The sequence below is a fragment of the Agrobacterium sp. LEGMi-208b genome (genome assembly GCF_059511785.1).
In genome coordinates this window covers 779,075-1,003,573 of the sequence record NZ_CM183445.1, presented here as the reverse complement: position 1 = coordinate 1,003,573, position 224,499 = coordinate 779,075, and the positions used below count along the sequence as shown (strand labels likewise).

Annotated in this window: 210 protein-coding genes, 1 tRNA gene and 1 pseudogene (2 of these 212 only partly in view); 122 read left to right on the top strand and 90 right to left on the bottom strand. The window is 60.6% G+C overall.

Features of this window, described 5'->3' with window-relative positions:
• From AC5YUO_RS04960 to AC5YUO_RS04950, 3 genes are all read left to right on the top strand, one after another.
• Nucleotides 1-261 carry the 3' end of a WecB/TagA/CpsF family glycosyltransferase gene (locus tag AC5YUO_RS04960; protein WP_496154469.1) on the top strand. It extends 414 nt beyond the left edge of the window, so 261 of the gene's 675 nt are visible here — the last part of the coding sequence; the start codon falls outside the window, past its left edge; the stop codon is at nucleotides 259-261.
• 114 nt (nucleotides 262-375) lie between these two features.
• On the top strand, nucleotides 376-2,154 hold the full coding sequence (locus tag AC5YUO_RS04955; RefSeq protein WP_496154468.1) for a GumC domain-containing protein: 1,779 nt from the start codon (nucleotides 376-378) through the stop codon (nucleotides 2,152-2,154).
• Nucleotides 2,155-2,231: 77 nt separating this feature from the next.
• On the top strand, nucleotides 2,232-3,131 hold the full coding sequence (locus AC5YUO_RS04950; protein WP_496154467.1) for a bifunctional methylenetetrahydrofolate dehydrogenase/methenyltetrahydrofolate cyclohydrolase: 900 nt from the start codon (nucleotides 2,232-2,234) through the stop codon (nucleotides 3,129-3,131).
• 268 nt (nucleotides 3,132-3,399) lie between these two features.
• Here AC5YUO_RS04950 and AC5YUO_RS04945 read toward each other — a convergent pair whose 3' ends face one another.
• Complete coding sequence (locus AC5YUO_RS04945; RefSeq protein ID WP_496154466.1) at nucleotides 3,400-4,425, bottom strand: LacI family DNA-binding transcriptional regulator; 1,026 nt, start codon at nucleotides 4,423-4,425, stop codon at nucleotides 3,400-3,402.
• Nucleotides 4,426-4,703: 278 nt separating this feature from the next.
• On the opposite strand from AC5YUO_RS04945, the gene AC5YUO_RS04940 reads away from it, so the two are divergent.
• From AC5YUO_RS04940 to AC5YUO_RS04905, 8 genes are all read left to right on the top strand, one after another.
• On the top strand, nucleotides 4,704-6,065 hold the full coding sequence (locus AC5YUO_RS04940) for an ABC transporter substrate-binding protein (protein ID WP_496154465.1): 1,362 nt from the start codon (nucleotides 4,704-4,706) through the stop codon (nucleotides 6,063-6,065).
• A gap of 105 nt (nucleotides 6,066-6,170) precedes the next feature.
• Nucleotides 6,171-7,184 carry a carbohydrate ABC transporter permease gene (locus AC5YUO_RS04935; protein WP_400818225.1) on the top strand — a complete coding sequence of 338 codons (1,014 nt, stop codon included), beginning with the start codon at nucleotides 6,171-6,173 and terminating at the stop codon, nucleotides 7,182-7,184.
• A gap of 1 nt (nucleotide 7,185) precedes the next feature.
• Nucleotides 7,186-8,346, top strand: a complete 1,161-nt coding sequence (locus AC5YUO_RS04930) for a carbohydrate ABC transporter permease (RefSeq protein WP_496154464.1) — start codon at nucleotides 7,186-7,188, stop codon at nucleotides 8,344-8,346.
• Nucleotides 8,347-8,383: 37 nt separating this feature from the next.
• Nucleotides 8,384-10,039 carry a beta-galactosidase BglA gene (bglA, locus tag AC5YUO_RS04925; protein WP_496154463.1) on the top strand — a complete coding sequence of 552 codons (1,656 nt, stop codon included), beginning with the start codon at nucleotides 8,384-8,386 and terminating at the stop codon, nucleotides 10,037-10,039.
• Nucleotides 10,040-10,059: 20 nt separating this feature from the next.
• Entirely contained in the window at nucleotides 10,060-11,148 is a 1,089-nt protein-coding gene (locus AC5YUO_RS04920; RefSeq protein ID WP_496154462.1) for an ABC transporter ATP-binding protein, read from the top strand.
• A gap of 239 nt (nucleotides 11,149-11,387) precedes the next feature.
• Entirely contained in the window at nucleotides 11,388-11,744 is a 357-nt protein-coding gene (locus tag AC5YUO_RS04915; RefSeq protein ID WP_035236048.1) for a hypothetical protein, read from the top strand.
• Between the two features lie 124 nt (nucleotides 11,745-11,868).
• Nucleotides 11,869-12,132, top strand: a complete 264-nt coding sequence (locus tag AC5YUO_RS04910; protein ID WP_496154461.1) for a type II toxin-antitoxin system ParD family antitoxin — start codon at nucleotides 11,869-11,871, stop codon at nucleotides 12,130-12,132.
• Entirely contained in the window at nucleotides 12,129-12,422 is a 294-nt protein-coding gene (locus tag AC5YUO_RS04905) for a type II toxin-antitoxin system RelE/ParE family toxin (protein WP_496154460.1), read from the top strand. Before AC5YUO_RS04910 ends, AC5YUO_RS04905 begins: the two co-directional genes overlap by 4 nt.
• A 90-nt stretch (nucleotides 12,423-12,512) precedes the next feature.
• Here the strand turns inward: AC5YUO_RS04905 and AC5YUO_RS04900 are convergent, their stop codons facing one another.
• The 6 genes from AC5YUO_RS04900 to AC5YUO_RS04875 form a co-directional block, all read right to left on the bottom strand.
• Nucleotides 12,513-13,877: a metallophosphoesterase gene (locus AC5YUO_RS04900; RefSeq protein WP_496154459.1), complete on the bottom strand. Its 1,365-nt coding sequence runs from the start codon at nucleotides 13,875-13,877 to the stop codon at nucleotides 12,513-12,515.
• Between the two features lie 221 nt (nucleotides 13,878-14,098).
• Complete coding sequence (edd, locus tag AC5YUO_RS04895; protein ID WP_496154458.1) at nucleotides 14,099-15,919, bottom strand: phosphogluconate dehydratase; 1,821 nt, start codon at nucleotides 15,917-15,919, stop codon at nucleotides 14,099-14,101.
• Between the two features lie 128 nt (nucleotides 15,920-16,047).
• Nucleotides 16,048-16,746: a 6-phosphogluconolactonase gene (gene pgl / locus AC5YUO_RS04890; protein ID WP_496154457.1), complete on the bottom strand. Its 699-nt coding sequence runs from the start codon at nucleotides 16,744-16,746 to the stop codon at nucleotides 16,048-16,050.
• 10 nt (nucleotides 16,747-16,756) lie between these two features.
• Nucleotides 16,757-18,232 carry a glucose-6-phosphate dehydrogenase gene (gene zwf, locus AC5YUO_RS04885; protein WP_496154456.1) on the bottom strand — a complete coding sequence of 492 codons (1,476 nt, stop codon included), beginning with the start codon at nucleotides 18,230-18,232 and terminating at the stop codon, nucleotides 16,757-16,759.
• A gap of 136 nt (nucleotides 18,233-18,368) precedes the next feature.
• Nucleotides 18,369-19,655: an NAD(P)/FAD-dependent oxidoreductase gene (locus tag AC5YUO_RS04880; RefSeq protein WP_496154455.1), complete on the bottom strand. Its 1,287-nt coding sequence runs from the start codon at nucleotides 19,653-19,655 to the stop codon at nucleotides 18,369-18,371.
• Nucleotides 19,656-19,667: 12 nt separating this feature from the next.
• Nucleotides 19,668-21,107 (bottom strand): glutamine synthetase family protein, encoded by a 1,440-nt coding sequence (locus AC5YUO_RS04875; RefSeq protein ID WP_496154454.1) that lies wholly within the window; start codon nucleotides 21,105-21,107, stop codon nucleotides 19,668-19,670.
• Between the two features lie 123 nt (nucleotides 21,108-21,230).
• Here AC5YUO_RS04875 and AC5YUO_RS04870 point away from each other — a divergent pair, with 123 nt between their 5' ends.
• The gene (locus AC5YUO_RS04870) at nucleotides 21,231-22,415 is read left to right on the top strand and encodes a BaiN/RdsA family NAD(P)/FAD-dependent oxidoreductase (protein ID WP_496154453.1); all 1,185 of its coding nucleotides are present in this window, start codon (nucleotides 21,231-21,233) and stop codon (nucleotides 22,413-22,415) included.
• A gap of 361 nt (nucleotides 22,416-22,776) precedes the next feature.
• Here AC5YUO_RS04870 and AC5YUO_RS04865 read toward each other — a convergent pair whose 3' ends face one another.
• The gene (locus AC5YUO_RS04865) at nucleotides 22,777-23,088 is read right to left on the bottom strand and encodes a hypothetical protein (RefSeq protein WP_496154452.1); all 312 of its coding nucleotides are present in this window, start codon (nucleotides 23,086-23,088) and stop codon (nucleotides 22,777-22,779) included.
• A gap of 85 nt (nucleotides 23,089-23,173) precedes the next feature.
• Here AC5YUO_RS04865 and AC5YUO_RS04860 point away from each other — a divergent pair, with 85 nt between their 5' ends.
• Nucleotides 23,174-24,046: a LysR family transcriptional regulator gene (locus AC5YUO_RS04860; RefSeq protein WP_496154451.1), complete on the top strand. Its 873-nt coding sequence runs from the start codon at nucleotides 23,174-23,176 to the stop codon at nucleotides 24,044-24,046.
• A 15-nt stretch (nucleotides 24,047-24,061) separates the two neighbouring features.
• Here AC5YUO_RS04860 and AC5YUO_RS04855 read toward each other — a convergent pair whose 3' ends face one another.
• Both AC5YUO_RS04855 and aceA read right to left on the bottom strand, forming a co-directional pair.
• Nucleotides 24,062-24,319, bottom strand: coding sequence for an SMc00767 family acetate metabolism repressor (locus tag AC5YUO_RS04855; protein WP_003493954.1), 258 nt, complete (start codon nucleotides 24,317-24,319; stop codon nucleotides 24,062-24,064).
• A gap of 84 nt (nucleotides 24,320-24,403) precedes the next feature.
• Nucleotides 24,404-25,693 (bottom strand): isocitrate lyase, encoded by a 1,290-nt coding sequence (gene aceA, locus AC5YUO_RS04850; RefSeq protein WP_496154450.1) that lies wholly within the window; start codon nucleotides 25,691-25,693, stop codon nucleotides 24,404-24,406.
• A 254-nt stretch (nucleotides 25,694-25,947) separates the two neighbouring features.
• Between aceA and AC5YUO_RS04845 the strand changes: the two genes are divergently transcribed.
• The 5 genes from AC5YUO_RS04845 (at nucleotide 25,948) to AC5YUO_RS04825 (ending at nucleotide 31,747) form a co-directional block, all read left to right on the top strand.
• Nucleotides 25,948-27,363, top strand: a complete 1,416-nt coding sequence (locus AC5YUO_RS04845; protein ID WP_496154449.1) for a helix-turn-helix domain-containing protein — start codon at nucleotides 25,948-25,950, stop codon at nucleotides 27,361-27,363.
• 152 nt (nucleotides 27,364-27,515) lie between these two features.
• A complete protein-coding gene (locus tag AC5YUO_RS04840) occupies nucleotides 27,516-28,613 on the top strand; it encodes a polyamine ABC transporter substrate-binding protein (protein WP_496154448.1) in 1,098 nt (365 codons plus the stop codon).
• A gap of 239 nt (nucleotides 28,614-28,852) precedes the next feature.
• On the top strand, nucleotides 28,853-30,010 hold the full coding sequence (locus tag AC5YUO_RS04835; RefSeq protein WP_400818264.1) for an ABC transporter ATP-binding protein: 1,158 nt from the start codon (nucleotides 28,853-28,855) through the stop codon (nucleotides 30,008-30,010).
• Nucleotides 30,011-30,021: 11 nt separating this feature from the next.
• Nucleotides 30,022-30,930, top strand: coding sequence for an ABC transporter permease subunit (locus tag AC5YUO_RS04830; protein WP_496154447.1), 909 nt, complete (start codon nucleotides 30,022-30,024; stop codon nucleotides 30,928-30,930).
• 4 nt (nucleotides 30,931-30,934) lie between these two features.
• Entirely contained in the window at nucleotides 30,935-31,747 is an 813-nt protein-coding gene (locus tag AC5YUO_RS04825; protein ID WP_046800630.1) for an ABC transporter permease, read from the top strand.
• A gap of 311 nt (nucleotides 31,748-32,058) precedes the next feature.
• On the opposite strand, the gene AC5YUO_RS04820 is transcribed toward AC5YUO_RS04825, so the two are convergent.
• Together AC5YUO_RS04820 and AC5YUO_RS04815 are read right to left on the bottom strand one after the other, a co-directional pair.
• Complete coding sequence (locus AC5YUO_RS04820) at nucleotides 32,059-33,723, bottom strand: ABC transporter permease (RefSeq protein WP_496154446.1); 1,665 nt, start codon at nucleotides 33,721-33,723, stop codon at nucleotides 32,059-32,061.
• Between the two features lie 274 nt (nucleotides 33,724-33,997).
• Nucleotides 33,998-37,777, bottom strand: coding sequence for an ATP-binding protein (locus tag AC5YUO_RS04815; protein WP_496154445.1), 3,780 nt, complete (start codon nucleotides 37,775-37,777; stop codon nucleotides 33,998-34,000).
• A gap of 314 nt (nucleotides 37,778-38,091) precedes the next feature.
• On the opposite strand from AC5YUO_RS04815, the gene AC5YUO_RS04810 reads away from it, so the two are divergent.
• The 3 genes from AC5YUO_RS04810 to AC5YUO_RS04800 all read left to right on the top strand — a co-directional run bounded on the left by AC5YUO_RS04810 (nucleotide 38,092) and on the right by AC5YUO_RS04800 (nucleotide 40,801).
• Nucleotides 38,092-38,168 (top strand) — tRNA-His (locus AC5YUO_RS04810).
• A 267-nt stretch (nucleotides 38,169-38,435) separates the two neighbouring features.
• Nucleotides 38,436-40,064, top strand: a complete 1,629-nt coding sequence (locus AC5YUO_RS04805; protein ID WP_496154444.1) for a Ppx/GppA phosphatase family protein — start codon at nucleotides 38,436-38,438, stop codon at nucleotides 40,062-40,064.
• Nucleotides 40,061-40,801, top strand: coding sequence for an RlmE family RNA methyltransferase (locus AC5YUO_RS04800; RefSeq protein ID WP_496154443.1), 741 nt, complete (start codon nucleotides 40,061-40,063; stop codon nucleotides 40,799-40,801). The genes AC5YUO_RS04805 and AC5YUO_RS04800 overlap by 4 nt, the downstream gene beginning before the upstream one ends.
• On the opposite strand, the gene AC5YUO_RS04795 is transcribed toward AC5YUO_RS04800, so the two are convergent.
• The gene (locus AC5YUO_RS04795; RefSeq protein ID WP_496154442.1) at nucleotides 40,802-42,199 is read right to left on the bottom strand and encodes an MDR family MFS transporter; all 1,398 of its coding nucleotides are present in this window, start codon (nucleotides 42,197-42,199) and stop codon (nucleotides 40,802-40,804) included.
• A 209-nt stretch (nucleotides 42,200-42,408) separates the two neighbouring features.
• Between AC5YUO_RS04795 and AC5YUO_RS04790 the strand changes: the two genes are divergently transcribed.
• From AC5YUO_RS04790 to AC5YUO_RS04770, 5 genes are all read left to right on the top strand, one after another.
• On the top strand, nucleotides 42,409-43,410 hold the full coding sequence (locus AC5YUO_RS04790) for an MBL fold metallo-hydrolase (protein WP_496154441.1): 1,002 nt from the start codon (nucleotides 42,409-42,411) through the stop codon (nucleotides 43,408-43,410).
• 180 nt (nucleotides 43,411-43,590) lie between these two features.
• Complete coding sequence (gene guaB / locus AC5YUO_RS04785; protein ID WP_065654415.1) at nucleotides 43,591-45,096, top strand: IMP dehydrogenase; 1,506 nt, start codon at nucleotides 43,591-43,593, stop codon at nucleotides 45,094-45,096.
• A gap of 112 nt (nucleotides 45,097-45,208) precedes the next feature.
• Complete coding sequence (locus AC5YUO_RS04780; RefSeq protein ID WP_496154808.1) at nucleotides 45,209-45,610, top strand: MAPEG family protein; 402 nt, start codon at nucleotides 45,209-45,211, stop codon at nucleotides 45,608-45,610.
• A gap of 150 nt (nucleotides 45,611-45,760) precedes the next feature.
• Complete coding sequence (adhP, locus tag AC5YUO_RS04775) at nucleotides 45,761-46,789, top strand: alcohol dehydrogenase AdhP (protein WP_004432721.1); 1,029 nt, start codon at nucleotides 45,761-45,763, stop codon at nucleotides 46,787-46,789.
• Between the two features lie 119 nt (nucleotides 46,790-46,908).
• Entirely contained in the window at nucleotides 46,909-47,784 is an 876-nt protein-coding gene (locus AC5YUO_RS04770; protein ID WP_496154440.1) for a dienelactone hydrolase family protein, read from the top strand.
• Between the two features lie 101 nt (nucleotides 47,785-47,885).
• Here the strand turns inward: AC5YUO_RS04770 and AC5YUO_RS04765 are convergent, their stop codons facing one another.
• Nucleotides 47,886-49,241: a sensor histidine kinase gene (locus AC5YUO_RS04765; RefSeq protein ID WP_496154439.1), complete on the bottom strand. Its 1,356-nt coding sequence runs from the start codon at nucleotides 49,239-49,241 to the stop codon at nucleotides 47,886-47,888.
• Nucleotides 49,228-49,905, bottom strand: coding sequence for a winged helix-turn-helix domain-containing protein (locus AC5YUO_RS04760; protein WP_400818289.1), 678 nt, complete (start codon nucleotides 49,903-49,905; stop codon nucleotides 49,228-49,230). The genes AC5YUO_RS04765 and AC5YUO_RS04760 overlap by 14 nt, the downstream gene beginning before the upstream one ends.
• Nucleotides 49,906-50,106: 201 nt before the next feature.
• On the opposite strand from AC5YUO_RS04760, the gene AC5YUO_RS04755 reads away from it, so the two are divergent.
• Nucleotides 50,107-50,376, top strand: coding sequence for a hypothetical protein (locus AC5YUO_RS04755; protein ID WP_496154438.1), 270 nt, complete (start codon nucleotides 50,107-50,109; stop codon nucleotides 50,374-50,376).
• 150 nt (nucleotides 50,377-50,526) lie between these two features.
• On the opposite strand, the gene moaB is transcribed toward AC5YUO_RS04755, so the two are convergent.
• From moaB to AC5YUO_RS04735, 4 genes are all read right to left on the bottom strand, one after another.
• Complete coding sequence (moaB, locus tag AC5YUO_RS04750) at nucleotides 50,527-51,066, bottom strand: molybdenum cofactor biosynthesis protein B (RefSeq protein WP_496154437.1); 540 nt, start codon at nucleotides 51,064-51,066, stop codon at nucleotides 50,527-50,529.
• A 10-nt stretch (nucleotides 51,067-51,076) separates the two neighbouring features.
• Nucleotides 51,077-51,961: a 4-(cytidine 5'-diphospho)-2-C-methyl-D-erythritol kinase gene (locus AC5YUO_RS04745; RefSeq protein WP_496154436.1), complete on the bottom strand. Its 885-nt coding sequence runs from the start codon at nucleotides 51,959-51,961 to the stop codon at nucleotides 51,077-51,079.
• A 6-nt stretch (nucleotides 51,962-51,967) separates the two neighbouring features.
• On the bottom strand, nucleotides 51,968-53,809 hold the full coding sequence (locus tag AC5YUO_RS04740; protein ID WP_496154435.1) for a tetratricopeptide repeat protein: 1,842 nt from the start codon (nucleotides 53,807-53,809) through the stop codon (nucleotides 51,968-51,970).
• 189 nt (nucleotides 53,810-53,998) lie between these two features.
• Nucleotides 53,999-55,015, bottom strand: coding sequence for a polyprenyl synthetase family protein (locus tag AC5YUO_RS04735; protein ID WP_400818300.1), 1,017 nt, complete (start codon nucleotides 55,013-55,015; stop codon nucleotides 53,999-54,001).
• A 111-nt stretch (nucleotides 55,016-55,126) separates the two neighbouring features.
• On the opposite strand from AC5YUO_RS04735, the gene AC5YUO_RS04730 reads away from it, so the two are divergent.
• The 15 genes from AC5YUO_RS04730 to AC5YUO_RS04660 all read left to right on the top strand — a co-directional run bounded on the left by AC5YUO_RS04730 (nucleotide 55,127) and on the right by AC5YUO_RS04660 (nucleotide 67,184).
• Complete coding sequence (locus AC5YUO_RS04730) at nucleotides 55,127-55,357, top strand: putative signal transducing protein (RefSeq protein ID WP_020813603.1); 231 nt, start codon at nucleotides 55,127-55,129, stop codon at nucleotides 55,355-55,357.
• Between the two features lie 6 nt (nucleotides 55,358-55,363).
• Nucleotides 55,364-56,164 carry a tRNA1(Val) (adenine(37)-N6)-methyltransferase gene (locus AC5YUO_RS04725; RefSeq protein ID WP_496154434.1) on the top strand — a complete coding sequence of 267 codons (801 nt, stop codon included), beginning with the start codon at nucleotides 55,364-55,366 and terminating at the stop codon, nucleotides 56,162-56,164.
• Nucleotides 56,165-56,255: 91 nt separating this feature from the next.
• Nucleotides 56,256-57,122: a S49 family peptidase gene (locus tag AC5YUO_RS04720; protein WP_496154433.1), complete on the top strand. Its 867-nt coding sequence runs from the start codon at nucleotides 56,256-56,258 to the stop codon at nucleotides 57,120-57,122.
• A gap of 20 nt (nucleotides 57,123-57,142) precedes the next feature.
• The gene (locus AC5YUO_RS04715) at nucleotides 57,143-57,337 is read left to right on the top strand and encodes an NfeD family protein (protein WP_004432742.1); all 195 of its coding nucleotides are present in this window, start codon (nucleotides 57,143-57,145) and stop codon (nucleotides 57,335-57,337) included.
• Between the two features lie 52 nt (nucleotides 57,338-57,389).
• Nucleotides 57,390-57,620: an AbrB/MazE/SpoVT family DNA-binding domain-containing protein gene (locus tag AC5YUO_RS04710; RefSeq protein ID WP_496154432.1), complete on the top strand. Its 231-nt coding sequence runs from the start codon at nucleotides 57,390-57,392 to the stop codon at nucleotides 57,618-57,620.
• A complete protein-coding gene (locus AC5YUO_RS04705; protein WP_496154431.1) occupies nucleotides 57,617-58,033 on the top strand; it encodes a PIN domain-containing protein in 417 nt (138 codons plus the stop codon). The genes AC5YUO_RS04710 and AC5YUO_RS04705 overlap by 4 nt, the downstream gene beginning before the upstream one ends.
• Nucleotides 58,034-58,113: 80 nt before the next feature.
• Nucleotides 58,114-59,076 carry a glycine--tRNA ligase subunit alpha gene (locus tag AC5YUO_RS04700; RefSeq protein ID WP_020813609.1) on the top strand — a complete coding sequence of 321 codons (963 nt, stop codon included), beginning with the start codon at nucleotides 58,114-58,116 and terminating at the stop codon, nucleotides 59,074-59,076.
• A gap of 110 nt (nucleotides 59,077-59,186) precedes the next feature.
• Nucleotides 59,187-59,567 carry a hypothetical protein gene (locus AC5YUO_RS04695; protein ID WP_496154430.1) on the top strand — a complete coding sequence of 127 codons (381 nt, stop codon included), beginning with the start codon at nucleotides 59,187-59,189 and terminating at the stop codon, nucleotides 59,565-59,567.
• Between the two features lie 119 nt (nucleotides 59,568-59,686).
• Nucleotides 59,687-60,238 carry a LemA family protein gene (locus tag AC5YUO_RS04690; RefSeq protein WP_404500556.1) on the top strand — a complete coding sequence of 184 codons (552 nt, stop codon included), beginning with the start codon at nucleotides 59,687-59,689 and terminating at the stop codon, nucleotides 60,236-60,238.
• Between the two features lie 87 nt (nucleotides 60,239-60,325).
• On the top strand, nucleotides 60,326-61,603 hold the full coding sequence (locus AC5YUO_RS04685; RefSeq protein ID WP_496154429.1) for a 3-phosphoshikimate 1-carboxyvinyltransferase: 1,278 nt from the start codon (nucleotides 60,326-60,328) through the stop codon (nucleotides 61,601-61,603).
• 216 nt (nucleotides 61,604-61,819) lie between these two features.
• Nucleotides 61,820-63,757, top strand: coding sequence for a DUF2207 domain-containing protein (locus tag AC5YUO_RS04680; RefSeq protein ID WP_496154428.1), 1,938 nt, complete (start codon nucleotides 61,820-61,822; stop codon nucleotides 63,755-63,757).
• A gap of 98 nt (nucleotides 63,758-63,855) precedes the next feature.
• The gene (gene glyS, locus AC5YUO_RS04675) at nucleotides 63,856-66,009 is read left to right on the top strand and encodes a glycine--tRNA ligase subunit beta (RefSeq protein ID WP_496154427.1); all 2,154 of its coding nucleotides are present in this window, start codon (nucleotides 63,856-63,858) and stop codon (nucleotides 66,007-66,009) included.
• Between the two features lie 41 nt (nucleotides 66,010-66,050).
• Complete coding sequence (locus AC5YUO_RS04670) at nucleotides 66,051-66,383, top strand: type II toxin-antitoxin system RelE/ParE family toxin (RefSeq protein ID WP_496154426.1); 333 nt, start codon at nucleotides 66,051-66,053, stop codon at nucleotides 66,381-66,383.
• Between the two features lies 1 nt (nucleotide 66,384).
• Nucleotides 66,385-66,699 (top strand): helix-turn-helix domain-containing transcriptional regulator, encoded by a 315-nt coding sequence (locus AC5YUO_RS04665; protein WP_496154425.1) that lies wholly within the window; start codon nucleotides 66,385-66,387, stop codon nucleotides 66,697-66,699.
• Nucleotides 66,699-67,184: a 2-thiouracil desulfurase family protein gene (locus AC5YUO_RS04660; protein WP_496154424.1), complete on the top strand. Its 486-nt coding sequence runs from the start codon at nucleotides 66,699-66,701 to the stop codon at nucleotides 67,182-67,184. The genes AC5YUO_RS04665 and AC5YUO_RS04660 overlap by 1 nt, the downstream gene beginning before the upstream one ends.
• 231 nt (nucleotides 67,185-67,415) lie before the next feature.
• Here the strand turns inward: AC5YUO_RS04660 and AC5YUO_RS04655 are convergent, their stop codons facing one another.
• From AC5YUO_RS04655 to purD, 3 genes are all read right to left on the bottom strand, one after another.
• A complete protein-coding gene (locus AC5YUO_RS04655; RefSeq protein ID WP_496154423.1) occupies nucleotides 67,416-69,239 on the bottom strand; it encodes a methyl-accepting chemotaxis protein in 1,824 nt (607 codons plus the stop codon).
• A gap of 320 nt (nucleotides 69,240-69,559) precedes the next feature.
• On the bottom strand, nucleotides 69,560-70,069 hold the full coding sequence (locus AC5YUO_RS04650) for a plant virulence effector HPE1-like domain-containing protein (RefSeq protein ID WP_496154422.1): 510 nt from the start codon (nucleotides 70,067-70,069) through the stop codon (nucleotides 69,560-69,562).
• Nucleotides 70,070-70,226: 157 nt separating this feature from the next.
• Nucleotides 70,227-71,498 carry a phosphoribosylamine--glycine ligase gene (gene purD / locus AC5YUO_RS04645; RefSeq protein ID WP_496154421.1) on the bottom strand — a complete coding sequence of 424 codons (1,272 nt, stop codon included), beginning with the start codon at nucleotides 71,496-71,498 and terminating at the stop codon, nucleotides 70,227-70,229.
• Between the two features lie 201 nt (nucleotides 71,499-71,699).
• Here purD and AC5YUO_RS04640 point away from each other — a divergent pair, with 201 nt between their 5' ends.
• The 4 genes from AC5YUO_RS04640 to ubiA all read left to right on the top strand — a co-directional run bounded on the left by AC5YUO_RS04640 (nucleotide 71,700) and on the right by ubiA (nucleotide 77,659).
• Nucleotides 71,700-74,024 carry a Tex family protein gene (locus AC5YUO_RS04640; RefSeq protein ID WP_496154420.1) on the top strand — a complete coding sequence of 775 codons (2,325 nt, stop codon included), beginning with the start codon at nucleotides 71,700-71,702 and terminating at the stop codon, nucleotides 74,022-74,024.
• 168 nt (nucleotides 74,025-74,192) lie between these two features.
• Nucleotides 74,193-75,449 carry a cyclopropane fatty acid synthase gene (locus AC5YUO_RS04635; protein ID WP_496154419.1) on the top strand — a complete coding sequence of 419 codons (1,257 nt, stop codon included), beginning with the start codon at nucleotides 74,193-74,195 and terminating at the stop codon, nucleotides 75,447-75,449.
• A gap of 237 nt (nucleotides 75,450-75,686) precedes the next feature.
• On the top strand, nucleotides 75,687-76,487 hold the full coding sequence (locus AC5YUO_RS04630; protein WP_035219028.1) for a MipA/OmpV family protein: 801 nt from the start codon (nucleotides 75,687-75,689) through the stop codon (nucleotides 76,485-76,487).
• A 218-nt stretch (nucleotides 76,488-76,705) separates the two neighbouring features.
• Nucleotides 76,706-77,659: a 4-hydroxybenzoate octaprenyltransferase gene (gene ubiA / locus AC5YUO_RS04625; protein WP_496154418.1), complete on the top strand. Its 954-nt coding sequence runs from the start codon at nucleotides 76,706-76,708 to the stop codon at nucleotides 77,657-77,659.
• Between the two features lie 77 nt (nucleotides 77,660-77,736).
• On the opposite strand, the gene AC5YUO_RS04620 is transcribed toward ubiA, so the two are convergent.
• Nucleotides 77,737-78,303 carry a DUF6101 family protein gene (locus AC5YUO_RS04620; RefSeq protein WP_003503226.1) on the bottom strand — a complete coding sequence of 189 codons (567 nt, stop codon included), beginning with the start codon at nucleotides 78,301-78,303 and terminating at the stop codon, nucleotides 77,737-77,739.
• Nucleotides 78,304-78,669: 366 nt separating this feature from the next.
• On the opposite strand from AC5YUO_RS04620, the gene AC5YUO_RS04615 reads away from it, so the two are divergent.
• Nucleotides 78,670-81,108 (top strand): DUF1217 domain-containing protein, encoded by a 2,439-nt coding sequence (locus AC5YUO_RS04615; RefSeq protein ID WP_496154417.1) that lies wholly within the window; start codon nucleotides 78,670-78,672, stop codon nucleotides 81,106-81,108.
• 217 nt (nucleotides 81,109-81,325) lie between these two features.
• Here the strand turns inward: AC5YUO_RS04615 and AC5YUO_RS04610 are convergent, their stop codons facing one another.
• Complete coding sequence (locus tag AC5YUO_RS04610; RefSeq protein ID WP_496154416.1) at nucleotides 81,326-82,276, bottom strand: LysR substrate-binding domain-containing protein; 951 nt, start codon at nucleotides 82,274-82,276, stop codon at nucleotides 81,326-81,328.
• A gap of 202 nt (nucleotides 82,277-82,478) precedes the next feature.
• On the opposite strand from AC5YUO_RS04610, the gene AC5YUO_RS04605 reads away from it, so the two are divergent.
• A complete protein-coding gene (locus AC5YUO_RS04605) occupies nucleotides 82,479-82,772 on the top strand; it encodes a YjiS-like domain-containing protein (protein WP_269342114.1) in 294 nt (97 codons plus the stop codon).
• A 163-nt stretch (nucleotides 82,773-82,935) separates the two neighbouring features.
• Here the strand turns inward: AC5YUO_RS04605 and AC5YUO_RS04600 are convergent, their stop codons facing one another.
• The 7 genes from AC5YUO_RS04600 to AC5YUO_RS04570 form a co-directional block, all read right to left on the bottom strand.
• Entirely contained in the window at nucleotides 82,936-84,309 is a 1,374-nt protein-coding gene (locus AC5YUO_RS04600) for a glutamate--cysteine ligase (RefSeq protein WP_496154415.1), read from the bottom strand.
• 118 nt (nucleotides 84,310-84,427) lie between these two features.
• Nucleotides 84,428-85,165 carry a 16S rRNA (uracil(1498)-N(3))-methyltransferase gene (locus tag AC5YUO_RS04595; protein WP_496154414.1) on the bottom strand — a complete coding sequence of 246 codons (738 nt, stop codon included), beginning with the start codon at nucleotides 85,163-85,165 and terminating at the stop codon, nucleotides 84,428-84,430.
• Nucleotides 85,166-85,183: 18 nt separating this feature from the next.
• Nucleotides 85,184-86,689, bottom strand: a complete 1,506-nt coding sequence (locus AC5YUO_RS04590; protein WP_496154413.1) for an inorganic phosphate transporter — start codon at nucleotides 86,687-86,689, stop codon at nucleotides 85,184-85,186.
• 160 nt (nucleotides 86,690-86,849) lie between these two features.
• Complete coding sequence (locus AC5YUO_RS04585; protein WP_496154412.1) at nucleotides 86,850-87,290, bottom strand: NUDIX hydrolase; 441 nt, start codon at nucleotides 87,288-87,290, stop codon at nucleotides 86,850-86,852.
• 296 nt (nucleotides 87,291-87,586) lie between these two features.
• Complete coding sequence (locus tag AC5YUO_RS04580) at nucleotides 87,587-88,333, bottom strand: HAD family hydrolase (RefSeq protein WP_496154411.1); 747 nt, start codon at nucleotides 88,331-88,333, stop codon at nucleotides 87,587-87,589.
• Nucleotides 88,330-89,676 carry a glycosyltransferase family 4 protein gene (locus tag AC5YUO_RS04575; protein WP_496154410.1) on the bottom strand — a complete coding sequence of 449 codons (1,347 nt, stop codon included), beginning with the start codon at nucleotides 89,674-89,676 and terminating at the stop codon, nucleotides 88,330-88,332. The genes AC5YUO_RS04580 and AC5YUO_RS04575 overlap by 4 nt, the downstream gene beginning before the upstream one ends.
• Nucleotides 89,677-89,779: 103 nt before the next feature.
• Nucleotides 89,780-90,553: a FadR/GntR family transcriptional regulator gene (locus tag AC5YUO_RS04570; RefSeq protein WP_496154409.1), complete on the bottom strand. Its 774-nt coding sequence runs from the start codon at nucleotides 90,551-90,553 to the stop codon at nucleotides 89,780-89,782.
• A gap of 292 nt (nucleotides 90,554-90,845) precedes the next feature.
• Here AC5YUO_RS04570 and AC5YUO_RS04565 point away from each other — a divergent pair, with 292 nt between their 5' ends.
• Complete coding sequence (locus AC5YUO_RS04565; RefSeq protein ID WP_496154408.1) at nucleotides 90,846-92,120, top strand: DUF3422 family protein; 1,275 nt, start codon at nucleotides 90,846-90,848, stop codon at nucleotides 92,118-92,120.
• A 137-nt stretch (nucleotides 92,121-92,257) separates the two neighbouring features.
• Here the strand turns inward: AC5YUO_RS04565 and AC5YUO_RS04560 are convergent, their stop codons facing one another.
• A complete protein-coding gene (locus tag AC5YUO_RS04560) occupies nucleotides 92,258-93,157 on the bottom strand; it encodes a LysR family transcriptional regulator (RefSeq protein ID WP_496154407.1) in 900 nt (299 codons plus the stop codon).
• Nucleotides 93,158-93,250: 93 nt separating this feature from the next.
• Here AC5YUO_RS04560 and AC5YUO_RS04555 point away from each other — a divergent pair, with 93 nt between their 5' ends.
• The 3 genes from AC5YUO_RS04555 (at nucleotide 93,251) to glcF (ending at nucleotide 97,480) form a co-directional block, all read left to right on the top strand.
• Nucleotides 93,251-94,702 carry an FAD-linked oxidase C-terminal domain-containing protein gene (locus AC5YUO_RS04555; protein WP_496154406.1) on the top strand — a complete coding sequence of 484 codons (1,452 nt, stop codon included), beginning with the start codon at nucleotides 93,251-93,253 and terminating at the stop codon, nucleotides 94,700-94,702.
• 259 nt (nucleotides 94,703-94,961) lie between these two features.
• Nucleotides 94,962-96,176, top strand: coding sequence for a glycolate oxidase subunit GlcE (glcE, locus tag AC5YUO_RS04550; protein WP_496154405.1), 1,215 nt, complete (start codon nucleotides 94,962-94,964; stop codon nucleotides 96,174-96,176).
• A 2-nt stretch (nucleotides 96,177-96,178) separates the two neighbouring features.
• A complete protein-coding gene (gene glcF, locus AC5YUO_RS04545) occupies nucleotides 96,179-97,480 on the top strand; it encodes a glycolate oxidase subunit GlcF (RefSeq protein ID WP_496154404.1) in 1,302 nt (433 codons plus the stop codon).
• Between the two features lie 242 nt (nucleotides 97,481-97,722).
• On the opposite strand, the gene AC5YUO_RS04540 is transcribed toward glcF, so the two are convergent.
• Nucleotides 97,723-98,382 carry an outer membrane beta-barrel protein gene (locus tag AC5YUO_RS04540; protein WP_400820283.1) on the bottom strand — a complete coding sequence of 220 codons (660 nt, stop codon included), beginning with the start codon at nucleotides 98,380-98,382 and terminating at the stop codon, nucleotides 97,723-97,725.
• Between the two features lie 263 nt (nucleotides 98,383-98,645).
• Nucleotides 98,646-99,422, bottom strand: a complete 777-nt coding sequence (locus tag AC5YUO_RS04535) for a L,D-transpeptidase (RefSeq protein ID WP_496154403.1) — start codon at nucleotides 99,420-99,422, stop codon at nucleotides 98,646-98,648.
• A gap of 236 nt (nucleotides 99,423-99,658) precedes the next feature.
• On the opposite strand from AC5YUO_RS04535, the gene AC5YUO_RS04530 reads away from it, so the two are divergent.
• Together AC5YUO_RS04530 and AC5YUO_RS04525 are read left to right on the top strand one after the other, a co-directional pair.
• Nucleotides 99,659-100,288 (top strand): DNA-3-methyladenine glycosylase I, encoded by a 630-nt coding sequence (locus AC5YUO_RS04530; RefSeq protein WP_496154402.1) that lies wholly within the window; start codon nucleotides 99,659-99,661, stop codon nucleotides 100,286-100,288.
• A complete protein-coding gene (locus AC5YUO_RS04525; RefSeq protein WP_496154401.1) occupies nucleotides 100,285-100,728 on the top strand; it encodes a hypothetical protein in 444 nt (147 codons plus the stop codon). The genes AC5YUO_RS04530 and AC5YUO_RS04525 overlap by 4 nt, the downstream gene beginning before the upstream one ends.
• 13 nt (nucleotides 100,729-100,741) lie before the next feature.
• Here the strand turns inward: AC5YUO_RS04525 and AC5YUO_RS04520 are convergent, their stop codons facing one another.
• Nucleotides 100,742-101,785 carry a YeiH family protein gene (locus tag AC5YUO_RS04520; RefSeq protein ID WP_496154400.1) on the bottom strand — a complete coding sequence of 348 codons (1,044 nt, stop codon included), beginning with the start codon at nucleotides 101,783-101,785 and terminating at the stop codon, nucleotides 100,742-100,744.
• 81 nt (nucleotides 101,786-101,866) lie between these two features.
• Here AC5YUO_RS04520 and AC5YUO_RS04515 point away from each other — a divergent pair, with 81 nt between their 5' ends.
• The gene (locus tag AC5YUO_RS04515; protein WP_496154399.1) at nucleotides 101,867-102,784 is read left to right on the top strand and encodes a LysR family transcriptional regulator; all 918 of its coding nucleotides are present in this window, start codon (nucleotides 101,867-101,869) and stop codon (nucleotides 102,782-102,784) included.
• A gap of 294 nt (nucleotides 102,785-103,078) precedes the next feature.
• Here the strand turns inward: AC5YUO_RS04515 and copM are convergent, their stop codons facing one another.
• From copM to relB, 5 genes are read right to left on the bottom strand one after another with little or no spacing between them, the layout of a single operon-like run.
• A complete protein-coding gene (copM, locus tag AC5YUO_RS04510; protein ID WP_496154398.1) occupies nucleotides 103,079-103,453 on the bottom strand; it encodes a CopM family metallochaperone in 375 nt (124 codons plus the stop codon).
• Between the two features lie 57 nt (nucleotides 103,454-103,510).
• Nucleotides 103,511-103,909, bottom strand: coding sequence for a hypothetical protein (locus tag AC5YUO_RS04505; RefSeq protein WP_496154397.1), 399 nt, complete (start codon nucleotides 103,907-103,909; stop codon nucleotides 103,511-103,513).
• A gap of 41 nt (nucleotides 103,910-103,950) precedes the next feature.
• A complete protein-coding gene (locus tag AC5YUO_RS04500) occupies nucleotides 103,951-104,715 on the bottom strand; it encodes a hypothetical protein (RefSeq protein WP_496154396.1) in 765 nt (254 codons plus the stop codon).
• A gap of 6 nt (nucleotides 104,716-104,721) precedes the next feature.
• Complete coding sequence (locus AC5YUO_RS04495) at nucleotides 104,722-104,991, bottom strand: type II toxin-antitoxin system RelE family toxin (protein WP_496154395.1); 270 nt, start codon at nucleotides 104,989-104,991, stop codon at nucleotides 104,722-104,724.
• Nucleotides 104,975-105,202, bottom strand: a complete 228-nt coding sequence (gene relB, locus AC5YUO_RS04490) for a type II toxin-antitoxin system RelB family antitoxin (protein WP_496154394.1) — start codon at nucleotides 105,200-105,202, stop codon at nucleotides 104,975-104,977. The genes AC5YUO_RS04495 and relB overlap by 17 nt, the downstream gene beginning before the upstream one ends.
• Before the next feature lie 156 nt (nucleotides 105,203-105,358).
• Between relB and hisS the strand changes: the two genes are divergently transcribed.
• From hisS to hisG, 4 genes are read left to right on the top strand one after another with little or no spacing between them, the layout of a single operon-like run.
• Nucleotides 105,359-106,882 (top strand): histidine--tRNA ligase, encoded by a 1,524-nt coding sequence (hisS, locus tag AC5YUO_RS04485; RefSeq protein ID WP_496154393.1) that lies wholly within the window; start codon nucleotides 105,359-105,361, stop codon nucleotides 106,880-106,882.
• Nucleotides 106,883-106,886: 4 nt separating this feature from the next.
• On the top strand, nucleotides 106,887-107,255 hold the full coding sequence (locus AC5YUO_RS04480) for a VOC family protein (RefSeq protein WP_496154392.1): 369 nt from the start codon (nucleotides 106,887-106,889) through the stop codon (nucleotides 107,253-107,255).
• Between the two features lie 16 nt (nucleotides 107,256-107,271).
• A complete protein-coding gene (locus tag AC5YUO_RS04475) occupies nucleotides 107,272-108,399 on the top strand; it encodes an ATP phosphoribosyltransferase regulatory subunit (protein ID WP_496154391.1) in 1,128 nt (375 codons plus the stop codon).
• Nucleotides 108,396-109,088, top strand: coding sequence for an ATP phosphoribosyltransferase (gene hisG, locus AC5YUO_RS04470; RefSeq protein WP_496154390.1), 693 nt, complete (start codon nucleotides 108,396-108,398; stop codon nucleotides 109,086-109,088). The genes AC5YUO_RS04475 and hisG overlap by 4 nt, the downstream gene beginning before the upstream one ends.
• Nucleotides 109,089-109,151: 63 nt before the next feature.
• Here hisG and AC5YUO_RS04465 read toward each other — a convergent pair whose 3' ends face one another.
• The 4 genes from AC5YUO_RS04465 to groES form a co-directional block, all read right to left on the bottom strand.
• A complete protein-coding gene (locus AC5YUO_RS04465; protein ID WP_400820253.1) occupies nucleotides 109,152-109,598 on the bottom strand; it encodes a DoxX family protein in 447 nt (148 codons plus the stop codon).
• 155 nt (nucleotides 109,599-109,753) lie between these two features.
• A complete protein-coding gene (locus AC5YUO_RS04460) occupies nucleotides 109,754-110,188 on the bottom strand; it encodes a hypothetical protein (protein ID WP_496154389.1) in 435 nt (144 codons plus the stop codon).
• Nucleotides 110,189-110,858: 670 nt separating this feature from the next.
• Nucleotides 110,859-112,493, bottom strand: a complete 1,635-nt coding sequence (gene groL / locus AC5YUO_RS04455) for a chaperonin GroEL (RefSeq protein WP_063947704.1) — start codon at nucleotides 112,491-112,493, stop codon at nucleotides 110,859-110,861.
• Nucleotides 112,494-112,567: 74 nt separating this feature from the next.
• Nucleotides 112,568-112,864 carry a co-chaperone GroES gene (gene groES, locus AC5YUO_RS04450; protein WP_003494080.1) on the bottom strand — a complete coding sequence of 99 codons (297 nt, stop codon included), beginning with the start codon at nucleotides 112,862-112,864 and terminating at the stop codon, nucleotides 112,568-112,570.
• Nucleotides 112,865-113,232: 368 nt separating this feature from the next.
• On the opposite strand from groES, the gene AC5YUO_RS04445 reads away from it, so the two are divergent.
• The 4 genes from AC5YUO_RS04445 (at nucleotide 113,233) to AC5YUO_RS04430 (ending at nucleotide 119,205) form a co-directional block, all read left to right on the top strand.
• Nucleotides 113,233-114,081, top strand: coding sequence for a TIGR01459 family HAD-type hydrolase (locus tag AC5YUO_RS04445; protein WP_304982229.1), 849 nt, complete (start codon nucleotides 113,233-113,235; stop codon nucleotides 114,079-114,081).
• A gap of 47 nt (nucleotides 114,082-114,128) precedes the next feature.
• A complete protein-coding gene (locus AC5YUO_RS04440) occupies nucleotides 114,129-115,109 on the top strand; it encodes a bifunctional riboflavin kinase/FAD synthetase (RefSeq protein ID WP_496154388.1) in 981 nt (326 codons plus the stop codon).
• 280 nt (nucleotides 115,110-115,389) lie between these two features.
• Nucleotides 115,390-118,359: an isoleucine--tRNA ligase gene (ileS, locus tag AC5YUO_RS04435; RefSeq protein WP_496154387.1), complete on the top strand. Its 2,970-nt coding sequence runs from the start codon at nucleotides 115,390-115,392 to the stop codon at nucleotides 118,357-118,359.
• Nucleotides 118,360-118,560: 201 nt separating this feature from the next.
• Entirely contained in the window at nucleotides 118,561-119,205 is a 645-nt protein-coding gene (locus AC5YUO_RS04430) for a hypothetical protein (RefSeq protein ID WP_496154386.1), read from the top strand.
• Between the two features lie 48 nt (nucleotides 119,206-119,253).
• Here AC5YUO_RS04430 and AC5YUO_RS04425 read toward each other — a convergent pair whose 3' ends face one another.
• Nucleotides 119,254-119,712 (bottom strand): nucleoside deaminase, encoded by a 459-nt coding sequence (locus AC5YUO_RS04425; protein WP_400820239.1) that lies wholly within the window; start codon nucleotides 119,710-119,712, stop codon nucleotides 119,254-119,256.
• A gap of 71 nt (nucleotides 119,713-119,783) precedes the next feature.
• Here AC5YUO_RS04425 and AC5YUO_RS04420 point away from each other — a divergent pair, with 71 nt between their 5' ends.
• The 3 genes from AC5YUO_RS04420 to AC5YUO_RS04410 all read left to right on the top strand — a co-directional run bounded on the left by AC5YUO_RS04420 (nucleotide 119,784) and on the right by AC5YUO_RS04410 (nucleotide 123,396).
• The gene (locus tag AC5YUO_RS04420) at nucleotides 119,784-121,742 is read left to right on the top strand and encodes a pseudouridine synthase (protein WP_496154385.1); all 1,959 of its coding nucleotides are present in this window, start codon (nucleotides 119,784-119,786) and stop codon (nucleotides 121,740-121,742) included.
• Nucleotides 121,723-122,280, top strand: coding sequence for a 16S rRNA (guanine(966)-N(2))-methyltransferase RsmD (gene rsmD / locus AC5YUO_RS04415; RefSeq protein ID WP_496154384.1), 558 nt, complete (start codon nucleotides 121,723-121,725; stop codon nucleotides 122,278-122,280). Before AC5YUO_RS04420 ends, rsmD begins: the two co-directional genes overlap by 20 nt.
• Before the next feature lie 189 nt (nucleotides 122,281-122,469).
• Nucleotides 122,470-123,396 (top strand): patatin-like phospholipase family protein, encoded by a 927-nt coding sequence (locus AC5YUO_RS04410; protein WP_496154383.1) that lies wholly within the window; start codon nucleotides 122,470-122,472, stop codon nucleotides 123,394-123,396.
• 201 nt (nucleotides 123,397-123,597) lie between these two features.
• On the opposite strand, the gene AC5YUO_RS04405 is transcribed toward AC5YUO_RS04410, so the two are convergent.
• Nucleotides 123,598-125,427, bottom strand: a complete 1,830-nt coding sequence (locus AC5YUO_RS04405) for a monovalent cation:proton antiporter-2 (CPA2) family protein (protein WP_496154382.1) — start codon at nucleotides 125,425-125,427, stop codon at nucleotides 123,598-123,600.
• A 115-nt stretch (nucleotides 125,428-125,542) separates the two neighbouring features.
• On the opposite strand from AC5YUO_RS04405, the gene AC5YUO_RS04400 reads away from it, so the two are divergent.
• The 6 genes from AC5YUO_RS04400 to lpxK all read left to right on the top strand — a co-directional run bounded on the left by AC5YUO_RS04400 (nucleotide 125,543) and on the right by lpxK (nucleotide 131,638).
• Nucleotides 125,543-126,889 (top strand): TldD/PmbA family protein, encoded by a 1,347-nt coding sequence (locus AC5YUO_RS04400; protein WP_496154381.1) that lies wholly within the window; start codon nucleotides 125,543-125,545, stop codon nucleotides 126,887-126,889.
• A gap of 93 nt (nucleotides 126,890-126,982) precedes the next feature.
• Nucleotides 126,983-127,789 (top strand): 3'(2'),5'-bisphosphate nucleotidase CysQ, encoded by an 807-nt coding sequence (locus AC5YUO_RS04395; protein WP_496154380.1) that lies wholly within the window; start codon nucleotides 126,983-126,985, stop codon nucleotides 127,787-127,789.
• A gap of 61 nt (nucleotides 127,790-127,850) precedes the next feature.
• Nucleotides 127,851-128,090, top strand: a complete 240-nt coding sequence (locus AC5YUO_RS04390; protein WP_003521023.1) for a DUF4170 domain-containing protein — start codon at nucleotides 127,851-127,853, stop codon at nucleotides 128,088-128,090.
• A gap of 215 nt (nucleotides 128,091-128,305) precedes the next feature.
• On the top strand, nucleotides 128,306-129,628 hold the full coding sequence (gene waaA, locus AC5YUO_RS04385) for a lipid IV(A) 3-deoxy-D-manno-octulosonic acid transferase (protein ID WP_037090824.1): 1,323 nt from the start codon (nucleotides 128,306-128,308) through the stop codon (nucleotides 129,626-129,628).
• Entirely contained in the window at nucleotides 129,622-130,359 is a 738-nt protein-coding gene (locus tag AC5YUO_RS04380) for an HAD family hydrolase (protein ID WP_496154379.1), read from the top strand. Before waaA ends, AC5YUO_RS04380 begins: the two co-directional genes overlap by 7 nt.
• Before the next feature lie 232 nt (nucleotides 130,360-130,591).
• Nucleotides 130,592-131,638: a tetraacyldisaccharide 4'-kinase gene (gene lpxK / locus AC5YUO_RS04375; protein ID WP_496154378.1), complete on the top strand. Its 1,047-nt coding sequence runs from the start codon at nucleotides 130,592-130,594 to the stop codon at nucleotides 131,636-131,638.
• A 238-nt stretch (nucleotides 131,639-131,876) separates the two neighbouring features.
• On the opposite strand, the gene AC5YUO_RS04370 is transcribed toward lpxK, so the two are convergent.
• On the bottom strand, nucleotides 131,877-132,098 hold the full coding sequence (locus tag AC5YUO_RS04370) for a DUF2093 domain-containing protein (protein WP_080825855.1): 222 nt from the start codon (nucleotides 132,096-132,098) through the stop codon (nucleotides 131,877-131,879).
• A gap of 149 nt (nucleotides 132,099-132,247) precedes the next feature.
• A complete protein-coding gene (gene mutL / locus AC5YUO_RS04365; RefSeq protein WP_496154807.1) occupies nucleotides 132,248-134,080 on the bottom strand; it encodes a DNA mismatch repair endonuclease MutL in 1,833 nt (610 codons plus the stop codon).
• 410 nt (nucleotides 134,081-134,490) lie between these two features.
• Between mutL and AC5YUO_RS04360 the strand changes: the two genes are divergently transcribed.
• The gene (locus tag AC5YUO_RS04360; protein WP_496154806.1) at nucleotides 134,491-136,110 is read left to right on the top strand and encodes a response regulator; all 1,620 of its coding nucleotides are present in this window, start codon (nucleotides 134,491-134,493) and stop codon (nucleotides 136,108-136,110) included.
• A gap of 86 nt (nucleotides 136,111-136,196) precedes the next feature.
• On the top strand, nucleotides 136,197-137,549 hold the full coding sequence (locus AC5YUO_RS04355; RefSeq protein WP_003503140.1) for a putative bifunctional diguanylate cyclase/phosphodiesterase: 1,353 nt from the start codon (nucleotides 136,197-136,199) through the stop codon (nucleotides 137,547-137,549).
• Between the two features lie 190 nt (nucleotides 137,550-137,739).
• Here AC5YUO_RS04355 and AC5YUO_RS04350 read toward each other — a convergent pair whose 3' ends face one another.
• From AC5YUO_RS04350 to AC5YUO_RS04335, 4 genes are read right to left on the bottom strand one after another with little or no spacing between them, the layout of a single operon-like run.
• Nucleotides 137,740-138,627: an SMP-30/gluconolactonase/LRE family protein gene (locus tag AC5YUO_RS04350; RefSeq protein WP_496154377.1), complete on the bottom strand. Its 888-nt coding sequence runs from the start codon at nucleotides 138,625-138,627 to the stop codon at nucleotides 137,740-137,742.
• Nucleotides 138,628-138,631: 4 nt separating this feature from the next.
• Nucleotides 138,632-139,261: a 2-dehydro-3-deoxy-6-phosphogalactonate aldolase gene (locus AC5YUO_RS04345; protein ID WP_262534866.1), complete on the bottom strand. Its 630-nt coding sequence runs from the start codon at nucleotides 139,259-139,261 to the stop codon at nucleotides 138,632-138,634.
• Nucleotides 139,262-139,276: 15 nt separating this feature from the next.
• Entirely contained in the window at nucleotides 139,277-140,191 is a 915-nt protein-coding gene (locus AC5YUO_RS04340; RefSeq protein WP_496154376.1) for a 2-dehydro-3-deoxygalactonokinase, read from the bottom strand.
• A complete protein-coding gene (locus AC5YUO_RS04335; protein WP_496154375.1) occupies nucleotides 140,191-140,973 on the bottom strand; it encodes an SDR family NAD(P)-dependent oxidoreductase in 783 nt (260 codons plus the stop codon). The genes AC5YUO_RS04340 and AC5YUO_RS04335 overlap by 1 nt, the downstream gene beginning before the upstream one ends.
• Before the next feature lie 71 nt (nucleotides 140,974-141,044).
• Here AC5YUO_RS04335 and AC5YUO_RS04330 point away from each other — a divergent pair, with 71 nt between their 5' ends.
• From AC5YUO_RS04330 to AC5YUO_RS04270, 13 genes are all read left to right on the top strand, one after another.
• Nucleotides 141,045-141,914 (top strand): IclR family transcriptional regulator, encoded by an 870-nt coding sequence (locus AC5YUO_RS04330; RefSeq protein ID WP_496154374.1) that lies wholly within the window; start codon nucleotides 141,045-141,047, stop codon nucleotides 141,912-141,914.
• A gap of 213 nt (nucleotides 141,915-142,127) precedes the next feature.
• Nucleotides 142,128-142,868, top strand: coding sequence for a helix-turn-helix transcriptional regulator (locus AC5YUO_RS04325; protein WP_400820015.1), 741 nt, complete (start codon nucleotides 142,128-142,130; stop codon nucleotides 142,866-142,868).
• A 78-nt stretch (nucleotides 142,869-142,946) separates the two neighbouring features.
• Nucleotides 142,947-144,170 carry a CmpA/NrtA family ABC transporter substrate-binding protein gene (locus AC5YUO_RS04320; RefSeq protein ID WP_496154373.1) on the top strand — a complete coding sequence of 408 codons (1,224 nt, stop codon included), beginning with the start codon at nucleotides 142,947-142,949 and terminating at the stop codon, nucleotides 144,168-144,170.
• 119 nt (nucleotides 144,171-144,289) lie between these two features.
• Nucleotides 144,290-145,420, top strand: a complete 1,131-nt coding sequence (locus tag AC5YUO_RS04315; RefSeq protein WP_496154372.1) for an Mrp/NBP35 family ATP-binding protein — start codon at nucleotides 144,290-144,292, stop codon at nucleotides 145,418-145,420.
• A 351-nt stretch (nucleotides 145,421-145,771) separates the two neighbouring features.
• Nucleotides 145,772-146,749 (top strand): magnesium transporter CorA family protein, encoded by a 978-nt coding sequence (locus AC5YUO_RS04310; RefSeq protein ID WP_496154805.1) that lies wholly within the window; start codon nucleotides 145,772-145,774, stop codon nucleotides 146,747-146,749.
• A 15-nt stretch (nucleotides 146,750-146,764) separates the two neighbouring features.
• On the top strand, nucleotides 146,765-148,684 hold the full coding sequence (locus AC5YUO_RS04305) for a potassium transporter Kup (protein ID WP_496154371.1): 1,920 nt from the start codon (nucleotides 146,765-146,767) through the stop codon (nucleotides 148,682-148,684).
• Between the two features lie 362 nt (nucleotides 148,685-149,046).
• The gene (locus tag AC5YUO_RS04300; RefSeq protein ID WP_496154370.1) at nucleotides 149,047-150,210 is read left to right on the top strand and encodes a cell wall hydrolase; all 1,164 of its coding nucleotides are present in this window, start codon (nucleotides 149,047-149,049) and stop codon (nucleotides 150,208-150,210) included.
• Between the two features lie 270 nt (nucleotides 150,211-150,480).
• Nucleotides 150,481-150,846, top strand: coding sequence for an AtpZ/AtpI family protein (locus tag AC5YUO_RS04295; protein ID WP_035261818.1), 366 nt, complete (start codon nucleotides 150,481-150,483; stop codon nucleotides 150,844-150,846).
• Between the two features lie 61 nt (nucleotides 150,847-150,907).
• On the top strand, nucleotides 150,908-151,657 hold the full coding sequence (locus AC5YUO_RS04290) for a F0F1 ATP synthase subunit A (RefSeq protein ID WP_271364683.1): 750 nt from the start codon (nucleotides 150,908-150,910) through the stop codon (nucleotides 151,655-151,657).
• 72 nt (nucleotides 151,658-151,729) lie between these two features.
• Nucleotides 151,730-151,957 (top strand): F0F1 ATP synthase subunit C, encoded by a 228-nt coding sequence (locus AC5YUO_RS04285; protein ID WP_003494147.1) that lies wholly within the window; start codon nucleotides 151,730-151,732, stop codon nucleotides 151,955-151,957.
• Between the two features lie 79 nt (nucleotides 151,958-152,036).
• Nucleotides 152,037-152,678 carry a F0F1 ATP synthase subunit B gene (locus AC5YUO_RS04280; protein ID WP_080825826.1) on the top strand — a complete coding sequence of 214 codons (642 nt, stop codon included), beginning with the start codon at nucleotides 152,037-152,039 and terminating at the stop codon, nucleotides 152,676-152,678.
• A 1-nt stretch (nucleotide 152,679) separates the two neighbouring features.
• Entirely contained in the window at nucleotides 152,680-153,165 is a 486-nt protein-coding gene (locus AC5YUO_RS04275) for a F0F1 ATP synthase subunit B (protein WP_404500691.1), read from the top strand.
• A 311-nt stretch (nucleotides 153,166-153,476) separates the two neighbouring features.
• Complete coding sequence (locus AC5YUO_RS04270) at nucleotides 153,477-155,078, top strand: hypothetical protein (protein WP_496154369.1); 1,602 nt, start codon at nucleotides 153,477-153,479, stop codon at nucleotides 155,076-155,078.
• A gap of 222 nt (nucleotides 155,079-155,300) precedes the next feature.
• On the opposite strand, the gene rnhB is transcribed toward AC5YUO_RS04270, so the two are convergent.
• Nucleotides 155,301-155,954, bottom strand: a complete 654-nt coding sequence (rnhB, locus tag AC5YUO_RS04265) for a ribonuclease HII (RefSeq protein WP_496154368.1) — start codon at nucleotides 155,952-155,954, stop codon at nucleotides 155,301-155,303.
• Between the two features lie 384 nt (nucleotides 155,955-156,338).
• Entirely contained in the window at nucleotides 156,339-157,496 is a 1,158-nt protein-coding gene (locus AC5YUO_RS04260) for a PA0069 family radical SAM protein (protein WP_496154367.1), read from the bottom strand.
• A 288-nt stretch (nucleotides 157,497-157,784) separates the two neighbouring features.
• Here AC5YUO_RS04260 and AC5YUO_RS04255 point away from each other — a divergent pair, with 288 nt between their 5' ends.
• Entirely contained in the window at nucleotides 157,785-158,303 is a 519-nt protein-coding gene (locus AC5YUO_RS04255; RefSeq protein ID WP_400819992.1) for a glycosyltransferase family protein, read from the top strand.
• A gap of 13 nt (nucleotides 158,304-158,316) precedes the next feature.
• Here AC5YUO_RS04255 and AC5YUO_RS04250 read toward each other — a convergent pair whose 3' ends face one another.
• The 3 genes from AC5YUO_RS04250 to AC5YUO_RS04240 form a co-directional block, all read right to left on the bottom strand.
• Nucleotides 158,317-159,750, bottom strand: coding sequence for an FAD-binding oxidoreductase (locus AC5YUO_RS04250; protein ID WP_496154366.1), 1,434 nt, complete (start codon nucleotides 159,748-159,750; stop codon nucleotides 158,317-158,319).
• Nucleotides 159,751-159,813: 63 nt separating this feature from the next.
• Nucleotides 159,814-160,791 (bottom strand): L-threonylcarbamoyladenylate synthase, encoded by a 978-nt coding sequence (locus AC5YUO_RS04245; protein ID WP_496154804.1) that lies wholly within the window; start codon nucleotides 160,789-160,791, stop codon nucleotides 159,814-159,816.
• Between the two features lie 201 nt (nucleotides 160,792-160,992).
• Complete coding sequence (locus tag AC5YUO_RS04240; protein ID WP_400819987.1) at nucleotides 160,993-161,601, bottom strand: DUF6656 family protein; 609 nt, start codon at nucleotides 161,599-161,601, stop codon at nucleotides 160,993-160,995.
• 332 nt (nucleotides 161,602-161,933) lie between these two features.
• Here AC5YUO_RS04240 and AC5YUO_RS04235 point away from each other — a divergent pair, with 332 nt between their 5' ends.
• The 4 genes from AC5YUO_RS04235 (at nucleotide 161,934) to AC5YUO_RS04220 (ending at nucleotide 165,658) form a co-directional block, all read left to right on the top strand.
• Nucleotides 161,934-163,178 (top strand): aromatic ring-hydroxylating oxygenase subunit alpha, encoded by a 1,245-nt coding sequence (locus tag AC5YUO_RS04235; RefSeq protein ID WP_400819984.1) that lies wholly within the window; start codon nucleotides 161,934-161,936, stop codon nucleotides 163,176-163,178.
• 7 nt (nucleotides 163,179-163,185) lie between these two features.
• Entirely contained in the window at nucleotides 163,186-164,268 is a 1,083-nt protein-coding gene (locus tag AC5YUO_RS04230; RefSeq protein ID WP_496154365.1) for an FAD-binding oxidoreductase, read from the top strand.
• Between the two features lie 187 nt (nucleotides 164,269-164,455).
• Nucleotides 164,456-164,920: a BA14K family protein gene (locus tag AC5YUO_RS04225; protein ID WP_496154364.1), complete on the top strand. Its 465-nt coding sequence runs from the start codon at nucleotides 164,456-164,458 to the stop codon at nucleotides 164,918-164,920.
• 222 nt (nucleotides 164,921-165,142) lie between these two features.
• Nucleotides 165,143-165,658 (top strand): BA14K family protein, encoded by a 516-nt coding sequence (locus AC5YUO_RS04220; protein WP_496154363.1) that lies wholly within the window; start codon nucleotides 165,143-165,145, stop codon nucleotides 165,656-165,658.
• A gap of 58 nt (nucleotides 165,659-165,716) precedes the next feature.
• Here the strand turns inward: AC5YUO_RS04220 and AC5YUO_RS04215 are convergent, their stop codons facing one another.
• Nucleotides 165,717-166,712 carry a transporter gene (locus tag AC5YUO_RS04215; RefSeq protein ID WP_400819975.1) on the bottom strand — a complete coding sequence of 332 codons (996 nt, stop codon included), beginning with the start codon at nucleotides 166,710-166,712 and terminating at the stop codon, nucleotides 165,717-165,719.
• A gap of 221 nt (nucleotides 166,713-166,933) precedes the next feature.
• Between AC5YUO_RS04215 and AC5YUO_RS04210 the strand changes: the two genes are divergently transcribed.
• The 3 genes from AC5YUO_RS04210 (at nucleotide 166,934) to AC5YUO_RS04200 (ending at nucleotide 170,086) form a co-directional block, all read left to right on the top strand.
• Nucleotides 166,934-168,718, top strand: a complete 1,785-nt coding sequence (locus AC5YUO_RS04210; RefSeq protein ID WP_496154362.1) for an acyl-CoA dehydrogenase — start codon at nucleotides 166,934-166,936, stop codon at nucleotides 168,716-168,718.
• 10 nt (nucleotides 168,719-168,728) lie between these two features.
• Nucleotides 168,729-169,487, top strand: coding sequence for a crotonase/enoyl-CoA hydratase family protein (locus AC5YUO_RS04205; protein ID WP_496154361.1), 759 nt, complete (start codon nucleotides 168,729-168,731; stop codon nucleotides 169,485-169,487).
• 284 nt (nucleotides 169,488-169,771) lie between these two features.
• Nucleotides 169,772-170,086 (top strand): hypothetical protein, encoded by a 315-nt coding sequence (locus AC5YUO_RS04200; RefSeq protein ID WP_496154360.1) that lies wholly within the window; start codon nucleotides 169,772-169,774, stop codon nucleotides 170,084-170,086.
• Here the strand turns inward: AC5YUO_RS04200 and AC5YUO_RS04195 are convergent, their stop codons facing one another.
• On the bottom strand, nucleotides 170,087-171,337 hold the full coding sequence (locus AC5YUO_RS04195; RefSeq protein ID WP_496154359.1) for a class I SAM-dependent RNA methyltransferase: 1,251 nt from the start codon (nucleotides 171,335-171,337) through the stop codon (nucleotides 170,087-170,089). It abuts the gene before it with no gap.
• Nucleotides 171,334-172,086 carry a TlyA family RNA methyltransferase gene (locus tag AC5YUO_RS04190; protein WP_496154358.1) on the bottom strand — a complete coding sequence of 251 codons (753 nt, stop codon included), beginning with the start codon at nucleotides 172,084-172,086 and terminating at the stop codon, nucleotides 171,334-171,336. The genes AC5YUO_RS04195 and AC5YUO_RS04190 overlap by 4 nt, the downstream gene beginning before the upstream one ends.
• Nucleotides 172,087-172,354: 268 nt before the next feature.
• Between AC5YUO_RS04190 and AC5YUO_RS04185 the strand changes: the two genes are divergently transcribed.
• The 4 genes and pseudogenes from AC5YUO_RS04185 (at nucleotide 172,355) to AC5YUO_RS04170 (ending at nucleotide 175,360) form a co-directional block, all read left to right on the top strand.
• Nucleotides 172,355-174,376, top strand: coding sequence for a methyl-accepting chemotaxis protein (locus tag AC5YUO_RS04185; protein WP_496154357.1), 2,022 nt, complete (start codon nucleotides 172,355-172,357; stop codon nucleotides 174,374-174,376).
• Between the two features lie 88 nt (nucleotides 174,377-174,464).
• Nucleotides 174,465-174,545, top strand: a pseudogene (locus AC5YUO_RS04180) (Lrp/AsnC family transcriptional regulator); the annotation flags it as partial.
• Between the two features lie 27 nt (nucleotides 174,546-174,572).
• Nucleotides 174,573-174,956 carry an ACT domain-containing protein gene (locus AC5YUO_RS04175; protein ID WP_496154356.1) on the top strand — a complete coding sequence of 128 codons (384 nt, stop codon included), beginning with the start codon at nucleotides 174,573-174,575 and terminating at the stop codon, nucleotides 174,954-174,956.
• Nucleotides 174,957-174,997: 41 nt separating this feature from the next.
• The gene (locus AC5YUO_RS04170; protein ID WP_496154355.1) at nucleotides 174,998-175,360 is read left to right on the top strand and encodes a nuclear transport factor 2 family protein; all 363 of its coding nucleotides are present in this window, start codon (nucleotides 174,998-175,000) and stop codon (nucleotides 175,358-175,360) included.
• A 111-nt stretch (nucleotides 175,361-175,471) separates the two neighbouring features.
• On the opposite strand, the gene AC5YUO_RS04165 is transcribed toward AC5YUO_RS04170, so the two are convergent.
• On the bottom strand, nucleotides 175,472-175,780 hold the full coding sequence (locus AC5YUO_RS04165; protein WP_496154354.1) for a putative quinol monooxygenase: 309 nt from the start codon (nucleotides 175,778-175,780) through the stop codon (nucleotides 175,472-175,474).
• A 5-nt stretch (nucleotides 175,781-175,785) separates the two neighbouring features.
• Nucleotides 175,786-176,580, bottom strand: a complete 795-nt coding sequence (locus tag AC5YUO_RS04160) for a helix-turn-helix domain-containing protein (protein ID WP_496154353.1) — start codon at nucleotides 176,578-176,580, stop codon at nucleotides 175,786-175,788.
• Between the two features lie 107 nt (nucleotides 176,581-176,687).
• Between AC5YUO_RS04160 and AC5YUO_RS04155 the strand changes: the two genes are divergently transcribed.
• Nucleotides 176,688-177,050: a nuclear transport factor 2 family protein gene (locus AC5YUO_RS04155; RefSeq protein WP_496154352.1), complete on the top strand. Its 363-nt coding sequence runs from the start codon at nucleotides 176,688-176,690 to the stop codon at nucleotides 177,048-177,050.
• 56 nt (nucleotides 177,051-177,106) lie between these two features.
• Here the strand turns inward: AC5YUO_RS04155 and dxs are convergent, their stop codons facing one another.
• From dxs to AC5YUO_RS04120, 7 genes are all read right to left on the bottom strand, one after another.
• The gene (dxs, locus tag AC5YUO_RS04150; RefSeq protein ID WP_496154351.1) at nucleotides 177,107-179,026 is read right to left on the bottom strand and encodes a 1-deoxy-D-xylulose-5-phosphate synthase; all 1,920 of its coding nucleotides are present in this window, start codon (nucleotides 179,024-179,026) and stop codon (nucleotides 177,107-177,109) included.
• 89 nt (nucleotides 179,027-179,115) lie between these two features.
• Complete coding sequence (locus tag AC5YUO_RS04145) at nucleotides 179,116-180,039, bottom strand: pirin family protein (protein ID WP_142778808.1); 924 nt, start codon at nucleotides 180,037-180,039, stop codon at nucleotides 179,116-179,118.
• Between the two features lie 250 nt (nucleotides 180,040-180,289).
• A complete protein-coding gene (locus tag AC5YUO_RS04140) occupies nucleotides 180,290-180,544 on the bottom strand; it encodes an exodeoxyribonuclease VII small subunit (RefSeq protein WP_003503059.1) in 255 nt (84 codons plus the stop codon).
• 2 nt (nucleotides 180,545-180,546) lie between these two features.
• Entirely contained in the window at nucleotides 180,547-181,482 is a 936-nt protein-coding gene (locus AC5YUO_RS04135) for a histone deacetylase family protein (protein WP_496154350.1), read from the bottom strand.
• 25 nt (nucleotides 181,483-181,507) lie between these two features.
• Nucleotides 181,508-182,071, bottom strand: a complete 564-nt coding sequence (locus AC5YUO_RS04130; protein ID WP_400819944.1) for a biotin transporter BioY — start codon at nucleotides 182,069-182,071, stop codon at nucleotides 181,508-181,510.
• A 32-nt stretch (nucleotides 182,072-182,103) separates the two neighbouring features.
• Nucleotides 182,104-182,709: a CbiQ family ECF transporter T component gene (locus tag AC5YUO_RS04125; RefSeq protein ID WP_496154349.1), complete on the bottom strand. Its 606-nt coding sequence runs from the start codon at nucleotides 182,707-182,709 to the stop codon at nucleotides 182,104-182,106.
• Complete coding sequence (locus AC5YUO_RS04120; protein ID WP_496154803.1) at nucleotides 182,706-183,386, bottom strand: energy-coupling factor ABC transporter ATP-binding protein; 681 nt, start codon at nucleotides 183,384-183,386, stop codon at nucleotides 182,706-182,708. The genes AC5YUO_RS04125 and AC5YUO_RS04120 overlap by 4 nt, the downstream gene beginning before the upstream one ends.
• A gap of 279 nt (nucleotides 183,387-183,665) precedes the next feature.
• Here AC5YUO_RS04120 and AC5YUO_RS04115 point away from each other — a divergent pair, with 279 nt between their 5' ends.
• Nucleotides 183,666-184,862, top strand: coding sequence for a winged helix-turn-helix domain-containing protein (locus tag AC5YUO_RS04115; protein WP_496154348.1), 1,197 nt, complete (start codon nucleotides 183,666-183,668; stop codon nucleotides 184,860-184,862).
• A gap of 283 nt (nucleotides 184,863-185,145) precedes the next feature.
• Here AC5YUO_RS04115 and ribB read toward each other — a convergent pair whose 3' ends face one another.
• Nucleotides 185,146-186,246 (bottom strand): 3,4-dihydroxy-2-butanone-4-phosphate synthase, encoded by a 1,101-nt coding sequence (gene ribB, locus AC5YUO_RS04110; protein WP_400819939.1) that lies wholly within the window; start codon nucleotides 186,244-186,246, stop codon nucleotides 185,146-185,148.
• Nucleotides 186,247-186,258: 12 nt separating this feature from the next.
• Entirely contained in the window at nucleotides 186,259-187,356 is a 1,098-nt protein-coding gene (gene aroC / locus AC5YUO_RS04105; protein ID WP_496154347.1) for a chorismate synthase, read from the bottom strand.
• A gap of 427 nt (nucleotides 187,357-187,783) precedes the next feature.
• Between aroC and AC5YUO_RS04100 the strand changes: the two genes are divergently transcribed.
• Complete coding sequence (locus AC5YUO_RS04100; protein WP_188128886.1) at nucleotides 187,784-188,044, top strand: DUF1344 domain-containing protein; 261 nt, start codon at nucleotides 187,784-187,786, stop codon at nucleotides 188,042-188,044.
• A 240-nt stretch (nucleotides 188,045-188,284) separates the two neighbouring features.
• Here the strand turns inward: AC5YUO_RS04100 and AC5YUO_RS04095 are convergent, their stop codons facing one another.
• From AC5YUO_RS04095 to AC5YUO_RS04080, 4 genes are all read right to left on the bottom strand, one after another.
• Nucleotides 188,285-188,878, bottom strand: a complete 594-nt coding sequence (locus AC5YUO_RS04095; RefSeq protein ID WP_496154346.1) for a histidine phosphatase family protein — start codon at nucleotides 188,876-188,878, stop codon at nucleotides 188,285-188,287.
• Between the two features lie 35 nt (nucleotides 188,879-188,913).
• Nucleotides 188,914-189,732 carry an enoyl-ACP reductase FabI gene (fabI, locus tag AC5YUO_RS04090; RefSeq protein ID WP_003521090.1) on the bottom strand — a complete coding sequence of 273 codons (819 nt, stop codon included), beginning with the start codon at nucleotides 189,730-189,732 and terminating at the stop codon, nucleotides 188,914-188,916.
• Nucleotides 189,733-189,863: 131 nt separating this feature from the next.
• Nucleotides 189,864-190,973, bottom strand: a complete 1,110-nt coding sequence (locus tag AC5YUO_RS04085; RefSeq protein WP_496154345.1) for a DnaJ C-terminal domain-containing protein — start codon at nucleotides 190,971-190,973, stop codon at nucleotides 189,864-189,866.
• 212 nt (nucleotides 190,974-191,185) lie between these two features.
• A complete protein-coding gene (locus AC5YUO_RS04080) occupies nucleotides 191,186-191,635 on the bottom strand; it encodes an RT0821/Lpp0805 family surface protein (RefSeq protein ID WP_400819929.1) in 450 nt (149 codons plus the stop codon).
• Between the two features lie 56 nt (nucleotides 191,636-191,691).
• Here AC5YUO_RS04080 and pdxH point away from each other — a divergent pair, with 56 nt between their 5' ends.
• Entirely contained in the window at nucleotides 191,692-192,312 is a 621-nt protein-coding gene (gene pdxH, locus AC5YUO_RS04075) for a pyridoxamine 5'-phosphate oxidase (protein ID WP_496154344.1), read from the top strand.
• A 30-nt stretch (nucleotides 192,313-192,342) separates the two neighbouring features.
• Here pdxH and AC5YUO_RS04070 read toward each other — a convergent pair whose 3' ends face one another.
• Entirely contained in the window at nucleotides 192,343-193,122 is a 780-nt protein-coding gene (locus AC5YUO_RS04070) for a sulfite exporter TauE/SafE family protein (RefSeq protein WP_400820035.1), read from the bottom strand.
• A gap of 153 nt (nucleotides 193,123-193,275) precedes the next feature.
• On the opposite strand from AC5YUO_RS04070, the gene AC5YUO_RS04065 reads away from it, so the two are divergent.
• A complete protein-coding gene (locus tag AC5YUO_RS04065) occupies nucleotides 193,276-193,584 on the top strand; it encodes a pyrophosphohydrolase domain-containing protein (protein WP_496154343.1) in 309 nt (102 codons plus the stop codon).
• Here AC5YUO_RS04065 and AC5YUO_RS04060 read toward each other — a convergent pair.
• The 4 genes from AC5YUO_RS04060 to AC5YUO_RS04045 form a co-directional block, all read right to left on the bottom strand.
• Nucleotides 193,573-194,247, bottom strand: a complete 675-nt coding sequence (locus tag AC5YUO_RS04060; RefSeq protein ID WP_496154342.1) for an HAD family hydrolase — start codon at nucleotides 194,245-194,247, stop codon at nucleotides 193,573-193,575. The genes AC5YUO_RS04065 and AC5YUO_RS04060 overlap by 12 nt on opposite strands.
• A gap of 4 nt (nucleotides 194,248-194,251) precedes the next feature.
• The gene (locus tag AC5YUO_RS04055; RefSeq protein WP_400819917.1) at nucleotides 194,252-194,689 is read right to left on the bottom strand and encodes a bleomycin resistance protein; all 438 of its coding nucleotides are present in this window, start codon (nucleotides 194,687-194,689) and stop codon (nucleotides 194,252-194,254) included.
• A 355-nt stretch (nucleotides 194,690-195,044) separates the two neighbouring features.
• A complete protein-coding gene (gene tldD / locus AC5YUO_RS04050) occupies nucleotides 195,045-196,460 on the bottom strand; it encodes a metalloprotease TldD (RefSeq protein WP_496154341.1) in 1,416 nt (471 codons plus the stop codon).
• 81 nt (nucleotides 196,461-196,541) lie between these two features.
• Entirely contained in the window at nucleotides 196,542-197,066 is a 525-nt protein-coding gene (locus AC5YUO_RS04045) for an invasion associated locus B family protein (protein ID WP_003521101.1), read from the bottom strand.
• A 443-nt stretch (nucleotides 197,067-197,509) separates the two neighbouring features.
• On the opposite strand from AC5YUO_RS04045, the gene coxB reads away from it, so the two are divergent.
• The 12 genes from coxB (at nucleotide 197,510) to AC5YUO_RS03985 (ending at nucleotide 207,647) form a co-directional block, all read left to right on the top strand.
• Nucleotides 197,510-198,373: a cytochrome c oxidase subunit II gene (gene coxB / locus AC5YUO_RS04040; protein ID WP_400820032.1), complete on the top strand. Its 864-nt coding sequence runs from the start codon at nucleotides 197,510-197,512 to the stop codon at nucleotides 198,371-198,373.
• A 16-nt stretch (nucleotides 198,374-198,389) separates the two neighbouring features.
• A complete protein-coding gene (gene ctaD / locus AC5YUO_RS04035; RefSeq protein ID WP_496154340.1) occupies nucleotides 198,390-200,105 on the top strand; it encodes a cytochrome c oxidase subunit I in 1,716 nt (571 codons plus the stop codon).
• 393 nt (nucleotides 200,106-200,498) lie between these two features.
• Nucleotides 200,499-201,452: a heme o synthase gene (locus AC5YUO_RS04030; RefSeq protein WP_496154339.1), complete on the top strand. Its 954-nt coding sequence runs from the start codon at nucleotides 200,499-200,501 to the stop codon at nucleotides 201,450-201,452.
• Nucleotides 201,452-201,583, top strand: coding sequence for a cytochrome c oxidase system small membrane protein (locus tag AC5YUO_RS04025; protein WP_003521105.1), 132 nt, complete (start codon nucleotides 201,452-201,454; stop codon nucleotides 201,581-201,583). The genes AC5YUO_RS04030 and AC5YUO_RS04025 overlap by 1 nt, the downstream gene beginning before the upstream one ends.
• A 28-nt stretch (nucleotides 201,584-201,611) precedes the next feature.
• Nucleotides 201,612-202,229: a cytochrome c oxidase assembly protein gene (locus tag AC5YUO_RS04020; protein WP_496154338.1), complete on the top strand. Its 618-nt coding sequence runs from the start codon at nucleotides 201,612-201,614 to the stop codon at nucleotides 202,227-202,229.
• A gap of 61 nt (nucleotides 202,230-202,290) precedes the next feature.
• A complete protein-coding gene (locus tag AC5YUO_RS04015; RefSeq protein ID WP_400819902.1) occupies nucleotides 202,291-203,166 on the top strand; it encodes a cytochrome c oxidase subunit 3 in 876 nt (291 codons plus the stop codon).
• Between the two features lie 274 nt (nucleotides 203,167-203,440).
• Nucleotides 203,441-203,827 (top strand): DUF983 domain-containing protein, encoded by a 387-nt coding sequence (locus AC5YUO_RS04010; protein WP_496154337.1) that lies wholly within the window; start codon nucleotides 203,441-203,443, stop codon nucleotides 203,825-203,827.
• A gap of 10 nt (nucleotides 203,828-203,837) precedes the next feature.
• Nucleotides 203,838-204,572 (top strand): SURF1 family protein, encoded by a 735-nt coding sequence (locus AC5YUO_RS04005; RefSeq protein WP_496154802.1) that lies wholly within the window; start codon nucleotides 203,838-203,840, stop codon nucleotides 204,570-204,572.
• A gap of 60 nt (nucleotides 204,573-204,632) precedes the next feature.
• Complete coding sequence (gene ispH / locus AC5YUO_RS04000) at nucleotides 204,633-205,679, top strand: 4-hydroxy-3-methylbut-2-enyl diphosphate reductase (protein ID WP_496154336.1); 1,047 nt, start codon at nucleotides 204,633-204,635, stop codon at nucleotides 205,677-205,679.
• A 91-nt stretch (nucleotides 205,680-205,770) separates the two neighbouring features.
• The gene (locus tag AC5YUO_RS03995; RefSeq protein ID WP_496154335.1) at nucleotides 205,771-206,739 is read left to right on the top strand and encodes a homoserine kinase; all 969 of its coding nucleotides are present in this window, start codon (nucleotides 205,771-205,773) and stop codon (nucleotides 206,737-206,739) included.
• Entirely contained in the window at nucleotides 206,736-207,176 is a 441-nt protein-coding gene (rnhA, locus tag AC5YUO_RS03990; protein ID WP_496154334.1) for a ribonuclease HI, read from the top strand. The genes AC5YUO_RS03995 and rnhA overlap by 4 nt, the downstream gene beginning before the upstream one ends.
• 162 nt (nucleotides 207,177-207,338) lie before the next feature.
• Nucleotides 207,339-207,647, top strand: a complete 309-nt coding sequence (locus tag AC5YUO_RS03985; protein WP_400819890.1) for a Dabb family protein — start codon at nucleotides 207,339-207,341, stop codon at nucleotides 207,645-207,647.
• Nucleotides 207,648-207,661: 14 nt separating this feature from the next.
• Here AC5YUO_RS03985 and AC5YUO_RS03980 read toward each other — a convergent pair whose 3' ends face one another.
• The 3 genes from AC5YUO_RS03980 to AC5YUO_RS03970 all read right to left on the bottom strand — a co-directional run bounded on the left by AC5YUO_RS03980 (nucleotide 207,662) and on the right by AC5YUO_RS03970 (nucleotide 212,016).
• The gene (locus AC5YUO_RS03980; protein ID WP_496154333.1) at nucleotides 207,662-210,130 is read right to left on the bottom strand and encodes an autotransporter domain-containing protein; all 2,469 of its coding nucleotides are present in this window, start codon (nucleotides 210,128-210,130) and stop codon (nucleotides 207,662-207,664) included.
• A gap of 328 nt (nucleotides 210,131-210,458) precedes the next feature.
• Nucleotides 210,459-210,944, bottom strand: coding sequence for a peroxiredoxin (locus AC5YUO_RS03975; protein WP_496154332.1), 486 nt, complete (start codon nucleotides 210,942-210,944; stop codon nucleotides 210,459-210,461).
• 223 nt (nucleotides 210,945-211,167) lie between these two features.
• Nucleotides 211,168-212,016, bottom strand: coding sequence for a protein-disulfide reductase DsbD domain-containing protein (locus AC5YUO_RS03970; RefSeq protein WP_496154331.1), 849 nt, complete (start codon nucleotides 212,014-212,016; stop codon nucleotides 211,168-211,170).
• Nucleotides 212,017-212,177: 161 nt separating this feature from the next.
• Between AC5YUO_RS03970 and AC5YUO_RS03965 the strand changes: the two genes are divergently transcribed.
• The 3 genes from AC5YUO_RS03965 (at nucleotide 212,178) to AC5YUO_RS03955 (ending at nucleotide 214,338) form a co-directional block, all read left to right on the top strand.
• The gene (locus tag AC5YUO_RS03965) at nucleotides 212,178-212,783 is read left to right on the top strand and encodes a YqgE/AlgH family protein (RefSeq protein ID WP_003521117.1); all 606 of its coding nucleotides are present in this window, start codon (nucleotides 212,178-212,180) and stop codon (nucleotides 212,781-212,783) included.
• 101 nt (nucleotides 212,784-212,884) lie between these two features.
• Entirely contained in the window at nucleotides 212,885-213,076 is a 192-nt protein-coding gene (locus AC5YUO_RS03960) for a CsbD family protein (RefSeq protein WP_080825714.1), read from the top strand.
• Nucleotides 213,077-213,243: 167 nt separating this feature from the next.
• On the top strand, nucleotides 213,244-214,338 hold the full coding sequence (locus AC5YUO_RS03955; RefSeq protein ID WP_496154330.1) for a zinc-binding metallopeptidase family protein: 1,095 nt from the start codon (nucleotides 213,244-213,246) through the stop codon (nucleotides 214,336-214,338).
• Between the two features lie 185 nt (nucleotides 214,339-214,523).
• On the opposite strand, the gene AC5YUO_RS03950 is transcribed toward AC5YUO_RS03955, so the two are convergent.
• The 4 genes from AC5YUO_RS03950 to thrC all read right to left on the bottom strand — a co-directional run bounded on the left by AC5YUO_RS03950 (nucleotide 214,524) and on the right by thrC (nucleotide 220,846).
• A complete protein-coding gene (locus tag AC5YUO_RS03950; RefSeq protein ID WP_400819876.1) occupies nucleotides 214,524-217,439 on the bottom strand; it encodes an EAL domain-containing protein in 2,916 nt (971 codons plus the stop codon).
• Nucleotides 217,436-218,035, bottom strand: a complete 600-nt coding sequence (locus AC5YUO_RS03945; protein ID WP_400819873.1) for a GNAT family N-acetyltransferase — start codon at nucleotides 218,033-218,035, stop codon at nucleotides 217,436-217,438. Before AC5YUO_RS03945 ends, AC5YUO_RS03950 begins: the two co-directional genes overlap by 4 nt.
• Nucleotides 218,036-218,128: 93 nt before the next feature.
• Nucleotides 218,129-219,427: a M16 family metallopeptidase gene (locus AC5YUO_RS03940; protein ID WP_400819871.1), complete on the bottom strand. Its 1,299-nt coding sequence runs from the start codon at nucleotides 219,425-219,427 to the stop codon at nucleotides 218,129-218,131.
• A gap of 21 nt (nucleotides 219,428-219,448) precedes the next feature.
• Nucleotides 219,449-220,846 carry a threonine synthase gene (gene thrC / locus AC5YUO_RS03935; RefSeq protein ID WP_496154329.1) on the bottom strand — a complete coding sequence of 466 codons (1,398 nt, stop codon included), beginning with the start codon at nucleotides 220,844-220,846 and terminating at the stop codon, nucleotides 219,449-219,451.
• Between the two features lie 293 nt (nucleotides 220,847-221,139).
• Between thrC and AC5YUO_RS03930 the strand changes: the two genes are divergently transcribed.
• Entirely contained in the window at nucleotides 221,140-221,679 is a 540-nt protein-coding gene (locus AC5YUO_RS03930; protein WP_496154801.1) for a PilZ domain-containing protein, read from the top strand.
• Between the two features lie 66 nt (nucleotides 221,680-221,745).
• Here AC5YUO_RS03930 and AC5YUO_RS03925 read toward each other — a convergent pair whose 3' ends face one another.
• The 3 genes from AC5YUO_RS03925 to AC5YUO_RS03915 all read right to left on the bottom strand — a co-directional run bounded on the left by AC5YUO_RS03925 (nucleotide 221,746) and on the right by AC5YUO_RS03915 (nucleotide 223,078).
• Nucleotides 221,746-222,060: a BrnA antitoxin family protein gene (locus AC5YUO_RS03925; RefSeq protein WP_400819865.1), complete on the bottom strand. Its 315-nt coding sequence runs from the start codon at nucleotides 222,058-222,060 to the stop codon at nucleotides 221,746-221,748.
• On the bottom strand, nucleotides 222,039-222,317 hold the full coding sequence (locus AC5YUO_RS03920) for a BrnT family toxin (protein ID WP_400819862.1): 279 nt from the start codon (nucleotides 222,315-222,317) through the stop codon (nucleotides 222,039-222,041). Before AC5YUO_RS03920 ends, AC5YUO_RS03925 begins: the two co-directional genes overlap by 22 nt.
• Nucleotides 222,318-222,388: 71 nt before the next feature.
• Nucleotides 222,389-223,078 (bottom strand): HAD family hydrolase, encoded by a 690-nt coding sequence (locus AC5YUO_RS03915; protein ID WP_003520496.1) that lies wholly within the window; start codon nucleotides 223,076-223,078, stop codon nucleotides 222,389-222,391.
• 228 nt (nucleotides 223,079-223,306) lie between these two features.
• On the opposite strand from AC5YUO_RS03915, the gene AC5YUO_RS03910 reads away from it, so the two are divergent.
• On the top strand, nucleotides 223,307-223,987 hold the full coding sequence (locus tag AC5YUO_RS03910; protein ID WP_400819859.1) for a GntR family transcriptional regulator: 681 nt from the start codon (nucleotides 223,307-223,309) through the stop codon (nucleotides 223,985-223,987).
• A 45-nt stretch (nucleotides 223,988-224,032) separates the two neighbouring features.
• Nucleotides 224,033-224,499 carry the 5' portion of a DUF1284 domain-containing protein gene (locus tag AC5YUO_RS03905; protein ID WP_496154800.1) on the top strand. Its footprint extends 7 nt past the window's final position, so only the first 467 of its 474 coding nucleotides appear in the window; its start codon is at nucleotides 224,033-224,035; its stop codon lies off the right edge, out of view.

Sequence of the window (224,499 nt, the reverse complement as noted above, 5' to 3'; positions counted from 1 at the left end):
GATTTCGTCATGCTGAACCGGGATGCATCGGGCGTTAAGGTGGATGTTCTGCTGGCGGGAATGTTGAAGGAAAATCAGGAGACATGGCTGCACCGCGCCGTCAGCCGCGAGAATGCGCGGGTCGCCATCGCGGTTGGCCCCCTGTTCAAGGTCCTGTCGTCGGAAGTTGCCGGCATGCCGGAAATTTTCCGCAAGCTGCATATGAGCTGGCTCTACAGCCTCTGCGCCGAACCCTGGCACATCGCGCTCGGCAAGAGCTGAGGCTGTTCCCGCAGGCGTTGCGTTAACCATTTGTTTGCCACGATCCTTTAACCTCTCGTAAGGTTTTGACAGTCGCCCGTTACGGGCGGCACCGAGGGCGACAGACGGCTTCAGATGGTTGATGACAATCCGGACATGATGGCGATTCGCCCTGACGAGGATGATGTCGCTGCGCCCGTATCGCAATGGCGCAGGCATTGTCTGCGGCTCCTGACGTCCGGCTGTATCGCCGCCGCCACGGTTGCCGGGGGTGCCCTTCCGCTTCTGCTGATCGATTCGGGTTTTCGCGGTTATGTTTCGCAGGCCCGGATCGAGGTTACCCAGACCGCTTACGATGCCCCCGATGCGGCCCGCTTTCTGGCGATGGCACGCCGCACGCTGTTTTCGCCCTCCGGGCTCGACCGTATAACCGCCGATCTCAAGCTGAAGTCCGCCGATATGGTCGGTGTTCGCAATCAGGGCGAGCTTGGCCTGCTTTTCGACCTTCTGACCGGCGCGGACGCGCGTCCGCTCTCAGAGCGGGAAGCGCTGAACGGCGCGGTGGGCGAAGCGATCCGGCTGGAGCTCACGCCGGATGAAAATACGCTGATCGTGACCGGCAAGGCCGCGACGCCGGAAACCGCCAGGCGGCTGACCGACTATCTTTCGATGCGCGTCATCGCCGATGGCAAGGCCGGCACCATGACACCCGCCATGCGCGAGACGGAGAGGGCGCGGACAAGGCTCGATGAGGCGGAAGCCGCGCTGAACGGTTTCCAGATGCGCCACGGCGACGCCGTGATGTCCGAGGTGCAGCAACTTGAGCAGCAGTTGCGTGACGCAAACGACAGCCTTGCCGGAATTGCGCGGCAGCAACAGTCCCTCCAGGCTGATTTGGCGGCGGCTTCGGCCCTGAAGCCGAATGATGTGTTTGCGAAGCCGCTGCCGGCCGGTGTGGGTTTTTCAGCGCTTGAGGATATCAGGCAGAAGCATGCGAGTGCCAGCATGGCGCTTGCTGCGGTTTCGGTCGACTACGGCCCAAAACATCCCCGCCGCATCGCCGCCCAGAATGCGGTGGATGCCGCACAGGCGCTTGCAGCGCCGGCACTGCGTCAGTTGCTTGAAGGCTTGCGGGCGGATGAAAAGCGCATCGCTGAGGAGAGTACTGCCGCCAATGGCGAGCACAAGAAATACCTCGACCGCCTGAGCGACCTCGGTGTCGCCCCCGGCGAATTCTCCAGATTGCAGGGTGAACTGGAAACGGCCCGAAATGCCTATCTGGAGGCAAGCGAACGCCGTGACCTGTCCGCCTCCGCCACGCCCGCGGTCGAAACCCGTTTGACGCGGAAGGCCGCACCGGGAGAATTGACCCGCGACCTGACGCAGGCCGCCATGCTGGCGGGCGGCGGCGCATTGATCGGCCTGCTGGGCAGTCTCTATCTCCTCAGCTACCGTCGCCATGACGAGGAGGAAGAGGAGGTTGCACTGGTCGTTGAAGACGATGCGCAACTTCCATCCTCTGCCGAACGGCCGGACCACGCTTCGCAATTCTCGGAATTCGAGCCGATCGAGCCGGCTGTCTTTGACGATTTGCAGGACCCTGTCGCAGAAGGCGATATCGTGCCGGAGGAAGACAGCTTTGCCGATTATTACGGCGAGGCTGTCAATGACGACGATGACATGCCGCTGGACGAGCGCGTGCGGCAGGTGCTGATGGGCAATCGCACCGTCAAAACCACTGAACCCGCATCGGCAGGGCTGCCGCCGCTCCTGGCTGAAGCCCTTGCCGGGCACTTCGATCATGCGGAGGCCGAAGCCGAGGAGCTGATGGAATTGCGACGCGAATTGGCGTTCCTGAGAGAGCGTCTCGCCGATTACGCCGATCGTCGGGAAGACTACCGCAAAACAGCCTGAAAACGCCGCATTTTCGCTTGCATTCCTGTGAAGGGGGCACCATACGGAGCCGACGTAACCCAGCAGGAGCAGGACGCATGGCAGTTGTGATTGACGGGAAGGCGAAGGCGGCTTCGGTAACGGAGGCGGTCCGCAAATCGGCAGAAGCGCTTGAGGCGGAAAAGGGCGTGAAGCCCGGTCTCGCGGTTGTCATCGTCGGTAGTGATCCGGCCAGCCACGCTTACGTGAACTCCAAGAGCAAGATGGCGAAGCAATGCGGTTTCAACTCCATCCAGCACACGCTGCCGGAGGAAACCACGCAAGGCGAACTCCTGAAGCTGGTCGGCGAACTGAACGCCGATGCATCCATCCACGGCATTCTGGTGCAGCTTCCGCTGCCGAAACATTTCAATTCGGATGAGATCATCCAGTCGATCCTGCCCGAGAAGGATGTGGATGGCTTGAGCGTCTTGAATGCCGGCAAGCTCGCGACCGGCGATCTCGCCACCGGCCTCATTTCCTGCACGCCCGCCGGCGCCATGCTTCTGGTGCGCGGCATTCACGGCGACGACCTTTCCGGCCTCAACGCCGTGGTCATCGGCCGCTCGAACCTGTTCGGCAAGCCCATGGGTCAGCTTCTGCTTAATGCCAATGCCACGGTGACCATGGCGCATTCTCGCACGAAGAATCTGGCGGCGATCTGCAAGACGGCCGATATCCTCGTTGCGGCGGTCGGTCGCGCGACGATGGTGAAGGGCGACTGGGTGAAGCCAGGTGCCACCGTCATCGATGTCGGCATCAACCGCATTGCCGCACCGGAAAAGGGCGAAGGCAAATCCAAGCTGGTGGGCGATGTCGCCTTTGACGAAGCAAGCGCCGTTGCCGCCGCCATTACGCCGGTTCCCGGCGGTGTCGGCCCGATGACGATCGCCATGCTGATGGCCAACACGGTCATCGCCGCTCATCGTGCCCAGGGGCTGACGGCGCCGAAGTTTTAACTCGCTTTCAGATTAGAGATTCGGCGACGGTGCATAAACCACCTTCCTCATCCCTGTGCTCGTCACAGGGATCCAGCCAGCCCAAGTCCTTGGGTTGAAAGGAGTCTTTCCGCCGCGCGGACGCGCGTCGGCTGGATTCCTGTGACATCCTCGGGCTTGTTCCGGGGAACAGGAATGAGGGCGTGTAGGGTGCTTAGCGCGAGAAACACCTTATGCCGGCGACGTGTTCAGCTTCAGCCGCATGCGCTTTAAGATAAGACCATCCGCCTCACCCCTTCGGAGCCGGCCCCGTCGAAGCGCGCACCACCAGTTCCGCCTTCCAGAGTTCCTGATGCGGTTCCGTCTGGTTAAGCTTGATGCGGTTGATGAGACGCTGGCCCACGCGCACCCCGGCTGCCCGGAGCGACGAGCGGGTGGTGGTCAGCGGCACCGAAAAATTATCGGGCTTCAAAAGCGGCAGCACGTCGTCATGTGCGATCAGCGAAATATCCCTGCCGGGCTTTAATCTCCGCTGGTTGAGCGAACGGATGGCCCCGAGAGCCAGCGCGGTACTGGCGCAGAGAATGGCGGTCGGTTTTTCCGGTCGTGACAGCAGCGCCTCCATGCCGAGATAACCTTCCTCATCCGTCATGCTGCTGTGCCGTTTATTATCCGGGTGCAGGGAAAGGCCGCTTGCCTCCAGCGCCTTCTCCACCCCGAGACAGCGCCGATAGGTAAAGTCGTAGCCCTCCGGGCCATTCAAAAGCCCGATGCGCTTATGGCCGAGCTGGAGGAGAAGCTGGGTCGCATCACGAAACGCTCCCTCATTATCCACGTCGAGATAGGGATAATCCTCCTCCACGCCGATAGAGCGGCCATGCACGAGGAAGGGCAGGGAGAGCGACTGCAGCATGGAGATGCGCGGGTCGTTCTTCTTCATGTAGGCGAGATATATGCCATCGACGCTACCGCTCGCCGCCAGCCCACGCAGGGCTTCGCGCTCCTTTTCCGGTTCGGTCGGCATGATGACGAGATGAAAGCCGCTGCGTGAGGCTTCCTCACCGAGACCGCTCAGGAATTCACCGAAATGCACGTCGGAGCGATGGTGTTCACCAATCGGCATGACAAGACCGATGGAGCCGACCTTGCCGGTTGCCAGCCGCTGCGCCGCCGCGTTTGGGCGATATCCCGTCTTCTCTGCGGCCTCCATGACGCGTCGGCGCGTCTCGGCGCTCACCTCGGGATAGCCATTGAGAGCCCGGCTGATGGTCGTCTGCGAAATCCCCAGCAGTTGCGACAACTGTTTCAGGTTCATGTCCGTCATTTCCTCCATGCGCGCGCCTAAGGAAAAGGCCAAAAGCCGCTCCTCACATTCCCAAAGCGCTTTAGATTTTTACCAGTCCCATCGGCTTTTCTCAATCGAAAATGATAGCCGCCTTCCGAAATAAATATGACTATTCCCAAGGAGCTGCAACGTTTCCGCAGAAAGAGCCTCTTGACTCGGTCTCAATGACAATGAGATGAATAGGCAGCCAAAGCGCTTTGATTGAGAGAGGACGCTTTGAGCCTTTTATGTGATGGGAGGTAAATCACATGCGGAAGACTCTTTTGGCGACGGCGGCCTCGATGGTGCTGCTGTCGGGTTCGGCCTTTGCCGCCGATCTGAAATTCGCACCCGGCGCAGATGCCAAGTTCAACTGGAAAAGCTACGAGGACTTCAAGGCGGCCCATGCCGACCTGAAAGGTCAGACGCTGACGATTTTCGGCCCCTGGCGTGGTGAGGATGAGGCGCTGTTCCAGTCGGTGCTCGCCTATTTCGCCGATGCGACCGGCGTGAATGTCCGTTATTCCTCGTCGGAAAATTACGAACAGCAGATCGTTATCGATACACAGGCGGGTTCGCCGCCCAATATCGCCATCCTGCCGCAGCCTGGCCTTCTGGCCGATCTCGCGGCCAAGGGTTTCCTCGTGCCGCTCGGCGATGAGACCGCCAACTGGGTCAAGGAAAATTACGGCGCGGGCCAGTCCTGGGTCGATCTCGGCAGTTACAAGGGCAAGGATGGCAACAAGGCCTATTTCGCTTTCCCCTTCAAGGCGGATGTGAAGTCGCTCGTCTGGTACGTGCCTGAGAACTTCGAGGAAGCGGGCTATAAAGTGCCCGAGAGCATGGAAGACCTGCTCAAGCTGACGGACCAGATCGTCGCCGATGGCGGCACGCCCTGGTGCATCGGCCTCGGTTCCGGCGGCGCCACCGGCTGGCCGGCCACCGACTGGGTGGAAGACCTGATGCTGCGCACGCAGCCGCTCGACGTCTACCAGAAGTGGACGACCAACGAGGTCAAGTTCACCGATCCGGCCGTGGTCGAAGCGATCAACGAATTCGGCAAATTCGCCAAGAACGAGAAATACGTCAGCGGCGGTGTTGCGGCCGTGGCCTCCACCGACTTCCGCGACAGCCCGAAGGGCCTCTTCGACATTCCCCCGAAATGCTACCTGCACCATCAGGCGTCGTTCATTCCGTCCTTCTTCCCTGAAGGCACCAAGGTCGGAACGGATGCGGATTTCTTCTACATGCCGACTTACGCGTCCAAGCCTGACCTTGGCAAGCCGGTTCTCGGCGCCGGCACGCTCGTCACGGTAACCAAGGAAGCACCTGCGGCCAAGGCATTCGTCGAATTCCTGAAGACCCCGATCGCCCACGAAGTATGGATGGCGCAGTCCAGCTTCCTGACGCCGTATAAGGGTGTGAATGTCGACACCTATGCCAATGAGCAGATGAAGCGCCAGGGGGAAATCCTCACGACCGCGACAAGCTTCGGTTTCGACGGTTCCGACCTGATGCCCGGCAAGATCGGTGCCGGCGCATTCTGGACCGGCATGATCGATTTTGTCGGCGGCAAGTCTGCCGACCAGGTCGCCGCCGATATCCAGAAGGCCTGGGACGGCCTGAAGTAAGCTCAATCCGGCTTGGCCCGGCGGCACGCTGCCGGGCCTCACCAAAGGAACTGCCCCGACGACCGCATAAATCAACGCGGCGCGGAGAGGATCAAGGGAGGGAACATGGCTCAACAACTCGTGTCTGCCATCGGCGTCATGGTAGCGGGCGTTTTTGCCTGCGCTGCCTATTACTGGCTATCCGACAAGGCGCTGCAGGCAATCTTTCCCGTCCGCTCGGGAGACGTCATCCACGCATCCCGCAACTTGAACCGCCGCGCCGCCGTCCGGCCGTGGTTGTTCATCGGCCCGGCGCTGATCCTGCTGCTCGTTTATCTGGTCTATCCCGTCATCGCCACGCTGATCCTGTCCTTTTATGATCGCACCGGCAGCGAATTTGTCGGCCTTGCCAATTATCGCTGGGCGTTTTTCGATGCCGGTTTTCGCCAGTCGATCTTCAACAATATCCTCTGGCTCGCCGTCGTGCCGGCCGCCTGCACCTTCTTCGGCCTCGTCATCGCCGTCATGACCGACCGCATCTGGTGGGGCAACATCGCCAAATCCATCGTCTTCATGCCGATGGCGATTTCCTTCGTTGGCGCATCCGTCATCTGGAAGTTCATCTATGAATACCGCGCCGAAGGTCAGGTGCAGATCGGCCTCTTGAACGCCATCGTCGAATTTTTCGGCGGCAGCCCGGAGGTTTGGATTTCCATGCCCTTCTGGAACAATTTCTTCCTGATGGTCATCCTCATCTGGATCCAGACCGGTTTCGCCATGGTCATCCTGTCGGCGGCTTTGCGCGGCATTCCGGAAGAAACCATCGAGGCGGCTGTCATCGACGGCGCCAATGGCTGGCAGATCTTCTGGAAGATCATGGTGCCGCAAATCTGGGGCACCATCGCCGTCGTCTGGACCACGATCACCATTCTCGTTCTCAAGGTCTTCGATATCGTGCTGACCATGACCAACGGCCAATGGAACACCATGGTTCTCGCCAATCTCATGTTCGACTGGATGTTCCGCGGCGGCGGCGACAGCGGCCGAAGTGCCGTCATCGCGCTCATCATCATGGCGGCGGTCACCCCGATCATGGTCTGGAATATCCGCCAGGCGAACCGCGAGATGGAGGGCCGCTGAGATGAATATCGTCAAACGCCTGCGCCGCGTCGGCCTGCCGCGCCTCATCGTCCATGCCAGCGTCCTCGTCGTCGTGCTTCTCTGGCTCCTGCCGACGCTCGGTATTCTTGTCAGCTCACTGCGCGACAAGGACCAGATCACCGTCTCCGGCTGGTGGACGGCCTTCTCCAGTTCCGAACAGACCTCGGCGGTTCGCCTCGCCGATGCTTCCGTGCAGAAGCAGGACGGCAGCCGCTATGTGATATCAGGCAATGTTTTTGAAAATGGTGCCGGCGGAAAAGTCTCTGCCTTCGGTGTTCGCGTTCAGGAGCCCAGAGCCTTCAAAGCGGGTGAGGCGGCCGATATCGGTGACGGTGAAACGCTGCTCGTCAATACGGACGGCACCTACGAATATAGCAAGGCCGCGAGCTTCGAGGGCGCGCGCGGCAAGCGCGTCTACATCTCCGTCGCGACGCCGCCGGTCTTCACGCTCGACAATTACCGCACGGTCCTGACCTCGGAAGGCATCGGCCAGTCCTTCGTCAATTCGCTCACCGTGGCGGTTCCGGCAACCGTCATCCCCATCCTCATCGCCGCCTTTGCCGCCTATGCGCTGTCATGGATGAGCTTTTCCGGCCGCAATCTGCTGATTGCCATGGTGGTGGGCCTCATCGTCGTGCCGTTGCAGATGTCGCTGATCCCGCTGCTGCGGCTCTATAATGAAATCGGCACCATTTTCGGCGTGCCGTCCAAGACCTATGCCGGCATCTGGCTGGCGCACACCGCCTTCGGCCTGCCGCTCGCCATCTATCTGCTGCGCAACTATATTTCCGGCCTGCCGAAAGAGATCATCGAAAGCGCCCGCGTGGATGGCGCGAGCGATTTTGAAATCTTCGTCAAGATCATCTTGCCGCTCTCTTTCCCGGCGCTTGCCTCCTTCGCCATCTTCCAGTTCCTGTGGACCTGGAACGACCTGCTCGTCGCCATGGTGTTCCTCGGCACGCAGAAGGACGAACTGGTATTGACCGGTGCGCTCAACGCGTTGCTCGGCTCGCGCGGCGGCAACTGGGAAATCCTCACCGCTTCGGCCTTTGTCACCATCATCGTGCCGCTTTGCGTCTTCTTTGCTCTTCAACGTTATCTCGTGCGTGGCCTGCTCGCAGGCTCCGTCAAGGGAGGTTGATCATTCCATGAACGCCCATACCAGACAGGACACTTCCATGACCGCTTCGGTGACTTCCGCTTTGACGCCCAACAAGGATTGGTGGCGCGGCGCTGTTATCTATCAGATCTATCCGCGCTCCTATCAGGACTCCAATGGCGACGGCATCGGCGATCTCAAGGGCATCACCGACCGTCTGGCGCATATTGCCGGCCTCGGTGCAGATGCGATCTGGATTTCGCCCTTCTTCACTTCGCCGATGAAGGATTTCGGTTACGACGTCTCGAACTACGTCGATGTCGACCCGATGTTCGGCACGCTTGCCGATTTCGACGGGCTGATCGCCGAGGCCCACCGGCTTGGCATCCGCGTCATGATCGATCTCGTCATGTCGCACACCTCGGACCAGCATCCCTGGTTCGTGGAAAGCCGCGCCAGCCGCAACAATGCAAAATCGGACTGGTATGTCTGGTCGGATGGCAAGCCGGACGGCACGCCGCCCAATAACTGGCTGTCGATCTTCGGCGGTCCGGGCTGGCAGTGGGACCCGACGCGCATGCAATATTACATGCACAACTTCCTGACCTCGCAGCCGGACCTCAACCTGCATAACCCTGAAGTGCAGGAAGAGCTGCTAAACATCACCCGTTTCTGGCTGAAGCGCGGCGTCGATGGTTTCCGCCTCGACACCATCAACTTCTATTTCCACGACCTTGAGCTGCGCGACAACCCGGCGCTCGCGCCGGAACGCCGCAATGCCTCCACGGCTCCTGCGGTCAATCCCTATAACTTCCAGGAACATCTCTACGACAAGAACCGCCCGGAAAACATCGCCTTCCTGAAGCGCTTCCGCGCCGTTCTGGACGAATTCCCCGACATTGCCGCCGTTGGCGAAGTGGGCGACAGTCAGCGCGGCCTCGAAATCGTCGGTGAATATACCTCCGGCGATGACAAGATGCAGATGTGCTATGCCTTTGAATTCCTCGCACCCGATGCGCTCACCCCGCAGCGCGTCGCCGATGTACAGGCTGATTTTGCGCGCGCCGCCCCGGAAGGCTGGGCCTGCTGGGCTTTCTCCAACCATGATGTCGTGCGCCATGTCAGCCGCTGGGGCGAGCATGTCGAGGATAAGGACGCTTTCGCCAAGGTGCTTTCGGCGCTGCTGATGACGCAGCGCGGCTCCGTCTGCATCTATGAGGGTGAGGAACTCGGTCTCACCGAAGCCGATATCGCCTTTGAGGATTTGCAGGATCCATACGGCATCCAGTTCTGGCCGGAATTCAAGGGCCGCGATGGTTGCCGCACGCCGATGGTGTGGGATGCGGGCCACGCACAGGCCGGTTTCTCGACCTCGGACAAGACATGGCTGCCCATTCCGGCCGAGCACAAGCAGCGCGCCGTCAGCGCCCAGCAGGGCAATGAAGCCTCGGTGCTGGAACATTACCGCCGCTTCCTTGCCTTCCGCAAGCAGCACCCGGCTTTCGCCAAGGGCGGCATCGAATTCCAGCCGGTTGAGGGCGAGGTGCTGAGCTATACCCGCAAGCTCGGCAACGAAACCGTTCTGTGCCTCTTCAACCTGTCCGCCACGTCCGCAAAAGCCACGCTGCCGGAAGGGAACTGGGAGGTTCTCGAAGGCCACGGCTTTGCAAGCGGCCTTGAGGGCAGAAGCGTAGAACTTCCGGCATGGGGCGCTTTCTTCGCCCGTTACGCCTGACAGATGAGGGAGGAACACCCATGACAAGTCTCGTTCTCAAGGATATCCGCAAATCCTACGGGCAGATAAAGGTCCTGCACGGTATCGATCTCTCGATCGAACAGGGCGAATTCATCGTTTTCGTCGGCCCCTCCGGCTGCGGAAAATCGACGCTGCTGCGCATGATCGCGGGTCTGGAGGAGATCACCGGCGGCGAGATGTATATTGACGGGCAACTCGTCAATGAAATCCCGCCCTCGCGTCGGGGCATTGCCATGGTGTTCCAGTCCTATGCGCTTTATCCGCATATGACCGTCTACGACAACATGGCCTTCGGCATGAAGATCGCCAAGGAGAACAAGCAGGAGATCGACCGCCGCGTTCGCGCCGCCGCCGAAATCCTGCAACTGACGCAATATCTGGAGCGTCTGCCAAAGGCTCTCTCGGGCGGCCAGCGTCAGCGTGTCGCCATCGGCCGCGCCATCTGCCGCAATCCCAAGGTCTTCCTGTTCGATGAGCCTTTGTCGAACCTCGATGCGGCGCTGCGTGTCGCCACCCGCATCGAGATCGCCAAGCTCAACGAGCAGATGGCCGATACGACGATGATCTACGTCACCCACGATCAGGTGGAAGCGATGACGCTGGCGGATCGTATCGTGGTTCTGAATGCCGGTCGTGTGGAACAGGTCGGCGCGCCGCTCGAACTTTATGAAAGGCCCGCCAATCTCTTCGTGGCGCGTTTCATCGGCTCACCTGCGATGAACATCATCGCTGCAAAAATCACCGGAACCGGCGAACGGACCTCCATCGAACTTGCCGGCGGTAAGACGCTCGCTGTTTATGTTCCCACGCCCGCAACCGAAAACGGCAAGGCGGCGAGCTTCGGTGTCCGGCCGGAAGATCTGAGCATCGTTACCGGTGACGATTATCTTTTCGAGGGAAAAGTCGCGATCGTCGAGGCGCTTGGTGAAGTGACCCTGCTTTATCTCGAAGCGCCCAAGGGGCAGGAGCCGATCATCGTCAAGGTGCCGGGCATCGTTTCCGTCGCCAAGGGCGAAACCCTGCGTTTTGCGGCACCGCAGGAAAAACTCCATCTCTTCGACGCCGAGGGCAAAACCTACCGCGTCTGATTGCCATGATACCGAAACCATGCCCCGGAACGTCCTTGTCCCGGGGTTATTTCTGGCCTTTTTACCGCTGTGGAAAAAAGTCGGAAATGTCCCGCTTCCGGTCGGTTTAAGCCTGCGCTGATATGAATTGTTAAAGACTATGACCTAGTCTTGCTCCATTGAATGAGCATGGGAGTCTGGGTGTGCAGAGCGGTGCGGGTGTCATCAGGAACCATTACCTGAGCAAGGAAGAATCCTTCATGTATGACCGCGAAAGCCGGTTTCGCATGGAAGATACCATGAATGCCGCACGCATCGAATATACCGAAAAGGCCGTGATGCATATGGCGGCGCGCCGCTGCGACGTCATCCGCATCTCCCAGACCGAAGCCGTGCTGGCGCTGCTGACGAAATATAACCTGCCCAACCAGTTCTATCTCGATATTCCCGACGCCCGCATCACCAAGATCGGCTGCGTCATGTTGCGCGTCAACGCCAACAACACCATCCACGTCCGCTTCCTGCGCATGTTGACGCAGAAGGAACTGGACCGCATTTTCGTGTTCAGCACCCATCCGGCCCATAGGGACCGGAAGCTGGATATACGGTCGTTCTGATACCATCCGCGGCCGGCAAAATAACTTAACCGATTGTTTCACCCGTCCGCATCGCCCGGCGTCATATCCTGCGGTTGCTAACTATTATCACGGGATGATATAGTTGGGGGGAGAGGATATCGGTATGGCAAGCAGTGCAAATCTCGGTCGTCATCTGGAAACTTACGTTTCCGAGCTTGTGAAGTCAGGGCGTTATAATTCTCGCAGCGAGGTGTTGCGGGAGGGCGTTCGGCTGGTGGAAGAGCGTGAAAAGAAACTCGCCGCTCTTGATCTGGCAATTGCACGCGGCGTCGCGGACGCGGATGCCGGACGCGTGACGCCAATCGAGGACGTTGCATCGCAGCTTAGCGCCAAGTACCGGAAAATTGCGGAAGAAAGCGGGCTGTGATCGTCGTTCTCACCGACGAGGCCAAGGCAGACCTTGAGCGCATCGGTGATTTTATTGCGGCTGATAATCCGCGACGTGCAGAAACTTTCGTTGCCGAATTGCTGGACCGATGTTCAAGACTGGCGGAGATGCCGAGAGCCTATCCGCTGGTGCCCCGTTACGAGCAAACCGGCATTCGCCGCCGTCCTTATGAAAACTATCTCGTTTTTTATCGTGTTGCCGAAACGCGCGTGGAAATTCTGCACATTCTGAACGGTTCCCAGGATTACGAATCCATCCTCTTCCCATAGGACTGATTCACACCTCGATCCCGAAACCGCGGCATGAATCAAGAATTTACAGGCCCATACCGACCGTCTCTGCTTTCGATGCCTGCGATCTTAAGAAAGCCCGCCCAGAACCGTCTGCTTCAGCTTCACATCCGTCACCTCGGTAAAGGTCAGGTCGCCACGGCCGAAATAGGATTTCTGGTTGGTGGCCGACCAGTCGTTGCAGACGAGCTTGTAACGCTCTTTCTTTTCCGGCTTCTCCGGCATCGCGTAGAGATAGTCGCCAGTGCGGGCGGCGAGCGGAATGTCGCCATCCTGGTTGCAGCGCTTGAGGATCTGGGCGAGCGCCTCGCCATCCACTTCCGTCACCATCAGTTTGCCGTCGAAACGCAGCGAGGCGTTGAAGTCGTAGCGGCGAATATCGCCCGCAGGCAGGCCGGCGCCGAAGGAGGTGTGGCCGATAAATCCGACATCCGCACCGGTTTTTGCCGCGATGAGCTGCGCCACATGACGGCCGGCTTCATCGACGGTCATTGCCTTGGCGGATTTGCCGACGACTTGCCGCTCTTCCGCCGTCAGATGCTTTTCGAGCGTCTGTTCGATCAGGGTCTTGAGGGCAGGGGAGACCGGGCCGTCACGATCGATGGCGACTGTTTCGATGGCAGCGGCCTTGCCGGGAGCCGTAATCGTCGCAACCGTCATGGAGGTGCACCAGGAGCCGGTATGGACATAACGCGTCGCGCCCTGCTCATGCACGAAGTTCAGGTGATCGTGACCGCCCACCAGCAGCGTACCATCCGGCAGCAGCGGCAGGATATCGCGGTCGGCGACAACGCCGGCATGGCTGAGAACGATGTTGATCGCATCCGCCTTGACGATATCAGGCAGATTGGTCTTCGCCCATTCCACCGGCTGCGGAATGTCGAGCATTTCGCGCGTGGCCTTCGGATAGGTGTTGATCGCATTGGTGGCGAGGCCCGCGAGGATGACCTTGCGATCACCGGCGTTCACTTCGGCACGATCGGGCGCATAGGGTTTTCCGCTGCGCTTGTCGACGATGTTGGAAAGCACGATGATGCCGAGCGCCTGGGCACGGGTCACAAAATTGGCGAGGTCGTTATCGATATCCGGCTCATGATTGCCGATATTGATGACGGTGGGAGCGAGCTTTGCGAGCGCCGCGAGGAAGGTCCATTCGATTTCGCCGGCCGAGCGTGCGGCCACTGCATTGCCGATCTCGAACAGGTCGCCGTTCAGAAGGATGATGTGGGGAACCTTGTCGGCGGCGATGCGCGTTTCGATGGCTGCGAGAAGCTGACCGATACGCTCATAGGCGGAATGCAGGTCGGAGATGACGATTGCGCGCAGAGCCGCATCCTGCGCCATGACCGGCGTTGCCGCCACCAGCAGCGGCAGCATGGCGGTGCCGGCCATCAGCTTCAGCACATCGCGGCGTTTGCTTGAGAAAATCGTCATGTTCTAGGCCCCATCATCCGAAACTATGCCGCCGTCCCGCGGCTGGTCGAAGAAGGCCCTAAAGGGAGATCATCACAGCCGCATGACAAGTCTGACGTTTCAGAAATAGGAAATAAAGCGGTTTCTGCACCGGATCATTCCGGGCGGTAAAGTGCAGTCGGACGATGTCGCAAAGCAGGGTTGAAAGGCGAAAACCGCATCGGCCTTCGCCTTTCAGAATGTCAATGGAATAGAACGCTGGCGCCCTGATCGGCCGGGCCGGCATTGCGGCGGAAGGGTGCGAAAAGTTCTCGGCCCATGCCCCATTCATTGCCGGAAAGATCGGCGCGCGCCGGTTCGCGTTTCGCCAGTTCGGCGGCGGACACCAGCACTTCCAGCGTCCCGGAAATGGCATCGAGACGGATGATGTCGCCATCGCGGATGAGCGAGATGGGGCCGCAGTCGGAAGCCTCGGGCGTGACGTGGATCGCGGCCGGCACTTTGCCGGATGCGCCGGACATGCGCCCGTCCGTCACCAGCGCCACCTTGAAACCGCGATCCTGCAACACGCCGAGCGGCGGCGTCAGGCGGTGTAGTTCCGGCATGCCGTTCGCCTTCGGTCCCTGGAAGCGCACGACGGCGATGAAGTCGCGGTTGAGCTTGCCGTCCTTGAAGGCGTCCTGAAGCTCTTGCTGGTCATGGAACACGATCGCCGGTGCCTCGATGATATGGCGCTCCGGCTTGACGGCGGAAATCTTGATGACCGATTTGCCGAGATTGCCGGTCAGCATCTTCAGGCCGCCGGTCGGCTGGAACGGCGTTTCGATGCTGGAAAGAACCTTCGGGTCGTGGCTCTGCTCGGGGGAGGGCTGGCGGGTGACGGCGCCCTTCTCGTCAAGCATGGCATCCACGGTGTAAGCCTCAAGCCCCTGCCCGAAGACCGTGCGTACGTCATCATGCACGAAGCCCTGTTTCAAGAGTTGCTTGATGAGGAAGCCCATACCGCCGGCAGCGTGGAAATGGTTCACATCGGCAAGACCGTTGGGATAGACGCGGGCGAGCAGCGGCACGATGTCGGAAAGATCGGAAATATCCTGCCAGGTGAGGATGATGCCGGCGGCGCGCGCCATCGCGATCAGATGCATGGTGTGGTTGGTGGAACCGCCGGTCGCATGCAGGCCGACGACGCCGTTGACGACGGATCTTTCGTCGATCATCTCGCCCGCCGGCGTGAACTCATTGCCGTGCGCGGTGATCGCCAGCGCGCGCTTGGCTGCTTCACGGGTCAGTGCGTCACGCAGCGGCGTGCCGGGATTGATGAAGGAGGAGCCGGGCATATGAAAGCCCATGATCTCCATCAGCATCTGGTTCGAGTTGGCCGTGCCATAGAAGGTGCAGGTGCCGGGGCCGTGATAGGACTTGGATTCCGCTTCCAGAAGCTCGGCGCGGCCAACCTTGCCTTCGGCATAAAGCTGGCGAATGCGGGATTTCTCGTCATTCGGCAGGCCCGATGTCATCGGGCCGGCGGGAACGAAGACGGCGGGCAGATGACCGAAGGCGAGCGCGGCGATGACGAGGCCGGGCACGATCTTGTCGCAGACGCCGAGATAGACGGCGGCGTCGAACATGTTGTGCGACAGGCCGATGCCGGCCGCCATGGCGATGGCATCGCGGGAAAACAGCGAGAGCTCCATGCCGGGCTGGCCTTGCGTCACGCCGTCACACATTGCGGGAACCGCGCCGGCCACCTGAGCGATGCCGCCCGCTTCCTTTGCCGCATCACGGATGATCGCCGGAAAGGTCTCGTAAGGCTGGTGCGCCGACAGCATGTCGTTATAGGCGGTGATGATGCCGAGATTGGGAACCCGGTCGCCGGCAAGGATGTCCTTGTCGGCGGGGGAACAGACCGCAAACCCGTGCGCGAGATTGCCGCAGGAAAGCACGGAACGGTGAACGCCTTTTGAGACCTGCAGCCGCAACCGCTCGAGATAGGTCTCGCGATAGGGCTTGGAACGTTCGACAATGCGGGCGGTGATGGCCTGAATGCGGGAATCGGCGGACATGGGCGTTCATCCTGTTCGTTGGTCGGCAACCGGCGTTCCGGGAGGTGAGCGGCCGGTTGTCGTGTTTCAGTCTTCATGTCGTCGGGGCGCTTTGTCGCCGGGCCGCAATCGCGGCGGTGGCGTTTGGCTTATGGCGCCCAGTATATATCCACGGGCGTTTCGGCCCGGTTCAGCACGGCGCGGATTGGCATTTCGTCCTCATCCTCGCCTGATTGCGCCTTCTCCAGCGTCGCCTTCTTGGCGGCACCTTCAATATGCAGCACCAGAAAATCGGCATCGTTGAGGCTGGAGAAGTTGAACGTCAACCGCTCCTCTCCGGCATTCTCCGCCGCCATGGTCAAGACGCCGCGCGGCTCATCGAGATCAAGCGCTTCGTAGAGATTGTCGCCACCCGGGAAGAACGATGCCGTGTGACCATCCGTTCCCATGCCGAGAATGACGACGTCGAAAGGATCGCAGATCGCTTCGGTCTTGACGGTCGCAAGCGTTGCCGCATCCTCGGGCGAGGCCGCCGGCTGGAAGAGCGGCACAAAATAGGCCGACTTTGCCTTGTCCTGCAGCAGATTCTCGGCAACGAGGCGGTGGTTCGAACGGTCGCTTTCCGGCGGCACGAAACGCTCGTCCACCAGCGTCACGCTGATATTGGGCCAGTCGAGATCGTGTTTGGAAAGCGCCTGAAAGAACAGCTTGGGCGTCGAACCGCCGGAAACCGCAATGCTTGCGGCCCCCCGTTCCTTGGTTGCCGCATCGAGGCGTTTGGCAACCTCCGCCGCCAGCGCGGTGGCCAGTTCGGCGGCGGTGTCGAAGACGTGGATCGTTTCGCTCATCGCCCGGCCCTCAGTCGGCATCGTGCCAGGTGCGGCCGTCGCGCTCGATCAATGCGATCGAACCGCTCGGACCCCAGGTGCCGGCCGTGTAACCCTGTACGCCCTGTCCCAGATCTTCCCAGCTCTTCAAGATGGGGTCGATCCAGTCCCAGGCGGCCTCAACCTCGTCGCGGCGCATGAACAGCGTCTGGTTGGAACGGATGGTGTCCATCAACAGCCGCTCATAGGCATCAGGGCTGCGCACGTTGAAGGCTTCGGCAAAGCTCATGTCGAGGGAAACCTGACGCAGGCGCATGCCGCCCGGGCCGGGGTCCTTGATGAGGAGCGATTGCTTGACGCCTTCATCCGGCTGCAGGCGAATGACCAGCTTGTTGGCCTCGATCTTGCCGGCCGCATCGTCGAAGATCGAATGCGGGATCTGCTTGAAGGTGACGACGATTTCCGAAACGCGGGTCGCAAGGCGTTTTCCCGTGCGGATGTAGAAGGGAACGCCGGCCCAGCGCCAGTTGGCGATTTCGGCCTTGATGGCGACGAAGGTTTCGGTGTTGGAAACGCCGCCTTCCAGCTCTTCCAGATAACCCTTGACCGGGCCACCGGCGGAAGCGCCGGCGCGGTATTGGCCGCGAACCGTCTGTTTTTCGACATTGCTGGTATCGATCGGCTTCAGCGAGCGCAGGACCTTGAGCTTTTCGTCGCGCACGGCTTCCGCATTCATGGATGCCGGCGGCTCCATGGCGACAAGGCAAAGCAGCTGCAGGATATGGTTCTGAACCATGTCGCGCAGCGCGCCGGCCTTGTCGTAATAACCGGCGCGGCCTTCAAGACCGACCGCTTCGGCAACGGTGATCTGAACATGGTCGATATGCGCGGAATTCCACAGCGGCTCGTAAAGCGCATTGGCGAAACGCAGCGCCATCAGGTTTTGCACCGTCTCCTTGCCGAGATAGTGGTCGATACGGAAGATCTGCTCTTCCTTGAAGACGTGGCCGATGGTGTCGTTGAGTTCCTGCGCGGAGGCGAGATCGCGGCCGATCGGCTTTTCAACGACGATGCGGGTCGAGCGGGTGATCAGCTTGTGCTCACGGATCTTGTCGGCGATGTCGCCGAAAATGCCCGGTGCCACGGCCAGATAAAAGGCGCGGATGCGTTCCTTGCCCTCATCGAGCAGCTTCTTCAGCACGTCCCAGCCATTGCCGGACTTGGCGTCGACGGGCACGTAAAAAAGCCGGTTGAGAAACAGGGTCACCTGCGCGTCGTCATATTCGCCGGCCTTCAGATGTTCCTTCAGGGCGTCCTGCGCGAATTTGCGATATTCCTCATGGGTCATGACCGAACGCGACGCGCCGATGATGCGGGTCGGCTCCGTGAACTGGCCTTCGACCTGCCGGTGATAAAGGGCCGGCAGAAGCTTGCGTTCGGCAAGATCGCCCGTGCCGCCGAAAACGACACAATCAAAAGGTTCAACAGGAATGATCTGACTGCTCATATCGATTCTCTCGATCTTCAAAGGTTGGGGCATCAATAATCTAATCGATTTAAAAATGCCAGACTCAGTTAGGTGAAATTATGAATTTTGCTTCCGCCAACTCGTCCGCCGCCGGCAACAGTCTGTAAACATTAGCCTAAAACCTATCTCGCAACGCGTACCAGGAGAGCGCGAGGAAAAGCAGCGGCGCGCGCAGCGACGCCCCGCCGGGGAAAGACGGCACCTTCAGCTGCGCGAAGGGCGCCAGCATGTCCTTTTTGCCGAGAACGAGATCGGCATAGAGCTTGCCGCAATAATTCGACAGCATCACGCCATGGCCGGAATAACCGCCGATGGAGGTGACGCCGGGCATGACGTCGCGCACGAAGACCCGTCGCGGCAGGGTAATGCCGACCGAGCCGCCCCAGGAATGGGTGATGTCTATGTCTTTCAGCGCGGGATAGATTTCCGCGATCTGCCGGCGGATATGGCTGGAAATATCGCGCGGCGTATCGGCCGTATAGGCCTCACGCCCGCCAAACAGCAGCCGGTTATCGGCCGTCTTGCGGAAATAGCGCACCACGAACCGCGAATCCGCCACGGCTTCCCGGTCGGGAATGATGTCGGGAAATGCATCCAGCGGCACGGTGGCGCCGATGAAGGAGCGGATCGGCATGATATGGGCGGCGGTGACCGGCTCCAGATTGCCGATATAGGCATTGGTGGCAATCAGCACCCGCGGCGCGGTGATCGTACCGAAAGGCGTTTCGATGATGGTCTTGCCGCCCGCCTGGCGGATGGATTTCGCCGGCGTCATTTCATAAATGCCGGCGCCCGCCGCTTTCGCCGCCTTCGCCAGCCCGACCAGCAGCTTCAGCGGGTGGATATGGCCGGTGCCGGTGTCGCGCGTGCCGCCGAAATAATGGGTGGAGCCGACACGTCTGCGGGCTTCTGCGCGTTCCATGTAGGAAATATACGGATAGCCATAGCGATTGTTCATCGCATCGACGCTTCGGCGATAGTCGTCCTCGTAAGCGGCCTTGTGCGCCACATAGAGCTGGCCGGGAAGATATTCCATGTCGATGCCGCGACTGACGGCGAAGCCGCGCACATAATTCTTGGCGTCCTCGGCAATGTCGAACAGCAGTTTCGATTGCTCGAAGCCGATCTCTTCTTCCACCTCGTCGGGGAAGGAGCGCTGGCCGGTGCCGAATTGCCCGCCATTGCGGCCGGACGCGCCATCGCCGAAACGATGCGCTTCGATGAGGGCGACGGAGACGCCGTTTTCGGCGAGGTTACAGGCGGCCTGAAGGCCGGTATAACCGCCGCCGATGATCGCGACATCAACCTGCTTCGACCCGTCGAGGGCGGGATAGTCCGGCCGCTCGCCGACGGTTGCCTGATACCAGGATAATCCCGGCGCAATCGGGCTTTGCCATGTCATGCTCGTGGTTCCTCACACGTTGAGAAGCAGGAACTCGCGCTCCCAGGGGCTGATGACCTGCATGAAGGTCTCGAATTCCCCACGTTTCAGGCCGGCATAAAGGCCCACGAATTCATGGCCGAACACCCGGTCGAACTGTTCCTCGCCTTCCAGCAGCGCCACGGCCTCAAGCAGGCCGCGCGGCAGTTCGATGGAGCCTTCATTGGCCGTATCGGCGGTGGGTTCGGTCGGCTCGATATTGTTGACGATGCCAAGCCAGCCGCAGCCGAGCGAAGCGGCAAGCGCGAGATACGGATTGGCGTCCGAGCTCGGCAGGCGGTTTTCGACGCGACGTGCCTGCGGGCCGGAAATCGGCACGCGGAAGGCCGTCGTGCGGTTGTCGTAACCCCAGGCATTGTTGACCGGGCAGGCCATGTCGGGCGTCAGGCGGCGATAGGAATTCACATAGGGCGCCAGCATGACGAGCGCGTTCGGAACGTAACGCTGCATGCCGCCGACAAAGGCGAAGAACTCCTTCGAAGGGCTGCCATCGGCATTGGAGAAAATATTGCGGCCGCTGTCGATTTCCACCACCGACTGGTGAATATGCATGGCCGAACCCGGTTGACCCTGCATCGGTTTGGCCATGAAGGTGGCGTAGATGCCGTGTTTCAGCGCCGCCTCGCGAATGGTGCGCTTGAACAGGAACACCTGGTCGGCAAGCTCGATCGGGTCGCCGTGCCGCAGGTTGATTTCCAGCTGCGCCGGGCCTTCCTCGTGGATCAGCGTGTCGATCTCGAGTCCCTGTTTTTCGGAGAAATGATAGATGTCGTCGATCAACTCGTCGAATTCGTTGATGCCGGCGATGGAATAGCTCTGCCCGCCGACGATGGAGCGGCCGGACCGGCCCTTCGGCGGATGCAGCGGATAGTCGGGGTCGTCATTCATGGCGACGAGGTAAAATTCGATTTCCGGCGCCACGACCGGCTTCCAGCCCTTTTCGGTATAGAGCGAAAGCACATTCTTCAGCACGTTGCGCGGCGTATAGGGCACGAAATTGCCTTCGGCATCCACCACGTCGCAGATCACCTGCGCGGTCGGGTCCGTTTCCCACGGCACGACGGAGAGGGTGGAAAGGTCAGGCACCAGCTTCAGGTCGCTGTCGCGCGGCTCGTAGCGGAAATTGGCGGTCTCGTCGGGATATTCGCCCGATATCGTATGGCGGTAGAGGGCCGATGGCAGGGCAAGCGAGGTGTCGCCCGTGAACTTCGCCGTCGGCATCATCTTGCCGCGCGGAACGCCGGCAAGGTCGGGGGTAATGCATTCTATGTCTTCGATCCCGCGCGCCCGCAACCATTGGGCGGCTTCGCGCCAGGAGGAAACGCCACGGGGGGAGGAGAGGTCGAGGGGAGGGGTCTTCTTTGCCATGGTTGCCTGTTTCTTCGGGCGGAGCATGGTTTTCTTGGCGGGCATGTATCACCGGGTCTGTGTTTCGACTGGCGCCATCATAACCGTAGTTTGGCAATTGGCGAGGGGGAAAGCGCCATTGACAAGCGCCGGTACTTGGAAAAGAGGAAAGGAAACGGATCGGATGGAATGATGACAGAGAAATGTGACGTGCTGATTTTGGGGGCGGGCGCCGCCGGCATGATGTGCGCCATCCGCGCCGGAAAGCGTGGCCGCTCCGTTGTCATTCTCGACCATGCGAAAGCACCGGGCGAAAAAATCCGCATCTCCGGCGGCGGCCGCTGCAACTTCACCAATATCCATGCCGGGCCGAAGAACTATCTCTCCGCCAATCCGCATTTCGCCAAATCCGCGCTTGCCCGCTACACACCGCGCGATTTCATCGCCCTTGTCGAAAAACACCGCATCGCCTGGCATGAAAAAACGCTCGGCCAGCTCTTTTGCGATGACAGCGCAAAGGACATCATCCGCATGCTGCTTGGCGAAATGCAGGCGGTGAATGCGAAGCTGCGGCTCGAAACATCGGTCTCGGCCGTCACCCATGATGGCGCCCGTTTTTGCGTCACGACATCCGGCGGTATCATCGAGGCGGAAAGCCTCATTGTCGCGACGGGCGGCAAGTCCATCCCGAAAATGGGCGCGACCGGTTTCGCCTATCAGATCGCCGAACAGTTCGGCCTCAAGCTCGTCGAGACTCGTCCGGGCCTCGTGCCGCTGACGCTTTATCCCGCCATGCTGGAAAGGCTGAGTCCGCTTGCCGGTGTCGCGGTTCCGGCCGAGGTTTTTCACGGCAAGACCTCGTTTGAGGAGGCGCTGCTCTTCACGCATCGCGGTTTGAGCGGCCCTTCCATCCTGCAAATCTCATCCTACTGGCGCGAGGGCGATGTCATCCGCCTGAAGCTGGAACCGGCGCGCGATATCGCCGCGCTGCTGAAGCAGGCGAAGCAGAAGAACGGCCGCCAGTCGCCCCAGACGGCTCTTTCTGAAATCCTGCCGAAGCGGCTCGCCCAACACGTGGTCGAACAATCCGGCGTTACCGGCAATCTCGCCGATATGTCCGACAAGATTCTCGCAAAGCTGGCGGCGCAGGTGCAGGACTGGCAGATCAAGCCTGCCGGGTCCGAAGGCTATCGCACGGCGGAAGTCACGCTCGGCGGCGTGGACACGACCGGTCTCGATTCCCGCAGCATGGCTGCGAAGTCCGTGCCCGGCCTTTATTTCATCGGCGAATGTGTTGATGTGACCGGCTGGCTCGGTGGCTATAATTTCCAGTGGGCCTGGGCCTCCGGGCAGGCGGCGGGTGAATTCGCGTGAGACATCCTCAGCCCTGGGCGATGATCTCAGGCTGTTGAAGCATTCGTATTTTTCTCCTCCGTCATGCCGGACTAGATCCGGCATCCAGCCAGCCCGAGTCCTCGGGCTGAAAAGACTCTCTCGCCGCACAGACGTGCGTCGGCTAGACCCCGGATCTAGTCCGGGGTGACGGTGTGCGGATGCCGCCTGCTACCAAACTCGCTGGCCGAGTTTGTTATCCACTTTGCCTTTTTAATAATCTGTTAATGCGCCTGGAGTCATCCTAGCGGAATGCCAGCAAAGCCGGATCGCTCAATGATCCCGCTGCACATGATGTCCTGCTGGAGGCCCTCAACAGGGCATGGGTCGGTTGAGTTTTTCGTCAGGAACCCGCGCATGAACAGATCTGCACATCGCCGCCCTCGCGCCATTGCCATCGCCCGCACTGACAACGAGAGCCGTCATCTTTCGCCTGAGCCTCATCGCAGCCGGTGCTCTCGCGGCCCTCATCGCCCTCTTCCACTGATCTGCGTTTTTTCGCCTTCATCAAGCCGATAAGCGCGCTGAAAAACCGTAACGGGCGTGATGCCTCGGCCATGTCAGTATAAAACTTCTCTTCCTGCAGAATGGCTTCGCGCCGTGTGCGCGGCTGCTGGTTTTCGATAATGACCCGTGCTGCAAAAATCGCGTGCATGTCGCTCTCCTTCTAATGCGGAGGGCCATGATGCGCGCCGTTTTTTGATTTATCTGCGCAAGAAAATGCGCTACGTTTTTCACCAATGAAAAACGTCACCTGGGATTCCTATCAGCTTTTCCTCGATGTGTCACGCAGCGGCGGCCTGACCGGGGCCGCGGCCCTGACGGGCTTGAGCCCCGCGACCATTGGGCGGCGCATGGTCGAGTTGGAGGAGCGTATCGGCAAGGCGCTGTTCCAGCGCAGCCAGACGGGATACGCCCTGACGGCGGATGGCCGCACGCTGTTCGATCGGCTTCAGGCAATGGAGAATGCGGCCAAGGATATAGAGGGATGGCAGAAGGCGTCTTCGGCCTCTTCCACCGTACGCATTGCCGTCGGCACCTGGAACGCCTGGCTGCTGACCGGGAATTTCTCCGCCATCTGCACCGACCGCGATGATTTCCGCATCGATCTTTTCATTGCAGAACAGAGGGCGTCTCTGGCGCATCGTGAAAACGACATCGGCATCCGCGCTTTCGAGCCGCAGGAAAAGAACCTTGCCGCCATCAGGACGGGGGAGGTGGCCTATGCGCCCTACAGGCTGCGCAACGCCGCTGCCGCTGTCGCCGACCGCTGGCTGGCGGTGGCCGAGGAAAGCGCCATTTCAACCTATCTGCGCTGGCCGCATGAAAATCGTAACGGTGAGATCGTGGTAACGGTGAACCGCCCGGTGGCGCTGCTCGACCTGGTGCTGGCCGGGGCAGGGGTTGCCGTGCTTCCCTGTTTCGTGGGCGATGCGGATGGACGTCTTGCCCGCGAAGGCGGGGAAATAGAGCCGCTCCGCCACAATCAATGGATCGTCATGAACAATGACGATCGCCACCGCCGCGATATCAGGACGGTGGCGGACCGGATGACCCGTCTGATCAAGGGCCATTCCGATCTTTATGCCGGGCGCAAAAGCCGCCCGGCATAAAAGAACGGCTGCCGGTCAGGCGGCGGCACTTCCCTGCGCGACGATGACGGGGATCAGCAGATCGCCCCAGTTGCCGCCGCCGCCATGGTGGCGGGCCGAGCGGACAAGCTCGACGGAAACGCCGGCCTCGACGGCTTTCATGACAGCCTGATTTAGGCGGTGCAGATCATTGGCCAGCATGCGGATGGCGGCCTGCTGATCCTGCGTCATGGCGGAGGATTGTTCCTCGGCGCGTTCCTTGACGTGGGTCTTGATGGGATTGTGGGCATTCATGGCATTTCTCCTCTCATTATTGGTTGGGGTTCTTGATCCGGTTTGCAAGCCCTTCCCGTCACCGGGAAGGGCGGTTTTTCGATTTTATTCGGCCGCCGGGCGAAACTGGTCGTGCTCGGTGGATTCCTTCATGGCAGTGGTGGACGACGTGCCGCCGGAAATGGCGAGCGACACGGCGTCGAAATAGCCGGTGCCGACTTCGCGCTGGTGCTTGGTGGCGGTGTAACCATTGGCCTCGGCTGCGAATTCCGCTTGCTGAAGCTCGGAATAGGCCGCCATCTGCCGGTCCTTGTAACCGCGCGCCAGTTCGAACATGCCGAAATTCAGCTGGTGGAAACCGGCGAGCGTGATGAACTGGAACTTGTAGCCCATTGCTCCCAGTTCCCGCTGGAACTTGGCAATCGTCGCGTCGTCGAGGTTCTTTTTCCAGTTGAACGACGGCGAGCAATTGTAAGCGAGCTTCTTGCCGGGATGCACCTTGTGTACGCCTTCCGCAAACCTGCGCGCCTGCTCGAGATCCGGCTTTGATGTCTCGCACCAGATCAAGTCGCAATAGGGCGCATAGGCCACCGCGCGGGCAATGCAGGGCTCAAGACCGTTCTTGACCTGATAGAAGCCTTCAACCGTGCGGCCGGCATCGTAATCCACGAAAGGTTGGTCGCGCTCATCGATATCGGAGGTCAGAAGCTTGGCGGCTTCCGCATCCGTGCGGGCGATAACCAGCGTCGGTACACCCATGACGTCAGCCGCAAGCCGCGCTGCCGTCAGGTTGCGAATATGCGCCGCCGTCGGGATCAGAACCTTGCCGCCGAGATGGCCGCATTTCTTTTCCGATGCCAGCTGGTCTTCATAATGAACACCCGCCGCACCCGCTTCGATAAAGGCCTTCATGATCTCGAAGGCGTTGAGCGGGCCGCCGAAACCGGCCTCCGCATCGGCAACGATCGGCGCGAACCAGGTATCGACCGAAAGGCCCTTGCCCTCCGCCGTCTCGATCTGGTCGGCGCGCTGCAGGGTGCGGTTGATACGCTTGGCAAGCTCCGGTGCCGCATTGGCCGGATAAAGCGACTGGTCGGGATACATGGCCGAGGCCGTGTTGGCATCGGCCGCAACCTGCCAGCCGGAAAGATAGATCGCCTTCAGCCCGGCACGAACCATCTGCATGGCCTGGTTGCCGGAAAGCGCGCCGAGCGCATTGACGAAATTCTCCTCGTTGATCAGCTTCCACAGCCGGTTCGCGCCCATTTCGGCCAGCGAATGGCGGATGTCGACGGAGCCGCGCAGCCGCTCCACGTCGGCTGCGCTGTAGGTGCGTTCGATGCCGTCAAAACGCCCCTGCGGTGCGCCCGGAACAAGCTTGTAAAAATCCGTCATACTTCTCTCTCCCATGATGAATGCGGTTTCGGAAACGGCTTGCTTTCGATTTCGTAAAGCGTCGTTTGGTGTGACTACATTTACATTTTTGGAGATTTGAACGCCAGAACAAACATAAAAACAGTGACTTGAAAGATGTTATCCTGTAGTATGCATGACAGGGTGGAGCTGTAAAATTGTAAATCTTGTAAAAGCGCTTTGCCCCATGAGTTTGTAACAGGCTTGTATGAGTCGCGGGATGGAGAGGTGAGGCTGTGTCGGAAAACAAGATTTTTGCAGGCCCGCGCGTGCGCCGCATTCGCAACGGCCTAAGCCTCACACAGACGGCCATGGCCGAGGCGCTGGCGATCTCGCCCTCTTACCTCAATCTCATCGAGCGCAACCAGCGGCCGCTCACCGTGCAGCTGCTTTTGAAGCTTGCCTCCGTCTACAAGGTCGATCTGGATGACCTGCAGGGCGAAAGCGCCGGTTCCGCCGGGCAGTTGCGCGAGGTCTTCGCCGATCCGCTGCTCGCGGGCGAGGTGCCGTCGCCGCAGGAACTGATCGAGGTTGCCGATGCCGCGCCCAATGCGGCAAGCGGTGTCCTCAAGCTTTACCGGGCCTACCGGGAGCAGGCGCAGCGCCTTTCCGACCTCTCCGATCTTCTGGCGCGGGAGGGGCATGAGACGGCGCTTTCCTCCACCCGCCTGCCGATCGACGAGGTGCGGCACGTCTTTGAAAACCGGCCGGCCTATTTCCACACCATCGATGCGGCGGCGGAAGAACTCCACAAACAATTATCGTCAGGCGATGATCTCGCCTCCGGTCTGCGCGCATGGCTGCAGAAAAACCACGGGATCGTCGTCAGGACGTTACCGGTTCATGCCATGCCCAATCTGCGGCGGCGTTACGACCGCCACTCCATGCGGCTATTCTTGTCCGAACGCCTTTCGCAGCCCGATCAGCTCCGGGAAATGGCAATGGAAACCTGTCTGCTGGCGCTTCGCGACGAGATCGGGACCGAGCTGGAGGCGCTGGGCCTGAACGGCGAGGAAGCGCGGCGCATCGCCCGTTTCGAACTGGCGCGCTACGCCGCCCATGCATTGATGATGCCCTATGGCGCATTCCTCAGCGCCGCGCAGCGGGCGAAATACGATCTCGACGTTCTGCGGTCGCGTTTCAACGTTTCTTTCGAACAGGCGGCGAACCGGCTCGTCAGCCTGCAACGACCGTCCGCCGCGGCGATCCCGTTTTTCCTGATGGAGATCGACAATGCCGGCAACCGTTTCCGCCTCGCAGGGGCCGGCGGTTTTCCAAGGGCGCGTTTTGGCGGCCTCTGTCCGCGTCTGAACATCCATGCCGCTTTCGCCCAACCGGGGCAGGTGCTGGTGGAAGCGGTGGAAATGCCTGACGGTGATGCCTTCCTCACCGTTTCGCGCACGCTGGAAGGCCCGCAGGCGGGTTTCGGCGAAAGGGTGCGGCGAACGGCCGTGCTTGTCGGCTGCGATCTCGCCCAGGCCGCTGAGATAGTTTATGGCCCAGCCGTCTCGGGCGCTGCGCCTGTCGCGGTTGGTCCCTCCTGCCGGCTGTGCGAAAGGCAGGGCTGTCTGTCGCGGGCGGAAGCGCCACTGACGCGGCCGCTCGGGCTTGATGAAATGGTCACGGGTCTCAGTGTTTTCGACTTCCAGTAGGTGTTTCCATTCGCTTTTTTGTGGCCGGAACACATTTGGTTGAAAATGCTGTGCTGCACATTTCCCGCTTGCTCCCTTCTGTTTTCCTTTCTAGTCTCTCCCAAAAAAGGGGATCACGCTCCCACCGTGAGGATGCGTTAACAGGAGACATCATGAAAAACCGTTCTCTCCGCCTGACCTTGGCTCTCACCACCGCGCTCGTTGCAGCGGGCTCGGCAATGGCCCAGGAGAAGGTCGTCCACGTCTATAACTGGTCGGATTATATCGACGAATCGATTTTGACCGATTTCACCAAGGAAACCGGTATCAAGGTCGTCTATGACGTGTTCGACAGCAACGAACTCGTGGAAACCAAGCTTCTGGCCGGCAGCTCCGGTTATGATGTCGTGGTGCCGACCGGCCCCTTCCTCGCCCGCCAGATCAATGCCGGCGTGTTCCAGAAACTCGACAAGTCCAAGTTGCCGAATCTGAAGAACATGTGGCCCGAGGTTTCCGAGCGTCTGGCGAAATACGACCCCGGCAACGAATATGCCGTAAACTACATGTGGGGCACCACCGGCATCGGTTATAATGTCGCCAAGGTGAAGGCTGCGCTTGGCGATGTTCCTGTTGATAGCTGGGATATTCTCTTCAAGCCGGAAAATGCCGAAAAGCTGAAATCCTGCGGCATCAATATTCTCGATGCGTCGGACGAGACCTTCGCCATTGCCATGAACTATCTCGGCAAGAATCCGGACAGCAAGGAAACGGCCGATCTTGAGGCGGGCGGCGATGTCTACATGAAGATTCGCCCCTATGTGAAAACCTTCAATTCCTCCGCCTATATCGATGAACTCGCGAATGGCGACAGCTGCATCACCATCGGCTGGTCGGGCGATATCCTGCAGGCGAAGAGCCGCGCCGAGGAGGCCAAGAACGGCGTTGAGGTGAACTACGTCATCCCGAAGGAAGGCACCTATATGTGGTTCGACAACCTTGCCATTCCGGCGGATGCCAAGAATGTCGAGGAAGCGCACGCCTTCATCAATTACCTGATGCGGCCGGAAGTCATCGCCAAGGCCTCCAACTATGTTCAGTATGCGAATGGCAACCTCGCCTCGCAGGCGTTGATGGATGAGGCCGTCGCCAAGAACCCGGCGGTCTATCCCGATGCCGAGACGATGAAGAAGCTCTTCACCATCTCGCCTTACGGACCGAAGGAACAGCGCGTGCTGAACCGCGTCTGGACGCAGATAAAGACCGGCAGCTAAGCGAATCCGGGGAGGGTGGCCCGTCCACCCTCATTCCTGTGCTTGTCACAGGAATCCAGCGACCTGACGTCTGTCAGGTCAGATGAAGTCTTTTCAGCCCAAAGGCTTGGGCTGACTGGATCCCTGTCACATCCTCGGCGCTTGTTCCGGGGAACAGGGATTAAGACAGTGGGGATGGCGTCGATCCGGCCTGCTTGTCGTGTACGTTGTCGATGGATTCTTGGTGAAATGGGGCGGGCATGGCAAAGACACTCGGACCGGTCAAACGCAAATTCAGCCCGTGGGACAACCCCGATGCGGTGCCCTTCATCCGCTTTGAAAACGTCACCAAACGTTTCGGCGATTTTGTCGCCGTCAACAATCTGACACTCGATATTTACGAGCGTGAGTTCTTTTCACTGCTCGGTCCGTCGGGCTGCGGCAAGACCACGCTGATGCGCATGTTGGCCGGTTTCGAGGAGCCGACCGAGGGCCGCATCCTGCTGCAGGGCAAGGATATTTCCGGCGTGCCGCCCTATAAGCGCCCCACCAACATGATGTTCCAGTCCTACGCGCTTTTCCCGCATATGTCGGTGGAAAAGAACGTTGCTTTCGGCCTGGAGCAGGACGGTCTGCCAAAGGCTGACATTGCCGCCCGCGTCGAAGAAATGTTGCGCCTCGTCAAGCTCACGGAATTCGCCAGGCGCAAGCCGAGCCAGCTTTCCGGTGGTCAGCGGCAGCGCGTGGCGCTTGCCCGTTCGCTCGCCAAGCGGCCGAAGGTGTTGCTGCTGGACGAACCGCTGGGCGCGCTCGACAAGAAGCTGCGCGAGGAAACGCAATTCGAACTGATGGACATCCAGACCAATCTCGGTCTCACCTTCCTCATCGTCACCCACGATCAGGAAGAGGCGATGACTGTGTCGGACCGCATCGCCGTCATGGACAAGGGCATCGTCGTGCAGGTGGCGACACCCGCCGAGATTTATGAGGCGCCGAACAGCCGCTATGTGGCTGACTTCATCGGCGACATCAATATTTTCGACGCCAGGGTCGTCGCCAATGCCTCCGATATCGGCAAGCCCGGTCTGGTGACTTTGGATTGCGACGGGCTGAAGGTGGCGGTGGAGCAGGAATGCGCCGCGGCGACCGGCAGCCAGGTAGCTTACGCCATCCGTCCGGAAAAGGTTCGCATCTCGCTCGACCAGCCCGCCGACAGCAGCGTCAATTCCGCCTATGGCGAGGTCTGGGATATCGGTTATCTCGGTGACTTCTCGGTCTTCATCGTCAAGCTCGCCGATGGCCGCGTCATTCGTGCAGCGCAGGCGAATGTCTCGCGTCTCGTGGATCGCCCGATCACCTTCGGCGATATGGTGTGGCTGAACTGGAAGCCGGATTCCGGTCTTGTCCTGACGCGCTGAGGGAGGCTTCGATGGCGATCACCACTCCCGAAAACCGGCAAAGCCCCTGGCGCTGGCTGGTCGTCGCGGTGCCCTATTTCTGGCTGCTGCTGTTTTTCGCAGCACCGTTCTTCATTATCTTTAAAATCTCGCTGTCGGATACGGCGATTTCCATGCCGCCCTATACGCCGGTCTTCGAAGGCTTTTCGAAGCTCGGCGCGTTCTTCTCGCAGCTGGATTTCGAGAATTACCTGTTCCTGACTGAAGACCCGCTCTATATAGACGCCTATCTCTCGTCGCTGCGCATCGCCTTCATCTCCACTTTCCTGCTTCTTTTGATCGGTTATCCCATGGCGCTCGCCATGGCGCGCGCGCCGTCTTCCATTCGTCCGACGCTGGTGATGCTGGTGATCCTGCCGTTCTGGACCTCGTTCCTGATCCGCGTTTACGCCTGGATCGGCATTCTGAAGCCGGAAGGCCTGCTGACGGTGCTGTTCCAGTCGATCGGTCTTCTGGGGCCTGACCAGCAGGTCAATATCTTCCGCACCGAGACGGCGATCTTCATCGGCATCGTTTATTCCTATTTGCCCTTCATGGTGCTGCCGCTTTATTCGGCGCTGGAAAAGCTCGACAATACGCTTCTGGAGGCGGCCGCCGATCTCGGCTGCCCGCCATGGAAGGCCTTCTGGAAGATCACCTTTCCGCTGTCGCTGCCGGGCGTCGTCGCTGGCTCGATGATCTGCTTCATCCCGATAACAGGCGAATTTGTCATTCCCGACCTGCTCGGCGGCGCGCAGACGCTGATGATCGGCAAGACGCTCTGGACGGAATTCTTCGGAAATCGCGACTGGCCTTTGGCATCCGCCGTCGCCGTGCTGCTTCTGCTGCTGCTGGTGGTGCCCATCGCCATCTTCCAGAACCAGCAGAAGAAGGTGGGGTGAGGCCATGAAGCGCGGAAAATTCGACATCACCGTCCTCACCCTCGGTTTCGCCTTTCTTTATATCCCGATCATCATCCTGATCGTTTATTCCTTCAATGCCTCCAAATTGGTGACGGTCTGGGGCGGCTTCTCGCTGCAATGGTATCGCTCCATGTGGTCGAACCAGGGGCTGATGGATGCCGCCTGGGTAACGTTGCGCGTCGGCATCCTCAGCGCCACCATCGGCACCATCCTCGGAACGCTGGCGGCGTTGTCGCTAACGCGGTTCGCGCGGTTTCCGGGCCGGGTGCTGTTCTCAGGCATGATCTATGCGCCGCTCGTCATGCCGGAAGTGATCACCGGCCTGTCGCTGCTGCTTTTGTTTGTCGCTGTCGGGGTGGACCGTGGTTTCTGGACGGTGGTCATCGCCCACACAACCTTCACCATGTGTTATGTGGCGATCGTCGTGCAGTCGCGCCTGCTCACCTTCGACCGCAGTCTTGAGGAGGCTGCACTCGATCTCGGCTGCCCACCGGTGAAGACCTTCTTCCGAATTACCCTGCCGTTGATCTTCCCCGCCGTCATCGCTGGCTGGATGTTGGCGTTTACGCTGTCGCTCGACGATCTGGTGATCGCCAGCTTCGCCACCGGCCCCGGCGCAACCACGCTGCCGATCAAGATTTACTCGCAGGTGCGTCTCGGTGTGACGCCGGAAATCAATGCCATCTGCACGATCCTCATCGGCCTTGTGACGATCGGCGTCATCGTTACCTCCATCACATCCAAACGCACCGAGCTGCAGCGGATGCGGGACGAACATGCCGCCGCCCGCAACTGATTATCGGCTCCGCTTCGATTTCCTCACGTTACTGTTGAAATCGCAATAAAATTAGAAACTTGTAATTTAGTTTTGGGACTCTACGGTCTCAAAATAGGAATTATCGTCGGTAATTGCTCGATTTTGGTTTTAACCGCTTGTTAATAGGAGTTGGCGGAAAGTAAACCTAACGCAGGGTTGTCAAATTTCTGACGGCCGGGATTGATAATTTCCATATGGCGAGGTTGTCCCCCTTTCTCTCGTTAAAAAAGCACAACTAATACAGGCGGCCGAAAGGCCGCCTTTCTTTTTGCCGCGACACCGGGCGCGGCTTAGCGGTTTTCCGGATGATCCATCGATCTGGAGACGAGAAGCACGGGAATAAGCCCGGCAATGATGATGATGATCGCCGGTACGGCCGCATCCTGCACCCGTGAGCGCGATGCATCCTCATAAACCAGCGTCGCCAGCGTGTTGAAGCCGAAAGGCCGGAGCAGGATGGTGGCCGGCAGTTCCTTCATGGATTCGATCAATACGAGGAGAAAAGCGGTCAGCGCCGCGGGCCGCATATTGGGCAACAGCACCTTGAACAGCGTCTGTGCCCGGTTGCGCCCAAGCGTGCGCGAGGCCATGTCGATATGCGGCGAAAGCTTCTGGAAACCGGCATCGAGCGTGCCCTCCGCCATGGTCATGAAGCGCACGGCATGGGCGTAGATGATGGCGAAGGCGGTGCCGGAGAGCAGCAGCCCGGTGGAAAAACCGAAATGTGCGCGGATGAAGCCATCGACGCCATTGTCGAGGCTGGCCAGCGGAATGAGCACGCCGATGGCGAGCACGGTTCCCGGTACGCCATATCCCATGGAGCCGAAGCGGGCGGCCACCTTGGAGGTGCGCGAGCGCTCGGTGCGGATGGCATAGGAGAACACGAAAGCGGCAATCAGCGTTACGAAGGCGGCGGAAAGCGAGACTTCGAGGCTGTGTCCGAGTGCTTTCAGAAGCTTCGGCGCAAACAGCGCATCGAGCCTCCTTACGGCGTAACCGCCCAGCACGATGACGGGAATGAAAAATCCGCTCGCGATAGGAACGAGGCAGAACAGGCTGGCGCACCAGCGCCGCCGGCCGTTGAGCGCCTTCAACCGGTGGCGCTGCGCCATGCTTGTCGCTTTCGGCGCGCCGAAGCGCTGTTTTTCCCGGGCATTGCGTTCCATGACGATCAGCGCACCGACGATGACGAGGATGACGGCGGCGATCTGCGTCGCATTGGCGAGATTGCCGCGATTGAGCCAGGTCTCATAAATGGTGAAGGTCAGCGTCTGGACGCCGAGATATTCGACGGCGCCGATATCGTTCAGCGTCTCCATCAGGACCAGCGACAGGCCGATGGCGATGGCCGGCCGCGCCATCGGCAATTGCACGGAGAAGAACACATTCAGCGGTTTTGCGCCGAGCGTGCGGGCCGCTTCAGCGGCAAACCGCCCCTGCATGGAAAAGGCGGCCCGGGCCGAGAGATAGACGTAAGGATAAAGTACCGAACTCAGAACGATAACGGCGCCGCCAAGCGAGCGTATGTCCGGAAACCAGTAATCGCGGATGCTGTGATAACCGAAAGCGGCGCGCAACGCGCTCTGCACCGGGCCGGTAAAGTCGAGAAATTCGCCGAACGCGTAGGCGGCGAGATAGGAGGGGATGGCGAGCGGCAGCACAAGTGCCGCAGACAATAGCCGCCGCAGCGGAAATTCGAATGTCGTCACAAGCCAGGCGCAGACGATCCCGAAAAACGCCGTCATCGCGGCCGTCATCCCCAACAGCAGGAAGGTGCGAAACCCGGCGCGCGGCAGGACATTGGCGAGAAGATGCTGCCATCCCTCCGTGCTGCCCGTCAGCGCCAGCCAGAAAATTGCCAGAATGGGCATGGCGGCAATGGCCGCGACGATGACCGCCGTGATGGGCAAGAGCGAAACGCGTTTTGACGCGGGAAGAGAAACCATCATGTGCATGCGAGCCTGCTGTCTTGCAAAAGCCTCAACGCGTTACGCATCCCTCGAGACAGTATAGAACGCAACGATTTTTTGTGCTGCCGCATCCACATTTCCCTCATTCCTGTGCTTGTCACAGGAATCCAGCCGACGCGCGTCTGCGCGGCGAGAGATTCGTTTCAGCCCAAGGACTTGGGCTGGCTAGATTCCTGTGACAAGCACAGGAATGAGGGAAGAGACGATAGCGTCCTCAACCGTTTGCTTCACGCTCTCGCATTGCTACGCCCGCATGGCCTCAGTTGGCAAGAACCCGCTGCGACGGAAAGGTGATTTCCACCAGCGTGCCTTCATTCGGCGTGGAGGTGATGGAGAAATTCGCGCGGTTGGCGTCCACCATGGCTTTCGTCAGCGGCAGGCCGAGCCCGGTGCCGTCGCCGCGCACACGCTTTGTCGAGGAGGCCACCTGCCGGAACGGTTTCATCGCCTGTTCCAGTTCCGCCCGCGTCATGCCGATGCCGGTGTCGCGGATGCGCAACGATACGCTGCCATTGGCCTCATAGGCCGTGGACACCACGATCTGGCCGCCGGACGGCGTGAAGCGGATGGCGTTCGACAGGATGTTCAGCACGATCTGCTTGATCGAGCGCAGGTCGGCGACGATCTGCGGCACGGATTGCGCAAGCGCGGTGCGGATGATGACGCGCTGGTTGTTGGCCTGCGGCTGCACCAGCGAGACCGCCTCGGCCACCGTTTCATTGAGCGGCACGGCGACGAAATCCACATCCATCTGCCCGGCCTCGATCTTGGAGATATCGAGCAGATCATTGACGATGTCGAGCACATGCCGGCCGGAACGGCCGATATCATTGGCATATTCGACATAACGCGGATGGCCGATCGGTCCGAAACGTTCGGTCGCCATCATGTCGGCAAAGCCGATAATGGCATTGAGCGGTGTGCGGATTTCGTGGCTGACGCGCGCCAGGAAATCGGTCTTGTGGGCATTGGCGGTTTCCGCCGCGCGCTTGGCGTTGCGCAGTTCTTCTTCCGTGCGCTTCCACTGGGTAATGTCACGGATCACGGCGCAATAGCCATGCGAGGATTTAAGCCGGCCGATGGTCATGAACAGCGGCAGGAAGCCGCCGGACGCCTCACGGCCGATCACTTCGCGGCCGTCATTCAGCACGCTCGCGACACCGTTATTGGCAAGGCCGGAAAGATAGTCCAGCACGGCGCGCTGGCTCTCATGGGCAAAAAGGGTGACGAAAGGCTTGCCGGCAATTTCACCATTGTCATAGTTGAACAGCGCGCTGGCGGAACGGTTGAGCGAGCGGATTTCGCCTTCGTCTCCCAGAAGCACCACGCCATCGGTGGCCGTTTCCAGAATGGAATGCAGTTCTTCCACTTCGCCCTGCAACAGGGAGAGGCTGCCCGCTTCCGCATTTTCGGCATCGCCGGCAGCGATATTTTCGTTGGCGGCCGCAACCGGCGTCTGTTTTTCCTCAAGCGGCACCAGCGACAGCATCAGCGCCTTGGTTTCTTCCCAGCGGATGGATTGCAGCCGCGCCTTGACGGGGATGATGTCGTTTTCGGCGCTGACGACCACCATGCCACCTTCGTTGTCCGGCATCTCCTCCAGTTCCTGCCGCTGCAGCAGCGCTTCCAGACCGCCAACTTCTTCGAGTTCGGCGAGAGAGCCATAACCCGTCAATCGCAGGAAATCCGGATTGGCGTGGATCAGCCTGTCGCCGGCATGCACCAGAAGCGCCACGGGCATCTGGTCCAGCGTTTCGGCGGTCAAGGCATTTGCCGGGCGAACGGACGGGCTGACCGTGGCGGCGGCAATATCGGCAGCCGGCCGCTCGTCCGCCGCAGCCTCCTGCTTTTCGTCTGAGCCGCTTTCTTCCGCCGGTGCGCGAATGGCCGCAGGCTGCTCACCACGAACATAGTCGGCGAAAAGATCGTCTTCTTCCACCGGTTCGGCCGTCTTGTCGTCGTTTTCCGTTTCGGCGGGTACGCTTTCGGAAGCATCCGGCTGTATGTCCTGCACGGCCGGCTCGGTGGAGATGGCTTCCGCATCCGTTTCCCGGGTTTCTTCGGAAGCGGCATCTGCGGGCGCCAGGGCCCGGCCGATTTCGCGGAAGGCGGCCTGCTCGCCCGCGGTTAGCCCCTCGCGGGAGCGCGAGCGGCGCTCCTCCAGATGGACGACCTTGTCGGAATAGGCTGGCTCCAGCGCGGGCGCCACAACCGGCGCTTCGAATTCCGGCGGCGTATAATCATGGTGCTGGTCTTCGGCCGAAACCACGTCCGATGCATCATCTGCGACATCGGCGTCCGTTGCCGGGACCTCATCGTCGCCGATGGAACCGGAAGCTTCTCCTGCCTCGTCATCCTCATCGATAAAGGCCAGCAATTCGTGGCTTTCATCCTCGATCGCGGGTTGCGGCAAAGCGTCTGCCGGATTGGCCTGCTCATCGTCGAGGAATGTCAGGCCGGTGGCATGCGGATCTTCGGCGGCATCGGCCAGCCGCACGATGCCGAAACCGCGGAAACCGTCGAATTCGCGGGAGCGCGTATAGGTGGGCAGGGCGGCAAGATCGATCGGCACCATCAGCGATGTGCCTTCCACCGGCCAGTAGATCGTCTTGCCCGACCAGGTGTCGCGACGGCCGAGAAGCTCACGGATCTTGCCGTCGGGATCGAGATTGAACAGGGCCGCGACATCGGCAAAGCCCATGCCTTCCACCGCGGCTGCCTTGGCGCCGACGGCTTCCGCAAATTCATGCGAGATCGAGCTGAAGCGTCCCTCCGCATCGATTTTCCAGACGAAACGGGAAGCGCGCGCACCGGCATTGAAAACAAAAGGCTGCGCCTCTGCGCCAGCGCCGATGTCCGTCTCCTCGGTCTCCGTCTCCGCCGTTATCTCGTCATCCGCCGCAGGAGCGGCCTCTGACGGCGGGGTTTCGACGATTTCATCGTCCGCGACTGCGATTTCTTCGGCCTGAGCTTCTGCGCCAGGGGCATCGGCGGTTGCCCGCTCGGTCAAGGGAGCCTTTGCTTCATCCTCATCGAGTTCGAAAAGATCGGCGATGTCGTCGGTCATCGCCACATGTGCAGCCACATCGGCATCCTGCGCGGAAAGCTCCACCGGGGTCTCGGCGCTGTCTTCCGGCGAGGGCAGAAGGCCGGCTTCGTTCTGTTCGGCTGCCACGTCTTCTTCTGGATCGGACGGCAGTTCCTGCGGTTCCTCGACCTCCTCGATGTCAACAACGGCATCCAGCACGGCATCGAAGGCGGCAGCCGTTGCAACAACAGGCGCGGTCTCCGCAACCGGCAGGACGGGCTCGGCGGCGGCTGGCGTTTCCTGCGGCTTGTCTTCGGCAAAACCATTGACCGGGTCGAGTGTACCCAGCGCGGTTTCGACCACGAACATCAGGTTCAGTTCAGGCGATGCCGCGATCTGGCCGGTGGCGGCGGGCAGATAACCCTTGCCGGTCGGCACCGGCCGTTTGACGAGATGGCCGGACTGGCCGGCTGCCATTTTCACCAGCGTCCGCGCCGTGTGCGGCGTAATGCCGAGCGAGGAAAAGCCGGGCGAGGCGGCGATGATCTCGTTTTCGCCGTTCATAACCGCCATGTGAATATCGGGGTCGTCAAAACCTTCGATCATGCGCCGGGCGCATTCGGCCGTGTCGGGTGCGGTCTGGTCGGTGAGGGCGGAAAACAGGATGGCTGGCTGGCCGGGCTCGGCCTCGATGATTTCCGCGCGCGCGGTAACGGCCAGGCTACGGAAACCCGATGTGATGCGGATGGTAAACGGCAGGCTGTCGCCCGCTTTGGAAAGCCGCGCCGCCGTGGCCGCCAGTTGCCGGAAGGTCACGTCCTGCGGTTTCGGGCCCTGTTCCAGAAAATCATAGACCATCGGCGTGCCGAACAGCGCCGCACCCCGGCCATTGGCCCAAAGAGCGTTTTTAAGGTCGAGCGAGAACAGCGCCATGGCCTCACCGCGCCCGAAACCTTCACGCACCCGTTCATGCACTGCGATATCGATAAAGGGATACTGGACGGCGGGCATGTCGAAACCTATTCTGGCACTACCGGACCTTGCGGGCTTTCGGCTTCCTCATGAAGCGCAAAACGTAAACCCGCCAGGCATCACGTTAACAGAATTTTAAATAACTTCACAGCGCGGCCGGGTCCACCGCCCGGTGGATGAATCGCCAAATAGAGTTAACATCAACAGGCCCATTCCTGCTTCCCGTTCCCGGTCGGCCTGTCGAAAAGCACTTGCCTTTCTCAGCCTTTTTTCGCAAAATTCGAAGAGGCACTTGCAAATGGGGAAAACACCTTTTATGTCACCCCCCGTGATGCCGCTTCGGCGTTTCATGTGCGGTTGTAGCTCAGTTGGTTAGAGCGCAGGTTTGTGGCACCTGAGGTCGGTGGTTCGACCCCACTCAACCGTACCATTCCCCTCTCCCGATAAGTCTATAGGTCACAAGGACTTACCGGGAGAGGGGAATATTTTCTCTCCAGCCTGATCTGTTCATGCCTGTGGGGTCGTCCCCGCGCTGCGCACGCCCGTTCCCGATTTGCGAAAATCCTCAAAATCATCGCCTTGTCCATGGTGGTCTCCACGCAACCCTGGTGATGCATGAGCCTTTGCCACACGCCGCCCGGCAAAAACCATTTGGCTAAAATCGCTTGCGCTGGTATTGTCCGCCCAACGAAACCTTATGAAAGCCAGCAGCATAGCGTCTACGCTTGTGCGCGGCGAAATGGACAAGACAGTGATCGACCCCGGAAACGGCCCAAAGCCGTCGGAACAAGGGGCGTCGGTGGCGAACAAAGGGAAAGCGAAGCGATCCCGTCGTGGCAAGAAACACAAGCGTGACGGTCAGCCCCGTGACGCTGCTGTGCTGTCGCATGATGTTGCCGCGGATGTTCCGGCCGGTTCCTCCTATGTATCGGCTCTCGAGCCGGATGCCGAGCCGCGCAAGAGAAAGCGCCGCCGGCGCTCTCGCGGCAAGGGCACGTCTCAGCAGGCTGCCCCATCCTCCACCGTGCAGGCCCAGGCTCCAGCCGCAACCGATGTGGCCAATCCTTCCTCCGTGCCGCCGGGCGGCGGGCGAAAGTCGCGCCACCGCAAGCGTGGGCACCGCGATCCGCGCAGCCGTGATCCACAGGGCCGTCCGCTGGTTCCCACCCATGCGCCGAAACATGTCGGCAAGCAGAATGGCCGCGCCAACGGGGCCGGGCAGGAACCGCACCGGCAATCCGAAATCTCCGCCCGCCACGCCGGCCGCCAGCATGAGCAAAGCCAGGAGCCGCCGGCCGATATGTATGCGGCGCTCGATCTCGGCACCAATAATTGCCGCCTGCTGATCGCGCAGCCGACGCGGCCCGGTCAGTTCCGGGTTGTCGATGCCTTTTCGCGCATCGTCAGGCTGGGCGAGGGGCTGGTATCCAGCGGCCGCCTTTCCGATGATGCGATGGACCGCGCCGTCGAAGCGCTCAAGGTCTGCTCGGCGAAACTCTCCGGCCGTCCGATAAGGCGCATGCGGCTCATCGCCACCGAGGCCTGCCGCGCAGCGTCAAATGGCGAGGAGTTTCTGGCGCGTGTCACGCGGGAAACCGGGCTGAAGCTTGAAATCATCAGCCGCGAAACGGAAGCCCGCCTTGCGGTCTCGGGCTGCGCCTCTCTCGTCGGTCGCGAAGCCCGCTCCGTCGTGCTGTTCGATATCGGCGGCGGATCGTCGGAAATCGCGGTCATCAAGGTCGGCGAAAACCGCTCGAACCGGCTTGCCAATCACATCACCCACTGGACCTCGCTGCCGGTCGGCGTCGTCACGCTTTCGGAACGTCATGGCGGCCGCGATGTGACGCCGGATGTCTTTGCCGCCATGGTGCGGGAGGTCGAAGGGCTGCTCGATGCCTTCCATTGCCCGCCTCTGGCGCCGCAAACCCATCACGAGGATTTTCATCTGATCGGAACTTCGGGCACGGTGACGACACTCGCGGGTGTTCACCTTGATCTGCCGCGATATGATCGCCGCAAGGTGGATGGCCTGTGGCTGTCGGACGCCGAGGTGACGGCAATGCAGGACAAGCTTCTGGCCTGGGATTTCGCGGGCCGCGCCGCAAATGCCTGCATCGGGCCTGACAGGGCCGATCTGGTTCTGGCCGGCTGCGCCATTCTCGAGGCCATTCGCCGCCGCTGGCCGGCGCGCCGCATGCGGGTGGCCGATCGTGGCCTGCGCGAAGGGCTGCTGACGGATATGATGGCGGATGATGGCGCATGGCGGCGCAACCGGATAAGGCGCATGCAAATGGCAAGGCAGGACAGGACGGAAGGTTTGACATGAGCAAGGCGCCGACAAGCAACAACCGCACCGGCCGCAAGATCGGCCAGAAGGTCAAGAAGACCAAACTCAAAGCCTCCTCGCGCCGCTGGCTGGAGCGTCATATCAATGACCCCTATGTGCAGCGCGCGAAGCTTGAAGGCTATCGCGCCCGCGCCGCCTTCAAGCTGCTGGAAATCAACGACAAGCACCAGATTTTGAAAGGTGCGACCCGCATCATCGACCTTGGCGCCGCACCCGGAAGCTGGTCGCAGATCGCCTCCAAGGTGACGGATTCAACGGAAGACGACATTCGCGTCGCCGCCATCGATTTCCTCGAGATCGATCCCATTCCCGGCGTGAAAATCCTGCAGCTCGACTTCCTTGATCCGAGCGCGCCGGAAAAGCTGATGGAGGCCGTCGGCGGCACGCCCGATCTGGTGCTGTCGGACATGGCTGCGCCGACCACCGGCCACCAGAAGACCGACCATATCCGCACCATGCATCTGTGCGAAGTCGCGGCCGATTTCGCCGTTCAGGTTCTGGCGGAAGGCGGCCATTTCCTTGCCAAGACCTTCCAGGGCGGCACGGAAAAGCAGCTGCTCGACATGCTGAAGAAGAACTTCAAGCAGGTTCTGCACATCAAGCCGGCGTCCTCGCGCTCGGAATCGGTGGAAATGTTCCTGCTTGCCAAGCACTTCAAGGGCCGCAAGAGCGAACCGCACGCCGATGCGGAAGCCGAAGAGGCTTCCGAAGACTGATCACTCCGCCGGTTGCGAGACCTTGCCGCGGTGGCCGGAGACGGCCGCCCCCGCATTGCTGTCCATGCGGATGATCGGCACGATGGCGAACAGCGACACCAGTGCCACGATGGTGAAGGCGATGTGGAAATCGGCAAGCTGCAGATGCGTGCCCGACATCATGCTGCTGACTTCCAGAATGGAAGCGGCGAAGGCAACGCCGAGCGCCAGGCTGATCTGCTGCAGCACGGATGACATCGAGGTCGCCTGGCTGGCCTGGCTGTCCTCTATATCGGAATAGCTGAGCGCGTTCGATCCGGTAAAGAAGAAGGACCGTGCAAATCCCGCCGTGACGAGGAAGATCATGATCAGCGGATAGGGCGTTTCCGGCGTGAAGAAGCTGTTGGCGAGCGTCGTGCAGGCGCCGACAATGCCGGCCCCGATCAGCGTCGAGCGGAAACCGGTCGCCGCGAACACCCGCTTGGCCATGAATTTTGTGGTGATCGCCCCGATTGCGCCGGCAAAGGTGATCATGCCCGACTGGAACGGGTTGAGCCCGAAACCGATCTGCAGCATCAGCGGCATCAGGAAGGGTATGGCGCCGGTGGAAATGCGGAAAACGGTGCCGCCGACGGAGGCCGCCCGGAAGGTCGCGTTCTGGAAAATCCGGAAATCCAGAATGGGTGCGGGGTGGCGTGCGGCGTGGCGCAGATAAAGAAAACCGCAGATGAAACCGATGATGGTCGAGGCGATGCCGATGGCGGGCGGCAGCGCGGGCAGGCTGACCACCGAAAGGCCGAACACCACGCCGGAGGCGGCGATGCCCGACAGCACAAACCCCTTGCCGTCCATCGGCGGCGGGTTGGTGGTTTCGATTTCCGGCAGGAAGATCGTCGAGAGCCAGATGCCGATGATACCGATCGGCACGTTGATCAGGAAAATCCAGTGCCATGAAAAATAGGTGGTGATGAAGCCGCCGATGGGCGGGCCGGTCAGCGGTCCCACCAGCCCCGGTATCGTCAGCAGCGCCATGGCGGAGACGAGTTCGCTGCGCTTGGTCGTGCGCAAAAGCACGAGGCGGCCGACGGGCGTCATCATTGCTCCGCCCATGCCCTGCAGGAAACGCGAAAGCACGAATTCGAACACCGAAGAGGAAACCGCGCAGCAGATCGAGCCCACCACGAAAACGGCGATGGCGAAACGGAAGATTTTCTTCGCGCCATATTTGTCGGCCATCCAGCCGCTGATGGGAATGAAGATCGCCAGCGCCACCATATAGGCGGTCAGTGCGAGCTTGAGCGTGATCGGGCCGACATGGAGGTCGGCGGCAATCGCCGGAAGCGAGGTTGCGATGACTGTGGAGTCCATCTGCTCCATGAAGAGAGCGACTGCCAGGATGAGGGGAATGATGCGGTTCATGAGGCTGCCTGCGGCTTTCCGCTGCGACAAGGGATATCGCCGTTCCTCCTACGCCTGATAGGCGGGCTTGCCAACACGTTAATTATCAATTTCTCAAGTTCCGATCAAACCTGCGTGAGGCCGGTTTTCTTGCAACTTTATCGCTCTATTGTCCGTTGGCTTGGTTCAGTTGGCGATCACGGCCAGTTGGCGATATCGGGAGAAAGAGAATGACCCAATCCTTGAGCATGAGCAGACGCGGCCTCATCGGTGCGGCCGGCGCAACCGTTCTCGGCGCGCCGCTGTTGATGGTGCGCAGCGCAGACGCCCAGACCAGCCAGCCGCAGACCTCCATGGAGATAAAACACGCCATGCCGCCTGAAACCAACCGCTTCAAGCTCGGCAACTTCGAGGTGCTCGTCGTCAAGGACGGCTCGCGCGCCGCACCCAATCCGGGAGAGACCTTCGGCACGGACCAGTCGGCCGAGACCGTAGGCAAATTGCTGGAAGACAATTTTCTGCCGAAGGATCAGTTCGTAAACTCTTTCTCGCCGGTTCTCGTCAATACCGGCTCCGATCTCGTACTGTTCGATACGGGTTTCGGCGAGGGCGGCCGCGGCGCCGGCAATGGCCGCCTGACCGAAGGCATGGCTGCGGCCGGTTATACGCCGGAAGACGTGACCGTGGTGGTGCTCACCCATATGCATGGCGACCATATTGGCGGGCTGATGGAGAAGGGCGCTCCGGCCTTTTCGAAGGCGCGTTATGTGTTCGGCCAGGCGGAATATGATTTCTGGACGGATGAAAAGCGCGTCGGCACGCCGGCCGAAGGCGGTCACAAGGGCGTTCTCGCCAACGTCAAGCCGCTGGCGGAAAAGGCGACCTTCATCGGCGATGGCGCCAGTGTCGTTTCCGGGATTACCAGCGTGGCGGCTTTCGGCCATTCTCCGGGCCACATGATTTTCCGTGTCGAATCGGAAGGCAAACAGCTGATCCTGACGGCGGATACGGCCAACCATTTCGTCCTTTCCCTGCAGAAGCCAGACTGGGAAGTAAAGTTCGACATGGACAAGGCGGCCGCCGCCGCGACCCGCAAGAAGGTCTATGACATGATCGCCACCGACCGTTTGCCTTTCCTCGGATATCACATGCCTTTCCCGGCGGTTGGTTATGCGGAAAAGCTGGATACGGGTTACCGTTTCGTGCCGAAATCCTACCAGTTCGACATCTGATATCTGCTGCAACGCAGCAACAGAGGAAACCCCGGAAGGTTATTCCGGGTTTTTTCTATTCCCTTCCTGTCATGAACGTGTTACCAGCCCTCGCCAACTTCCAAGCAATCCTTGCAGGGCGCCGGGGTGAACTTTTCGTTCCGGAACGGCCACGCATTTTCAGTATGAAGGAATTTGGTCATGGCACGCATCATTCAAACACCCACTGGTTTGGACGCTCTCACATTTGACGATGTGTTGCTGCAACCCGGACATTCCGAAGTCATGCCGGGACAGACGAATATCGCCACCCGCATTGCCCGCGATATCGATCTCAACCTTCCGATCCTTTCTTCCGCAATGGATACGGTCACCGAAGGCCGCCTCGCCATCGCCATGGCCCAGGCCGGTGGTATCGGCGTCATCCACCGCAATCTCACCCCCATCGAACAGGCCGAAGAAGTGCGGCAGGTGAAGAAGTTCGAAAGCGGCATGGTCGTCAACCCGGTCACCATCGGCCCGGATGCGACGCTTGCCGAAGCACAGGCCTTGATGAAGGCGCACGGCATTTCCGGTATTCCGGTCGTTGAAAACGGCGGTTCCGGCGGCCACAAGAACGGCCGCCTCGTCGGCATTCTGACCAACCGCGATGTGCGTTTTGCCTCCGATCCGCAGCAGAAGATCTACGAACTGATGACCCGCGAAAATCTGGTCACGGTCAAGGAAAGCAGCGTCGACCAGCAGGAAGCCCGCCGCCTGCTGCACAAGCACCGCATTGAAAAGCTGCTGGTGGTGGATGCCAAGGGCAATTGCGTCGGCCTCATCACCGTCAAGGATATTGAGAAGTCGCAGCTCAACCCCAATGCCACCAAGGATGCGCAGGGCCGTCTTCGCGCCGCCGCCGCCATCAGCGTTGGTGCAGATGCCATCGAGCGCGCCGAGCGCCTTATCGATGCCGGCGTCGACCTTCTGGTCGTCGATACCGCGCACGGCCATTCGCAGCGCGTGCTGGATGCCGTCTCTCAAGTGAAGAAGATGTCGAACTCGGTTCGCATCATCGCCGGCAATGTCGCCACCGCTGACGGCACCAAGGCGCTGATCGATGCCGGCGCCGATGGCGTCAAGGTCGGCATCGGCCCCGGCTCCATCTGCACCACCCGCATCGTCGCCGGTGTCGGCGTTCCGCAGCTCGCGGCCATCATGTCGTCGGTTGAAGTCGCCAATGCCGCTGATATCCCCGTCATCGCCGATGGCGGCATCAAGTTTTCGGGCGATCTGGCCAAGGCAATCGCCGCCGGCGCTTCCGCCGTCATGATCGGCTCGCTGCTTGCCGGCACGGATGAAAGCCCGGGCGAAGTGTTCCTGTATCAGGGCCGTTCCTTCAAGGCCTATCGCGGCATGGGCTCTGTCGGTGCCATGGCCCGCGGTTCGGCAGACCGTTATTTCCAGGCGGAAGTGCGCGATACGCTGAAGCTCGTGCCTGAGGGTATCGAAGGTCAGGTACCCTACAAGGGACCGGTTTCCGGCGTTCTGCATCAGCTCGCCGGCGGCCTGAAGGCCGCCATGGGTTATGTCGGCGGCAGCAACATCAAGGAATTCCAGGAGCGCGCCACCTTCGTTCGCATCTCCAGCGCCGGCCTGCGTGAAAGCCACGCCCATGACGTGACGATCACCCGCGAAAGCCCGAACTACCCCGGCGCGGTTTGATCTTTCGAGGTGAATCCGTAAAAGGATACCGAGTATTTGGCGCTCCCCGATTCATGCCGGATCGGGGAGCGTTTTCATGATTGGAGAAGAAAGCATGTCACCCACGACCGCAATGTTCTGGCCGATGATCGCCCATGTCTTTCTGGTCTTGTGCCTTTACGGGCTTCTGATCGTCCGGCGTAACAAATACACCTTCAAGGATCGCGAATCGGCGATCAAGCTGCGCGACCGGGGCGAGGAGGCGCGCGAAAGCCATCTGGTGAACCGCAACATCGCCAACCAGTTCGAATTGCCGGTGCTGTTTCACATCGCCTGCCTGCTGCTCTACATCACGGATGCGGACAATATCGTCACCGTTGTTCTGGCATGGCTGTTCGTGCTCTCGCGTTATGCCCATTCCTATGTCCACGTCACCAGCAACCGCCTGCGCCAGCGTGGCGCATTGTTCGGCATCGGCTTCGCACTGGTCGTCTGCCTGTGGGCATGGCTCGCCATATGGTTGGCGCTGGAATAAATCAGCACCGTGAGGTTGCCTCATAAGTGAGACAATCCCGCCTCGCAAAATGCTTCGATTTGCGATGGGTCAATTCCATGACGCCCCATCCCCGTTAATCTCTGCCTCGCCGTCGAGGATTTCAGGCGAGCAGAGATTAGGGAGCATGTCATGGCTAAGACAATGAAGGCAGCCGTCGTCCGCGCGTTTGGAAAACCGCTGACCATCGAGGAAGTGGCGATACCGGATCCCGGCCCCGGTGAAATTCTCATCAACTACAAGGCGACGGGCATTTGCCACACCGACCTGCACGCCGCAACGGGTGATTGGCCGGTCAAGCCCAACCCGCCCTTCATCCCCGGCCACGAAGGCGTCGGTTATGTCGCCAAGATCGGTGCCGGCGTCACCGGCATCAAGGAAGGCGACCGCGCCGGCACGCCCTGGCTCTATACCGCCTGCGGATGCTGCATCCCCTGCCGCACCGGCTGGGAAACGCTGTGCCCGAGCCAGAAGAATTCCGGCTATTCCGTCAATGGCAGCTTTGCCGAATACGGCCTCGCCGATCCGAAATTCGTCGGCCGCCTGCCTGACAATCTCGACTTCGGCCCCGCCGCACCCGTGCTTTGCGCCGGTGTCACGGTCTATAAGGGCTTGAAGGAAACCGAAGTCAGGCCCGGTGAGTGGGTGGTCATTTCAGGCATTGGCGGGCTTGGCCACATGGCCGTGCAATATGCCAAGGCCATGGGCATGCATGTCGTTGCCGCCGATATTTTCGACGACAAGCTGGCGCTCGCCAAAAAACTCGGGGCCGATGTCACCGTCAATGGCCGCGCGCCTGACGCGGTGGAGCAGGTGCAGAAGGCGACCGGCGGCGTCCATGGCGCGCTGGTGACGGCGGTGTCGCCCAAGGCCATGGAGCAGGCTTACGGCTTCCTGCGCTCCAAGGGCACCATGGCGCTTGTCGGCCTGCCGCCGGGCTTCATCTCCATTCCGGTGTTCGACACGGTGCTGAAGCGCATCACGGTGCGCGGCTCCATCGTCGGCACGCGGCAGGATCTGGAGGAGGCGCTGACCTTTGCCGGTGAAGGCAAGGTGGCCGCCCACTTCTCCTGGGACAAGCTCGAAAACATCAACGATATCTTCCACCGCATGGAAGAGGGCAAGATCGACGGCCGTATCGTCGTGGACCTCGCCGCCTGATTGGAAAACCCGGTTTGCGGCGCTCACGCAAATGTGTGACGCCGCTTGCCCCCGCCTCATTCCCCGCCCTGCGATCTGCGCTATCCTTCCGCATCCGCGCGTTCAAGGAGGATAAAGCGATGGACAAGCCCAAGATCACGCAGGCCATGATCGACGCTTACGATGAATATACCCATCTCAGCCTCGACCGCCGTAAATTCATGGAAAAACTCACCGTGCTGGCTGGGTCGGGTGCGGCTGCTGCGGCCATCGCCCCGCTTCTTTCCGCCAATAGCGCCCGTGCGGCCGTCATCGCGGCCGATGACGACAGGGTCGTCGCCGAGGAGGTCACTTATCCCGCCCCCGGTGGCGAGATGAAGGGTTACCTCGTTACGCCGAAATCGGCCTCCGGCCCCATCGGCTCGGTCATCGTCATCCACGAGAACCGCGGTCTGAACGACCATATCCGTGATGTGGCGAGACGTGTTGCGCTTGCCGGTTTCCGGGCGCTTGCAGTCGATTTCCTCTCGCCGCAGGGCGGTACGCCCGCCGATGAGGAAAAGGCGCGGCAGATGTTCAGTGGTCTCGACATGGATGCGACCGTCGCCAATGCCGAAGCGGGCCGGGTATGGCTTGCCGCAAGGCAGGGGGCGAATGGCAAGGTCGGTGCAGTCGGTTTCTGCTGGGGCGGCGGGCTGGTCAACCGTTTCGCCACCAAATCGGCTGGCCTGAATGCCGGCGTCGCCTATTACGGCCAGCAGGCCCCGGCGGCCGATGTGCCCGCCATCAAGGCGCCGCTGCTTTTGCATTATGCGGGTCTCGACGAGCGCATCAATGCCGGTATCGATGCCTATAAAAAGGCGCTGGAGGAAAACGGCAAGACCTTTGAAATCTTCGTCTATGACGGCGTCAACCACGCCTTCAACAATGACACGTCCTCGGCGCGTTACGACAAGGCGGCCGCTGATCTCGCCTGGGGACGGACAACGGATTTCTTCCGGAAATATCTGGCATAGCCCGTCATATTCGGTCTGTTATGGTGCAGCCTTTCGGAAGACTGGAAGGCTGCAGCATGGACCCACGCAGGCTTTCGAAAAGAAGCAAACCAGAGCCTGCCTCACGCGCGCAGCTCCTGAAACCGAACAACCACGCGCAAACCGGGATTGTTGTCCGCAAGCGTCACGGCGGAACCGTGTAATTCCGCTATGGCTTTGACAAGGCTCAGGCCAAGGCCGGATCCCGCGGTGGTTCTGCTTTTTTCGACGCGATAGAACCGGTCGAACACCTGCGCCCGGTCTTCATCTGAAATGCCCGGCCCGTTATCGGCGATATTTAACAGTACCTGTCCGTCTTCGCGTGATACGTCGAGCCAAATTCTTGATCCGACGGGGGTGTGTCGCATGGCGTTGGACAACAGGTTCGTCAATAATTGGCGAATGAGATCAGGGTCGCCATCGATCCAGCCGCCGTTTACGGCATCGCGCATCGTCAGCTGATAGCCTTCTTCTGCCGCAATAACCTCGTAGGTTTCGTAGATTTCGCCGACGACATCGCAAAGATCGAAGGCGGTGAATCGAGCCGTTCTGCTTCGCGCTTCGATCTGGGCAATCCGCAGAAGAGCGTCGAACGTATTGGCTATGGACCGCAACTCCTCAAGAGCGGTCTCGACGCCGATCCTCATCTCGTCTACCGCATGCGCATTGAGTGCATCCTCCAGCACGAGGAATGTCCGGCCGATCGGGGTCTTGAGGTCATGGGCGACGTCGGTGGTTACCTGCTTCAATGCCGCGACGCTGGATTCCAGTCTTGCCAGAGCCACATTGATTTCCGCTGACAATATGTCGATTTCATCCATGCGTGACGACACCGGAAGTCGTTTTGAAAGCTCGCCATGTCCGATAGCGTGGGCAATTTGCGTCAGCGACGAGATGCGGTGGCGCGTTCGGTACGCCAATATGGCGGCCCCCGCCATTCCCATGGAAAGAACGATCGCGGTCGCCCAGCCGAAACTGATGAGAACGATGCGGGCCAGTTCGTCGGTGTCCCCGGAGTTGATCCCCACCACGAGAGTGTTCGGCCCCAGGGGACCCTTGAAAAGCTTGTAGTGGGAAACACTGCCGTGATGGTCGTCAGGTTCAAGGATCGAATAACCGGATGGGGTGTCCGAAAACCGATTGCTTCCCGCCAGCAGTTCTCCCGCCGGGCTGCGCAATGCGTAGATGGTCTCCTGCCCCCGGATGGCGGGGCCATGATTGTCGATCATGTCCACGGCGCCCTGAAGGCCGCGTGCGTCGAAGGCCGATGCGATCTCCCGGTAACGCTCCTGGACATTGGCGTTCAGGCGTTCATCAAGGAAACTGACGACCATCTGATAGGCCGCGATGTTCGCGCCAAGCGATGCCGTGACGAACAGGACGATGTAGATGACCGCCAGCCTGACGGCGGTGCTCTTGAGAAAGCTACCGCCGGGCATGAAGCGTATAACCCGTGTTCTTGACCGTATGCAGAAGCGGCTGATCGAAAGGCTTGTCGATTTTCGCCCTCAACCGGCTGATATGTGTCTCCACGACGGAGCTTTGCGGGTCGAAATTGAAGTTCCAGATTTTTTCGAGAAACATCGTTTTCGTCAGGATTCGACCTTCGTTGCGCATAAGCAGTTCCAGAAGCGAGAACTCGCGTGGCAAGAGGTCGATCCGCTGTCCTCCGCGCGACGTTGTTCTGGTGACGAGGTCCATTTCGAGGTCGCCGACACGCAGGCGCGTCTTCTCCGTGGCAATGGGCGGCCGCCGAACGAGAGCATTGATCCTGGCCGTCAATTCCGAGAAAGCGAACGGTTTTACCAGATAGTCGTCGCCGCCGGCTTCCAGCCCTTCGACACGGTCATCAACACCGCTCATCGCCGTCAGAAAAAGGATGGGAACGCGTATCGAAGCCGCACGCAGGCTCTTGACCAGATTGAGGCCGTCGAGGCCTGGGATCATGCGGTCAACAACGGCGATGTCATATCCCCCATCCAGTCCCGCAGCCAGTGCGTCACGCCCGTCCCTGACCCAGTCGACCGTATGGCCAGCCGAGGTCAGCCCCTTCGTAATATAGTTTCCGGTTGTATTGTCGTCTTCTACAAGAAGTATTTTCATGGATGATGACGTTGCCTGAAAATTGGATTTTTTCTATGGGGCGGCTGGTTCTGGTCACGCCGTAAATCGGGCCTTATTGTGGCATTTCACGGATCTGCAGATTTACAAATTTGTATAGTTGGCGACAGGTGGCTGAAAATCCGGGGTTTTACTTTCACGATGCTGCAAGTCGCAGTGTTACCCGTTATGAGGATCTAGACCATGATCAAAAATCTGACCATCGCCGCCTTCGCCCTGATTGCCGCAACCTCTACCGCCTTTGCAAATGGTATTCTCAGCGACACTGCTTCGCCGATTGCAAAGATCATCCAGGATCACGCAAATGCCGGCGATACGGCGATATCAGCCTCCAACCCGGAAGTTCGTTTCCGCGTGCTCGACAACGGCATGGTCGAACGTACGAACAGCCGTTTCGACACCTCCATGATGATCGACCCGTCGGCCGAGCTTCGCGACCGCAACCGCCGATAAGCTTTATGATGACGGCACGCTCGGCGGTTAGAGGCCGCCGAGCTTATCCGCGTCGCGGCAACAACCCATATTACCGCGAAGCGTCAGCCGCATTACGGATGAGCGGCCGCAAAAACGAACTATATTGCGGCTTGGCGAGCGATGCGGATTTCAGCTTTTGCCGCGCTTCAAATGCTCGTCAAGCCTTGGCATGATCTCCACGAAATTGCAGGGCAGGTGGCGATAATCGAGCTGGGCCTTGAGGATGCCGTCCCAGGCATCCTTGCAGGCGCCGGGGGAGCCGGGCAGGACGAAGATGAAGGTCGCGTTCGCCACGCCGCCGGTCGCGCGCGACTGGATGGTGGCGGTGCCGATCTTGTCATAGGAGATGCGGTGGAAGAGGGCGGAAAACCCGTCCATGCGCTTTTCGAACAGCGACTCCAGTGCCTCCGGCGTCACGTCGCGGCCGGTAAAGCCGGTACCGCCGGTGGTGATGACCACATCCACGCCTTCAGAGAGCGTCCAGTCGCGCACGGTGCCGGCAATCGCTGCCCTGTCGTCAGGCACAATGGCGCGGGCCGCGAGCCTGTGGCCCGCTTCTTCCAGCCTTGCGACGAGCGTATCGCCGGATTTGTCATTCTCCAGCGTGCGGCTGTCCGAAACGGTCAAAACCGCAATGCCGAGGGGAATGAAGGGTCTATCGCCTGCCATGGCCTTATCCTCAAATGGTCCGCGTCGCCTGAAAATACCAGCCGGGACGTTTCTTCCGAAGCGATGTTTCCGCGTTTTGGGCGGCATCGAAGGAATGAAAAATCCCGAAACAGGTTGCTCCCGAACCGGACATGCGCACAAGCGCCGCACCTTCCTGCGAAAGCAACCCGATGATCTCCCTAATCTCCGGCAGCAACGCCTGTGCCGGCGGCTGCAGATCGTTACGGCTTTGGGCGAGGAAATCCATCCAGCCAATCGTCGCAGGGGCGGGCAGCGGTGGATTGGTCTTGTTCTGCAATCGCCGGAAAATCTCCGGCGTCGAGACCGCTTTCAGCGGATTGGCCAGAACCATGGATAGTTCCGGCAGATCGGTGATCGGTTCGATGTCCTCGCCGATGCCGCGCGCGATCAGCGACCGGCTCTCAAGGCACATCGGCACATCGGCCCCGAGTGTCAGCGCCATGGATGCAAGCGCATCCGGTGCGATCCCGGCACCCCAGTGCCGCAAAAGCCCCCGCAACGTCGCCGCCGCATCCGCCGAGCCGCCGCCGATGCCGGAAGCCACCGGCAGGTTCTTTTCAAGATGAATGGCGACCGGGGGGGCGGGTTGACGCGTCGATGCGAGCGCATCGCGCAGCAGGTCTCTGGCGCGGGTGACGAGGTTATCGCCGCCATCGCCGGCGCGCAAAAGATCGCCAAAGGGGCCCGAGATGGAGAAACTGTCGGCATCGGCGTCGCGAATGCGGATCGTGTCGCCGGCTTCGGTAAAGGTCACCAGCGTTTCGAGCAGATGATACCCATCCGCTCGCTGGCCGGTCACATGCAGTGCCAGATTGATCTTGGCCGGGGCCGCCTCGATGGTCTCGGTGGCCCCGGAAACCTCATGTCCGCGCATGCGGCGTCAGGATTTCTTGTCCGGAGTGGCAGCCGGTGCCGGAGGAGCCGGCGGCTGTGGCGCGACTTCCTTCTTGGCGGTATTTTCGGCATCTTTTTCCACCGGCGGCAGGCCGTTGGCGATCTTTTCCTTCACCTTGGCCTTGTCCACGTCGTCGCTGTCGCCGATCAATGCGCGGTTCCACTGATAAACCGCCTCGATCTTGCGGCCGACCCGCCAATAGGCGTCGCCCAGATGGTCGTTGATGGTCGGATCGCCGGCTTTCAGTTCGATCGCCCGCTCCAGCTCGGTCACGGCTTCATCGAAAGCGCCAAGGCGATAATGCGCCCAGCCGAGCGAATCGACGATGTAGCCGTCATTCGGCCGAAGTTCGACGGCGCGGCTGATCATCTTCATGCCTTCATCGAGATTGATGCCCTTGTCCACCCAGGAATAACCCAGATAGTTCAGCACCTGTGGCTGTTCGGGGTTCAGCTCCAGCGCCCGCTTGAAATTCGGCTCGGCCTTGTCCCATTCCTTCAGCCGCTCATAGGCGATGCCGCGCTGGAAGAAGACAGACCAGTCGGATTTCTGCGGCACGGAGCCGATCACCTCGATGGCCTTGTCGTAGTTCTCGGCCATCGCCTTGTAGTCCTTGGCATCGGAAAGCACGCTGCCATAGGCGAGATAGGAACGAATGTCCTTCGGATCGGATTCGAGCAGGGATTGGAGATGCTTGCGCGCCTCATCCACCTTGCCCGTCTGCGCGAGCGTCAGTCCGAGCTGCAGCTCGGAGATGCGATACATGGGGGAGTCCTTCGGCACCTCGCGGTAGAAGGCAATGGCGCGGTCAGGCTGTTTCAGCACTTCGGACAGGCCACCGAGAAGGATGAGCGTATCCGGGCTCTTGGGATCGAGCGCGCGCGACGTCTGCAGATAAAGCGTCACGATCTCTTCGGCGCCTTCGCGGTTCAGCGCGCCGGCGATGGAGAACATGACGCTGGCGGCGCCCTCCACGGCATTGGTGATCTGCTGTTCCGGCTTTTCACCATTTTCGATGGACTGGCGAAGCGCTTTCAGCGGCGCGTAATTCGGCGCGAAAGTGTCGCCGACCGCAATCGCATCCAGCGCCTTCTGCTTGTTGCCGGCGGAAGCCTCCAGCCGGGCAAGCGCCATCACCGCGCGCATATAGGTATCGGAGGCGGTTGCCCCGCCTTCGCGATCAGTCACTGCTTCATTGAGGCTTTTGCGGGCCGCTTCAGTATTGCCGGAAACGAGGGCAATGGCCGCCGCATTGTATTTCTGGAAGATCGAGATCCAGCCCGGGCCTTTCATATTGTTGACCAGCGCCAGCGCTTCTTTCGGCTTGCCGGAACCGGCACGCGCCCAGGCGGTCAAAAGCGTGTTGACCATGCGGTCGAGATCGTTCGGACCGGTATATTTCAGGGTTTTCTCGGCCTTGGTGAATTCCTTGTCCTTGATGGCGTCGAGACCGCGCACGATGGTCGTCACGCGCTCCACCGAGGTATCGTCCTTCATCGAATCGGCGATCTTGGCGCCGGCCTCGAAATTGCCGCTCAGAAGTTCGGCGATCATCAGCCGCTGGCGGATTTCCGTATTGGCCGGATCGAATTCCAGTGCCTTCTTGTAAAGCGAAATCGCGGTGGGATAATCCTGATCGACATCGGCATTGCGTCCGGCGAGGAAGGCGCCGGAGAAGGTGTTCACCTTGCCGGGATCGAACGTAACGGCCTTGTCTTCCGGTGTCGCCTTCGTCTCCGCAAAGCCGGGGCTCGCACCCGCGCCGATTGCGAGAGCAGCGGCAAGAGCCGCGCTGCAGAGAAGACGGAGTGCTGGTTTACGCCGCATGAGGGAACCTTTGCCTTTGTGCAGAAGCACGGAAAAATCAGTTTCCATTGTTGGTCACGATAGAATGGCTTTTTTGAAGCAGCCCCGCAAGAAATTATGGCCCCGGCCACAATCACGCCTTGCGGAGAAGCTGGCCCGGAACCTTGGGCGGACGGTCTTTTCCATCCGCCTTTCGCCCGGCCTGTGGCGTCAGTTCAGACGCTCGATGCAGAAGTCGATCACTTCCAGAAGCGCATCTTTCCAGGGGCTCTGTGGCAGCGGTGCGAGCGCATCGCGGGCGATGGTGCCGTAATGCGTGGCGCGGCCGATCGTATCGCCAAGACCGTTGTACTTGGTGATCAGGCCCAGCGCTTTTTCGAGGTTCTCGTCACTGCTTTCGCCCTTTTCGATGGCGTTGCGCCAGAAGGCGCGCTCGTCCTGCGTGCCGCGACGATAGGACAGGATGACCGGCAGGGTGATCTTGCCTTCACGGAAATCATCACCGGTATTCTTGCCGAGATCGGCGGATTTTCCACCGTAGTCCAGCACATCGTCGACCAGCTGAAAGGCGAGGCCGAGATTCATGCCGTAAGATTTCAGTGCGCTGCGGGTCGCCTTGTCGGTCTTGGCGACGATGGGGCCGACTTCCGCCGCCGCCGCAAAAAGGGCGGCCGTCTTGGCGCGAATCACCTGCAGATAATCGTCTTCGGTCGTTTCCATGTTCTTGGCGACGGAAAGCTGCAGCACCTCGCCTTCGGCGATCACCGAGGCGGCGGTGGACAGCACGTCGAGCGCATCGAGAGAGCCGACATCCACCATCATGCGGAAGGCCTGGCCGAGCAGGAAGTCGCCGACGAGAACGCTCGCCTGGTTGCCCCAGATGGTGCGGGCGGTGGATTTGCCGCGTCGCAGGTCGCTTTCATCCACCACATCATCATGCAGCAGCGTCGCCGTATGCATGAATTCCACGCTGGTGGCGAGCTTGATGTGGTGATCGCCCTCGTAACCGAACATCGAGGCCGACGCGAGCGTCAGCATCGGCCGCAGCCGCTTGCCGCCGGAGGAGATGAGATGGTTGGCCACCTCGGGTATCATCTGGACATCGGAACCGGCCTTGGAAAGGATAAGCTGGTTCACCCGTTCCATATCGGGGCGGGTCAGGTCGACAAGCGGCTTGACGGATGCGAGTTTGTTTTTGCTTTCTTCAAGCGGTATGACGACGCCCAAGGGACAGGACTCCAGTTCGAATTTGAATTCGACAATAAAAACTGACGCCTTGCGCGGCAAGGGGCGAATTGCCGCTAGCCATTCAAAAAGATGGGAATTTAAGGTCTATCCATGCGTGAACTGATCCGAACCAACGATGCCGTGCTGCTCTCCTTCGCCGAAAGCCTGATGAGGGATGCCGGCATCCATTGCCTCATCGCCGATCAGGCGATGAGCATTCTGGAGGGATCGCTCGGTCTTTTGCCGCGAAGGTTTCTGGTGGAAGAAGATCGCGCCGATCAGGCCCGCCGCATTCTCATCGATGCGGGGCTCGGCGACGAATTGCGCAACGAAGAGGCTTGAGCGGCGGTGGTCGACGGCATTTCCGAAACGATCGACGCCTTTCACCGGGGTCGGTTTCACATCATCCAGCCGAAGGGCAGGGGGCACCGGGCCGGCATGGACGCCATGCTCCTGGCGTCACTGGTGGCGGATGGGCGTGCCTGCCGGATAGCCGATCTCGGCGCGGGTGCGGGAGCTGCGGGCATGGCGGTTGCGGCGCGGCTCGAAAAGGCCGAGGTGACGCTCTACGAGCGCTCGCCGGAAATGGCGCAATTTGCCCGCCGCAGCCTCGAATTGCCTGACAATGCCGCTTTTTCCGCTCGGGTGAATGTGCGCGAGGCGGATGTGACCCTGCGGGCGAAAGCACGCGCCGAAGCGGGATTGCCCGATGATTATTTCCATCACGTGATCATGAACCCGCCCTATAACGATGCGGGCGACCGCCGCACGCCGGATGCCCTGAAGGCGGAAGCGCACGCCATGACGGAAGGCCTGTTCGAAGACTGGATCAGGTCCGCGGGCGCGATCATGGTTCCGGGCGGTCAGCTTTCCCTGATTTCAAGGCCGCAATCCGTGGCGGAGATCATCGACGCCTGCGGCAGCCGTTTCGGCGGCATCGAAATCACCCTCATCCATCCGCGTCCCGGTGAGGACGCGGTGCGTATGCTCGTCACCGCCATCAAGGGTTCCCGGGCGCGGCTGTCCTTCCGCGCGCCTCTCACCATGCATGAGACCGGCAGCCATGCCTTCACCCCCTTCGTCGATGACCTGAATAACGGCCGCGTTGCCTATTCGCGTCATGTAAGGGCAATCCGGCCCGCGTCGTAAATATCGTGGTTCCGCCAGCCGCAAACCATTGTGTTTTCCGGGGCGATACATACATCCGTGACGAACGGATAAATGCTGCGAGGATTGAGTAGTGGGTTTTCTGAAGTATCTGGTGCCGAAACGCTTTCGTAAAAAAGAGCTCGTCATCCCGGTGGTGCGCATGCATGGCGCGATCATGGCCAGCGGCAACCAGTTCCGCCCCGCCCTCAATCTCGCCTCCTATGCGCCGCTTCTGGAAAAGGCCTTCGCCGTCACGGATGCCCCGGCCGTCGCCATTTCGCTCAACTCGCCCGGCGGTTCGCCGGTGCAGGCGCGGATGATCTATAACCGCATTCGCCAGCTTGCCGAGGAAAAGGAAAAGAAGGTTCTGATCTTCGTGGAGGATGTTGCGGCCTCCGGCGGTTACATGATCGCGCTTGCCGGTGATGAAATCATCGCCGATCCCACCTCCATCGTCGGTTCGATCGGCGTCGTTTCCGGCGGTTTCGGTTTTCCGGAAATGCTGAAGAAGATCGGCGTGGAGCGCCGTGTCTATACGGCCGGCGAGAACAAGGTCATCCTCGATCCCTTCCAGCCCGAAAAGGAAGGCGATATCGATTACCTGAAGTCGCTTCAGGTCGAAATCCACAATGTTTTCATCGATATGGTCAAGATGCGCCGCGGCTCGAAACTGAAGGGCGACGAGGCGATCTTCTCCGGCCTGTTCTGGACCGGCATGCGCGGCCTCGACCTCGGCCTGATCGACGGGCTGGGCGACATGCGCGAGGTTCTGCGCCGCCGCTACGGCGAAAAGGTCAAGCTTCAGCTCGTCAGCGGCGGGCGCACCCTGTTCGGCAAAAAGGTGCCGGGCGTGAATGCGGCGCTGGACGTGAATGCCGAAAGGCTCGCCGCCGGCGCCGTCTCGGGGCTTGCGGAGGTCGCCGAAGAAAAGGCATTGTGGTCGCGTTTCGGTCTATGATGTCGCGGGAATAAAGCCTTATGGCGCAGCTCATTACAATTATTCTTCTGGTGGTGGGATCCGTCATTCTCTACCGCCGCTTCGTCCGCGATGCGGAAAAGCTTTCGGCGAAATCGAAACAGCGCGAGAAGGAACGCGAGACCGGCGCCATCGGCACGCTGATCAAGGACCCGGAAACCGGCGAATACCGCGTGAAGCGCGAGGATGAGGCGTAATTTTCCTGTAACGCGGAATTTGCTATAGTCTCTTTGTCGATAGGAGGCATCCATGCGCGTCACGAAATGGGGCGACAGTCTTGCGGTCCGCATCCCGGCGGATGTCGCGGAAGCTTTGCATATCAAGGAAGGCGACGAGGTGGATGTTGTGACCCCGACTGTACCCCTTGCTCAAACGCCGACTGAAGACGAACGGCGTCAGGCACTGGAGAAAATTCGGGCCCTCCGCTGGACCTTGCCGGCTGACTACAGGTTTGATCGCGACGAGGCGAATGAGCGTTGAGCGGGACGCCCTTCGTTGACACCAATATTCTGGTCTATGCTTCAACCTCCGACCGACACTCGGAGGTGGCCAATGCGATTATATCGCAGCCCTTCATCACCAGTGTGCAGGCGCTTAACGAGTTCTCAGTCGTAGCGCGGAGAAAATTGCGAATGGAGTGGAGCATCATACGCTCTGCTTTGGAAGATTTCAGAACGGCCGCCGCGCGGATTGTGCCGCTGGATGTGTCTATTCACTTGGCCGCGCTTGATGTCGCAGAGCGATACAGTGTCGCATTTTATGACGCCCTGATGCTGGCCGCCGCATTGGAAGCTGAAAGCGCCGTCTTCCTCTCCGAAGACATGCATGACGGTCTCACCGTCGAAGGGCGGACGAAGATCGTCAACCCCTTCACTTCCCGCCTCCACGCATAAAACCTTGACCCTCAGGCCACGCCGTGGCACCAGTCCGCATCCGAAGTAAGTCAATGCTTACTTGTCCTCCTAACGCCGCGATGACTGCAATGACCGATGTTCCCGACCATATGAACCCGAAGCGTTCCTTTCAGGCCCTGATCCTGACGCTGCACAATTACTGGGCCGACAAGGGCTGCGCGGTGCTGCAGCCCTATGATATGGAAGTGGGCGCGGGTACGTTTCATCCGGCGACGACGCTGCGCGCACTCGGTCCGAAGCCGTGGAAGGCCGCTTATGTGCAGCCGTCGCGCCGCCCGTCCGACGGCCGATACGGTGAAAACCCCAACCGCCTGCAGCATTATTACCAGTATCAGGTCATCCTGAAGCCCAACCCTTCCAACCTGCAGGAACTCTATCTCGGTTCGCTGAAGGCGATCGGCCTCGATCCGCTGCTGCATGACGTGCGCTTCGTCGAAGACGACTGGGAAAGCCCGACGCTCGGCGCCTGGGGTCTTGGCTGGGAATGCTGGTGCGACGGCATGGAAGTCTCGCAGTTCACTTACTTCCAGCAGGTCTGCGGCATCGAATGCTCGCCGGTTGCGGGCGAACTGACTTATGGTCTGGAGCGTCTGGCCATGTATGTGCAGGGTGTCGACAATGTCTACGACCTGAACTTCAACGGCCGCGAGGGCGAAGAGAAGATTTCCTATGGCGACGTCTTCCTGCAGGCCGAGCAGGAATATTCCCGTCACAACTTCGAATTTGCCGATACCGCCATGCTGCATCGTCATTTCATCGACGCCGAAAAGGAATGCCAGGCGCTTCTCGCCGCCGGTGCGCCCGGTGATAACGATAATCAGCGCCTGCACAAATGCGTGTTCCCGGCCTATGACCAGTGCATCAAGGCCAGCCATGTCTTCAACCTTCTGGATGCGCGCGGCGTAATTTCGGTCACGGAACGCCAGAGCTATATCCTGCGCGTGCGCACGCTGGCCAAGGCCTGCGGCGAAGCCTTCCTGCTGACGGATGCGGGCGGGCTGAACTGGAACAGGGCCGCCTGATTTTTGAAGGCAGATTCAAGCCGAAGCTTCTAATGAATTTGAAAGGCCGTTCTTGACGGCCTTTTATTTTGTGTTGATTGGTTATGTGAAACATCGTGATGGATTTGATTATGAATATTAGAAGCTTAGTTTTTTTGCCTATATTGATACTTACATGTTTCCTCGGCAAAGCTGCGGCTGCCGAGACGACTGAATGGATGAGCGGCAATGATGCTTTTCGCCGAGCAGACAAGCTGCGTAGTTTCGGAATGATCGTCACCCGCATGGATTGCAAGGACAGCGGCCAACGGACTCTCGATGTCGGTAGCGCGCTCGTCCGCATGCACTACACGCAAAACTCGAAAATGCTCGACTGGAGAATAGACGGCTGGAATCATCTGGGTGAGAACAAGGACTATTGGGCCGAACGTGGCTACAGGCTTGCCTCACACACGGTTTTTGTAAGGAAAACATCCGGTCTGAGATTATACTGCACCGTCTACAATAAATGACGCGCAGCACTGGTTGCGGTTTTGTCCTGCTGGCAAAAACGGACAGAATGAGCGAAGCCCCATGACTTTGCAGCGATGAGCGGCTATCGTGCGCGCATCGAAGCTGGGAATCGCAATTCATGTTCATCACGCTGGCAATCATCGCGGCAATCGCGCTTTATGTCGTCTTCATCTATAACGGCCTCGTCAAGGCGCGGCAGATGAAGGAAGAGGCGTGGTCGGGCATCGACGTGCAGCTGAAGCGCCGCGCCGATCTCATTCCCAACCTCATCGAGACCGTGAAGGGTTATGCGGCGCATGAAAAGAGCACCTTCGAAGAGGTGATCAACCTGCGCAACCGGGCGCAGGCCGTGCCGGCGGGCGATGTTGAAGGCCGCGCCCAGGCGGAAGGGCTGCTGTCGCAGGCGCTCGGCAAGCTTTTTGCCCTCGCCGAAGCCTATCCCGATCTCAAGGCCAATACGAATTTCCTGGAATTGCAGCGGTCGCTCGAAACCATCGAAGGCGAACTCCAGATGTCGCGCCGTTACTACAATGGCGCCGCCCGCGATCTCAACGTCAAGGTGGAGAGCTTCCCGTCCAATCTGGTCGCCGGCCAGTTCGGTTTTGCCAAGGCGCCCTATTTCGAGATCGAGAACCCGGCCGACCGCGCCGTACCGACGGTGAAATTCTAAGCGCACTGCTCTCCCGACGGCTTAAAACTTCCCGTTCAAATTCCGATAATCCGGCCCCGTGCCGCATTCTTTGACAAGACGACAATCATGATCGAACTGACCATCACCCCGCCCGACCACCCGCTTTCCGGCAAGGTCGAGCCGCCCGGCTCCAAGTCCATCACCAATCGTGCGCTTCTCCTGGCTGGTCTTGCCAAGGGCAAAAGCCGGTTGACCGGTGCACTGAAAAGCGACGACACGCTTTATATGGCTGAAGCCCTGCGCGAGATGGGCGTGAAAGTCACCGAGCCGGATGCGACGACCTTTGTGGTCGAAGGCTCGGGCGCACTGCAGCAGCCGGAAAAGCCGCTTTTCCTTGGCAATGCCGGTACCGCCACGCGCTTCCTTACTGCGGCCGCAGCACTTGTGGATGGCGCCGTCATCATCGATGGCGACGAGCACATGCGCAAACGCCCGATCATGCCGCTGGTGGAGGCCCTGCGCTCCCTCGGTGTCGAGGCGGATGCCCCGACCGGTTGCCCGCCCGTCACCGTCTGCGGCAAGGGCACAGGGTTCCCGAAAGGCAGCGTCACCATCGACGCCAACCTTTCCAGCCAGTATGTCTCGGCGCTGCTGATGGCGGCGGCCTGCGGCGACAAGCCTGTCGATATCATCCTCAAGGGCGAGGAAATCGGCGCGAAAGGCTATATCGATCTCACCACCTCAGCCATGGAAGCCTTCGGCGCCAAGGTGGAGCGGGTCAGCAACGCCATCTGGCGCGTGCATCCGACGGGTTACACGGCCACCGATTTCCACATCGAGCCGGATGCCTCCGCCGCCACCTATCTCTGGGGCGCGGAGCTTCTGACCGGCGGCGCGATCGATATCGGCACGCCGGCCGACAAATTCACCCAGCCGGATGCCAAGGCCTACGACGTCATGGCAAAGTTTCCGCACCTGCCCGCCGAAATCGACGGTTCGCAGATGCAGGACGCCATTCCGACCATCGCGGTTCTGGCCGCCTTCAACGAGACGCCGGTGCGTTTCGTCGGCATCGCCAACCTGCGCGTCAAGGAATGCGACCGCATCCGTGCCGTCTCGCTCGGCCTTAACGAAATCCGCGACGGTCTGGCGCATGAGGAAGGCGACGACCTGATCGTGCATTCCGATCCGGCACTCGCCGGCCAGAAGGTCAAGGCCTCCATCGATACCTTTGCCGACCACCGCATCGCCATGAGCTTTGCGCTGGCGGCCCTGAAGATCGGCGGCATCGCCATCCAGAACCCTGCCTGCGTCGGCAAGACCTATCCCGGCTACTGGAAGGCGCTTGCCTCGCTCGGCGTCGACTATACCGAAAAGGAAAGCGCTGCCGAGCCGCAGCATTAGAAGAACGGTATTGGTTTTCCGTCATTCCGGCCTTGAGCCGGAATCCAGCGCGATCAAGTCCTTGATCGCGAAAGACTCTTCAAGCCGCGCAGACGCGCGGCTGCTGGATACCGGGTCATCCTCGGACTTGATCCGGGGACCGGTATGACGGAATGACCGTGCTGCTCATCATCACTTGAAACCGGAAACGCTCTGCCCCCTCAAGGAGAACTGCCCGTGAAGACCATCGCCGCAAGACTTCTCGCGCTGTTCGTCTTGCTGGGCGTGGCCTTCCCGGCCTTGGCGGAGGAATTCATCCGCTCCTACCATTCCGTCGTCGAGGTGGCGGCGGATGGCAAGCTGACGGTGACGGAAACCATCACCGCCCGCGCCGAAGGCCAAAACATCAAGCGCGGCATCTTCCGCGATTTCCCGCTTTATGCGCTGGATGCGAAGAACCGCCGCACCAAGGTGGATTTCAACGTCGTTTCGGTGGAGCGCGATGGTGCGCCGGAAAACTGGCGCACCGAAAGTATCGATGGCGGCATCCGTATCTATACCGGCAGCGCCGACCGTTTTCTGCCGACCGGCGAACACATCTTCCAGATCACCTATACCACCGCCCGGCAGATCCGTTATTTCAGCGATTATGATGAGCTGACCTGGAACGTCACCGGCAATGGCTGGCAGTTCCCAATGGGCGAGATTTCCGCGACCATCACTCTGCCGCAGGGCGTCAAGGCCACCGATACAGCCGTCTTCACCGGTCCGCTTGGCGCGAAAGGCAAGGATGCCCGCATCCTCAGCGAAGGCAATGAAGTCTTTTTCGCCTCCACCCGTCCATTTTCGGTGGGTGAAGGCATGACGGTCGCCGTCAAGCTGCCCAAGGGTGCCATTGCCGCGCCTGATACCTCGCAGGAGGCGGGCTGGTGGCTGCGCGACAATCTCGCCATCCTGCTTTCGGGCGGCGGGCTTCTGGCTGTGCTGCTTTATTATCTGCGGGCGTGGTTCGCCGTTGGCCGCGATCCGGCCAGAGGCGTGATCGTGCCGCGCTGGGATGCGCCGGAAGGGCTTTCCCCGGCTCTGGTCAATTATGTCGATAATCGCGGTTTTTCCGGCGCGGGCTGGACGGCGCTCTCTGCCTCGGCCCTTGACCTTGCGGTAAAGGGTTTCGTCGTTCTGGAAGACCTGAAGAATTCCATCGTCATTCGCCGCACGGAAAAGGCAACCGCTGCCAATCTGCCGACCGGGCAGAAGACGCTGCTCTCCGCCATCGGCGGTGCGGGCAAGGTACTGACCATCGACAAGGCCCATGGCGCGGAGGTTGAGAAGGTCGGAAAACAGTTCCGCGCGGCGATAGAAAAAGAACATCGCGGCAAATATTACCGCAGCAATGCCGGTTACACCGTCTTCGGCATTCTTTTCAGCATCGCCATCATCATCGCGACGCTGGTGTTCGGCGATCTCGATGAAAGCGCCATTGCCGCCGTCCTCGTCTTCGGCTTTTTCGCCTTCTTCTTCAGCATCCTGTCGATTGGCATCGGCCGGCAGTTCTCGCGCGGCGCACCGCTGCGCAAGCGCATCGGCGGCATCGTCATGCTGGCCTTTGCCGGTTTCGTGGCCTTTTCGGCCATTGGCGGCGTCGCCACGCAAATCCTGCTGGATGTGACGCATGACACCAAGTCGCTGGCGCTGGCCGCCATCGGCGGCATCGTGCTCACCAATGCGCTGTTCCTGTTCCTGATGGGCGCGCCGACCCCGCTCGGCCGCAAGCTGATGGACGGTATCGAAGGTCTCCGAACCTATCTGACGCTGGCGGAAAAGGACCGGATGAACATGGCCGGCGCGCCGGCCATGTCGCCGCAGCATTTCGAGACATTGCTGCCCTATGCCGTGGCGCTGGGCGTCGAAAAACCGTGGAGCCGCACCTTCGAGGCCTGGCTTGCAACGGCTGCCGCCGGTGCCGCTGCTGCAACTTATGCGCCCGGCTGGTATGCGGGCAGCCATTACGGCAGCTTTGGCGACAGGATCGGCGGCTTTTCCACCTCCATGGCCAATACCATCGCTTCCACCATTCCTCAGCCAGTCAGCTCCTCCGGCTCCAGCTTTTCGGGCGGTGGCGGCGGCGGTTTTTCCGGCTCCGGGGGCGGCGGCGGTGGCGGTGGCGGCTGGTGATGCGCGCCTGCGGTAATTTAACCGATAGCTGGTGACTTTTGCCGCTGGTCTTGCTAAGTCCGCGACACTCTTTTGCAACAGATTAAAGTCCTGATCCCATGCCCGATCTTCTGCTTGAACTTCGCTCCGAGGAAATCCCCGCCCGCATGCAGCGCAAGGCGGCGGGCGATCTGAAGAAACTCGTCACCGATGCCTTGGTGGAGAGAGGGCTGACCTATGAGGGCGCACGCGAATATTGGACGCCGCGCCGCCTGACGCTGGATATTCGCGGCCTCAACGCCCGCTCCGCCGATGTGCGCGAGGAGAAGAAAGGCCCGCGCACCGACGCCAATGAAAAGGCCATCGAGGGCTTTCTGCGCGGCGCCGGCCTCAACGATATCTCGGAAGCGCAGGTCGTTTCCGATCCGAAGAAGGGCGATTTCTACGTCGCCATCATCAACAAGCCCGGCCGCCCGGCGGAAGAGATCATTGCGGAAGTGATGCCCGGCATCATCCGCTCCTTCCCCTGGCCGAAATCCATGCGCTCCGGCCCGGCCTCCATGCCGAAGGGTTCCAGCTACGCCGGCATCGAAGGCAAGGGCTCGGAAAGCCTGCGCTGGGTGCGCCCGCTGCAATCCATCGTCTGCCTGTTCGGCCCCGAGCACGATGAAACGCAGGTCATTCCTTTCGTCATCGACGGCATCGTCGCCGGCAACGTCACCTATGGCCATCGTTTCCATGCGCCGGGCCCGATTACCGTGCGCCGTTTCGAGGACTATGTCTCGAGCCTTGAAAAGGCGAAGGTCATTCTCGATGCCGAGCGCCGCAAGGATATCATCCTGCACGACGCCAAGGATCTGGCCTTCGCCAACGGCCTCGATCTGGTGGAAGACGAAGGTCTGCTGGAAGAAGTCTCCGGCCTCGTCGAATGGCCGCAGGTGCTGATGGGCACTTTCGAAGAGGATTATCTGCAGATCCCGGCGGAAATCATCCGCCTTACCATCAAGACCAACCAGAAGTGTTTCGTCACCCGCAATCAGGGTGCGGAAGAAGGCCTTTCCAACCGCTTCATCCTGATCTCGAACATCGAGGCGAGCGATGGCGGCAAGGAAATCATCCACGGTAACGGCAAGGTCGTGCGCGCCCGCCTGTCGGATGCCCGCCACTTCTGGAACCGCGATCAGGGCGATCTGCCCGATCTCGAAACGCTGAAGGACTCGGCTGCGAAATTCAGCCTCGATCTCAAGAAGCCGCTCGATCAGCGCATGGCCAAGCTCGATGCGCTGAACGTTACTTTCCACGCCAAGCTCGGCACGCAGGGGGAGCGCGTGGCCCGTATTCGCGAACTGGCGAAGGCGCTGGCCCCGGTTGTCGGCGCCGATGCCGCGCTGGTGGACCGCGCCGTGGTGCTGGCCAAGGCCGACCTGCGCACCGAAGCCGTCGGCGAGTTCCCCGAGCTTCAGGGCCTGATGGGCCGCAAATATGCGGCGCTGCAGGGCGAAAACGAAAGCGTCGCGGCTGCTATCGAAGACCACTACAAGCCGCAAGGCCCCTCCGACCGCCTGCCGGCCGACAAGGTGGCGATCACGGTCGCTCTGGCCGACAAGCTCGATACGCTCGTCGGTTTCTGGGCCATTGATGAGAAGCCCACTGGCTCGAAGGACCCCTTCGCACTGCGCCGTGCAGCGCTCGGTGTTGTGCGCATTCTGCTTGAGAAAAACGTGCGCCTGCCACTGCTGAGCGTTGCGAAGGACCCGGACCTTCTCTCCTTCTTCCATGATCGCCTGAAAGTTTATCTGCGCGATCTCGGTGCCCGTTACGATCTGATTGACGCCGTTCTCACGCCCGAATCCGATGATCTCCTGATGATCGCCCGCCGTGTCGAGGCGCTCACCGCCTTCATCACCGGCGAGGATGGCAGGAACCTCCTGGCAGGCGCCAAGCGCGCCACCCAGCTTCTGGCCGCCGAGGAAAAGAAGGGCACCGTCGTCGCCGATGGCGTCTCGGAAGAGCTTTTGAAGCTCGATGCCGAAAAGGCGCTCTACGCGGCGATCAAGACAGCCTCTGCCGATGCCGCCAAGGCCGTCGAAGGCGAGGATTTCCGCTCGGCCATGCAGGCGCTTTCGACGCTGCGCGCGCCTGTCGACAAGTTCTTTGAGGATGTGCTCGTTAATGACGAGGATGCGGCCATCCGCGCCAACCGTCTGGCGCTGCTGAAGGCCATCCGCGAGGCCACCGGAACGGTCGCAGATTTCTCGAAGATCACCGGGTGAGCCATGTTTGCCAATGGTAATGTTTGTGTTACCATTGCGCCATGAGGGTCGTTGAATACCTGGACCGGGACGGGTCGAGCCCATTCGGGCGCTGGTTCGTGGAGATCGATGCGCGTGCTGCATCCAGGGTAGTGGTGGCCGTGACCCGAATAGGGCAGGGCAATCTCTCCAATGTCAAATCCGTCGGATCCGGTGTTCTCGAATACCGGATCGATTATGGTCCCGGATATCGTGTCTATTTCGGCCGTGATGGTGATGAGCTGGTAATCCTGCTGATTGGCGGTACCAAGTCTCTGCAGCAGGGGGATATCGAAGCGGCCAAGGCCTTCTGGCTGGATTACAAAGCCAGAAAGAAGATCGAAAAGGGCACTTAAGATGGCGCTGACGCGAGAATTCAAACAGACGGTCAAGGCTCGGGCGGAAAGCGACCCTGCGTTCCGTGCTGCCCTCTTGTCGGACGCAGTGGAACTGCTGCTGGAGGGAGATATGGAAACCGGCAAGGCGGTGTTGCGGGATTTCATCAATGCCACGATTGGTTTCGAAACATTGTCCGAACAGGTGGATGTGCCCGCCAAAAGCCTGATGCGCATGTTCGGCCCAAAGGGCAATCCGCGGGCTGATAATCTGTTCAACGTCATTCACGCGCTTCAGAAAAACGCCGGCATTCATCTTGCTGTTGCAGCGGCGTGATGGTTCCCAAAATCCTCATCAGCGCCTGCCTCCTCGGCCAGCCCGTCCGTTATGACGGCAAGGGTAAACCTCTTTCGCACCCGGCGATTGACCGTTGGCGCAGCGAGGGCAGGCTGGTGACGATCTGTCCGGAAATGGCCGGCGGCATGCCCGTGCCGCGCCCGCCAGCCGAAATCGAAAACGGGGCTTCGGGTCTCGATGTGCTGGAAGGCCGCGCCCGCGTGCTGGAGGCGACAGGCGGGGATGTCACGGCTGAGTTCATCGCCGGTGCGGAAAAGGCGCTGGCCTTCGCCAGAACCAATGGCTGCACCCATGCGCTTCTGATCGACGGCAGCCCGTCCTGTGGTTCGATTGCGATTTACGACGGTTCGTTTTCGGGTGTTAAACATGCGGGCAACGGCGTGACGGCGGCGCTGCTCGAAAAAGCCGGTATTGCCGTATTTTCTCCTGCCGATATCGACGTGCTGGATGCGCTGACACGTTGAGACGAGGCGACGCAAACACGGCCATTGTTTGCTTCTCGATGTGGTAAATACTCTCCGCCGTCATCCTCGCCCTTGAGGCGAGGATCCATTCCCCGCTGGAGAGGTGGATCCTCGGGTCGAGCCCGAGGATGACGCCGAACGGGTTGAGAACGTGGAGAGCACTGGAAAGCATGTAAAAATGCCGGGTCTATGCCCGGCATTCTTGTCTTGAGTGCATGAGACCGTTCGTGGTCACCCCGCCATGCGCATCTCGCGCGCCATGCCGTGAAGCTGGTGGCCGGAGGAGACGCGGAAGCCGCGGATGAGGTTCAGCAGCTCTTCGGTGTCCACGGCCAGCGCTTCCGCCGAAGCCGTGGTTTCTTCCGCCATCGCCGCATTGTGCTGGGTTGCGACGTCGAGCTGGTTGAGCGACGAGGAGATCGAGCGCAGCGTCGTATCCTGCTCGGCGGCCGAATGGGCGATCTTGCTGACGATCTCGTTGGCCGATTTGATCTGATCGGAGATGCGCTTCAGCGCATCGCCGGCCTCGCCGACAAGGCGCACGCCGTTTTCCACCTGGGCGGAGGAGCGGGCGATCTGGTCCTTGATCTCCTTGGCGGCGGCGGCGGATTTCTGCGCCAGTTCGCGCACTTCCTGCGCCACCACGGCAAAACCCTTGCCGGCTTCACCGGCACGCGCCGCTTCCACGCCGGCATTCAACGCCAGAAGGTTGGTCTGGAAGGCGATGTCGTCGATCACGCCGATGATGTTGGAAATCTGGTCGGAAGATTGTTCGATACCGCTCATCGCCGTGATGGCCTCTTCCACCACCCGGTCGCTGCGCGTGGCTTCCGAGCTGACGGTGGTGACGCGCTTGGCGGCGTCAGCTGCACCTTCCGCCGTCTGGCGCACGGCAACGGTCAGTTCATCCAGCGCAGCCGAGGTTTCCTCAAGGTTCGCGGCCTGCCGCTCTGTCCGCTGCGACAGCTCGTTGGAAGCCTTGCGGATCTCCTCCTTCGAGCCGCCAATGTCGATGCTCTTGGAATTCACCTTGGCCATGGCGGCGTCGAGATGGGTCAGCGCCTCGTTGAAATTGTCGCGCAGCGCCGCATAACGGTTGCCGAGATCGCCGCAGCGCACGGTCAGATCGCCACCCGCCAGCTTTTCCAGTGCCTCGCCGATGGTGGTGACAACCCGGGCCTGCAATTCCGCCTCGTCGCGCTGCATGTCGAGATTGTTCTGGCGCTCGGCATTAAGCTGCCGCTGCTGTTCTTCCTCACGGCGCTGCATGGCGTGGCGCTCGCGCACCTTGTCCTGCAGCGAGGCGGTGGCCTTGGCCATCATGCCCACTTCATTGGTGAGGCCTGTATGGGGAATGGCGAGCGAGACGTTCTCATTGGCCACTTCGCCAAGCGCCCGGTGAATATCGCCGAGCGGTTTGGAAATGCCACGGATGACGTAGAAAGCCGCGGCAAGCGCCAGCACGAAGATGATCGCGCCGATCGACAGCGCCTTCATCACCTCGCCGCGAACCTGCGCGTTGAGATCATCGATATAAACGCCGGTCACGACCACCACCTGCCAGGGCTCGAAGGCAAGGGCATAGGAACTCTTGGCGTAATCATTGCCTTCCATGCCGGGTTTCGGGCCGTAGAAATCGGTCTGGCCGCCGCCATTGCGGCCAAGCCGCACCAGTTCGTCACGATAGGCAAAACCCTTGCTGTCGGGCTTGCCCTTGAAGCTTTCGCCGACCCGCTTCGCATCGGGATGAAACTTCATCGTCACGTCGTAGTCGTAACCGAAGAGATAACCGTCGGGCGTAAAGCGCATGGCGCTGACGGTCGCGTAAGCCTGTTTCATGGCTTCGTCGCGCGAAAGCGTCCCGGCCTTTTCCTTGTCATGGAAGGATTGCAGGATGGAGATCGCCGATTGCACCTGCGTCCGCAGCATGCCGTAGCGCTCCTCATAGATTGCATCGGTGGCGGATTTCAGCTGGTAGAAGGTCGCCACGGCGAAGGCGGCCATCAGGGCCACCACGAGAACGATCAGTTGACGGGAAATGGAAAGGTTCTTCATGGGCGCTCACAAGCGTTTGGGATCGCGCGCCAGAAAAAGCCGCGCGGTACCGATGTTTCGGAGAGGGGAGAGGCGCATGATGCGCGGTAAAAGGGCCGAAAGCGCAGGTCCGCTCCGTGGCCTCATCTGTGCTGCATCGCACTATAAACCCACTTAGCGGCTAAAAATTTGAATAAATATTTAATTAGCGAAAGCTTTATCAGGATGTATGGGAGAATGGGCAGCGGAGAAAGCGACATTCCCCGCATGGTTGCGGTGTTGCTCGTAAATGCAGTGAAGGCGCGATTATTTGACGTTTGTCATCAAAGCGCTATTGGCGGTCAATTGCCGCGCAGCTGGAAATCCGAGAACTGCGGCGTGCCGATGACCGAGGCGCTGGCCGGCGCGGCCGCGTTTTCGGTCGAAATTTCCTTGACGGCCGCCGTGGTCGTCGTCACATCGATGCCGGCAGGTGTTAAAGCCGTTTCAGCGGGATGTGCCTCGGGTGCTGTCCCATCATAGGTAGCGATGGCTGTACTGGATGGTTCCGCCATCCAGGCGGGATTGGTGCTGACGAAGGTGACGGGCGCCCCACCAAGCCAGGCTTCGGTGCGCACCAGGGTGCGTTTGCCATCGACTTCGCGCATTTCCGTGTGCTGCGTGCCCGGCTCAATGGAGGGAACGGCATATTCCTGCGCCACGGTTTTGCCCTTCACGGGCTGGCAGCCCGCGCAATCGAGGCGAACGAAGCTGCCATTGGTCACATGCACGCCGTTTATATATTCGATGGAAGATGCCATCGCCGACCCGCCGGTCAGCGCGATAACGGCTGTCAGAAAAAGACGACGCATCGAAAAACCCCCGAAGTGACGGCGCGGCCTCATGTTTCAGACACGTTGCGCCATTCAATGTTCGGGCAAGTATTACCGATGTTTCGTTTCCATCAGGTCAGCAAACTTGGTAAAAATTAAACGAAATATTCGCATCCGACCCCGCTTGCCTCAAGGATCAGGCCTTTTCGCGCGCGACGGCCTGCCAGCCAATATCGCGGCGGCAGAAGCCGTTTTCCCATTCCACCTTGTCCACCAGCGCATAGGCGCTGGCCTGCGCTTCCGTCACGGTCTTTCCAAGGGCGGTGACGTTCAGAACACGTCCGCCCGTCGCCACCAGCCTGCCGTCCTTCATCGCGGTGCCGGCATGGAAGACCTTCGCCTCTTCGCTCGCCTCGGGAATATGCGCGATCGGCGTGTTCTTGTCGTAGGCGCTGGGATACCCCCTGGAGGCGAGAACGACGGTCAGCGCCGCATCATCGCGCCATTCCGCCTCAACCTTGTCCAGCGTGCCGGTGGCGGTGGCGTAGAGGATCGGCAAAAGATCGCTCTTCAGGCGCATCATCAGCACCTGACATTCGGGATCGCCGAAGCGGACGTTATATTCGATCAGTTCCGGACCCTTGGCGGTGATCATCAGCCCGGCGAAGAACACGCCGGAGAAGGGGTTGCCATCCTTGGCCATGCCTGAGATCGTCGGCTCGATGATCTCCTTCATGGTGCGTTCCACCATGGCCGAAGTCATCACAGGAGCGGGTGAATAGGCGCCCATGCCGCCGGTATTCGGGCCGGTATCGCCATCGCCCACACGCTTGTGATCCTGCGCGGTGGCAAGCGCCAGCGCGGTCTTGCCATCGGAAAGGCAGAAGAAGCTCGCCTCCTCACCGTCGAGGAAGGCCTCCACCACCACCTCAGCGCCGGCCGCGCCAAAAGCGCCGTCGAAACAGTCGTCAATCGCGGCAAACGCTTCCGCTTCCGTCATTGCCACGGTCACGCCCTTGCCGGCGGCAAGGCCGTCCGCCTTGATGACGATCGGCGCGCCCTGTGCGCGAACATAGTCCTTGGCGGGTTCGGCGGTCTTGAAGCGCTGGTAAGCTCCGGTCGGAATGTTGTAACGGGCGCAGAGATCCTTGGTGAAACCCTTGGAGCCCTCAAGCTGGGCGGCGGCTTTCGAGGGTCCGAAAGTGGCGATGCCGGCGGCGCGCAGATCGTCTGCAAGGCCTGCAACCAGCGGCGCTTCCGGGCCGACGACGACGAAGTCGATTGTCTTTTCCTTCGCAAAGGCGATGACGGCCGCGTGGTCTTCCACATCAAGCGCCACCAGTGTCGCATGGTCGGCGATGCCGGGATTGCCGGGGGCGGCATAAAGCTCATCGAGCAAGGGAGACTGGGCGATTTTCCACGCCAGCGCATGTTCGCGTCCGCCGGAACCGATCAACAGAACTTTCATGGTCAATACCCCTGCAAATTCGCCAGTAACCTTGTGTCAGGGGCGTTAAGGGCAGGGGGCCGAAAGGTCAAGGAGAAAGCGCCGCCAATGCCCGTCTTTCCCTTGAAGTCAGCCTTTCCTGTGGAATCGTTGACGCCTCTTGTTGTCACGCCACAATCAGACATTATGTTCGCCGCTCCAGACATGACAGCAGAGAACCTCATGACCGCAGACAATGCCCGCCTCGCCTCGCTCATAGCCTCCGAAATCAACGCCCGGCCCGATCAGGTGAAGGCGGCGGTGGCGCTGCTGGACGAGGGCGCGACCGTTCCCTTCATCGCCCGTTACCGCAAGGAGGTGACGGGAGGACTTGATGACACCCAGCTTCGCACGCTTTCGGAACGGCTTGTCTATCTGCGTGAACTCAATGCGCGCCGCGCCTCCATCGTCGAGACCATCACCGGTCAGGGCAAGATGAGCGATGAGCTGATGGTCAAGATCATGCAGGCTGGCACCAAGGCGGAGCTGGAAGACCTCTATCTGCCCTATAAGCCGAAGCGCCGCACCCGTGCCGAAATCGCCCGCGAACGCGGTCTCGGCCCGCTCGCCGAAGCCATATGGGAGAACCGCGCCGCCGATCCGGCGAAACTGGCGGAGGCTTATGTTCAGGGCGAGGTGGCCGATGTGAAGGCTGCACTCGAGGGCGCGCGCGACATCGTGGCGGAAACCATGACGGAAAATGCCGATCTGCTCGGCCGCCTGCGTGACTACATGCGCCAGAACGCCACCTTCCGCGCCAAAGTGGTGGACGGCAAGCAGGCGGCGGGCGAGAAATTCTCCGACTATTTCGATCATTTCGAGCGCTGGGCGACGGTGCCCGGCCACCGGGCACTCGCCATGCTGCGCGGCTGGAACGAGGAAATTCTGACGCTGACGATCGATGTCGATGCGGATGATCCCTCACCGGTCAAGCCGGCGCAGCGCACCATCGCCGCCGCCTTCGATATCCGCAATGCAGGTCCCGCCGATCAATGGCTGATGGAGGTCGCTGGCTGGACGTGGCGGGTGAAGCTTTCCATGTCGCTCTCGCTCGATCTGATGCGCGAATTGCGCGAGCGCGCGGAAGAAGAAGCGATCCATGTTTTCGCCCGCAATCTGAAAGATCTGCTGCTGGCCGCCCCCGCCGGCTCCCGCGCCACCATGGGGCTCGATCCGGGCATCCGCACCGGCGTCAAGGTGGCTGTCGTGGATGGCACCGGCAAGCTGCTGGAAACCAGCACGGTCTATCCCTTCCCGCCGAAGAACGATGTGCGCGGCACGCAGGCGGAACTTGCTTTGCTTATCCGCAAGCACAATGTCGAGCTGATCGCCATCGGCAACGGCACGGGCAGCCGCGAGACGGAAAAGCTGGTCGCCGATCTTCTGGCGCAGTTGCCGGCTTCGGCTTCCGGCGCAAAACCCACCAAGGTCATCGTCTCGGAAGCGGGGGCATCGGTCTATTCCGCCTCCGAACGGGCGGCCGCCGAGTTCCCCAATCTCGATGTCTCGCTGCGCGGCGCCGTTTCCATCGCCCGGCGACTTCAGGATCCGCTGGCGGAACTGGTGAAGATCGAGCCGAAATCCATCGGCGTCGGGCAATATCAGCACGATGTCGATCAGGGCCGCCTCAGCCGCTCGCTCGATGCCGTGGTGGAAGATGCGGTGAATGCCGTCGGCGTCGATCTCAACACGGCCTCGTCACCGCTTCTGGCGCGGGTGTCCGGTCTTGGCAGCTCGATTGCCGATGCCATCGTCGCCCATCGCGACCAGACCGGCCCCTTCGCCAGCCGCAAGGAACTGCTGAAGGTGCCGCGCCTTGGCCAGCGCACCTTCGAACAATGTGCGGGCTTCCTGCGCATCCCGAACGGCAAGGAGCCGCTGGATGCTTCCTCGGTTCACCCGGAAGCCTATGGCGTGGCGAAAAAGATCGTCGCCGCCTGCGGCCGTGATCTGCGTTCGCTGATGGGTGACAGCGCCGCGCTGAAGGCGCTCGATCCCAAGCGCTTCATCGACGAGCAATTCGGCCTGCCGACCGTGAAGGACATCATCGCCGAACTGGAAAAACCCGGCCGCGACCCACGCCCGAGCTTCAAGACCGCGACCTTTGCCGAGGGCGTGGACGAGATCACCGATCTTAAACCGGGCATGCTTTTGGAAGGCACCGTCACCAATGTCGCCGCCTTCGGCGCTTTCGTGGATATCGGCGTGCATCAGGATGGTCTGGTGCATGTCTCGCAGCTCGCCGACCGTTTCGTGAAAGACCCGCATGAGGTCGTCAAGGCGGGCGATGTCGTCAAGGTGCGGGTCGTGGAAGTGGATGTGAAGCGCAAGCGTATCGGTCTCACCATGCGCAAGGATGGCGGCGAGGCAGCGCCGCAGCCGATGCGCGAGAAGGGCAATGCCAGCGCCATGCGGCACGCGACGTCAAAACCGAAAGAGCGCAACGAGGGGTCGCAAACCGGTGGTGCGCTTGCCGCCGCTCTGGCTGAAGCCATGAAGCGACGCTGACCTGCGGTTGAAATGATTTTTTACCAAAAAGCCTCGCCGCACACCCCGGCGGGGCTTTTTCCTTGATGAAATCGTTCAATTTTTTTGAAATAAGACTATCTTGCAACTTGTGCCGAAAGGAATACGGTCAGCGAAATTGATAAGTGAGACTTAGCAATTGGGGGTGCCATGGCGTCGTCTCTGCATGTTCTTCTCGAAAAGATAATCAAGACCGGTGATCTCACCGTCAACAGCCCGGGCGGCAGCCGTACATTCGGCAACGGCGCGGGAAAAAAGGTGGTTCTGGACTTCACCGACGAAGCCGCCATGCAGGAGATCGCCGCCGACCCGGCGCTGAAGCTGGCTGAAATGTATATGGAAGGCCGGGCGAAGGTCGCGGAAGGCGACATCTACGATTTTCTCGCACTGGTGAAAGGCAATACGCTGAGCGAGGCGCTGTCCTTCGGCATGATCTGGCGCGGCATGGCGCGTATCATTGCCGCCCGCATCAAGATGCATCTGCCGGTCAATCACAACAAGAGCAACGTCGCTCATCATTACGATCTGAGCGCCAAGCTGTTCGATCTCTTCCTCGATGAGGACTGGCAATATTCCTGCGCCTATTTCAATCCGCCAGGCATCAGCCTTTATGAGGCGCAGGTTGCGAAAAAACGGCACATTGCCGCCAAGCTGATGACCGAGCCGGGCCAGAGCGTGCTGGAAATCGGCTCCGGTTGGGGCGGCATGGCGATGTATATTGCCGAAAGCGCCGGTGCCGACGTGACCGGCATCACGCTCAGTGAAGAACAGCTCCGCGTCTCGCGCGACCGCGCGGCGAAACGTGGTATTGCCGGCAATGTCCGCTTCGAATTGCAGGATTACCGTTACCTGCCGGCCTCGAAGAAATATGACCGCATCGTTTCGGTCGGCATGTTCGAACATGTCGGGCCGACGCATTATCGCGATTATTTCGACAAGGTGGCGGAGGTGCTGGACGACAAGGGTGTGATGGTGCTGCATTCCATCGGCCAGCCCTATCCGGCGCTGGCGACCAATCCCTTCATCGAAAAATATATTTTCCCCGGCGGCTATATCCCCTCGCTTGCCGAGGTGCTGCCAGCGATCCAGAAGTCCGGGCTGCTGGTAAAAGATATCGAAATCCTGCCCATGCATTATGCGCATACACTCAGGCACTGGCGGGAACGTTTTGTGGCGCGAAAGGCGGAAGCGGTCGCACTTTATGACGAACGTTTTTTCCGCATGTGGGAGTTCTATCTGGCGGGGTCGGAAATGGCCTTCACCCACGAAAACTTCCATATTTTCCAGATCCAGCTCGCCAAGGACCGCGATGCCGTGCCGCATGACCGCGACTATATCGCCCGCAACGAGGCGAAGCTGCTGGAATTCGAAAAGACGCGCGCGCCGCTGGAGAAGGTGACGTTCTGAGGCGGGAACATTTCCTGCCGTCATACCGGCCTTGAGCCGGTATCCAGCCAGCCCAAGTCCTTGGGCTGAAAGAACTCTTATAGCCGCGCAGACGCGCGTCGGCTGGATACCGGCTCAAGGCCGGTATGACGGCAGGGGAGCGCTGTACGTTTCTGCCCGCGCTGGTTAATGGAATGGAAAGACAATCCCTCTAATTCTACGGGCACCTGTCTGTATTGCGTTTCTGGGGTTCTTTTCATGTTCAAGCCATCAGCGGCAGTCGCCGCCTGTGTCCTGTCGCTTTTTGCCGTGGGCAACGCCCATGCCGAAGGCTGGTTTTCCGGCGACTGGTATCTGAAGCTCGGCGGAGCGGGGTTCACCGCACCGAAATATCAGGGCGACAACAAGAATGAATTCGGCTTTTCGCCCATCATTTCGCTCGGCCGTCAGGGGCAGGGCGCGCGTTTCACCTCGCGCAACGACAGCGCCTCGATCTCGCTTCTGGATAATGGCCCGATCAGCATGGGTCTTGCCGGCAAGCTGGTATCCCCGCGCGACGAGGGCGACTCTTCCGATCTGAAGGGCATGACCCGCATCAAGCGCGGCGGTGAGCTCGGCGGTTTCGCCGAGGCCTATCCGACCGACTGGCTGCGCGTTCGCGGTGAAGTCCGTCAGGGCATCCGCAGCCATAGCGGCGTGGTCGGCGATGTCGCCGTCGATGCCTTCACCGATATCGCCCCCGGCATCCAGATTTCCGCCGGCCCACGCGCCACATGGGTGAGCAGCAAATATAATGAGCGTTATTACGGTGTAAGTGCCGCCCAGACGGCCGCCGGCGCGCCATCGCCCTATAGCCCGGGCGGCGGCCTGCATTCCGCCGGCATTGGTGCCGCCATCACCTGGAAAGTCACCGAAAACGCCGAAGTCGGGTCGTTTGCGGAATATCGCCGTCTGACCGGTGACGCCGCCGACAGTTCGCTGGTGCGCGAACGCGGCTCGAAGAACCAGTTCATCATCGGCGTTCAGGCGAGCTACAAGTTCAATTTCTCGCTGCCCTGAGGTAGATGAACTCGCTGTTTGGAGATTGAAAACCCGCAGCAGAATGCTGCGGGTTTTTTCTATCCGAATATTCGGTGTCATCCTCGGGTCAAGCCCGAGGATGACAGTGGAGAGGTAAGGCGCTTTCCCGGTCGCCCGAGGACAAATCGTCAAATGCCGCGCATCCGCACAATTTGAAAGCCATTCCGATTTTCCCGCCGATGCTGTAGAACATCCGCATGGTTCACCACAGCGATTTATCAGATCGCGTCTCCGACGCGCCATCCAATAACTGGGTCTATCGGATTTTGCCGAGGCCCCTCTGGCCCTATGCGCAGCTGGCCCGGTGGGATCGCCCCATCGGCTGGCAATTGCTGATGTGGCCATGTTTCTGGTCCGCAGCCCTTGCGGCAAATGTTGCCGCGGCGAGCGGCGGCTTTTCCTGGGCGACGCTGATCTGGCATCTGGCGCTGTTCTTCATCGGATCGGTGGCGATGCGCGGCGCGGGCTGCACCTATAATGATCTGGCCGACCACAAGATCGACATGGCCGTGGCGCGCACCCGTTCGCGGCCCCTGCCTTCCGGCCGGGTGAGCCGTTCGCAGGCCAAGCTCTTCATCGTCTTGCAGGCGCTTGCGGGGCTTGTCGTGCTCCTGCAGTTCAACGGTTTCGCAATCGCCACCGGCATATTCTCGCTGATCTTCGTGGCGATCTATCCCTTCGCCAAGCGCTTCACCAACTGGCCGCAATTTTTCCTCGGCCTTGCCTTTTCCTGGGGTGCGCTGATGGGCTGGGCCGGGCAGTTCGGATCGATCGCCTGGCCGGCTGTCCTGCTTTATGTCGGCTCCATCGCCTGGACGATCGGTTATGATACAATCTACGCCCATCAGGACAAGGAAGACGACACGGCGGTTGGCATCGGTTCGACCGCGCTGCTGTTTGGTGAGAACACACATCGCTGGCTGGTTTTCCTTTATGGCACAGCCCTTGCCATGATTTTCCTGTCGATGTGGATCGCGGGTGTTAACGTCATTGCCTATAGCGGCCTTGCCGCTGCGGCCCTTATGCTGTTCCGGCAGGTCTGGGTGCTCGATATCGATGACGTCGATCAGTGCCTCGTGCTGTTCAAATCCAACAACCGCGTCGGCGTGCTGATTTTCGCAGGCCTCATCCTGCCGCTCTTGCTGGCGTAAGCCATAAAAACAGGGAATGGAAAAAGCCCGGTCGCGTCATCCGCGCCGGGCTTTTTGATTTGTCTGGCTGAAGATTATCAGCTGCGGGCGATGATTTCCTTGCCCTCGATCTTCATGCTCATGCCCAGCGAACCGGTGGAGCGGCGAACGAGGAAGCGCGGGCGGCGCTCCGCGAAATAGGAATGACGGCGGCGCGGGCGGGTATTCTGGGTGCGCACCTTGCCGAGATGTTCTTCCAGCGGACGGGCGACGCCATCGGCTTCCACCATCAGCATGGGAATACGATAGGCTTCCGACCAGCTGCGCCAGTCGGCGGCGATATCGCAGAGATCGTGGGCGACCAGAAGCGGAACGCAGAGATCCGGATCGTCATGGTGCAGCTCCAGCGTCACCGTCACCTGTCCGTCGCCATGGTCGATGGCGCGGGCGGCGACGCCCTTGAAGGCGCGGGCTGGCAAAGCGAAGGACAGAGGCAGGCCGGAAGAGGAAAGAACCTTTCTCAGAACGGCGCCCCGTTCATCGAGAGTGACGGCGACATCGGTCGCGCCATTGCCTTTTCCATAGGTGACCTGTTGCGGAAAACGTGCCGGGTCTAACCTGAGTGTGGCGACGGCCCAGTCGGGCTTCAGAACGGTCTTGGTCATGTTTATTCTACCCTTGTTTTACCTGAGAGCCGGTTTCCGGTCTTCTCATCGGGACTTTTCGTCCTCTGATGTCAGGAGAATATCCGCCGCATGTTCGAGACTGCTTAAAAATCGCGGTTAAGAAAACTTTGCATTCCCAAATGGTTAGCAAAACCCACTGTGGCATGGTTTCGCTTAGGTAAAAGAGATCGGGACAATGCGGTTTTTATCCCTCCGAAATTGTGCTCTTTCAAGCTACGGGCAAGGCGCGTCATGCATAGTCATGCCAAGGCTTGCCGTGCGCCCGGATGGGTGTGCGAGGGGTGGATTCAAAACCGGAGCTTTTGGCGTCCCGAAGGGGATCGCGGCGCTCCAGGGGGCATTCGGATGGTATCGACTTATCTTAGCTACGACCTCATCAACCGCGACATGAAGGCAAGCCTGTCGCGCGTGTCGCAGCAGGGGCTCATCGAGCGGCAGACGACATATTACAAGGAAAACATCGGCAATGTGAAAAGCGTCGATGAGTTCCTTGATAACTACCAACTCTATTCCTATGCCATGGATGCCTTCGGTCTGGGTGAGATGACCTATGCCAAGGCCTTCATGAAAAAGGTGCTCGACAGCGATCTGAACGACGAGAACAGCTTTGCCAACAAGCTGACCGATGAGCGGTATCGTGAGTTCGCCGCCGCCTTCAATTTCAGCTCGTCAACGAAAACCGTCCAGACGGATGCCCAGCTCGACAAGATGATCGGGCTTTACGATACGTCGATAACCGATCTCGATAACAGCCTTGCCGAGGAGACCCGTTATTACAAGGCAATTGTCGGCACGGTGACCAATGTCGACCAGCTGCTGCGCAACGACCGCACCCGCGCCTATATCTTTCAGGTCTTCGGCATCGATGAGAAGACCTATTCCTATGCCCATATCAAGGGATTGATGACGAGCGACATCAACGATCCCGACAGCTACATCAACCAGAAATACGGCGCGGCCTATAGTGCCGCGGTCGAAAAACTGACAATGAAGGGCAATATCGAACTGCACGCGCAGGTCACCACCCGGATTGCGGCAATCGACACCGAACTTGCGGGCACGGGTCTGACGAACGAGGAGCGCACGGCGCTGGAGGCGGAAAAGGTTACACGCCAGGACCAGCTGACCCAGCTCGAGGCCGTCTTGCCGCCGCAGGATGAGTGGGAAGCGAAGCTCGCCGCCATCAAGGCCGAGCAGACAACGCTCACCAGCACCGTCACGCAATATAACAAGATGGCGCAGCTCGCGACCGCCTTCGAGTTCAAGAATGACGGCACGGTGACCGCCGGCCAGGCGCAGACGGCGGATAATCTCAAGGCTTTGACGGATTCCTATATCGGCAGCGCACCGCGCGTGACGCCGACTGTCGCCACACTGAACCGGGATTATTTCGAATCGAAGATCGGTTCGATCAAGACCGTAACCGAACTGACCTCGGATACCCGGCTTCTCAATTATATCAGGACCGCATTCGACCTGAACGACCTCACAGTCGTCACGGCAACGATCCAGAATATCCTGACCAGCGATCTGAGCGATCCGAGCAACTACATCGCGACCGTCGGCAAGAACGACAAGCGTTATCTCGCCTTGAGAAATGCCTTCAATTTCCAGACCGACGGAACGCTGGCAGACGGCACGACACCCCAGACGACGGCGCAGACCGCGACCACCACCAGCGGTTATATGACCTATTATAACGACAAGGACGATGCCGCCGACGAGAAGGCGCTCAAGCTGTTCAAGAACGATATAGCGAGCGTCACATCCGTCAAGGATTTCATCGACAGCAGCGCGGTCTATACCTATGCGCTGAAGGCCGTAGGCCTCGATCCGTCCAAGGTCAACGCTGCCGATATCCGCAAGGTCCTGACCAGCGATCTGCAGGATAAGAAGAGCTTCGTCTACACGCTGAAAGACGAGCGTTATGTCAAACTGGCGGAGCTGTTCAACTTCACCTCCGATGGCAGCGTGGGAACACCGGTTCTGGCGCAGTCGGAAATCGAGATGCAGACCATGTCGGCCGACTACATCAAGAAGAAATCGGCTTTCGGTACGGAGAGCGACAAGGATGCGGCCAAAAAGGAATCGGAATATTTCACGGCCGAAATGCAGAAGATCAAGACGCTCAAGGAATTCCTGAGCAATGATCGCCTGACGAAATTCGCGATGGAATCGCTTGGCATCGACCCCGAAAGCGTGACGAAGGAACAGCTCGAAAAGGTCTTCACGTCGAAGCTCGATGACAAGGACAGCTACGTCAACAAGGAGATGGATCCGGTTTTCCGCCGCCTTGTCACCGCCTTCAATTTCAATACTGACGGCACGATTCTTCACGAGGACCGCAGCCTGATCCAGACGCGGCGCGGCCTTTACGAGACGTTGGACAATTACCTCACCCAGACGCTGGAAACGCAGGCGGGCGAAGAAAATGCCGGCGTGCGCCTGGCGCTTTATTTCCAGCGCATGGCGGCTGGAACGACGTCCTATTATTCAATCCTCGCCGACACGGCGATACAGAGCTTCATCAACACCACCTTTGGGATTCCGGACGAACTCGCCAATGCCGAGGTCGATACGCAGGTGACGATGATGAAGAAATATTTCGACATCCAGGATTTTCAGGACCCGGAAAAGGTCAAGAAGCTGGTCGCCCGTTTCACCATCATGTACGACAATCAGCAGAATACCACCGATCCGATCATGACGCTCTTCAATGGCAGCGGTTCGGTGGGCATCAGCGCCGATACGCTGCTGGCGGTTGCCACGCTGCGGGCGCGCTAGGCGCGGGCTCGCGGACGGGCGACAGGAGCGGGTTTACCCGGTTTCGGCTTGTGGCGACGCCTCCCACATAAGCAACATCATCCTCGGGCCTGTCCCGAGGACCCAATCACGCATCTTGAAATCGATGCGTTGCAGATGCTCGGGACAGGCCCGGGCATGCCGGACAAGAGGCTTTTGGGCCTCATCATCATCCGTCCGATGACTTTGTATTATCCGCCTACCACCCCGGCAGCATGTGTCCGGCGCGCAGGCGCGGCATCTTGGGGTAGGTCTTCACGTCGCTGTCCATCTCGTCGGCAACGCTCATCGGTGAGATATTGTCGAGGCAGGCGGTGATGTGGTCGGTAATGGCGTTTACCAGCGAGGGGGAGAGGCCGGGGCGCTTCATCAGCCCGATCTGCACCGGCGGCAGGGGCGGGAAGCCGTCCGCGGCGCTCAGAACCTTCATGCCGGTGCGCAGCGCCGATTCCGGCAGCACCGAGACGGCCATGCCCGCCAGCACGGCGGCGGCAACGACGGTGGAAGACCAGCTAGTGAACAGAACCTGATAGTCCCGCCCATCGGCATCGAGCGCCGAACAGGCGAGCTGACGCCAGTGGCAATCGCGCCGCCCGACGGCGAGCGGTACGGGCGCATCGTCCTTCAGCGGATGATTGGCGGAGGCGACCCAGCAGAGCGGTTCGGTGCGCACCACATCCGAGGAGCGGGCACGGGGATTATGGGTGACGAGCGCGATATCCAGCTCGCCCCGCGCCATCTTTTCAGCAAGGCTGACCGAAGGTTCGCAGACGATATAAAGCTCGACATTTGGATGGGTCTTGGCGAAACGCCCGATAATCTCGGGCATATAACGGTCGGCATAGTCGTCGGGCGTGCCGATGCGCAGCATGCCCTCCAGCCGGTTGTCGTCGAAGGCGGCGATCGCCTCGTTATTGAGGCGGATGATGCGCCGGGCGTAATTCATCAGTTTTTCGCCCTCCGCCGTCAGGCGGTTGCCGCGCCCATCCTTGGCGAAAAGCTGTTTGCCAATGCGTTCTTCCAGCCGCCGCATCTGCATGGATACGGCGGATTGCGTCTTGAAAACGCGGTCTGCGGCCTTGGTGAAGCTGCCCGTATCGACGATGGCGATGAAGGTATGCAGCTGGTCTATGTCGAGAGGTGCGGACATGGATGGTCATCCATCAGAATGATTGATGTCTTACATTAGAAACATTCGTTGGACTGATCAATAGTCTTGCGACATTTTGACACCAAGCAAATCAGTATCAACCTGGGCCGACGAGACGTCCGGCCCCCAACCCAAGGCAGCTTCTCGCGCGTGGTGCGTCGGGGGCGGTGCCGCATCGTGCCGTTACGAAAGGATATGTATCATGCGCACGGCAGAACGGAGAATGGAACTGGAACTCGCAACCGCACGGCCGGGGGACGCCTGGCGTCGCGCCGCTGTCCTCGGTGTTTCCGGCGTTAAAACGTTCGTGCAGCGCATCTACAATCGTATCGTGGCCAATGGTCTCACGGAACTTGATGACCGCCTTCTTGCCGATATCGGTCTGGTGCGGTCGGATGTCAGCGATGCTCTCAATACCGGCCTGTTGGAAGATCCGACGGCTCACCTTACCCGGGCCGCGCGCAAACGTGCGGTCACGCGCTTCAAGACGCTTTGAAATTCCGCCTCCGGCAGACCTCCAGCTGCCGGACGTGGCTTCCAGCCGCAAGGTTTTCCCCGCAGGGTGATTTGCCAATAGCCCTGCCTTTGCCCGGTGTCAGGCCCCTCGGCCGCGCCGGGCTTTTTTATGGCCCGGCGTCACCCGACTTACTGGCAATGCCTCAATATTGATATTCCTCGAACACCGGCAGGACCGAGCCGCCCCAGCGGCCGTTATAAAGCGCGAGCAGGTCTTCGGCGAGCGTGGTCTTCTTGGCCAGAACCTCGTCCAGCGAGGACAGGAACACGGTTTCGTCCTGGCCTTCGCCATTCAGCCGCTTGCGGTTTTTCAGGCCGGTGCGGGAAATATCGAGAACCTCGCGGGTGATGCCGAGAAGCGGCTTGCCGGCGATCTCGGCATTGAGCCCCTTGGCCGGCACGGCGTTGCGAAGCGCGATCACCTCATCGAAGCTCCAATCGGCGGTCAGCGCATCGGCAGCGTCGAGGGCCTCCTGATTATAGAGAAGGCCGACCCAGAAGGCGGGCAGGGCGCAGATGCGCCTCCAGGGGCCGCCATCGGCGCCGCGCATTTCGAGGAAACGCTTCAGGCGCACATCGGGGAAGAGGGTGGAGAGATGATTTGTCCAGTCGCCCATGGTCGGTTCCCACGCGGCGATTTCGCCTTTCAGCGCGCCGTTCATGAACTGGCGGAAGGTGACATGGGTGCAATCATGATATTTGCCGTCGCGCACGATGAAATACATCGGCACGTCGAGCGCCCATTCGACATAATCCTTGAAGCCGAAATCGTCGTTGAAGGTGAAGGGCAGCACACCGGAGCGGCGATTGTCGGTATCGCGCCAGATATCGCCGCGCCAGGAGAGGAGACCGTTCGGCTTGCCCTCGGTGAAGGGCGAAGAGGCGAAGAGCGCCGTCGCCAGCGATTGCAGCTTCATGGAAACGCGCATCTTCTGGCGCATGTCGGCTTCGGAGGAGAAGTCGAGGTTAACCTGGATGGTGCAGGTCCGGTACATCATGTCGAGACCCTTGGTCCCGACCTTCGGCATATAGCGCGTCATGATCGCGTAGCGCGATTTCGGCATGCGCGGCGTCTCGTCATAGCTCCAGAGCGGGCTGCCGCCAATGCCAAGGAAACGGATGCCCATCGGCTCGGCCACGTCGCGCAGGGTCGCCAGATGCTGGTTGGATTCCTTGCAGGTCTGGTGCAGGTTTTCGAGCGGCGCGCCCGACAGTTCAAACTGGCCGCCCGGCTCGATGGAGATGGCGCCCATGCCGTGCTGTTCGCCAAGGCCGATGATGTTTTCACCGTCCATGATCGGCTCCCAGCCGAGCTTTTCCTGCATGCCCTTCAGGAGCGCTGAAATGCTGGCCTCGCCGAAATAGGGAACCGGGCTGTTATCCTCGCGGAAAAAGGCGAATTTCTCATGTTCGGTGCCGATGCGGAAATCCGCTTCAGCCCTGCAACCGCCCGCCAGATAGTCGGTAAGCTCCGTGACGGAGGAGAGGGGTGTCTGGTCGGTCGTGTCGCGTGCCATGGCTTACCTTGTTATGACGTCTCTGTTGCGGCGAGGCATATGATTGGCAGATAGGGCCGGATCGCATCCGGTGGCAAATGAATTTCTTTTAAAGATGCATGAAGCGCAACGGTGCCCCTCAATTCCAGTCGCCAATTGCCGCCTGGATGACGGCGAGCGCGGCGACGGCGGCCGTATCGGCCCGCAATATACGCGGCCCGAGCGGAATGGGGGTGACGAAGGCAAGGCTGCGCAGCAACTCCCGTTCCTCCTCGGAAAAACCGCCTTCCGGGCCGACCAGCAGGGCGATCTTGCGTTCCTTGACGGCCTGCAGGATCGGCAGCGGATTTTGGCCCGCATCGCCTTCGTCGCAATAGATGATGCGACGGTCATCCGGCCAGGTCTCCAGCATCTCTTTCAGTTTCACCGGTTCCGCCACCTCGGGCAGAGACAGAATGCCGCATTGTTCGGCGGCCTCGATGGCATTGGCGCGCAATTTTTCTGTATTGTGGATCTTGCCCTGAACATGCTGCGTCATCACCGGCTGCAGCCGGCCGGCACCCATTTCCACCGCCTTCTGCACCAGATAATCCATGCGCCCGACTTTCAGCGGGGCGAAGAGATAATGCAGGTTCGCCGCCTCCGGCTGCGGCCGCGTCTGTTCGAGCGGAACGAGGACGATCTTCTTGCGGCTCGGGAAGGCGAGTTTCGCTTTCCATTCGCCGTCGCGGCCGTTGAACAGCAGGATTTCCGCGCCGTCCGTCATGCGCAGCACATTGGCCAGATAGTTGAACTGTTCGGCCGTCGCCTCCTGCGCCACGCCCTCGGCGAGGGGGGCTTCGATGAACAGGCGTTGCATCCGGAAATTTGCGCGCATGGGATTTCGGTTTCAGCGTCAGAGGAAAAGGAAGGACAGGAGCCAGTAGAGCAGCGCCGCAAGTGTTGCGCTTGCGGGAACGGTGACAACCCAGGCGGCGATGATCGTCATGAAATGCGAGCGCCGGACAAGATAACGGCGGCGCACCTCGGAAGGATTGTCCAGATATCTATGCGCGCGGCGGGGTTCGCCCGTGCCCGACTGGACGAGTTCCTGCCGCCGCCGAGACGCCTGTGTGTACCATTCGCGGAAGAAGCCGACGCCGAACACCGCGCCGATCGCCGTGTGGGTGGTACTGACCGGCAGACCGAAGCGTGAAGCGACGAGAACGGTCAGCGCCGTTGCCACGGAGACGCAGAAGGCGCGCATCGGATTGAGTTTGGTGATCTGTTCGCCGACGAGGCGGATAAGGCGTGGGCCATAAAGAAGAATACCGCAGGACAGCCCGAAAGCGCCGACCAGCATCACCCAGAGCGGCGCGCGTGCGGATGTCTGGACCGCCTCGTCGTGCAGGGCCCGCACGATGGCGACGACAGGACCGATGGCGTTCGATACGTCATTTGCCCCGTGGGCAAAGGACATCAGGCCGGCGGCGAGAACCAGCGGCCACTGGAACAGTATCCGGAGCGACTGGTTGCGGTTTTCCAGTCCCTCCGACTGTTTGCGGATGATCGGCACGCAGAGCCGCCAGGCGACGAGGCCCGTCACCAGCCCTATGACACTGGCATGGCCCAGAGAGACATGCATGAGCTGGCGCAATCCGACCCAGATGAGATAGGCCATGAACACGCCTGCCATCAGGCCGATGAGAACCGGAACCCACCGTCGCGCCGCATCGATCTTGTCGTCGCGATAGATGATGAATTCCTTGATGAAAGCAAGGATGGCGATGGCGAAGGCGGCACTGATGAAGGGCGCCAGCACCCAGGCAAACGCGATGCTGCCGAGCGACAGCCACTCCACCGCTTTGGCGCCATAGGCGGCCATGCCCGCGCCGGCAACCCCGCCAACCACCGTGTGGGTGGTGGAAATCGGCGCTCTGGTCCAAGTCGAGATATTGACGAGAAGGCCGGCGGCAAGAAGCGCCGAGAGCATTGCCCAGGAAAATGCAGTCCTGTCGGGAATGGTCTCAACGTTGATGATGCCGCTTGAAATGGTCTCGACGACATTGCCGCCGGTGATCAGCGCGCCCGCGATCTCGCAGACAGCGGCGACGATGAGCGCGACGGCAAGCGGCATCGCCTTGGCGCCGACCGCGGGGCCGACATTGTTCGTCACGTCGTTTGCGCCGATATTGATGGCCATATAGGCGCCGATGGCAACAGCCGCGATGATGATGACGGCGCCCGCGGTGCCGATGGCGAAAGCGCCGGCGAAGACGGCCGCGAACACAACGAACATGAACCCCGCGCCAAGGCCGGCAAGCTGCTGCGTGACGTGCAGCGTCGCTTCTTCGACACGGGTAATCTTGTCGAGATCCTTGTCGAGCGTCGGCTTCATGTTCGATGGCGGCTTCGTTGCCATTCACACCTCGTTTGCCAGCATTCCCTTTCGTCCGGCAGCGTCGCAGGTTGAAGGCAATTTACAGAAAGACTGTTACATCGCGTACATCTTCGCAAAAGAAAAGACGATAAGAGCCATGTCGGAGACCAAACTCCACAATGCCACTCTTCGGGCGATGGCGCTATTTCGAATGCGCCATCCGCTTGTCGAAAGCGAGCATAAGAGCCTTCAGTTCCGGCTCGTTGACGCGTTTTCCGGCTTCCCTGGGGCTGACCCATTCCAGCCGTCGCGAGTCTTTTTCCGGAAAGCTGTCCCGCATTTCCGAAACTTCGAGCAGGTGCACCTGAACCTTGCAGGGCACATTGATGCCGCTGTTCAGTTTTTTCTCATATTCGTAATATCCGAAAGGCGCCTTTTCCACCGTGCCTTTGACACCGGCTTCTTCATAGGCTTCCTGTTCGGCCACCGCATGGGCCTTCTTGTTGGCCATCGGCCAGCCCTTGGGAATGACCCATCGTCCGGTATCGCGGCTGGTCAGCAGCAGCACTTCCGGCTCCGGATTGCTCTTGGACAATCGATAGCACAGCGCTGCATATTGCTGTCGCGGCGGTCTGCGCAACATCAAGCCAACATCTGTCGCCAATCGATTCAAAATCTTCAATCCGAATAAATCCTCTTCGCCGGGTAGTGATAATTGCTAATATAGAGACACTGCAAATTCCGCCAATCCCCCTTCATCCATAACCCACTACTGTCTTCATGCTGATGAAGCTTTTGGGCAGAGGGATGTGGTCGATTTGCGGACAAAGTTTCGACCGGGGGGGTCCCGGGCCGGACAGTCGATGCGGTAACGCGTGCTCTGCCTGCCTTCAAGCCATTCGGAATGCAAACCCGCTATGAATTATGGCTGGTACTGCTTTAATCGGGGTTCAGCCCCCAGTGCCGGAGGCCCTCGATCACACCGTCAGCTTCTTTCGCGGCCGAGTGAAAAAAGCGATTGTCCTGGTGTGCCAGCGAGACAAGCTCAGGCAGGGCATTGCCCACGATCACACCGCGAATGGTCTTCAACTCAAACATCGCCCGATCATTGCCAGTATCGCCTGACACCACTGATTCGTCGAGGCCGATGCGCAATTGTCCACATAACCATGCAAGTGCCGCGCCCTTGTCGGCGGCCTTGGGCAATATGTCGAGGTCGCGATCGCTGGAATAAACGATGCGGGCGTCTATATCGGCCGCCAGAAGCGCGCTTTCAATCTCGCCGAGCGCGGCGGCATCGGCGTCATGCAGGAACCAGCTCGATTTCAGGCCATGCTGGTAACGCTCCTCCTGCATCGTCACGCCCGCAATGCCGGTCATGACATCGGCAATCTTCCGCGGGTCGAAACCGGTGCCGAGGGACTGTGTATAGGCGTTTTCCAGCTCGCGGCGTTTTTTCGCATGCAGCATGGTGCCGACGCCGCCGATGATGTAGTCCGGCTGCGGCAGCGGCACCTCGCCCAGAAGGGCAAGCTGATCGTCGATCAACCGGCCGCTGTTGAAGACCAGAACCGGGCGAACATCCTCCGGCAGCGAATGCCAGAAGTCGCGGAACCGCCGCGTGGCGTCGTCATCGCCAACGACGGTCCCGTCGAGATCGGTGGAAAGAAGACGAAGCGGTTTCAATCGCCGTCGTTCCATGGTTCGGCCCAGTCGGCCTCTTCGAGAACCGGCATCATGGTCCTGCCTTCCACGAGGGCAAGAAGCTGCTGGGCAATGCCCGTCCATGTGAACAGGCTGCGCGCCTTATGCGCTCCCATGCGGGAAAGCCGTCCGTAAAGCCGCTCATGCTTGAACGGCTTCATCATGGTGATGCCGAGATCTTCCTTGTCGAAAGGATCGGCGAAAAGCGCATGTCGCCCATAGCTGACGGCGCGGAACAGCCCGCCATGGATGGTGACGACGGTCGGCGTGCCGCTCGCCATCGCCTCGATGGCAGTCATGCCGAAGGGCTCATAGCGGCTGGAAAGCACGAAAAGATCGGCAGCGCGATAGATATCCGGCAGGTCCTCGTCCGCGACATAACCGGAGAAAGCCACCTTGTCTTCCAGGCCGAGCGATTTCACCCGCTCCTTCAGCTGGTTGAGAATGGTCGTCTCCTGCTCGTCCATATTCTCGCCGCCGACGGCCAGATGCAGGCGGGCTTCCGGCTCGCGTTCTGCAAGAACCGAAAAGCCGTCGATCAGCAGATCGTAGCCCTTGTTGGTCGCAAGCCGACCGAGCGCCAGCACCGTCTTGCCCTCGAAGCCGAAACGCTGCCGGATCATCTGCCGCGTCGCATCCGAAACGGGGAAAAAGCGATTGTCGTCATATCCGGGCGGGATCATGTGGATATGTTTGCGCTTCAGTCCGTAATCCTCGATCAGCACGTCGAGCTGCACCGGTGTTGTGGCGATCACCATGTCGCAGCTGCGATAGATGATCAGCTCGTGCTGGATGCGTTCCCTGAAGTTGAATTCCAGCTCGAACGTATCGGCTTTTTCCGGATAGTCGGTCTCCATCTGGCGCTTCTTCCAGATGCCGAGCGAATGCGGGGTGTGCAGATGCGGGATTTTCAGCGCTTCGGAGAGCCGCTGTCCGGCCACACCGGCATCCCAGTAATGGCTGTTGATGAAAGAATAATTCAGGTCGTTTTTCTTGATGAAACGCAGCGCGTTTTCGCACCATTCCATCAGGTGCCGGTGCAGATATTCCTTGGGAATGAAATCGCGCCCGCCGCAGGGAATGCGCACCACGCGGACGCGCTCGTCAACCTCGTCGAATTCCGGCTGGTCTTCGAAGCGGCGGGTATAAAGATCGACGGTATAACCGAGCTGGCCGAGTTTGCGTGCAAGCTCAAGCACATAAACCACCTGTCCCCCGGTATCGGCAGCGCCCAGTGGCGGGTGCGCGGCGACATAGCCATGCGTCGATATGAGAGCTATCCGCGGATAGCGTTCAGTTTCGCTCGTGGTTGTCATGGGTCCCATCTTGGTAAATTTTTCCAATTAACCCGATAAAAAGACCAAAGAGCACAAAAGGTTCCATCAAAACCGCAATAAAATGGATGGCGCATTTCGCCGGATGGCGTTTTCAGCTGCCGCGCTGCTGCTGTCGCAGGCGGGAAATCCGATCCCATTCGCGCGCCTGATGTGCTCTCGATGTCGTCTCCACGATGAAGTCGATATGGGCTTCCGCCGCCGCCCTTGCCGCTGCCGGATTGCCGGCGGCGATGGCGTCATGGATGGCGATGTGCTGCCGTAACACCTCGTCATGGGCGCCCGCGATGGTGAAGATGAGGTGACGGTTATAGAAGATGTCGTCGCTCAGGAGCCGGTAGCAGGATCGTAGCGTATGCATCAGCACGATATTATGCGCCGCCTCGCCAATGGCGTTGTGGAATTCCACGTCGCCCGCAAGCTCCTCATCGAAGCGGCCGGCCTCATGCGCTTCACGCATTCTGTCGACGATGGCGGCAAGGTTGCGCCTGTCCGGTTCCGTTGCGCGCTCGGCGGCAAGTTCGGCGGTCATGCCTTCGATATAACGGCGATATTCGAGGAAATCCCGCGTCGCCCGGCTGTGGCGGGTGATCAGCGCGCTCAAAGGGTTGGAAAAGACCGGGCCGACAATATCTGCCACATAGGTACCGCCGCCATGCCGGCTGGTGAGAAGCCCCCGGTTTTCCAGTTCTTTCAGCGCTTCCCGAAGGATCGGCCGCGAAACATCGAGGCGCTGCGCCAGTTCGCGCTCGCCGGGCAGCCGGTCGCCATCCCGCAATATGCCGTCGAGGATCAGTTCCTCGAAACGTAAGATCACCTCCTGCGATGTGCGGCTATGCTCGATGCGCGCGAAGAGCGTTTCGTCCATCCCAGAAGTCTCCGGCGAAATGCCGCCCCATATTTGATGTCAGGCAAAGTACCAGTGAAGCGTCGCACTGGTCAAATATTCTGTCCAGTTCTCCGCCTGGCTGCGTCATGCCTGCGGCAACACGGCATCTGCCTTTTGAAACTGGCTTTTGTTAAAGCAGCACTCGGACAGGGTGATGATGGTGGATTTTTCTGCCAGGTGGATCAAAACAATTACATCGGCGTCGATTGCGGTGTTTTCATTGCAATCGATGTTTTAGAAATCCGGCGACAAAAGCGGGGACGGTATCGCAATGGCCAAGGGTAGATTTGCATTCGCAAGCGCGCCGGAAAGGTCGCTGGCTCTGGGCGAGGTGCATGCGCGGCCGACCGTGCTGCTTGCTCCGTCGCGTATCATCGTCCAGCTTGCCTTCATGATGGATGGCGGCTCGGCCGTGCACCATTCGGTCATCGCGGAAATGTCGCGCGGCCGCGGGGTCGCGCCGCCGGAGCGTGATGCCCGCCACCACGCCATGCCCTGGGGGCAGGGGACGCTGCGCTGGGAGCGGCACACGGAATTTTCCACCTGGTTCTGGGATGGTCCCGCGCCGGAGAAATTCGGCGGCGAAATTGCCGGCGATCCTTTCGGCGATGGCTTTTCGCCGCCCGGTTCGTTGATCTCGGGCGTGCGTCTGGAAATCCGCCCGGAAAACGGTGTCACCTCCCAGGCGGAAGCGATGTTTGAGCCGACCAGCCTCTGTCACAGCGACCTGCGTGACGGACAGGCGGCGATCCTCACCGATTTCCGTCAGGATCGCGACGGGCTGACGCAGATATTGGTGATCGACCGGGGCCTGAGCGATTACAGCCGTGGCGCCCTGGTGCAGCGGCTGCTGGATATCGAAACCTACCGCACGCTTGCCATGCTCGGCCTGCCGATGGCGCAGACGCTGTCGCCGGAAATTCGCCGCATCGAGGACGGCCTGACCGGCATCACCCAGCGCATGAAAAACGGGGCGCGCGACGAGGCCGATGCGCTGCTGGCCGAAATGACCCGGCTCGCCGCCGAGCTGGAGGCCAATGCCGCGCTCAGCCTTTATCGTTTCGGCGCCAGCCGCGCCTATGACGGCATCGTGCGCGAACGCATTCGGGCGCTCGCGGAAACCCCGGTGCATGGCCATGAGACCATGGGCAGTTTTCTGGAACGGCGCATGGCGCCGGCCATGCGCACCTGTCAGTCGGTGGAGGAGCGGCAGGCGAACCTGTCGCGCAAGCTCTATCGTGCCACCGCGCTCGTCCGAAGCTGGATCGACGTGGAGCTGGAGCGACAAAATACGGTATTGCTCAACACCATGAACAAGCGCGCGGCCATGCAGCTTCGCCTGCAGCAGACGGTGGAAGGGCTCTCGGTCGCCGCCATCTCCTATTATGTCGTCGGCCTCATCGGTTATCTCACCAAGGCGATCAGCCATGACGTGCTGCCGGCCGATCCCGCTGTGGTTACCGGCATTTCCGTACCCTTCGCGGTGCTTGGCGTCTGGTGGGTGGTGCGCCGCATCCGCCGCTCTCATGCGGAAGGTGGGCACTGAGCCCCCTCATTCCTGTGCTTGTCACAGGAATCCAGCCGAGGCGCGTCTGCGCGGCGAAGAGACTCCTTTCAGCCCAAGGACTTGGGCTGGCTGGATCCCTGTGACGAGCACAGGGATGAGGAGAGGCCGCGGTTCCTTCAGCCCTGCTCCCAATAGGGTGAAGGCCCATAAAGCCCGGCCAGATAATCGATGAACAGCCTCACTTTCGCAGGCAAAAACTGCCGGCTCGGATAAACCGCCGACAGCGTCACGTTGCGCGACCCCTCATAACCGGGCAGCACCTGCACCAGTTTTCCGCTGCGCAATTCATGGCCGATATCCCATGTCGAACGCAGCGCAATGCCAAGCCCTGATATCACCGCCTCGCGGATCACCTCGCTGGAATTGGTGATGAGCATGCCTTCCGGCCGGATGCTGAGCGCGCCGCTCGGCCCCTCCAGCCGCCAGAGGTCATTATTGTGCGCCGGCAGGCAGCGGTGTTTCTTCAGATCCTCGATTGTAGCAGGCATGCCGTGTGCGGCCACATAGTCAGCCGAAGCGCAGAGCACGCGGCGCACAGGAGCCAGCCGGCGGGCCACGAGGCTGGAGGAATTGAGGTCGGCGATGCGGATCGCCAGATCGTAACCGCCCTCGATGATATCGATGAACTCGTCGCTGAGCACCAGATTGACCGAGAGATCAGGATGCCGCTCCATGAACCCCTTGAGATGCGGCGCAATATGCATGCGCCCGAAGGAAGTGGGTGCGGAAACCTTCAGCGTGCCGTTAACGGTATTGGCCCGGCCGGAGACGAAATCCTCTGCCTCTTCAAGCCCTTCCAGTACGGCCAGCACCCGTTCGTAAAATCCCTGACCCGCTTCGGTCAAAGAGATTTGCCGCGTCGTGCGCTGGAAAAGCCGTGCGCCGAGCTTTTCTTCCAGCCGCTTGATGCGCTTGGAAATCACGGCGGGCGAATAGCCAAGCTCCCTGGCGGCGAGCGACATGCTGCCGGAAGCCGCAACGCTCGCGAAGACTTCCAGATCACCCAGATTTGTCACAGTTGCCCCCGATTGTTTCCGGAATGGAAAAAATCCTTAGCATTTGATTGCGTCGTTTCAAAGTGGTAAAGAAAGAATACCAGTTGGAGGAATATGTATGGGGGAAGGGCGGTGACGCAGCCGATCAAGTTTCTGGAGCCGCGCGCGAAGATCGTCGCCGATCGTGATCGCATCATAGCTGATCTCAAGGATATTCTGCCGGCGGACTGTCTTGTGCACGAGCCGCGTGAGCTCGTGCCTTTCGAAACCGACGCTTTCGTCTCCTATCGCCGCCTGCCGCTGGCCGTGACGCTGCCGAAAACGACGGAAGAGGTGGCCGCGGTGATGAAATATTGCCACCGCTACGGCATACCGGTCGTGCCGCGCGGTGCCGGCACCTCGCTGTCCGGCGGGGCCATTCCGCAGGAGGATGCGGTGGTGATCGGCCTTTCGAAGATGACCGCGATCCTTGAGCTCGATTTTTACAATCGCACGGCGCGGGTACAGGCGGGTGTCACCAACCTTTCCATTTCCGATGCGGCGGGCGCGGAGGGTTTCTTTTATGCGCCCGATCCCAGCTCGCAGCTCGCCTGCACCATCGGCGGCAATATCGGCATGAATTCCGGCGGCGCGCATTGCCTGAAATATGGCGTCACCACCAATAATCTGCTCGGCGTAAAAATGGTGCTGGTGGATGGCACGGTGCTGGAATTGGGCGGCAAGCACCTCGATGCCGCCGGTTACGATCTTCTCGCCCTCGTCTGCGGCTCGGAAGGCCAGCTCGGTATCGTGACGGAAGCAACCGTGCGGCTGATCGCCAAGCCGGAGGGTGCGCGGCCCGTATTGTTCGGTTTCGAGACCTCTGAAGAAGCGGGTTCCTGTGTGGCCGATATCATCGGCGCGGGCATTATCCCGGTTGCGATTGAATTCATGGACAAGCCGGCCATCGAGATTTGCGAGGCCTTCGCCAAGGCGGGTTATCCGCTTGACGTCGGTGCGCTGCTTATTGTCGAGGTCGAAGGGTCGGAGGCGGAGATGGACGCCATGCTGGCCGATATCGTCACCATTGCCAGAAAACATGGCGTGAAGACGGTCAAGGAATGCCAGTCTGCCATGGAGGCGGCGGCGATCTGGAAAGGCCGCAAATCCGCCTTCGGCGCAACCGGCCGCATCGCCGATTATATCTGCATGGATGGCACCGTGCCGCTCTCCCAGCTTTCCTACGTGTTGAAAAAGACGAGCGAGATTACCGACCGGCTCGGCCTGCGCGTCGCCAATGTCTTCCATGCCGGTGATGGCAACATGCATCCGCTCATCCTGTTCAACGCCAATGACCCTGATGATGCGGCCCGCGCCGAAGAGGCGGGCAATGAGATATTGAAGCTCTGCGTCGATGCGGGCGGCTGCCTCACGGGTGAGCATGGTGTCGGTATCGAGAAACGGGATTTGATGCGCCACCAATATGGTGAGGCTGATCTTGCCCAGCAGATGGCGGTGCGGGCGGCGTTTGACGAGGGCTGGCTGATGAACCCTTCCAAGGTGTTTCCGCTGGAGGGGCGCAATTGAGGTACGTTAACTTATTTGCCTTGGAGGGTGCGGTTTACCCCCCTCTGCCCTGCCGGGCATCTCCCCCACAGGTGGGGAGATCGGCAAGACGCACCTACGTCGCTCTATCTCGGCCGATAAGAAAGGCGAGACCTTACCGCGAGTCGATCTCCCCACCTGTGGGGGAGATGCCCGGCAGGGCAGAGGGGGGTATCTCTTGCTCTGAGCGCAGTCTCTCTTGCGCAAACGTCGCTGTCCCATGCCCGGAGCCCACCACCCCATGCTGACCCCCTACGCAGAAACCCAGGTCGCCGACATCATCCGCGACCATGCGACCCGAAAAACCCCGCTGAAAATCATCGGCGGCAACACCCGCTCCGGTTTCGGCAATGCGGTGGCGGCAGGTGAAACGCTCTCCTCCCGCGCAATGGCTGGCATCGTCGCCTACAACCCCGCCGAAATGGTCATGACCGTAAAGACCGGCACGCCACTTGCCACCGTCCAGGCCGCCCTTGCGCAAAACCGGCAGATGATGGCCTTCGAGCCGATGGACCATCGTCCGATCATGGGCACCGAAGGCGAACCGACCATCGGTGGCGTCTTTGCCGCCAATGTTTCCGGCCCGCGCCGTTACGTTGCGGGTGCGGCGCGCGATAGTCTGCTCGGCATCCGTTTCGTCAATGGCAGCGGAGAGATCATCAGGGCCGGTGGCCGGGTGATGAAGAATGTCACCGGCCTCGATCTTTCGAAATTCCTGGCCGGGTCTTTCGGCACGCTCGGCTTCCTCACCGAAGTTACCTTCCGCGTGCTGCCGAGCCCGCCAGCGGAAAAAACCGTGGTCGTATCCGGTCTCGATGACGAGGCGGCGACGCGCATCATGGCGGCCGCGATGGCCATGAGCGTCGAAGTTTCCGGTGCGGCGCATCTGCCGGAAAGCGTGCGGTCCCGCTTCATCGATGGCGGATTGCCGGAAGGCCCGGCGACCATTCTCAGGCTGGAAGGGCTTGCCGCCTCGGTGGAGGCCCGCACGGCGAAACTTCTCTCGGTCATGGATCGGGTCGGCCCATGGGCCCTGCTGGAGGGCGGGGAGAGCGGATTTTTATGGCGGCAGGTGCGCGACGTCGCGCCCTATGCCGGGCAAGACGCCAAGCCGCTGTGGAAAGCCTCGGTCGCGCCTTCGGTGGGGCATCAGCTTGTCGCGGCGCTGCGCATGGAAGCGGGCATCGATGCCTTTTACGACTGGCAGGGCGGCCTTGTCTGGATGCAGATGGAGGCCGATCCCGAGGCGGATTTGCTGCGCGGCGCGATCCGCGCGCTCGGCGGAGGCCACGCAACGCTGGTAAGGGCGAGCGATGCGGTGCGTGCGACGCTGGCGGCCTTCGAACCCCGCCCGGCGGCGGAGGCTGTCCTGTCGGCGCGTATCAAGGAAAAGCTCGATCCGGCGGGCATCTTCAATCCCGGCAAGATGGCCGCAACGATGGAAAGGGCCGTCTGACCATGCAAACATCCTTCACGCCCGAACAGCTGGCCGATCCGCATGTGGCGGAATCCGAAAAAATCCTGCGCAAATGTGTGCATTGCGGCTTCTGCACCGCCACCTGTCCCACCTATGTCACGCTCGGCAACGAACTGGACAGCCCGCGCGGCCGCATCTACCTCATCAAGGACATGCTGGAAAACAGCCGCCCGGCCGACCGTGAGGTCGTCACCCATATCGACCGCTGTCTTTCCTGCCTTGCCTGCACCACCACCTGTCCCTCGGGCGTGGATTACATGCATCTGGTCGATCATGCCCGCGCCCATATCGAACAGACCTATAAGCGCCCCTTTATGGACCGGCTGATCCGCAATCTTCTGGTCGCGGTTCTGCCGCATCCCGCCCGTTTCCGGCTGGCCCTGCATCTGGCCCGGCTGGCGCGGCCTTTCTCGGGTCTGCTTGCCAGGGTTCCGGCGCTGAAGCCGCTGCAATCCATGCTCGCTCTCGCCCCCGCCGCCGTGCCTCCGGCCTCCGCTTCCACCCATCCCGGACAAAGACCGGCCGAGGGCGAAAAGCGCGGACGTGTCGCCATCCTCACCGGTTGCGCCCAGCCGGTGCTCGACCCCGGTATCAACGAGGCGACGCTGCGGCTCCTTGCGCGGCTCGGCATCGAGGTCGTCGTGCCGAAGGGGGAGGGGTGCTGCGGTTCTCTGGTGCATCATATGGGCCGCGAGGATGAGGCGCTCGCCTCGGCCCGGCGTAATGTCGACGTCTGGACACGCGAGATGGAGAGCGGCGGTCTCCACGCCATCATCATCACCGCGTCCGGCTGCGGCACCACCATCAAGGATTACGGTCATATGCTGCGGCTCGATCCGGCCTATGCGGAAAAGGCCGCGCGGGTCTCGGCACTTGCAAAGGACGTCACCGAATATCTCGCCACGCTCGATCTGCCGCAAAGGCAAAGCCAGGGCCTGACGGTTGCCTATCACTCGGCCTGTTCCATGCAGCACGGCCAGAAGATCACGCTTGCGCCGAAACAGCTGCTGAAGGCGGCGGGTTTTACCGTGCGCGATCCGGCCGAAGGGCACCTCTGCTGCGGTTCGGCCGGCACCTATAACATCCTGCAGCCGGAGATTTCCGCCAAGCTCAAGGCGCGCAAGGTGAAGAATATCGAGGCTACCCGGGCGGATGTCATCGCCACGGGCAATATCGGCTGCATCACGCAGATCGGAACCGGCACGGATATGCCGATCCTGCATACGGTGGAACTTCTCGACTGGGCCTATGGCGGGCCGAAGCCGGCGAGGCTTTCGGTTTAGGACGTGGTGCACTTTCGCGCCATGCACACGACACAAAAGGTCCGGACCGGTGCCTTGTCCGCTCCCTTTCCCTCATCCCTGTGCTTGTCACAGGGATCCAGCCAGCCCAAGTCCTTGGGCTGAGAGGAGTCTTTCCGCCGCGCAGACGCGCGTCGGCTGGATTCCTGTGACAAGCACAGGAATGAGGTTGTGCGTTTATCCGGCACCCTGTCGGAAAGCGTCCTCGATTTTCCGGCCCGATATTAGAACTTATACGCCACGCCAAAATTCACCGCATTGGTGATGACATCCGTCTTCAACGAGGCGCCATTGTCGATATCCACGTCGATAAAGGAATAGGTGCCCTTATATTCCACGAAGGTCGACCAGTTGTCGGTGATGCGGTAGCTGATGCCGGCCTGCGCCTGCAGGGTCGCGCCGCCGAACTGGTATTCGAAGGTTCTGCCCGAGGGACGGTACACTTCCACATGCGGCACGTTGATGCCGACGCCGGCGCCCACATAAGGGGTGATCGGCAGCGATTCCAGCGGAAAACGGTAGAGCGCGTTCAGCGTCAAAAGGTTCAGGCCGTCGGTGAATTCGAAATGCGACCAGCCGGAGCGGGCGAGCGTCTGGTCGTCGGCATAGACCTTGTCATGGGTAAAATCGAGCGAGATACCGAAATTCCTGAGCTGACCCTCATCGAACCAGTAGGTGCCGCGCACGCCCCAGTAGGGCGGGTTGGAAAAGGACTTGCCTTCCCATCCGGCGCGGAAATCCGGCCCATCGGAAACCGTCACATCGCTGTGCGGCGCGCTTTGCCAGCCGCCATAACCGGAAATTTCAAATTCGCCCGCGATTGCGGCGGAAAAGGAAACGCCGCTGAAGAGCAGGGCGCAGACAAAGGAAACGTGGCGCGGCATGAAGTGAATCCAGATTGATATCGGTAATTCACCAAACCGTTTTTTGATAACATTTGAATGACAGAAACGAAAAACGGGCGGTCGATTGACCACCCGTTTTAAGGCCGTTCCATCATCCCCCTGAGAGAGGTCCGGCGCCTGGCGTCCCCCGCCAAGTCTCATTGCACTGAATTGAGCCGGATTGTACCGCCGCAAGGCGGCAATTCAAGCGGATACGCCGCCACACCGGCCCTGAAGCGGCCGGAAAGACTGAACCGTTGCCGTCATATCACAATGACCCTGGTTCCGACGTTTACGCGCTCGTAAAGATCGGTGACATCCTCGTTGCGCATGCGGATGCAGCCGGAGGAATTGTTGCTGCCGATCGTCCAGGGCTGGTTGGTGCCGTGGATGCGATAGAGCGTCGAGCCGAGATACATGGCGCGCGCGCCCATCGGGTTGGCGGGGCCGCCTTCCATGAAGGCCGGCAGGTAGTGGCCCTTGGCCGCCTCGCGGGTGATCATTTCCTTGGGCGGGGTCCAGCTCGGCCATTCCGCCTTGCGGGTCACCTTGTGGGTTCCGGCCCATTCGAAACCGGGCTTGCCGACGCCGACGCCATAACGCCGGGCCTTGCCGTCAGCCAGCACGAGATAGAGGAAACGGTTCGGCGTATCGATGACGATGGTGCCGGGTTTTTCATTGGTCGGGTAGGTGACGATCTGCGGCAGGAATTGCGGCGCGATCTGGGTGCGCACCGGCGCATTCGGGCGGACGGCGGCATTCTGCACCCGTGCCGGGCGCTGCGATGTGACGCCGGAGCTGGGGCGCTGCGGCATGGCGGCCTGGCGCTGCTGGAAGAATGGCTGGCGTGCGGCAGGCGCGCGCGGATAGACCACGGGCCGAACATTGCCGCGGCCACCGAGCTGGGTTACCCAGGGCGCGGAAAGATCCGGGCTGACGACGACGGGCGGGCGCTCGCGATAGCGCTCATTGGCCATCGCGGCCGGGGCGGCAAAGGTGGAAACGAGGCTCAGCGCCAGAAAAACGGACTTCATCGTCATCGGGTGGACTCTCTCTGCGGGATATCGCAACTATGGATTTGCGGGACTGTTCGCCCGCTTTGCCGGACACGTTCGCACCTCGACGCCAGCGAATCGTAAATGGCTGTTCATTAAAAAGCGCTTGATTAGGGAAAGCTGGATTTAAGGTTAGCACCCGGTTTTGAAACGTGGTGAATGAGTGGTAAGCGCGCGGTCCGAACCGGTCACGGGCGGGAGCGAAAAAGGGTGGTTGCGGAATGAATGAAGCGGGACTTGAAACGGGCGCGGATGGCCTGGTGCGGTGTTTCTGGCAGCAGGGGCTTGCGGATTACAGCCGTTATCACGACGAGGAATGGGGTTATCCCGTCACCGACGATCGCCGCCTTTTCGAGAAGATCTGTCTGGAAGGTTTCCAGTCCGGCCTTTCCTGGCTGACGGTTCTGCGCAAGCGCGAGGCCTTCCGTCTCGCCTTCGCCAATTTCGAATTCGAAAAAGTGGCGGAGTTCGGCGAGGCCGATATCGAGCGCTGCCTTGCCGACAAGGGCATCATCCGCCATCGCGGCAAGATCGTTTCGACCATCAACAATGCCCGCCGCGCCATGGCGCTGCGCGATGAATTCGGTTCGCTCGCCCGTTATTTCTGGGGTTTCGAACCCGCCGCCGCAGAAAGGCCGCAAAGGCTGGACTATGCGACGTTAAGGGCCAACCCCACCAGCGCCGCCTCCATCCGTCTTTCGAAGGATTTGAAAAAGCGGGGCTGGAGTTTCGTCGGCCCGACGACCGTCTATGCATTCATGCAGGCCATGGGTATGGTCAACGACCATATTGAAGGCTGTCATTGCCGCCAGCCGATAGAGGCCATGCGGCGGGAGTTTGTACGTCCATGAAGGTAACCTCCCTTCTTCTGGCGCTCACCATGGCCGTGGCCGCCGTGCCGCATTCTTCCTTCGCGGAAGGCCGCAATGTCGATGGCATCTGGCTCGATGACGGCGAAAGGCTGAAGCAGGTGGCGCTGCCGCCGGCCGGGCCGCTGAAGCTTGACGGCTGGACGCGGCGCGGGCGCGGCGATGTCTATCGCCTGAAGGTGAAGGCCGGGCAGACGGTGAAGATCGAGCTTGCCGCCTCCAGCGAATTCGTGCTGATGGCGGTCTTCGATTTTTCGACGCCGGATGAGGATGCGATCTTCTTCAGCGATTCCGAGGGCAAGATCGCAACCCTGACGCCGAAGGCGGATACGGAATGGCTGATCCGCCCGACGCTCATTCTGGGATCGCCGCGCCGTGGGCTCGGCGCGCATTACACGCTGACGGTCAGCACCGGAAAATAACGAGCCGCAAGGTTCAGGCCGTCTGTGTCAACAGGATCAGGCCGAAACTCAGAACACCAAGCAGCACGAGCGACAGGCTGGCGGCGACGATGACCTTGCCGCCGGCATGGCGCAGGCTGCGAATATCGACCGAGAGGCCCAGCGCCGCCATCGACATGATGGTGAGGATGTTGGAGAGCGTGGCGACGGGGCCGATCAGAGCCTCGGGAATGAGGCCGAAGGACCGGGCCATGATCATCAGCACGAAGCCGATGATGAACCACGGAACCATCTGCTGCAGCTTCAGTCGTCCCCTGTCGGACCGGCCGTGGATGACGGAGAGGGCGGCGATGACCGGCCCCAGCATCAGCACGCGGATGAGCTTGACGATTGTGCCGGTCTGCACGGCGATTGCGCCGAGCGGGGCGGTGGCGGCCAGAACCTGCGGTACCGCATAGACCGTCAGGCCGGCGAAGATGCCATATTGTGTGGCGTCGAGACCGAGGAGCTGCGGCAGAAACGGCATCAGCAGCACGGCGGCGACGCCAAGAACCGCGGTGAAGGCAATCGAGGCGGCGACATCTTCCGGCTTGGCGCCGATGGCGGGTGCTGCGGCGGCAATGGCGGAGTTGCCGCAGATGGAATTGCCACAGGCGATCAGCGTCGCAAGCTTGGGCGGCAGGCCAAGCATCCGCCCGGCGGCATAGCTGACGACCAGCGACAGCGCGACGATCAGTGCGATTCCGCCGATCAGCAAACCGCCCGCACCCTTGAGAATCGAAAGGCTGAGCGATGCGCCGAGAAGCGCCACCGCGATTTCGAGCAGGGTCTTGGCGCTGAACCTGATGCCGGCCGAAGCGACGGCGGGAAGCGAGACCAGCGAACGAAGCAGCGTGCCGATCAGAATGGCGAGCACAAGATCACCAAGCCATGCGTGGCCTGCAAGCCGCACCTGAAAACGCTCCGCCAGGATGGCGGCGCAGCTGACCGCCGCGCAGATGAGGATTCCCGGCAGAAGCGGGGTCAGCCAGCGGAGCGAAAAATGAAAGGGATGGGTGAGGGTGCGATGGTGTGCCATGGCCAGACAATGCCGTAGCCGCCTGTTTTATTCTATCAAATAATATGGCATATATTATTCGATAAAATCGAATGAAAAGCCATGACCTTCGAACAACTCCGCATCTTCATCGCCGTCGCCGAACGCGAACATCTCACAAGGGCCGCCGAAGCCATCGGTCTGACCGCCTCCGCCGTCAGCTCCGCCATCAAGAATCTCGAGGCCTTTTATAATGTCGAACTGTTCCATCGCGTCGGCCGCAACATCGAGCTGACCGAAAGTGGCAGGGCGTTTCTGGGCGAAGCCAAGGCGACGCTGGCGCGTGTACGCAATGCGGAATTGATTCTCTCTGAAATGGGCGGGCTGACGCGCGGCGAAATCACCGTCTGCGCCAGCCAGACGATTGCGAGCTACTGGTTGCCGCCGATCCTGATGCAGTTCAAGAAGCTTTATCCCGGTGTGACCGTCCGGCTCGATATCGGCAACACCAAGACGGTGACGCAGGCGGTGCTGGACGGTCTGGCGGAGGTCGGTTTCATCGAAGGCAGGATCGATGAGCCGGCTTTGATGGTGCAGCCCGTCGTGTCCGACAAGCTGCTGGTCGTCACCGGTTCGGCCCACCCTTTCGCCGATGGCCGTTATCTCACCGCGCTCGATATGCTCTATGGCACCTCATGGGTATTGCGCGAACAGGGCTCCGGCACCCGCTCCGCCTTCGAGGCGGCGGTGCGGCAGATGGGGGTGGACCCCGGGGAGCTTTCCGTCATGCTGGAACTGCCGTCCAACGAGGCGGTGGTGATGGCGGCACGCTCCGGTGGTGCGGCCACGGCGGTCTCGGCCTCCGTGGCTTCGCTGTTTCTGCGGCAGGGGCTGCTTGTCCGAGCCGGCATCGATCTGCCGGCGCGCAGTTTTGCCCTGTTACGCCACAAGGAGCGCCATACCAGCCGGGCGGCCATGGAACTGGAACGCCTCAGCCGCGCGGCGTCGGAGGATTACAAGGCTGGTCTTGCGGGGTTGTAGGGTGAGCGGAGCGTGGAACGATTGGCGCTGGTGAGCGTGCCAAACAATTCCCTATCCGACGTCGTCTCACCCTCACGCAACGCCGTCGCAGATGAAGCGAAGCGCTGCCGCTTGTTTCTTCTCCCCGAGGGGGAGAAGTCCGCGGCAGCGGGATGAGGGGGCGATGTCAGCGATAGATCGCGAGCTAGCCCCCTCATCCGACCCTTCGGGCCATCTTCTCCCCGGCGGGGAGAAGAAACAGGTCTCAACATCGGAGAAGCACCACAGCCAGTGCTTCTCCTTCGTCAGCATTAATCACTTGCCCTTGGACTTCAGCCAGGCCTTCATCATGGCGATCTCGCCTTCCTGTGCCTTGATGACCTCTTCGGCCAGCTTGCGGATTTCCGGGTCCTTGCCATATTCGAGCTGGACCTTGGCCATATCGATCGCGCCCTGGTGATGCGGGATCATGCCGCGCACGAAATCGACATCGGCATCGCCGCTATAGTCGATGGCCATATCGCCATGCATCTTCTTGCTGGCGTCCATGAAGGCCTTGGTGGATGCGGTTTCGCCTGCTGCGCTCTTGGACATGTCGTGTCCGGCATGGCCACCCGCTTCCTGTGCGAAAAGCGGCATGGCGAAGACGGTTGCGAAGGCGGCAGCCAGCGTGATGGTCTTGATAGACATGGATTATCCTTCCTGTGTCTGACGGATTTTTCGATGATGGGTCTGAAAAATCTGGGGTCAGGCGCGGGGAGGCGGCAGCGGCGGCGCGAAAGCCTTGCCGTCAAAGACGATGCCGCGCTGCGGCTTCGGATAGGCGAAAGCCATCCGGCCGCTATCGGCGAAAATGGTTCGCGGAACTACGATCAGGCAGGCGGCGCAGGAACCGGGATGTGCGGCATCGCCACCATGCGGGCAGCAACCGCCCGTGCCCTCCTTATGAGCCCCATTCTCCGCATGTGCTTGCGACCCTTCGTCCCGATCAGCGGCTCGATGTGAATGGGCACCTCCATGCTTCATCGGCGGCTGCGAGGAGGCCGCCATGCCCGTGGCTGTTGGCATGCTCATCGCCATCTGCGCCGGCATTGCGCCATATAGCAGGCAGGCAAGGAACATCAATGTGCGGACCACTTGGGACATGGCGTGAATTTACTGCTGGAATTATGGAATAAGCATGACGATCAGGTCAGTTCGCGCGCAATGACGTGGTGCACGATACGATAATCCCTGCTTTCCTCGCCAAACGGGGCGAGCGGCCATTCCCATGCGGCGGCGGGCGCAGGAGGCTTGATGCCATGCAGCAGGTCTTCGTGCTGCAGCAGCTTGCCATCCTTGCCGATGACGTCGAAAGAGGTATCCGTTATCAGGCAGGCCTTGCAGGGCAGGCCAGCCAGTGCTTCCAGATGAATGTGAATGAGTTTCGGCAAAAGATCGTCCGGGGCATCTGCGATCTTTTCCCGCTCCAGCCGGTGGCGTGCGCCGGTGCCGATCTGCGACAGCAGATTGGCCGAAACCACAAGATCGAGATAGGGCACCCGCCGCAGGAAATCGAGCGGTTCCGCCGGCCGGCCGGCGAGAACGTCGTCGAAGCCGGAAAGATCGCGATTGGCGATGCGGACGTTCTTTTTGGCATTGAGGCGCAGCTTCGCCTGCATGCTGGCGAGATGCACCAGATCGACCAGCACGACGGTATCGAACATCGCCACCAGCGCATCATGGGGCACGTCGCGCAAAAGGCCGGACCCCAGCACCACGGCCGTTCGTCGCTGCTTCAGCTTTCTGGCCGATTGCAGCACAAATTGCCGGCTGTTGTCCTCATGTTCCGCCCATGCCCCGGCGCAGCGGTTGGCGCGCGCCCACAGGTTGACGGAATAGCGGATATGCGGCCGGAATTCTTTCGGCGTGACCGCGCGTGTGGCGGCATATTGCAGGGCTTCGAGGATCATGAATGCCTATCGGTAAATATCGCGGCGATGGCCGATTTCGACCACCAGAACGACCAGCTTGTGGTCCTGTATATCGCAGATGATGCGGTAATCTCCCACCCGGTAGCGCCAGAAATTTCCAAGCTCGGAGCCCTGCAGGGCGGCACCTGTCTGGCGCGGGTCATCCAGCGCCGCCAATCGTTCATGGAGAAAACTCCGGATTCGCCGACGCGTTTCCGGATTTATCTTGCGCATCTCTTTCTGGACAAGCGTGTGATATTCAATTGTCCAGATCACGCCAGAACTCCTCGGCGCTTACGATCTTCGATTCACCACGCTGAATGCGCCGCGTCGCCTCCTCGGCAAGATAGAGATCCTCCATATCCTCGATATGTTTCTCGATCGCCTCGCGGATATAAAAAGCCGATGTGCGGCCGGTGCGCTCGGAAAGCGCCTTCAGCCGCTGGTAGGTCTCGTCCGGCAGGCGAATGGCCGTCTGTTTGCTCATGGGTCGCGTCCTTCCGGGTATAAATGGGATACACGTATCCCATATAGCACCGTCCGGCCCAGCGAGCCAGCAAAAGCGGAGGCTTTGCGGCTTGCCGCACCGGGCTTCATCCTCTAATACACCCGCATAATTTCAGGAAAATATCGGATCGGCCCCATGAGCGAAAAAGCAAAAAAGCCTCAGAAACTGAAAGCCCGCCTGCCGCGCGGCTTCGTGGATCGCTCGGTTGCCGATATTCACGCCACCAACGAGATGATCGAGAAGATCCGCAGGGTCTACGAGCTTTACGGCTTCGATCCGGTTGAGACCCCCCTGTTCGAATATACCGACGCGCTCGGCAAGTTCCTGCCCGACAGCGATCGCCCCAATGAGGGTGTGTTCTCGCTGCAGGATGATGACGAGCAATGGATGAGCCTGCGCTACGATCTTACCGCGCCGCTCGCCCGCCATGTCGCGGAAAACTTCAACGAAATCCAGCTGCCCTATCGCACCTATCGCGCCGGTTACGTGTTCCGCAATGAAAAGCCCGGCCCCGGCCGCTTCCGGCAGTTCATGCAGTTCGATGCCGATACGGTGGGTGCCGCCGGCGTGCAGGCCGATGCCGAAATGTGCATGATGATGGCCGATACCATGGAAGCGCTCGGTGTTAGCCGCGGCGACTATGTCATCCGCGTCAACAACCGCAAGGTGCTTGATGGCGTCATGGAAGCCATCGGCCTCGGCGGCGAGGATAATGCCGGTCGCCGCCTTAGCGTCCTGCGGGCCATCGACAAGCTCGACAAGTTTGGCCCGGAGGGTGTGAAGCTGCTGCTTGGTCCCGGCCGCAAGGATGAATCGGGCGATTTCACCAAGGGTGCAGGCCTCGGTGACGAGCAGATCGAAAAGGTTCTGTTTTTCGTTGGTATCAAGAACTACGCCGACAGCGCCGATGATCTCGCGAAGCTGGTTGCGGGTACGGCGAGGGGCGAGGAAGGCGTTGATGAACTGAATACCATCGGCGCTTTGGTCTCCAGTGCCGGTTACGATGCGACACGTATCAAGATCGACCCCTCCGTCGTGCGCGGCCTTGAATATTATACGGGTTCGGTCTTCGAGGCCGAGCTGACTTTCGATGTCACCAATGAAAAGGGCGAAAAGGTCGTGTTCGGTTCGGTCGGCGGTGGCGGCCGTTACGATGGTCTCGTTTCGCGCTTCATGGGCCAGCCGGTTCCGGCCACGGGCATATCCATCGGCGTTTCGCGCCTGATGACGGCGCTCAAGAACCTCGGCAAGCTCGGTCAGGTCAAGCCGCTCGCACCCGTTCTTATCACCGTCATGGACGGCGATGTGGAGAGCATGGGCCGTTACCAGTGCTTCACCCAGGCGCTGCGCGCCGAAGGCATCCGCGCCGAAATGTACCAGGGCAACTGGAAGAAATTCGGCAATCAGCTGAAATATGCCGACCGCCTCGGCTCTCCCATCGCCATCATCCAGGGCGGTGACGAGCGCGCCGAAGGTGTCGTGCAGATCAAGGACCTGATCGAGGGCAAGCGCCTCTCCGGCGAAATCGAGGACAATGCCAGCTGGCGCGAGGCGCGTGTGGCGCAGGTCAGCGTGCCGGAGGCCGAACTGGTGGCGAAGGTCCGCGAGATTCTGGAGCATCAGGCAGAGGACGTTCGCCGCGCCGCCGAAGGGCGCTGAGGCCATGGCGATCCTTGCGCTCGACCATGTTCAACTGGCGATGCCGGCTGGCCGGGAAGAGGAAGCACGCGCCTTTTACGGCGGCCTGCTCGGTTTTGCGGAGCAGGCCAAACCCGTCAATCTGGCCACGCGCGGCGGCTGCTGGTTTGCCTGCGGCCCGATAAAACTGCATCTCGGCGTCGAGCAGGATTTCCGGCCGGCGCGCAAAGCCCATCCGGCCTTTCTGGTCGATGATCTGGCAAGCTTGCGAAAAACACTTGAAACAGCAGGCTGCCATGTGGTTGAGGATGAGCCGCTGGAAGGGTATCACCGGTTTTATGTCCATGATCCCTTCGGAAACCGCATCGAAATGATGCAGCCGCTCGAACCGTGACGAAAAGTACCGTTCCATGCCCCTGATCGACATGCCGGAATTTGCCGGAGAGCTACTGGAAGAATTCGCCGCGCGCCGCACGAGCCGCGTGAACACGCCCGTCATCCAGCCCGCCGAACCCTTTCTGGATATGGCCGGCGAAGATCTGCGCCGCCGTATCTTCATGACGGAAAGCGAGACCGGGACAAGCCTCTGCCTGCGCCCCGAATTCACCATTCCCGTCTGTCTGCGCCATATCGAGACGGCGACCGGCACGCCGAAACGTTATTCCTATCTCGGTGAAGTCTTCCGCCAGCGGCGGGAGGGCGCGAGCGAATTTTACCAGGCTGGCATCGAGGATCTTGGCGATACCGATATCGCCGCCGCCGATGCTCGTGCCGTCATCGATGCGACAGCGATCCTGAAGCGCCTGCTGCCCGGCCGCTCGCTTGCGGTCACGCTGGGTGACCAGCAGGTGTTCGAGGCCGTCGTCGCAGCGCTTGGCCTGCCGCTCGGCTGGCAGAAGCGGCTGGTGCAGGCTTTCGGCGATATGGCGCAGCTCGACGCGCTGCTGGAAAGCCTGGTGCATCCCAAGCCCATGACCGGCCTCGACGCGCGGGTCGCCGGCCTTCTGGCGACGGGCGACGAGGCGGTGCTGGTCGATTATCTCGATACGGTGATGCAGGAAACCGGCTATTCCACCAATGCCAGCCGCTCGCCGCAGGAAATCGCCCGTCGTCTCAGGGAAAAGCTCGCGCTTGCCGCCACCCGCCTGCCGGATGAGAGCTTTGCGCTGCTCAAGCAGTTCCTGGCCTTGAAGGCGCCGCTGCCAGAGGCTTCACAGGTTCTTGCCGACTTTGCCGCAAAGGCGAAGCTGAAGCTGGACGGCGCGCTTTCCGCCTTCGACAAGCGTGTCGCAGCCCTTGCCAATGCGGGCGTCGACCTCGAAACCGTCACCTATGGCGCTGCCTTCGGCCGTCCGCTCGATTATTATACCGGCCTTGTCTTCGAGGTGGTGGAAGCGGGCGCAGACAGCGTGCTGGCTGGCGGCGGCCGTTTCGACCGGCTGCTGACCCTGCTCGGCGCACAGGAAAAAATCCCGGCCGTGGGCTTCTCGCTCTGGCTGGATCGCATCGAAGCGGTGCGCGGGAGCGACAAGCCATGATCACTATTGCATTGCCCTCCAAGGGCCGGATGAAGGAAGACGCCTCCGCCGTTCTGGAACGCGCCGGGCTGAAGGTTGCGGCCGTCGGCAATGATCGCTCCTATCGCGGCCGTATCGAAGGGCGCGACGATATCGAGATCGCCTATCTGTCCGCCTCCGAGATCGCCCGCGAGATTGGGGCCGGCACGGTGGATTTCGGCGTGACGGGTGAGGATCTGGTGCGCGAAGGGCTGACCAATGCCGATGCGCAGGTGGAATTCTGCGCCCGCCTCGGTTTCGGCCATGCGGACGTCGTGGTTGCCGTGCCGGAAATCTGGCTCGATGTGGACAGCATGGCCGATCTCGGCGACGTGGCCTCGGAATTCCGCGCCCGCCATGGCCGCCGGTTGGCCATCGCCACCAAATATTGGCGGCTGACGCAACAGTTCTTTTCGCGCCAGCACGGCATTCAGCTTTACCGCATCGTCGAGAGCCTTGGCGCCACCGAAGGTGCGCCGGCGGCGGGGCAGGCGGATATCATTGTCGATATCACCTCAACCGGCTCGACGCTGAAAGCCAACCACCTGAAAATCCTCTCCGATGGCATTATCGTCCGATCGGAAGCCTGCTTTGTCCGCGCCCGCAAGCCGGAACACGAAGGCGATGCGGCGGTTCAGGAAATCGCGTCGCGCGTAAGGGCGGCGGTCTGACGATAGAAAACAAAAAAGCCGCCGGAGTGATCCGGCGGCTTTTTTGTTGGTCAATTTGTTGGCTTATGCGTGGGCCACAGCCGCGCCGCGCCTGGCGTCGACGGAATAGGCGCCGGGGCCGAAGGCGGCAAGCAGGATGTAAGCGCCGGCAAGGGTGATGTTCTTCACCATCATGATGCCGTTCAGCGTGTTGATCCAGCCAAGAGCCGGCTCAGGCCAGCCGGGAACGGCAACGGTACCGCTGTGGAAAACCAGACCGGTGAAGACGCAGAAGACGGCAAGCGCCCAGGCGGCGATTTTGGTCTGGAAACCAGCGAGAATGGCAAGACCGGCGACGAGTTCGAACAGGCCTGCGATATAGGCAAGTGCGGTTGCGGCAGGCAGGCCGGCGCCGGCGATCATGCCGGCCGTGCCGGCCGGATCGACAAGCTTGCTGAAGCCAGACGAGATGAAGATGAAGGAAAGCAGGATGCGGGCGATGAGAACGAGAACGTTCTGGCTGCTGGACATGGATATCTCCGGTAAATAATCGGCGTGTCGCCGGTTGAGCTGCGAGGCAAAGTCTGGAGATAGCAATGACTGAAAATCATTCCCTCATAAAGATGAACAATAGAAGACAAATTGTCTTCGCTTTGTGAACGATCATCGGTGCCGTCTGATGATGTCTAGGCGGCGAAGCGAATATCTTCCAAACGCGGAAACAGGAAAAGCCCGGTTATCTGCCCTTGCTGGCCGTCTTCGAAGCCGGCAGATTCACCCATGCAGATGACCGGCTGCCGCATCGCCGGCAAGATGGAGAGGCCGGTGGAAAAACAGAAGCGTGAGGGGGCGGTGGAGACCTGCTCGAAAAGTTCCAGCACGCGCGCATGGTCAGCGCGGTCGTAACAGCGGACAAGGCTCAGCAATCCGCACTCGCCCGGCGGCAGGCCGTGCATGAATGACGCGTGTTCGCCGAGCCGGATCACACCACTCGAAAGATCGCTGCTCCATTCCTCCGAAATGAAGAAATGCGACAGGGTCCGGGGATCGGGCGTGGCCGTCGCTGCCGCAGGTAAAGCATCGTTGAGTCTTGATATTTCAAACAAATCGCGCCCCCGCATGAACACGTGCCAGCGCCGCCATTTCAAGCGCCGCTGCCAGGTTGAACCTTTGCCGCCATCCGCAGTCGAACGTGTTTGCCAAGCATCGAAACCCCTTCAATGCTCACCGTCCCGTCGCGGAACCCTTATGGGCGCTGACTTATAGTTTATTTTCCCCTACCTACAACAACCATCCAGTGAGAAAATCAAAAATATTATGTATTTCCTCTTCAAAATCGCGAGGCAATGGAATAGTCACAACTAAATAGCGCACTTATAAGCCGGCCCGAGTGAAAATCGGCCCCGTACGGGGTGGTGATTCGCTCAGGGAATGTTCCATTATTGCATGGGGCGGGAAAAATAGCCGGATAAAATCATAAACGTCTCAAAACGGGACAATATTTTGAACAGGTCGGTTTTCGCCTTCAGGATTATGCAACCTGTTGATTTCTTGACGTATCTATCGCCGAAATGCCGATAAAATGCGTACCCTTCGTCAATCACGCATGGGCGGCAAAGAAAAAGGGCGATCCGAAGACCGCCCTTTCCTCATTCCAGTGACAGGACTGATTGGAAGTCCATGCCGCTCGTCTGGCGCGCTTGCGACGCCGGACCACTCGAAACGCATGGGCGGCAAACGAAAAAGGGCGATCCGAAGACCGCCCTTTCTTAATTCCGGTGACAGGACTGATTAGAAGTCCATGCCGCCCATGCCGCCGCCCGGCATTGCCGGCATCGGAGCGTCCTTCTTCGGAAGCTCGGCGATCATGGCTTCGGTGGTGATCAGCAGCGAAGCAACCGAAGCTGCGTTCTGCAGAGCCGTGCGGACAACCTTGACCGGGTCGACGATGCCGAGCTGGATCAGGTCGCCATATTCGCCGGTCTGGGCGTTGTAGCCGTAGTTGTCTTCGTTCTTCTCGAGGATCTTGCCGACAACGATGGAAGCTTCGTCACCTGCGTTATCTGCGATCTGGCGAACCAGAGCCTGCAGGGCGCGGCGGATGATGTTGATACCGGCTTCCTGGTCGTCGTTTTCACCCTTTGCGGTGATCTTCGTGGACGAACGCAGCAGGGCAACGCCGCCGCCCGGTACGATGCCTTCCTGAACGGCAGCGCGCGTCGCGTTGAGGGCGTCGTCGATGCGGTCCTTCTTTTCCTTCACTTCGACTTCCGTCGAACCGCCGACGCGGATAACGGCAACGCCGCCAGCGAGCTTGGCAAGACGTTCCTGCAGCTTTTCGCGGTCGTAGTCGGAGGTGGTTTCTTCGATCTGGGCCTTGATCTGGGCAACACGGCCTTCGATGTCGGACTTCTGGCCGGCGCCGTCAACGATCGTGGTGTTTTCCTTGGAGATCGAAACCTTCTTCGACTTGCCGAGCATGTCGAGGGTCACGTTTTCGAGCTTGATGCCGAGGTCTTCGGAAATGACGGTACCACCGGTCAGGATGGCGATGTCTTCCAGCATGGCCTTGCGGCGGTCGCCGAAGCCCGGAGCCTTGACGGCAGCGATCTTGAGGCCGCCACGCAGCTTGTTGACGACGAGCGTTGCGAGAGCTTCGCCTTCGACGTCTTCAGCGATGATGACGAGCGGCTTGCCGGTCTGAACGACAGCTTCGAGAACCGGCAGCATGGCCTGGAGGTTCGAGAGCTTCTTTTCGTGCAGGAGGATGTATGCGTCTTCGAGGTCCGCAACCATCTTTTCCGGGTTGGTCACGAAGTAGGGCGACAGATAGCCGCGGTCGAACTGCATGCCTTCGACGACTTCGAGTTCGGTTTCGGCGGTCTTGGCTTCTTCGACGGTGATGACGCCTTCGTTGCCAACCTTCTGCATTGCTTCAGCAATGTCGAGGCCGATCTGACGCTCGCCGTTTGCGGAGATCGTGCCGACCTGCGCAACTTCTTCAGAGGTGTTGATCTTCTTGGCCTTGGCCTGAAGGTCCTTGACGACTTCGGCAACGGCCAGATCGATACCGCGCTTCAGGTCCATCGGGTTCATGCCGGCAGCAACTGCCTTGGAACCTTCGCGAACGATGGCCTGGGCCAGAACGGTCGCGGTGGTAGTGCCGTCACCGGCGATGTCGTTGGTCTTGGAGGCAACTTCGCGAACGAGCTGTGCGCCCATGTTCTCGAACTTGTCTTCCAGTTCGATTTCCTTGGCGACGGAAACGCCGTCCTTGGTGATGCGCGGAGCGCCGAAGGACTTGTCGATAACGACGTTACGACCCTTCGGGCCGAGGGTTACCTTCACTGCATCAGCAAGAACGTCGACGCCCTTGAGCATCTTTTCGCGCGCTGTGCGGCCGAATTTTACTTCTTTGGCTGCCATGTTCAAAACTCCTGGTTTCGAATGGCCGGACCGGGTCCGGCTTGAAATTTAAGGAAACGGTGGGTCGACCGAAATCAGCCGATGATGCCCATGATGTCGGCTTCCTTCATGATCAGAAGGTCTTCGCCGTCGAGCTTGACTTCGGTGCCCGACCACTTGCCGAACAGAACGCGATCGCCAACCTTGACGTCGAGAGCGACGACCTTGCCGGCCTCGTCACGTGCGCCGGAACCGACGGCGACGATTTCGCCTTCCTGCGGCTTTTCCTTGGCGGTATCGGGAATGATGATGCCGCCCTTGGTCTTTGCTTCGGATTCAACGCGACGAACGACGACGCGATCGTGAAGCGGGCGGAAATTGGTGCTTGTCATTGCCTAATCCCTCGATCAAATGACTGCGCGAGCTTTTGGAACTCGCCTGATGGGTGTTAGCACTCTCGTTCATCGAGTGCCAGCGGAACCGAGATAAGGAGGGCTTCTGCCGGAGTCAAGAACGCCCTGTCTGAAAAATTTCATGGCTTATGGTTATCAGCGTTCCATGACAGAAATTTCCCATGCGAGGACGGGCGCGCAGACGTCGTTCTTTTTGCCCGTTGCGGCCGCATCGCATCTAAGGGGCATTTGTGTTCATGCTGCGTCAGGCGGGCCAAGGACCGGCCTGGCGGCGCTTTTTTCCTTGCCATCGGCGTCCCGCTTTGCGATGTGACGCTCACCCTCTTCTCGCAGCCGGAAAGCATCTCATGGCCCATCGCATTCTCACCCTCGGCGAAATCACTGATGGGTTCGACGTTATTCTTTCGGATGTCTGGGGCGTGCTGCACAATGGCGTCAGCGCCTTTCCGGATGCGGCGGTTGCACTGCGGGAAGCGCGCAAGGCCGGCAAGACGGTGGTGCTCATCACCAATTCGCCGCGCCCCGCTCCCGGCGTCATCGCCCAGCTGCGCGTTCTCGGCGTGCCTGACGAGGCCTATGACCGTATCATCACTTCAGGCGATGTCACCCGCGGCCTGATCGCGGAAGGCCCGAAAAAAGTCTTCCTGCTCGGCCCGGAGCGGGATCTGCCGCTGCTCGACGGTCTCGATGTCGAGCGCGTCGGCGAGGCGGAAGCGCAATCCGTGGTCTGCACCGGCTTTTTCGACGACGAAACGGAAACGCCCGAGGATTATACCGAAATGCTCAAGGGCTTCATTGCCCGAAATGTGCCGATGATTTGCGCCAATCCCGATCTCGTAGTGGAGCGCGGCGAGCGCATCATCCCCTGCGCCGGCGCCATGGCCGCCTATTACGAACAGCTCGGCGGCGAAGTCCGCATTGCCGGCAAGCCGCATGCGCCGATCTATGAGGCCTGCCTTGCGGCGGCAAAAGAGGTACGCGGCGCCTTCGCCAAGGATCGCGTGCTTGCCATCGGCGACGGCATGCCGACGGATGTGAAGGGCGCGATTGCGAGCGGTCTCAACCTTCTTTATATCAGCGGCGGCATTCACGCCGCCGAATATACGCTGAACGGCCAGACGGACGAGGCGCTTCTCAACGCCTATCTGAAGGGTCAGGGTGCTGCTCCCGGCTGGTGGATGCCCCGCCTTGCCTGAGGACATCTCGCCTGAGGAATAGCTGGCGCAGGAATGGATCGATTGCCATGACCGTCTTTCACCGCAATGAAAAAAAGGAGCCGCTGCCGGAAGCTCTTCGCGGCGGCGTCATCGCCATCGGCAATTTCGACGGCGTGCATCGCGGCCATCGCGCGGTTCTGGACCGTGCGCTGGAACTGGCGGAGGCGCGCGGCGTTCCCGCGCTGGTGCTGACCTTCGAGCCGCATCCCCGTTCCATCTTCCGTCCCGATACGCCGGTCTTTCGCCTCACGCCCGCGCCTTTGAAGGCGCGCATTCTCGAGGCCATCGGTTTTCGCTCCGTCATCGAATATCCCTTCGACCGGGAATTTTCGCAGCGCTCGGCGGAGGAATTCGTCCAGTCCATCCTGGTTGACTGGCTTTATGCCAGCGCTGTCGTCACCGGCTTCGATTTTCATTTCGGCAAGGGCCGCGAGGGCGGGCCGGCATTTCTGATGGAGGCCGGCAAACGCCATGGCTTCGACGTGACGCTGGTGGATGCCTTCCGTGACGAAGGCTCGGACGTCGTCTCTTCCAGCCGCATCCGCTCGCTTCTGTGCGAAGGCGACGTGGCGGGCGCGGCAGGCCTGCTCGGTTATCGCTTCACGGTGGAAAGCGAAGTCATCGGCGGCCAGAAGCTCGGTCGCACGCTGGGGTATCCCACCGCCAACATGGCGCTGGCGCCGGAAACGGAACTGAAGGCCGGCATCTACGCCGTGCGGTTCCGCCGCCCGGACGGTTCGATCCGCGATGGCGTGGCAAGCTTCGGTTACCGCCCGACCGTCACCGAAAACGGTGCGGCGCTGCTCGAAACATTCGTCTTCGATTTTTCCGGCGATCTCTATGGCGAGGTCTGTTCGGTCTCTTTCTTCGGGCACCTGCGCGATGAATTGAAATTCGACGGTCTCGATCCGCTCGTCGCCCAGATCAGGCGCGATGAAGAAGAGGCGAGGGCGATGCTCGCGGGCGTGCGTCCGCTCAGCGAACTGGATGCCGGGATCGCGTTCTGACCGGGTAAGGTCGGTCAGCCCCTATTCCGGCCGGTAGTGCCGTCGCTTTTCTCTTCCTTTTTGCCGGAAAACCGCATAAACAACCGGCCATGTCCCAATACCGGTTGATGTTTAAAACTCAGATTGGCCGAATTATTGGCCCGGCCTTCCGCCCGCTCTGACGAGCCGGAAGGTCCGGGATTTTGGCGCTTGTCATGACTTTTGTCATGGCGCTTTCCGTATTTGCCCTCTTTGAAATTGAGACGGCGCGACCGACACGGCGCGCAACAACGGTACGATTATGAGCGACACCGCAGAAAAACTGGATTACTCCTCCACCCTCTACCTGCCGCAGACGGATTTTCCGATGCGCGCCGGCCTGCCGCAGAAAGAACCGGAAACGGTGAAGCGCTGGCAGGAGATGGGCCTCTACAAACGCCTGCGCGCCTCCGCCGCCGGCCGCGAGAAATTCGTGCTGCATGACGGCCCGCCCTATGCCAACGGCAATATCCATATAGGCCATGCGCTGAACAAGATCCTGAAGGATGTCATCACCCGCTCGTTCCAGATGCGCGGTTACGACGCCAATTACGTTCCGGGCTGGGACTGCCACGGCCTGCCGATCGAATGGAAGATCGAGGAAAAATATCGCCAGAAGGGGATGAACAAGGACGACATCCCTGTCAACGAATTCCGCAAGGAATGCCGTGAATTCGCGAGCGGCTGGATCGCCATCCAGTCGGAAGAGTTCAAGCGTCTCGGCATCGAGGGCGACTTTGAAAACCCCTATACGACGATGAACTTCCACGCCGAAGCCCGCATCGCCGGCGAGTTGCTGAAGATCGCCCGCACCGGCCAGCTTTATCGCGGCTCGAAGCCCATCATGTGGTCGGTCGTGGAACGCACGGCGCTGGCGGAAGCCGAAGTCGAATATGCGGATGTCGAGAGCGACATGATCTGGGTGAAGTTCCCGGTGAAGTACGGTGTTGGCGGTGCGGGGCCAAAATGGGGAGGTGTTCAACTATCTGAGACACCAACGGATGCCGAAATGCATCGTGTTTTTCCCGGCGATTTTGTCGTTATCTGGACAACGACGCCTTGGACAATCCCGGGCAATCGAGCGATTTCGTTTTCGTCGCGAGTAAGCTATGGTCTATATCGCATAACTGCTGCTGAAAACGCTTTTGGTCCTCAGCCGGGTGAGCGAATGATTTTCGCTGACAAGTTGGCCGAAGAGAGTTTCTCAAAAGCCAAGCTGCAAGCGGAACGCCTTTATGATGTGCCGGCTACCGTAATGAAGAACCTACGCTGTGCTCATCCACTTGCTGACCTCGGCTATAATTTTGACGTTCCGCTTCTCGAAGGCGATCACGTCACCGACGATGCCGGTACCGGTTTCGTGCACACCGCGCCGAGCCACGGCCGTGAGGACTTTGACGTCTGGACCGCGCATCAGCGTGAGCTGGAAGCGCGCGGCGTTTCGTCGGCCATCCCGTTCCCGGTTGGCGATGATGGTTTCTACACCGAAGACGCCCCCGGTTTCGGCCCATCCGCCGAAGGCGGCGCTGCCCGCGTCATGGACGATAACGGCAAGAAGGGCGATGCCAACGACCGTGTCATCAAGGCGCTGATCGCGGAGAACAACCTCTTTGCCCGTGGCCGCCTGAAGCACAGCTATCCGCATAGCTGGCGCTCCAAGAAGCCGGTCATCTTCCGCAACACGCCGCAATGGTTCGTCTATATGGACAAGGAACTGGGCGACGGTACGACGCTGCGTTCGCGTTCGCTTGATGCCATCGATCAGACGCGCTTCGTCCCGGCTTCCGGCCAGAACCGCCTGCGCGCCATGATCGAAGGCCGGCCCGACTGGGTCCTGTCGCGCCAGCGCAGCTGGGGCGTGCCGATCGCCGTCTTCGCCGATGAGAAGGGCGAGGTTCTGGTCGATGAGGCCGTCAACACCCGCATCCTCGAGGCCTTCGAGGCCGAAGGTGCGGACGCCTGGTTCGCCGAAGGCGCCAAGGAGCGCTTCCTTGGCAATGATCACGACCATGCCCGTTGGCAGCAGGTCATGGACATCCTCGACGTCTGGTTCGACAGCGGCTGCACCCACACCTTCACGCTGGAAGACCGCCCGGACATGAAGTGGCCGGCGGATGTCTATCTCGAAGGTTCCGACCAGCATCGCGGCTGGTTCCACTCGTCGCTGCTGGAAAGCTGCGCGACGCGCGGCCGTGCGCCCTATAACGCCGTCGTCACCCATGGTTTCACCATGGATGAGAAGGGCGAGAAGATGTCCAAGTCCAAGGGCAACGTCGTCTCGCCGCAGGAAGTCATGAAGGACGCGGGCGCCGATATCCTGCGCCTGTGGGTCATGACCACGGATTATTGGGATGACCAGCGCCTCGGCAAGGCCATCATCCAGACCAATGTCGATGCCTATCGCAAGCTGCGCAACACCATCCGCTGGATGCTCGGCACCCTTGCCCATTACAAGGGCGAGGAGATCGCCTATGACGATCTGCCGGAGCTGGAAAAGCTGGTGCTGCATCGCCTCTCCGAACTGGATGGCGTCGTGCGCGAAGGTTATGACGGTTTCGAGTTCAAGAAGATCGCCCGCGCGCTGGTGGATTTCGCCAATGTCGAGCTTTCGGCCTTCTATTTCGACATCCGCAAGGACACGCTTTATTGCGACGCGCCGTCATCGCTGAAGCGCCGGGCGGCCCTCTCGGTCATCGCCAAACTCTTCGATTGCCTCGTCTCGTGGCTGGCGCCGATGCTGCCCTTCACGACAGAGGAAGCGTGGCTGTCGCGTTATCCGGATGCGGAATCGGTGCATCTCGTCCAGTTCCCGGAAATCCCGGCGGAATGGAAAAACGATGCGCTGGAAGCGAAGTGGGAAAAAATCCGCAAGGTCCGCACCGTCGTCACCGGCGCGCTGGAAGTCGAGCGCCGTGAAAAGCGCATCGGTTCCTCGCTGGAGGCCGCGCCTGTCGTCCACATCGCCGATGCCGATCTGCTGGCGGCGCTGAAGGGGCAGGATTTCGCGGAAATCTGCATCACCTCGGCCATCTCGGTGGTGGGTGATGAAGGCCCGGCCGATGGCTTCCGTTTGCCGGAGGTAGCAAAGGTCGTGGTCGAGCAGAAGCTGGCGGAAGGCGTAAAATGCGCCCGTTCCTGGCGCATCACCACCGATGTCGGCTCCGATCCGGCCTATCCGGAGGTTTCCGCCCGCGATGCGGCCGCGCTGCGCGAGCTTGCAGCCCTCGGATGATCCGAAGCTGCGCATCGTTCCTGTCGAAACCCGATTCCGGGTTTCGGGCCGATGCGCGATGAAAATGACCGGATGAATTGCGCTTTGCCTCTTCATCCGGTACACCTGCCTGAAAATGGCCGGATTTGCACGGCAATGCGGGCTGCCGCCTGCCGAAAGACGATGTCTGGCGAAGTGGGACGGACGGCTGGAAGGGTTTCAATGAAGACGATGCAGGGTAATGCGCAGGGTTTGGGCATGTTTCGCACGGTTGTTGGCGTCACGACGATAGGCGTGCTGCTCGGTGCCTGCACCAGCCCGACCTATGGTACAGGCAAGACGGCGGCTGAGCAGCTTGTCGACGATCTCGGCAATGCGACCTCGATCACCGGCAATGACCAGGAAAAGCGCAACCTGAAATACAGCCCGCGTCCGGGCCTCGTCGTTCCCGCCCAGACCCGGGCCGAACAGCTGGCCGAGCCGCAGCGCAACATGGCAAGCCGCGAAAACAATCCGCAATGGGTCGAATCGCCGGAAGAAACCCGCGAACGCCTGCGTGAAGAGGCGGATGCCAACAAGAACAACCCGCATTACCGCTCGCCGCTGCTTGCCGGCAACGGCACGGCCGGCCAGATGACCGAAACCCAGAAATGGGAAGCCTTCCGCAAGGCGAAGGCCGATGCCCAGGGTGGTTCCGTCGTCAACGCCCAGCGCAAGTTCCTCACCGACCCGCCGGTTGAATATCGCAGCGTCCCGCAGGACCAGCTGACCGATCTCGGCGAGCCGGAGCAGAAGAAGGAAAAGCGCCGCAAGAAAGAAGCGGCCGTGGCAAACACCGGCAAGAGCTGGTGGAACCCCTTCCAGTAAACAAAGGGCTGATGGCCTGCGGGAAAAATTGAGCCTCCCGCCGGCCGCTCAATCGTCGAGACGTTTTTCGCGGAAAAATTGCCGCAGGATTTCAGCGCTTTCGCTTTCCGCCAGCCCGGAATAGACGTCCGGCGCATGGTGGCAGGTCGGCTGGCTGAAAAAGCGCACGCCATTATGCACCGCGCCGCCCTTCGGGTCTTCCGCGCCGTAATAGAGCCGGCGGATACGGGCGAATGAAATCGCCGCCGCGCACATGGTGCAGGGTTCCAGTGTCACGTAGAGATCGGCGCCGGGCAGGCGTTCCTGTTCCAGCGCTTCGCAGGCCATGCGGATCACGGCGATTTCGGCGTGAGCCGTCACATCGTTCAATTCACGGGTGCGGTTGCCGGAACGGGCGATGACGCGCCCGTCCAGAACCAGTACCGCGCCGATCGGAACCTCCTGCCGCTCAGCCGCGGCACGGGCTTCGACAAGCGCCAGTTCCATGAAATGCGTCCTTTCGGCCATTGCGTTTCAATTTCCTCTTAACCCTTGTGCTTGGACCTGATAGGACAGCCCAAACAACAGGCAAACAGCAAATGACTTTTAAAGACAAGCCGAAGCGTGACGGCGGCAAGACATTTAGCCGCGACAGGAAGCCGAAAGGCCCTGGTAAACCCGCCGCAGAGCGCGAAAAGAAACCGGCGGAAGCCAAGGCTGCCCCCGCGGCAGAGGTCGTTGGCGGCGGTAAACCGGAACGTATCTCGAAAATCATGGCGCGCGCAGGTGTGGCCTCGCGCCGCGATGTCGAGCGCATGATCATGGAAGGCCGCGTGTCGCTGAACGGCGTCAAGCTGGATACGCCGGTGGTGAACGCCACGCTGTCCGACAAGATCGAAGTCGACGGCATGCCGATTCGCGGCGCCGAGCGCACGCGCCTGTGGCTCTACCACAAGCCCGCCGGTCTGGTGACGACCAATTCCGATCCGGAAGGCCGTCCGACGGTTTTCGACAATCTGCCGGGTGAACTGCCGCGCGTGCTCTCCATCGGCCGCCTCGATATCAATACCGAAGGCCTGCTGCTGCTGACCAATGATGGCGGCCTTTCCCGCGTGCTGGAACTGCCGACCACCGGCTGGCTGCGCCGTTACCGCGTGCGCGCCCATGGCGAGGTCGATCAGGCCGCACTCGACAAGCTGAAGGAAGGCATTGCCGTCGACGGCGTGCTTTATGGCGCGATCGATGCGACGCTCGACCGCACCCAGGGCCACAATGTCTGGATCAGCATGGGTCTGCGCGAAGGCAAGAACCGTGAGATCAAGAACGTGCTCGGCGCGCTTGGTCTTGAGGTCAACCGCCTGATCCGCATTTCCTATGGTCCATTCCAGCTGGGCGATCTGCCCGAGGGCAAGGTGCTGGAAGTGCGCGGCCGCATGCTGCGCGACCAGCTCGGCCCGCGCTTGATCGAAGAGGCCGGCGCCAATTTCGATGCGCCGATCTACAACACATCTGTTGAGGATGAGGAAGAAGCGCCAGTCAAGCGCGCCAAGTCTGAATGGGCAAAGAGCGACGCGCCGGAAGGCAGGCCGCGTTTTGAAAAGGCTGCCGGCAAGCCGGAAGACCGCCGCGAAAAAGCGCTCGGACGCCTCGATACCAAGCGTGGCGACAAGCCCGCCGGCAAGTTCGGTGCCAAGCCTGCCGGAAAATTCGGTGGCAAGGGCCGCAATGACGAAGAGGGCGATGACCGTCGCCCCCGCCAGCCCGCCGGCACCAGCCGCACCGCCAATGTCTGGATGGCGCCCGGTGCAAAGCCCACCCGCGACGGCAAGGAACGCAAGTCGTCTGCCCGCGCTGAAGCCGAAAGCCTGTTCAAGAAGCCGTCCGCTCAGGATGAAGCGCGTCGTAACGTCGTGCGGCATGCTGACGCCGAAGGCGAGTGGATTCGTTCGGACTCCCCCCGTGAAGAAGAAAGTGGCCGCGGACGCGGTGACCGTCCTGGCCGCGGCGAAAGGAGCTTTGGCGATCGCGGTGGACGCGGCGGAAAATCTTTCGGCGATCGGCCTTTCGGGGATCGCCCGCGTGAAGACGGCGACCGGCCCCGTGGCGAGCGCCCTGCACGCGGTGCAAAGAGTTTCGGTGATCGCCCTGCGCGCGGTGAAAAATCTTTCGGCGACCGCCCGTTCCGTGACCGGCCCCGCGAAGACGGTGATCGCCCGCGCAACGACCGTCCGCGGGGCGAAAGGGCCTTCGGCGATCGCACCGCCCGTGGCGAAAAGCCGTCTGGCGATCGGCCGTTCCGCGATCGTCCGCGTGAAGATGGTGACCGTCCACGCGGCGAACGGCCTTTCGGCGACAAGCCGAGAGGCGCAAAACCCGGCGGCAGGCCCGCATCGGGCAAACCGTCCTTCGGTAAACCCGGCGAGCGTTCGGGTTTTTCGGGCAAGGGCAAAGGCCCCGGCGGCAATGGCCCCGGCGGCGGCAAGCCGGGCGGCAAAGGCCCGGGTGGCAAACCTTCTGGAGGCAGGGGAATGACACGTAATGCGGATCGTAGGCGGTGAGTTCCGCGGCCGGACACTGGCCGCGCCGAAATCGAATTCCATTCGTCCGACCATCGACAGGACGCGGGAAAGCCTCTTCAACATCCTGAGCCACGCCTATCCGGAAAGTCTTGACGGTACGCGCGTGCTGGACGTTTTTGCCGGAACCGGCGCGGTGGGGCTGGAAGCCCTGTCGCGCGGCTGCCGGGTGGCGCTCTTCGTCGAAAATGGCGTCGAGGGCAGGGGGCTGTTATGGGAAAATATCGATGCGCTGGGTCTGCACGGCCGCGCCCGCATTTTGCGGCGTGATGCCACCAAGCTCGGCGGGGTCAACAATATCGAGCCCTTCGATCTTCTCTTCGCCGATCCGCCCTATGGCCACGGTCATGGCGAGAAGGCTTTCGCGGCAGCGCATGGCGGCGGCTGGCTGAACCCCGGCGCGCTCGCTATCCTGGAAGAGCGTGGCGATGTCATGGTGAAGGTTGATCCGGTCTTCAAACCGCTCGAAAGCCGCATCTTCGGCGACACGAAAATGCATTTCTACCGCTACGAGCCCTAAGGCATTTCCAGCAAAACTGGAGCCCGGTTTTCCATCCGGAAATGCGACAGGACAAAGAGTTAGAGTGTTTTCGCGAGTTCGGGGAAAAGCGAAAACGCTCTAACGGGAACAGCTTCCCGTCACGCCACGGTCTTGTCTTGTTTGCCGAATAGGCAGAGTCTTTGCCGTGGAGAGAATTTGGGTATTCGCATGGAGCAGGGTGTAAACGAAAGCATCACGATCGTCCGCGCCGGGGAAGAAATTCTCGATGGTGACGGCACTGTTGGCCACGAGCCGACTTTCGGGCTGGCGCTCGGCGGCGGTGGCGCACGCGGCATCTGCCACATCAACGTCATCGAGGCGCTGGACGAACTCGGCATCCGGCCCGTGGTGATTTCCGGTTCTTCCATCGGCTCCATCATCGGCGCGGGCATGGCGGCCGGCATGACCGGCCGCGAAATCCGTGAATATACGCTTGAGCTCATGGGGCGGAAGGGTTCGGTCGCCAACCGGCTCTGGAGCCTCGGCCCGGCATCGATGCGCCATGCGGTGGACGGTTTTCGTTTAGGCCAGTTCAACCTCGAACTCATCCTGCACGCCTTGATGCCGCAGGCTCTGCCGAAGGAGTTTTCGGAGCTCGCCATTCCGCTCAAAGTCATAACCACGGATTATTACGCCCAGACCGAAGTGTTGGTGGAAAGCGGCGAGATCATTCAGGCGCTGGCGGCATCCGCCGCCATTCCGGCACTGTTCATGCCGGTGCGCATCGATGGCCGCATCATGATCGACGGCGGCATTTTTAATCCGGTGCCCTATGAGCATCTACTGGACCACGCCGATATCGTCATCGGTGTCGATGTCGTCGGCGGCCCGGAAGGTGACGGCACCACCATGCCGAACCGGCTGGACAGCCTGTTCGGCGCCAGCCAGCTTATGATGCAGGCGGCAATCGCCCTGAAGCTGAGGCTGCGCCCGCCGCACATCTTCCTGCGCCCGCCAGTGCATCGTTTCGGTGTGCTTGACTTCCTGAAGTCCGAGGAGGTGCTGAACGCATCGGCCGGCATCAAGGACGATCTGAAACGGCAGATCGACATGCAGGTGGAGCTGTTTCACCGCGGGCAGGGTGTCGAGGCCTGAGCGTTACTTCCTTGAATATTCGCCGGGAAAGCGCGGGTACCGCCCCTTTCTTCTCCCCAAGGGGGAGAAGGTGGCCCGAAGGGTCGGATGAGGGGGCAACGCCAGCGATAGACCGCACCCTTGCCCCCTCATCCCGCTGCCGCGGACTTCTCCCCGGCGGGGAGAAGAAACAAGTGGTACTTTCCCAGCCAATTCCTTGAACTACAGCGAAACTTCCGTCTCGCTGTCCTCCGCATCCTCTTCCTCCTCCCACTTCTCCGCCTTGGTCTTCGGCTTCATCAGCGGTTCCGGCTTCACTTCGCGCACCGGCTTGTTGTGCAGCATCTGCCGTCCGGCCGCGAGGCCTTCGACGGCTTGAAGCTCCAGCCGCTCCTCGTCGCGTTCGCGGATATCGTCGGCAATCGCCAGCGCCGTTTCGCCATCCATATCCAGCCCCTCAAGGATCCGCCTGCCGAACAGGAGGCCGGATTCCAGCGTCTCGCGGATTTCATATTCCACGCCCTTTTTCCGGAGGTCGAGGGAATGTACGCGGTCATAGGAGCGGGCATAGATGCGCACGCTCGGAAATTCCGACTGGATCATGTCGATGATACGATCGGTGACCTCCTTTTTATGGGTGCAGACCGCCACGAGATCGGCTCGTTCTATGCCGGCGGCGATCAGCACGTCCTTGCGGGTGCCATCGCCGAAAAAGATGCGGAAGCCGAAACGGGCGGCCTGACGGACGCGGTCGGCGGAGCTGTCGATGACGGTCACGTCCCGCCCGCCGGCCAGAAGGATCTGCGAGGCGATCTGGCCGAAGCGGGAAAAGCCGATCATCAGCACATCCGCACCCGCCCCGTCGAAATCCTCTTCCAGCTTGTCCTCTTCCGCATCCTCCGCCATCAGCCGGCGCGAAACCACGGCCAGCAGCGGCGTCAGCGCCATGGAAAGCGTGACGACGGCAACGAGGATCGAGGCGGTTGCCTGCGGAAACAGCCCGGAGGCGGCCGCCGTCGTGAAGAGCACAAAGCCGAACTCGCCGCCCTGCGCCAGAAGCAGCGCGATACGGCTCGATGCATAACGCGACGAGCCCGCGATACGGCAGAGGCCATAGATCAGCGCCGCCTTCACCGCCATCATGACAGGCACGGCGATCAGGATCAGCACAATGTGCTCATAGACGATATTGACATGCAGCGACATGCCGACAGCCATGAAGAACAGCGCCAGAAGCAGTCCGCGAAACGGCTCGATATCGGCTTCCAGCTCATGCCGGTAAGAGGATTCCGATAGCATCAGCCCCGCCAGCAGCGCCCCCATGCCCATCGACAAGCCCACCGCCTCCATCATGGCGGCGGCGCCGATGACGACGAAGAGGGCGGCGGCGATCATCACCTCGCGCGCACCCGTGCGGGCGATGATCTGGAACATAGGCGTCAGAAGATAACGCCCGGCCAGCACCATGCCCGCCACTGCGATGACGGAGGCGACAAGATCGGACACCATGGAATCCGTCGGCACATCCGGGCGGTTGGAGAGAATGGTGACGAGCGCAAGCAGCGGCACGATGGCGAGATCCTGAAACAGCAGGATCGAGAACGACCGGTTGCCGTGCCGCGTATTCATGTCGCCGTCATCGGCAAGGATTTGCAGCGCAAAGGCGGTGGAGGAAAGCGCAAGGCCGAAACCGGCGACAAGGCTGCCGCGTGCATCGATCAGCCCCGCCCACCAGGCAATCGCCGCCAGCACGCTGCCCGTTACCAGCACCTGCGCCAGCCCGAGCCCTAAAATATCGCGCCGCATCTGCCAGATGCGCGACGGTTTCAGTTCCAGCCCGATGATGAAGAGCAGGAAAACGACGCCCAGTTCCGAGACGTTGAAGATGTCCTTCGCATCGGTGACGAGATGCAGGAACGGGCCGATGACGATGCCCGCCACCAGATAACCCAGCACGGTGCCGAGCCCGAGCTTGCGGAAAACCGAGGCTGCGATGACCGCGCCGGCCAGAAGCAGCAGGGGTTCGGAAAAGAGAGCGTCGTGCTCGGTCATGCGGGCGGACTTTCGAATAGGGTGGCGAAAAGCCTTGCCGATGGAGAAAGCGGCGTTTCGCCCTTGATGCGGGGTTGCTGGCACAATAAATGGAACAGGAATGAAAGGCCAACTCATGTCCTCAGAAATAGATTCTTCCAAACTTCTCGATCGCGCCAGCCAGCTTGTCGATCTTGCCCGCGCCGCCGGCGCGGATGAAGCGGATGCCGTTGTCGTCCGCTCCCGCTCTCAATCGGTCGGCGTTCGGCTTGGCAAGGTGGAAAGCACCGAATCCTCCGAAAGCGACGATTTTTCCCTGCGCGTCTTCGTTGGCCGCCGGGTGGCGAGCGTTTCCGCCAATCCGGGCTTCGATCTGAAGACCTTGGCGGAACGGGCGGTGGCCATGGCGAAGGTCTCGCCGGAAGACCCCTTTGCCTGCCTTGCGGACAAGGAACGGCTGGCGACCTCCTACGACGATCTTGAGCTTTTTGACGCGACCGAGGTTTCGGCGGATCAACTGCGCGAGGCCGCCCTTGCTTCGGAAGAGGCAGCACTTGCGGTCAAGGGCGTCAGCAATTCCTCAGGCGCCGGCGCATCGAGCGGCATGGGCGGCCTGGTGCTTGCCACCTCGCACGGTTTTTCCGGCAGCTATATGGGCAGCCGCTTCAGCCGTTCCGTCAGCGTCATCGCCGGCGAAGGCACGAAGATGGAGCGCGACTACGATTTCGATAGCCGCCTTTATTATGCCGATCTCGATGCCGCCGAAGAAATCGGCCGGCGCGCGGGTGAAAAAGTGGTGCGGCGTGTCGGACCGCGTCAGGTCGATACCGGCAGCAACATCACCGTGGTGTTCGATCCGCGCATCGCCCGCGGTTTCGTCGGCGCGATTGCCGGCGCCATCAACGGCGCCTCGGTTGCCCGCAAGACCAGCTTCCTGCGGGACAAAATGGGTCAGCAGGTTCTGAAAAAGGGCCTTTATCTCACCGACGATCCGCAGATCGTGCGCGGCCCGTCCTCGCGTCCCTTCGATGGCGAGGGCGTGCGCGGCGAGAGGATGACGATGATCGAGGACGGTGTTTTGAAGCACTGGTTCCTGTCCACCTCGGCGGCGCGGGAACTCGGCCTTGAAACCAACGGTCGCGGCGTGCGTGGCGGCACGGCGGTTTCGCCAGCCTCCACCAATCTGGCGCTGGAGCCGGGCGATCTCTCGCCGGAGGACCTGTTGCGACAGGTCGGAACCGGCTTTTACGTCACCGAGCTGATCGGCCACGGCGCCAACATGATCACGGGTGAATATAGCTGCGGCGCAAGCGGTTTCTGGATCGAGAACGGCGAAAAGACCTTCGCGGTTTCCGAGGTCACCATCGCCTCGAACCTGAAGGACATGTTCATGCGGGTCACGCCGGCTAACGATATCGACCGCAAATACGGCGTCGCCGCCCCGACGCTCGCCATCGAAGGCATGACGATCGCGGGCAAGTGAGGCGGCCCGCGGGTTGTTTTCGCCAGCGCTTTGTGTGCAAGTGCGAAAAGAAAAACGGGCGCGCCGGGTGAGGCGCGCGGAAAAGACGGCAAAATGAACGACATGGCTGAGGCCCGCTGGGCCTCCGATCTGAGGCTGGTGCTTGAAGCCGCCCGCAAGGCGGGCGAGACGGCCCTCGGTTTCTTCCGCAAGGATCCCGAGGTCTGGTGGAAGAATGGCGGGCTTTCGCCGGTCAGCGCGGCCGATTATGCCGCCAATGAAATCCTCGAAACCATCCTGCGCTCCGCCCGACCGGATTACGGCTGGCTTTCCGAAGAGACGGATGACGATACGGACAGGCTTTCCCGTTCCACCGTCTTCGTCGTCGATCCCATCGACGGCACCCGCGCCTTCATCGGCGGCCGGGATACCTGGTGTGTCAGCGTCGCGGTGGTGCATGAGGGGCGGCCGGTGGTCGCGGCCCTTGTCGCACCGGCGCTTTCAGAGGAGTTCACCGCATTTGAAGGCGGTGAAGCCTTAAAGAACGGGGCGCCCGTTTTTGCCGCGCGCGAAAATGCCGGCATCTTCCATCTGGCAGCACCTGAAGACGTGATCACGCATCTGCCGGAAGAGGTGCGGGGCGGCGTCAAGCGCATTCCGCACGTGCCCTCGCTCGCCTACCGGCTGGCCATGGTGGCGGATGGCCGCATCGACGGAACGCTGGTCAAGGCCAACTCGCATGAGTGGGATCTCGCCGCCGCTGACCTCATTCTGGAGAAGGCCGGCGGTCGCCTGGTCGGGCTTGATGGAAAACCTCTGATGTATAATCGCCGCCAGGTGAACCACCCCGCATTGTGCGCTGCAGCAGATTATGCATTGCCTGCACTTTTGAAAGCGTTTTCACATCTGTCTGACAGTTGACGTTTGCCGGGAAATCCCGCAGATGAAGGCCTCTCTCAGAGTTTAAGAAAGAGATAAAGACATGACGGAATCTGGCAAACAGAAACAGCTGCTGCACCTCGTATTCGGCGGCGAACTGGAAAACCTTCAGGATGTTCAGTTCCGGGATTTGAAGGCGCTCGATATCGTCGGTATCTATCCGGACTATGCTTCCGCGCTCACCGCATGGAAGTCCAAGGCGCAAATGACTGTCGATAACGCCCATATGCGTTATTTTATCGTGCATATGCACCGTCTTCTCAATCCGGACGACAAAATTTGAGTCCTTTTGCCCTTGCGTTGTAATACTATTGGGTGAAGGCGAGTTTTCCCGTGATTCCTGCGCGAGCGGCGCAGGTCGGGAATACCGGGGCGAGAAAATGTGATCGCGCTTTCGTTTCCGATGACAAAAAATGACGCAATTTAAGAAGAAGTAGGCGGCGATAACAACAAGAACAGGGGAAGAGCATTGCGCGGAATGATCAAGGGCAGAATGTCATGAGCAGCCGTATCGCACGTTTCGCTCTTTCCGGTTACCGGATTGCCGGTATCGCCGCTTATCCCTTTGCCAAGCCCTATCTTTCCTATCGGGCGGCCAAGGGCAAGGAAGACAAGCGTCGCCGTCTCGAACGTTTCGGTTACGCCAGCGCCGAGCGCCCGCGCGGGCCGCTCGTCTGGTTCCACGCCGCAAGTGTCGGCGAAACGCTTGCCCTCATCCCGCTGATCCGCGAAATTCGCAAGCGCGATATCTTCGTGCTTCTGACCACCGGTACCGTCACGTCGGCCGAACTCACCCGCACCCGGCTTGGCGACGATGTGATCCACCAATATGTGCCGCTCGACATCAAGATCGCGGTCAACCGTTTCCTCACCTACTGGGCGCCGGATGCCGCCATAACAGCGGAATCGGAAATCTGGCCGGTGACGATGATGGAACTGGAGCGCCGGCACATTCCGCAGATCCGGGTCAATGCCCGCCTGTCGGACCGTTCCTTCGACCGCTGGAAAGCCCGTCACGATATTGCGGAATCGCTGTTCTCCAAGCTGGCGCTGGTGGTTGCACAGTCCGATCTCGATGCCGAACGTTTTCGTGATCTCGGCTCCTGGCCGGTGGTGATATCAGGCAATCTGAAGGGCGACACCGATCCGCCGCCCTGTGACGAGGCGCTGCTGGAGAGCTATCGCAAGCAGGTCGGCAATCGCAAGACATGGGCGGCGATCTCCACCTTCGACGGCGAAGAAAAGGCCGCCGCCACCGTGCATGCCGCGATCAAGTCGCGCAATGGGCAACTGACCATCATCGTGCCGCGCCATCCCGAACGTGGCGATGAGGTAGAGGCGATGCTGAAGGGCATGAATCTCTCCGTCGCCCGCCGCAGCAGGAATGACGCGATCACCCCGGAAACCGATATTTTCCTCGGCGATTCCATCGGCGAAATGGGGCTTTACCTGCGGCTCACCGAACTTGCCTTTGTCGGCCGCTCGCTGACCGCGGAAGGCGGGCAGAACCCGCTGGAGCCGGCCATGCTCGGCTGCGCCGTGCTTTCCGGCGCGCATGTGCAGAATTTCCGTGAGGCCTATCAGAAGCTGATCCGCGCCGGCGGCGGCCGCATCATCCGTGATGTCGAGATGCTGGCCAAGGCGGTGCATTATCTCTTGGTCAACGACAATGAGCGTTACAAGATGATCGATGCCGGCAACCGGGTCATTCAGGATATGCGCGGCGCGCTGTCCTCCACCGTCAAGGCGCTGGAGCCCTATATCAATCCGCTCACCGTTTCGGCCAAGCTGCAACCGCGGAGCGCCATCGGTTCATGGTAGCGGATCTCGAACTTGATGCGGCACAATCGATCGCCGCTGTGCTCTTCGACAAGGACGGCACGCTGTTAGGTTATGACGCCAGCTGGGGACCGGTGAACCGCGAACTCGCGTCGATTGCCGCCAGGGGCAACGCCGTACTCGCCGACCGGCTTCTCATCGCCTGCGGCATGGACCCGATCACCGGCCATGTCGTGCCCGACAGCCTGCTGGCCGCCGGTAACACGGCGGAAATCGCTGCCGGTCTGGTCGCGGCCGGCTCGCCCTGCGATGTCGTTGAACTCACGCAACGCCTCGACCGGCTGTTCACCGAGGCCGCGGACAAATCCGTGCCGGTCACCGATCTCAAGGCATTTTTCGCAAGGCTGAAGGCACGCGGCTACAAGCTCGGCATCGCCTCCAGCGACAATGAAAACTCCATCCGCCAGACGGCCATCCGCTTCGGTTTCGAAGCCGATATCGATTTCGTGGCGGGATATGACAGCGGTTACGGCACCAAACCGCAGCCGGGCATGGTTCTCGGTTTCTGCGAGGCGATCGGTTTTCCGCCGGAACGCGTGGCTGTTGTCGGCGACAATAATCACGATCTGCATATGGCCAAAAATGCCGGCGCAGGCCTGCGCGTCGCCGTGCTGACCGGAACTGGCTCGCGTGAAAGCCTTGGTGCGGATGCGGATTATTGTTTCGACGACATTACCGGGCTTGAGGCGCTGCTGCCGGAACGGGTTGCTTAAGAAGGAACCACCCATCTCTTTCGTCATTCCGGCCTCGAGCCGGACTAGCCAGCCCAAGTCCTTGGGCTGAAAAAGACCCTTCTCGCCGCGCAGACGCGCGCCGGATGGATTCCGGCTCAAGGCCGGAATGACGGAGAGCTTTTTTGCAATTCACGGTTTTTTCTGGCAAACAACCCCTGACGTATAACATCCGAACGAATGCCGTGGGCGACGCGGCCGGGAGCGGGCATAGATGGTTTCTGAAGCGCCGCCATTCTGGTGGCAGAAAGCGGGCTGGCAGGCATGGCTCCTGTCGCCTTTCTCGCTTCTCTACGGCAAGATCGCCGGACGGCGGATGCGGACGGCAAAGCGGGCAAGCGTGTCCGTTCCGGTGATCTGCATCGGCAATTTCACTGTCGGCGGAGCGGGCAAGACACCGACAGCGATGGCAATCGCCCGGGCTGCTACCGCTAAAGGCCTGAAACCCGGTTTCCTTAGCCGCGGTTATGGCGGCACGCTTGACGTCACCACGCTTGTCGATGCGCGGCACCACCGCGCCGCCGATGTCGGCGATGAGCCTCTTCTTCTCGCGCGCGAGGCGGTAACGGTGATTTCGCGCCGGCGCGTGGAAGGCGCGCATCGGCTGGTGAAGGAAGGTGTCGATCTCATCATCATGGATGACGGGTTCCAGAGCGCCCGCCTGACGCTGGACTATGCGCTCGTCGTCATCGATACGGTACGCGGCATCGGCAATGGCCATCTCGTTCCCGGCGGCCCGGTGAGGGCGCCGCTGGCCGAACAGATGCGGCAGATGACCGGATTGCTGAAGGTGGGCAAGGGCCACGCGGCCGATCCGCTGGTGAGGCAGGCGGCCAAGGCCGCCAAACCGGTCTTCGTCGCCGCGATCACGCCGCAGGAGCCTGAGGATTTCAGGGGAAAGCGCGTTCTGGCTTTCGCCGGCATCGCCGACCCTGCGAAATTCTATCGCACCGTCGAGGCGCTTGGCGGCGACATCGTGCTGAGCCGCTCCTTCCCGGATCATCATCATTTCAGCGATGACGAAATCGACGATCTCCTCAAGGATGCCCGCAAGGAGAATTTGCAGCTGGTGACGACCGCCAAGGATGCGGTGCGGCTCAACGGGCATCACGGCCGGGCGGAAGAGCTGCTGTGGAACAGCCAGGTGATCGAGATCGACATGGTGTTCGATGATCCCAATGCGGCCGGGACGATTATTGAGGCTGCGGTGGTGAACTGCCGCGCGCGCCTGCTGCGGGACAATTCGCGGACGTCAACTTAGAGCACCGAAGAATGGGGTCGTCAGGGCCCCACTCCCCTCATTCCTGTGCTTGTCACAGGAATCCAGCCGACACGCGTCTGCGCGGCGGAGAGACTCCTTTTCAGCCCAAGGACTTGGGCTGGCTGGATCCCTGTGACAAGCACAGGGATGAGGGGTGTGGAAGGAACGCGCAGTGTGAAAAAGGGGGGCGTAGCGGATGCTGCCTTTTGCTGACCTCCCCAACGCGCCGCATCCCAACTCAGGCCGGTAAACCACCAGCCTTCCGTTCCGCCTCCAGCGAAGCCGCCGCATCCACATAGGCTTCCTGCCGCGCCACGCTCCAGTAGCGCAACTCATCGAGCGGAATGGTCTTGGCCGTCACGGCGCAGATGACATGTGAGCCGGTCTGGACGATGCGGAAGTCCCCGTCGAGATATTCGATGACGGCGAGGCGGTTGCCGCCTCCTTCAAATCTGTTCATCCGTTTTCGTCTCCTGCTCTGTCCTGTAAGCGCACCCAGTCCGAAACGGCGCAGCGTTCTCCTGAACATCCGGATGCTCCAATGTCTCAAATTTATATAGTTTGGCGCGGCGCAAGGCCAGCCCTGCCGCTCGTGCTTCCATAAAGGCGTCAGCTGCGGCCGAAGAGCCGTTCTATATCGGAAAGTTTCAGTTCGATATAGGTCGGACGGCCGTGATTGCACTGGCCGGAACCCGGCGTGTTTTCCATCTGCCGCAGAAGCGCGTTCATTTCCTCCGGCCGCATGCGCCGGCCGGAACGCACGGAGCCGTGGCAGGCCATGGTCGCGGCCACATATTCCAGCTTGTTGGCAAGCGTGGAGGCGGCGTCCCATTCGGCGATCTCGTCGGCAAGCTGGCGCACCAGCCCCTGCACATTGACTTCGCCCAGCATGGCCGGCGTTTCCCGCACCGCGACCGCACCCGGCCCGAAACGCTCGATGACCAGCCCCAGCGCATCGAAACCGGCGGCATGATCCATCAGCCGGTCGCAATCCTCTTCCGGCAGATCGATGATTTCGGGGATAAGCAGCACCTGCGAAGGCGGGCGTCTGGAATGCAGTGCGTTACGCATCTGTTCGAACACCAGCCGCTCATGCGCGGCATGCTGGTCGACGATGACGAGACCGTTTTCCGTCTGCGCGATGATGTAGTTCTCGTGCAGCTGTGCCCGTGCTGCTCCGAGCGGATAAAGCACCGGCTCCGGCGAGGGGCTTGCGGAAGCCTCATAAGCATCGCGTGGTTCCGCCCGCGCTGTCGGCATGGTGATATCGGAAAAGCGCGACTGCACCGCTTCCGCAAATTGCATGTCTCCTGAAACGGCGAGCGGGCGCGATGGCGACGTGGCGGCGGACCACGGCGCGGGGGCTGCCATGGAAGGCGAGGGCCGCAGCCCGGACGGGCTGTAGCCGGGACGGAAGGCGTTCATCATCTGGCTCGCACCCGTCGTGGCCGCCCTGTCGCCGTCGCGCGTCAGCGCCTGCCGGATCGCGCCGACGATCAGCCCGCGAATGAGGCCGGGATCGCGAAAACGCACGTCGGATTTCGCCGGGTGCACGTTCACGTCCACAAAGGCGGGATCGAGCGTGATGGACAGCACCGCGACCGGATAGCGCCCATGCGGCACGGTTTCGGCATAGGCGCCGCGAATGGCGGATAAAAGCAGCTTGTCCTGCACCGGGCGGCCATTGACGAAGACATATTGATGCGCCGAGTTGCCGCGGTTGAAGGTCGGGACACCGGCAAAACCGGTCAGCGTCACATCCTCGCGCCCGGCGTCGATCTCGATGGCGTTGTCCTTGAACTCGGCACCGAGAATCTGCGCCATGCGGGCCAGATGATCGTCGCCGGTCGAGGGGATTTCGAGCGTCGAGCGGTCGGTGCCTGACAGCACGAAACGGATATGCGGGAAGGCGATCGCCATGCGCTTGACGACCTCGGTGATCGCGGCCGCCTCGGCGCGTTCCGTCTTCAGGAATTTCAGCCGCGCGGGCGTGGCGAAAAACAGGTCGCGCACCTCGACGATGGTGCCGGCATTGGCGGCGGCGGGCCGCACCTCCGAAACCTTGCCGCCGGTAACGGAAATCACCGACCCCTGTGCCGCACCCTGTTGGCGGCTGGTAATCGTCAGCTTGGCGACGGAGCCGATGGAGGGCAGGGCCTCGCCGCGAAACCCGAGCGTGCGGATATCGTCAAGCGTATCGGAAATCTTCGAGGTGCAGTGACGCCTGACCGCCAGCTCCAGATCGGCAGGTGACATGCCGGAGCCGTTGTCGGTAATCCGCACCAGCCCCTTGCCGCCGCCCGCCGTGGCGATCTCGATCCGGGTCGCGCCCGCATCGATGGCGTTTTCCACCAGTTCCTTCGTGGCGCTGGAGGGTCTTTCGATGACCTCGCCGGCGGCGATCTGGTTGATGAGGGTTTCTGAAAGCTGCTTGATGGCCATGATCGTCATTTTCGCGGATTCGCCGTGGCTTCGAAAGCAAAAAACTCGAGCTGCGGAAATTTGCACATGTTTTGCGGCCTGTCGGGCATTTGATCATTTCCCTCAACATGGCGTTAAGCGTTAATCCGCCTTTAATCGGCCTTGATTATGGTGGGGCGGCTTGAAATGACCGCAGGAACGGGGCCGCCTTCGCCGGGCGGTGTGTGACGTCGACTATGGGTGAGCGTCATCTTCCCCTCAAGACTGCTTCAAGTTGCAAACCCTGATGTCTCTTTTTCGGAATTTTTTCGTTTCATCCCGGCATCTGCCCTGGACGATTCCACTAGAAACATAAGCCTGACCCCTGAAAAACAGGCGGGAGTTTGCAGTTGAGTGATTTGGCGTCCTCTGGCGCGGGCGTTCATACGGTGATGCTTGATGCCCTTTGCGACGCGCTTGGCGCGGCGATCGTCGTTTACGACCGGAACGATCACATTATTTTCGCAAGCCGGAAACTCCTCAGCTTTTTTCCGCTGGAAGAGGCCGTCATCGGCCCGGGCGCGCGGCTGCGCGACTATCTGAGCGCGCTTTACGATTGTTATCTGCTCGAGGCGGAAGGCCTCTCCTCCAATACCCGCCCGCTCGGCCGGGAGGAATGGATCGGCGAGCGGCTGGCGCTGCACTGGAAGGAAAGATCGGAAAAAACCGAACGGCTGAAGGGAGAACGCTTCCTGCGCTTCGTCATGAACCGCCTGCCTTCCGGCCTCGGCATCAGTGTGGTTGCCGATATTTCCGAACAGAAGAAACGCGAAGAGCAATGGCGCATCGACCTCGAGCGCGTGCAGCTCATCGAGGATATTCTCGACAATCTGCCGTTTCCCGTCTTCGTCAAGGACCGGAACATGGCCTATGCGGCCGTCAACAAATCCGCCTGCGCCCTGGTCGAAACCAGCCCCGAGAGCATTCTCGGCCGCACCGTTTTCGATCTCCACTCGCGCAAGGTCGCCGGCCGGATCGACATCGCCGATCGCATGGTGCTGGATAGCGGCACGCCGAGCGTCATCCCCGAAAAGGTGCGGCGGCTGAATGGCGAAGAGGTGCTGACCATCACCCGCAAGCAGCGGGTGGGCAGGCCCGGCCGTTATTTCCTGGTGACGACGATGGAGGATGTGACCGCTCTCGCCACCATCGATGCCAATGGCATGCCCGTCATCCCCTCGCTCGAACATGTGCCCTTCGTGGCCTCCACTTACGGCAAGGATGAAGAAACGGACAATCGCGGCGGCGTCTTGAAGAGCAAGGCGGTGCTGATCGTCTCTGAAAATGCGCGCTTCGCGGAAGCGGCCGGTCGCCGGCTGACCGCGGGCGGCATGGACCATGCGGCGGTGACGAGCGAGGACGAACAGCGTGCATTCATCGACATCGCGGCTTCCGCCGGTGTCGGTATCGATGTGATCGTTGTCGACGCCCAGATGAGCGTCGCGTGTCTCGATATTGCCGCCGAACATGATCTGCCCGTCGTCACCATCGAGGAAGAGGAGATCGACGCCTCGCTGATGCATTATCTTGCCGCCGGGCTGAATGCCTCCCCGAAGGAGAAAGCCGCCGACGAGGACTGGGAGATCATGACGGAGGACCTGCCCGAAATCCTCAAGACCGGCGGCGTCTGCGAGATACTTCTCGTTGAGGATAACAGGGTCAACCAGATCGTCTTCTCGCAGATACTGGAAGGTCTGGGGCTTTCCTGGCGGCTGGCCACCTCCGGCGAAGAGGCCCTGCGTCTGTTCACGGAACAGCCGCCTTCCGCCGTCCTGCTCGATACGACGCTGGGAGACATCGACGGCTTCGAGGTTGCCCGCCGCATGCGCGGCCTGGGCGGTGAAAAGCACATTCCCATCGTCGGCGTCATCACCCACGCTTTCGAGGGCGATCTCGACAAATGCCGGGCGTCCGGCATGGACGACATGCTGCTGAAGCCCGTCAGCCCGGATATGGTCGAAGCGGTTTTCCTGCGACTTTTCGGCAAGGACGTCCTGCGGCTGCAGGCCTGAAACCGCCTTTGTCGGGAGGCTATGGCTTTTTTAATACTTGCCCTGCATTGTGAGCGCGGTCGACACAGGATTCACGAGATGCAGGAATGAAACGGGCAGAGCCGCAATCGTTGCAGGTCAGCCAGAACGAGCTGCAGGCGATGGCCTACAGCGACCCGCTGACGGGGCTCGGCAACCGCTACCGTCTGCGGGACAAGATTCGCATGCTTGCCAGCGAGCGCTCCAGCGATCCGGCGCCCTTCACGGTCGGCATCGCCAATATTGACGGCTTCAAACCCATCAACGATCTGTTCGGCGTCCAGGCGGGCGATGAAATCCTCTGTCAGGTCGCGCACCGGCTGAAGGCCTGCATTCCCGATGGCGCGGTCGTGACGCGCCATGACGGCGACGAATTCGCCTTCGTGCTGCCGCTGGTCTTCGAGCGCACCGGCGCGGAGCGCATCGGCAACATGATCAAGGACGTGCTTTCGGCCCCTTACGATCTCGGCGACCGTAACGTTCGCCTATCTTCCTCCTTTGGTTTCGCCATCTATCCCTTCGCCGGCGATGAATTCGAGGATTTGCTGAAAAGCGCCGAGACGGCGCTCTATCGCTCCAAGAGACGTGGCCGCGGCCAGATCACAGTCTATTCGCGCGAAATCGCCCAGGAAATGAAGCGCGCCACGCAACTGGAACAGGCGCTCCGAAACGCCATCATCACCGATGCCATCGACGTGCATTTCCAGCCCATCGTCAGGCTGGAAGAGGCGAAGGTCATCGGTTTCGAGGCGCTGGCCCGCTGGAACGATCCCGATCTCGGTTTCGTATCGCCCGCCGTTTTCGTGCCGCTCGCCGAAGAGCGCGGCTTTATCGATGCGCTGTCGGAAGCTTTGCTCCGAAAGGCGGCGGAGGCAGCCCTGTTCTGGCCACGCGAGCTTTTCCTGTCCTTCAATTTGTCTTCCGCGCAATTGATGGACCCCAGCACTGCGGATAATATTCTCTCCATTCTCTCCCGTGTCGGCCTTGATCCGCACCGGCTGGAGCTTGAAATCACCGAAACGGCTGTCATGACTTCCGCCGATACCGCGCAACGCATCATCAGCGAGTTACAGAGCGCCGGTGTGCGCATTTCGCTTGACGATTTCGGCACCGGCCAGTCGAGCCTCGGCCGCCTGCGGGATTTCACCTTCGACAAGGTGAAGATCGACCGCGCTTTCGTGTCGCGCATCAGCAGCGACCGTCCGTCGGAACATATCATCAAGGCCATCGTCGCCATGTGCGAAGGGCTCGATCTCGAAGTCGTGGCCGAGGGGATTGAAGAGCGGGCGGAAGAGGAAAAGCTGCGCGCGCTCGGCTGCGCCATGGGCCAGGGTTATTTCTACGGCCGCCCCGCCGATGCCGCCGCGACCCAGCGGTATCTGCATGAGAATTATCGCGAGATATTGTCGGATATTTCCTGAGACGGCGTGGCTTTGCCGCGACTTAAGGCGGCGGGCGCAATCTTCAGCTTCCCTCATTCCTGTGCTTGTCACAGGAATCCAGCCGACGCGCGTCTGCGCGGCGAAATGATTCCTTTCAGCCCAAGGACTTGGGCTGACTAGATTCCTGTGACAAGCACAGGAATGAGGAGAGGTCGGCGGATGCCCCGCGTCACAACCGGTAAAGCGGCTCAAACCGCCCCTTGACCTCAACCCCCAGCTCGAACGTCAACCCATGCTGCGGATTTTCGGCAATGGCGTCATCATCGAGATGTTCGCGCGCCGAGGTGACGAGAAGCCGCGATGCGTCGGGGCCGATGAAGGCCGGGCAGGTGGTCTGTCCGCCGGGCACCTCATATCGGGCGATGTGATTGCCATCCGCATCGTAACGATCGACTGCACCGATGCCCCAGCGGGCGTTCCAGATATGTCCATCGGCATCGCAGACCGACCCGTCAATGCCGCCCTTGATACCGGTGGAATCGATGAAAACGTCAGCCTCGCCGGCGGGCAGGCCGGTCTCGGCATCGAGCGGCACCCGCATCAGCTTGTTCACCTTGGTATCGACGTAATATCCCGTCGCGCCATCGGGCGAGAAGCAGATCGAATTCGGAATGCTGATCTCGGCAAAGAGCTTGGTCACGGTGCCCTTCGCGACATGATAGATACTGCCCGCACCGGTCTGCGCCTTGCGGCCCATGGTGCCGATCCACAACGCGCCGGAGGGGTGCATGCGCCCGTCATTGGAGCGGTTGTCGGGCAGATCCTTTTCCAGCTCCGCATGAAGGGTCAGCACACCGGTGGCCGTATCGCGCAGGAAAAGCCCGTCATCGGAGGCGATCAGCTGCCTGCTGTCGCTGACCTTGGCGAGCGCGCTGCCCATGAAGGGCAAAGCGTGCACGGTCTTGCGGCCGGAGGCGAGATGCAGCTCGTGCAGTTCCCGCTCGAGAATGTTGAACCACCAGGCGGTGCCGGTCGCAGGGTCGAAGGTCGGGCCTTCGCCGAGCAGCATCGGCGTTTCGTCCAGAACACGTCCGGCAAAGGGAAAAACAGTCGCCAAGCTCTTATCCTCCGATGGCTGCATCATAGGCTGAAAGTGTGACAGTGGCGCGTTCGCGCACCTCCGCCGCCGTCATGCCCGGCTTGTAAAGGCTGGTGCCAAGCCCGAAAGCCACAATGCCGGCCGAGGTATATTCGGCAAAATTCCTGTCAGAAACGCCGCCGACGGCGGCAATGACCAGATCCTTCGGCAGGATCGTCCGGATAGCATTGATGCCGGCGGGGCCGATGATGCTGGCGGGGAAGAATTTCAGCCCCGTCGCGCCGGCCTTTGCGGCCACCAGCGCCTCGGTGGGGGTCAGAACACCCGGCATCGTCACCATGCCCTTGACGCGCGCGGCAACGATCACATCGGCGTCGGCATTGGGGCTGACCATCAGCTTGCCGCCGGCCGCATCCAGCGAGGCCACGTCTTCTACGCTGAGAACAGTGCCAGCGCCGATCAGGCAATCGGCGGGCGCCATCTTCGCGGCGATTTCGATGGAACGGAACGGATCGGGCGAATTGAGCGGAATCTCGATGGCGCGGAAGCCGGTTTCGATCAGCGCGCCGACGACGCCTTCGGTTTCCTCCGGCTTCAGACCGCGCAGGATGGCGATCAGCGGATATTTGATGGAAGGGAAGGGAATACGCATGGTCGATCTTTCTTCTTATGGCCAGATGGCATTTGCAGCGGCCAGCAATCCGCGCCGCACGGCTTCGTCTGCATCGATGACCGTATAGTGGATATCAAGGGCGGTGAAGGCGCCTTCGTAAAGCGCGCCGAGCGCACCCGAACCGATCAGCACCACCGGCGTCTCCCGCCGCGCGGTGGAATGCGCACCGGCGATTTCCAGCCCGATCATGATGCCGGAGAGCTTGGCCTTGGCGTCGGTGGCGGTGAGGCCGTGCAGCAATTGGCCGGAGCGAAGGGTGAAAAAGCGATTGGTGGCAAGCTGCGGATTGGCATAGGTGTCGCGCACCGCCGCCGTGAAAGCCGCATGCTCGCCGGTAAAGGCTTCGGCCTCGGCCACCGCATGGGAAAGGATCGTCTGCTTCGAGACGACCTCGAAGAGCTCGCCGGTCATGAAAGTGGCAAAGCCGGTCACGCCGCCATTCTTCACGGTCACCCATTTGGAATGGGTGCCGGGCATGCAGACGAGTTTTTCACCAGCCTCCGAAGAAGCGAGAGCGCCGAGCAATTGCGTTTCCTCACCGCGCATCACGTCGGGCGCGTTTTTGTCCCGCTGCGCCAGCCCCGGCAGAATGCGCACATCCCGCGTCTGACCGGGCACGCGAACCGCGCCGTCGAGAACCGCCGAAAGCGGTGCCGGCACGTCGATATAACCCGCCTCGACCCAGCCCTGCCGCGCGCCTGCCATGCCGCAAACGAGGACCGGCAAACCTTCCGGCGCACCGATGGCGTCGAGATGCGACTGCAGCACCTCGGCAAAACCGGTCCGCATGGCCGTGGTCATGCCTTCCGTGCTTCTGCGCTCCGCCAGCACCGCGCCCGATCGGCTCATGAGCCAGAGCCGGAAACTGGTCGTACCCCAGTCGACGGCGATGAAAGCGGGTTCAGACATTATAGGAGGCCTCCGTCTACGATTATGGATTGCGCTGTGATGGCGCTCGATGCCGATGATGCGAGAAACAGGCACGGACCCGCCAGATCGGCGGCGACGAGCGTGCGCTTCAGACATTGCCGTGCGGTGGTGGCGGCAATGCCCTCATCCGTCAGCCATAGTTCCTTCTGCCGCTCCGTTACGATCATGCCCGGCAGCAGCGTGTTGACGCGGATATTTTCCGGCCCCAGCCGGCCGGCGAGGCTCTTCGTCAGCCCGATAATGCCGGCCTTGGCCGCCGCATAGGAGGGCAGCTCGCCCATGTTGAGCAGAAACGAGATGGATGAAAAATTGACGATGGATGCGTCCTTCGCCTGCCGCAGATAGGGCAGGGCGGCCTGAACGGTGAAGAACATCTGCTTGAGATTGACTGCCTGATTGGCGTCCCAATAGGCTTCCGTCACCGTGTCTATGTCATGCCGGTCGTCCCAGGCGGCGTTGTTGACCAGCACCTTGATGCCGCCGGTGGCGGAAGCCGCCGCCGCCACCGTCTTGCCGATCGCTGCGATATCGCGAAGGTCGGTTTTGAAGAAGTGGACGGGATGCTGCGCGGTTGTCGCAAGCCGATTGACGAGCGCCAGGCTCGGCTCTTCGGCAATGTCGATGAACGCAACTTTCGCGCCCTGCATCGCAAAGGCTTCCACCAGCGAGGCCCCGATGCCGGAACCGCCGCCGGTGACGAGCACGCCCGCATCCTTGAGGTCCGGAAATTGGGCTTGCGTCATCGGCGTCATCTCGTCCATGAAAGGCTTGATTGTTCCATTATTTGGAACTAGATTTTACTAAATGGAATTATTCCCTTGACGTCTTGCTTATGTCAAGGCGGATGACGATGGATGTTGCCATGCCCGATCATAAAAAGCCCAATGGGCCAAATCCTGATACGGTTCCGATACCGCAACGGAAAACCGGAAGTGAGACGGGCACGCTCGGCAAGGCCGTCTCACTGCTGGAGTTGATCGCCTTTGCCGACAAGCCGATGCGTTTTACCGATGTGGTGGAAGCCTGCGGCCAGCCGCGCGGTACGGTTCACCGCCAGCTCGCCCATCTTGTCGCCGAAGGCCTTGTCGATCACGCTGCCGATCAGACCTATGCCGTGGGGCTGAGGTTGCTGCAACTGGCCGCAAAGGCCTGGAGCGGCAACGACCTGCGCAGCGTCGCGGCCCCGCATCTGGCGGCGTTGCAGGAGGCGACGCAGGAGTCCGTGCATCTCGCTGTGCTGAACGGCAGGCAGGTCACCTATCTGGACAAGATGGAGGGGCAGCACACATTGCGCATGCATTCGCAGGTCGGCAAGACCTCACCGGCCTATTGCACCGGGGTGGGCAAGGCGGCGCTGTCGCTGCTGTCAGTCGATGATCTCGGGAAACTGGCTGCGGAACTGGATTTTCGTCGCTTCACGGAAAGCACCATCACGACACCGGAAGCACTGATGGCTGACGTGGCGACCATTCGCGACAATGGTTACGGTTTCGACCTTCAGGAACACGAGATCGGAATTCATTGTGTCGCCGCACCGGTCCGGGCGCCCGGCCGCAATTTTCGCGCGGCGATTTCCGTCACCGGTCCGGCCTATCGCGTGGATGTGGAACAGCTTCGCACATGGGCCCCGCTGGTGCGTGAGACCGCCGATAAAATTTCCGATGATCTTGCCTGCAGATTATCGCCGGTTGCGGATGGGTGAGGAAAACGCGTAGGTCCGGACCCTTGGATTTTCCGGGGTGAAATTGCCGGCCATGCACCCATTCAGACGCGTTCGATATTATTTTCGACTATTCTGAATTAAGTTTTCAACTTTTGTTTGCATGAATCGTTTTGGTGAGTAACATCCGCAACAATTTCCGGGCAAGGGCGGGCCTTTGCGGCGGCATTTTCTCATTCTCGAAGAACAGCTTTGATGCAGAAAACAGAGACGGCCGCCGTTCAGTCGATTGGTGTTGATTGCGTTCGCGAGATCGCCGATCTCAATACGCAATTCGATATATTCCGCTTTCTGAAACGGCTGACGGAGGCCTGGGAATTCAGGGCTTTCATGGTGCTCGACCTGTCGTCGGAAGTGGCAAGCGAACTGTCGCAATATACGATCATCACCAGCTGGCCGGCCGAGCTTTTGCAGCGTTACGATGAAGAGGGCATGCTGCAGAAAAGCCGGGTGATGGCGCAGTTGAAAAAATCGACCATACCTTTCTCCGTCTCCATGGATTTTCTGGTCAAAGGCGACGCGGAAATCGGCAAGAAAACCGTGATCAACCTTTTCGAACGTTTCGAGATGATCAATTCGGTGTGGTTTCCCGTTCACGACATCACCATGAGACGGGGCGCGGTATCCTTTTCCGGCAATAAAACGGCTCTGCCCGCCAGCCGGCTTGCGGAGCTTTTTTACATTTCCAGCCATATCTTTGCCCGGCTGTCTGAAATACGCCGCCTCGATCTCAGGGTTCCCGAAACATTGAGCGAGCGGGAGATCGACTGCCTCAACTGGACCGCCGCCGGCAAGACCAGCGCCGAAATTGCTGAAATCATGATGCTGTCGGAACATACCATCAATCATTACCTGAACCGCGCGACGAAAAAACTCGACACGGTCAACCGCACCCAGGCCGTTGCAAAAGCGTTGCGGGTCGGCCTGATAAAATAGCGAAACCGTAATTTTATCATTGTGATAAACCGCTTCCTGGGCGATCCTTCTTCCGAATCACCGGAAAGGAGAAATCGTTTGCCGGATCGGCATAAGGTAAAAGCGGGATTTTCTCCGACTATCGACTGCGCCGTGCTGATAGCCGCTGCCGAAAAAGGCTTTGCTGCCGATGAAGGCATAGAACTCGAACTTTTCCGAAAACAGTCCGCCCGCGCCGTGCTTGCGGCGCTGGGCGCCGATGACGTTCATGTCGCGCATCTGCCCGCCCCGGCTCCCGTCGGTTCCGCCGTCGGTCTCGATGAGCTGCCGGCCGATATTGTCGGTGTTTTCACGCTCTCTCTTGGCGGATCGGCAACGACCGTTTCGCACGGATTTTATGATGAACTTTACCGGCAAGGGCTGAAGCTGCCGGATCCGGCGGCTTTCGGGCGGGCGATGGCCCGTGTCTGCGCCGCGCGTCGGGCAGCGGGCGAAAACCCGCCGGTTTTTGCGGTCGAAGATATCGTCTCCACGCCGTTTTATGCCCTGCGTTATCTGCTCGGAAGCTGCGGCGTGCTGCTCGGCCGGGACATGGAAATCGTCGAAGCCCTGCCGAAGGCGATGCCGGCATTGCTGGAAAGCGGCAAGGTCGATGCGCTCTGTACCGCCGAACCGGCGGGCAGCGCCGTGGTGCTGGGTGGCGCCGGCCGGATCGTCACCACCGGGGCGCTGATCTGGCACAACGCGCCGGAAAAGATACTGGCGGTGAAGAGAGGCTGGGCGGAGGACAACGCCGCCCTTCTGGAAGGGCTGCTGCGCGCCCTTTACCGCGCCGGCGAATGGTGCGCCAATACGGCCAATATAGAGGAACTGGCCGGCATCCTCGCCGCCCCGCAATATATGGATGAGAACGGCGAATTCCTGCTGCCGGCGCTGACGGGTTATATTTCCACCTCGCAGAGAGACATGCAGCGGTTTCAGGAGTTCTTCGTGACGAGCGCCAAGGCCGCCAATTTTCCATGGCAGAGCCAGGCCCTGTGGTTCTTCAGCCAGATGTTGCGCTGGGGCGAGGTTTCCGCCGATTATCGCTTCGATCCAGCCGTGGTGGAGGCGGCCCGCAACGCCTACCGGCCGGATATTTTCCGCAAGGCGATGAAGCCGCTTTTCGTGCCGGTGCCGGGTGCGAATCTGAAGCTCGAAGGTACGCTCAGGGAGCCGGTTCATGTCGGTGCATCGCGCACGGGTCTCGTGCTCGGCCCCGACTGTTTTTTCGATGGCCATGTCTTCGATCCGGAAACACTCGCGATGGATGACGAAATCTGAAACGGCAGCGTTAAATCGTCGCGAATACCGGACGGTCGCGCTTTGGCATTGGCGAAGCGCTCCGGCTTGTCTATGGATGGCACGCAATACCCGGTCGGATGATGAAGCGGAGCAGGAATATGGCAGAGGTCAGCAAGGGCCAGGTGGAAAAGGCGCTGGAAGCGGTGATCTATCCCGGCAGCGGTAAGAGCATCGTCGCACTCGGCATGGTCTCGGAAATCTTCATCGCCGATGCGAAGGCCTATTTCTCGATCACGGTCCCGGCCGACAAGGCTGCGGAGATGGAGCCCTTGCGGCTTTCCGCGGAACAGGCGGCCAAGAGCGTTGAGGGTATTGTCGGCGCCGTCGTCGCGCTGACGGCCGACCGCAAGCCCGGCCAGCAGCAACCGGCGCCGGCGCGTCCCGCCGCTGCAACCGGCCGGCCTGCCCAACAGCCCGGCTCCTCGAAGGTGGGCGTCCCGGGTGTCGGGGCCATCATCGCCGTGGCCTCGGGCAAGGGCGGTGTGGGCAAGTCGACGACCGCGGTCAATCTGGCGCTCGGTCTTCAGTCGCTCGGCCTCAAGGTCGGCATGCTGGATGCCGATATTTACGGCCCTTCGCTGCCGCGGCTCTTAAAAATTTCCGGCCGCCCCAGGCAGCAGGAAGACCGCATCATCCTTCCCATGGAAAATTATGGGCTGAAGGTCATGTCCATGGGCTTTCTGGTGGATGAGGAAGCCGCGATGATCTGGCGCGGGCCGATGGTGCAGTCCGCCCTGATGCAGATGCTGCGCGAAGTGGCCTGGGGCGAACTGGATGTGCTGGTGCTGGACATGCCGCCCGGCACCGGCGATGCGCAGCTGACCATCGCCCAGCAGGTGCCGCTCGCCGGTGCCGTCATTGTTTCCACGCCCCAGGATCTGGCGCTGATCGATGCGCGCAAGGGCATCACCATGTTCCGCAAGGTGGAGGTTCCGCTCCTCGGCGTCATCGAGAATATGAGCTATTTCATCGCGCCCGATACCGGTGCGCGTTACGATATTTTCGGCCATGGCGGCGCAAAGGCGGAGGCTGAAAGGATCGGCGTGCCCTTCCTCGGCGAAGTGCCGCTCACCATCTCCATCCGCGAAATGTCGGACGCAGGAACGCCGGTTGTCGCCGCCGAGCCCAACGGTCCGCAGGCCGCTATCTATCGGGACATTGCGGAAAAAGTCTGGGCGCGCATCGGTGCGGGCGAGAGAAAAGCGGCGCCGAAAATCGTTTTCGAATAGTGCGCCAGTCACGGGTACAAAGTCGGGCAGATGTCGGTCCGCTTTGAATAGCTCTTTGAAAACAGACGATTAACCGCCATTATCGCACAGGTTTTCCTGATCTGAACTCCAGAAATGCTTCGCCTGCAATGCTGTCGCGAAAAAATATTGCTTGATTGCCTCTCGCTTTGGGCGCATACGCCTGCGCCGTTTGGCTCTTGGTCCACCGGGCTGGCGGGCGGGCTGGCGGGATTGTGAAAATCCGGCTTGTCCGGCGTGCCCTGAAGTGTCGTCCAAAGGTTTGCCGACCGCAAACAGGATATGTTAAGCAGCATTGCGGCTGAAGCCTGCAATGTGGAGCGGAGAAGCGGATTGATAAAAGCCTATCGCGCCAATTGCGAGGCAATCAGCCTGTCGGCACACGACGGCTCCGGACCGATTCCCGACGACATCGTCTGGATCGATCTCGTCAATCCGGACAGGGCGGAAGAGCAGCGTTTGGAACAGTTGCTCGGCGTGGAACTGCCGACACGCGAAGACCTGAAGGATATCGAGCCTTCCAGTCGCCTCTATATGGAAGACGGCAATGTCTTCATGACCGCGTCTCTGGTGTGGAAGGCGGATTCGGACGATCCGGGCCTTACCGATGTCGCCTTCATTCTGGTCGGCAAGCGTCTGGTGACGATCCGTTATGCCGAGCCAAAATCCTTCCACCTCTTCATTGCCGCCATCACCCGCGCGCCGCACGAGATGCGCAGCGGCACGGCGCTGCTTCTGAAACTGCTCGAAACGATCGTCGACCGCACGGCGGAAATTCTCGAAAACTCGGTCGCCGGCATCGACAGTCTCGCCGCCGACATTCTCGGCAGCCAGGCGCGTTCCAAACGCAAGGCGCCGCGTTATCTCGAAGACCGCCTGACCAACATCGCCGCCTATCACCGGCTGATCTCGAAGGTCCGCGTCAGTCTCGCATCGCTGGCGCGGCTGCAGACCTTCCTCTCCACCAGCGATCAGGCGCGCGAGGACAAGGGGGCGAAGGAACAGGGCAAGTCGATCGGGCGCGATATCCAGTCGCTGAACGAACATGCTTCCTTCGTTTCCGGCAATCTTACCTTCCTGCTGGACGCCTCGCTTGGTATCATCAACATCGAGCAGAACAGCATCATCAAGATTTTTTCCATCGCTTCGGTGGTGTTCCTGCCGCCGACGCTGGTGGCCTCTGTTTATGGAATGAACTTTCAGCTCATGCCGGAGTTGAACTGGACATTCGGTTACCCACTCGCGCTCGTCATCATGCTGATGTCCGCCGTCATCCCGTTTCTCTTTTTTCGTTGGAAGGGCTGGCTCTAAGGAGCCAGGATCATCATGTCCCAGATCGCTGACAAGGATGTTGCCGAGAAACCGGATGCGGATGACGAGCACAGGAACAAGGGGCTTTATGCCGCGATCCTCGGTTCCATCGGCGTTGTCTACGGCGATATCGGCACCAGCCCGCTCTACGCCTTCCGCGAGGCCCTGCGGCCCATCGCCTATGACGGCGTGACGCAGGAAGAAGTCATCGGCCTCACCTCCCTGATGATCTGGTCTTTGACGATCATCGTGACGTTCAAATATATCACACTGCTGCTGCGCGCCGACAATGACGGCGAAGGCGGCACGCTGTCGCTGCTGGCGCTGCTGATGAAGACGGCGGGCACCCATCGCAGCGTTCTCATCGTGCTCGGCCTCATCGGCGCTGCGCTGTTTCTCGGCGACGCCATGATCACCCCGGCGCTTTCGGTGCTTTCGGCGGTGGAGGGCCTGAAGCTCGTCACGCCGGAAATGGACGCCTTCATCATTCCGATTTCCGTCGGCATTCTCATCGGCCTTTTCGCCATCCAGTCCCACGGCACGGGCACGGTGGCGAAGTTCTTCGGACCGATCACCGCCGTCTGGTTCATCGTCATGGGTCTGGCCGGTCTCCTCCACATTGCCGATGATTTCAGCATTCTCTTCGCCTTCAACCCCTGGCACGCCGTCGAATTTCTCGCCAATGAAGGCTTCTACGGCATCGTCGTTCTGGGCGCGGTCTTCCTGACGATCACCGGGGCGGAAGCGCTTTACGCCGATCTCGGCCATTTCGGCCGCCGTCCCATCCAGTGGGCATGGTTCTGTCTGGTTTTCCCGGCATTGACGCTGAATTATCTCGGGCAGGGCGCGCTGGTGCTGAAAGACCCGGCGGCGATGTCCAATCCCTTCTATCTGATGTTCCCGCAATGGGCGATCCTGCCGGCCGTCATCCTGGCCACTGCCGCTACCATCATCGCCAGCCAGGCGGTCATAACAGGCGCGTTTTCGCTGGTGCGTCAGGCGATCCACCTCGGCTACCTGCCGCGCATGGAAATCCTCTTCACGTCCGAAACCAACACCGGACAGATCTATCTGCCGGCCGTCAACACCATCCTGCTGTTCGGCGTCGTAGCGCTGGTGCTCACCTTCAAGAGTTCGGATGCGCTGGCCACCGCTTATGGTATCTCGGTCACCGGCGCGATGGTCGTCACCAGCCTGATGTTCTTCGAATTCGTGCGCAAGCGCTGGCAATGGTCGGTCTGGCTGGCAATTGCCGTGCTGGCCCCGCTTCTGGCGCTGGAACTGATCTTCCTCGGCGCGAACCTTTTGAAGATTCACGACGGCGGTTATGTGCCGGTGCTGCTGGCGATCGCCTTCACCATCATCATGACCACCTGGCAGCGCGGCTCGAAGATTCTTTTCGCCAAGACGCGCCGCACCGATGTGCCGCTGAAGGCCTTCGTCGCCTCGGTGGAAAAGGAAAGCCCCCATGCGCCGGTGCGTGTGCCCGGCACGGCGATCTTCCTCACCGGCGATCCGGAAACGGCGCCGGCGGCGCTGCTGCATAATCTCAAGCATAACCACGTCCTTCACGAAAAGAACGTCATCCTGACGATCCGCACCGAAGACCAGCCGCGCGTGCATCCCGCCGAGCGATATACGCTGACGAAACTGAGCGACCGTTTCGCCGTGGTTGAACTGCATTTCGGCTTCATGGAAACCCAGAACGTCACCCAGGCGCTGGGTTATCTGAGGCGCACCGGCTACAAGTTCGATATCATGTCGACCTCGTTTTATCTCGGCCGCCGCAAGCTGGTGCCGGATCCGAAATCCGGCATGCCGGGCTGGCAGAACCGCCTGTTCATCGCGCTCGCCGAAACCGCCGCCGATCCGTCGGACTACTTCCGCCTTCCGGCCAACCGCGTGGTGGAGCTGGGCTCGCACGTCGTCGTCTGACGAGAGGGGAATGTCTCCCACAAGTGAGCTGGGGTTTGCGACGCTTGCATCTCCGTCATTCCGGCCTTGAGCCGGAATCCAGCCAGCCCAAGTCCTTGGGCTGAAAAAAGTCCTTGTCGCCGCGCGAGAGCCGCGTCGGCTGGATTCCGGCTCCAGGCCGGAACGACGGAATGGAGTAGCCGGCGCGTAGAGCTGGAATCCGATTGAGCGCAGCGCGCATCAGAAGATGGTTACACATTAACGTGAAACCGCGTCCGCGCGCGGCGTTAACCAAGCATCAAGGTTAATAAGAGATTCTCGAACACCTGTAGCAAATATGGTTGTCGGTGTTCGGAGTGCTGGTTTTGCGTTCGAAAAGAGTAATGCGTCGTCGGTCCCCCGTGTCCTTTCCGGGGTGGGCGTCAAAATGGACCTCGCCCGTCGTCTTCGGCCTTGCCGCCTGGCTCGTTTTTCCCTCCCTCGCCGCGCGTGCGGATCTGGCCTCGCTCTTGGCCGGATTGGACAATGGCGGCGAACAATGGCGCATGGTGCTGACGGCCTCTCCGGCGGGCTCGGTACACAATGCATCCCTTACCTTCAACGATGCGGCAGGCGAGGCGGCGCTGCATGGCAGCGGCATGACCCTGCCGAATGGCAGCAAGGTCGCCTTCGTCACCAACAAGAAGGGCGAGGCAACGACACCCGACAGCGAACGCGTCAACCGCGCCGCCAAGAAGGGCCGCATCGTCGCAACCGAAATCATGCAGCCGCCCAAGGCTTTCACCGCCGGCTCCGTCCTTCAACGCACCAGCATGCTGGATATCGAGCCGCTGAAGCGCAAGGACCGCACCGCTTTCGTCAAGCCGAAGCGCGGCAAGGACGTGGAACTCGCCTCTTTCTATTTCCGCCGCGAGGAAAAGAAGGCGGACAGAAGCGTCTCGCCGATGCTGGCCGAACTCATCACCAATCGCACGCCGGATATTCTCGCCACGGCCTATGCCCCGGCCGAGCCGGATTTCGCCCGCGAGTCGCCTTTCGACGCCATTCTCAAAAAGCCCGAGGCCGGCCGTTTCGTGCCGCAGATCGCCGAGGACGACCACGCCTGGGCAGCCACGCCGCTGCCCGCCGCCGTATTTTCCGCAGCCGAACAGCAATGCCTGGCATCCGGCATCTATTTCGAGGCGCGCGGAGAATCGGTGAAGGGACAGGCGGCTGTGGCGCAGGTCATTCTCAACCGCGTGCGCAATCCCGCCTATCCGAAAACCATCTGCGGCGTGGTCTATCAGAACAAGGACTGGCGTAACCGTTGCCAGTTTTCCTTCGCCTGCGACAATATCAAGGACCGGGTGAATTCCGAGCGCCACTGGAAAATGGCGCGCGAAGTGGCCATGGCCACCACGGCCGGCAAAATCTGGTTGAAGGAAGTGGGTTCGGCAACCCATTATCACGCCGTTTATGTGCGTCCCGCCTGGGGCCGCACGATGAAGAAGGTCGGCAGAATCGGATTGCACGTGTTTTACCGTACCTATGGTGGCGGCTGGAGCTGATACCACCGCCAATTTGTCGCATTTTGCGTGTCAAAAATGCCGATTCCCTGGCGAAACATCGCCCCCAAACAGCGATTTGATGTCAAGCTATTGTTTTTGCACGATTAATTTGTGCTGAAACAACCGCCATCAGTGCCTTGACTAGAGAAGCCCCTAAAACTATGTTGCGCGCGACTTCAGAGCGGGCTGGAACAGGCTTAATCCGTCACCGTTTACAACTCCAAAGGGTTCTGGCATGGCTGGAACGGAGAAAATGGGTGGGATTTTAAGATGACTGGCAACCGTGACGATAGTCTGGACGAGCGTCGCAAACGCCTTGCTGATGAGTTGGCAAAGGTGAAGGCGGAGGATGAGGCGGAAGTGAGGGCGGAGACCAACGCTGCGGAAAGCCGGAAGGGCTTTGCGATGGCGGTGAAGCTCTCATCGGAGTTCATTTCGGCCATCGTGGTCGGCGCTATGCTGGGTTATCTTCTGGACTATTTTGCCGGCACGACGCCGTGGGGGATGATCGTTCTTCTTCTTCTCGGTTTCTGCGCAGGCGTATTGAATGTGTTGCGCTCGACGGGCGCGGTGGCAAAGCCGCCGCTGCTGGAGAAGGCGGACAGGCGAGACGAGGGTGGAAAAGGCGGCGTTTAAGCTGTTTTTTCTTGGCAATTGAGATGCCGCGACAGGCGGCGACAGGTAAAGAGGGCAGCCGGTGGCAAACGATCCGACCCATCAGTTCTTGGTGCAGCCGATCATTCCGATCGAAATTGGCGGCGTCGATTTTTCCTTCACCAATGCGTCGCTCTTCATGGTCGCGACCGTGGCTGCGGCTTCCGGTTTCCTTTATTTCGCAACGTCGAACCGCGGTCTGATCCCGACCCGCATGCAGTCCGTTGCTGAAATGTCCTATGAATTCATTGCCTCCATGCTGCGCGAAGGCGCCGGCAAGAAGGGCATGGTGTTCTTCCCCTTCGTGTTCTCGCTGTTCATGTTCGTGCTGACGGCCAACCTTCTCGGCATGTTCCCGTATTTCTTCACGGTCACCAGCCAGATCATCGTCACCTTCGCGCTCGCCTGCCTCGTCATCGGCACGGTCGTCGTTTACGGTTTTTACAAGCACGGCCTGCATTTCTTCGGCATCTTTGCCCCCTCGGGCGTGCCCAAGGCGCTTCTGCCGCTTGTCGCGTCGATTGAAATGATCTCGTTCCTGTCGCGCCCGATCAGCCTTTCGGTTCGTCTTTTCGCGAACATGCTGGCCGGCCACATCACGCTCAAGGTTTTCGCGGGCTTCGTCGCCTCCATGGGTGCGCTTGGCGCGCTCGGCGTCGGCGGTGCAGTCCTGCCTCTCATCATGACGGTCGCCATGACCGCTCTCGAATTTCTCGTTGCCTTCCTGCAGGCTTACGTCTTCGCGGTACTGACTTGCATGTACCTGAACGACGCCGTGCATGGTGGTCACTGAGAAGTAAAGTCGCTGGCCCCGGCAACGGGCGTCAAAAACAGCCGCAACAACCAATATCTCAAGGAGTCTCACATGGAAGCGGAAGCAGCAAAGTACATCGGCGCAGGTCTCGCATGCCTCGGCATGGCTGGTACGTCCCTCGCACTCGGCCGTATCTTCGGTGATTACCTGTCCGGCGCACTGCGCAACCCCTCTGCTGCCGACAGCCAGTTCGGCCGTCTGGTATTCGGCTTCGCCGTTACGGAAGCTCTGGGCATCTTCTCGCTGCTCGTAGCTCTCCTTCTCCTGTTCGCTGTTTAATAACGGCATCAGGTCTGGATCACGGCCCGCAAATGGCGTGCCGTGATCCTTCGCATTTGCAGTCCCCCTGGAGGTGAGCATGTTCGTGACCGAGGCTTATGCCCAGTCAGCACCGACCGTAGGTGAAACGCATACGGAAACTCCGGCTGTCGGCCAGCCGCAACCGGAAGCCACGCACACGGAAACCGGTGTGGCGCACGGCGCCGAACACGGCGCTTCCGGCGTTTTCCCGCCGTTCGACCAGTCTACTTATGCATCGCAGGTTCTCTGGCTGGCGATCACGTTCGGCCTTTTCTACCTGCTCATGCAGAAGGTCATCGTACCGCGCGTCGGCGGCATTCTCGAAAACCGCCATGGACGCATCGCACAGGATCTCGACGAAGCGGCACGGCTGAAAGCCGAAGCCGACGCAGCCGTCGAGACCTATGAAAAAGAACTCGCGGCAGCCCGCGCCAAGGCAAGCTCCATCGGCGCCGCGGCCCGTGACGCCGCCAAGGTGAAGGCCGATGCCGACCGCGCGGCAATCGAAGCCGGTCTTGCCGAAAAGCTCGCCGCTGCCGAAAAGCGCATTGCGGGCATCAAGGAACAGGCATTCGCCGATGTCGGCGCTATCGCCGAGGAAACCGCGACCGCAATCGTCGACCAGTTGGTCGGCGCCAAGGTCAAGGACACGGACGTCAAGGCAGCCATCGCCGCCGCTTCGAACGTGAAGGGAGCCTGACATGGCATTTGATGCATCATTTTTCGCTCTTGTCGGTCTCGTCCTTTTCTTCGTCCTGATCGCCTATCTCAAGGTTCCGGGCATGCTCTCCAAGTCTCTGGACGAGCGCGCGCAGAACATTCAGGACGAGCTGGCCGAAGCCAAGCGCCTGCGTGAAGAGGCCCAGCACCTGCTGGCCGAATATCAGCGCAAGCGCAAGGAAGCGGAAGCGGAAGCCGCCGGCATCGTTGCCGCCGCCGAACGCGAAGCAGCCGCGCTCACGGAAGAAGCCAGGCAGAAGACGGAAGAATTCGTCGCCCGCCGCACGGCCCTTTCGGAACAGAAGATCAAGCAGGCAGAAGACGACGCCATCGGCGCCGTCCGCGCCGCCGCAGTCGACATTGCCATCGCCGCTTCCGAGAAGCTGCTGGCGGAAAAGACCACGGCTGCCGCAAAGGCCAAGCTTTTCACCGCCACGATCGGCGAAGTGAAGTCGAAGCTGAACTGAGATTTATCTCGGACTGTTCAAAGCCCCTCCGGCGCGAGCCGCGAGGGGCTTTTTGTTTGGCCTTTAGAGGCGAGTTTGGGATGCGTCGCCGTGCAATCATTGGCAGCGCGCTTTGTATTCGCAACGCGTATATCCAGTTACATCTCCGCTTTGATACCTTTTCTTAGTCACTACACAATACTTAAATGCTCGCAACAAAGTTGTTCTACTTCAACGCCGAGCCTAGTAATCTACTCAAGAACCGGCAAAAATCGCAATCGATCTGCTATTTAAGTAAGCAGACTGAAATCTGAAATTGCATAGAGGTCCTCATGTTTAGCTTCTTCAAGAAAAAGATATGGCCTCCTAACAAGCAGAACCCACCTTGGGGAAGCGCTGCGTCTATCTATACCCATATCGCTACCCATATTGATCCGGCAAAGCCGGCAGGCTTGTTGGAAGAGGGGTATCGGCTTCCCGATGAGCCTGCCAGTAATCCGAATAAAATTTCATTCGCACCGGGTGCTATGGACGGGGTGATGAGCCATCATGGTGTTTCAAAACAGGAAGACCAGATTGTCGCAGAACTATATGCGGCGTTGAAGCGCGCTACTGAAAATGCGTCGGAAAGCAACATAAAATCCTTGTATTTGATGATCAAGGAGGGCTTTGCCCTCGGCGTCATCGATCCACTGGTCGAGAGAATTCGGCTTGAAAGGGCTTTGGACGCCGACCGGCTGTATGAGATCGTGCATTGGTTCACGACACACGCAGCTCACAGAGAGCCAGTGAAGTTTTCAATGGCATTGCTCGGCCTGTTACGGGGCAGCGATGAAACAATGACTTTTCTGACGCTTGGTCGACACGACGAGTTCACACTTTATGCGGCAGTTGCAATCGCTGGTAATGATAGCTACGGCGAAATAGTACTGTGGAAGTTGGCCAAGGCCGTTGAAGGATGGGGACGAATTCACGCAGTGGAGCGGCTTGTCAATACAGTTGACCCCGAAATCAAGGGTTGGCTAATTCGTGAAGGCTATAAGAACGTAGTAATGTATGAATATCTGGCCTGTATTTGTGCCAGAGCGGGTGACCTTCACATTGCACTTCAGGCGGCGCGAATAGATGACGACTTGTTCAATTCAGCCTTCGAAATCGTCGATACCCTAATACTCGGCGAAGATGGGCCGGCTGAAGGATTATCTGATTACGAACACGGTTGCGCGGTCGTTGGGGCACTGTTGGAGCATGGAAAAGACAGATTTGATTCCGTTTCACACTATTCTTTCCTTTCCCGGCTTCGAGACAGGCTCGATGAGCATCAGTCCGGTGAAGGGAAACTGCGGCACGATTGGTCTACCGACGCGGTCGATCAAATCTCCGCGAATGTCTCTAACCTGCTCGCCAGAGATCACTGGAAGCCGGCGATATGCAGCGCTTTGGAAGGCGGTGACAGGCAAGAGTTCTGGAATGCAAGCAGGGTATGCCAGAAATTTGGCATCGATCCATGGCCTTACTGTTATGCTCGAACGGAAGCGGGTGAGGAATATTGGTGGGATTTGATGCGCAGCTCTGATGGGGATCGTATTGATCAAGTGCTTGAGCTTGGCTTGAAATGCATTCCCCTCGATGAAATTGCGACAGGCCCGAGCACCGAAATGGGCCTCGGCCCGGGATACTCAGCGCATGCCGCTTTGGATTTCATTTTACAGGACCTTGAAAAGTTTCCCGGAAAAGGTTGGGCCTTCATTTCTGCGGGTTTGCAAAGCCCAGTGATAAGAAACCGCAACATGTCAATTCGGGCTCTATCTAGCTGGGATCGAAAAGAATGGCCCCAGGAAGCCGTTGTTGCATTAAAGCGGCTGAAGGAATTTGAAACTGATGATGACATAAGACAGCGGATCGAAGATTTGTTGACGGCAAAAGAGCTTTAATAGACCGCAGACGGTACCATTAGAAACACTTGTTTCATACCCGAAACGAAATTCGCAGACCCGGACATCTTAGTCGAGGGAAGCATAGTCAGTCGAAGGCAATGGGCCGGAAGTAGTTGTTGGGGTGAATGATGACCAGCTCCTCTTCGGTGCCTAAAGCCGGACCGTCGAACAGCGACCTAGTAACGGAAGTTATCGCTCAACCTCCATTCTCAGCCGCAATCAACCCCGCTTCAGCGGCCTGAAACTCATCCGGTGCAGCGAGCAAGGCCCGTGGCTTTCGATGGCGCGCAGATGGGCCGGTGTGCCGTAACCGGCATGGCCTTCGAACCCATAGGACGCATGCACCACGCCGGCCCGTTCCATCATCCGGTCGCGTGTCACCTTGGCGATGATCGAGGCGGCGGCGATGGAGAGAGAGCGGGAATCGCCCTTGATGACGGCCTTTGCCTCGCAGGTGATGCCGGGCGGGCGGTCGCGGCCGTCGGCCAGTACGAGGGCAGGGGAGATTTCGAGGCCAAGCACGGCGCGGCGCATGGCGTCGAGGCTGGCGCGCAGGATATTCATGCTGTCGATCAGGCCGGGGCCGGAGGAGGCGACGGATACGATCGAGGTTTCCATGATCTCAACGAACAGGCTCTCGCGCTTTTGCTTCGTCAGTTTCTTGGAATCGTCCATGCCCTTGGGAATATTGTCCGGATCGAGAATGACGGCTGCCGCGACCACCGGTCCGGCCAAAGGCCCCCGTCCCGCCTCATCCGTGCCGGCGACGGGCCAGAGGCCCTTCTTTTTCGCTTCCAGTTCGAAGGAAAAATCCGGACCGGTATCGGCAAGATCGAAAAGGGCAGGAGAATCGGGTGTGGCGGTGCGTTTCATGCGGCGAAACTCGCATACACACCCGATCTCCTGCAAGCCCCCGGAAGCGGGCGATGACAGGCAGGATGAGCCGGGGTCAAGGGGCGTGGCTCACCGTGCCCCTCAGGTCATCATGACCTTTGATCCTCCAACGGGGCGGCGGAGGAAAAATGATCGCACGCGAGGCGGCGGTTCCGGGGGCAATGTCCGGCGGGCCAGGGAAAACCCGCCGGGCATTTCGTGGGGAGCAACCAGATGAGGGGGGTGCTCCTATCGTCTTGAATTCCGTTTGTTAAAGGCTGAGAAAGCCTTCGATTGCTGGCCTGTTATCCCTCATGCCTGATGTCATCCTCGGGCTTCATCCCGGGACATTCATCATTCCGCGCCACTCTCAGCGTCGGTCTTTCAAAGCAGCGACAGTTGCACGCCCGCATCGCCCGGCGGCAGGAAGAGATCGTCGCGCAGGTGAATGCCGCGGCGGATAAGGCCGAGCCGCTTGGCCGCCATCTCGAAACGCCTGCCGATCTGCCAGGCATAAGGGCCGGCGCCCTTCATGCGTTTTCCGAATTCCGCGTCGTAATCCTTGCCGTCGCGCATGGAGCGCACCAGCGACATGACATGACGGTAACGGTCCGGATAGTTGCGTAGCAGCCAGTCGCGGAACAGCGGGCTCACCTCCAGCGGCAGGCGCAGCAGCACGTAGGAAGCTTCGGTGGCGCCCGCTGCCTTGCCGGCCTCGAGAATGCGTTCGATCTCATGATCGTTGAGGGCCGGAATGACAGGCGCCATCATCACGGCCACGGGAATGCCGGCCTCCGTCAATGCCTTCACCGCCTCCAGCCGCTTTTCCGGCGTCGCGGCGCGCGGTTCCATGTTGCGCGCGAGTTTCCGGTCCAGTGTGGTTACGGAAATACCGACCTTGGCGAGCCCCTTTTTGGCCATGGGCGCCAGAATATCGATATCCCGCTTGATCAGCGCCGATTTGGTGACGATGGCGACGGGGTGATCGGCCTTGGCCAGCACTTCCAGTATCTGCCGCATGATGCGCCATTCGCGCTCGATCGGCTGATAGGGGTCGGTATTGGTGCCGATGGCGATCACTCGCGGCTTGTAGCCCGGTTTCGCCAGCTCCCGTTCCAGGAGCTTTGGCGCATCCGGCTTGGCGAAGAGCTTCGATTCGAAGTCCAGCCCGGCCGAAAGGCCCATATAGCTGTGGGTGGGGCGGGCGAAACAATAGATGCAGCCATGTTCGCAGCCGCGATAGGGATTGATGGAGCGGTCGAAGGGGATGTCGGGCGATTCATTGCGGGTGATGATGCTGCGCGGCTTTTCCACCTGCACCTCGGTGCGGAATTCCGGCATGTCCTCGAGCGTCTGCCAGCCATCGTCGAAAACCTCGTGCTGCAAGGTCTCGAAGCGTCCATCCGGGTTCAGCCCGGCGCCGCGGCCACGACGGCGGTCGATCTCGATGCGCAGGCCGGATGCATCGGCGAGCGCATTGGCAATGTCAGGCATATGGCTCGGCTGGAAGGCAGCCTGCCCGTCAAGCGTATGGTTTCTCATCTGGATGCTCCCGGAGCGCCGCACACCTTTCAAGGCACGCTCGACGCCCTAAACCGTTTCCATCCGGGCGGGCGTTTAATCGCCCTCCGAATGATTAAATTCCTACATCAGGAATGAGAACAATACAAGAACAAAATTCAGATTCGACTCCTTCTCCAGGGACGGATGCGTGATCGCGATAGGCATGGCCACGTCCGGAGACTGTGCGGTCGGTGGCAGGGACGGTCGCGGATTTTACCACGACGAGCACAGTGGCAATTTATTGTGCGATGCGTTAGAGCTATGCAGATGTTGACAGTCATAATGGAATGCCGGGATCACGAGCCGGAACTGGCGCACACATTGTCTGCGCTTGTCACCGGGGCCGTGGAAGGGCTTGTAAGCGATGTTGTGATTCTCGATCACGGTTCGCGCGATGGATCGTCGCGCGTCGCCGATGCCGCCGGCTGCCGTTTTTATGGGCAATGGGACATTGAAGACGTGGTGAAGTCCGCACGCGGCGGCTGGCTGCTTCTGATCGAGCCGGGCGCGCGCCCGCAGGCGGGCTGGATCGACGAGATTCTCGAATATGTGGCGATCTGCGCGCAGCCGGCCCGCTTTTCGCCCTCGCGCTATCATCGTCGCAATGTCTTCAGCCGTGTGCTGCGCCGCGTTCCGCCTTTGGAGCATGGATATCTTCTGCCGAAGAAACATGCCGTGTCGATTGCGAAATCGGGCATGAGCCTGACGCAATTTGTCGGCGCACAGAAACCGCGCCGGCTGAATGCGGAAATGGTGCCGGCCTGGGCGCTGCGGGCCTCGGCGTAACGCAGGGGCCGCTTTATCCGGCCAGAACCTTGCCGGGGTTCATGATGCCGGCGGGGTCGAAAGCGTGTTTGATGCGCCGCATCAGCTCCATTTCGATGCCGGGGCGGATGGCGGCCAGCTCGTCGCGCTTCAATTGCCCGATGCCGTGTTCGGCCGAAATCGAGCCTCCGAGCGACAGCACGATGCCGTGCACGATCTCGTTCATATCCCGCCAGCGGCCGATGAATTCGGCCTTGTCGGCACCCACCGGCTGGGAAATATTGTAATGAATATTGCCGTCGCCCAGATGTCCGAAGGCGCAGACGCGGGCGCCCGGGATGGCGGCGAGAACCGCCTTTTCCGCCGTCGCCATGAATTCCGGTATTTTTGACACCGGAACGGAAACATCGTGCTTGATCGAGCCGCCTTCGGGCTTCTGCGCCTCCGACATGCTTTCGCGCATGTGCCAGAGCGCCTGCCGCTGGGCTTCGGATGTGGCGATCACCGCATCCTGAACCAGCCCGGCCTCAAAACCGCGCTCCAGCAGCGATTGCATCATGTTATCCGCCGTCTCCGCCGAATCGGAGGTGGAGATATCGATGAGCGCGTACCAGTCATGCGGCTGCTCCAGGGGATCGCGCACGCCGGGAATATGCCGGGCGGTGAATTCGACGCCGATTCGCGGCATGAGCTCGAAACCGGTCAGCGCCGTGCCGCAGAGGTTGGAGGCCATCTCGAACAGCTTCAGCGCGTCTTCGGTGGAGGTAAGCCCGGCAAAGGCCACCTGATGGCCGAGCGGTTTCGGGAAGAGCTTCAGCACGGCACCGGTGATGATGCCAAGCGTGCCTTCGGAACCAATGAAGAGATCGCGCAGATCGTAACCCGTATTGTCCTTCTTCAGCCGGCGCAGCCCGTTCCAGATTTCGCCGGTCGGCAGCACGACTTCCAGCCCGAGGCAGAGCTGACGCATATTGCCATAGGCAAGCACCGCCGTGCCGCCGGCATTGGTGGCGAGATTGCCGCCGATGCGGCAGGACCCTTGAGAGCCGAGCGACAGCGGGAACATGCGCTCCACCGTATCGGCAGCCTTGTGAATGTCGTCGAGAATGCAGCCGGCATCCGCCACGATGATATTGGCGACCGGATCGATATCGCGAACACGGTTCATGCGCTCCAGCGACAGGATGATATCGGTGCCGTCGGCACGCGGCGTCTGCCCGCCCACGAGGCCGGTATTGCCGGTCTGCGGCACGATGGGGGTGCCGGTCTCGCTGGCGAGCTTCAGGATGGCGGCAACCTCTTCGACCGAACCGGGCTTGATGAGCAGCGGCGAGGCGCCGCGATAAAGCCCGCGATTTTCCACAAGGCGCGGCGCCATCTCCGCCGGGTCGCGGACCGCGTTCTTTTCGCCGACAATGGCGGTGAAGCGGTCGAGGATGTCGGAGGAGGGGATGGCGGTGGTCGTCATGGGCGTCTCGCTGTCTTTTGAAACATGGGCGAAAGGAAACATGGGCGAAAGGGTTGGGTGCCGTCAGCCTCGCGGCGCGGCGGCGCGGGACAGGCGGTCGTTGATCGCCTCTCCGAGACCATGGGTGGGAATGGCGGTGATGGCGATCATGTCTGCGCCGCTCGCATCGGCGGCTTTGAGATAATCGAAGAGATTGGCGGCGGCCTCGGAAAGATCGCCGGAAGGGCTGAGATCGAGAACGGTGCGCGCGGTTTCTTCACCGGCAATGGCGATGCCGCCGAACCGGATCAGCGCTTCGCCGGGGAAAACCGATGTAGCGCCGAGACGCACGGTAGCACCCGGCGCATAATGCGAGGCGAGCATTCCCGGCGCCTCAATGGCGGCGGCGGCCTTTTTGGGCCGTTCGAGCCGTTTGCCGGCAACACGTTCTATGTCCTCGGTGACGATGCCGCCGGGACGAAGCAGCCGCACCCGGTCATCCTCTTCCACCTTGACGATGGTGGATTCGACGCCGACGGAGGCCGCACCGCCATCGAGAATGAGATTGATCTTTTGGCCAAGATCCGCCTCCACATGGGCTGCACTTGTCGGGCTGATCTTGCCGGAACTATTGGCGCTGGGGGCGGCGAGCGGCCTGTCGAACCGGCGGATCAGATCACCGGCAAAACCCTGCGGCACACGGATGCCGACCGTATCGAGACCGGCCGTCGCCAGCGAATGAATGTCGCTTGCCGGCTTCAACGGCAGCACCAGTGTCAGCGGCCCGGGCCAGAAGGCCTCAGCGAGCTTCAGCGATATGGGGTCGAAAACCGCGTAACGTTCGGCCATGGCGATATCGGCCATGTGGCAGATCAGGGGGTTGAACTGCGGCCGGCCCTTTGTCTCGTAAATGCGGGTAATCGCCGCCGGATTGGTGGCGTCGGCGGCAAGGCCATAGACCGTTTCCGTCGGCAGGGCGATGGGCTGGCCGGCGGCAAGCTCGGCCACGGATGCCTGCAGGGCTGTTTCCCGCTCGTTGTCTATATCGATATGACGCGCCATGATGCTGCCTTTCAGGGCGGTCAATAGCGTATTTCAGGGCAGAGTGGGAAGCGCTAATGCATGTCGCCTGAAAGTGCTTCGCGGTTTCAGGACAACGACATGCATAAAACAAATAGTGCATGTCGCCCGAAAGTGGTCGCCGGTTTCGGGACAACGACATGCATAAAACGAAAATAAAGCGCCTAAGGCGCTTTATCGCTTTTATATCGCCTTGATGATCCTGCGCATCTCCTCCGAGCGCGCGCCGAGCATGAGCACGTTTTTCAGCGCCACGCGTGGATCATGGGTCTGGAACAGCAGGCCGCCGCGATGGACGGAGGTGTCGACGGCGATCTCCTGATCGGGAAGCGCGTTGATGGCGACGGCGAAATACATCCGCGAATAACGCGCATCGATATTTTCGAAGAAGTTTTCGGCCCCACTCAGTTCGGCGAAGAAGTTCGCGAAATAGAACGACCAGAGCACATGGCGCTCGGCATCGAAGCTGGTGCGCGCTGCCGTGACGTGACAATAGCCGAGATGCGGCCGGTCATTGAGCAGATGGTGAAAGACCATCTTCGGAAAACGGATGGACTGGTGAAAGCCGTTCAGGCGGCTGTGGGTGGCATCGGCGGCCGCTTCCAGCTTTCGTCCGGTCAGTGTGGCCACTTCGTCATGGCTGTAATAAACGCGTTCCCTCGGCAGCCAGCGCTCTTCATAACGGCTGATGCGCCCTGTCCGCAGGAAATCGGAATGCGCGGTCTTCGAGCGTATCGGTGTGACCGAATGCCTGCTCGCATCGAAATAGCGTATGCGTGTCGCCTTCTCCACCAGGAACGCCCTCGTTGCTGTCGATCCGGCAAGATAGTTTAGGGCGCGTTAATACTCCGTTGCCTCGCACCTCCCGTTTTTTAACGGGTGGGGAACAAAGTGCGCGCCATCATGCGTCATATTGCGACGTCGTTGCAGGCGCCGAATAGCTGTCGGATTTCCCAGCGGAATGGGCGGCGAGGGCGGATTGCGCGTGTCGCAATTTGTCGCCAATGCGGAAGGTAATGTCGCTGTCTGTGCTGCCGCAAATGACCGCCGGTGTTTAGATGAGTGCATGCTTCCGCAACCCCGCAAATGGTGTCGGGCAGGGCGGTTTGATCGAGGATTTGGCCATGGAATTGCGTGATACCGTTTTGCGCCAGCTGAAAAACCGCCGCGAAGGCTTCAGCCTGGAACAGCCCTTTTACACGGACCCGGATTATTTCAAGCTGGATATGGAAACGATCTGGTATCGCGACTGGCTGTTTGTCGGCCATGATTGCGAAGTGCCCAAGTCCGGCAACTACATGACCGTTCAGGTCGGCGCATACTCGGTCGTCATCGTTCGCGGACGCGACGGGCAGATCCGAGCCCTGCAAAATTCCTGCCGCCATCGCGGTTCGCGCGTCTGCAGCGCGCAGAAGGGTCAGGCCGCCCGTCTCGTCTGTCCCTATCACCAGTGGACCTATGATCTGGATGGCAAGCTGCTGTTCGCACGCCATATGGGCGAGGAATTCGACAAGGCGGAATTTGGCCTGAAGCCCGTCGCCTGCGAGACCGTCGCCGGTTACGTCTTCATCTGCCTTGCCGACCAGCCCGCCGATTTCGCGCCGATGCGCGCCGAGGTCGAAAGCTACATGGCCCCGCACCGCATCTGGGAAGCGAAGGTCGCGCATGAGAGCACGATCATCGAAAAGGGCAACTGGAAGCTCGTCTGGGAAAATAACCGCGAGTGCTACCATTGCGCCGCCAACCACCCGGAACTCTGCCGCACCTATCCCGAAAACCCGAGCGTGACGGGAACGGATGGCGGTGCGAGCGACCCCGAGATCGGCGGCCACTGGGCGCGCTGCGAGGCCGCCGGTCTGCCGAGCCGCTTCAAGATCGATCCGAAGGGTCAGTTCCGCGTCGCCCGCATGCCGCTGATCGGCGAAGCGGAAAGCTACACCATGTCGGGCAAGCGCGCCGTGCGCCGGCCGCTGTCGGAGGATGTCAGTATCAGCCATATCGGCGCGCTGCTGCTGTTTCATTATCCGACGACCTGGAACCACTTCCTCGGCGACCACACCATTTCATTCCGGGTGCTGCCGCTCAACGCCAATGAGACCATGGTCACCACCAAATGGCTGGTGCATAAGGATGCCGTCGAAGGCGTGGATTACGATCTCGAAGACCTCACCCACGTCTGGAACGAGACCAACGATCAGGACCGTCGCATCGTCGAGGAAAATGCCTTCGGCATTCGTTCCCCGGCCTATGAGCCCGGCCCCTATTCCATGGAAGATGAGGGCGGCGTGATGCAGTTCGTCAACTGGTATTCCGATTTCATGATCGACCGGCTCTCCGGCGACAAGGCCCGGCTTTCGGCTGTAGCGTGATGCGAAGATGAATATGGTTGTGACCTACAAGCACATAGACGAGATGAAGCCGTGGAGCGACAAGCTCCAGCTGCTGGAATGCATCTCGGTGACGCCCGAGACCGCTGATGTGATGACGTTCCTGTTCCGCTCGGAGGATCAGAACTGGTTCCGTTATCTGCCGGGGCAGTTCGTCACGCTGGAATTGCCGGTGGGCAAGGAGCCGCTTTACCGCACCTACACATTGTCCTCCAGCCCGTCGCGGCCCTATGCGCTGTCGGTCACGGTCAAGGCGCAGGCCAACAGCATCGGCACGCGCTGGATGTTCGATAATCTGAAACCCGGCATGAAGATCCGGGCGCTCGGACCGCTCGGCGATTTTTCCTACGTCAAGCATCCCGGCGACAAATATCTGTTCATCTCGGCAGGCTCCGGTGTTACGCCGATGATGTCGATGGTGCGCGACATGAGCGACCGCGCCCCGCAGAGCGACATCACCTTCATCAATTGTTCGCGCACACCCGGCGATATCGTCTTCCGGCACGAGCTGGAATATCTCGCCCGGTTCATGCCGAACCTGTCCCTCGGCTTCATTGTCGAGAAATGCGGCCGCACCGATCTGTGGTCCGGCCTGAAGGGCATGGTCGATAAGGCCAAGATCGCGCTGCTCGCGCATGATTTCATGGAGCGCACCGTCTTCTGCTGCGGTCCGGAGCCGTTCATGGCCGCCGTCCGCTCGATGCTCGATGCCTCCGGCTTCGATATGAGTCGCTATCATCAGGAAAGCTTTGCGCCGGCCGCGCCGGTCACGGTTGGTGAAGACGTGCTTACCGGTGCGGATGGCGAAGCGCTGTCGATGGTGGGTTTCACCCTTTCCGGAAAAGAAATGCCCTGCCAGCCCGGCCAGACGGTTCTGATGACGGCGCGCGCTGCCGGTGTCCGCATCGGGGCGGCCTGCGAATCGGGCATCTGCGGTACCTGCCGGGTGCTGAAGCTTTCCGGTGAGGTGGAGATGAACCACAATGGCGGCATTCTCGATGAGGAAATCGAGGAAGGCTATATTCTCGCCTGCTGCTCACGGCCCTTGACCGATGTGAAGGTGGAAGCCTGACACGAGCAGGCGTTTCATCTCCATCCGTCTTTCCCCGGATGGTTGTCTTGGAACCAAATTTCTCTAAACTCGTTTGCACGTCATCGAATTCTTTTCGGGCATGAAACGGGGCTGTCCCATATCTCCGACAAGAGCGAGTGGGTGAAAAGGCGCGGGTTCAACGCGCTGAAGCAAACGGAGGAAGATCATGATGAATTTCCGGACAACGAGTGTCGCCACAGCGATAGTCGTGTTCCTCACCAGCTTTACGCCGTCGCAGGCGTTCCAGGTCCCTGTTCCGATGCCAAAGCCGGCGGTTTCGACCGAAAATGTGGTGCCCGTGCAATATCGCGAATGGGACCGCAGATACGACCGCAGGCACGGCGACCGCATGTACCGCCCGCGCCCGCCGCGTGATGGATATTATAACGGTCATCGCGGCTATCGCGATCGTCGTCCGGGTTACCGTTATCACAACGGTTACTGGTTCCCGCTGGCAGCCTTTGCGGCGGGTGCGATCATCGGCGGCGCCGTGCAGCAGCCGCGCCCGGCCTATGGCGGCAGCCATGTCTCCTGGTGCCAGAACCGCTGGCGCTCGTATCGTGCTTACGACAATACCTATCAGCCGAACAGCGGTCCGCGCCGCATATGCGTATCGCCCTACAGCCGCTGACAGGATTTTCGAAAGCCCGGATTTTGATCCGGGCTTTTGCTTTCGAGGTGGACCGTCTCGATAAACGAAGCGTGATGATGCCGTTAATGCTGGGTTCAGGCGAAAACGCCTAGCCTGCAACCTGGAATGTCCAGCCAGACCGAAAACTGGCCGAATGAGAAGAAAAAAGTGTTATTATTCACGGAGAACGGCCTGTTGACCGTCGTGAATGGAGGAAGTCAGATGAAAAGCTATATGAAGAATATCTTGGCTGTCGGTCTTTCTGCGATTGTGGTTGCGGGAGCGATTGTTCCGGCGGAAGCAGCAATGCCTTTGCCGATAGCGCCAAAGAGCGTTGAGACCGCAGGCAATGATGCCAGCAAGAATGTCGTGAATGTCCAATATTGGCGTGATCGCGACGGCTGGGGCGATCGTCGCGGCTGGTATCGCGGCCACCGTGGTTATCGTGATTACCGTCCGGGCTATCGTCACCATGACGGTTACTGGTTCCCGCTCGCAGCCTTTGCGACGGGTGCGATCATCGGCGGCGCACTTTCGCAGCGGCGCGAAATCTACCGTCCGGTGCCGGAATATCGTCCGCGTCCGGTCTATCGCGAATATCGCCCGGTCCGCCGTGGCGGCATGAGCCAGGCGCACGTGAACTGGTGCTATGGCCGCTATCGTTCCTACGATGCCTATAGCAACACGTTCCAGCCGTATCACGGCCCGCGCCAGCCCTGCTATTCGCCTTACGGCTGATAGAAGCGACGCTTGAATAGAGAGAGCCGTCCGGTCGCCACCGGGCGGCTTTTTGCTGTCACAAGATCCGCGCGCGTTTCAGCACGAACCAGGCGAGCGCAACCGAAATCACGATGAAGATGCTGGCCGACAGCGTGCCGCCCGTGCCGACGGTAAACGGCAGCTCATCCGTATTCATGCCGAAGAAGCCGGTCACCAGCGAGGGCGGCAGCAGGAATGCCGTCATCAGCGACAGGATATAAAGGTGCCGGTTGGTTTCGGACGAGAGTTTGGAATCGATTTCTTCATGCAGCAGCCTTGCGCGCTCCTGCAGGGCGTAGACATCGTGGTCGACAGCCTCCAGACGGCCCATCAGGCGTGAGGCGACATCCTCGAAACCGTCAGGCATCTCGTCATCATCGGCGGCCGAGGCCCGCCGCATCAGGGTCAGCACGGTGCGCAGATGCCGGTGCAGGCGAACCACCGTGCGGCGCAGCGGGGCAAGGCGCCGCCGCTCGTCGCGTGTCTCGCTGTCATAGACCATGTCCTCGATGGCGTTCAGTTCTTCCGTCGTCTCCATCACCAGATTGATGAGCGAACGCTGGAATTCCGCCACCAGACCCTCGAAGACATGCGACGGCGTGAGATAGCGGTTGGAATTCTTGTCGACCGCCGCTTTCAGCCGGTCCACCGAATGCAGCGGCTGCAGGCGGGTGGTGATGATGAAACGGTCGCTCACCGCAAAATGCAGCCAGCCGAAATCGCGCGTTTCCTTGTCGAATTCCCGCTGGAAATCCACCAATGTGCCATAGAGCGATTTTTCATCGACCACGATGGACGGATGTGTCTCATGGGTGGTGAGGCTTGCCCGCGCCGCCGGATCGAGACCGTCGATGGTTTCGAGAAAACCCGCGACGCGCTGATCGGCGAGGTTGAGGTGCAGCCAGAAGAAGCCTTCGCACTCCGCCATTTCGTGAAAGCCGGCATCGGGCGCAAGCCGGCGGCATGGGGCGGTGCCGGGGTGGAATTGATAGGCCCAGACAAGGCCGGGAATAACCGGTGTTACGAGATCCATCGTGGCAGTCCTGACTGGCTGGATGGGAGGAGGGAGGCGTCCGTCGTTCCGCTGTGGGAGCGGCGGCGGCGAGGCGCCTTTCAGCGCATGCTGAGCAAATTCATATGACAGTTTTATAACAATCCCGCTGAAATGGCGGGAATTTTCAAATTGACGTTTACGTAAAAATCATTTAGCCCGAAGGCAGTAGCAGGGATACAAGAGCTTCGGGAGGAGGCAGCATGTATAGCGCGCCGGTGGATGATATCGCCTTTACACTCAAACATGTAGCGGGTCTTGAAGACGCGCTGTCGACGGGTGCGCTGGGAGATCTCGGGGAAGATCTGGTCGATGCCATTCTGCACGAAGCGGGCCGTTTCGCCACCGCAGAGGTCGCGCCGCTCGCCGAAATCGGCGACCGCCAGGGTGCAAAGCTTGCCGACGGCAAGGTGACGACACCGGATGGCTGGGCCGATCTTTATCGCCGCTGGGCGGAAGCGGGCTGGAACAGCCTGACCGCGCCGGAAGAATTCGGCGGCCAGAACCTGCCGCATATGCTGAATGTCGCCGCACTCGAAATGTGGAATTCCGGCTCCATGGCCTTTGCGCTGGCGCCGACGCTGACCATGGGCGCGGTCGAAGCCATCGTCGCCCACGGCAGCGATGCGTTGAAGCGCACCTATCTGCCGAAACTCGTCTCCGGCGAATGGACCGGCACGATGAACCTCACCGAGCCGCATGCGGGTTCGGACCTTGGTGTCCTGAAGACCCGGGCGGAGCGCAATGGTGACGGCACCTATCGCATCTTCGGCCAGAAGATTTTCATCACCTGGGGCGAACACGATGCGGCGGACAATATCATCCACCTCGTTCTCGCCCGCCTGCCGGATGCGCCGGCCGGTACGCGCGGCATCTCGTTGTTCCTCGTGCCGAAATTCCTGCCCGATGAAAACGGTGCGCCTGGCAGCCGCAACGACCTGTTCTGCCACTCGCTGGAACACAAGCTCGGCATTCACGGCTCCCCCACCTGCACCATGATCTTCGGCGACGGCAAATTCGGGGAAAAAAAGGGCGCTCTCGGCTGGCTGGTCGGCGAGGAGAACAAGGGCCTCGCCTGCATGTTCACCATGATGAACAATGCCCGCCTTGCCGTTGGCATGCAGGGCGTGGCGATCTGCGAAGCGGCGACCCAGAAGGCGATCGAATACGCGAAAGAACGCACGCAGGGCAAGGCGCCCGGCTGGCAGGGCTCCGGCATGAGCCCGATCATCGAGCACCCTGACATCGCCAGAACGCTTTTGACGATGAAGGCGCTGACGCAAGGATCGCGGGCGATTTCCTTCAGCTGCGCCCATGCCATCGACATGGCGCATGCGACCGAAGACGCCTCCCAGCGCGCTCACTGGCAGGAGCGCGCTGCCCTTTTGACGCCAATTGCCAAATCCTTCTCCACCGATGCCGGTGTGGATGTCGCCTCCATGGGCATTCAGGTGCATGGCGGCATGGGCTTCATCGAGGAAACCGGTGCGGCGCGTTATCTGCGCGATGCCCGCATCGCGCCGATCTACGAGGGCACCAACGGCATTCAGGCCATCGACCTGGTGCTGCGCAAGCTGCCGCTCTCCGAGGGCGCGCAGGTGCGCGGCTTCATTGGCGAACTGCGCGAGATCGCTGGCCGGACAGCCGCTTCGAACCGCGACGATCTCGGCGAAACCGCCCGTTATCTCGAAGCGAGCCTCAACGATCTGGAAACGGCGACCGACTGGCTGCTGGAGCGTATCAAGGCAGGTGAAACCGAAACGGCGCTCGCGGGTGCCACACCCTATCAGCGCCTCTTCGGTCTGGCGCTCACCGGCGCCTATCTCGCCAAAGGCGCATTGGTCTCCGTCGATGATGGCAGGGGCGGGCATCGCGCAGCGCTTTGCCGTTTCGCGGCGGAAAACCTGCTGGCGGAAACCGCGGCGCTGAAGGACCGCGTTATGTCAGGCGCGGCAAGCCTTGCCGCCGCCCGCACCGTATTGGCTTAAGGAGGTTCAGATGTCGGACGATCATATTCTCGTCGAACCGGTTGGCCATGCGCCTGAGGTTCTGACCATCCGCTTCAACCGGCCGGAGAAGAAAAACGCCATCACCGATGCCATGTATCTGCGCATGGCCGACGCCCTGCATGCCGCCAATGCGAACGCCGATATCCGGGTGGTCGCATTTCTCGGCACGGAAGGCTGCTTTTCCGCCGGCAACGACATGGCCGATTTCCTCGCTTTCGCGATGTCCGGCGGCAAGGGAAAACTCGCGGCACTCGAACTTCTGAAAGCGCTCGTCGCCTTCGAAAAGCCGCTGGTTTCAGGCGTGGACGGGCTCGCCATCGGCATCGGCACGACGTTGAACCTGCATTGTGACCTGACGGTCGCCTCCAGCCGCAGCCTGTTCAAGACGCCTTTCGTGGATCTGGCTCTGGTGCCGGAAGCGGCCTCCAGCCTGCTTGTGCCGAAGCTCATCGGCCACCAGCGCGCCTTTGCGCTGCTTGCCATGGGCGAAGGTTTTTCCGCCGAACAGGCATTGCAGGCGGGGCTGATCTGGAAAGTGGTCGCCCCGGAACATGTCGAAACCGAAACGCTGGCGCTTGCCACCCGGCTCGCGGCCAAACCGCAGCAGGCGCTGAAGATCGCCCGCGATCTGGTGCGCGGCAACCCGCAGGATATACTTGCCCGCATCGAAGAAGAAGGTCGCCATTTCATCGCGCAGCTGCAGAGTGCGGAAGCCCGCGCTGCCTTCGAGGCCTTCATGCGCCGTTAAGCGCTCAAGAAGACGGGCCGTCGCTTGTCGGCTGGGAGCGCGCCGCTTGTTTCTTCTCCCCGAGGGGGAGAAGTCCGCGGCAGCGGGATGAGGGGGCGACGTTAGAGATATTCGGCAAGGGTTCTCCCTCATCCGACCCTTCGGGCCACCTTCTCCCCGGCGGGGAGAAGAAACTCGCGGCGATGCCGAGCAAGGTCGCTGTGCTTGTGAATGCGGATTATGTATGGTCGGATCCAGCCGGTCCCGCAAAGATGGATCGCAACCCTCCGTTCGAAGGCCTCCGCATGCGTCACGCCGTTTTCGCCCTGTCCGTCTTCCTCGCCGCCACAAGCCTTGGCGAAGCCGCAGCGATTAAGCCGCCGGTGGCGTCCGGCAGCGATATCATTCTGGCGCAGTCTTATGACGATGGCAGCCAGGACTATTACTCCGGCAACAATCGCGATCGCATGCGCCGCGCGCGTTTCGTCTGCGTCATCACCCCGCCGGAGAGTGCCAATCGCCGCCGGCCCTATATCTGCCCGCTGGAGCGCGGCCGTGTGGGCGGCGCCTGCCGCTGCTCGGGCGTGGTCGGCAACGGCACGGTCGATACGGCCTGGTGATTATTTCTCCAGCACCGCCAGGGCTTCCACATGCGGCGACCACAGGAACTGGTCGACCGGCGTGACGCGGGTGACGCGATATCCACCCTCCGCGAGAAGCGCGAGATCGCGCGCAAGCGTCAACGGATTGCAGCTCACCGCAACGATCTTCTTCACCGTGCTGCGGGCCAGTTCCTTGCACTGGAATTCCGCGCCGGCGCGCGGCGGGTCGAAGACGACGGCATCGTAATTCTTGAGTTCGCTGACCATCAGCGGCCGGCGGAAAAGATCGCGTTTCTCGACGCTGACCGGTTTCAGACCCTGCGTATTGCGGGCGGCGAAATCCAGCGCCTTCAGCGGCTTGTCTTCCGCTTCCACCGCATGCACCTTGCCGATGCGCGCGAGCCTCAGCGCGAAGGTGCCGGAACCGCAGAAAAGATCGGCAATGCGCTTGGATTTGCCGACATGGGCAAGCACCAGCTCGGCCATGGCGTCCTCCGCCTGTTTCGTCGCCTGCGTGAAACTGCCGGCCGGCGGCGAAACCGGGACACCGCCAAAGTCGATGATCGGCTTTTGCGGTTCGATGAGGATTTCACCCGACAGCGAGACGCGGGCGATGCCGCGCATGGCTAGCACCGTTTCCGTGAGTGCGCGCCGCTGCTTGTCGCTGACCGACTTGATGCCGTCGACGGAAATATCGAGACCCGAGAGCGTTTCGAGAACGGTGATACGGAACGGCTCGGCATTCGCCACCATCGAAAGCCCGATGGCGCGGATGGCATCCAGTCGCGAGACGATGCCCGGCGAGGTGACGGGACATTCCTCGATGGCGACGATGTGATGGCTGTTCGCCTGGCTGAAACCAAGCAGCAAACCCTTTTCCGTCCTGCGGGCGGCGAACACCGCGCGGCGGCGCTCGCCGGGGCGACAGATGACGAGATCGTCCACTGGCGGTGTCAGGCCCTTCGATTTCAGCGCCGAAACCACCAGTTCCCGCTTGTAGGCATGATAAGGCTGGTCGGCGAAATGCTGCATCGAACAGCCGCCGCATGTGCCGTTCTTGCCCTCCGGGCCGAAGTGGCGGCAGGCCGGTTCACGGCGCTCCGCCGAGGCTTCCGTTATCGACATGACGGTGCCGTGATCCTTGACTTTGGCAATGGCCACCGTTTCGCCGGGCAGCGCAAAGGGCACATAGACCGGGCCGTCGGGACAGTGCGCGATGCCATCGCCCTGCGCGCCGAGGCTCTTGATGGTGACGGTCTGTGTGCTCATGGCTTTTCGCCTCCGAGAAGAAATTCGATATTGCCGTCACCGCCGGAAATCGGCGAGGGAATGAGGCCGAGGCTTTTCCAGCCCATGTCCTCGGTCAGCCAGCGTTCCAGTTCGGCGGCCACCGCAGGCGCCGTTTCCGGCTCTTTCAACAGCCCGGCCTTGCTGATGGCGTCGCGCCCCGCCTCGAATTGCGGCTTCACCAGCAGAACCGCCAGCGCGCCTGCTTCCCCAAGCTCGAGTGCCGGCGCAAGCGCAAGCTTCAGCGAAATGAAGGAGACGTCGGAGACGATGAAGCCGATGGGCCGGTCATCGATATCTTCCGCCGTCAGGAAGCGGGCATTCAGCCCCTCCAGATTGGTCACCCGCGGATCATTCTCGATCCTTGCATGCATCTGCCCATGGCCGACATCGATGGCGGTGACGTGTTTTGCGCCACGCTCCAGCAACACCTCGGTGAAACCGCCGGTCGAAGCGCCAACATCGAGACAGTCATGGCCCGAAGGATCGAGCCGGAAATGATCGAGCGCGGCCACGAGCTTCAGCGCCGCGCGGGAAACATAGGCCTGCGCCGGATCGCTGATGGCGATTTCGGCATCGCCGGCGACGGTCTGGCTCGGTTTGGTGACGATCTTGCCGTTGACGCTCACGGTGCCGCGCGCAACAGCGTCGCGCGCGCGGGAGCGGCTGGCGAAGTGGCCGAGCGACACGAGAAGCTGGTCAAGCCGTTCATTTTCAGATGTTTTGGACATGGTCCCGTGTCAATGACCGCCAAACCCCGCCGATGCAAGCGATTTATCGCTGAAAGGGACCGGCGATGCCCGCTGTCGCCCATCGATGTTGCACCGCAAAGTCAGAATGTTCGATTAATCCAATATAAAGGCTTGTATTGCACTTTGTGCACAAGGCCCGTGCGGCCACCGGAACCTGCCATGACGGCATCTCCTCCCATCCACAAAATTGCGGCCGTTGCAGCGCAGACGCTGGCTTCGAGGCATCGGGTCGCCGAGAGAGTTTGCGATGTCGCTGAAAAACCTCCCCATTAATCTGAAGCTCATAGCCACCTTCTGTGCCTTGATGAGCGTGTGCCTGCTCGCTTCCGCGGTCGTATTCTGGCAGACGCTGGGGAGCGAGCGTGTCACGATCGAAAACAACCGCACGAAGGATATCATCCAGGCCGTGGATGGCGCGACGGCCGCCATGCTGGAACAGGCCGTCAATCAGCGCGGCTTCCTGCTGTTCCGCAGCGACAGCACCTATAATGATGTGTTCGCCCAGCGCGACCTGATGCTGAAGAAGCTCGACGAGGCCCGCGCGCTGGCCGTCGGCCGGTCGGATATCCTGGCATCCATTGACGACATGCAGAAATCCGCCACCGTGTTCTTCAAGGAACTGGCGGAACCGCAGATCGCCGCGCGCAAGACGACCGAAGCGCCGATTTCCGAAATCATCGAGATTGGCCGTAATCAGGCGAAGGGCCAGCTCGATGGCTTCCGCGCCTCGGCCGCCAAGATCAAGGAACAGCTGAACGGCCTGTCCACCGCTTACGCGGCAGAACAGCAGGCAGCCGCACTGAACCTCAAATATGCGCTTCTGGGTGGCGGCGCCGTTGCCGGTCTTCTGGCCGTTGCCCTCATCTGGGCGCTGTCGCGCTCCATCGTCACGCCCATTGTCGGCATGACGGCGGCGATGAGCCGGCTCGCCGATGGCGATCTGGAGACGGAAGTGCCTGCCACGGATCGCGGCGACGAAGTCGGCAAGATGGCGAAGGCCGTTCTGGTGTTCAAGGAGGCCGGGCTGGAAAAATCCCGCCTTGCCGGCGAGACCGATCGCATGCGCTCCGCGACAGAAGCTGAACGCCGCCGCAACGAGGAAGAAAAGGCCAAGGACGAAGCCGCCAGCGCTTTTGCCAGCGCCGAGCTTGGCAAGGGCCTTGCCGCCCTCGCGGATGGCGATCTTTCCTATCGTATCGAGACGCCCTTTGCGCCTGCCATCGATCCGGTTCGCGTGAATTTCAACAGCGCCGTCGAAAAACTCCAGCAGGCGTTGCGCACGGTCGGTGAAAACGCAGCCGCGATCAATGCCGGCGCTTCGGAAATGCTCTCCGCCGCCGACGACCTGTCGCGCCGCACCGAACAGCAGGCGGCCTCCATCGAGGAAACCGCCGCAGCCCTGGAAGAAGTCACCACCACGGTGCGTGACAGTGCGCGCGGCGCGGAAGATGCCGGTAATCTGGTCCAGCGCGCCCGCGCCGGTGCGGAAAAATCCGGCGTCGTGGTCCGCAAGGCGGTTGCCGCCATGCGCGAAATCGAGAAGTCCTCGGGCGAAATCGGTAATATCATCGGTGTCATCGACGATATTGCCTTCCAGACCAACCTGCTGGCCTTGAATGCCGGCGTGGAAGCCGCACGCGCCGGTGATGCCGGCAAGGGTTTTGCGGTGGTTGCGCAGGAAGTCCGTGAGCTTGCCCAGCGCTCCGCCAATGCCGCCAAGGAAATCAAGACTTTGATCGGCGCTTCCAGCCAGCAGGTGGAAAACGGCGTCAACCTCGTCGATGAGACCGGCAAGGCGCTGGAACTCATCGTCGCGGAAGTCGAAGAGATCAATGCCCATGTCAGCGCCATCGTCGTCGCCGCCCGTGAACAGGCGACCGGCCTGCAGGAAATCAACACGGCCGTGAACACCATGGATCAGGGCACGCAGCAGAATGCCGCCATGGTGGAACAGCAGACCGCCGCCAGCCATTCGCTCGCCCGCGAAGCGGAAGCGCTGAACAGCCTGCTCGGCCAGTTCAGAATGGGTGGCACGCGTGCTGCCGTTGCAAGTGCCGGCGGCTATTCCGCGCCGCGCCAGTCTTCCGCCCGGCCTGCTTTCCAGTCTGAGCCGGCAGCCCCGGTCCGCAAGGCTCCGGTAAAATCGGCCTCCGCCACCGCCCGGCCGGTTGCATCTCCCGCTCGCGCCCTCGGCCAGAGCCTTGCCCGCGCCTTCGGCGGCGCCGCCGAAGCCCCGGCCGCGAAGGATCAGGACTGGACGGAGTTCTGAGGCTGGTTTTTCAGATTGACCTATGAATTGGGGGCCGCAAGGCCCCCTTTTGCATCGTTTTTCAGGTGGGTAGCATCGCCTACGTGCCCGTGACCAGCACAATGTTGCGCGCTTCTTCACCATGGTCGTCATCAAGACGGCGAAAGAGGAAACGGCCATCAGGCTTTGAGAGATTTTCAGGAAAGGTAGTTTCCAGATGACGCCTCGCGTTAAATTGCAGGTTTTGGATGGCTCATACGGGGTGGCGCGGCTTCAGGGGTCTGATCCCATTCCGGCGTGGGCCGACGGCGGCGGGTTTGTCAGCATCAGCCGAACCGATGACGAACTTTCCATCGTTTGCCGGGAGGATCGTATACCGCAGGACGTGCGGGTCGATGCGGGCTGGTCGTGCTTGAAGTTTCAGGGGCCATTTGCCTTTGATGAGACGGGCATCGTCCTGTCCGTCATCGCACCGTTGTCAACCAACGGGATAGGAATATTTGTGGTCTCGACGTTTGATGGTGATCATCTGCTGGTGAAATCGAACGATCTAAAAAAAACATTCGATCTGCTGGCAAATGCGGGACATTCGCTCATTTAACAACCCGTTTCGCCACGCGGGTTTTTCTGAAGAGGTACGTTTTGAAGAGTGAAATTGAACTCCCGGTGCAAAAGCAGCTCGAGGCTTATAACGCCCGCGACATCGATGCATTCATGTGCTGGTGGGCGGATGATTGTCAGTATCATGCGTTTCCGTCGACACTTCTGGCCGGAAACGCGGCAGAGATTCGGGCGCGCCATATCGAGCGCTTCAAGGAGCCGGATCTGCATGGAAAATTGCTGACACGCATTACTGTCGGGAATGTCGTCATCGACCACGAAACGGTCACGCGGAATTTTCCCGAAGGCAGGGGAGAGATCGACGTTGTCTGTATCTATGAAGTCGAAAACGGAAAGATTGCCAAGGCGTGGTTCAAGATGAGCGAACCGCGGATATTGTCGTGAAAATCCCGGCATTCAGGAAATAAATACTCGCGACGATCGGGAGTGTACGGAGGTGCTGTCGGACGTCTAACCCCGTGCACGATCTGCGCGGGGTCTCGTCTGTTCCTCTGCCTATGCAGCGTGATCGGCCCGCATGGGATGCCAGACGGAAATATCGCGCGGGGCTTCCAGAATATCCGGCAGGGCATCGTGCCATGCCTGGCGATAGGGGCGGTGAATCTGGACATCGAGAACGTCCTGATGGTCGCTCCAGGTCTCATGCAGCAGGAAGCGGTTTTCGTCTGCGCCATCCCGATGCAGGGTTGCGTTCACGAAGGTCTTTTCGTGCTTCATGGCGTCAAGCAGCGCATTCAGCAATGCGAGAAAGCGCTCGCGCTGGCCGGGGCGGACTTTAAAACCGATGAGATAGGTGGTGTGCACAGGTGTCACTCCTTTGTGCCTTGTATCAGCGCCGCGCGGGTTGCCGCATCGGCGGGGTAAAAACACTCCAGCACGAGTTCGGACAACGTTACATCCGTCGCCGTGCCGAAAACCGTGGTGGTTGAAATGAAGCTCAGGATAGCGCCCGAGGACGGGTCACGAAGCTGGAGCGGTATCGCCAGCGGATCGGCTCCGGCGGCATGCGCCGTGAGCTTTGGCGCGGGATAGGCCGAAAGCTCCGCATGCAGCCTGGAAAGCACGTCGTCTCCCGTTTCCTCGACCTGCCGATGCAGGCGTTCCAGCAGGTGATGACGCCATTCGGCAAGGTTGACGATGCGGGAACTCAGTCCCTGTGGATGCAGGCTCAGCCGCAACGCGTTGAGCGGCGGTTGAAGCAGCTCCGCGGAAACACCGGCGAGCAGCGATGTGATCGCATCATTGGCGAGAACGACATTCCAGTGCCGGTCAACGGCAAGGGCGGGGAAGGGCATGTGCCCATGCACCACCGTTTCGATGGCCTGCCGGGCTGCCGCCATGTCAGGCGCATCCAGCGGCCGTTCGGAATGGACAGGCGCATAACCGGCTGCCAGCATCAGCCGGTTGGCGGCGCGGGCGGGCATCGAAAGCTGCTCCGCCAGCCTCACCAGCATCTCGCGACTGGGGGATGATCGCCCGCTTTCCACAAAACTCAGATGACGCGCGGATATTTCTGCGTCCATCGCCAGATCGAGCTGGCTCAATCTGCGACGGGCACGCCATTCTTTCAGCACCTGGCCGACATGTTCTCGATGATGTGTCATGCCCGGCAACCTAACAGAAGATATCGCCAATGCGATTACCTCTGAGGTAATTGTTCCGCTTCCAGATGCCCGCCATGCTCAGGCCGTCAACCCCAAGGAGCGCAATCATGACACAGCATCTCGCAATTGCCGAAACCTATCTCGCGGTCTGGAACGAGGAGGACGGCGAGCGCCGCAAGCAGCTGATCGGCAACGCATGGACGGAAACAGCCCGTTATATCGACCCCCTGATGCAGGGCGAGGGCCGGCAGGGAATAGCCGCAATGATCGAGGCGGCACGGCAGAAATTTCCCGGATATCGCTTCGTGCTGACGGGCATCCCCGACGGCCACGGCGATTTCACCCGTTTCTCATGGCGCCTGATTTCGCCTGACGGAGACGATGTCGCCGGCGGCACCGATGTCGTCAGCCGCGATGCCGAGGGCCGAATCGACAATGTCGTCGGTTTTCTCGATGGCGCGGCGGCATAAAGTGGAGAGGAGGGGCGGGATCATATGCCCGCTTCCTTCACCTCGGGAAGCGTGCTTCAGCCCGCAAATCCCACACCGGCCTGCCGCTGGCCGAGTGCATCGAACACGGTGGAAACGATGCCGGCCCGATCGAGGCCGGCATTGGCATACATGGTCTCAGGCTTCGCCTGCTCAACCCACTGGTCGGGCAGGGTCAGCGTGCGGACCTTCGGGCCATGGTCGAGCAGGCCGGCGCTGGCCATGAAATGCAGCACATGCGCGCCAAAACCCCCGACGGAACCTTCCTCGATGGTCACCAGCACCTCGTGATGGGCGGCCAACTGGCGGATGAGGTCGAGATCGAGCGGCTTGGCGAAGCGCGCATCGGCAACCGTCGTCGAAAGGCCGGCAGCATCGAGATCTTCGGCCGCCGCAAGGCATTCCGCCAACCGGGTGCCGAAGGAAAGGAGCGCAACCTTGGTGCCTTCCTTGATGATGCGGCCCTTGCCGATCTCAAGAATCTCGCCGCGTGCCGGCATCTCGACGCCGACACCTTCGCCGCGCGGATAACGGAAGGAAATCGGGCCTTCATCGTAAGCCGCCGCCGTGCGGACCATATGTTTCAGCTCCGCCTCGTCGGCGGCAGCCATCACCACCATGCCAGGCAGGGTGGCGAGGAAAGTCGTGTCGAAGGAGCCGGCATGGGTCGGTCCGTCGGCACCGACAAAACCGGCGCGGTCGATGGGGAAACGCACCGGCAGGCTCTGGATCGCCACATCATGCACCAGCTGGTCGTAACCGCGTTGCAGGAAAGTGGAATAAAGCGCGCAGAACGGCTTGTAACCATCAGCCGCAAGCCCGGCCGCGAAGGTGACGGCGTGCTGTTCGGCAATGCCGACATCGAAGGTGCGGGAGGGAAAAAGCTCGGCCATCTTGTCGAGGCCTGTGCCGTTCGGCATGGCCGCCGTCACGCCGATGATCTTGTCATCGAGGGTGGCTTCCTGAATCAGCGCCTCGGCGAAGACGCTGGTATAGCTCGGCGCATTCGGCTTGGCTTTCGCCTGCGCGCCGGTGATGACATCGAACTTGTTGACGCCGTGATATTTGTCGGCGGCCGCTTCCGCCGGCGCATAACCCTTGCCCTTCTGCGTCACCACATGGATGAGGACGGGGCCTTTCTGGTTGTCGCGCACATTGCGCAGCACCGGCAGCAGGTGATCGAAGGAATGACCGTCGATCGGGCCGATATGATAAAAACCAAGCTCCTCGAACAACGTGCCGCCGGTCACATAACCGCGCGCATGGGTCACGGCGCGGGTAATGGCGCGGTCGATGGTCTTGCCGAGATAGGCGGTGAGTTTCTTGCCGAAATCACGGAAGCCCATATAGGTGCGGCCGGATGCAAGGCGCGCCAGATAGGCGCTCATCGCCCCCGTCGGCGGCGCAATCGACATGTCGTTGTCATTGAGGATGACGATCAGCCGCGCATCGAGCGCGCCGGCATTGTTGAGCGCCTCGAATGCCATGCCCGCCGACATGGAGCCGTCGCCGATCACGGCGATCACCTTGCGGTCGCTGCCGTCAAGACCCGCCGCCACCGCCATGCCGAGGCCGGCGGAAATGGAGGTGGAGGAATGGCCGGCGCCGAAATCGTCATATTCGCTTTCGGCGCGACGCGTGAAACCGGAAAGGCCGCCTTCCTGGCGCAGCGTGCGGATGCGCTCGCGGCGGCCGGTCAGGATCTTGTGCGGATAACATTGGTGGCCGACATCGAAGATCAGCCGGTCTTCCGGCGTGTTGAACACTTTGTGAATGGCAATCGTCAGTTCCACCACACCGAGGCCGGCCCCCAGATGGCCACCGGTCTTCGACACGGCGTCAATCATCTCGTCGCGCAGTTCCCGTGCCAGTTCCGGCAGGTCGCGATCGTCGATCTCCTTGAGATCGGAGGGAAAATTCACCCGGTCGAGCAATGGTGTCTGTGGCATTCCGGTCAATCGTTCGGCCTTTTCTGATGGTCCGCAAGGTGCCCTCTATCGCGAAAGCCGGCGGGTGAGCCCTGCATGTCGTATACTTCTATAGAATTTCAACCTTCCGGCAAAGGGACAAACTCTTCTTCGTCGCCGGGAACGATGTCGAAGCGTCCGGTTCTCCACTCCTGTTTGGCCTGTTCTATGCGTTCTTTTGATGACGAAACGAAGTTCCACCAGATGTAACGGCGTTGATTGAGCGCCGCCCCGCCGAAGATCATGATGTGACAGCCATTGCTGCCCGCCTGCAGCGTGATGTCGTCGCCGGGCCGGAAAACGAGGAGCTGATCGGCGGCGAAAATATCGCCCGCGACATCGAGCGAACCGGAGAGAATATAGATCGCCCGCTCTTCATGATCGGCGGAGAAGGGAAATTTCACCCCCGGCTCCAGCGTCAGATCGACATAAAGCGTGTCGGTAAAGGCTGAAACGGGCGAGGTGAGACCTTCGAATTCGCCGATCACCACGCGGCCGGATGCGCCCTTGATATCGATCAGCGGCATGTCTTCCTTGGCTGTATGGGCAAAGGCCGGGTCGATTTCTTCCATATGGTCTGGCAGGGCAAGCCAGGTCTGCAGGCCGGACATGGAGAGCGGATGGCCCCGCAGGTTTTCCGGTGTGCGTTCCGAATGCACGATGCCGCGCCCGGCCGTCATCAGGTTGATGTCGCCGGGGCGAATGACGAGTTCCGTGCCGAGACTGTCGCGGTGCTTGATTTCGCCGTCGAACAGATAAGTGACGGTGGAAAGCCCGATATGCGGATGCGGCTTCACATCCAGCGCTTCTCCCGCCTTGAGGATCGCCGGGCCCATGCGGTCGAAAAAGATAAAGGGACCGACAAGCCGCCGCTGCCGGGTCGGCAATGCGCGGCGCACGGCAAAGCCGCCAATATCGCTGGTGCGCGGAATGATGAGGTTCTCAATGGCATCGCAGGCAAAGGCATCACCCGCGACGGGATCGTTACCGGGAAAGAAGGACATATTTTGCTCCTCGTATCGTCAGACAACAAGCTTATCATAACGGACGGCCAGAGGGAGTGTCGGGATATCGAACGCTGCGTCAACTGCGGTTATGGAAACACCCCTGCCGTCATCCTCGGGCTTGACCCGAGGATCCACAACCCGTTGAAATCAATGGATCCTCGGGTCAAGCCCGAGGATGACGTCGAGTATGCTGATTGGGGACGTGGCAGCCTGTGGAATCACGTCCAAACGCTGCCGCCATGGCCAATCACTCCCCGTCCAGCGGCTCCACACCCTGTGGCTTGCCCGCACGGTCGAGACGGATTTTCTCGATCCGCTTTTCCGCAGCATTGAGCAGCGTTTCGCAATGCTTCTTCAGGGCTTCGCCGCGCTCGTAGATGGCGATGGATTCGTCCAGCGCCACGTCGCCGCGTTCCAGACGTGCGACAATGCTTTCCAGCTCGGCGACGGCTTTTTCGAAAGAATAACCGCTGACATCGGCTGTGTTGGCATTTTCCGTCATGTTCAACCCTTCATCATTCTCAAAATATGCATGGCTGCCGATTCCGCCAGCCCTTCCAGATCATAACCGCCTTCCAGCAGGCTGACGACCCGGTTCGATGTGTATTTGTCGGCCATTTCCAGCAGCCGGCCCGTCGCCCAGTCGAAATCCTCGCCCACCAGGTTGATCTGCGCCAGCGGATCGCGGTGATGTGCGTCGAAACCGGCGGAGATAAGGATGAGATCGGGCGAAAAATCGGCGATCGCCGGCAGGACCCGCGATTTGAACGCCTCGCGGAAATGTTCGCTGCCGGTATTGGGCGAAAGCGGCGCGTTGACGACGTTGTTCTTCACGCCGGTTTCATGCTTGTCGCCGCTCCACGGGTAAAGCGGCATCTGGTGGGTGGAACAGAACAGCACCGACGTATCGTTCCAGAAGATATCCTGCGTACCGTTGCCGTGATGCACGTCCCAGTCGATGATGGCGATGCGCTCTGCGCCGTGCGCCTTCTGCGCATGACGGGCGGCAATCGCCACATTGTTGAAGAGACAGAAACCCATGGCCTTGGCCGTTTCCGCATGATGGCCGGGCGGGCGGGCGGCGACGAAGACATTGTCGGCAGCGCCGGTAAAAACGTCATCCACGGCCGCCATGGCAGCGCCGATGCCGGTCAGCGCCGCCTGCAGGCTTTTGGGCGAGAGATAGGTATCGGACTCGATCCGGTTGATCGCGCCATCTTCTTCGGGCACCTGGCGCATGACGGCAAGCAGATGCTCTTCCGGATGTGCCAGAAGCACCGCATCCTCATTGGCCTGCGGCGCCTGTTTGCGGTCCAGCCGCTCGAAATTCGGGTGTTCGAGCGCGATGTTCAGCGACCGCAGGCGGTCCGGCCGCTCGGGGTGGCCGGATGGCGTGATATGCTCCAGGAAGATCGGGTGCTCGTATAAACGCGTCGCCATGCTTTTCCTCCCGAAGAAAGTCTGTTCAGGCGCGCTGCGGCAGAAGCGGATAACCGGCCATCACGGCACGGCCGGCCAGTGCGGCAAGCACGGCCTTCAGCGCATCGCCCGGAATGAAGGCGAGCGAACCCATGAAGGCCTTTTCGAAACCGAGCCCGACGACCACCGCCAGATAGGTAATGCCGAAGGCATAAAGCACGACCACACCGCCGATCAGGCTGGCGACGAAGAAACCGATACCCTGCGCCAGTGCCGACTGACCGCGATGGACGAATTTTTCCGAGAGGAAGCCGGTCACGAAAACAGCTGCGATCCAGCCGATCAGGAAGCCCGTCGTCGGCGTGGTGAAGATCGAAAGACCGCCGCGCCCGCCAGAAAGCACCGGCAGGCCGATGGCTGCGATCAGGATCGTCAGCAGAACTGCAAGCGTGCCGCGTTTCGCGCCCAGCACGACGCCGGCCAGCATGACGCCGAGCGACTGCGCGGTGATGGGCACCGGAATGAAACCGAGCGTGATCGGCGGCAGAAGCCCGAGTGCGATGATGATGGCGGAAAACAGCGAAATCAGCACAAGGTCGCGGGTCGTCATGGCGCTTAAAACTCCGGATGGTTATCTGGTCGTCAGCTTTGGCCTCTGAAACCGCGCGCGTCAATGGCGTCGGCAATGGCATCGGCATCCTTCAACGTCATAATGACAAGCGGTACGATGATGGTGGCCATCCGCACCGGTAGGCCGCGTGCCCGATGCGCATCGCGCACCGCATGGTAACGGTTGACGATCTCAGGCACGAAGCGCACCACCAGTCCGACCGAGAGCCCGATATCGGCCGCCTTCACCAGCCCCAGCCTTTCCAGCGGGGCGGCGGCAAGCGCGATCTCGTCCATGAACTCTGAAATGCTGACGGTGATGGTGACGGCCGTGGCGAGGAGCGCCAGCGCCGTCAGCCGTAGAAGATTGACACTGGCATCGTGGGCCGGAAGCAGGAGATAGCTGAAGCCGGCGACGAGAAAGATGGTCAGCATCACCGGGCGCAGCCGCAGGCCGATCTCGCGGATGGGCAGCCGCGTCTCGCGCAGGATGGCGGCGGCGAGAACCACGGCGCATCCGAGAAGCAGCAGATCGCGGGTGAGGAACAGCGCAATGCTGAAACCCGCAAGCGTCAGGAGCTTGAGGCGCGGCGAAACGCGGTAGAGCCAGCCCGTGCCTTCAACGTGCAGCGATTTCATCGCGAGACCACCTCCAGATAATGCGCGACGGCCTCATCGGGGGCGGCATCTGCAATCAGGGCACCCTCATGGAAAACCAGCACGCGGTCGAAACCTTGAAGCAGCGGCAGGTCGTGGGTGATGACGATCAGCGTCTGCGACAGCGCCGCCATGGTTTTCTCGACGATGGTGCGGTTCTTGAGATCGAGCTGGTTGGTCGGCTCATCGAGAATGAGGATTTGCGGTTCCGTGACCAGCAGGGCCGCCAGCGCCGCAAGCTGCAGCTCGCCGCCGGAAAGTTCATGGGCGCGCCGCTCCTCCAGATGCGAGATGCCCAGCCGGGCGAGAACGGTCTTCACCCGGCTTTCGGTTTCCGCCTTGCCGAGACCGAGCCGCTTGAGGCCGAAGGCGACATCGTCGCGCACGATCGGCAGGATGATCTGGTTCTGCGGGTTCTGGAAGATGAAACCCACCGTCTGCAAGACCGCCTTGGCGTCCGTCACGGTATCGAGACCGTTGATCGACACCTTGCCCCCGCTCGGCTTGGTCAGCCCATTGATCAGCCGTGCAAAGGTGGTCTTGCCCGAACCGTTGAGGCCGATCACGCCGATGCGCCGTTCTGTCAGGGTGAGAGACAGGGGCTGCAAGGCTTGCCGGCCCTCGAAGGCCACGCCGGCAAAGTCGAAACGTATTTCCAAGTTTTTCATGCTCTCTCGCATAATCCACGGCGCAACGATTTCCTAGAGCGAACCACACTCCTTTCGTCATCCCGGCCTTGAGCCGGGATCCAGTCGACGCGCGTCGGCGCGGCGGGAAGAGTCTTTTCAGCCCAAGGACTTGGGCTGGCTGGATACCGGCTCAAGGCCGGTATGACGGAAAGCAGCGGGCATGACCCTGATCCCGTCATCAACAGAAGTGAAGAAAAGAACAAAAAAAGAACATTGCAATCCTGAAAAAGCCGTTCTACCTTCACGGCCATGACGATCAAGGTTTCGAACGAAGCGGCAAGGCGGATTTTTCTGGCGCGGCAGGGGCTTTCCTCTCCGCCCGGCAAGGCGCTTTCCAAGGACGGGCTGCTGCAGCTCATCACTGACCTCGGCTTCGTGCAGGTGGATAGCATCGGCACGGTGGAGCGCGCCCACCACCAGATCATCTTTTCCCGCAACCAGACCTACAGGCGCGGCCACCTGACAACGCTGCTGGAAAAGGACCGCGCGCTCTTCGAACACTGGACGCATGACGCCTCCATCCTGCCGACGGAATTTTATCCCTATTGGAAACACCGCTTCCGCCGCCGCGAGCCGATCATTCAGGAGCGCTGGCGCAAATGGCATGGCGAGGGCTTCGATGCGGCTTTCGGCGAAACGCTGGAGCGCATTGCCGCAAGCGGACCGGTTCTGGCGCGGGAGCTGAAGGAGGAGGGGCACCAGTCCGGTGGCTGGTGGAACTGGCATCCGTCCAAGACGGCGCTCGAATATCTCTGGCACACCGGCAAGCTCGCGATTGCCGGCCGCGTGAATTTCCAGAAGGTCTATGATCTGGCCGAACGGGTCATTCCCGGCGAGCATCACGAAACCGAGGTGGAGCATGCCGAATTTGTCGACTGGGCCTGCCGCGAGGCACTGAAGCGGCTGGGTTTTGCCACCCACGGTGAAATCGCCGCCTTTTTCGACCTCGTTACCCCGCAGGAGGCGAGGGACTGGGTCAAAAGCCATCGCGACGAGCTCTGCGAGGTCTCGCTTCTTGCAAGCGCTGGCGACACCGCCCGCCCGTCTTTTGCCTTCGCCGATTTCACCGCCGACCTGAGCGATGTACCGGAACCCTCCACCCGCGTCCGGGTCTTGAGCCCGTTCGACCCGCTGCTGCGCGACCGCAATCGCACGGAGCGGCTATTCGGCTTTTATTATCGCATCGAGGTCTTCGTGCCGGAGCCGAAACGGCAATATGGCTATTATGTCTTTCCGCTTCTGGAGGGTGACCGGCTGATTGGCCGTATCGACATGAAGGCGGAGCGCAAGGGCGGCACGCTGGATGTTCGTCGTCTCTGGCTGGAGCCGGGCGTGCGCGCCTCGGCTGGACGGCTGGAGAAGCTCGACGCGGAACTGGTGAGGCTGGCGAAGTTTACCGGGGTGGAGAGCGTGAATTATCTGGAGGGATGGCGGGAGGAAAATTGAGGTTTTCCGCACGGATGAGTGTGAGACAGGTGGCTGCCAGACGTAACGTTACCGATCCGCGATGCCGCAGTGTCGCGGCTTGTTTCTTCTCCCCGCCGGGGAGAAGGTGGCCCGAAGGGTCGGATGAGGGGGTGACGCTAGCGATATGCGGAGAGCTTGCCCCCTCATCCCGCTGCCACGGACTTCTCCCCGGCGGGGAGAAGAAGAATGCCGCACCCGCTCGCCTCACAATTGCGCTGTGAAGCTGGCCTAATGCGCTGTGACGCTGGACTAGCGCTCAAAATCACCCGATATCCGTCGCCGAAATCTTGATGCCGAAGCCTTCAAGCCCGACATAATGCCGCTCGCGCGTGGTCATCAGCTTTATGGAGCTGATGCCGAGATCCTTCAGGATCTGCGCGCCAAGGCCGATTTCCAGCCATTCATTCTCGCGCGAACGGGCCTGGGCATGCGCCTCGTCCGGGTCGCGCGCCTTGCGGCGTCCGGCTACCTGGCCGACGCCGACGGAACCCTCGCGCAGATAAACGATGACGCCGCGGCCTTCCTCGGCGATCTTCTGCATATAGTGCCGCACCGGCTGGCGGTCGCCGAATACGTCGTCGGCGACGTTTTCCGGATGCAGGCGCACGGGAATATCGACGCCGTCTCTGATATCGCCGAAAATCACCGCCATATGCTGCATCGGATCCCAGGGCAGGGAATAGGTCTGCGCCTTGGCCGGGCCGAAGGGCGTGTCGATGGTGAAGGCGGATTCCATCTCCACCAGCGTTTCCTTGCGCTGGCGATAGGCGATGAGATCGGCGACCGAAACATGCTTCATGCCATGTTTTTCGGCGAAATCGAGGACCTGCGGGCCGCGCATCACCGTACCGTCGTCATTCACCAGCTCGCTGATGACGCCGATGGGCGGCAGGCCGGCGAGCCGGCAGAGATCGACCGCCGCTTCGGTATGGCCGGAGCGCATCAAGACGCCGCCCTCGCGGGAAATCAGCGGGAAGATATGGCCCGGCCGGGTGAAATCGGATGCGCCGACATTGGGGTTGGCAAGGTTGCGCACCGTCAGCGTGCGGTCGTCGGCGGAAATGCCTGTTGTGGTGCCATGCTTGAAATCGACGCTGACGGTAAAGGCCGTCGTATGGGCGCTGTCGTTTTCCGCCACCATGGCGTTGAGGTTCAGCCGCTTGGCTTCCTCACGCGGCATGGGCGCGCAGACGATACCCGAGGTGTGGCGCACGATCAGCGCCATTTTTTCGGGCGTGCAGTGAACCGCCGAAATGATCAGATCGCCTTCGTTCTCGCGGTCGTCATCATCGGTCACGACAACGATTTCACCCGCTTCGAAAGCGCGGATGGCGTCGACAACGCGTTTCTGGTCGTAGGCCATGGCGATCCTCCCTTATTTCAAACGGCCAGTCTGGCCGCGATCCCTCAGATAATGGTCGGCGACGGTGCAGGCGATCATCGCCTCGCCGATGGGCACGGCGCGGATGCCGACGCAGGGGTCGTGGCGTCCCTTGGTACGCACATCGACGTTGTTGCCATCGGTATCGATCGACAGGCGCTCCGTCAGAATGGAGGAAGTGGGCTTGATGGCGAAACGGGCGATGACGGGCTCGCCGGTCGCGATGCCGCCCAGAATGCCGCCGGCATGGTTGGAGAGGAAAATCGGCTTGCCGTCATTGCCCATGCGCATCTGGTCGGCGTTCTCCTCGCCGGAAAGCTCGGCCGAGGCAAAACCTTCGCCGATTTCCACGCCCTTGACGGCGTTGATCGACATCAGGCTGGAGGCGATATCCTGATCGAGCTTGGCATAGATCGGCGCGCCGATACCGGCCGGAACGCCTTCCGCCACCACTTCGACAACGGCGCCGATGGAGGAGCCTGCCTTGCGAATGCCGTCGAGATAGTCTTCCCACACCGGCACCATGGCTGCATCCGGGCAGAAGAACGGGTTCTGGTCGATCTGATCCCAGTCCCAATTGTTACGGTTGATTTTGTGCTTGCCGATCTGCACCAGCGCGCCGCGCACGTTGAGGCTCGGCACCACCTTGCGGGCAATCGCACCGGCGGCGACACGCGCCGCCGTCTCGCGTGCCGAGGAGCGCCCGCCGCCGCGATAATCGCGAATGCCGTATTTCAGATCATAGGTGAAATCCGCATGGCCGGGACGGAACCGCTTGGCGATCTCGCCGTAATCCTTGGAACGCTGGTCGGTATTTTCGATCAGCATGGAAATCGGCGTGCCTGTCGTGATCATCGTCTCGCCGTCCTCATCCAGCATCACGCCGGAGAGAACTTTTACGACGTCATCCTCGCGGCGCTGGGTCACGAAACGGCTTTGGCCCGGTTTGCGCTTGTCCATCCAGTGCTGCACCTCGGCAAGGGTGAAGCGGATGCCGGGCGGGCAGCCATCCACCACGCAGCCGAGTGCGGGCCCGTGGCTTTCTCCCCAGGTGGTAACGCGGAAAAGATGACCGAAACTGTTATGCGACATAGTTCTCAAAACCGGAAAACAGGGCGCCTGCGGTGAGCGCCGTTTAAAACAAGCGGATTTGTCTTAGTGGAAAATCCGGGCAAGGCAAAAGCCTTTCTTTCTCAGCGATGGGATAAGTGCGGTACGCACGACGACGATACGTCTCCTCCGGGAACAGGGATGAGGGCGGGGTGGCGATTCGGGGCCGGCCAAAGACGTTTTTCGAAATGACGAAAATGTAAAAGCGCCGTCGTTTTCCACGTTAATCCGGAGTTTTCCAATATTGCTGCGAAATGCGGTGTAAAAATCACTAACGGCTTGAACACGATCCCAAATCCGTTCATCAATTGGGCCGAAAATGTCATGGTTGCGGGCAATTTCCGCCACATTCGAAAGGCAATTCTTCATGCATGTAAGGTTTTCACGCAAATCCACGAAAGCTAGATCGATGCGTATGATGATTGCCGCCCTTCTGGCCACCGCCAACCTCCTGATGCCCATCAATGGCTTCGCCCAGAGCGTCGACGTGGAAGGCACGATCAGCAAGATCGATGCGAACGGCCTGAGCATTACGCTGAGCGACGGCAAGACCTATCGCGTGCCGGAAGAGTTCAATTTCGAAGGTCTGAAAGCGGGCGTGAAGGTCGTGGTTTTCTACACGGAAGTGGATGGGAAACGCGTGGTCGACGATCTTCAGGTCGTTGAGTAAATTCCCAGGCAGTAGTGGTATCCACCCTCATTCCTGTGCTTGTCACAGGAATCCAGTCGACGCGCGTCTGCGCGGCGGGAGACTCCTTTCAGCCCAAGGACTTGGGCTGGCTGGATTCCTGTGACAAGCACAGGAATGAGGGAGTTCTCTGAAAAACCGGCCAGATTGAAGTCGCCCGCTGCTATTGATTTTTACGTCGCGACTCTTTTCGCGATTGAGCCAGCCGTTGCCGCACTTCCCTCACGAAATCCACTCCGCCGTATTCCGATCAATCTCGACCTTCAATATCCGGTCCTGCGGAATCTGCGTCCTCGACGCCTCATCCTTGTCCATGCCGGACACCAGCCGGAAGATCGAGCGGATGACGCCGCCGTGGCAGACGCAGACTGTCGGCCTGTCCACGGAGGAGAGCCATGCGCCAATGCGCCAGGAGAGGATTTCATAGCTTTCGGCATCCTGGCCGGGGGGAATGAAATCCCATTTATTGGCCTTGCGCGCCTTCACCCGGTCCGGGAATTCTTTCTTCAGTTCCGGCAGGGTCTGCCCCTCCCAGTCGCCGAAGGAAACTTCGATCAGGCGATCGTCGGTGCGATAGGCGAGCGGATCGAGGCCCATCGCGCCGCGCATCAGTTCCATGGTCTCGCGCGTGCGTCCGAGCGGGCTTGCCACGTAATCGAAATCCGTGGCCTGTTCGCCCAAAAGACGGGCGAGAAGCCTGCCATTGCCGACCGCCTGCTGGCGGCCGAAATCATTGAGCGGAATGTCTTTCTGGCCCTGAAGCCGGCGTATCGCATTCCAGTCCGTTTGTCCGTGCCGGATCACATAGACGAGCAAGGCGATACCCCTGTTTCAAGCATATCCGCCGGTGGTCAGTCCTTCACCACCGAAATATCGGGCGCATCCACCGCCTTCATGCCGATGGTGTGGTAACCGGAATCGACATGGTGGATTTCGCCGGTCACGCCGGTCGAAAGGTCGGACAAGAGGTACAGCGCCGACTTGCCGACTTCCTCGATGGAAACGGTACGCTTCAGCGGCGCATTATATTCGTTCCACTTCAGAATATAGCGGAAGTCGCCGATGCCGGAAGCGGCAAGCGTCTTGATCGGGCCGGCGGAAACGGCATTGACGCGGATGCCGCGATTGCCGAGGTCGACGGCGAGATAACGCACGCTCGCCTCGAGTGCGGCCTTGGCCACGCCCATGACGTTGTAATTCGGCATGACCTTCTCGGCGCCGTAATAGGTCAGCGTGATGATCGAGCCACCGTCATTCATGACCGGCTCGGCACGCTTGGCAACGGCGGCCAGCGAGAACACAGAAATATCCATGGTGCGGTTGAAATTGTCGCGGCTGGTATCGAGGTAACGGCCGGTCAGCTCGTCCTTGTCGGAAAAGGCGATGGCGTGCACGACGAAGTCGATCTTGCCCCAGTGCTTTTCCAGCCCGGCAAAAACCGCATCGATCGTCTCGAGATCGGTCACGTCACAGTGACCGGCCATGAAGGCGCCCAGTTCCTGCGCGAGCGGCTCGACCCGCTTCTTCAGCGCGTCGCCCTGCCAGGTCAGCGCAACTTCCGCGCCCGCGTCGGCACAGGCCTTGGCGATGCCCCAAGCGATGGAACGATTATTGGCGACACCCATGATGAGGCCGCGTTTGCCAGCCATGAGGCCGGATGCCTGAGCCATTTTATGCTCCCTAATACTTTTGATCGGTCCTGCCTATGGCATAGGCTGCAATCCTGTTCAAGATTGCCAAAGATCATCAACTGTTAGGGAGCGTAACAAAGGGTGCGTTGTCCCGGCTATTCGCAAAACTTTCACAAATAAAGGCCTTCGCGCATATGCCGCATCAGGTCGGTCACTTTTTCATCCGGCTTTTCAAGCAGGACGATGCGCAATTCGATGACGAGATCGCCTTGTCCGCCCTTGCCGTCGGCGAGGCCCTTGCCGGCAAGCCTCAGCACACGGTCCGAGCCGGACCAGGCCGGAATGGTGATGTTTTCCTCGCCGAGCGGCGTCCTGACTTTCGTTTCGCACCCCAGAACCGCGTCGCCGAGCGATATCGGCAGCGTCGTGTGAATATCGAAGCCACGAAGGGCAAAGGCATCGTCGCGGGCGGCCAGCAATGTCACGGCGAGGTCGCCGCGCGCCATGTTGGGAAGCTTCAGACCCTGTCCCTTCAGCCGCACAACGTGTCCGTCCGTCATGCCCGCTTCAAGCTGGAAACGAACCTCGCGTTCGTCGGCAAGCGACACGGTCATCCACCTGTGCTCCAGCAGATCGGCGACCGTGACGGTGGCTTCCGCGGTAATGTCAGGCGCTTTTTCGGGAGCCGGCTGCGGCGTGCGGAACCGGCGCACGAGAGCGCTGAAGAGATTGGCGGCGAGCGATGTGGGTGCTGTCCTGTCATCGCCGGCGCCGGGCTGGGCGGTCTCGCCGGCGCCATCGCTTTTTGCAGCACTTGCGGCGGCCTTTGCGGCCTCCGCCGCCTGCTGCACCTTGGGGTCGTTCTGCGCTTCCGCACCAAAAATCCGCTCGACGATATCTTCGGCGGTTTCCGCCTTGGCGTCGGTTTTCTGGCCGGTCTGCGCCCGGTTGCGGGCATCGGCGCGGGCCAGTTCCTCCATCAGCTTTTCGGCGGCCTTGGCGCGCTCGGCGGCTTCGCGCGCGGCTTCCCGCTGCTGCATGATGGTTTCGCCGCGCTGCTTCTTCTCGGCCGCCTTGCGGGCCTGGTCGTAGAGATCGCGTTTTTTCGGGTCTTTAAGGAGATCATAAGCCTGCCCGATCTCGGCGAATCGCGCCGAAGCATCGGGATCGTCGCGATTGGCGTCCGGATGGACGGTTTTCGCCTTCGTGCGCCAGGCGGCCTTGATTTCCTCGTGGCGGGCGTCACGTTTTACGCCGAGGATTGAATATGGATCGCGCATGCGAAACACCAGTTACGTTGGCTCAGGTGCCTGCCGCCCTTCATGGCGCAATCCTGAAACTAACCCCTCCGAAAAGGGATGCCCGCGATCATTCGCCTGCACGCCCTCGGTTTAATCAACGTCGACTGTTGCAATAAGTTGCTAATCACTCCTTTACGGAGGAAGCGTGCCGCACCGAGGCCGGCTTTATTCCCCATGGCAGGGTAAACAGATTATTTCTGCTCGAAGCGGGTCAGCAGCCATTCGCCGGTTTCCGACAGGCAGGCCTGTCCGGCATAGCTCGCAACGCCCTCGAAGGAGTGGCGCGTCGTCCTGAAATCGCGGCAGACGAAACCGCTGGATTTGTCTTCGTGAATGGCGGTGACGACGCCGGCGCTGCCGGTGGCGGCGTTGGCCCAGGGCAGCGGCTGGTCGGCGAGCTTGGCGAGATCGGCGGACGTTACCGCATTGCGGATCGTCGCATCGTCCGTCTGCGGCGCATTGTTCGGCTGGTTGGGAACGGATGCCGTGGAAAGCGAGCGGTCGACCTTGTCGCCACCGAACAGATCGAGGCTGACGCAGCCGCTCAGCACCACGAGCATTGACACGACGGCGGAAACTTCCGCTACCGACGAAAGGAGGCTCTTTGTTCGACTGTTCGACTTTGCTATGACGGTCACCATCTTTCACCAGAGATCATCTCTGGGGTCCAAATCAGCTCGGGAGCATTTTAGTCAATATGTCGGAAACGGGGTTAACATCCAGTGACTTCACGGAAGAAAATGAACCTTTCACGCTTTTTGCCGAATGGCTGAAGGACGCGACGGCTTCCGAAATCAACGATCCGAACGCGGTGGCGCTTGCCACCGTGGACGAAAATGGCCTGCCGAATGTGCGCATGGTGCTGCTGAAAGGCGTCGACGACCGCGGCTTTGTTTTCTACACGAATTTCGAAAGCCAGAAGGGCCAGGAGATCCTCGGCCAGAAAAAAGCGGCCATGTGTTTCCACTGGAAAAGCCTGCGGCGTCAGGTGCGGCTGCGCGGCGAGGTGGAGATCGTCAGCGACGAGGAGGCGGATGCCTATTACGCCTCGCGCCCGCGCGGCAGCCGCATCGGCGCCTGGGCTTCCAGGCAGTCGCGGCCGCTGGAAGGCCGTTTCGCGCTGGAGAAGGCGGTGGCCGAATATACCGCCAGATATGCGATCGGCGAAATTCCGCGCCCGTCCTATTGGTCCGGTTTCCGCATTCGTCCGCTCAGCATCGAATTCTGGCACGACCGCAAGTTCCGCCTGCACGACCGCATCGAATTCCGTCGCGAGACGCCCGATGGTGCATGGTCCAAGGTCCGCATGTATCCCTGATCGCCGTCAGGGCAGGCCGTTCCGGCCTGCCTATTTCAGCAGCGAATCGAACAGCGGCAGGCCGATGACGGCGGAGATGGCGATCAGCCCATAGCAGATGCGCCGGAACGCCGCTTCATCGGCAAGCCCATGCAGCCGCGCGCCGGCATAAAGGCCCGCCCCATAAAAGGGCAGGGCCAGCAGGAAAAACACGAAGACATCGACGGTGAACAGGCCACCGACAAAATAGCTGGCGATGGAGAACACCGTCGAAACCGCGAAATAAAGAATGACATTGGCGCGCACGAAAGCGCCTTTCAGCGCCCCGCCCAGCCAATAGGCGACGACGGGTGGACCGCCCAGTTGCGCAGCCCCCGAAAACAGCCCGGCCAGAAGCCCGGTGAAGAGGGTGAGCGGTGTTTTCGGCCTGCCACTGTAACGCCAGCCGGACACCAGAAACACCAGCAGCACCACGACCACGCCGGAGATGAGCCAGCGAAGGGTGAGCGGATCGCCCTTCGAAAGCAACAGGGTTCCGAGCGGCACGCCGACAAATGCGCCGGCCGCCATGGTGAAGACTTCGCGCCGGTCCGCCATGCGAAAGGCGGGCGGTATCATGCCGAGCGTCAATACGCCGTCCACCACCAGCAGAACCGCTGACGCGATACGCGGCCCGACGATGGCGCTGGCGAGCGGGATGAAGATGAGCGCCGCGCCGAAACCGGAAAAGCCGCGGGCAAGGCCGGCGAGAAAGGCGGCGCCAGCAAACATCGCAAGCGATGTCGGACTATGTGCGGTGATGAGCGATGAGAAAAAATCGAGCGAGGGCATGGGTGACGACACGGTTTTCGAATACCTCTCTCTTAATCCATCCGGCTGGCGCCTGTCGCGCAAATACCATCCGCTCTCTGACCGCGCGCTTTCGAATCGACGTCGCCGGAGAATCGTGATTAGAGTAGTAGCGCACGAACAAAGGATGAACAAATGCTCATGTCCATGATGCGCCAGTTCGAGGCGGCCTCGCAGAAATATGCCGATGAAAACGGGATCGCCCGCGATCCGGACTGGTACATGCTGAAGCTTCAGGAAGAGGTGGGCGAGGTGACGCAGGCCTGGAACCGGCTGACGGGGCGGGGGCGCAGCAAAGGCAGGAGCGAAGAGGAGATGAAGCGGGATCTGGCCGATGAAACCGCCGATCTTCTCGGCCATGTGCTATTATTGGCGCATCAGAATGGTCTCGATATCGAAGGTGCGATCGAGCGAAAGTGGCGTTTCAAGCCATCAAAGGACTGAAGGTTCGAGCTTTTCCAACATGGCTGCCACCGCATGAAGGTCGCTTGCAACGGTAATGCACTTCTCCCGCATTTCCTCGGTCGGCGGTGCCACGTCAGGCACCATGATCGTCATCATGCCCGCCGATGAGGCCGAGCGTACGCCCGAATAGGAATCTTCCAGCGCAAGGCAGCGACCCGGATCGAGGGAAAGCCGTCGAGCCGCGGTCAGATAGGGCATGGGCGCGGGTTTCGGCTCGGTATAATCACCGCGCGCGACGATGGTGTCGAAACGTCTGAGAAGATCGTGGGGGCCGAGATGGCGCGTCACCGAATCGTGCCGCGACGAGGTGGCGATGGCGCGGCGGATATCGAGCCGGTCAAGCAGATCGAGAATGTCGACGACGCCCGGCTTCAATGCCACGCCCTCCGCCATCATCACGCCAAGATGCCGGAGCCAGGCGTCGCGGAAGCTGTCGATGGGAAAATCCGCGCCGTAATCGGCAAAGATGGTGCCGGTTATGACGTCCCAGGGGCTGCCGCAGACCTTCTGATAGGTCTCGACCTTCATGCCATGGCCGCCTTCCTCCGAGGCAGCCAGAAATGAATCGCGATAGAGCCTCTCGCTTTCGATCAGCAATCCGTCCATGTCGAAAACCACGGCCTGTGGAAGAAAAGGCAGCATGGCTTTAACCGAACCGGAAGGGGCGTTCGCCGAGGCTTTCGAACGGGCGGATCAGATAACCGTCGGGATCGGCGACGATGAATTGCCGGTTGCCCACTTCGACCGTGCCGCGCCTGTACCATTTTTCCTCCAGCGGCATGACGAGGTCGATCAAGGATCGCTCCAGCCGGGAAAGAATGGGTTGCAGGGAGGGAACGGCGAGCTGCAGGTTCATGCCGCGGCCGAGCGGAAATTCGAGTGCGGCATTATCAGTCACGAATGTCCGGGTCGCGCCGATCTGGTCGATCATCAGCTCCGCATCACCCAGCGCCAGATAGGTAAAGCCCTCCTCGGGGCGCTCGTAGACCACATGAAAACCGATCAGGTCGCAATAAAAGGCGCGGCTTTTCTGCCAGTCGCTGACGGCAAGTTCAGGAACGAGGGCATTTCGTATGATGGTCATGGTCTCCTTATGCCGCGCAGGCCCGGTGGGAGGATGGGCTTGCCATAAATGTCGATCTTATCCTCTTCCCGGCCGCATGCCAGAGGAAACCTCATCATGGCAGCCATGTGCGGGGTTATGGGCTGACAGGATGGCGACAGGCTTCGTGCGGTTGCGACTCTTTCTGCCGTCATTCCGGCCTTGAGCCGGAATCCAGCCAGCCCAAGTCCTTGGGCTTAAAAGAGTCGTCCCGCCGCGCCGACGCGCGACGACTGGATTCCGGCTCAAGGCCTGAATGACGGACCGGGTATAGGGTGCCACGTCGTTTTGTCCGCGTTATCGACTCAACTGAGTGCAATCACCCGAAAACCACCGCCTACGCCTTCGTACCGCCGACGGTGATCTGGTCCATGCGCAGATGCGGCTGGCCGACGCCAACAGGCACCCATTGTCCGGCCTTGCCGCAATTGCCGATGCCGGTATCGAGTTTGGAATCGTTGCCGATCATCGACACGCGCTTCATCGCATCCGGCCCGTTGCCGATCAGCATCGCGCCCTTTACCGGTGCGCCGATCCTGCCGTTTTCGATAAGATAGGCCTCGGTGCAGCCGAACACGAATTTGCCAGACGTGATATCCACCTGGCCGCCGCCGAAGGAGACGGCGTAGATGCCCTTCTTCACGGAGGCGATGATCTCCTCCGGCGTCTTGTCGCCCGACAGCATATATGTGTTCGTCATGCGCGGCATCGGCACATAGGCATAACCCTGCCGGCGGCCGTTGCCGGTGGGCTTGGCGCCCATCAGCCGGGCGTTCTGCCGGTCCTGCATATAGCCGACCAGCCTGCCGTTCTCGATCAGCACGTTATAGCCGGAAGGTGTGCCTTCATCGTCGATTGTCAGCGAGCCGCGGCGGCTGTCGATGGTGCCGTCATCCACCACGGTCACGCCGGTTGCGGCGACCATTTCGCCCATCAGGCCGGCAAAGGCCGAGGTTTTCTTGCGGTTGAAATCGCCTTCCAGACCGTGGCCCACCGCCTCGTGCAGCATGACGCCCGGCCAGCCGGAGCCGAGCACCACATCCATGGTGCCAGCAGGTGCATCAATGGCGGTGAGATTGACGAGCGCCTGCCGCAGCGCTTCATCCGCGCCGCGCTGCCAGTTTTCCGTGGTGATGAAATCGCTGAAACCGACGCGGCCGCCAATGCCGTAGGAGCCGCTTTCCTGCCGGTCGCCTTCGCCCGCCACGACGGAAACATTGATGCGGGTCATCGGCCGGATGTCGCTGACGCGATGGCCATCGGCGCGCAGGATATCGACCACCTGCCAGCTTGCGGAAATGGTCGCCGTCACCTGCCGGACCTTGTCGTCCTTGTCGCGCAGATAGGCGTCGATATCGGTGAGAAGCTTCACCTTCTCCTCGAAGCTCGGGCTGCCGATCGGGTTCTCGTCGCCATAAAGCTTCTTGTTGGTGCGCTGCGGTGCGGCGGCATAGGAGCCGGAATACCCTCTGGTCACCGCGCCCACCGCATCGGAAGCACGCTTCAGCGCGCTCTGCGAAAGCTCGCCCGCATGGGCATAACCTACGGTCTCGCCGGCAACGGCGCGCAGGCCAAAACCCTGGTCGGTGTTGAAGGAGCCGCCCTTCAGCCGGCCATTATCGAAGGTCAGCGATTCGGCCTGGGCATGTTCGATGAAAAGCTCGCCATCGTCAGCGCCGGCGAGCGCCTCGCCGACGAGCTTGCGCAATTGCGTTTCGTCGCAATCGAAGAGTTTTACAAGATCGTCGGTCATGGGAGGCTCCAGTCATTATCGTTCATGACCGATTTAGGCACTGGAGCGGGCGGACGCAAGGCTGTCCGCTAATGGCAGGCTTTAAGGAAGCGCGTCGTAGCCCTCGGCAAAGCCGGAAAGCTCGATCGGAATACCGACGCGATCCTGATCCACGGCTTCGCGCAGCGCGAAAACCGCATTCTTGCCGGCGCGCAGCACCTTCAGCAACTCGTCGTCAATATCCACTTCCACATAGCAGCCTTCGGAGAAGCAGCGGGTGAAATAGGCGCGGCCGATATTATTATTGTCGATATAAAGCTCCATGCCATCCTTCAAAAGCACGCCGAGCGGCGCGAGGATGCGCAGGATGCGCGACTTGCGGTCGGCCGTCTTCAGCACCACCACCGAAAGCCCGACTTCCGGGCGGTCATCGGCGATCACGTTCTGCATCAGGGCGCATTGTTCTTCGGATGCGCCGGCCGGCTTGTCGCAGATGACCGACCATGCTCCGTGCGTCGACTTCGGCGTTCCGGGCGGCTGCTGTTGCGCCAGCGCCGCAGCGGCGGGAGCGATGATGGCAAGACCGGCGGCGGCAAGAAAAGTGCGCGCGAGCGGGGAAAGACGCATGGATACCTCTGGGATTCGAATCAGTGCGGCTATTTTGACGCCATAATCCGGAAAAAAAAGCCTCAGGCCTTCAATTCCAGCGGAGTTGGGCGGAAATAGGACCTGTCCGCCGCTATGGGCGTCTGATTTACCCGGCGCGACATTCATTATCCGGCGATGAAACTGGCGGCAAAACCGGCTCTGAGAAGGGGCTTTGTCGCATTCGGACTGTTTGAAACCGCGTTCGGCCGGTCCGGCGAGGCGTGGGGTGAGAGAAAGTCGTCGTGGATTGACCAATGGCAAAATTGGGGCGCTTCCGTGTCCCGACGCATATTGCGGCAGAGGACAAACTGTGGTTTGAAGTTAGTACCATAAGCATGGATTCTGCGTCTGTGATTGATCTAGATCAGACGCGTGAGGGAGAGGGTACCGTGACGAATAGGATTTACGCAGCACTGGCGGGGATGACCTGTCTGCTCACGGCTGTCGGCGCCCACGCCGATCAGCCGGTGCATTGGCAAATGGGCATGCAGGAGGCCGCCACGCCGATCATGCACGAAATACGCTGGTTTGAACAATATACGCTCTGGTTCATTGTTCCGGTTACGCTTTTCGTTCTTGCGCTGCTCATCATCGTTGCCTTGAAATTCCGCGCCGCGAAAAATCCGGTGGCTTCCAAGACCAGCCATAACACGGCGATCGAGGTGGTGTGGACGCTGGCGCCGGTGCTCATTCTCCTGTTTCTCGCTTTCCCCTCGTTCAATCTTTTGAACGCGCAGCTGACGCAGCCGGAAAACCCCGATCTGACGCTGAAGGCGACCGCCACGCAATGGCTGTGGAACTATGAATATACGGCGACCGAGGGCGCCGAGCCGCTCGCCTTCGACAGCTACCTGCTGAAGGACGAGGATCGCGCCGCTGCCGGCAAGGAGGACAAGGCCCGCTATCCGCGTCTTCTCGCGGTCGACAATGAAATGGTCGTTCCCGTCGGCAAGACCGTTCGCCTTCTGGTGACGGCGGCTCCGACGGATGTCATCCACGCTTTCGCCATGCCCGCTTTCGGCGTCAAGATCGACGCGGTTCCTGGCCGTCTCAACGAAACATGGTTCAAGCCGGAGAAGGAAGGCCTCTATTACGGCCAATGTTCCGAGCTTTGCGGCAAGGACCACGCCTTCATGCCCATCGCCATTCGGGTGGTTTCCGAACAGCAGTACAACGCCTGGCACGCCGCCGCCGCTTCTGATCTGAACGGCGCGAACCGGGCGCTGATGGCCGCAGTCGACGGCGCTCCGCGCACGGTCGATGTTGCCGCCAACGAAACCAACTGACTCTGGAGTGAGGACAATGGCTGGACCTTCCGCACACGACGATCATCACTCGCATGGTCATTCCGCAAATGATGGGCACGCTCATGACGACCATTCGCATGATGCACATCATTCCCATACGCCGGGCTTTTTCGCCCGCTGGTTCCTGTCGACCAACCACAAGGACATCGGCACGCTCTATCTGATCTTCGCGATCATCGCCGGTATCGTCGGCGGCGGGCTTTCCGTCGTCATGCGCATGGAGCTTCAGGAGCCGGGCATCCAGATCTTCCACGGTCTGGCGTCCATGGTCTACGGCTTCGAGGGTGACGCCGCCATCGATGGCGGCAAGCACATGTTCAACGTGTTTACCACCGCGCACGCGCTGATCATGATCTTCTTCATGGTCATGCCGGCGCTGATCGGCGGTTTCGCCAACTGGATGATCCCGATCATGATCGGCGCTCCGGACATGGCTTTCCCGCGCCTGAACAACATCTCCTTCTGGCTGATCGTTCCGGCCTTCATCCTTCTCATTCTCTCGCTCTTCGTCGAGGGCCCCGCGGGTGCCTACGGTGTCGGTGGCGGCTGGACCATGTATCCGCCTCTATCGACCAACGGCATGCCGGGACCGGCGGTGGATCTGGCGATTTTCGCGCTGCACGTTTCGGGCGCCTCGTCGATCCTCGGTGCGATCAACTTCATCACCACCATTCTGAACATGCGCGCTCCGGGCATGACGCTGCACAAGATGCCGCTGTTTGCCTGGTCGGTTCTGGTCACCGCATTCCTGCTGCTGCTTTCCCTGCCGGTTCTGGCGGGCGGCATCACCATGCTTCTGACCGACCGCAACTTCGGCACGGCGTTCTTCTCGCCGGAAGGCGGCGGTGATCCGATTCTTTACCAGCACCTGTTCTGGTTCTTCGGCCATCCGGAAGTGTACATCCTGATCCTGCCGGGCTTCGGCATCATCAGCCATATCATTTCCACCTTCTCCAAGAAGCCGGTCTTCGGTTATCTCGGCATGGCCTACGCCATGGTCGCCATCGGCGCTGTCGGCTTCATCGTCTGGGCCCACCACATGTATACGGTCGGCCTGTCGCTCGAAGCGCAGCGTTACTTCGTCTTCGCCACCATGGTCATCGCGGTGCCGACGGGTATCAAGATCTTCTCGTGGATCGCGACCATGTGGGGCGGTTCGCTGACCTTCTCGACCCCGATGGTCTGGGCGATCGGCTTCATCTTCCTGTTCACGGTCGGCGGCGTCACCGGCGTCCAGCTCGCCAATGCCGGTCTCGACCGTTCGCTGCACGACACCTATTATGTCGTGGCGCACTTCCACTACGTTCTGTCGCTCGGCGCCGTCTTTGCGATCTTCGCCGGCTGGTATTACTGGTTCCCGAAGATCACCGGCTACATGTACAGCGAGTTCCTCGGCAAGCTGCATTTCTGGGTCATGTTCGTGGGCGTGAACCTCGTGTTCTTCCCGCAGCACTTCCTCGGTCTTGCCGGCATGCCGCGCCGCTACATCGATTATCCCGATGCCTATGCCGGCTGGAACATGGTATCGTCCTACGGTTCCTACATCTCGGCCGTTGGCGTGCTGATCTTCCTCTTCTGCGTCTGGGAAGCCTTCGCAAAGAAGCGGATCGCCGGCAACAACCCCTGGGGTGAAGGTGCGACGACGCTCGAATGGCAGCTGTCTTCGCCGCCGCCCTACCACCAGTGGGAACAGCTGCCGCGCATTCGCTGATGCGCGGCCCGGAACGCGGGGAAAGGACTCGCGCATTCCGGGCGCTCAAAACAAGGGACGGCGTGGCCTTGGCCGGCGCCGTTTCCCTGAGGCAGGGAATGCCCGTCGCCGCGTGACATTTTGTCCAAGCGAAGCATATCGTCCGACATGATACATGCCCCGGACGTGATAAATGCCAAGTCTGGCCTTTATGAATGAGCAGCGCAGACGAATGGCGGGATGGGCGCGGTCACAGGCCGGGCAAATGGCATCGGTTTTTCCCGCTGCCGCCCATGTCTGAGCGTTCGGTACCCAGGAATTGACGCATCGCGCATGCCGGAAATCACATTGGTTTTTCGGGCCGGTGCAGAGGATGCCGCGACAGGCGGCACCTGAAGGAAAACAGGACAGGAAATGAGCATTATCGACAATCGCGACATGCTGGGCGTGAAGGGCTCCGAACTTTCGGAAGCCAGCGCGCGCGATTATTTCGAATTGCTGAAGCCGCGCGTCATGTCACTCGTCGTCTTCACGGCCTTTGCCGGCCTCGTGCTGGCGCCGGGTGAAATCAACCCCGTGCTCGGCATCATCGCCATTCTCTGCATCGCCGTCGGCGCCGGTGCGTCCGGTGCGCTCAACATGTGGTACGATGCCGATATCGATGCCGTGATGAGCCGCACCGCCAGGCGACCGATCCCGTCCGGCCGCATCGCGCCGCGTGAGGCGCTGGCCTTCGGGCTGACGCTGTCGGCCTTCTCGGTGGTCATTCTCGGTCTTGCGGTCAACTGGTTCTCGGCCGGCCTGCTCGCCTTCACCATCTTCTTTTACGCCGTCATCTATACGATGTGGCTGAAGCGCTCGACGCCGCAGAACATCGTCATCGGCGGTGCCGCCGGCGCTTTCCCGCCGATGCTCGGCTGGGCCTGCGTCACCGGCGGCGTTTCGCTTGACAGCATCATCCTGTTCCTCATCATCTTTTTGTGGACACCGGCGCATTTCTGGGCGCTGGCTCTGTTCAAGATGCGCGATTACGGCGCCGTCGGCATTCCGATGATGCCCAACGTGGTCGGCGAACGCTCCACCAAGAACCAGATGATCGTTTATGCGGTGCTGACCGCGGCCGCGGCCGTCGCGCCCTATTTCACCGGCCTTGCGAGCGCCGGTTATGGCATCTTCGCCGCCGTGCTGAGCGCTATCTTCGTCTACTGTTCGCTCGATGTCCGGCGCATGCCTGAGGGCGACGAGAAGATGCTGCCGGCCAAGAAGATGTTCGCTTATTCGGTGCTTTATCTTTTTGCGATTTTCTCCGGCCTTCTGGCCGATCATTTCGCGTCGGCCCTGAAGGCCGTCATGTCGGGAGTCCTGTGATGGAAACGGTGGAACTGAGCGCGGCGCAGAAAAAATCGAGACGCGGGCGAAACATCGCGCTCGGTGTTCTGCTCGCCGGTCTGGTGGTGCTGTTTTATATCATCACCATCATCAAGATCGGCTCGCATTGACGGTCTGATTGGGGGAGAGGAGGAGGACATGGCAAATATGGAAACCCAGACGGCGGGGGTCGGTAAGCGGCGGGTGAGCAATCGCTCCATCCTCGTGCTCTGCCTCGTGTTTTTCTGCGCCATGATCGGCATGGCCTATGCCGCCGTGCCGCTTTACAGCCTGTTCTGCCGCGTGACCGGTTATAACGGCACGACGCAGCGCGTTGAGCAATATTCCGACGTCATCCTCGACAAGACCATCAACGTCACCTTCGACGCCAACACGTCGAACGGCCTCAACTGGGATTTCCGCCCGGTGGACAAGATGGTGAAGCCGAAGATCGGCGAAACGATACAGGTCACCTTCAAGGCCACCAACCGTTCGCCCGTGGCCACCACCGGCACGGCGGTGTTCAACGTCACGCCCATGGAGGCGGGTGCCTATTTCAACAAGGTGGAGTGTTTCTGCTTCACCGAAACGACGCTGCAGCCGGGCGAAACGCTGGAAATGCCGGTGGTGTTCTTTGTCGATCCCGACATCGCCACGGCGCGCGAAACCAAGAGCATTCATACCTTAACGCTGTCCTATACGTTTTATCCGGCCAAAACCGAAAAACCGGTTGCGTCCTTGCCGGTAAAGACTGAATTTGGCGAAAGCAAATTGTGAGAGGAGATCTGGCCTTTCTGTTAAGGCCGGATCAGGGAAGAGATACCAGGGGATTGTCGCAATGGCAGATACGCATCAGAAGAACCACGATTACCACATCATCGATCCAAGTCCCTGGCCGCTTCTGGCCTCGATCGGCGCCTTCATCCTGACCTTCGGTGGCGTCTGTTACATGCGTTACCTGTCGGGCGGCTCCTTCAAGCTGTTCGGCGCGGAACTGGCCAATCCCTGGCTGTTTTATATCGGCCTCGCCATCGTGCTTTACACCATGTACGCATGGTGGTCTGACACGATCAAGGAAGCCCATGAGGGCAACCATACCCGCGTCGTCTCGCTTCACCTGCGCTACGGCATGATCATGTTCATCGCCTCGGAGGTGATGTTCTTCGTGGCGTGGTTCTGGGCCTATTTCGATGCCAGCCTCTTCCCGCATGAGGCCATTCAGGCGTCGCGCCTCGAATATACCGGCGGGCAATGGCCGCCCAAGGGCATCGAGGTGATCGATCCCTGGCACCTGCCGCTCTACAACACCGTCATCCTGCTGCTGTCGGGCACCTGCGTCACCTGGGCGCATCACGCCCTGCTGCATAATGACCGCAAGGGCCTGATCACCGGTCTGTTGCTCACCGTCGCGCTCGGCATCCTGTTCTCCACCGTGCAGGTTTACGAATACATGCACGCGCCGTTCGATTTCAAGAATTCGATCTATGGCGCGACCTTCTTCATGGCCACCGGTTTCCACGGTTTCCACGTCTTTGTCGGCACGGTCTTCCTGCTGGTCTGCCTGTTCCGCGCCATTGGCGGCGGTTTCACGCCCCAGCAGCATTTCGGTTTCGAAGCCGCCGCCTGGTACTGGCACTTCGTTGACGTCGTCTGGCTGTTCCTGTTCTTCGCCATCTATATCTGGGGTGGCTGGGGCGCGCCGCTGCACGGCTGATTGCGTCGAATAGAATCCTGGGCCCGGAACAGGCCATCACCTGTGGAGCGAGCGGGTGCCACGTGTTTCTTCTCCCCGTCGGGGAGAAGGTCGCGGTAGCGGGATGAGGGGGCGAGGTTAGCGATAGACCGCGAGCTTGCCCCCTCATCCGACCCTTCGGGCCCCCTTCTCCCCGGCGGGGAGAAGAAACCAGCCGCGACGCCGGATCATATGCGACGACCCGAAGCGCCATGCGCTCTTTGAGGTTTTGCAAGCGGAAGCGGGAGGGCTCACCATGTCTGAACCATCAAACGGTAATTTCGCGCCGGTCGATCCCATCAAGGTCGGGCTGAAGGGCTGCTGCCCGCGCTGTGGCCATGGCCGGCTGTTTGACGGCTTCCTGACCCTAAAACCTTCCTGCAGCGCCTGCGGGCTGGATTACGGCTTTGCCGATGCGGGCGACGGCCCGGCGGTTTTCGTCATGCTGATCGTCGGTTTTCTGGTCGTCGGGCTGGCGCTCTGGTTCGATCAGCGTTTTGCGCCGCCGGTCTGGGTGCATGTCATGCTGTGGTTGCCGTTTACGGTGATTGTCTCCCTCGTGCTGCTGCGCAAGCTGAAAGGGATCATGATTGCGCTGCAATACAGGAACAATGCAAGCGAAGGCAGGCTTGATCGTGAATGACGTTTCCCACATGAAGGCGGCGGAAAGGCGGGTCTGGTTCGCCGCGCCGCTGGTGCTGCTGGCGCTTGCCATCCTTCTCGGGCTCGGCACCTGGCAGGTGAAGCGTCTCTATTGGAAAGAGGCGCTGATTGCCGATATCGAGGAGCGGCGGAGCGCAAGCCCGGTGCCGCTCGCCGATATAGAGGCGATGGCGAAAAGCGGCGGCGATATCGAATATCGACGGGTCAGCCTTTCCGGCACATTCGATCATGCCCGCGAGCGGCATTTCTTCGCCACCCATCAGGGGCAAACCGGTTATTACATCTATACGCCGCTGACGCTTGCCGGTGGCCGCATCCTCTTCGTCAATCGTGGTTTCGTGCCCTTCGAGATGAAGGAACCGGCCAAACGGCCCGACGGGCAGGTTGCCGGCGAGGTGACGATAACAGGGCTGGCGCGTGCGCCTCTGGTTGCGAAACCGTCCTCGCTGCTGCCGGATAATGATATCGCCAAGAATATCTTCTACTGGAAGGATCTGGCGGCGATGGCGTCCAGCGTCGATATCCCGTCCGACCGGCTGGTCAACCTCTTCGTGGATGCCGACGCCACGCCCAATCCCGGCGGCTGGCCGCAGGGTGGCGTGACACTGATAGATTTGCCCAACAATCACCTGCAATATGCGATAACGTGGTATGGTCTGGCGGCAGCCCTTGTCATTGTCGCCGGTTTTGCCTATTTCCGGAACGGTAAAGCGCAGGGTGAATGAAGCGCCCGTCCGGTAAGGCAGCTTATCGGGCAAGACCAGTGAGCTGGCCAAGGAGCACGAATGAACATCGCCGTTTCCAAACCCCCTTTGACGATAAGGCTGTGCGGACCGCGCGGCTTTTGCGCGGGCGTGGACCGGGCGATCCAGATCGTCGTGCTGGCGCTGAAAGCCTATGGCGCACCGGTCTATGTTCGCCACGAAATCGTGCATAATCGTTACGTTGTTGAAGGGCTGGAAGCCAAGGGCGCGATTTTCGTCGAGGAATTGCATGAAATCCCGGCCGAGCATCGCGAGCAGCCGGTGGTTTTTTCCGCCCATGGCGTGCCGAAATCCGTGCCTGAAGATGCGCAGGCACGTAACCTGTTTTATCTCGACGCCACCTGCCCGCTCGTCTCCAAGGTCCATAAGCAGGCCATGCGCCACCAGCGCCTCGGCCGTCATGTGGTGCTGATCGGCCATGCCGGTCACCCTGAGGTCATCGGCACCATGGGCCAACTGCCCGAAGGCACGGTCTCGCTGGTTGAGACGGTGGAAGATGCGGGCGTTTACGAACCGGTCGACCGTGAAAACCTCGGTTTCGTCACCCAGACGACGCTGTCGGTCGATGATACCGCCGGCGTCATCGCCAGGCTGCAGGAACGTTTCCCCGCCATTCAGGCGCCTGCCGCCGACAGCATCTGTTACGCAACCACCAACCGTCAGGATGCGGTGAAGCAGGCGGCCCCCGGCTGCGACCTCTTCATCGTCGTCGGCGCGCCCAATTCCTCCAATTCCAAGCGGCTGGTGGAAGTGGCTCTGCGAGCCGGCGCCAAACGCTCCGTGCTGGTGCAGCGGGCATCCGAAATCGACTGGGATGAAATCGGCGATATCAGCACCGTCGGCCTCTCGGCCGGTGCTTCCGCACCTGAGGTGATCGTCGATGAGATCATCGAGGCCTTCAAGGCGCGCTTCGATACGACGCTCGACCTTGCCGTGACGGTTGAGGAAACGGAACATTTCCTCGTGAACCGCGAGCTGCGCAGCATTGAGCTGACGACGGATGACATGGCTTTCGTGAACGGCAATGCCAGCAACGCCCTGCCGCCAAAAGCCGCCGCCGGCATCTGAAGCGGGTGGCGCTGAGTGAGGGCGGTTTTCGCTCCACCTGTACCATCCTCCTCCGAGATTTCCATTCCATCCTTCATCAAGAGATTTAAAGTTGGCAGTTTATACTGATATCACCGAAGACGATCTGAGGAATTTCCTCACGCAATATGACGTCGGCAGCCTCACCTCCTACAAGGGCATTGCCGAGGGCGTCGAAAACTCCAATTTCCTGCTGCATACAACCAGGGATCCGCTGATCCTGACGCTTTATGAAAAGCGCGTGGAGAAGAACGATCTGCCCTTCTTCCTCGGCCTCATGCAGCATCTGGCCGCCAAGGGCCTGTCCTGCCCCTTGCCCCTGCCGCGCAAGGATGGCGAATTGCTGGGAGAACTGTCGGGCCGGCCGGCCGCGCTCATCTCCTTCCTCGAAGGCATGTGGCTGAGAAAGCCGGAAGCGAAACATTGCCGCGAAGTCGGCAAGGCGCTGGCCGCCATGCATCTGGCCGGTGAGGGGTTCGAAATCAAGCGTCCGAATGCACTCTCCGTCGAGGGCTGGAAGGTGCTGTGGGACAAGTCCGAAGCCCGCGCCGACGAGGTGGAAAAGGGCCTGAAGGCCGAAATCCGCCCGGAGATCGAGTATCTCGCCGCCCATTGGCCGAAGGATCTGCCGGCGGGCGTCATCCATGCGGATCTGTTTCAGGACAATGTGTTCTTCCTCGGTGACGAACTCTCCGGCCTGATCGACTTCTATTTCGCCTGCAATGATCTGCTCGCTTATGACGTGTCGATCTGCCTCAATGCCTGGTGCTTCGAAAAAGATGGCGCTTATAACGTCACCAAGGGCAAGGCGCTGCTGGAAGGCTATCAGTCGGTGCGGCCGCTGAGCGAGGCGGAGCTGGCAGCACTGCCGCTTCTGGCGCGCGGTTCGGCGCTGCGTTTCTTCCTGACACGGCTTTACGACTGGCTGACGACGCCGGAGGGCGCGCTGGTGGTGAAGAAGGATCCGCTGGAATATCTGCGCAAGCTGCGGTTCCACCGGTCCATAGCCACCGTCGCCGAATATGGGCTGGCGGGCGAATGAAGCATGTCGATATTTTCACCGATGGCGCCTGCTCCGGCAATCCCGGTCCGGGCGGCTGGGGTGCCGTGCTGCGTTATGGCGAGGTTGAGAAGGAACTGTACGGCGGTGAGGCGGAAACCACCAATAACCGCATGGAGCTGATGGCGGCGATTTCGGCGCTCAATGCGCTGAAAAGCCCCTGCGAGGTCGATCTTTATACCGACAGCGCCTATGTGAAGGACGGCATCACCAAGTGGATTTTCGGCTGGAAAAAGAAGGGCTGGAAGACGGCCGATAACAAGCCGGTCAAGAATGTCGAGTTGTGGCAGGCGCTGGAAGCGGCGCAGCAACGCCACAAGGTCACGCTGCATTGGGTGAAGGGCCATGCCGGCCATCCTGAAAACGAGCGCGCCGACGAACTGGCGCGCAAGGGCATGGAGCCCTTCAAACGCCGGTAACGCAAACCTGTTTTATTGCGGGTCTGGCCGGCCCTTGAGCGGGCGGGACGCTCAATCGCGATCGGGGCCTGATTGGCGCCCGATTGGGGGTTGTGAAAACCGAAACCCGACTTATCTTGTCGTCAAACAGCCGGAAGGCGTTCCAGCGGAGGAGACATTCGGATGATCCTGCATTGTGTATTTCTAAGGTTCAAGGCTGCGACGGCATCCTCTGAAAAACATGCTGTTTTCGAGGCGATTGCGGCTCTGAAGGACGAGATACCCGGGATTATCGACGTTAAATACGGCCAGAACATCTCGCCCGAAGGTCTGAATGGCGGTTTTGTCGACGGTTTCATCGTAACGCTGGAAAGCCCGGAAGCCCGTGACGATTATCTCGCCCATCCCAAGCACATGGAAGTGGGCGAGCGCCTCGTCTCGCTTACCGATGGCGGCCTTGCCGGGCTTCTGGTGTTTGACATGAATGTATAAGGGCAAGCGGCCGGTCAGAAGGTGATCTTCCACCCGGTCCGAACCCAGATATCCGGATCGTCACCCTTTGTGGTGACGTTGAGGTTCAGCGACGCCGTCCCGCCCGCAATGTCGAATTCCGCACCAAGGCCGCCGCGCAGCCAGAAGCGGTCTATTTCCTGCCCGGCAAAAGAAAATCCCATCAGCCCCTCGATGGCGCCCGTGGTCGCCGCGGTCTCCTTTTCCAGCCGGTAGACTGCTTCGGCTCTTGCCAGCAGGCGGATCGAAGCGCTGAGATCGGTGATGCCATCGAGACCGGCGCGAATGATGGTGGATTTTTCGCGGTTCGCATCGAAACGGGCCGGAAACGCGCCGCCGGTTTCCGCATAGGCGCCCATCTCGGCTTTCGCATAGGTGACGCCGGCATAGGGCGTCAGGTTCCATTCGCCGATGGCAAGGGCATCGAGCCAGTCGAGGCGCAGCTTCGCCGCCCATACGTTAAGATCGGCCTCGCCGCGTGAATAATCCATGGCGCCGCCATTGAGGTAACCGCGCTCCATCGACACCCTGCCGGGTGCATAATAACCGCCAATAGTGGCGTAAAGGCCCCCGGTGAGCGGCAGGCTGATCTCGGGGGCGATATAGGAGCCCCTGTGGATGAAGTCGCCACCGGTGTCGATATCGCGCTCGTCGTAAAGACCGCCAAAGGCGAGGCGCGCGGTCGCTCCGCCTTCCAGCCCGACGCCGTAGGCGATATCGGCAATGCCGAAACCGCCGGCCGAGCCACGACCGTCATCATAGCCGATGTCGCTGACCACGGAGAAAGACTGGTGACCGGGTTCGAGCAGATTGCGCATCGGCGCACCATGCGCGCCGTCGAGAAGCGTATTGGCAATATCGAGACCGATACCGGCATTCGGCCTTGCGGCCAGCGTCTGCGCATATTGATCAAGGTCGATGATGCCGGAGAGGGCAGGCAGAACGGGGTGTGCCGGCTTGTCCGGCAGGGCGGCGGGAGCGACAGGAGATGGTGCTGCGGAGGCGACAGGAGATGGTGCCGCGGAGGCGACAGGAGATGGTGCTGCGGAGGCGACAGGAGATGGTGCCGCGGAGGCGACACTGCTGGTCGAAGCGGTGCCGGAACGAGTGCTGGCCGTGGGCTCTTGTCTGTCCATCTCGGTGGTATCGGTCGAAGTCGCCGCGTGCGCCGGGGTGCCGGTATTGGAGGAAGAATTGTTTTCACGCTGAGGGGTATTCGGACCCGGGGAACCATTGTCTTCCGGTGCGGCGGGTTCCGCCTGCACGATGCGGGCGATGTAAGGTGTGTTGTTTCGTGTCTGGCCGACAATGATATTGCCGTCGGCGCTGACGCCGTTGGCGCTTCGCGTGAAATCGCTGGCGACGGCGATGCCGTTATTGCGCAACCAGTCTTCGACGGAAATCATGCCCGTGGCCTCTGTCCAGCGAAAGCCCTGCCAGCCGTTGCCGGATCGCGCGGTCCCGACGATGACGGAACCGTCGGCGGTGATGCCAAGGGAGAAGGATTCACTTCCACCGTCAAGCGCGCCGAGCGCCCGCATGGTACCCGTCACCGCGCTCCATCGGAACGCGCGCCATTCGTAGGTGGTTATCATGTCAGGCAGGAGGAGTAGGTCATCGACGTTGAATTCGCCAAACTCCGACATTCTGTCATCGACGTCCAGGGCGGATATTTGCACGTCAAATCTGGATTCTCCGGCGACAAAGGAGCCATCGGCGTCGACGACCGTAGCGCGGGCGTCGTTCGAGCCGGGCAGCGTTCCGATATCCCGCATGGCGCCGCTTGCTAGCGTCCAGCGGAACGCCCGCGTGCTACTGTCCGTATCAAACTCTCCCACGACCACCGAACCGTCCGCATTGACGCCGTAGGCGATGGACTTTATCCAGCCCGCAGGCAGGGGGAGAGCCTGCATGCCGGTTGCCGCGGTCCAGCGGAACGCTCGCTGCGTCCAGGGATCGCTTGAGAGGCTTGTTTCTCCGACGATGATGGAACCGTCCGCGCTGATGTCGTGGGCGGCGGATGAATCGTGGCCGGCAAGTGTGCCGAGATTCTCCATTTCACCCGCCGCAGCCCAGCGGAACGCCTGCGTGATGCCGTTGGCGATCTCATATTTCCCGACGATGACGGAGCCATCGCCGCTGATCTTTTCGGCTCGGGGACGGTTGGTTATCGCCTGGTCGAGATAGCGCAGCGCGCCGGTTGCCGTATTCCAGCGGAAGGAGCGCGCCCCGCCGGCGGAACTGGACCATCCCACCGCCACGGAGCCGTCGGCGCTGATGCCGTTGACGGTTGCCCCGTCATGTCCGTTTGCTATCCGGATGTATGGAAGCATGTTTCGATCCGCGGCTTGCGCCACGCCGCCCGATCCGGCGGCGATGATGACTGGCAGGATAGAAAGACGGCTGAATGGCGACATGGCTTTTGCCGAGGTACGGCGGGAAGCGGCCGCGATGGCTGCGGCCATTCCCTGTATCGCACTGAAAAATGCCCTGCACACACCATCATTCAGGATTGCAGGTGGCTTCCGATGAAGAGAATTCAGGATCGGCTTGATGTCAGCAGCCGCAACAAATATATGTATTGGCACGCGTCTCTCTTATTTATAATATTAAAAATAACGAATATATTATGCGTATTGCAAATTAAACTCAGAAACCTATGGATTTATGACTTAAATATTGTCGACATCTGGCCGGTATACATGCGATTAGTCAAGTCCTGCGGACAAAATGTCCGCAGGTTTGCTTAATGATGAGTGTCTGAATCGATTTATATTTTCCGGGCAGCTATGCTTAGAGCTGCTCGATCATCGCCGCAGCGGCTGAAACGGTCGCCTGGCCGGGATTGTCTTCGACATTCAGCGATTTCACCACGCCGTCTTCAACCAGCATGGAATAACGTTTGGAGCGCACGCCGAGGCCGCCGCCGGAAAGATCGGCATCGAGGCCGAGCGCCTTGGTGAAGGAAGCATCCCAGTCGGCGAGGAAGTGGATTTTGCCCTGGCCGCCTGACGATTGCGCCCAGGCGCCCATCACGTGCCAGTCATTGACGGCAACGACGGCGATGTCATCCACGCCCTTGGCGAGAATGGTGTCGCGGTTTTCGAGATAGCCCGGCAGGTGGTTCAGCGAGCAGGTGGGGGTGAAAGCGCCGGGAACGGCAAAGAGAACCACCTTCCTGCCGCCGAAAAGCGCGTCCGTGGTGGTTTCCACCGGGCCGTCGGCCGTCTTTTCCTTGAAGGTTGCGGAAGGCAGTTTATCGCCGATCTTGATGGTCATGTCCGTGCTCCTGTGGCGGTTCGGTTCGCGCGAACTATAGAGTTTGGCAGGGAAAAGTGGAACCCGGTTTTCCCGGGAAGACAAACGAAAACAAGGGGTCCGGATCCTGTCGGATTGAGAACGAACCTGACAGGATTACGAGCACGGAAATGAAATCCGTCATGCGCCTTTCGAGGGAAATTCCCGAGCCGGAACGCCCGCGCCGCGACGACCGAAGAAGCGCTCAGGGCTTCGGGAAATTCAGCATTGTTTCCATGGCCCGGTCGCCGGATTTGACCAGAATGGGCCAGCTGTTGCCCGGCACCTGATAGGTTTTCGGCAGCCCCTTGATGTTCATGTAGAAGGAGAGCTTGCGCTTGTCGCGCACCAGATTCTGCGGTTCGTAATAGGCAAAACCGGAGGGGCCTGCGATGAAGATCTCGGTCTCCTTCGGCGCATTCTCCGGCAATTGCAGCTGCACGCCGAGCATGGTCTTATCGGGCGTGATGTGGAAATCGATCACCTTGAAATCGTCGGATGCCGCTTCGGGCAGCGTTTCGCGCGCTTCCTCAAGCAAACGCCGTTCCTCGCCGTCATCATCACCCGCATTGCCGCGCTCGATGGAAAACTTCGCTTCGAAGGGAATGCAGATATTCTGGCAGACGCCGATGAAGGCGGTGAGGTCGATCTTCCCGCCTGCCTTTGGGTCGGCTGCCTTCAGCTGGAAGGGAAGGCTGACGGCGTGGTCATAACCGATATCGGTGATGTCGCCGTTTTCGAGCAGCTTCGGAACCGGATAGGCCATGGTGGCGAGTGTCACGCCGCTTGCCGGATCGGGGGTGATCTGGGGCGGTATGCCTGCTTCGCCCGGTTCGCGCCAATAGGTTATCCAGCCATCCTTCGGCTCGATCTGCAGCACGCCGCGCACCACGCCGTCGGCATCCATGGCAAGGCTTGCCACGCGCATCTGGCCGCCTTCGCTTCTGGCCCAGTCGGTAATGTCGGCCCGGGCGGCGTCAGCGCCGCCGAGGAAGGCGGCAAATGCGGCCGCGAAGCGAAGAGATGAAAATCGAAACAATATCCTGAGGCTCATGCTTCCCGTCTAACCCAACATCGCCCGGCGGACCAGTTACGAATTCGTGCGGTTCATCATTTTCGGTTGATTGATCGGGCGCTATGCCGCATCCTGTCCTCTGTCGAAGTGCGAACGCCGTTTTCCGTCGAACGACGGAATTCGGTCTGCTGGAGGCGCCGGTGAGCTTTTCAACCCTGATGGACAAACGCGAACGTGGCTTTCTCGATGGCCAGTTCCTCATCGCGATGCCGGGGCTGGACGACGGCAATTTTGCCCGTTCGGTGATCTATATCTGCGCCCATTCGGATGCCGGCGCCATGGGTTTCATCATCAACAGGCCGCAGCAGATCACCTTTACGGATATTCTGCTGCATCTGAAGCTGGTGGATAGCAACGACGCCATCATGCTGCCCAACCGCACCCGCGAATTTCCGATCCAGTGCGGCGGCCCGGTGGAATCCGGCCGTGGTTTCGTGCTGCATTCGGATGATTACTTAAGCGAATCCTCCATCCCCGTCAGCGATGACATTTCGCTGACGGCGACGCTCGATATCGTCCGCGCCATCTCCAACGGCCGCGGCCCGCAAAGGGCGACCATGATGCTCGGTTATGCCGGCTGGGGTCCGGGCCAGCTGGAAAACGAGATCGCCAATAATGGCTGGCTGAATTGCCCGGCCGCGGAAGAGCTGATCTTCGACCGTGGCCTCGACAATAAATACGAGCGGGCGCTGGCCCTGATGGGCGTCGACGCCCGCATGCTCTCCACGGATGCCGGGCACGCCTGAGCGCGTCTCGACCGTTTTTGGGCTGGAACCAAATCCTTACCCCTGACGTTACTCACCCGGAAAGCCGCACAGACAGTACGGCTCAACTAGGGAGCAGTAATATGGGTAGCACATCTGACAAGATCGCCGGTAAAGCCAACGAAGTTGCTGGCAAGGTGAAGAAGAACGTCGGCGAAGCGACGGGCAATAATGAATTGCGCGCCAAGGGTGCCGCCCAGGAAACCAAGGGCAAGGTTCAAACCTCCGTTGGCAAGGCGAAAGACGCCGTCAAGGGCGCCGTTGACCGCATGTAACAGTGCTTGAAGCCTGCGCCTCTCCCACGACAGGGCGCAGTGGAGCGCATGTGTTATCGCACATGCGCTCTTGTCGTATGGGGGCGTGGTGACCAGGTCGTCACGCCGTCACGGCCGCATCTTATATCTGCCTTTCCTCCACCCGTTCCATCGCAAGGGTTTCATCCATGAAGCTTTTCTCCTGCGCATCCTGCGGCCAGCCTGTTCATTTCGACAATCGTTTCTGTGTCTCCTGCGGCCACCGTCTGGCCTTCGTGCCGGAACGGCTTTCCATGGAAGCGCTGGCGCCTGCGGGCGAGCCGAATTGGCAGATTGTCGCAGAACCGGAAAAACAGGTGCGTTTTTGCGCCAATGAGGTGAATGACATCTGCAACTGGTCGGTGCCGGCGGAAAGCGACAGCGCCTTTTGCCCCGCCTGCAGCCACAATCGCCTGGTGCCCGATATTGCCACGGAGCAGGGGATTGCGCAGTGGCGCCGCATCAGCCAGGCCCAGAGACATCTGTTCTATTCGATCCTGCGGCTCGGCCTGCCGCATCCAAACCGCGACGCCGATCCGGCCGGCGGCCTCGTCTTCGACTTTCTGGTGGATGAGGTGGCGCCCGATGGTTCCGTCATTCCCGCCATGACCGGCCACGACGAAGGCCTTATCGCCATCCGCGCGGCAGAGGCCGATGATGCGACGCGCGAACAGGTGCGGGCCAATATGAACGAGCCTTACCGCACCATGCTCGGCCATTTCCGTCACGAAGTCGGGCATTTCATCTGGAACAAGCTGGTAAGGGACGCAAACCGGCTGGAGGCCTGCCGTGCGGTCTTCGGCGACGATCGCGAGGATTACGGCGCGGCGTTGCAACGCAATTACGAACAGGGACCGCGTCCCGACTGGCAGGAAAGCTTCATAAGCTCCTATGCCTCGGTTCATCCCTGGGAAGACTTCGCCGAATGTTTCGCCCATTATCTGCATATCGTCGATACGCTGGAGACGGCGCGCGCCTTCGGCGTGGCGATCGATCCGGACGGACATGAGGAGATGGCGGCGGAGGTGACCTTCGATCCCTATAAGGCCCGCAGTGCCGCGCAGCTGGTCAAGGCGTGGATCCCGCTCAGTGTCGCCATCAATTCCATCCAGCGCAGCATGGGGGAGGCGGACCTCTATCCCTTCGTGCTGACACCGCCGGTGGTGGCGAAGATGGAGTTCGTTCACGAGCTCCTGCATGGGAGGGTGGCGGCGGATGCGTCGCTGGCGGCGATGGGTCAGTGAATACGAGAGTTGATAGTCGGGGAAATTCCGTCATACCGGCCTTGAGCCGGTATCCAGCCAGCCCAAGTCCTTGGGCTGAAAAGACTCTTTCCGCCACGCAGACGCGCGTCGGCTGGATTCCGGCTCAAGGCCGGAATGACGGAGGGAGGGGGCGTCATTCCTATCACCTCAGCTCTCGATATTTCTCACGAAGCCCGCTTCGTCGGCTGGAACCGCTCGCGCAGAAGCTTCAGCGCCGCATCGCCCGAGACGGGGGTGCCGAACAGGAAGCTCTGGCCGAAATGGCAGTTCATCCGCGAAAGTTCCGCCGCATCCTCAGGCGTTTCGATACCCTCCGCCACCACCTGCATGTCGAGCGCCCGCGCCATGGCGATGACGGAGCGCAAGAGCACGTTGCGTTTGTCGCTGGTATTGGCCACCAGCGCCTTGTCCAGCTTGATCGTGTCGAAGGGGAAGCGGGTAAGATAGGCGAGCGACGAATAGCCGGTGCCGAAATCGTCCATGGCGAGGCTGAGGCCCGTTTCCTTGAGCTTGGAAAGCACAAGCCGGGCCTGTTCCGGGTTTTCCATGACGACGGATTCCGTCAGCTCCAGCTTCAGCTGCTGCGGATTGCAGCGCGTGCGGGTCAGCATGCCGCGCACGTCATTGTACAATTCGTTGTTCAGCAGCTGCGCGCTGGAAATATTGACGGAAATGAAGATCGGCATCTTCTCGATGGCATGTTGCCAGTCCATCAAATCGGTCGCCGCCCGTTCCAGCGCGAACATGCCGAGCGGCTCGATCAGGCCGGAGGCCTCCGCGATGGGAATGAACTCGCTCGGCGGAATATTGCCGCGCTTGGGATGCTCCCAGCGCATCAGCGCCTCGAAACCGGCCAGTTCGCCGTCATCGAGCTTCACGATCGGCTGATAGGCGAGCGACAGTTCCTTGCGCTCGATGGCGCGGCGCAGGTCGCTTTCCATCTGCAGCCGGTCGGTGCCTGAGGTGCGGAAGGCGGGGCGGAACGGTTCGACACGGTTGCCGCCGGCGCGCTTGGCGCGATACATGGCCAGTTCCGCATCGCTCAATAGCCCGGCCGCACTTTCCTGCTGGTCGATCCACGAGACGAGGCCGATGGACGCGGTGAGGATGATTTCGCGATTGGCGAAATTGATCGGCACCATGATCGCCTTGTTCACCGCATCGGCAAAATCGGCCACACGCTGCGGATCGCGCTCGGAGGTCAGGATCAGGCCGAATTCGTCGCCGCCAAGACGCGCCAGCGTATCCTGCGGCTTCAGGAGACGGCGCAGACGCCGGGTCAGCGCAATGAGGATGTTGTCGCCTGCGGCAATGCCGAGCGTATCATTGACCAGCTTGTAACGGTCGATATCGATCGCCATCACGGTGGGCTTGACGCCCTCGCTGTCGGAAGAAAGATTGAGGATCGATTGCAGGCGGTCGAGGAAGACCTGCCGGTTCGGAAGCCCGGTCAGATTGTCGTTCATCGCATCCTGCAACAGCCGCTCGACCGAATTTTTCTGTTCGGTGATATCGGTGATGGTGCCGACGCAACGGATGATTTCGCCGTTGGAGCCGAGAACCGGCCGCGCCCGGATTTGCAGCCAGTGGAAATGGCCGTCTTCGGCACGAATGCGGAATTCGTGGTTGAGACGGCCCTTGCGATGGTCGAGCAGCACGTCGAGCGTCGCCTTGAACCGGTCGCGGTCGTCAGGATGCAGACGCGGCAGCCAGTTGCGCGCCGCGCCATGCATGGTGCCGGGTTCCAGCCCCAGCCGGTTGGAAATATCAGGCGTGGTGACGATGCGGTCACGCGTCACGTCCCAGTCCCACACGGTATCGCCGCTGCCGGTCAGGGCGAGCGATTGCCGCTCGAGATCGGAGAACAGCCCTTGCTGATAGGCGCTGCCGGCAAAGGCGTGCTGGATGACGGTGAAGCCGATCAGAAGCACGATCAGCACCAGCCCGCCGCCGAGCGCCGGCTGCACGATGTCGTTGTCCAGTTGCCCCGTCACCGTCAACCAGCTGCCGAACAGCCAGACGAGGATCAGCGCCCAGGATGGGACGAGCAGAATGGCCCGGTCATATTTGTTGAAGCCGAGATAGATGATGAGCGCGATACCGGCCGTCGCCGTCAGCGCGAAGGAGACGCGGGCAATGCCTGACGCGACCGAAGGATCGTAGATCGCTACGCCGAACAGCAGCGCCAGACCCACCACCCAGGCAAAGGTCGCATAACCCAGATGCGCGTGCCATCGGTTGAGATTGAGATAGGTGAAGAGGAAGACCACGAAGCTGGAGGCGAGCGCCACTTCCGCGCCCGCCCTCCATATTCGCTGGTCGCTTGAGGTGACGGTGATGAGCTTTTCGAGAAAGCCGAAATCGACGCAGATATAGGCGAGCACCGCCCAGGCGAGTGCGGCCGAAGCCGGCAGGACCGAGGTGCCCTTGACCACGAAGAGGATGGTCAAAAGCACGGCCAGCAGGCCGGCAATGCCGAGCACGATGCCGCGGTAAAGCGTAAACGCGTTGATCGTGTCCTTGTAGGCTTCCGGCTCCCACAGATAGAGCTGCGGCAACTGCGGTGTGGAAAGCTCGGCGACGAAGGTGATGACGGAGCCGGGGTTGAGCGTGATGCGGAACACGTCGGCATCCGGGCTCGGTTGCCGGTCGAGCGCGAAGCCTTCACTCGGCGTGATGGCCATGATGCGCTGCGAGCCGAGATCGGGCCAGAAAAGCTTGGAATTGACGAGGCGGAAATGCGGGGCGACGATCACGCGCTCCAGCTGTTCTTCCGAGACGTTGGCGAGCGCGAAAACCGCCCAGTCGCCCTGGTGATCGGTGGAGCTGGCGCGCACCTCGATACGGCGGCGGATGCCGTCGGGTCCAGGCGCGGTCGAGACCTGAAAGGCTTCGCCCTGATTGGCATAGATATCCGTGGTGGCCGTCAGGTCGAGCGCCGTGTCGTCACGGGAAATCTTCACCGGCTCGAAGGCGTAGGAATAGGAAGAGAAAAGCAGAAACAGCAGGAAAAACGGCGCAGCCAGCGCGATTGCCGCCAGACGTTTCGCAAGGCAAGGCGCAGTGTGAGTGTAGGTCATGTATCGTACTTCGTTCCGCCGGAGCTTTGCTTGTCGGCAAGAAGGGAAAACATCATATGATCCCGCCATTGGCCATTGATTTTCAGATATTCCCGCAGGAGGCCTTCCCGCTGGAACCCGGCATTTTCGAGAAGCCGGATGCTTTTGAAGTTTTCCGGAATACAGGCTGCCTCGATACGGTGCAACTGAAGTCCGTTAAAGATGTAGGGTATTACCAATTTTAATGCGGCAGACATATGGCCTTGCGCGGCGTAGCGCTCGCCGATCCAATATCCGATCATGCAGCTCTGTGCCGCGCCCCGGCGGATGTAACCGATGGTGATGCCGCCGACCAGCAGCGTCTCTTTTTCGAACAGCAGGAACGAGACGGCCGTACCTGACGAAAATTCCTGGCCATTGCGCACTACGCGCATGCGGAAAGCGCTTTCGGTCAGTTCGTCCGGGCGCCAGGTGGGCTCCCACGGCTGCAGAAACTGCCGGCTTTCTGAGCGCAGCACATGCCATTGCTTGAAATCGCCGTAGCGCGGCAGTCTGAGGAGGTGGTTGGCGCTGCGCAGTTCGGGCGTGTCGCTATGTCGGGAAAGAAAACGCAGCATTCACGATCCCTGGGCGGCAGATATCGCCATCCGCGAGCGGGATGGCGAAAAAGATGAGCGGTCTTCGCCTTTAAGTCCCGCTCTCATAGTGGTTTATCCGTTCGCCTTTATCCTTGCAGGCTGCTGCCCGGAGAACGCCGTCGTGATGTCTGAGAGGGGCGGCAGGTGTTCCAGCGGACCAATGGCAGACAGTGTCGGAACTGTATCGAAAAACAGCCGTCCTGCAAGATCGGTCAGACGCTCCCGGGTGATGTCCTCAAGGCGCGTCATCATCTCCTCATTGGGGATGGGCCGGCCATAAAGCATCATCTGCCGGGCGATCTGGCCGGCGCGGGCGGCAGGGCTTTCCTGTCCCATCAGCAACTGCGCACGGATCTGCGCACGGGCGCGGTTGATTTCCTCCTGATGGATGATCTCCGAAGACTTGCGCAATTCATCGACGATGACGGGCATCAGTTCCGGCAGGTCGTTGCCGCCGGTCGCCGCATGCACGCCGAAAATGCCGGTATCGGAAAAGCCCCAGTGGAAGGCATAAACGGAGTAACACAGGCCGCGCGCCTCGCGCACCTCCTGGAAGAGGCGCGATGACATGCCGCCGCCGAGAATATTGGCGAGGATTTGCGAGCAATAGAAGTCGCGGGCGTGATAGGCCTTGCCTTCGAAACCGAGCAGCACCTGCGCATCCATGAGGTCGCGGGTCTCGCGGATTTCCCCGCCGGTATAGATAGCCTTTTCCATGACGGGCGGTGCCGCGGGAACGAGCGGCAGCGAAGCGAAACGCTCTTCCACCTGCTTCACGAAGCTTTCGTGATCGACCGCGCCGGCTGCGACGACGAAGATGCGGTCGGTCGTGTAATTGCGGGCGAGATAATGCCGGATTTCACCGCTGGTGAAGGATTGCACCGTATCCGGCGTGCCGAGGATCGGCCGGCCGATGGTCTGGTCGCGATAGGCGACGCCGGAGAAATTGTCGAAGATCACGTCGTCGGGCGTATCGGTCGCAGCGCCGATTTCCTGCAGGATGACGTTTTTCTCGCGTTCCAGCTCATCTTCGTCGAACAGCGATTCCGTCAGGATATCGGCGAGGATATCGACGGCGAGCGGCACATGGTCCTTGAGGACGCGGGCGTAATAGGAGGTTGTTTCCGTCGATGTCGCGGCGTTGACTTCGCCGCCGACATTTTCGATCTCTTCGGCGATCTGCCGGGCGGTGCGGCGCGCCGTGCCCTTGAAAGCCATATGTTCGAGAAGATGGGCGATGCCGTGCTCGGCAGTCGTCTCGTTGCGGGAGCCGGATTTGATCCACACCCCAAGAGCAACGCTTTCGAGATGTGGCATTCTTTCCGTAACAACGGTCAACCCGGACGAAAGCCGGGTCAAATTTACTCTCATACTCAACGTCTTTCCGCGTCTCTATTTGCCGGCGCGTGCATGTTTGCCGATGAAGGTTTCCACGGCTTTCAGTTCCGCATCCAGAATATCGAAACGCTCCTCCCGGTTCATGATGTCAGCTAGCCATACTGGAAGCGCCGGGTCGATTGCGCAAGCGGATTTTACAGCAGCCGGGAATTTAGCCGGGTGCGCGGTCGACAGAACCACCATCGGGCTTCCCGCTTTTTCGTGCTTCTCAGCCACGAAAACGCCGGTCGCCGTATGCGGGTCGATGAGGTAACCGGTTTTCTCAAGCGTGTCGCGGATGGTCGCTGCAACCTGCTTTTCGCTGGCGCGTCCGGCGCGGAAATCGCGTCTGATGAATTTCAGTGCCTTGGCCGGAATTTCAAACGCGCCGGATTGCTTGAGACCGTCCATCGATGCCTTCACCGCAGCGGAATCACGGTCATAGGCTTCGAACAGCAGCCGTTCGAAGTTCGATGAAATCTGGATGTCCATCGAAGGCGAGGTGGTCGGCTTGACGCCGCGCATCTCGTAACGGCCGGTCTTCAGCGTGCGCGCCAGAATGTCGTTGTCATTGGTGGCGATGACCAGCTTGTCGATCGGCAGCCCCATCTTCTTGGCGACGTAACCGGCGAAGATATCGCCGAAATTGCCGGTGGGAACGGTGAAGGAAATCTTCCGGTCCGGGCCGCCGAGCGAAAGCGAGGCGGTGAAATAATAGACCACCTGCGCCATGATGCGCGCCCAGTTGATGGAGTTGACGCCGGAAAGCTTCACGCCGTCGCGGAACTTCACGTCGTTGAACATCTCCTTCACCAGCGTCTGGCAATCGTCGAAATTGCCGTTGATCGCCAGCGCATGCACGTTGGAAGCCGTCGAGGTCGTCATCTGGCGCTGCTGCACCGGCGAGACCTTGCCGTTCGGGAAGAGGATGAAGATATCGGTGCGCTCGCGGCCGGCAAAGGCGTCGATGGCCGCACCGCCGGTATCGCCCGAGGTGGCGCCGACGATGGTGGCGCGTTCGCCGCGCTCGGAGAGCGTATAATCCATCAGGCGGGCGAGAAGCTGCATCGCCACATCCTTGAAGGCGAGCGTGGTGCCGTGGAAAAGTTCCAGCACGAAAGTGTTCGGGCCGGTCTGCGTCAGCGGCACGACGGCGGGATGGCGAAAGGTCGAATAGGCGTCGTCGATCATCGCCTTGAACTTGTCGGCGGGAATTTCCCCGCCGGTGAAACGGTAGAGAACCTCGAAAGCAACGTCCTGATAGGATTTTCCGCGCAGGTTGCGGATTTCCTTCTTCGACATGGAAGGCCATTCGCGTGGCACATAAAGCCCGCCGTCACGGCCAAGGCCCGCCAGAAGCGCGTCGCAGAAACCAAGCGAAGGGGCCGCACCCCTGGTCGATACATATTTCACGAGATAGTCCCTTGTCCCTAACCGGCCTTGTCCTTAACCGGTATGTCCGGTGCCGGTCTTCGGCGTCTTTTCAGCAGCGTCTCACCGAAATGAGGCGATTGGCGAGGTAATGAAGGGCTTTTTTGAAAATTCAAGCAAAACCGAACATGCCAATCGATTTTTTCCGGCGTCGCTGCTATAGACCATCGCCAACCTGCGTGAAAGGTCAATAAACAGCGTCTCCGGTTCTGTTCCGGGACAATGGAGAGGGAATTAGAAGAGTGTCAGGGAATTTCTTGCGTTTGTCCGCCGCGATGTCGCTTCTGGCCGTTGTTGCAGGGTGCAATTCCTCCAACCCGTCGGACTCGCTTGCCGTCAATCCGCCAACGGCGCAGGCCGCGCCGACGGCCGCCGTGGTTCAGGCCAACTGCCCGGCCGTAACGGTTCTCGACGCCAATGCCGTTCACCGCGTTTACGCCGGTGGCGCCAAGGATGATCCGCAGAAACTCGCCTATCAGGTCTCGCTGTCGGATACGACGCGCTCCTGCACCGCCAATGAATCGACGCTCACCGTAAACGTGCTTGCCCAGGGCCGCCTCGTTCCCGGCCCGATGGCCAAGCCCGGCCGCGTCACCGTGCCGATCCGCGTGACGGTGAAGGACGGCGATGGCGAGATCTACGGCGAAACCACCAATTTCGCCATCGATGTTCCCGCAGGCGGAGCCGGCACGCAGTTCATCTTCAACAACGACCACGTCGCGATCCCGAACGGACCGGGCGGCGCACCGAAATCGGTCAGCGTCTTCATCGGTTTTGCCGAGCAGGGCGCTAAGGCGAAGACCAAGCGCCGGTGATCCGACCGGTTAAAAACGAAGCCGGAGGCTGCTCGGCAGGCTCCGGCCTTAAATGGAATGACGCTTTTAGATTCCGGCAGCCTTCCGCAAAGCGTCATTGATGCGGCTCTGCCACCCTCTGCCGCCCTCGCGAAAGCGCTCCAGCACGTCCTCATCGAGGCGTAAAGTGACCTGTTTTTTTGGTTTATCCAAGGCCGGGCGACCACGCGACTTACGGTACTCGTCAATGGCCTCGAAAAAGGCGGGAGGCAGGACGTCGCGGGCGGGGCGCGCATTTTCGAGTTCCTGATCCGTCATTTCCGGGAAATTGACAGCGTCCCAATCCGCTTGGGTATAGCCGCGTCCGGGTTTGAATTCTTTTAGTTTTGCAACTTTGGCCATGGCAACCTCCTTCTTTCCCTGGAACTTGCCTGTCGGAAGCTGATGATGGATATCGCTTCTGTTCCGACAGTCGCAAAAACGACAGCCATAGTCCCGTTCCGGAAATATCCGATCGCCTTGAAGCGCGAACTCCCAGATCCGGTCAGGCTTTTTTCGATGATGGCGTTATCCCAGTCAAAGCCATCGATATCCGCAAAATCGAAGCCGTGCTTCTCGATATTGGCGAGCCTCTTGGGCTCGTCCCATATGATTTTCATGAATTAATGTAGCTACATTTATTAAAATATCAATGCAGCAAGTCAGATCACGAAAGAAGCGCTTTCACAACTCAAAAAGCGCCTTCCCACTCCGCCATAGCCGCAATGACGGCCGGCAGGTCCTGCATGCGCGAAATCACCGTTTCAGCCCCGGCATCCGTCAGCCGGTCGGCGTGGCTCGGATAGGTGTGGGATGCGCCGGTAAAGCCGATCACCCGCATGCCGGCGGCCCTTGCGCCATGGATGCCGTGCACGGAATCCTCGACCACCACCACGCGGTCCGGGGAAACGCCGAATTGCGCCGCGCCATGCAGGAAGATATCGGGCTTCGGCTTCACGCGGTCGGCGCCGAGATCCTTGGCGGAATAGATATGCGGTGCGAAATAGGGCTTCAGGCCCACCTTCGTCAGCATCATGTCGAGACGGTGGCTGGAGGAGTTGGAGCAGATGCAGCGCGGCGTCGTGAGGCGCGAGAGCGCGAATTTCACACCCTCGATGATCTTCACATCCCGTTCCAGCCGCATGTCGAGCAGTTTTTCGGATTTGTCGAGCAGGGAGGCGGAAAGCGGAATGCTCGCTTCGCTCTCCACCTGCAGCAGAATGTTCTTCCAGGTCATGCCGGCGAAACGCTCGCCCATTTCCTCGACGGAGATCGGATAACCGGCCTCGGTCAAAAGGCGGGACTCCACCTGCGCCGCGATGATTTCGGAATCGACCAGAACGCCGTCACAGTCGAAAATAATGAGGTCGAAGCCGCTCATGGGCGCTCCCTGTATCGGATTTGTTTGGAAGAAATGATGCCGGCTTTTAGACCATGTCCGCGCCAAGCTCAACCGGCTGGCCCGCAAGGGTCAGTCCCATCAGGCTCATAGCTTGGCCATGGGCGAGGAATGGACAGGCCGCTGCCGGGCTTCGAATATTCGGCTTTGCTGATCTCGCATGTGCAAAAACCGCTACACACAGTCGCGCCATATGCGTTATGGGATGTTATGCCCAAGACAGTGAAAAACACGCCTGAAGACACCATTGCCGCACGCATCAGCCGCACGCTGGCCGACCGCATCGTTCGCGGCGAGCTGTCGCCGGGCGAACGTCTGAGGCAGGATCATATCGCCGCCGAATTCGGTGCCTCGCATGTGCCGGTGCGCGAGGCGTTTCGCCGGCTGGAAGCGCAGGGTCTGGCCGCCAGCATTCCGCGCCGCGGCGTGCGGGTCGCCGATTTCGGTCTCGACGATGTGCGTGAAGTGGCGGAAATGCGCGCCGCCCTTGAGGTTCTGGCGCTGCGCCACGCCATTCCCAACATGACTTCAGCCATTCTCGATCAGGCGGAGGCCGCCACACTGGAGGGCGACAGCGCCGTCGACGTGCAGCATTGGGAGGAGGCCAATCGCCGCTTCCATCGCCTCATCACCGCGCCCTGCAATATGCCGCGTCTGATGGAAGCAATCGACGGTCTGCATGCGGCGAGCGCCCGTTTCCTGTTTTCCGCCTGGCGGGCCGGTTGGGAGCGCCGTACCGATACCGACCACCGCGCCATCATCGACGCGCTGCGTGGCGGCCGCGCCGAGGAGGCGGTGCGCATTCTCGACGGACATGTGCAATGGATCGGCCGCAAGGCGATCCGCACCTCGTCCGGTTCGGTGCGCGACGCTTTCGCCATCGTCGGATAGGGTTGGCCCGTGACCGTCCGCCTGCGGCCCCACCACCTTCTGTGCATGCTGACCTATATCGGCAAGGGCTACACGTCCGGTTTCGTGGAAAATTACGACCGTGTCGCCGCCCGGCTGAATGCGGGTGAAGATATCGAACTGGTGGAAGGGGCGGACGACATCTGCGAGGGCCTGCTCTGCGAAAGCCACGCCCACTGTTTTAACGAGGGTGTCGTGCAACGGGACGAGATGGCACGCCTTTCGGTTTCGGCGCTTCTGGATGAAACATTGATCGCGGGCAAAAAGCTGCAGGCGACGCCGGATTTTCTTGCAAAGATGCGCGCGGCTTTCGCCGCCGGAGACATCAGGCAGGCCTGTCGCGGCTGCCAGTGGATCAGGCTTTGCGACCGCATTGCGGCTTCGGGATTTGCCGGCGTGAAAATCGGCGCGCCGTTACGGGTCGTGCCGAAGGATGCGACGCGTCTTTCCAGACATCCGATGCTCAGGCCCAAATATGGGCCGTCTGGCCGGAA

What these genes read in the sequence shown, in the direction of transcription:
- AC5YUO_RS04955 (WP_496154468.1), top strand. Translation starts at nt 376, where the DNA reads ATGGTTGATGACAATCCGGACATGATGGCGATTCGCCCTGACGAGGAT.
- AC5YUO_RS04950 (WP_496154467.1), top strand. Translation starts at nt 2,232, where the DNA reads ATGGCAGTTGTGATTGACGGGAAGGCGAAGGCGGCTTCGGTAACGGAG.
- AC5YUO_RS04945 (WP_496154466.1), bottom strand. Translation starts at nt 4,425, where the DNA reads ATGAACCTGAAACAGTTGTCGCAACTGCTGGGGATTTCGCAGACGACC.
- AC5YUO_RS04940 (WP_496154465.1), top strand. Translation starts at nt 4,704, where the DNA reads ATGCGGAAGACTCTTTTGGCGACGGCGGCCTCGATGGTGCTGCTGTCG.
- AC5YUO_RS04935 (WP_400818225.1), top strand. Translation starts at nt 6,171, where the DNA reads ATGGCTCAACAACTCGTGTCTGCCATCGGCGTCATGGTAGCGGGCGTT.
- AC5YUO_RS04930 (WP_496154464.1), top strand. Translation starts at nt 7,186, where the DNA reads ATGAATATCGTCAAACGCCTGCGCCGCGTCGGCCTGCCGCGCCTCATC.
- bglA (WP_496154463.1), top strand. Translation starts at nt 8,384, where the DNA reads ATGACCGCTTCGGTGACTTCCGCTTTGACGCCCAACAAGGATTGGTGG.
- AC5YUO_RS04920 (WP_496154462.1), top strand. Translation starts at nt 10,060, where the DNA reads ATGACAAGTCTCGTTCTCAAGGATATCCGCAAATCCTACGGGCAGATA.
- AC5YUO_RS04915 (WP_035236048.1), top strand. Translation starts at nt 11,388, where the DNA reads ATGTATGACCGCGAAAGCCGGTTTCGCATGGAAGATACCATGAATGCC.
- AC5YUO_RS04910 (WP_496154461.1), top strand. Translation starts at nt 11,869, where the DNA reads ATGGCAAGCAGTGCAAATCTCGGTCGTCATCTGGAAACTTACGTTTCC.
- AC5YUO_RS04900 (WP_496154459.1), bottom strand. Translation starts at nt 13,877, where the DNA reads ATGACGATTTTCTCAAGCAAACGCCGCGATGTGCTGAAGCTGATGGCC.
- edd (WP_496154458.1), bottom strand. Translation starts at nt 15,919, where the DNA reads ATGTCCGCCGATTCCCGCATTCAGGCCATCACCGCCCGCATTGTCGAA.
- pgl (WP_496154457.1), bottom strand. Translation starts at nt 16,746, where the DNA reads ATGAGCGAAACGATCCACGTCTTCGACACCGCCGCCGAACTGGCCACC.
- zwf (WP_496154456.1), bottom strand. Translation starts at nt 18,232, where the DNA reads ATGAGCAGTCAGATCATTCCTGTTGAACCTTTTGATTGTGTCGTTTTC.
- AC5YUO_RS04880 (WP_496154455.1), bottom strand. Translation starts at nt 19,655, where the DNA reads ATGACATGGCAAAGCCCGATTGCGCCGGGATTATCCTGGTATCAGGCA.
- AC5YUO_RS04875 (WP_496154454.1), bottom strand. Translation starts at nt 21,107, where the DNA reads ATGCCCGCCAAGAAAACCATGCTCCGCCCGAAGAAACAGGCAACCATG.
- AC5YUO_RS04870 (WP_496154453.1), top strand. Translation starts at nt 21,231, where the DNA reads ATGATGACAGAGAAATGTGACGTGCTGATTTTGGGGGCGGGCGCCGCC.
- AC5YUO_RS04865 (WP_496154452.1), bottom strand. Translation starts at nt 23,088, where the DNA reads ATGCACGCGATTTTTGCAGCACGGGTCATTATCGAAAACCAGCAGCCG.
- AC5YUO_RS04860 (WP_496154451.1), top strand. Translation starts at nt 23,174, where the DNA reads ATGAAAAACGTCACCTGGGATTCCTATCAGCTTTTCCTCGATGTGTCA.
- AC5YUO_RS04855 (WP_003493954.1), bottom strand. Translation starts at nt 24,319, where the DNA reads ATGAATGCCCACAATCCCATCAAGACCCACGTCAAGGAACGCGCCGAG.
- aceA (WP_496154450.1), bottom strand. Translation starts at nt 25,693, where the DNA reads ATGACGGATTTTTACAAGCTTGTTCCGGGCGCACCGCAGGGGCGTTTT.
- AC5YUO_RS04840 (WP_496154448.1), top strand. Translation starts at nt 27,516, where the DNA reads ATGAAAAACCGTTCTCTCCGCCTGACCTTGGCTCTCACCACCGCGCTC.
- AC5YUO_RS04835 (WP_400818264.1), top strand. Translation starts at nt 28,853, where the DNA reads ATGGCAAAGACACTCGGACCGGTCAAACGCAAATTCAGCCCGTGGGAC.
- AC5YUO_RS04830 (WP_496154447.1), top strand. Translation starts at nt 30,022, where the DNA reads ATGGCGATCACCACTCCCGAAAACCGGCAAAGCCCCTGGCGCTGGCTG.
- AC5YUO_RS04825 (WP_046800630.1), top strand. Translation starts at nt 30,935, where the DNA reads ATGAAGCGCGGAAAATTCGACATCACCGTCCTCACCCTCGGTTTCGCC.
- AC5YUO_RS04820 (WP_496154446.1), bottom strand. Translation starts at nt 33,723, where the DNA reads ATGCACATGATGGTTTCTCTTCCCGCGTCAAAACGCGTTTCGCTCTTG.
- AC5YUO_RS04815 (WP_496154445.1), bottom strand. Translation starts at nt 37,777, where the DNA reads ATGCCCGCCGTCCAGTATCCCTTTATCGATATCGCAGTGCATGAACGG.
- AC5YUO_RS04805 (WP_496154444.1), top strand. Translation starts at nt 38,436, where the DNA reads ATGAAAGCCAGCAGCATAGCGTCTACGCTTGTGCGCGGCGAAATGGAC.
- AC5YUO_RS04800 (WP_496154443.1), top strand. Translation starts at nt 40,061, where the DNA reads ATGAGCAAGGCGCCGACAAGCAACAACCGCACCGGCCGCAAGATCGGC.
- AC5YUO_RS04795 (WP_496154442.1), bottom strand. Translation starts at nt 42,199, where the DNA reads ATGAACCGCATCATTCCCCTCATCCTGGCAGTCGCTCTCTTCATGGAG.
- AC5YUO_RS04790 (WP_496154441.1), top strand. Translation starts at nt 42,409, where the DNA reads ATGACCCAATCCTTGAGCATGAGCAGACGCGGCCTCATCGGTGCGGCC.
- guaB (WP_065654415.1), top strand. Translation starts at nt 43,591, where the DNA reads ATGGCACGCATCATTCAAACACCCACTGGTTTGGACGCTCTCACATTT.
- AC5YUO_RS04780 (WP_496154808.1), top strand. Translation starts at nt 45,209, where the DNA reads ATGTTCTGGCCGATGATCGCCCATGTCTTTCTGGTCTTGTGCCTTTAC.
- adhP (WP_004432721.1), top strand. Translation starts at nt 45,761, where the DNA reads ATGGCTAAGACAATGAAGGCAGCCGTCGTCCGCGCGTTTGGAAAACCG.
- AC5YUO_RS04770 (WP_496154440.1), top strand. Translation starts at nt 46,909, where the DNA reads ATGGACAAGCCCAAGATCACGCAGGCCATGATCGACGCTTACGATGAA.
- AC5YUO_RS04765 (WP_496154439.1), bottom strand. Translation starts at nt 49,241, where the DNA reads ATGCCCGGCGGTAGCTTTCTCAAGAGCACCGCCGTCAGGCTGGCGGTC.
- AC5YUO_RS04760 (WP_400818289.1), bottom strand. Translation starts at nt 49,905, where the DNA reads ATGAAAATACTTCTTGTAGAAGACGACAATACAACCGGAAACTATATT.
- AC5YUO_RS04755 (WP_496154438.1), top strand. Translation starts at nt 50,107, where the DNA reads ATGATCAAAAATCTGACCATCGCCGCCTTCGCCCTGATTGCCGCAACC.
- moaB (WP_496154437.1), bottom strand. Translation starts at nt 51,066, where the DNA reads ATGGCAGGCGATAGACCCTTCATTCCCCTCGGCATTGCGGTTTTGACC.
- AC5YUO_RS04745 (WP_496154436.1), bottom strand. Translation starts at nt 51,961, where the DNA reads ATGCGCGGACATGAGGTTTCCGGGGCCACCGAGACCATCGAGGCGGCC.
- AC5YUO_RS04740 (WP_496154435.1), bottom strand. Translation starts at nt 53,809, where the DNA reads ATGCGGCGTAAACCAGCACTCCGTCTTCTCTGCAGCGCGGCTCTTGCC.
- AC5YUO_RS04730 (WP_020813603.1), top strand. Translation starts at nt 55,127, where the DNA reads ATGCGTGAACTGATCCGAACCAACGATGCCGTGCTGCTCTCCTTCGCC.
- AC5YUO_RS04715 (WP_004432742.1), top strand. Translation starts at nt 57,143, where the DNA reads ATGGCGCAGCTCATTACAATTATTCTTCTGGTGGTGGGATCCGTCATT.
- AC5YUO_RS04710 (WP_496154432.1), top strand. Translation starts at nt 57,390, where the DNA reads ATGCGCGTCACGAAATGGGGCGACAGTCTTGCGGTCCGCATCCCGGCG.
- AC5YUO_RS04700 (WP_020813609.1), top strand. Translation starts at nt 58,114, where the DNA reads ATGACTGCAATGACCGATGTTCCCGACCATATGAACCCGAAGCGTTCC.
- AC5YUO_RS04695 (WP_496154430.1), top strand. Translation starts at nt 59,187, where the DNA reads ATGAATATTAGAAGCTTAGTTTTTTTGCCTATATTGATACTTACATGT.
- AC5YUO_RS04690 (WP_404500556.1), top strand. Translation starts at nt 59,687, where the DNA reads ATGTTCATCACGCTGGCAATCATCGCGGCAATCGCGCTTTATGTCGTC.
- AC5YUO_RS04685 (WP_496154429.1), top strand. Translation starts at nt 60,326, where the DNA reads ATGATCGAACTGACCATCACCCCGCCCGACCACCCGCTTTCCGGCAAG.
- glyS (WP_496154427.1), top strand. Translation starts at nt 63,856, where the DNA reads ATGCCCGATCTTCTGCTTGAACTTCGCTCCGAGGAAATCCCCGCCCGC.
- AC5YUO_RS04670 (WP_496154426.1), top strand. Translation starts at nt 66,051, where the DNA reads ATGAGGGTCGTTGAATACCTGGACCGGGACGGGTCGAGCCCATTCGGG.
- AC5YUO_RS04665 (WP_496154425.1), top strand. Translation starts at nt 66,385, where the DNA reads ATGGCGCTGACGCGAGAATTCAAACAGACGGTCAAGGCTCGGGCGGAA.
- AC5YUO_RS04660 (WP_496154424.1), top strand. Translation starts at nt 66,699, where the DNA reads ATGGTTCCCAAAATCCTCATCAGCGCCTGCCTCCTCGGCCAGCCCGTC.
- AC5YUO_RS04655 (WP_496154423.1), bottom strand. Translation starts at nt 69,239, where the DNA reads ATGAAGAACCTTTCCATTTCCCGTCAACTGATCGTTCTCGTGGTGGCC.
- AC5YUO_RS04650 (WP_496154422.1), bottom strand. Translation starts at nt 70,069, where the DNA reads ATGCGTCGTCTTTTTCTGACAGCCGTTATCGCGCTGACCGGCGGGTCG.
- purD (WP_496154421.1), bottom strand. Translation starts at nt 71,498, where the DNA reads ATGAAAGTTCTGTTGATCGGTTCCGGCGGACGCGAACATGCGCTGGCG.
- AC5YUO_RS04640 (WP_496154420.1), top strand. Translation starts at nt 71,700, where the DNA reads ATGACCGCAGACAATGCCCGCCTCGCCTCGCTCATAGCCTCCGAAATC.
- AC5YUO_RS04635 (WP_496154419.1), top strand. Translation starts at nt 74,193, where the DNA reads ATGGCGTCGTCTCTGCATGTTCTTCTCGAAAAGATAATCAAGACCGGT.
- AC5YUO_RS04630 (WP_035219028.1), top strand. Translation starts at nt 75,687, where the DNA reads ATGTTCAAGCCATCAGCGGCAGTCGCCGCCTGTGTCCTGTCGCTTTTT.
- ubiA (WP_496154418.1), top strand. Translation starts at nt 76,706, where the DNA reads ATGGTTCACCACAGCGATTTATCAGATCGCGTCTCCGACGCGCCATCC.
- AC5YUO_RS04620 (WP_003503226.1), bottom strand. Translation starts at nt 78,303, where the DNA reads ATGACCAAGACCGTTCTGAAGCCCGACTGGGCCGTCGCCACACTCAGG.
- AC5YUO_RS04615 (WP_496154417.1), top strand. Translation starts at nt 78,670, where the DNA reads ATGGTATCGACTTATCTTAGCTACGACCTCATCAACCGCGACATGAAG.
- AC5YUO_RS04610 (WP_496154416.1), bottom strand. Translation starts at nt 82,276, where the DNA reads ATGTCCGCACCTCTCGACATAGACCAGCTGCATACCTTCATCGCCATC.
- AC5YUO_RS04605 (WP_269342114.1), top strand. Translation starts at nt 82,479, where the DNA reads ATGCGCACGGCAGAACGGAGAATGGAACTGGAACTCGCAACCGCACGG.
- AC5YUO_RS04600 (WP_496154415.1), bottom strand. Translation starts at nt 84,309, where the DNA reads ATGGCACGCGACACGACCGACCAGACACCCCTCTCCTCCGTCACGGAG.
- AC5YUO_RS04595 (WP_496154414.1), bottom strand. Translation starts at nt 85,165, where the DNA reads ATGCGCGCAAATTTCCGGATGCAACGCCTGTTCATCGAAGCCCCCCTC.
- AC5YUO_RS04590 (WP_496154413.1), bottom strand. Translation starts at nt 86,689, where the DNA reads ATGGCAACGAAGCCGCCATCGAACATGAAGCCGACGCTCGACAAGGAT.
- AC5YUO_RS04585 (WP_496154412.1), bottom strand. Translation starts at nt 87,290, where the DNA reads ATGTTGCGCAGACCGCCGCGACAGCAATATGCAGCGCTGTGCTATCGA.
- AC5YUO_RS04575 (WP_496154410.1), bottom strand. Translation starts at nt 89,676, where the DNA reads ATGGGACCCATGACAACCACGAGCGAAACTGAACGCTATCCGCGGATA.
- AC5YUO_RS04570 (WP_496154409.1), bottom strand. Translation starts at nt 90,553, where the DNA reads ATGGACGAAACGCTCTTCGCGCGCATCGAGCATAGCCGCACATCGCAG.
- AC5YUO_RS04565 (WP_496154408.1), top strand. Translation starts at nt 90,846, where the DNA reads ATGGCCAAGGGTAGATTTGCATTCGCAAGCGCGCCGGAAAGGTCGCTG.
- AC5YUO_RS04555 (WP_496154406.1), top strand. Translation starts at nt 93,251, where the DNA reads ATGTATGGGGGAAGGGCGGTGACGCAGCCGATCAAGTTTCTGGAGCCG.
- glcE (WP_496154405.1), top strand. Translation starts at nt 94,962, where the DNA reads ATGCTGACCCCCTACGCAGAAACCCAGGTCGCCGACATCATCCGCGAC.
- glcF (WP_496154404.1), top strand. Translation starts at nt 96,179, where the DNA reads ATGCAAACATCCTTCACGCCCGAACAGCTGGCCGATCCGCATGTGGCG.
- AC5YUO_RS04540 (WP_400820283.1), bottom strand. Translation starts at nt 98,382, where the DNA reads ATGCCGCGCCACGTTTCCTTTGTCTGCGCCCTGCTCTTCAGCGGCGTT.
- AC5YUO_RS04535 (WP_496154403.1), bottom strand. Translation starts at nt 99,422, where the DNA reads ATGACGATGAAGTCCGTTTTTCTGGCGCTGAGCCTCGTTTCCACCTTT.
- AC5YUO_RS04530 (WP_496154402.1), top strand. Translation starts at nt 99,659, where the DNA reads ATGAATGAAGCGGGACTTGAAACGGGCGCGGATGGCCTGGTGCGGTGT.
- AC5YUO_RS04525 (WP_496154401.1), top strand. Translation starts at nt 100,285, where the DNA reads ATGAAGGTAACCTCCCTTCTTCTGGCGCTCACCATGGCCGTGGCCGCC.
- AC5YUO_RS04520 (WP_496154400.1), bottom strand. Translation starts at nt 101,785, where the DNA reads ATGGCACACCATCGCACCCTCACCCATCCCTTTCATTTTTCGCTCCGC.
- AC5YUO_RS04515 (WP_496154399.1), top strand. Translation starts at nt 101,867, where the DNA reads ATGACCTTCGAACAACTCCGCATCTTCATCGCCGTCGCCGAACGCGAA.
- copM (WP_496154398.1), bottom strand. Translation starts at nt 103,453, where the DNA reads ATGTCTATCAAGACCATCACGCTGGCTGCCGCCTTCGCAACCGTCTTC.
- AC5YUO_RS04505 (WP_496154397.1), bottom strand. Translation starts at nt 103,909, where the DNA reads ATGTCCCAAGTGGTCCGCACATTGATGTTCCTTGCCTGCCTGCTATAT.
- AC5YUO_RS04500 (WP_496154396.1), bottom strand. Translation starts at nt 104,715, where the DNA reads ATGATCCTCGAAGCCCTGCAATATGCCGCCACACGCGCGGTCACGCCG.
- relB (WP_496154394.1), bottom strand. Translation starts at nt 105,202, where the DNA reads ATGAGCAAACAGACGGCCATTCGCCTGCCGGACGAGACCTACCAGCGG.
- hisS (WP_496154393.1), top strand. Translation starts at nt 105,359, where the DNA reads ATGAGCGAAAAAGCAAAAAAGCCTCAGAAACTGAAAGCCCGCCTGCCG.
- AC5YUO_RS04480 (WP_496154392.1), top strand. Translation starts at nt 106,887, where the DNA reads ATGGCGATCCTTGCGCTCGACCATGTTCAACTGGCGATGCCGGCTGGC.
- AC5YUO_RS04475 (WP_496154391.1), top strand. Translation starts at nt 107,272, where the DNA reads ATGCCCCTGATCGACATGCCGGAATTTGCCGGAGAGCTACTGGAAGAA.
- hisG (WP_496154390.1), top strand. Translation starts at nt 108,396, where the DNA reads ATGATCACTATTGCATTGCCCTCCAAGGGCCGGATGAAGGAAGACGCC.
- AC5YUO_RS04465 (WP_400820253.1), bottom strand. Translation starts at nt 109,598, where the DNA reads ATGTCCAGCAGCCAGAACGTTCTCGTTCTCATCGCCCGCATCCTGCTT.
- AC5YUO_RS04460 (WP_496154389.1), bottom strand. Translation starts at nt 110,188, where the DNA reads ATGCGGGGGCGCGATTTGTTTGAAATATCAAGACTCAACGATGCTTTA.
- groL (WP_063947704.1), bottom strand. Translation starts at nt 112,493, where the DNA reads ATGGCAGCCAAAGAAGTAAAATTCGGCCGCACAGCGCGCGAAAAGATG.
- groES (WP_003494080.1), bottom strand. Translation starts at nt 112,864, where the DNA reads ATGACAAGCACCAATTTCCGCCCGCTTCACGATCGCGTCGTCGTTCGT.
- AC5YUO_RS04445 (WP_304982229.1), top strand. Translation starts at nt 113,233, where the DNA reads ATGGCCCATCGCATTCTCACCCTCGGCGAAATCACTGATGGGTTCGAC.
- AC5YUO_RS04440 (WP_496154388.1), top strand. Translation starts at nt 114,129, where the DNA reads ATGACCGTCTTTCACCGCAATGAAAAAAAGGAGCCGCTGCCGGAAGCT.
- ileS (WP_496154387.1), top strand. Translation starts at nt 115,390, where the DNA reads ATGAGCGACACCGCAGAAAAACTGGATTACTCCTCCACCCTCTACCTG.
- AC5YUO_RS04430 (WP_496154386.1), top strand. Translation starts at nt 118,561, where the DNA reads ATGAAGACGATGCAGGGTAATGCGCAGGGTTTGGGCATGTTTCGCACG.
- AC5YUO_RS04425 (WP_400820239.1), bottom strand. Translation starts at nt 119,712, where the DNA reads ATGGCCGAAAGGACGCATTTCATGGAACTGGCGCTTGTCGAAGCCCGT.
- AC5YUO_RS04420 (WP_496154385.1), top strand. Translation starts at nt 119,784, where the DNA reads ATGACTTTTAAAGACAAGCCGAAGCGTGACGGCGGCAAGACATTTAGC.
- rsmD (WP_496154384.1), top strand. Translation starts at nt 121,723, where the DNA reads ATGCGGATCGTAGGCGGTGAGTTCCGCGGCCGGACACTGGCCGCGCCG.
- AC5YUO_RS04410 (WP_496154383.1), top strand. Translation starts at nt 122,470, where the DNA reads ATGGAGCAGGGTGTAAACGAAAGCATCACGATCGTCCGCGCCGGGGAA.
- AC5YUO_RS04405 (WP_496154382.1), bottom strand. Translation starts at nt 125,427, where the DNA reads ATGACCGAGCACGACGCTCTCTTTTCCGAACCCCTGCTGCTTCTGGCC.
- AC5YUO_RS04400 (WP_496154381.1), top strand. Translation starts at nt 125,543, where the DNA reads ATGTCCTCAGAAATAGATTCTTCCAAACTTCTCGATCGCGCCAGCCAG.
- AC5YUO_RS04395 (WP_496154380.1), top strand. Translation starts at nt 126,983, where the DNA reads ATGAACGACATGGCTGAGGCCCGCTGGGCCTCCGATCTGAGGCTGGTG.
- AC5YUO_RS04390 (WP_003521023.1), top strand. Translation starts at nt 127,851, where the DNA reads ATGACGGAATCTGGCAAACAGAAACAGCTGCTGCACCTCGTATTCGGC.
- waaA (WP_037090824.1), top strand. Translation starts at nt 128,306, where the DNA reads ATGAGCAGCCGTATCGCACGTTTCGCTCTTTCCGGTTACCGGATTGCC.
- AC5YUO_RS04380 (WP_496154379.1), top strand. Translation starts at nt 129,622, where the DNA reads ATGGTAGCGGATCTCGAACTTGATGCGGCACAATCGATCGCCGCTGTG.
- lpxK (WP_496154378.1), top strand. Translation starts at nt 130,592, where the DNA reads ATGGTTTCTGAAGCGCCGCCATTCTGGTGGCAGAAAGCGGGCTGGCAG.
- AC5YUO_RS04370 (WP_080825855.1), bottom strand. Translation starts at nt 132,098, where the DNA reads ATGAACAGATTTGAAGGAGGCGGCAACCGCCTCGCCGTCATCGAATAT.
- mutL (WP_496154807.1), bottom strand. Translation starts at nt 134,080, where the DNA reads ATGGCCATCAAGCAGCTTTCAGAAACCCTCATCAACCAGATCGCCGCC.
- AC5YUO_RS04360 (WP_496154806.1), top strand. Translation starts at nt 134,491, where the DNA reads ATGCTTGATGCCCTTTGCGACGCGCTTGGCGCGGCGATCGTCGTTTAC.
- AC5YUO_RS04355 (WP_003503140.1), top strand. Translation starts at nt 136,197, where the DNA reads ATGAAACGGGCAGAGCCGCAATCGTTGCAGGTCAGCCAGAACGAGCTG.
- AC5YUO_RS04345 (WP_262534866.1), bottom strand. Translation starts at nt 139,261, where the DNA reads ATGCGTATTCCCTTCCCTTCCATCAAATATCCGCTGATCGCCATCCTG.
- AC5YUO_RS04340 (WP_496154376.1), bottom strand. Translation starts at nt 140,191, where the DNA reads ATGTCTGAACCCGCTTTCATCGCCGTCGACTGGGGTACGACCAGTTTC.
- AC5YUO_RS04335 (WP_496154375.1), bottom strand. Translation starts at nt 140,973, where the DNA reads ATGGACGAGATGACGCCGATGACGCAAGCCCAATTTCCGGACCTCAAG.
- AC5YUO_RS04330 (WP_496154374.1), top strand. Translation starts at nt 141,045, where the DNA reads ATGTCAAGGCGGATGACGATGGATGTTGCCATGCCCGATCATAAAAAG.
- AC5YUO_RS04325 (WP_400820015.1), top strand. Translation starts at nt 142,128, where the DNA reads ATGCAGAAAACAGAGACGGCCGCCGTTCAGTCGATTGGTGTTGATTGC.
- AC5YUO_RS04315 (WP_496154372.1), top strand. Translation starts at nt 144,290, where the DNA reads ATGGCAGAGGTCAGCAAGGGCCAGGTGGAAAAGGCGCTGGAAGCGGTG.
- AC5YUO_RS04305 (WP_496154371.1), top strand. Translation starts at nt 146,765, where the DNA reads ATGTCCCAGATCGCTGACAAGGATGTTGCCGAGAAACCGGATGCGGAT.
- AC5YUO_RS04300 (WP_496154370.1), top strand. Translation starts at nt 149,047, where the DNA reads ATGCGTCGTCGGTCCCCCGTGTCCTTTCCGGGGTGGGCGTCAAAATGG.
- AC5YUO_RS04295 (WP_035261818.1), top strand. Translation starts at nt 150,481, where the DNA reads ATGACTGGCAACCGTGACGATAGTCTGGACGAGCGTCGCAAACGCCTT.
- AC5YUO_RS04285 (WP_003494147.1), top strand. Translation starts at nt 151,730, where the DNA reads ATGGAAGCGGAAGCAGCAAAGTACATCGGCGCAGGTCTCGCATGCCTC.
- AC5YUO_RS04280 (WP_080825826.1), top strand. Translation starts at nt 152,037, where the DNA reads ATGTTCGTGACCGAGGCTTATGCCCAGTCAGCACCGACCGTAGGTGAA.
- AC5YUO_RS04275 (WP_404500691.1), top strand. Translation starts at nt 152,680, where the DNA reads ATGGCATTTGATGCATCATTTTTCGCTCTTGTCGGTCTCGTCCTTTTC.
- AC5YUO_RS04270 (WP_496154369.1), top strand. Translation starts at nt 153,477, where the DNA reads ATGTTTAGCTTCTTCAAGAAAAAGATATGGCCTCCTAACAAGCAGAAC.
- rnhB (WP_496154368.1), bottom strand. Translation starts at nt 155,954, where the DNA reads ATGAAACGCACCGCCACACCCGATTCTCCTGCCCTTTTCGATCTTGCC.
- AC5YUO_RS04260 (WP_496154367.1), bottom strand. Translation starts at nt 157,496, where the DNA reads ATGAGAAACCATACGCTTGACGGGCAGGCTGCCTTCCAGCCGAGCCAT.
- AC5YUO_RS04255 (WP_400819992.1), top strand. Translation starts at nt 157,785, where the DNA reads ATGTTGACAGTCATAATGGAATGCCGGGATCACGAGCCGGAACTGGCG.
- AC5YUO_RS04250 (WP_496154366.1), bottom strand. Translation starts at nt 159,750, where the DNA reads ATGACGACCACCGCCATCCCCTCCTCCGACATCCTCGACCGCTTCACC.
- AC5YUO_RS04245 (WP_496154804.1), bottom strand. Translation starts at nt 160,791, where the DNA reads ATGGCGCGTCATATCGATATAGACAACGAGCGGGAAACAGCCCTGCAG.
- AC5YUO_RS04235 (WP_400819984.1), top strand. Translation starts at nt 161,934, where the DNA reads ATGGAATTGCGTGATACCGTTTTGCGCCAGCTGAAAAACCGCCGCGAA.
- AC5YUO_RS04230 (WP_496154365.1), top strand. Translation starts at nt 163,186, where the DNA reads ATGAATATGGTTGTGACCTACAAGCACATAGACGAGATGAAGCCGTGG.
- AC5YUO_RS04225 (WP_496154364.1), top strand. Translation starts at nt 164,456, where the DNA reads ATGATGAATTTCCGGACAACGAGTGTCGCCACAGCGATAGTCGTGTTC.
- AC5YUO_RS04220 (WP_496154363.1), top strand. Translation starts at nt 165,143, where the DNA reads ATGAAAAGCTATATGAAGAATATCTTGGCTGTCGGTCTTTCTGCGATT.
- AC5YUO_RS04215 (WP_400819975.1), bottom strand. Translation starts at nt 166,712, where the DNA reads ATGGATCTCGTAACACCGGTTATTCCCGGCCTTGTCTGGGCCTATCAA.
- AC5YUO_RS04210 (WP_496154362.1), top strand. Translation starts at nt 166,934, where the DNA reads ATGTATAGCGCGCCGGTGGATGATATCGCCTTTACACTCAAACATGTA.
- AC5YUO_RS04205 (WP_496154361.1), top strand. Translation starts at nt 168,729, where the DNA reads ATGTCGGACGATCATATTCTCGTCGAACCGGTTGGCCATGCGCCTGAG.
- AC5YUO_RS04200 (WP_496154360.1), top strand. Translation starts at nt 169,772, where the DNA reads ATGCGTCACGCCGTTTTCGCCCTGTCCGTCTTCCTCGCCGCCACAAGC.
- AC5YUO_RS04195 (WP_496154359.1), bottom strand. Translation starts at nt 171,337, where the DNA reads ATGAGCACACAGACCGTCACCATCAAGAGCCTCGGCGCGCAGGGCGAT.
- AC5YUO_RS04190 (WP_496154358.1), bottom strand. Translation starts at nt 172,086, where the DNA reads ATGTCCAAAACATCTGAAAATGAACGGCTTGACCAGCTTCTCGTGTCG.
- AC5YUO_RS04185 (WP_496154357.1), top strand. Translation starts at nt 172,355, where the DNA reads ATGTCGCTGAAAAACCTCCCCATTAATCTGAAGCTCATAGCCACCTTC.
- AC5YUO_RS04175 (WP_496154356.1), top strand. Translation starts at nt 174,573, where the DNA reads ATGACGCCTCGCGTTAAATTGCAGGTTTTGGATGGCTCATACGGGGTG.
- AC5YUO_RS04160 (WP_496154353.1), bottom strand. Translation starts at nt 176,580, where the DNA reads ATGACACATCATCGAGAACATGTCGGCCAGGTGCTGAAAGAATGGCGT.
- AC5YUO_RS04155 (WP_496154352.1), top strand. Translation starts at nt 176,688, where the DNA reads ATGACACAGCATCTCGCAATTGCCGAAACCTATCTCGCGGTCTGGAAC.
- AC5YUO_RS04145 (WP_142778808.1), bottom strand. Translation starts at nt 180,039, where the DNA reads ATGTCCTTCTTTCCCGGTAACGATCCCGTCGCGGGTGATGCCTTTGCC.
- AC5YUO_RS04140 (WP_003503059.1), bottom strand. Translation starts at nt 180,544, where the DNA reads ATGACGGAAAATGCCAACACAGCCGATGTCAGCGGTTATTCTTTCGAA.
- AC5YUO_RS04135 (WP_496154350.1), bottom strand. Translation starts at nt 181,482, where the DNA reads ATGGCGACGCGTTTATACGAGCACCCGATCTTCCTGGAGCATATCACG.
- AC5YUO_RS04130 (WP_400819944.1), bottom strand. Translation starts at nt 182,071, where the DNA reads ATGACGACCCGCGACCTTGTGCTGATTTCGCTGTTTTCCGCCATCATC.
- AC5YUO_RS04125 (WP_496154349.1), bottom strand. Translation starts at nt 182,709, where the DNA reads ATGAAATCGCTGCACGTTGAAGGCACGGGCTGGCTCTACCGCGTTTCG.
- AC5YUO_RS04115 (WP_496154348.1), top strand. Translation starts at nt 183,666, where the DNA reads ATGACGATCAAGGTTTCGAACGAAGCGGCAAGGCGGATTTTTCTGGCG.
- ribB (WP_400819939.1), bottom strand. Translation starts at nt 186,246, where the DNA reads ATGGCCTACGACCAGAAACGCGTTGTCGACGCCATCCGCGCTTTCGAA.
- aroC (WP_496154347.1), bottom strand. Translation starts at nt 187,356, where the DNA reads ATGTCGCATAACAGTTTCGGTCATCTTTTCCGCGTTACCACCTGGGGA.
- AC5YUO_RS04100 (WP_188128886.1), top strand. Translation starts at nt 187,784, where the DNA reads ATGCGTATGATGATTGCCGCCCTTCTGGCCACCGCCAACCTCCTGATG.
- fabI (WP_003521090.1), bottom strand. Translation starts at nt 189,732, where the DNA reads ATGGCTCAGGCATCCGGCCTCATGGCTGGCAAACGCGGCCTCATCATG.
- AC5YUO_RS04085 (WP_496154345.1), bottom strand. Translation starts at nt 190,973, where the DNA reads ATGCGCGATCCATATTCAATCCTCGGCGTAAAACGTGACGCCCGCCAC.
- AC5YUO_RS04080 (WP_400819929.1), bottom strand. Translation starts at nt 191,635, where the DNA reads ATGGTGACCGTCATAGCAAAGTCGAACAGTCGAACAAAGAGCCTCCTT.
- pdxH (WP_496154344.1), top strand. Translation starts at nt 191,692, where the DNA reads ATGTCGGAAACGGGGTTAACATCCAGTGACTTCACGGAAGAAAATGAA.
- AC5YUO_RS04070 (WP_400820035.1), bottom strand. Translation starts at nt 193,122, where the DNA reads ATGCCCTCGCTCGATTTTTTCTCATCGCTCATCACCGCACATAGTCCG.
- AC5YUO_RS04065 (WP_496154343.1), top strand. Translation starts at nt 193,276, where the DNA reads ATGCTCATGTCCATGATGCGCCAGTTCGAGGCGGCCTCGCAGAAATAT.
- AC5YUO_RS04060 (WP_496154342.1), bottom strand. Translation starts at nt 194,247, where the DNA reads ATGCTGCCTTTTCTTCCACAGGCCGTGGTTTTCGACATGGACGGATTG.
- AC5YUO_RS04055 (WP_400819917.1), bottom strand. Translation starts at nt 194,689, where the DNA reads ATGACCATCATACGAAATGCCCTCGTTCCTGAACTTGCCGTCAGCGAC.
- tldD (WP_496154341.1), bottom strand. Translation starts at nt 196,460, where the DNA reads ATGACCGACGATCTTGTAAAACTCTTCGATTGCGACGAAACGCAATTG.
- AC5YUO_RS04045 (WP_003521101.1), bottom strand. Translation starts at nt 197,066, where the DNA reads ATGCGTCTTTCCCCGCTCGCGCGCACTTTTCTTGCCGCCGCCGGTCTT.
- coxB (WP_400820032.1), top strand. Translation starts at nt 197,510, where the DNA reads ATGACCTGTCTGCTCACGGCTGTCGGCGCCCACGCCGATCAGCCGGTG.
- ctaD (WP_496154340.1), top strand. Translation starts at nt 198,390, where the DNA reads ATGGCTGGACCTTCCGCACACGACGATCATCACTCGCATGGTCATTCC.
- AC5YUO_RS04030 (WP_496154339.1), top strand. Translation starts at nt 200,499, where the DNA reads ATGAGCATTATCGACAATCGCGACATGCTGGGCGTGAAGGGCTCCGAA.
- AC5YUO_RS04025 (WP_003521105.1), top strand. Translation starts at nt 201,452, where the DNA reads ATGGAAACGGTGGAACTGAGCGCGGCGCAGAAAAAATCGAGACGCGGG.
- AC5YUO_RS04020 (WP_496154338.1), top strand. Translation starts at nt 201,612, where the DNA reads ATGGCAAATATGGAAACCCAGACGGCGGGGGTCGGTAAGCGGCGGGTG.
- AC5YUO_RS04015 (WP_400819902.1), top strand. Translation starts at nt 202,291, where the DNA reads ATGGCAGATACGCATCAGAAGAACCACGATTACCACATCATCGATCCA.
- AC5YUO_RS04010 (WP_496154337.1), top strand. Translation starts at nt 203,441, where the DNA reads ATGTCTGAACCATCAAACGGTAATTTCGCGCCGGTCGATCCCATCAAG.
- AC5YUO_RS04005 (WP_496154802.1), top strand. Translation starts at nt 203,838, where the DNA reads ATGAAGGCGGCGGAAAGGCGGGTCTGGTTCGCCGCGCCGCTGGTGCTG.
- ispH (WP_496154336.1), top strand. Translation starts at nt 204,633, where the DNA reads ATGAACATCGCCGTTTCCAAACCCCCTTTGACGATAAGGCTGTGCGGA.
- rnhA (WP_496154334.1), top strand. Translation starts at nt 206,736, where the DNA reads ATGAAGCATGTCGATATTTTCACCGATGGCGCCTGCTCCGGCAATCCC.
- AC5YUO_RS03985 (WP_400819890.1), top strand. Translation starts at nt 207,339, where the DNA reads ATGATCCTGCATTGTGTATTTCTAAGGTTCAAGGCTGCGACGGCATCC.
- AC5YUO_RS03980 (WP_496154333.1), bottom strand. Translation starts at nt 210,130, where the DNA reads ATGGCCGCAGCCATCGCGGCCGCTTCCCGCCGTACCTCGGCAAAAGCC.
- AC5YUO_RS03975 (WP_496154332.1), bottom strand. Translation starts at nt 210,944, where the DNA reads ATGACCATCAAGATCGGCGATAAACTGCCTTCCGCAACCTTCAAGGAA.
- AC5YUO_RS03970 (WP_496154331.1), bottom strand. Translation starts at nt 212,016, where the DNA reads ATGAGCCTCAGGATATTGTTTCGATTTTCATCTCTTCGCTTCGCGGCC.
- AC5YUO_RS03960 (WP_080825714.1), top strand. Translation starts at nt 212,885, where the DNA reads ATGGGTAGCACATCTGACAAGATCGCCGGTAAAGCCAACGAAGTTGCT.
- AC5YUO_RS03955 (WP_496154330.1), top strand. Translation starts at nt 213,244, where the DNA reads ATGAAGCTTTTCTCCTGCGCATCCTGCGGCCAGCCTGTTCATTTCGAC.
- AC5YUO_RS03950 (WP_400819876.1), bottom strand. Translation starts at nt 217,439, where the DNA reads ATGACCTACACTCACACTGCGCCTTGCCTTGCGAAACGTCTGGCGGCA.
- AC5YUO_RS03945 (WP_400819873.1), bottom strand. Translation starts at nt 218,035, where the DNA reads ATGCTGCGTTTTCTTTCCCGACATAGCGACACGCCCGAACTGCGCAGC.
- AC5YUO_RS03940 (WP_400819871.1), bottom strand. Translation starts at nt 219,427, where the DNA reads ATGAGAGTAAATTTGACCCGGCTTTCGTCCGGGTTGACCGTTGTTACG.
- AC5YUO_RS03930 (WP_496154801.1), top strand. Translation starts at nt 221,140, where the DNA reads ATGTCGCTTCTGGCCGTTGTTGCAGGGTGCAATTCCTCCAACCCGTCG.
- AC5YUO_RS03925 (WP_400819865.1), bottom strand. Translation starts at nt 222,060, where the DNA reads ATGGCCAAAGTTGCAAAACTAAAAGAATTCAAACCCGGACGCGGCTAT.
- AC5YUO_RS03920 (WP_400819862.1), bottom strand. Translation starts at nt 222,317, where the DNA reads ATGAAAATCATATGGGACGAGCCCAAGAGGCTCGCCAATATCGAGAAG.
- AC5YUO_RS03915 (WP_003520496.1), bottom strand. Translation starts at nt 223,078, where the DNA reads ATGAGCGGCTTCGACCTCATTATTTTCGACTGTGACGGCGTTCTGGTC.
- AC5YUO_RS03910 (WP_400819859.1), top strand. Translation starts at nt 223,307, where the DNA reads ATGCCCAAGACAGTGAAAAACACGCCTGAAGACACCATTGCCGCACGC.